We start from the raw sequence: 229,485 nt of genomic DNA, 5'->3' as shown, positions 1-229,485 counted from the left end.
GACGCCCTCGACCGCCCCACCCTGGCCACCGACCCGGACGGCAGCCGCACCAGGCCCGCGTACAACGTGGCCGGCCTGGTGGAGAAGGTGGAGGCCGACGTGCGGGGCACCGGTACGTGGACCCCGATCGTGGGGAACGTCGACTACGACGAGCGCGGCCGGCGCACGCTGATCGAGTACGGCTGCGGGGCCCGTACCGCCTACGCCTACGAGCGCGACACGTTCCGGCTCGCCGCCGCGGACACCACGGCGGCCGACGGCGCGGCCTGGCAGCGGCTGGCCTACGCGTACGACCCCGTGGGCAACGTGGTGGTGGTCGACGACCCGTCGCAGGACACCGTCTTCTTCCGGAACACGGCCGTGGGCTCGCGCCGCACCTACGCCCACGACCCGGTCTACCGGCTGGTGTCGGCGACCGGCCGCGAGCACGTCGGGCAGACGGCGCAACCCGGCGCGGCCGACGTGCCGTTCGCGCCTGTCCCGCACGCCAACGACAGCTCCGCGCTGCGCCCGTACACGGAGACCTACGCCTACGACGACTGCGGCAACATCCGCACCGTCACGCACACCGCGAGCGGCGGGAGCTGGACCCGCCGCCACGACACCGCGGCCGACGGCGACCGCCTCCGCGCCAGCAGCCTGCCCGGTGACCCGGAGGGCACGTTCTCCGCGGTCTACGCGTATGACGCGAACGGCAACGTCACGGCGATGCCGCACCTGGCCGCGCTCGACTGGGACGTGGAGAACCGGCTCGCGCACGCGACCCTCGGCGGTGGCGGCGACACCTTCTACCAGTACGACATGAAGGGCCGGCGGGTGCGGGCCACGACGCGGCGCGGCGGCACCACCGAGACGCGGACGTACCTGGGGAACACCGAGACGTACCGCAGGACGGCGGCCGGGCGGTCCGTCGAGGAGCGGGGGACGCTGCACGTCGCGGACGGCGCGGGGCGCGTGGCGCTGGCGGAGACCGTCACGGTGCGCGGCGGCCGGCCCGTACCGGTGCCGCGTCCGGTGCTGCGCTACCAGTTCGCCGACCACCTGGGCGGTTCTGTGCTGGAGGCCGACCAGGACGGGGCGGTGCTGAGCTACGAGGAGTACCACCCGTACGGGACGACCTCCTTCCACGCGGAGACCGGGACGGTGAGCCGCAAGCGGTACCGGTTCACGGGCAAGGAGCGGGACGAGGAGACGGGGTTCACGTACCACGGGGCGCGCTACCTCGCGCCGTGGCTGGGGCGGTGGACGAGCCCGGACCCGGCGGGCTTCGCCGACGGGACGAACGTGTACGCGTACGCGCGGAACAACCCGGTGGCGCTCTCCGACCCCTCCGGCACCCAGTCGCGCAGCGAGACGCAGCCGCAGGGGCCGCGCACGGGGTCGACGACAGAGGCGCCGGCCGGCGTCCACGTCATCCCGGAGGTCGTCATCGTCGGCCACCCCGACTGGTCGGGCGAGGTGCTCACCGACAGACCCGCGCCCTCCGGGCCCATGGAGGTGCGGGAGGAGGGACTCGCGGAGAGGCTCACGTCGCAGCCCCTGGTCGAGGTGCGGACGGGCAACCGGACGCAGCTCATCTCCCTGGAGACCGCAAGCCTCATGAAGTCCCTCGGTGTGCTCCAGGGCAGCGAGGTGACGGTCCGCGAACCGCGCGTGTCGGAGGCGGAACTCGAAGGCATCGAGCAGGAGAGCGAGAAGCTGCGGGCGGAGTGGACCGCCCGGGCCGCGCTCCAGGACATGTACCGGGAGCAGATCCGGGAGTCCCTGAACGAGATGACGGGGGGACGCTTCCCGGTCGCGGAGCCCCGCGCCATCGACCTCGGCGCCTTCGTCCTGGAACCGATGCAGTTGCCCGAGCAGGTGGAGAAGCGGACCGACGCGCTGACCGCCAACGGCGTACGGACCGACCACACCGCGAAGACCCGGGGTGCCCTGGAGGTCTACAACATCGCCCAGGGCCTGCCCGGTTACCGGCTGCGCCCGCAGGGTGGCCGGGACCGGGGGGTGTCCGGCAGCGCCGACGCCTCCCACGCGGAGAAGAAGGCGGCGCTGTTCGCGCCGTACACCATCAACCCGATCACCGGGTACGTGGTGCAGACGGAGATCCAGGTCAACCGCGACGCCTGCGCGTCGTGCCAGGGGTACTTCAGCGCGCTCGCCCGGCAGACGGGCATCGGCTACCGGGTGCGTGGGCCGGAGGCGACGTTCTACTTCAACCCCGGACTGACGCTGGAGCTGCGGGAGGTCCCGCAGCAGTACCGGAGTGTCCCCGCGGCGAACGTGCAGCGATGACGGCGACGAAGGGGTTCTCGTGACGACACCGACGGCGGCGACGGAGCAGATGGGGAGGACACATGTCCGGCACGCACACTGACGCCGCCGGGTCCGAGGGGCCCGCGCCGTACGCCCTGAGCGGAGCGGTGCTCCGCCACGACGGATCGCCCGCCGCCGGCGTGGCGGTGACCGCCGCGCTGCGCCGGCTGCGGTCCGAGTCGCCGGCCGGGCACGCCGTCACCGGCGCCGACGGCACGTACCGCCTCACCTACCCCGCCCCCGAGACCTCCGCCGACCTCGTCGTCCGCGCCACCGCCGCGCGCCCCGGCGGCGGTGAGCACACCGCGGAGCTGGTACGCCCCGGGCCCGGCCCCCGCGAGCGGGTGGAACTGACGCTCCCGCCCGACGGCACCTCGGAGTACGAGCGGCTGCTGGCCGAACTCACGCCGCTGCTCGACGGGGTGCCGCTGGCAGAGGTCACCCCGCACGGCGCCCCGCAGGATCTCGGCTACCTGGCCCGCGCGACGGGCCGCAGCCGCGCCCGGATCGGGTACGCGGCCACCGCCGCCCGGCACGCCGCCGCCACGGGGCTGCCCGCCGAACTGTTCTACGGGCTCGTCCGGTTCGGCCTGCCGCCGGAGTTGCCTGCGCTGGCACGGACCGCGCCGGCCGGCCTGCGGGACACGCTGCTCGCCGCCGGTGACGCGGGCGTGATCCGCGTCCCGGGGCCCAGCGCCGCCGACGACTTCGTCCGCGGGCTGCGGGAGAAGGAGGTGGCCGCGGTCGCCGCGCCGGAGCCGGGGTCGGGCACGCCGGTCGCGGAGCTGTTCGCGCTCGCGGTGCCCGCCGCGGACCGCCGCGCGGAGATCTACCGCGGCTGGCTGGACCGGAGGGACGGGCCCGCGTTCTGGTCCTGGCTGCCGGCCGCGGAGGCGGACCGGCTGCGGCTCGCGCTGCACCTCGGCGCGGCCACCGGCGGCAACGTGCCGCTCGTCGGGGCCCTGCTGGACCGGCTCGGCGCCGAGGCGCCGGCGGACCCGTCCCGGCTGGTCCGGCTCGGCGGCGCGGACTGGGCCGCGCTGGCCGCCGAGGCGGGCGTGCCGGACTCCGTACGGACCCTGCTGGGCCCGGCGGACGACGACGCACCCGCCGAGGGCGCGTACGGCGAACTCGTCGCGGAACTCGTCGCCCAGGCCCATCCCGGGGCCCACCTCGCCCACGGCGTGGCCACCGCCGCGGCAGGCTCGCCGGCCGCGCGGTTCCTCGCCGGCCACCCGGGCTTCGACCTGACCACCACCCGGGTCGACGCCGTCACGGTGCCCGACGAGTCCGCGCGCGAAGAACTCGCGGGCGTCCAGCGCCTGGCCGCCCTCACCCCGCGGTACGACGCGGTGCAGGCCCTGCGCGACAGGGGCTACCACTCCGCGTACGCGGTGGCGAGGGCCGGCCGGGAGACCTTCGTCCGGCACCTCGCCGGCGCCCTCGGCGAGGAGCACGCCCGGGCGGTACACGCCCGTGCCGGGCAGGTGCACGCCGCCTCGGTCACCCTCGTCGCCGACCTGCGCACCGCCGCCCACTTCGACATGCCGTGGCTGTCCTCCCCCGCCGGCTCCGCCGGACTCGCCGCGCAGATCCCCGACTGGGAGGAGCTGTTCGGCTCGGTGGACTACTGCGCCTGCTCCGACTGCCGCTCCGTGCACGGCCAGGCCGCGTACCTCGTCGACCTGCTGCTGTCGCTCCGCGACCTCGGCAGCTACGGCGACCCCGGGCCCCCCGGCGACGAGGGCCACGTCGCCAACGCGCTGTACCGGCGTCGGCCCGACCTCTGGGACACCGAGCTGACCTGCGACAACACCAACCTGCAACTCCCGTACGTCGACCTGGTGAACGAACTCCTGGAAGACGTCGTCTCGCCCGTCCACATCCCGGCGACCGAGCGGCAGACCAGCGGTGACCCCGCACACCTGCGGGCCCAGCCGCAGCACGTGAACGCGGGGGCGTACGAGGTGCTGCGCCGGGCCGTCCACCCGTTCGGGCTGCCCTTCGACCTGTGGCGCGAGCAGACCCGGGTCTCCCTGGCCCATCTCGGCGTGCCACGCGAGGAGTTGCTGGCCGTGCTGCGCCCCGCCACCGCGACCGGGACCACCGTGGCCGTGGAGCGCGCCGGACTGCCGCCGGCCGGGGGGCGGATCGTGACGGGCGAGCCGCTGGATCCGGCCCGTACGCTCGCGGAGTTCTACGGCCGGCCGGCCGACACCTCACCCGACGCCCTGGTCCTCGACCTGACCGTCGTGCGGCGGATGCTGGACGCGACCGGCATGCGCTACGCGGACCTGGTGACGATCCTGGACACCCGGTTCGTCAACCCGCACGGCGCGGTGCACGTCATCGGCAGCGACGGCGGACCGGCCTGCGACACGAACAACCTCTACCTGTCCGGTCTCGACCCGGCGTTCCTCGACCGCCTCCACCGGTTCGTCCGCCTCCAGCGGGCGCTCGGCTGGCCGGCCCTCGACCTCGACCTCGTGCTGATGTCCGCCGGCACCCGGGGCCGGCTGGACGCGACGGCCCTGCGCGGCGTCGTCGCCGTCCGGCGGCTCGCCGACCGGCTGCGGCTCACCCGCGAACAGGTGCTGGTCTTCTACGGGCCGCTGCCCACCCACCCGTACGCGACGGCGGACCGACCGCCGCTGTACGACCGGCTGTTCCTGGACCCGACCGTGGTGCAGCTCGAACCCGGGCAGGTCAGCCCGTTCGCGCTGAACGCCGCCCGCACCGAGGTGGCGGTCGTCGGCGACCTGCTCGCGCCCGCCGTCACCTCCGCGCTGCTCGCCGTCCTGGAGGTCACCGACGCCGAACTGGCCGAGCTGATCACCGGCCCCCGCTCGGTGGCCCCGAACCGGCTGCTGACCCTGGCGAACCTGTCCGCCCTGTACCGGACGGTCGTCCTCGCCCGCACGCTGGACATGTCGATCGCCGACCTGCTGCGGCTGATCGAGCTGTACGGAGGCGGCGGCCCCTTCCCCGTACCGCCTGATCCCTTCAACGGCGGGGAGCCGGAGCTGAGTTCCGGCCTGCCGATGACGCACCCGGCGCACTCCCTGCTGCCCCCGCCCGGCGGCGGCGACGAGCCCGAACTCACCACCGGCCGGGCCCTCCTCCGGCCGGGCCACCCCGACGCGCCCACGGCGGCGCTGCCCCCGGTCGACGCGCTCGTCGTCGCCACCGAGCGGTTCCTCGACGCGGTCGACGCGCTGGCCGCCCGCGGCTTCACCGTGCCCGAGGCCGACGCGGTGCTCACCGCCGGCGTGCCCGCCCACGACAGCCCGGTCCCGGCGGCCGACGCCCTGTCCGCGACGCTCACCGCGCTGCGCGGCGCCCTGCAGGCCGTCCACCAGCAGACGGCGCAGACCAGCGACGAGAAGGGCGAGCTGACCAAGAAGGACCTCGCGCTGCTCGGCTGGGACACCGCGCTCGTCCAGGAGGCCGTCTCCACCCTGCTCGGCACCCTGGAGTACACCGTCTCCGTCGATGCCGTGCCCGACGCGCTGTACGCGCTCTCCGGCTTCCCCGTCCGCTACGACGCCGAGACGGCGCTGCTGGTGTTCACCGGGCCGATGACCGACGCCCAGCGGGACACCCTGACCGCACTGCCCGGCGCGACCGCCGCCTGGCGCACCGCGGTGAAGACCCTCCACGACGCACCCCGCACCTTCACCGCCACCCGGATGAAGGCGCTGCGCCCGCCGCTGTACGCCGCGCCGCTGGACACCGAGCCGCCCGCGCTCCAACTCCCCGCGAAGCTGTCGGGCACGGTGTTCTACGACGTGTCCCGCAGAGCGCTGTGCACACGCGCCTATCTGCCGCCCGACGACCTCGCCGCGGTGCGCGCCGCCTGGGACGACGACGCGTACCGGATGGCCGTCGACACCCTGGCGCAGGTCCAGGACGAACCGCCCGCCCCCGCCGACGTGTTCCTCACCGCCGCCGACCGGCGCGCCCTGTTCGACGGCCGGACCTCGCCCGCCGCCCGCTTCCAGCTCGTGCTGGAGCGGCTGAACCCGTATCTGCGCCGCGTGCTGAGCGAGATCACGGTGAAGCAGCAGGTGGGCCAGGCCGCGGGGCTGGACGCGGCGAGCGCGGACGTGCTGCTCGGCACGTGGCTGCGGTCGCCGTCGAAGCCGACCGCGCTGCAGGACTTCCTCGCGCCGCGGTTCGTCGGCAGCGACCCGGCCGTGGCGGTGACGCCCGAGGGCTTCCCCGAGCAGTTCACGACCCTGACGCTGGTGCACCGCGTGGCGCTGCTGCTCAACCGGCTGCGGGTGACGGCCGAGGAGATCCCGTGGATCTTCCGGTACGCGCCGTCCGCCGGCTGGCTCGACCCGAACGCGCTGCCGACGGAAGTCCTGCCCGGCCCGTCGCCGCTGTTCGCGCGGTTCGTACGGCTGCTGGGACTGGCCCGGCTCCGCGACCGCGTCCCCGGCCGGGCGCCCACCCTGAAGGCCGTGTTCGCCGCGGCCCGCGTCCCCGGCGCCGTGGCCGCGGACGTGCTCGCCGAACTCGCCCGGCAGACGCAGTGGGACCGCGCCGACCTCGACGTGCTCACCGGCAGCGGCCTGCTGGACCTCACCGCCCCCGCCGACTTCTACGGCGAGGAGGGTCTGCTGCAGTTGCTCACCGCGATCACCCTGGTGCACAAGCTCGGCGTGTCCGCGGAGCGGGCGGCCGAGTGGCTGCCGCCGGACCTCGCCCCGGAGGCCGCGCAGTCGGCCTGGCAGGCGGCGAAGGCCCGGCACAGCCTGCGCGACTGGCCCGCGGCCGGCGGGACGCTGCGCGACGCGCTGCGCGAGAAGCAGCGGGCGGCACTGGTCGGCCACCTGATCGCCAACCCCCTGCGCGACCACCGGGACGAGCCCTACTGGCACGACACCAACACGCTCTTCGACTACTTCCTCGTCGACGTGGAGATGGGCCCGGCCCAGCTCACCACGAGGATCGCGCAGGCGATCTTCAGCGTGCAGCTCTACATCCAGCGCATCCAGCTCAACCTGGAGGACATCTCCGTCCACCCCGACGCGGAGTACTGGCAGCGCTGGGAGTGGATGAAGGCGTACCGGCTGTGGGAGGCGAACCAGAAGGTCTTCCTCTACCCCGAGAACTACTTCGAGCCGGATCTGCGGCCCGGCAAGTCGCCGCAGTTCGCGGAGTTGGAGAACGAGCTGATGCAGAAGGAGCTGACCGGGGCCCACGCGGAGAAGGCGTTCCTGCACTATCTGGAGAAGCTCGACGACCTCGCGCACCTGCGGCCCATCGGCTCGTACCGGCACGCCAGGCCGGACGGCGAGACCGTGTACGTCTTCGCCCGCACCGAGTCGTCGCCCGGCAGCCACTACTTCCGCCGCTGGGAGGACCGCACCACCTGGTCGCCCTGGGAGAAGGTCGACCTGGAATTCGAGACCGACGCGATCGTCCCGATCGTGTGGAACGGTCATCTGTACCTGTTCTGGACGTCGCTGACCGAGCAGCAGGAGAAGGTCCCCTTCAAGATCGAACCGGGCGCGGAACTCCCGGACCCGCTGCACTACTGGAAGATCCAGCTCCACTGGAGCCGGTACGCGGACGGCGGCTGGGAGGCCAAGAAGCTGGCCGACGGCGCGCTGGTCACCCAGCTGAAGTTCGGCATCCCCGCCGCCGCCAACATCGACACGTACGTGCTGCTGCCCGAGATCGACGCCGTGACCGGGGACCTGCTGCTGTGGCTGGTGTACAGCGACGTCATCTCCCCGAACCCCACGCACCACATCTCGGGGAACTTCCGCTTCAGCCTGCGCAACAGCGTCTACACCTACTCGATGGAGCTCAGGCCGCGGGAGACGTACACCGGCCCGATGCCGGTGCCGCGTACGGACTTCACCAACATCTCCTACAACGAGCGCGTCGAGGACGAGATCCTCCCGGGCCTCGCCTGGGGCCACATGTCCATCATCGACCCGACCGCGATCCCGGGGCAGCCCAGGAGCGTCTACCTGCTCCAGGCGACCCCCGGCCCGCACCTGTACCGCACCTACGAGTCGCAGCAGTTCGGCGACCCGTCGCAGCGCTACCTCCAGTACTTCTCCGACGGCAGGCGCACCTACCTCCTGGAGGGGCAGGACGTGCCGGGCCCGCCGGCCCTCGGCCCCGGCCCGGCCGCGGCCGGGGGGTCGCTGGGCGACGGCGCCTTCGGCGCCGCACTGGACACGCGGGTCGACTTCCGGTTCGTACCGCTGTACCACCCGCACACCGGCGCGTTCCTCGACGAATACGCGCGCCACGGCCTGGCCGGCGTGTACGACCGGAACCTCCAGTTGCACCCCGACTGGTGGACGGGGCCGTTCGACTTCGCCTCGCCGGACATGTACAACCCGCACACCGGTGACCGGGACCGGATCATCAAGCCGTACCCCGCCGAACCCGTCGCGTTCGCGCTGGGCGACTCCTACGCCGAGTACAACTGGGAGCTGTTCTTCCACGTGCCGCTGCTGATCGCCGAGCGGCTGTCGGCCGACCGGCGCTTCGACGAGGCGCTGAAGTGGTTCCACCGGATCTTCGACCCCACGAACCGGGACACCGAGGTGGAACGGCCGCAGCGCTTCTGGATCACCAAGCCCTTCTTCGAGGCGGGCAGCGACACCTACTACGAGCAGCGCATCGAACAGGTCCTGGAGAAGGCCGCGGGCGGCGACGAGGAGACGCTGCAGGCGGTGCGGAACTGGCTGCGGAACCCGTTCCAGCCGGACGTGGTCGCCCGCACCCGTACCACCGCCTACCAGAAGGCCGTGGTGATGAAGTACCTGGACAACCTGATCGCCTGGGGCGACCAGCTGTTCCGCCAGGACACCCTGGAGACCATCAACCAGGCCACCCAGCTCTACGTCCTCGCCGCCGAACTGCTGGGCCGCCCCCCGGAGGAGATCACCCGCCGCACCCCGGACCCGCAGAGCTACCGGCAGCTCCTCAACAGCGACCGGCCGCTCGCCGACGCGGTCGTCGCCGTCGAGAACCTGCTCGCCGGCAGCGCCGTCGGCCCCCGCGGCGAGGTGACGCCCAGCCTGCTGCCGGGGGTGAACCTCCGCTGGCTGCAGTACTTCTGCCTCCCCCGCAACGACAAGCTCGCCGGCTACTGGGACACGGTCGGCGACAGGCTCTTCAAGATCCGCAACTCGCTGGACATCGACGGCGTACTGCGTGCCACGCCCCTGTTCGGCCCGCCGATCGACCCCTCGCTGCTCGCGCGGGCCGCCGCCGCGGGCGTCGACCTGGGCCAGGTCCTCGACGACATCAGCGCCCCCCTGCCGCACTACCGCTTCGCGACCGTGGCCGCACAGGCGAAGGAACTCGCCGGGCAGGTCCGGGAGTTCGGCTCCCGGCTGCTGGAAGCGCTGGAGAAGCGGGACGGCGAGGCGCTCGCGCGGCTGCGCGCCGGGCACGAGATCGCGCTGCTCGACGCGGCCCGCGACGTGCGCAAGCAGCAGGTGCGGGAGGCGAACGAGGCGTACGACGCGGCCGTACGGGCCCGGGCCGTCGCCGAGCACCGGCGCGAGTACTACGCGACCCGGGAGTACGTGAACGGGTACGAGACCTCGTACGCCGACCTGTCCGCCACGGCGAAGACCTACCAGTACATCGCGACGGGCATTCAGGCCCTCGGCACCGTCACCAGCCTCATCCCGGAGGCCAAGACGGGCTCGCCGTTCACCCTGGGCCTGTGGTTCGGCGGCAGCAACCTCACCGGCGCCATCAACAGCTCGTCCGGCTCGCTCAGCTCCTACGCCTCGAACCTGACCACCCAGGCGTCGGTGGCGCAGACCCAGGGCGGCTTCCAGCGCCGCGCCGAGGACTGGGCCTTCCAGGCCGGCCAGGCGCAGCTGGAGGGCGCCCAGCTCGACAAGGAGACCGCCGCGGCCGAGATCCGCCACGCCGTCGCCGAACGGGAGCTGGACAACCACGACAAGCAGCGGGAGCAGGCGCGGGAGGTCGCGGACTTCCTCAAGGGCAAGTTCACCAGCACCGAGCTGTACGACTGGCTGGCCGGGCAGCTATCCACCACGTACTTCCAGGCGTACCAGCTCGCCTACGACGTGGCGAAGCGCGCCGAGCGCTCGTGGCGGCACGAACTGGGCGTCGCCGATTCGGACTTCATCACCTTCGGATACTGGGACAGCCTGCACAAGGGGCTGCTCGCCGGCGACCGCCTGGCAGCCGACCTCAGCCGGATGGACGCCGCGTACCTGGAGGCCGACGCCCGCGAGTTCGAGCTGACCAAGCGGATCTCGCTGGCGCAGTTCGACCCGGCCGCACTGCTGCGGCTGAAGGAGACCGGCCGCTGCTACGTCTCGCTGCCCGAGGCGCTCTTCGACGTCGACGGGCCCGGCCACTACCAGCGGCGGATCAAGAGCGTCGCCCTCACGGTGCCGTGCGTCGCCGGCCCGTACACCTCGGTCAACCTGACCGCCCGGCTGCTGCGCAGCAGCGTCCGGATCGACCCGCGGATCTCCGGCGGACAGCCGTACGGCCGCGACAAGGCGGCCGACCCGCGCTTCCGCGACCACACGGGACCCGTGCAGTCCATCGTCACCAGCACCGGCCAGGACGATGCCGGACTCTTCGAGACCGACCTGCACGACGAGCGGTACCTGCCCTTCGAAGGGGAGGGCGTGATCAGCGAGTGGCAGCTCGAACTGCCGGCGAAGTTCCGGCAGTTCGACTACGCCTCCGTCACCGACGTGGTGCTGCACGTGCGCTACACCGCCCGCGACGGCGGGCCGACGCTGGCCGAGGCCGCCGGGGACGACCTGCGCGCCGGGCTCACCCGCTGGGTGCACGCGGGTGGCGGCAAGGGCCTGTTCCGCGCGTTCAGCGGACGGCGGGAGTACGCGGACCGGTGGGCCCGCTTCCTCTCCCCCGCCGGTACGGAGCCGGCGGCGCTGGAGTTCGCCGTCACGAAGGACCGCTTCCCGTACCTCTTCCGGGACTTCGGCATCCGGATCGGCAGGGCCGAGGTCGTGCTGGTGCTGTCCCGGGACACCGCGCCGGGCACCGACACCCCGTACCTGCGGCTGTTCCAGGGGGTGCTGCCGGTGCGGGTCACCACCTCGGCAGGCGGTCTGGCGGACGGCGGACTGGCCGCCGATCCGGTCCTGGACGGCCAGCCGCACGCCGCGCTCACCGGGGTCGCCCTCCAGGTGCGCGACGACGCGACGGTGACCGTGACGGTGACCCGCGAGGCGATCCGGGCCCTGCCCGAGGAGTTGCGCACCGGCGACCGGCTCAACCCGGAGGCGGTGACCGACCTGGTCCTGGTGTGTCCGTACGAGATCACCGAACCCCCGCCCGCCGCCCGACCCGAGGAGACAACGCCGTGAGCACCCACCGTTCCCTGGCCGCGGGACACACCCCTGCCGCCGGCGCCGCCCCGGCCACCGGCACCTGGAGCGCCGCCGGCAAGCTGCCCGGCCCGACATACTGGGCCGGCGCGGGCGCCGGCGCCCTCACCCTCGCCGACGGAACCGTCCTGATGGCGGGCGGCGAGGAGCGTGCCCGCAACGCGCAGGACACCGCCGTCCTCTTCGACCCGGCCACCAAGGAGTGGCGGCCCACCGCCCCGCTGTCGGTCTCCCGCCGTCTGCACACCCTGACGAAGCTGTCCGACGGGCGGGTCCTGGCCGCGGGCGGCCTCAGCGGCCCGTACGGCGGCGTGTCCCAGCCGGGCGTCAGCTCCGCCGAGGTCTACGACCCGGCCACCCGCGGCTGGACCGCCACAGGCGCGATGCACGAGGCCCGCTTCGCGCACTCCGCAACGCTGCTCGCCGACGGCCGGGTCCTCATCGCCGGCGGCCTGGCACCCCGCTCCGCGCTCTCCCAGAGTGCGCTCACCTCGGCGGAGGTCTACGACCCCGCCACCGGGGAGTGGACCGTCACCGCCGAACCGATGAACGACGCACGCGCCGGCCACCCGGCCGTACTCCTGCGCAACGGGACCGTCCTGGTCCCGGGCGGTATGACCCCGATCGGCCGCGGCCTGTACGCGGGCCAGTCCTTCTGCGAGGTGTACGACCCGGCCCTCGACGCCTGGACCCCCGCCGGCGACCTCCGCTCCGTACGCAAGAGCCACCAGGCGACCCTGCTGCGGGACGGCACGGTGCTGGTCACCGGCGGCGACAGCCCCGGACTCCAGGACGACTGGACGTACAACCCCTACAGCCAGTGGACCACCGAACGGTACGACCCGGCGACCCGGGCGTGGAGCGCGGCCGAGGGAATGTCCACGGGCCGCAGCAGCCACCGGGCGGTCCTGCTGCGCTCGGGACGGCTCCTCGTGATCGGCGGCACCGACGACGCCACCTTCGACGTCGGCTACCAGAACGCGGAGGTCTACGACCCGCAGGCGCGGACCTGGACCCCCACCGGCGGCATGGTCGAGGGCCGGTGGGCCTTCGCCGCGGCCGAACTCGCCGACGGCGCGGTGCTGGTGGCGGGCGGGCTGGTCAGGTCGGGCGCCGGGGTGCCCGACAACGGCGACGTGGTGACGGACGGCACGGAGTTCTTCACGGCCTGACGGGCGGGCAGGGCAGGTAGCGGACGGGCAGGAGACGGAGCCGGAGCGATGACACGACGCACGAACCTCACCGCGGGCCTGCACCCGGCGGTGCCGGCCGCGGCCGCGGTCCCACCGCCGGGGACGTGGTTCCCCGCGGGCGAACTCCCCTCGCCGCGCCGGTGGTTCGGCCCTTCGGAGGGCGCGGTGCCGCTGGCGGACGGCGGGGCGCTGGTCGCCGGCGGCGCCCTCGCGGGCGACGTGCCCACGGCGGAGGCGCTGCGCTACGACCCGGTGGCCGCCACGTGGGCCGCCACCGGAGCCCTGGGCACCGCCCGGCACAGCCACAGCACCACCGTGCTGGCGGACGGCACGGTCCTGGTCGCCGGGGGGATCGGCACGGGCCGGCCGCCCGCGGCCGGGCGGCTGGCCTCGGCCGAGCGCTACGACCCCGCCACCGGCGAGTGGACCGCCACGGCCGGCGGGATGGCCACGGCCCGCTCGCTGCACGCGGCCACGCTGCTGCCCGACGGGCGGGTCCTGGTCACCGGCGGCGAGGGCGACCGCGCGCCGCGGGCACCCGGGCGCAGCCTGTTCTCCGCCGAACTCTTCGACCCGGCCACCGGCGAGTGGTCCCCGGCCGCCCCGATGGCGGACTCCCGGCTCGGCCACCCCCAAGTGGCGCTGCAGGACGGCCGGGTGCTCGCCGCCGGCGGCCGGCGGAGCACCGGCAGCGGCAGGGGCGTCGGGCAGGGGTTCTGCGAGCTGTACGACCCGGCCGCCGACGCCTGGACGCGTACCGGCAGCCTGGCAGCCGCGCGCGCCGGCCACCAGGCGACCCTGCTGGCCGACGGCACGGTGCTGGTCACGGGCGGCGACGGCCCGGGCATCCGCTTCGAACGCGGCTTCGTGCCGTTCAGCCAGTGGCGCACCGAGCGGTACGACCCGGCGACCGGCGCCTGGACCCCGGGCGAGAACATGCCGGACGGCCGCACCTGCCACCGCGCCGTGGCCCTGCCGTCCGGCCGGGTGCTGGTGCTCGGCGGCGCCGACAGCGCCACGCTCACCACCGGCTACGCGACCGCTGCCCTGTACGACCCCCTCACCCGCAGCTGGGCTGCCACCGGGGGCATGGCCGCGCACCGGTACCTCTGCACCGCCACGCCGCTGCCCGACGGCTCGGTGCTCGCCGCCGGCGGCACGGTCCGCTCCGGCCGCGCCCTGCCCGTACCGGGAGCGGACGAACTGACCGCCGCCACGGAGGTGTTCTGGATCTGACCGGAGGCACTCCGCCGTCCCGCCCGGCCCGCGGGCGGCGCTGCCACCGCCTTCCGGAACCCACCGGCCCCCGCCTCGGCGGGGGCCGGTCTTTCCGTCTCCGGCAGGCCCCGCACGTCGAGGCTTCCCCTTCCCGGCTCCGTGTGGCATCTTGTACGTACAACAGATACGTACAAGTTCGGCGCCCGCGCCGTGACTGATGCCGACGAGGAGGTTGGCGTGAGCGGTCCAGAGAAGTCCAGGGTCCCCCTGTTCGCCACCATGCAGCGCATACCTGGCGGACTGATGCTGATCCCGCTGATCCTCGGCGCGATCTTCGGCACCTTCGCGCCGGGAGCCCTGGGGATCGGCAGCTTCACGACCGCGCTGTTCCAGGACAGCGCGCTGCCCCTCATCGCCCTGCTGATCTTCGCGACGGGTACCCAGGTCTCCCTGCGCACCGGCGGCCCGATCCTCGCCCACGCGGGCACCGTGCTGCTGATGAAGAGCCTGATCCCGGCCACGCTGGTGGTGCTGCTCGGGCTCGCCGTCGGCCTCGACGGCCTCCTCGGCGTCTCGCTGCTCGCCCTGCTCGCCTCGATGGACAACAGCAACGGCGGCCTGTGGCTCGCCTTCTCCGGGCAGTACGGCGACGAGCGGGACCGCGGCGCCTACGTCGCCAGCGCCATCAACGACGGGCCCTTCCTGACGCTGCTCTTCCTCGGCGCCTCCGGGCTCGGCGACATCCCGTTCCTCGCCCTGCTCGGCGCCATCGTCCCGTTCCTGCTGGGCGTGCTGGTCGGCAACGTCGACGCCCAGTGGCGCAAGGTCGTCGAGCCGGTGCCGAACATCGTCATCCCGTTCTTCGCGTTCTCCCTGGGCACCGGCATCGACCTCGGCGACATCGTCACCGGCGGCGTGACCGGTCTGCTCCTCGGCCTGGTCATCGCCCCGTTCACGGGCTTTCTGGTCTACGTCGGCTACCGGTACATGCTGCGCCGCGGCTCCATGTCCGGCATGGGCTTCGCCGCCGGCACCACCGCGGGCAACGCCATCGCCACCCCCGCCGTCGTCGCCGCCGCCGACCCCCGCTTCGAGGAGTACGTCGGCACCGCCACGGCGCAGGTGGCCGCGTCCGCCCTGGTCACCGCGATCGTCGCACCACTGCTCGCGGCGTACGCGCTGAAGCGGGCGGGAGCCCTGCGGCAGGGCGGCGTACCGAGCGGGGGTGACGGCGCGGACGGGCCGGAGGACTCGGCCGGCGGGCACGGCTCCGCGGGCGGCGTCCCCGACCGCCCCGGGCAGGAGCAGCGGGCATGACGTACGAGGTGGCGATCGTCGCCGACGACCTCACCGGCGCCGGCGACACCGCCGTGCGGTTCGCCGAGGCCGGCTGGCCCACCCTGCTGCGGCTGGGCGGCGACCGGCCCGGGGACGGGGGCGGCGGCGGGGACGACGGCGGCGTCCGGGTGGTGGCGGTCACCACCGACTCCCGGGCCCGGCCGGACGCCGAGGCCGCGGACCTGGTGCGCGACGCGACGGCCCGGCTGCTGCGCGGCGGCGTGACGCACCTCTTCAAGAAGGTGGACTCGACGCTGCGCGGCCCGGTCCGCGCCGAGACCGACGCCATGCTGGACGCCCTCGCTCCCGGCACCGTCGCGCTCGTGTGCCCCGCCTTCCCGGCCGTGGGCCGCACCGTCGTGGACGGCGTCCTGCTGGTCGACGGCCGCCCGGTCGCCGAGACCGCGGTGGGCCGGGACCCGGTCACGCCCGTAGCGGTCAGCCATCTGCCGACGCTGCTCGACGCGCCGCTCGTACGCCTCGACCCGCAGGGCACGCCCGCGTCCTGGGCGGCGGCGGTGCGCGCGGCGGACAGCCGGACCGTCGTGCTCGACGCCGCGGGGGACGAGGACCTGGACCGGATCGCCCGTACTGTCGCGGACCTCGGCGAGCAGGCGCTCGCCGTCGGCTCCGCCGGGCTCGCGGGCCCGCTCGCCGCCCGGTGGCGACCGCGGGAGGCCCACGCGCCGGCCGGCCGCCCGGGCCCGGCGCCGGACGGGGACGCCGCGGGCACCGCCCTCGTGGTGGTGACGAGCCTGCACGACGCGTCCCGCGCGCAGGCCGCGGCCCTGGCCGCCCACGGCGCCGAGCACCTCCGGCCCACCGCGCGGGACCTCACCGACGCCGACGCGTGGGCCGGGTTCCTCGACCGGGTGGGGAAGGCGGCGGCCGGCCGCCCCGGCACACTGCTGCTGAGCACCCCCGACCGGGGCGCCACGGCCGTCGACCCCGGGCTCGTGGCCCGCCGCCTCTCGGACGCCGCCGCACACGCGCTGGCCGCGGGCGCCGCCGCCGGCCTCGTCGCCACCGGCGGCGACGGCGCCCGCGCGGTGCTGGAACGCCTCGGCGGGACCGGCATCAGGCTGTACGGCACCGTCGAGCCGGGCGTACCGCTCGGCGTCGTCGTCGGCGGCACGGCGGCCGGGCTGCCCGTCGCCACCAAGGCCGGGGGCTTCGGCAGCCCGGACGTACTGATCAAGGCCGCGGAAGCGGTACGAACGGAGAGGAGCCACCGGTGAACGACCCGCAGGTGCCCACGCTCGCCCTCACCCTGGGCGACGTGGCCGGAATCGGACCGGAGATCACGGCCCGTACCCTGCTGCACCACGACGACCTGCGCCGCGTCTGCCGGCCGGTGGTGGTCGGCGACGCCGACGCCGTCCGCCGCGCCGTCGAGCTGATCGGCGAGGACCCCGCCGCGGTACGCGTCGTCGACTCGCCCCGCGACGCCCGGAACGAGCCCGGGACCATCGACCTGGTGCAGGACGGGCCGTCCCTGGCCGCGGTGCCCTACGGCGAGTTGAGCCCGGCCGCCGGCGACGGCTCCGCCCGCTTCGTCATGCGGGCCTGCGCGCTGGCCCGCGAAGGGCTCGTCGACGGCATCGTCACCGCGCCGCTGAACAAGGCCGCCATGCACGCCGGGGGCCACTTCTGGCCCGGGCACACCGAGCTGCTGGCGCACGAGTTCGGCGTCGAGAACTTCAGCCTGGTGCTCTCCGCGGGCGAGCTGTACTTCTTCCACCTCACCACCCACGTGTCCCTCACCGACGCCATCGCCGGGGTCACCCCCGCGCGTACCGACAACGTCCTGCGCCTCGTGGGTTCTTTCGCCCGGGCGCTGGGCCGGCCCGAGGAGCCCGTGGGCGTCGCGGGCCTCAACCCGCACGCGGGCGAGAACCGCCTCTTCGGGGACGAGGACGCCGACGTGCTGGCGCCCGCCGTGGAGCGGGCGAAGGCCGCGGGCGTCAACGCGGTCGGCCCGCTGCCCGCCGACGCGCTCATCCCCGCAGCGGTCAGGGGCGCGTGGAAGTTCGTCGTCGTCTGCTACCACGACCAGGGGCACGCCCCGTTCAAGGCCGTGTACGGCGACGACGGCGTGAACATCACCGTCGGCCTGCCCGTCGTCCGGGTCTCCGTCGACCACGGCACCGCGTTCGACATCGCGGGCAAGGGCGTCGCGCGGGAGGCGAGCCTCGTGCTGGCCGCCCGGCGGGCCGCCGAACTGGCGCCGGGCTGGGGCCAGGTGTGGCGGACCGCGCAGGCGGGCGAGCCGGCCGCGGCGGCCGCCGTGGAGCGGCCGGACACGGCCTCGTAGACTCCCGGCGATGGCAGTCGACAGAAGTGACCCGCGGCCGCTGCACCAGCAGGTCGCCCAGTCCCTGCGCCAGCAGATCCTGGGCCACGACCTGCCGCCGGGTGCGCCGCTGCCGAGCGAGGCCGAGCTGTGCGCCTCGTTCGGCGTGGGGCGCAGCGTCGTGCGCCAGGCGGTGGCCGGGCTCGCCGCCGACGGCCTGGTCATCCGCCGCCAGGGCCGGCCGACGGTGGTGGCGTCGCCGGCCGAGTACCGGCGGCTGGTGCAGCGGGCGACCGGCCTGTCCGACCAGTTCGCCGTCGCCGGGCAGGAGTTGCGCACCGTCGTCCGCTCGCTGGGCCCCGGCACCCCGCCGCCGCGCGCGCAGGCGTTCCTGCACACGGCGGACGCGCTGCGCCTGGAGCGCCTCCGCCTCGTCGGCGGCGACCCGCTGGCGTACGTACGCACCTGGCTGCCCGCCGCGAAGGTGCCGGGGCTGCGCGCCGAGGACCTGACCGACGCCTCGCTGCACCGGCTGCTCACCCGGAACTACGGGCTGCGGCCGGTCAGCGGCCGCCGGCAGGTCCGCGCGGTGGCCGCCGACGACATGCTCGCCGAGGCCCTGCGCACCGAGCCGGGCGGGCCGCTGCTGATGCTCGAAGGCGAGACCACCGACCAGCACGGGCACGCGCTGGAGTGGTTCACCACGTGGCACCGCGCGGACCGCGTGGTCTTCGACATCGACGTCTCCGAGACCACGGAGACCGTACGGCTGAGCGCGCTCGGCGCCGCCCCCGCGGAGCCCGGGGAGCCGGCCCCGCGGCCCTCCGGCGCCCCGGCGCAGCCACCGGCGCCGGCACCCGCCGACCTCGCCCGGGCCCGCGAACTCGCCGAGGAGCTGCGGCGCCTGCTCGGCTGAACGCCCAGAACGCCCCCCGCGCCGCGGTCAGTACCGCCGGCGGGTGGCTTCGACGGTCTCGTCGCGGGAGCGGTCGGCGAAGAGCCGGTCCTCCGCCTCGCGCACCGCGAGCAGCGCGTCGAAGAGGTGGTCCCCCATCGCCTTGCGCAGCACCCCCGACTCCCTGAGGTGCCCGACCGCGGCCGTCAGACCGGTCGGCAGCCGCTCGATGCCGCGCCGCTCCAGCTCGGCGGGGTCCGCGTGCCCCGGGTCGTCCGCGAACTCCTCCGGCAGGCGCAGCGCGTCCTCGTACCCCGCCAGCCCGGCGGCGATGGCCGCGCCCACCAGGAGGTACGGGTTGGCCGCCTGGTCGAAGCACTTCAGCTCGGCGTTCGCGCGGTGGGACGCCTCGCTCGCCGGCCCGGTGACGAAGCGCAGCGCCGCCTCCCGGTTCTCCCAGCCCCAGCAGCGGTAGGCGCCGGACCAACTGGACGGCGCCAGCCGCAGATAGCTCGCGGGGGAAGGGCAGCCGACGGCCGCCAGGGCGGGCAGCGACCGCAGCAGGCCGGCGAGGAACGCCTCGCCCTCCGGCGTCATGCCGCGCGGCCCCGTACCGCCGTGCAGCAGGTTCCTCCCGCCGCGCCACAGGCTCAGGTGCACGTGCCCGCCGTTGCCGATGCCCTCGGGCCCGGGCAGCGGGGCGAAGGAGGCCCGCAGCCCGTGGGCGTGCGAGACGGCGCGTACCGTGTGCCGGACCAGGACGGCGGTGTCGGCGGCGCCCAGCGGGTCCTCGGCGGCGGTGGAGACCTCGAACTGGCCCGGCTCGTACTCCGGGTGGATCTGGAGGACCTCCACCCCCTGCGCGGTGAGCGCGTCGACGACGTCGAGGAGGTACGCCCCGGAGTCCGCCAGCCGGGACAGCCCGTACGCGGGGCCGTCGCCCGGGCCGCCGGGGCCGAGGCTCCACTCCGTCTCGAACCCCATCCGCAGGCTCAGCCCCAGGCCGGCCGCCGCCTGCACCATGCGGTTGACGAACGCGCGGTGGCACCCCGGGTACGGCTCGCCGCCCTGGTCGTAGCGGTCCGCCGGCGCCCAGGCCCAGCCGGGCTGGGCGGCGAGCCGGGTGAGCCGGTTCAGGTCGGGCAGCAGGAGCAGGTCGCCGACGGGGCCGCCGTAGCCGTCGGCGCGGGCGATCGAGTCGTCCACGAGGAAGGTGTCGAACACCGGGGACATCCCGACGCCGTGGGCGGCGAGCTTCGGCAGGCGGCCGAGCGGTACGGCCTTGACCCGGGCGATGCCCGCGTTGTCGACCCAGCTCAGTGCGATGAGCCGCACCCCCGCCTCGGACAGGCCGGCCATCGCCTGGTCCACCCACGCCACTTCGTCAGCCGTGTGCACAGTCATGCCGTCATGATCGGCCGGTCGGAGCGGCGATCCCCCCGCCACTCCACAGGGGCGGCGGCCATCACCCGATTGCCGCGTCCGGGCGATCGGTCCCCGCCGGTCCGTCAACCGGTCCGTCAACCGGGCAGCGGGGCCGCCCCGTTCAGCCGGGGAGGTCTTCGGGGCGCTTCTCCGCGAGCCTGCCTTCGAGCAGGCCGGTGGCCTGGCCCACCTCGATCAGGTAGCCGTCGGGGTCGCGCAGGTAGCAGCGCTTCTCCGCCCCGCGGTCGATCGGCGGGGTGACGAACCGGGCCCCCTTGGCGCTCCACTCCCGGTAGACGGCGTCGATGTCGGCGACGCGGAGGTTCATGAAGCTGGAGACGGTGTCGCCGGGCTCGTAGTCCACCACCGAGATATCCGGCTTGTCGGGGGTCGGGCCGCCGCCCGGATTCATGATCACCCAGGAGTTGGCGAGCTTGACCATGCAGGGGTTCTCCTCCAGGACGACCTGTCCGCCCAGGACCTCGCTGTAGAAGGCCCGGGAGCGCGCGACGTGCCGGACGGTGAGGAAGAGGGTCACGAGCATCCCGGTGTCGGGAGCGGGCAGGTTCTCCAGGTCGATGGCCGGCTGCTGTTCTGGCATGGGCGTCTCTTCTCAGCGCGGGGCGGCTCGGCGGGCGGGGTCGTCCTCCAGGGCGGCGCGGTCCCAGTCGCCGTTCACGGCGGCCGCCTCGTACGTGGCCTGGAGGAAGTCCAGCAGCAGGGCATCCGGGTCCGCGGCGGTGCGCACCGTCTCGTACGGCAGGAGGAACTGGCTCCACTCGCGGGAGTAGCCGCCGACCGGTACGGGGTGGTCGGCGAAGCCCGGCGGCTCCGGGTAGGCGTACGCGTAGAACATGCCCTCGCCGTCGCCGCCCGGCCAGAAGCCGGCGCTGCTCAGCTCGTGGGAGTAGCCCTCGGTCATCACCCAGTCCGCGCAGTTGGGGGCGCCGCCGGCGTGCTCGGGCGCGGTGCGCCCGGAGAAGCGTGTGACGGCCAGGTCCATGCCGCCCCAGAAGAAGTGCACGGGGCTGACCTTGCCGACGAAGCGCGAGCGGAACTCGGCCAGGACGCGTGCGGCCTGCACCAACTGGCCCCAGAAGGCCTGCGCCTGCCCTGGGTCGTACGAGGTGTGGGTGCGGTCCTCCGCGAACGGGATCGACTCCTCCACCTCGACCGGGCGGGCCAGGATGGTGACGTCGATCCCGGCCCGGTGCAGGGCGTCCATCGTCTCGCGGTAGAAGTCTGCGACCGGCTTGGCCTCCAGCGCGACCGACTCCACGGCGCCGGTGGTGGTGCGCAGCACCAGCCGGTGGTCGACGAAGTCGAACTCCATGTCGAAGGTGCGCCGGCCCGGGATCGCGGACGTCGTCAGGCCGCGGGCGGAGACGTAGAGCGGCACCTGCCACCAGTGGTTGACCATGGGCGCCAGCGCCAGCCGGACCTTGCCGACGATCTGGGTCCACATGTGCAGCGTCTCGCGGGTGTCCGCCCAGTCCTGCACGCGCAGGGCCGGCCAGGGGTCGGCGGCGGGAAGCACACTCGTCATCAACGGCTCCAGGCTCTCAGTTGAGGTGCTGCTGCCAGTCCGGCGGGACCTTGCCCGCCGGGCCCGGCACCGGCTGGGCGTCGGGGTGCGCGGTCGGCGGGCTCATGGCGGGCCCGTCGAGGAACTCCTGCGTCTCCGCGTTCCAGAACCAGTCCTCCCCGGGCTCGAAGCTGGTCAGCACCGGGTGGCCGCTCTCGCGCGCGTGCCTGCTCGCGTGCTGCGACGGCGAGGAGTCGCAGCAGCCGATACGCCCGCACGCGGCGCAGCGCCGCAGGTGGAACCACCACCCCGGCGCCTCACTGGCCAGGCAGTCGGCGCAGCCCTCCCCGCTGGGGGCGGCGGTGGGGTCGATTCCGGGTGTCCGCTCGGCATCCATGCCCCCATGCTGGGCGGAAAGGCGGGGGCGGGCCTGCCGGCGGGGCCGTTCGAGTGGCGCAGGGGCGGGGCGAGGCGCCGGGACGGGGCGGAGCGGCGGCACCGGCCGCCGGTGCGCGCGAGCGCCGGCATGCCGATGGGTTGGCCGAAGTTCCCTTCGCACAGGGCGGGTTGCCCTGGAGAATACGTACCGTGAACACATCGTCTGACCTCGACCTCGACGACGGGACCCCCGTCCGGTTCCTGCTCTCCCCCGCCGGAGGCGCCGCGGCGCCCCCGGCACCGGACGACACGCCCGACGGGATGGGGCGGGCCGTTCCGGTGGGCGCCGTCGGCCGGGCCGTCGCGGGACTGTCCGCGGGGGCGCTGCGGACCACGCTGAAGCCGCTGGCGCCCCTGCTGCAGGGCGTGCACGACGCCGTCACCGCGGCTCCGCGGCCGCCCTCCGAGATCACCGTGACCCTGGGCGTCCAGGTCGGCGAAGACCTCCGGCTAGGCATCGTGGGCGGCACCGCACAGGCCCACCTCACGGTCACCGCGTGCTGGCGCCCGGACGGCGCCGGGGCCGGTCCCGCGCCGCAAGGGGAGTGACGGGTGGGATGGTTCGGCTCCGCCTGGGACCCGGCGGACGACCCGGCCCTGCACGTCGTGGCCGTGCTGCGGGCCGAGGCCGAGAAACCGGCGGGCGCGGGCTTCGTCTTCGCTGACGACACCGTGCTGACCTGCGCGCACGTCGTCAACGCCGCGCTCGGGCGGCCCATGCTCGAATCCCGCCCGCCGCGATCCGCGGAGCTGGCCGTCCGGGTCCACGGCGCGACGCGCACGCAGCAGTTCACCGCCCGGGTGGCGCACTGGATACCGCCGCGCACCCGCGACGGCGGCCCCGTACCCGCCGGCGACGACGAGTGGCTCGGGGACCTCGCCCTGCTGCGCGTCGACGGCCCCGCGGGCGGCCTGCCCGCCGCACCCGGCAGAGCGGCGATGGCCGTGGGGCAGGAGGTCAGCGCCTGGCACGGCGGCGGCCGGGCCGCCACCGTCGCCCGCCTGACCGTCGCCGCGCTGCACGGCTCCCGGGGGTACCTCGACGGCGAGCCGACCGGCATGGCCGTCGGCGCCGGCTACAGCGGCGGCCCGCTGTGGTGCCGGCACCGGGAGGCCGTCGTGGGCCTGGTCGTCGCGCACTTCATGCCGCCCCGGGACCTCGCGACCGACCTGCCGCTGCCGCACAGCCCGCAGCACCTCATCCGGCGCAGCTGGTCCATACCCTGGCAGCGGATCGAGGAGGAACTGCGGCCCCTCGGGGTGCTGGACGCCGTGCCGGAGGACGCCCCCGGGCTCGACGACCCGGCGTTCCTGCTGCTGACGAACGTCGTGGCGAACACCCTGCCCTCGCCCAGCTCCCGCACCGAGGCCGGCCGGCGGCTGGCGCAGATCTGCGGCGTCGGATACGGCAGCGACATCACCCCGCCCTCGCCCGAGGACTTCGCCGCCTTCGCCCTGACGCATCCGCGGGCGCTCGCCGCCCTGGCCGGAATGCTGCGGCGGGACAGCCCCGACGCCGCCGACCAGGTGCTCGCGGCGGGGAGCCTGTCCCGTACGCCCAGGCTGCTGTCCCCGCAGGAGTACGCCGAGATGCGCAGGAGCCTGCGCGGCATGGACGCGGCGGTGGTCGCCCGGCTCCCCGAGGCGATGCGCGCCGCCCTCCCCCATCTGGCGTCGCTGCCCGGCGGCGACACGGTGGACGCGCTGCTGGACCGGCTGGAGGCGTTCCCCGGCGACGGCCACTCGGACGGCGGGGAGCGCCGGGTCCCCGCGCTGCTGCGCGTCATGGAGTACCTCGGCGTGCTGTGCACCGTCCCCAGGAGGGCCCAACTGCGGCTGTGGGCGGACGCGGTCGCCCAGCGGCTGGGCATCCCCCGGGGGGCGCTGGGCGAACGCCGGTCGGACGCCGAGGCGTGGCTGCGCTCGCTGCGCGACCGCTCGGCGCGGGTGCGCGTCCTGGTGCAGGTGACGCGCGCGGAGCGGGGCCGGCACAGGCTCCGCCTGTGGTGCGACGAAGGGGACGGGCCCCGGCAGGTGTCGGCGTCCGGGGTCGCGGCGTACTCGGCGTCGGAGGCGGCGCGCGAGGTGCTGCGCGTCCTGGACACGCTCAGCCCCGCGGTGGCGGACGAACGGCCGCCGCTGGTGGAGGTGCTCGTGGACCGGGCCGGGCTCAACCTGCCCGTGGACGAGTGGGAGGCCCGCGACCCGGGCGAGATCCTGCCGGGTGCGCTCGGGGTGGAGTTCCCGCTCGTCGTGCACTGCCCCGAACTCCTGCGCCGGCACGGCCGCTTCACGGCGCACTGGCGCAGCAGGTGGAGCCGGCTGGACTCGGGCAAGACGTTCGTCGTCTCGGAGCCCACGGACCCGGACGTGATCTACTCGCTGCTGGTCAACAAGCTGGACACCGTACGCGTCTGCGTCGACCTGCCCCCCGGGCAGCGGGACGGCATCGTGCAGACGTGCCTGGTCCTGGGCATCCCCGTGGTCGTGTGGGACCGGGGCCGGGACGGAGCGTCACACGTGACGAAGCACATGTCCGAAGTCGCCACCCGCGAACTGCCCGACGGCGTGCGCGACTACCGTGCGAACGCCAAGGCACGCCCCCCGGAGTTTCCCGGCCGGCCGGTGCTGGCCTGGGCCGACGCCGACCACACCGTGCCCCGGCTGCACCTCACAGAGCCCCAGGAGAACTCATGACAGCTGCCTCCGAGGCCGATTGGCGCCTGTTCCGGGGGGACGGCGTCCCCCGGGCCGTCACCCTCCCGCAGGCGCCGCCGTGGCGCCGTTTCACCCCGTCCCGTACGGAGCGGGCCGAACTGCCGTACCTGATCGAGCAGCGGCACTCCGACGTCGTCAACGCGGCGCTCCACCTGCGCCGTCCGCTGCTGGTGACGGGCCCGGCCGGCACGGGGAAGTCGTCGCTGGCGCGGGCCGTCGCGCACGAACTGCGCCTCGGCGAGCTGCTGCGCTGGCCGGTCAACAGCCGCTCGACCGTGAAGGACGCCCTCTACCAGTACGACGCGATCGGCCGGCTGCGCGAGACGACGCTGAGCCGGGACCGCGGCGAGAGCGAGCCGTCCATCGGCACGTTCATCCGGCTCGGCCCGCTGGGCACCGCGCTCGTGCCGTCGGCGACCCCGCGGGCGCTGCTCGTCGACGAGATGGACAAGGGGGACGTCGACCTGCCCAACGACCTGCTGACCGTGTTCGAGGAGGGCCACTTCGGCATCCCGGAGCTGACCAGGCTCCCGGAGCACCTGGCCGAGGTCGAGGTGCAGACCTACGACCACCGGGGCTCGGTGGTGATCAATCAGGGGCGCGTCCAGTGCGTCGAGTTCCCGGTGGTTGTCATCACCAGCAACGGGGAGCGCGACTTCCCGCCCGCGTTCCTGCGCCGCTGCGTCCGCCTCGACCTGCCCGTGCCCGACGAGGAGCGGCTGCGCGCCATCGTCGCCGCCCACCTGGGCGAGGCGGCGCTCGCCGAGGCGGACGACCTGATCGAGACCTTCCTGCGGCGCCGCGCACCGGGCGAACTGGCCACCGACCAGCTGCTCAACGCCGTCTTCCTGCGCGTCGGCGGCGTCGACCTCGACGCGGACGGCCTGCTGGACGCGGTGCTGCACCAGCTGACCGGGGCGATGTAGCCGTGCCGGGCGGTGGGGAGCGGCTCGCCGAGGCGCTGCGGGTGCTCACGGCCGGCGGCTGCGACCTCGACGCGGACCAGGTGCTCGACGTGCTGTGGCTGGCGCCCCGCCTGCCCGCGGACGCCGACGCGCCGCTCCACCGGGATCAGGCCGCGGCCGACGGGCCGACCGCGGAGCCCGCGCCCGAGCCGGGACCGGACCCCGCCGCCGCTGATCGCCCCGTGCCGGAGCCGGACGACCCGGGCCTGCCGGACCTGACCGTCCCGGCGCTGTACGCGGCGGCGCGCCAGGCCGCCGCGGCCACCGCGGAACCCCGGCAGGCCGGGCCGCGCGAGGAGCCGCGCAAGGCCATGCCCGTACGGGCGCCCGAGCACAAGGCGCTCGCCGACGAACTGGCCCTGGGCCGCGCGCTGCGGCCGCTCAGGCGCCGGCAGGACAGCAGGCACCGCTACGAGGTCGACGAGGAGCGGACGGCCGAGGAACTCGCCGAGACCGGCCTCGCCGACGTCGTGGAGCGCCCGGTGCGCGAGCGCTGGCTGAACCTGATCCTGCTGGTCGACGACTGCCTGTCGATGCTGCTGTGGCACCGCCTCGGGGCCGAGTTGCGCACGCTGCTGGAACGGCTCGGCGCGTTCGCGACCACCCGCGTCCTCGGCCTCGACACCCGCGCGCGCCAACCCGCCCTGCACGCCCGGCCGTTCCAGCGCGGCAGCACGCAGCTGCCGCTGAGCAGCGTGAACGACCCGTCGGGCCGGAGCCTCGTCCTCGTCGTCAGCGACGGCATGGGCGTCTCCTGGCGTTCCGGCGCCATGCACGGGCTGCTCGCGCGCCAGGCGGCGCGCGGGCCGGTCGCGGTGCTGCACACCCTGCCGGCCGACATCTGGGAGTCCTCCGGGATCGCCGCAGAACGCTGGCAGGTCACCACCCGCCGGATCGGCGGCGCCAACACCTCCTGGCAGGTCTCCGACCCGGTGCTGCCGCAGGGGCTCTTCGACTTCGACGGGCTGGCGGTCCCCGTGCTGGAGCCGACCGCCGGCTCCCTGCGCAGGTGGGCGCACCTGCTCGCGTCCCCCGGCACCACCGCGGAGCTGCCGCTGCTCACCCTGCCGAGCCGGCACCAGCCGGTCGTCGCCGCCCGGAGCGTCAGCAGCGCCCAGCACTTCCGGGACGCGGCCACCCCCGAGGCGTACCGCCTCGCCGCCCATCTCGCCGCGGTGGCCCCGCTGTCGGTTCCGGTGATGCGGCTGGTGCAGACCGCCGTGCCCTGGCCGGCGACCACCTCCCACCTGGCCGAGGTGTTCCTCGGCGGGCTGATGCAGCCGCACCCCTCGCCGGTGCCGGGACCGCTGCCGGCGAAGCACCGCGTCTTCGACTTCTCCGACGAGTCGAAGACGGTGCTCCTCGACGCGGTCCCCCAGGCCGAACTGCTGCGGACGAGCCGCCGCATCGGCCGCCGGCTGGAACAACTCGCGGGCAGCTCACCGGAGTTTCCCGCCTGGCTCACCCACCCGGACGGCTTCGCCGACCTGCCCGCCTCGCACCAGCCGTTCACCAGCGTCGAGCGGCGGCTGCTCAGCAGGCTCGGGGTGTCGGTCGGCGGCGAGCCGCTGCGCCGTACGGAACCCGTGGCGTACGACGACACCGAGGCCACCGACTGGGGGCCGCTCACGGACGCCGATCCCCGGCAGATCGGCGAGTACCGGCTCCTCGGCCGCCGCCGCGGCCGCCGCACCCTGGTGTACCGGGCCGCCGGCCCCGGCGGTGCCCCCGCCGTCCTCCGCGTCCCCCGCCCGGACCAGCCGGCCGCGCACGCCCGTCTGATCGAGGTGGAGGCCGAGGTGCTCGCGCGGATGCAGGGGCAGTACGCGCCCCGGCTCCTCGCCACCGGGCTCGACGACTCCCCGCCCTGGCTCGCGATGACTGCCGTCTCGGACGACGCCGCGGACGGCACCCAGCCGCTGCGGCTCGGGGAGATCTTCGCGCAGGCCGTGGCCGGGGAGGTCGCCCCGTTCGACATCCTCCGCGGCCTGCTCGTGTCCTGGTACCTGGCGAGTGCCCTCGCCCACTGCCACGCCAACGGGTTGGTCCTCGCCGACCTCAACGCCGACCACATCTTCGTGCTGCGGCGCGACGTGGTCCTCGGCGACCTGTCCGACTGCGTCGTGGACGGCGAGTACCTTCAGGCGGGCCCGGCCCCGACCCGCGCGGACAACATCCGCGCCCTCGGGGAGCTGCTCCAGATGATCAGCAGCAAGGGCGGGGTGGACCTGCCGGGCATGCCCGAGGGGATGCACCTCTGGTCGGGCGGCACCTGGGAGAGCCTGCGGCTGCTCGTGCTGCGCTGCCTCGACCCCGATCCGGCGGTGCGCCCCGCCGCGAGCGAGGTCGCCGAACTCCTCGCCCGGTACGTCGCGGAGGCCCGGCTCGCCCACGGCGTCGCGCCGGCGCCGGCCCTCCCGCCCGCACCGGCCCCCGTGCCCCTGGCGCCGCCGCCCGCCCGGGATCCCGTACCGGAGCGGCTGGGGCCGCGGCTGCCCCGCTTCGGGGCGGGCCGCCGGGCGATGCAGGAGCGGCTCGAACGGCTGCGGGTGCCGCTGGCCAGGAGCAGGCGCGTCACCCTGGTCGGCGCCTACCACTACAGCGGCCGGGCCACGACGACCGTCGCCGTCGGCTCGCTGCTCGCCGCGGCGCGGGGCGAACCGGTCCTGGCGCTCGACGGGGCGGCCACCGACGGCTCGCTGCACCACTTCACCGCCGGCCGCGGCGGGGCCCGCCCGCGCGACCTGGCCGTGCTCCCGGCCGACCCGCCCTACCCGCGGATCCGGGCGCTGACCGCGCAGTTGGACTCGGGGCTCGAAGTGGTCGCCCACCGCGAGGGCTACCTCGCGCCGAACTCCTCCCACGCGTACGAGTACGACCAGGTCCTGGCGCACACCGCGCCCCACTACCCCTTCGTGCTCACCGACTGGAGCCTGCTGCGCCTGGACCGGGCCGCGGACTTCGTCCTGAACCGGACCGACCGGCTCGTCCTGTGCTGCGGTACGGCCGACTGGTTCATCGACGCCGCCGCCCGCTCCCTGGACGCGCTGCGCGAGGGCGGCCACGGGGACCTGGTGCGCGACGTGATCGTCGTCGCCACCCAGATCGAGCAGCCGTCCAGCCGCGACGTCACCGCCACCGTCGCGCAGCGGCTGGGCATGGGCCGCGACCGGGTGGTCCAGGTCCCGTTCGACGGCGCGCTGCGCACCGCCGACGCCGACCTGAGCCGGCTCCGGGTGGCGACGACGGACGCGTTCCTGACCCTGGCCGAACTGCTCGTGGGACCCGCCGGCCCGGCGAAGGGCGGCTGAGCCCGGACGAACGGGGGGGCGGGCAGGTGCCGTCAGGTCGGCAGGCCCAGTCCGCCCGCCAGGCGGTCCCAGTGGTGGTCGGCGTCGCCGAAGGACAGCGCCCAGGCCGCCATCTGGCCGGAGAAGAGGTGCAGGTCGTGCTCGTGCGTGAAGCCGATCGCGCCGTGCACCTGGTGGCCCGTGTCGCAGACCCGCCGGCACGCCTCGCTCACCCACGCCTTGGCCATCGACACCTCCGCCGCGGCGTCCAGCCCCTCCGCCAGCCGCCAGCCCGCCTCGTACGCCATGAAGCGCGAACTCAGCACGTCCACGGCCATGTCGGCGCAGTGGTGCTGGACCGCCTGGAAGCCGCCGATCGGCCGGCCGAACTGCTCGCGCTCCGCGGCGTACGCGACCGTCATGTCGAGGACCCGCTGCGCCGCGCCGACCATCGCGGCGCAGGTGGCGGTGGCGCCGTACGCGTCGATCGCCTCGGCGACGGGGCGTCCCGCGGTCAGCGCGCGGTCGCGGGGCACGCTGACCCCGTCGAAGCGGACCCGGTGCGGCCGGTCGGCGCCGATGGTGTCGAGCGGCTCGCGCACGACGCCGGGCGAGGCGGTGTCGACCAGCAGCGCCGGCCCGTCGCCGGGTACGACGAGCAGGTCCTCCGCGGCATTCGCGTACGGCACGAACGGCGCTGTGCCGTCCAGCACGTACGCCCCGTCCCGCTCGACCGCGGTGATCCCGCCGCCCGTGCCGTCCCAGTCGCCCGGCACGGCGCTCATGACCCGGCCGCGGGCGATCGCCCCGAGCCACCGCGCCTGCTGCGCGCCGGTGCCGAACCGGGCCAGCGGCAGCCCGCAGCACACCACCGTGGACAGGAACGGGCTCGGCACCTGGAAGCGCCCCATCTCCTCCACGACCAGGCAGAGTTCGAGGAAGCCGGCGCCGAGGCCGCCGTGGGCCTCGGGCAGCGCCAGGCCGGTCCAGCCCAGCCCGGTCATCTCCTTCCAGAGCGCGGCGGAGTAGCCGGCGGGCTCGTCCGCCACCGCCCGGGCCCCGGCGCTCGCGCTCCGCGACTCCAGGAGCCCCCTGGCGGTGCTCCTGATCAGCTCCTGGTCCTCGGTGAGCGTCAGGTCCATCAGTCCACCGGCGGGATCTTGTCGGAGCGCACCCACACGCCGGGCCGTTCCTCCCAGAAGAGCTGCACGAGCACGCCTCCGGTGTGCTTGGGGTGGATGAACGTGTCGCGCCAGGCGGCGCCGTCGGTGCTGCCCTCGTTCTCGCCGAACGTCGGCACCTCGTGGTGCGCGCACGCAGCCAGCGCCCGGTCCCAGTCGGCGACCTCGAACGTCACATGGTGCGCGGCGGCGCCGTTGCGGTCCCAGAACCGCTCGATGAACGAGTCCTCGCCGCGCGGCATGATGACCTCCCAGCAGATCGTCGATCCGGGGATGTTCAGCACGAGGTCCGCCATGTCCGGGTGCTCGTCCTCGGGCGTCCGCCAGACCTGCACGAAGCCGGCGAGCCGCTCGTACCACCGGGCCAGCTCGTCGCGGTCGGGGTACGCCTGGCACACGTGGTCCAGGGCGGTGACGCCGAGCGAGGGCGCGTCCGGGGGCGCGGCGGCCGTCGGCACGGCCGGCCCGTCGCCGCACAGGGCGAGACCGCCGGGGCCGCGCAGCCGGAACAGCACGCCGGGCCCGCGCTCGGGCGGCGACAGCGACGCCTCCAGCCAGTCCCCGGCCCCGCCGGCCGCCGGTTTGACGCCGAGGGCCTCCAGTTCGGCGCGTACGGCACCGAGGTCGGGGACCTCGGCGGCGACGTGGTGCAGTCCGGGGCGGCCGCCCTGCGCGTCGAGGAACTCCCCGACGGCGGACCGCTCCCCGGCCGGCGCCAGCACCTCCCAGGTGTGCCCCGGGTTCCCGGGCAGCGCCAGCCGGACGCCGCGGCAGCCCTCGGCGGGGTTGTCCCAACTGCGGGTGCGCCGGAACCCGAACAGGCCCTCCAGGAGCGCCACCTGCGGCTCCAGTTCCGGTGCGACCTGGCCGATGTGGTCGATCCGGTAAATCCGCACAGATCCTCCTCCGTTGGCTTCCGTACCGCCCGGGCGCAGCTCAGCTGGGGTGCGGCTCGATCCAGTCGTACTCGTTGGTCACCAGTTCCTTCACCAGGCGCAGGTTGTACCGGTTCATCGCCGCGATCCGCTCGGCCAGCTCGCCCACCCGCTTGTCGAACTCGTCCGCCGGATAGACGTCGTTGACCAGCCCGATCCGCTGCGCCCGGGCGGCGTCGAGCCGGACGCCGGTGAACAGCAGTTCCTTGGCCATCGCCTTGCCCACCCGGCGCGGGAGCCGCTTGACGCCGCCCCAGCCGGGCGCGGACCCGCCGAACTCCGGCTGGTCGGGGTCGCCGTCCTCGGTCATCTTCGGCCGGTACGGCGGGCGGGCGGACAGCGTGATCTCGACCAGGCCCATCTTCGCGTTGTCGGAGGCGACGATGAAGTCGGCGGCCAGCGCCAGCTCCAGGCCGCCGCCGACGGCGTAGCCGTGCACGGCCGCGACGACCGGTACGGACAGCCGCTCCATCATCGCGAACGTCTTCTCGCCGAGCCTGCCCTGCTCCACCCGCTCCTGCTTGGTGAGCTGCTCCGACCAGCCGAGGTCCATGCCCGCGCAGAACGCGCGCTCGCCGGCGCCGCGCAGCACCACGACGCAGACGTCCTCGTCGTCGTCCACCTCGGCGAAGAACCGGCGGAGTTCGCGCATGGTCGTCGGGGTGAGGGCGTTGAGCTTCTCGGGCCGGTTCAGGGTGAGCCAGGCGACCCGCTCCTCGATCTTGAGGTCGAGGGTTTCGTACATGGGGAGAACTCCTCCTTGGTCGTCAGCGGCTGCGCGGCAGTTTCAGTCCCCGGGTGGCGATGACGTCGCGCTGGATCTCCGCCGCGCCGCCGAGGAAGGTGGTGGCGACGGAGTCGCGGGACATGTGGGTGAAGACGCCGCCGAGCGGGGCGTCGCGGCGCTGCCAGAGCTGGGCGGACCGGCCGAAGGCCGAGGCGCCCGTACGGGCCAGGCGCTGGTGCAGCTCGGCGCCGAAGAGCTGGTTGACCGACGCCTCGTAGCCGGGCACCCCGCCGGCCGCCTGCCGGGACACCGTGTACCGGGCGAGGTTGTACTGCACCCGGATCTCGGTGTGGCGGCGGGCGATCTCCTGGCGCAGCGCGGCCCTCGTGTCGTCCCTGAGGAACCCGCTCCCCTCCGCCGAGCGGAGGTAGCCGACGAGTTCCGAGAGCGCCTGCTCGTACTTGACCGTGGCGCCGATGCCGGCCCGTTCGAAGCTCAGCGCGGTCATCGCGACGTACCAGCCGCGGTTCTCCTCGCCGACCCGGTTGGCGGCCGGCACCCGTACGCCCTCGAAGAAGATCTCGCAGAACGGCGCCGCCCCGCGGAGGTCGGTGATCGGGCGGATGGTCACGCCGGGAGCGGTGGCGTCCACGAGCAGGAACGTGATGCCGCGGTGCGGCGGCGACGCCTCGGGGTCGGTGCGGACGAGCACGAACAGCCAGTCGGCGTACTGCCCGAGCGAGGTCCACACCTTCTGCCCGTCGACGATGTACGTGCCGGTGTCCTCTCCCCCACTCTCGGCTTCGCTCGAGCGGGAGGTACCCCCATCCTCCCGGACCGCGCGGGTGCGCAGCGAGGCGAGGTCGGAGCCGGCACCCGGCTCGGAGAAGCCCTGCGCCCAGGTCACCTCGCCGCGGGCGATCGGCGGCAGGTGGGCGGCGCGCTGCGTGTCGGTGCCGTGCTCCAGGAGCGTGGGGCCCAGCAGGAAGGCGCCGATGCCGTTCACGGTGGGTACGCGGGCGCGCATCATCTCCTCCTGGAGGATGAACTCCTCCAGGACGGACAGCCCCGCCCCGCCGTACTCGGCCGGCCAGTGCGGCGCTATCCAGCCGCGCTCGGCGAGGGCCGCGGCCCACGCGCGGGCCCCGTCGCGGCGCGCCGGGTCCGCGGAGAGCCGGTCGACGGGCCAGTTGTAGCCCCAGACGTCCTCGGGTTCAAGGCTCTGCTCGGCCTCCGGGTCGGGCGCGTAGGCGCGCGGGAAGCGGTCGCGCACGAAGGCGCGCACCTCTTCCCGGAAGGCCGCCTGCTCGGGGGTGTCCGCCCAGTTCACGACTGCGCCTCCCGGTCCCAGGTGGCGGAGGTCAGGCCGTGGTCGCCCTCGGCCCGCAACCGGTACTTGGCGACCTTGTCGGTGGGCGTACGCGGCAGGGCGTCGATGAACTCGACGTAGCGCGGGACCATCGAGCGGGGCAGCCGCTCGGTGCAGAACGCCACCAGCTCGGCGGGCTCCAGCGACGCTCCCGGCCGCAGCACGACCCACAGCTTGACGTCCTCGTCCTCCAGCTCGGAGGGCACGCCGGTGGCCGCCGACTCCAGAACCGCGGGGTGCAGGTTGACCTCGCACTCCAGGTCGAAGGCCGAGATGTTCTCGCCGCGGCGCCGGATGGCGTCCTTCATCCGGTCGAGGAAGTAGAAGTAGCCGTCGGCGTCGCGCCACACGCGGTCGCCGGTGTGGAACCACATGTTGCGGAAGCAGTCGGCGGTGGCGCCAGGGGCGCCGTAGTACCCGGTCGTGATCACGAACGGCTGCCTGGGCCGTACGACCAGCTCACCCGGCTCGTCCGTGCCGACCTCGCGGTCCCACTCGTCGACGACCGCCACCTCGAACCGCTCCTCGTGGGCCTGCCCGCACGAGCCGAGCCGCCACTCGCCGTACGGGCTGGCGGTGGCTATCCCGACCTCCGTGCTGGTGTACGTCTCCACCGAACGGACGCCGAAACGTTCCAGCAGGGGTTCGTCGAGACTCGACTTGCCCATGTAGAAGGTCTGCAGCGGGTGATCCATGTCGCGCTCGGTGCGCGGCTGGTTGAGCAGGATGGGGATCATCGAGAAGACGCTCATCGCGACCTGCGCGTCGAACCTGCGCACGTCGTCCCAGAACCGCGAGGCGCTGAAGCGCTCGACGATGGCGATGGCACCGCCGGCGAGGAGCGCCGACAGCACGCCGTCCCAGAGCCCGGCGGCGTGGAACAGCGGCAGCGGGCAGTACGTCGTCTTGCCCCACCGGTCGAGGAAGTCGAGCGAGTCCAGCGCGCACGTCAGCGCCAGGGCGTGCGGGACCATCGCGCCCTTGGAGGGGCCGGTGGTGCCCGATGTGTACATGATCGCCTGGAGGTCGCCGAAGCCCACGTCGACGCGCGGCGCCTCCACCTCCCCGGGCAGCAGACTGGACAGCGTCGCGGCGGGCTTGCCGAGCCGGTGCAGCGACACGTCGGACGCGCCCCCGGTACGGACGATGAGCCGGCTGAGCTCCGGCAGCCGCGGGGCCACCGCGGGCAGCCTGTCGGCGTACGGCGCGTCGACGATCAGCGCCGAGGCGTCCGAGGTGTGCAGGACGTGCCGGAGCAGCTCACCGCGGTAGCTGACGTTGATCGGCACGGCGACGGCCCCGAGGCGGGCCAGCGCGAAGATCACATGGATGAAGTCGGCACAGTTGGGGAGCATCACGCCGACGTGGTCGCCGCGGCCGATGCCCGCGGTGGCCAGCCCGTGGCCCACGCGGTCGGCCATCGAGTCGACCTCGCCGTAAGTGACCTCGCCCTCGTGGAACTTGAGGAAGGTCTCTGTCCGATGGGTTTCGGCCCGCTCTCGGAGTAGGTCGCCGAGGACGAGGCTCTGCAACGTTTCGTTGCGCATTCGAACCTCTGCTTCGCTTTGGGCGGCGCTGATTCGGTTGCGACAGTCGAAGTGTTTTTGACCACCAAGGTCGTCAATCATCGGACCACGAAAGAATGCCGCTCGCAAGGGCGCTGGGGCGCGGCCGGCCGGCGCCCGGAGCGCCCGGCGGCCAACGCGCGCTGCACAGCGCCGTGTTGCGGCGGTCCGCGACCCCGCCGCCCGCCGGATTCAGGCGCGCGCGCCCGACCGGGGCGGGAGGCCGCGGCTGTCGAGCGGGCCCCTGGGGTCCGCCACCGGCGGTGTGCCGGGACGCGGTTGCCGCTCCCCGTCCGGGTCGAGCGGCCGGGCTTCGGCGTCGACCCGGGCCCGCAGCAGGGCGGTGTAGGGGGAGGCGGGAGCGAGGACGTCCAGCAGGGCGTGTGCGCGGTGGCGCAGTTCGGCCAGGAGGCGGTTGCAGGGGCGCAGCACTTCCGGGGAGCCGAGCAGCTCCGTCAGCTCGCGGTGGTGGGGCTCGGAGTCGGCGGCCCGGCCGAGCAGCAGCCGGGCCCGCTCCCCCGCGGCCCGGTCCGTCCGGTGCAGCAACTGCGCGAGGCGGTAGGTGGCGGTCCCGTTCCGCAGATCCTCCCCGGCGCCGCCGTGCAGGTCCTCGTGGTCGTTGCGGAGCTGCGCCAGGATCCCGAGGACCTCGCCGAACTCGCCCCACGCCGCGACCTCGTCCGCCCGCGGACCGGGTACGGCCGCCGCGGCGCCGTGCGCCAGCCGGGCGGCCAGCAGGCAGGCCATGGCGTAGACCGCGCCGCTCTTCTTCCGGTACACCTCGCGCACCTCGTCGGGCCCCACCGCGTCCGGCTCGTTGAGGAGGTCGCCGAGCTGGCCGTCGCAGGCGGCGCTCCAGCCGTCGAGGTAGTCGGCGGTCAGGGCGCGGCGCAGGGACTCGGGCACGGGCAGGGTGGCGAGCACGCGCAGCGGCAGTCCGTACCCGCACTCCAGGGCGGCGGTCAGGGCGGCGCTCCCGGCCATCCCGTACGCCCGCTCGCCGCGGTCTCCGTCTCCGTTTCCGTCGACCGCGTCGTCGAGCGCGTTGGCCGCCCGCCACCACAGGGCGTGCACCGCGGCGACGGGCACGGCGGGGCCGGTGCCGCCCCGGACCGCCGCGTGGACGAGCAGGGGCAGGGCGAACTCCTGCGGATCGCGCCGGCCCCGGGCGACGAGCGTCCGCAGCGAGGCTTCGAGCATCGGGTGCCGGCCCCCGTAGAAGCGGTCGACGAGCCCGTCGAGGTACTGCTCCGCGTACGGGAAGGCCGCCCGGATGCGGGCGGCCGGGCTCGGTGTGGTCCGGACACCCCGGTCGTCACGGTGGCGGGGGCCGGAGGGCAGGTGGGACAACCGGGGCTCCAGGAGTCGAGGGCCGGGACGGCATCGCGGGCGGCGGCACGCGGGGTCACCCCACGCCGACCGCTCATGCCGGCAGGGGCCGACCCGCTCGGATCGGCCCCTGCCCGGAGACCACGCGTGCCACAAGGGAACCTAAGCCCGGCCCCGCCCGCACACCTCGATCCCGGCGGCGGTTCGCCCCGACGGGGCTAACGCTGCCACCGCTCCGTACGCACGACGCGCCGCGGGCGGCACCCTCAGCCGCCCAGGGAGAGTCGGTCGAGGTCGGGTGCCGACTCGGTGGCGTTGCCGATTCTGATCGTGTTCGTGCCCGGTTGCAGGGTGACGGGGACCGAGGTCGTGCGCGGTGTGTTGTTGCCGGTGTCGGTCACCGTCACGTCGGCCGGCGGGCCGTCGTTGACCGTCACCTCGAACGAGCGCGTGCCGTTGACCGTGTAGTCGACGTACAGCGTGCGTTCGCCGCCCTCGGCCACCGTGATGCCGGGGAAAACCACCGAGGCCCCGGGACCGCCGCCGATGTTGCGTACCTTCTCGTCGCCCGAGCAGGGACCGCAGCCGGTGATCCCGGTGGTGCCGAGGTCGTTGGCCGAGTCCTCGGCCTCGCGCATCCACGTCCGCCCGTCGGGCAGGGTCCGCAGGGACACCTCGTCCGACACGCTCCCGGCGCGGCCGAGCAGCCCGAAGTCCGCCGTGACCGGGATGTCGGCGGAGCCGGCGTCCCGGCCGGGCGGAGACGTGATCGTCCAACTCGCCTCCACAGTCCCGCCCAGCCGCAGCGACGGGGCCGTGGCCGGTCCGCGGTCGGCGGTCCAGCCGGCCGGCAGCCGCGGGGCGAGGCGGACGTCGGTGAGCTGCTCGTCCTCGTCCAGCCGGAGCCGCGCGGTCACCGTCGCCGAGCGCTGCCCGGGGCCGGCCCACTGCAAGCCGTGCGGGCGGACGGTGAGCGTCGTCTCCGGCGTGTACGAGGCCGGGGGCAGGGGGCCGACCGCGACGCGGTCCAGGCCGGGGCCGCGGCGGTCGGTGCTGAAGACCCGTACCGTGTTCGCGCCGGACTCCAGGGGCACGGAGACCGCCGTGCTCCCCGGCACCTCCGCGCTGCCGCCGGCGACGGGGACCTCGACCGGTGCGGCGCCGTTGACGCCGACGGACAGCGTGGAGCCGGCGGCCGCCGTGTGGTCGAGCTGGAGGCGGTAGTCGCCGTCTGCGGTGACGCGGACGTCGCGGTACGTGACGGAGTTGCGCTCCCCGCCACCGAGCCCGGTGACGTGCCGGGATCCGGAGCACGCGCCGCACGCGGCCGCCCGCGCGCTGCCCCGCAGCCGGTTGTCCCGCGCCTCGGCCTCCAGCGGCAGCGGGGTGCGGGTGGCCCGCGGGCGGCCGTGGGCCACCTGGATCTCGTCGACGCGCAGCTGCTCGAAGAAGTCCGGTGCCTGCGGGCCGCCCCAGAGGCTGCGTACCTCCAGCTTGAGGTAGCGGGCCCGCTGGTCGCCGATGTCGACGATCTGCACCCCGCGGGCGCTGCGCATGGTGCCGGCGCGCACCTGCCGGAACTTCTCGCCGTCGTCGCTGACGTGGATCCGGTAGTCCTTGATGCGGGCGGAGTCCTCGGGGCGGCCGAACGTCGAACGGGCGTGGGTCGGGGACCATTCGCGCTGGTTGACCGCCAGCGCCGTGGCGGGCTTCCGGCCGCCGAGGTCCAGGGTGACGGAGGCGGGCAGTTCTGCGCCGCTGTCCCAGTAGGTCTCGTAGTCGCCGTCGGCGAGGTCGGCGGCCGGGTGGCCGGCAGCCGCGGAGGAGGCGGTGGCGGTCACCGCGGCGGAGTCGTAGTAGCGCTGGCGGCCGTCCGTGGCGACCTTGAAGACGGTGTCGTACGGGTCCCAGTCGCGGATGTCCAGGATCGACAGGTGGCCGCCGGACTGGCTGAAGCGCATCTCCTCGCCGGTGCGCAGATCGGTCACCCCCCTGACCCGGTAGCCGTTGTCGCGCAGCCGGACGGAGTCGGTCCGGGGCCGGGTCAGCACGTGGACGTACTGGGTGCGGGTGCCGTCCTCGCCCCGGCCGACGGTGACCACCCCGTGGGCGCCGTCGTTCCAGAAGCCCGGCTGCATGCCGCCGTACATGTAGCCGCCGCCCTCCACGCCCTGGACCGACTCCCGGACGGGCTCGACCCACCGGCCCATGAAGTCGTTGAACGCCTCCTGCTGCGCCGGCATCCTGCCGTTCACCATCGGCGTCTCGGCCATGAGCGACTTCATGGAGGAGCCGGCGTTGGTGATGTAGCGGCCGGTGCTGAGCCGGGCGTCGACCTCGTGGTCGCCGCCGTCGTACCACCAGCTGCCGGTGGTGGGCAGCTTGTAGTCCGCCTCGGTCAGCCGCGGCATGGGCACGGTCACGGCGGCCGGGTAGTCGTAGGCGGGGTTCATGCCGGTCTTCTGCTCGTTGCTGACCGTGTCCATGACCGGCGTGTCCTCGTTGTTGTTGCTCAGCAGCCAGTCGGGGCGGCGCTCGCGGATCTGCTCGTAGAGGTCGTTCTCCTCCCAGTACTCGTTGTCGTTGTCGATCCAGAAGCCGGCCAGGTCCGGGTAGTCCTCCATCAGCTCGAAGAACAGGTCGTAGCTGTACATGCCGAACCCGTCGCGGGTGGTCAGGTCCACGTCGCGGCCCCTGTACGCCGAGTACGCGGCCGAGTCGAGCGTCTCGACGCCCTGCTCGTCGTGCCACTGGGGGTCGTCGGTCATATACATGATGATCTTGACGCCCTGCGCCCGGCCGGCCTCGACCAGCTCACCGAGCAGGTCGCGCTCGGTGGCGCAGCTGCCGGGGATCCGCGAGGGCCACGGGCGGGCGTAGCCGAGGCGGCTGTGGAAGGTGGCGAGGACGATGTACGACGCGCCGAGCTTCTTCGCCTCGTCCACCCAGTAGTCCGCCGACCAGCCGCCCCCGGTGACGTCGCGCTCCCACTCCCGGCAGTCGAGGTGCCCGGGCGCGGTGAACATGCCCCAGTGCAGGAAGAGGCCGGCGGTGGAGTCCCGCAGCCACTCCTGCCGCGGGTGCTGCACCTCCGCCTGCGCGGCCGGGCCGGCGAGGAGCCCGGCGGCGAGCGCCAGGACGAGAGCCACCAGCAGGGTGCGCCACCGTGGGACGGGGGCGCTTCGGCGGTTGCGGTGCGAAGGCCGTGCTGCCATCTGCGTCACTCCTCGCATCGTCGGCCGCCGCCCGGACGGGCGGACGGGCCGGTCCGAGCGGACGGGGGCGGGGCTGGGGGCGAGGGCCGGGCGGCTTCAGGAGTCCCGGGCGATCGCCGTACGCGTCACGAACTCCATGGTCAGCGGCCGGTCGACGGTGCGTTGGACGTAGACCGTGCTGCCCCGGTAGGTCGACCGTCGTGGTGCTTGGCCGTGAAGACCAGGTAGGTCATCCCCGGCGGCCCATGCCGAACCTGAGCGAGGCGAGTTTGTCGCCGGCCCGCCGCGGGTCGAGGCCGTCCGCGGGCCCGGGAGGGTTTTGCGGGCCGGCGCCGGCCGCCGCCGCGGGGGCCGCGGCGGCGAGGGCACGCCGAGCGCGGTCGCGAGCACGCCGCGCCGCCCGAGCGCGCGGGCGGGGCGGGCGTTTTGCGAGTCGTGGGAGTCGGGTCGGTCGTCGGGAGGCTGCTCTGCTGACATGCGACTCTCCTGTCAGGTTGCGCCTTCGGAAGGAGTCGGTGTTCCCAGGTGCTCTCGATTCATCGGATCGCTGAGGAACGTAGAAGCGGGTTCATCGGATGTCAATGGGACGCAGGCAGCCAAGATCAGGAGCAAACACCCCGACTCGGCGCTCAGTTATCGGAGGTCTGCCGCGCGCGGGCGGGGGAGTCAGTTCCGTACGGGGGGCGGGCCGGTCGTGGACCGGATGACCAGCTCGGGGTCGAAGAGCAGCTCACCGGTGGGTACGTCCCGTCCGCTGACCAGCGACAGGACGCCGCGGCCCGCCTCCATGGCGAGCCGGTCGCCCGGCTGCCGCACGGTCGTCAGCGGGGGGTCGGTGAACTCGGTGATCGCCGAGCCGTCGTAGCCGACGACGGAGACGTCGTCCGGCACCGCGTACGACTGGCGGCGGATGCCCCGGATCGCGCCGAGGGCCATGTAGTCGCTGGCGGCGACGATGGCCGTGGCACCCAGGCCCAACAGGATCTGGGCGGCCGCCTGCCCGCCCTCCACCGAGTACGAGTGCCGCATGACCCACCGCTCGGCGTCCGTGGTGCCGCGCTGGCGCATGGCGTCGAGGAAGCCGCGCACCCGCCGGTCGGCCGGCCGGTTGCCGACGGGCCCCGAGGCCATGCCGATGGCGCGGTGGCCGAGGCGGTGGAGGTGGTCGACGGCCAGCTCGGCGGCCAGGGCGTCGTCCGTGGAGTAGACGGGGGCCGGCACCTCGTCGGCGAACTCGCCGTTGATCCCGAGGTACGGGATGCGGCGGGCGCGCAGCAGCTCGTACGTCTCGGTGTCGGCGCCCTCCACCGTGTTGGACGAGGAGAGGAAGACCACCGCCGCGATGCCCTTGTCGACGAGGGAGAGGATGAACTCCCGCTCCTGCACGCCGCCGGGGAAGGCGGGGCAGAGCACGGTCTTGAGCCCGTGCGGCGCCAGGGCCGCCTCGATCCGCTCGGCGACGTCGGCGAAGAAGGGGTTGGAGACGTGCTCGGTGACGATCGCGACGAGCTGGCCCTCGACGGTCCGCTCGTAGCCGAGTTCTGTCATGGCGGCCTCGACCGCGTCCCTGGTCTTCTTCGCCACTCCCTGGCGGCGGTTTATGACCCGGCTGACCGTCGCCTCGCTCACACCCGCACGGGCAGCGATCTCAACGATGCCGACCTTCATGCTCTTCCTCTCCCACCGTCCCGTGCCGGGCCGCACGTGGTCACGTCGCGTCACCCGGCCTCGTCAGCACTGCCAGGCCCGTCCTCGGGACACGGAGGCCGTGCAGGCCGGGTCCGAGTGACCTGCGAATCCGCTCGATGATACGTCCGTCGGGACCGTGGACTTCGATATCCACGGGCCCGCCCCCGTCCTCGACGTCGACGGCCAGGCGGTCGCCGGCCGTCGCGTTGACGAGGACGGTCTCACGGTGGGTGGCGGGCCGTACCGGAACGGTGCGGTCGTCGTGCACCGTAAGCACGCGTACGCCCTCGGACTCCGCCCTGACCAGCGTGTACAGGCCGTCGGGGCGGCCGGGTTCGGTGGTGCCGTCGAGCAGTTGCGGGCGCAGCCGCCGCCACTGCGCCAGCCAGAAGCGGACCGCGCGGGCCTGCTCCGCGGTGAGGGCGTCCAGGCGGACGGAGACCTGCGGTACCGCGTGGAAGGCACCGGCGAGCTGCCGTGCCGCCGCCTCGACCGGCCCGCTCGTGTCCCACAGCAGCGGGTCGGAGTGGACGGCGCCGCCGACGGCCAGGAAGGAGGTGTCGAGGGTACGGACCCGGTTGGCGGTGGCGTCGGCCGGGCAGTCGTAGGACCGCAGCATGTTGCCGAACGGGGCCATCCCGGGGCCGACGTACGGCTGGCGCAGCTCCAGCAGCAGGTCGGGGCGCTCCGCGAGCAGTGCCTCGCGCAACTCGGCGAGGAGCAGGGTCAGGGCGTGGCCGAGGTCGCCGCGCCCGTCGCCCGCGTAGACCATCGCCTCGTCGAGGAAGTCGGCCTTCAGGCCGTCGAGGCCGTGGTCGCGGACCAGGCGCAGGCAGGTGCGCACCACGTGGGCGCGTACCTCGGGATGGCGGGGGTCCAGGACGTACGCGCCGGGGGCTCCGGCGGGCGCGGGGGCGAACCGGGCCCAGGCGGCGTGGCAGTCCGCGCGAGGGCCGAGGAGCAGGGGCGCGACCCACACCAGGTAGCGCAGGCCCATGCGGCGTACGCGCTCGACGTGGGCGGTGAAGTCGGGGAACTTGGCCGGGTCGGGGGTCCAGTCGCCCACCCCGGCGTAGCCGCGCCCGCTGCCGAGGCGCTGCCAGCCGTCGTCCACGATCAGCGTCCCGAAGCCCATGCCGGCGGCGAGTCCGGCCTGCCGCTCGACGGCGGCCTCGTCGACGGCCTGGTTGAAGGCGTACCAGGTGCAGTACAGGGGCAGCCGGGCCGCCTCGGGGACCGGCATCGGCGTCGCCGTCCGCGCCTCGTACCAGGCGCGCAGCGGCCTCAGCGCGGACGCCACCGACGGGCTGCGGGGCGCGAGGAGGAACCGGTGCGGCGTGTCGGACGGGGAGAGGCGGAGGTGGACCACATGGGTGTCGTTCTCCTCGGAGACCCCGTAGCGCAGCACGACCTCGGGTGCCGGGTCGGCGGCGGCGAAGGTGAGCAGGGTGGCACCGGTGTGGTCGTAGAGGCAGCCGGCGGCCAGACCGTCGATGAGGCTGACGGCGGAGCGGCCCTCCCAGTCGGCGAGGAGGGTGCGGTGCCAGCCGGCCTTGGGGTGCCAGTAGCCGGCCGCGTCGCCGAGGGGGACGGAGAGCCGGATCTCGACGGCGGCGCCGGGGGCCTCGACGGACAGCATGCGCAGCCCGCCGGGGAGTTCGGACAGGGTCCAGCCGGGGTCCGCGCCCTCGGCGAGGACGGCCAGCTCCACCGTGTCGAGCAGCGGCTCGAAAGTTGCCGGGGCCAGCTCGGCGGTGGTGACGGCCTCGGACGGCAGGGTGGTCACATTCACTCCTTGACGGCCCCGGCGAGCAGGCCGGAGACGAAGTGGCGTTGCAGGGCGAGGAAGACGAGCGCCATGGGGATGGCGGCCACGGCGGTGCCGGTGAGGATGGCGCCGTAGTCGGTGTCGTCCACGCCCTGCAGGGAGGCGAGGGCGACGGGGATCGTGTACGAGCCGCTGTCGCGCAGGACGATGAGCGGCCATATGAAGTCGTTCCACTGGAAGAGGAAGAGGAAGATGGCGAGGGCCGCCAGGGCGGGCTTCATCGGGGGCAGCACGACGCGCAGGAAGACCTTGAACTCGCCGCAGCCGTCCATCCGGCCCGAGTCCAGCAGTTCGTCGGGGAGGGCGGCCATGGACTGGCGCATGAGGAAGATACCGAAGGGGAGCGCCAGGTTCGGCATGATCACGGCCTGGTACGTGTTGAGCCACTGCCAGTCCGCCATCAGCTGGAACAGCGGGACCAGGGTCACCTGGTTGGGGATGACCAGGCCCAGCATCAGCACGCCGAACAGCCAGTTCTGCCCCTTGAAGCGGTACTTGGCGAACGCGTACCCGGCGAGCGTGCACACCAGCCCGGCGCAGACGGTGTAGACGGCGGCGATCAGCAGGGAGTTGAGCACGACCTGCCCGAACGACACGGTCTCCTGGAGGCTGGCGAGGTTCTCCCCGAGGTGGCCCCCGGGCAGCAGCGGGGGCGGGGAGCCGAAGATGTCGGCGGTGCTGTGGGTGCTGGCGACGACGAGCCAGTAGAACGGGATCAGCACGACGGCGAGCGCGACGGCGAACCCGGACGTGAGCATGATGCTCTTCCCCGGCGAACGGGACTGCCCCATGGCTTGTCTCATGACTTGTCTCCCAGGACCCGGAACTGGATCAGGCCGAGGACTCCGATGAGCACCGCGAGTACGTACGCGATCGCCGATGCATAGCCGAAGTCGAAGTATTGGAAGGCGTTCTGGTACAGGTACACGCCGATGGTGAGCGTGGCGTTGTCCGGTCCGCCGCGGGTGAGGATGTACGGCTCGTCGAAGATCTGGAGGGTGCCGATCGTGGAGAGCACCGTGGTGAGGAGGATCGCCGGCCGCAGGCCCGGCAGGGTCACGTGGCGGAAGGACTGCCACGTGCCGGCCCCGTCCACGGCGGCGGCGTTGTACAGCTCGGCCGGGATGGTCTGGAGCCTGGCGAGCAGGATGACGGCGTTGTAGCCGGTGTAGTGCCAGGTCAGTGCGAGACCCAGGGATATCTGCGCCCACAGCGGGTCGGTGAGCCAGGGCACCTCGCCGAAGCCGACGAGCGAGAGCAGCCAGTTGGCCAGGCCGTACTGCTGGTTGAGGAGTACGGAGAAGATGATCCCGTACGCGACGAGGCCGGTGATCATCGGCAGGAAGAAGCCGAGCCGGAAGACCGGCCGCGCGCGCAGCAGCGCCGAGTTGAGGGCGACCGCGAGTCCGGTGGCGAGGGCGAGCATCAGCGGGACCTGGACGACCAGGATGATCCCGGTGTTGCGCAGGGCGGTCCAGAAGAGCGGGTCGTCCATCAGCCGCGCGTAGTTGTCGAGGCCGACGTACCGGTCGACGCCGTCCACCGACTTGAAGAGGCTGAGGAAGAAGGACCGACCGATCGGGTACAGCTTGAAGACGGCGAACAGGGCCGCGGCCGGCAGGAGGAAGAGGTACGGTGCGAGCCGGCGGGCGCTGCGGCGCGGCCGGTGCCGCTTTGCCTTCGTTCTCGCCGGCGGGGGCGCGGTGCGGGTCTGCGGGACGGACGTGGTCATCGGGCCACCTTGCGTGCGGTCTGCGCGGCGAGCTGGTCGGCGGCCCGGCGCAGCTCGGTGGCCGGATCGGCACCTCTGAGCAGCACTCTGGTCTGGGCGTCGGTGACCGCCTTGAGCGCGCGGGCGTAGTCGGAGGTGTAGTTGAAGGCGGGGGTGCCGGACCGGAGGGCCTCCAGGAAGATCTCGCCCTTCCGCTGGCCGCCGAAGAACTCCGACGGCTGGTGGAAGACGGGGTCCTCGTACGCCGCCATCAGGGCCGGTGCGATGCCCTTGTTGCGGTAGATGCCCACCTGGGACCGGGGGCGGGTGAGGACGAACTCGACGAACCTGAAGGCGGCGGCCTGGTGCCGGCTGGTGCCGGAGACGGCCAGGTGGGTGGAGTTGACGGTGGCGGCGTTGGTGCCGCCGGGCCGGACGGCGGGCGGCAGGCGCACGCCCCAGAGCCCGGCCTGGTCCGGGACGGTCTCCTCGATGATGCCGCCGAACCAGGTGGGCCAGGGCAGCACTGCGGCGGTGCCGCTCTTGATCGAGCTGATCAGGGAGTTCCAGCCGCCGGAGATGTCGTTCACCAGGCCGGCGTCGTTCATCCGCTTGATGAGCGTCATGGCGCGGACCGCTTCGGGCGAGCTGACCATGATCTCGCCGTCGAGGTCGAAGTACATGGTGCCCTGGAGCTGGAGCAGGAGCTGGAAGACGTTGGCCGAGTCCTGCTGCGAAGCGGGCTTGTCGATGCCGAGCAGGTAGGTGCCGGTCTTCTCCTTGACCTTCCGGCCGGCCTCGATGACCTCGTCCCAGGTTTCGAGGGCCTCGGCGTCCACCCCGGCCTTCTCGAAGACGTCGGCGCGGTAGTAGAAGCCCCCGGAGTTGGCCTCCCAGGGCAGGGCGTCCACGCGGGAGCCGTCAAGCGAGACCGTCTCCCACAGGCCGTCGGCGAAGGCCTTCCGGTACGTGCCGGCGCCGAGCGGGCGGAGGTCGGCGAGCTGTCCCGGGAAGCGGTCGGTGTACGCGGGCAGGTAGTCGACCCCGATGTGCAGGACGTCCGCGAGCCCGGCGCCGTCGGCCGCCATCGACGTCGTGATCTTGTCCCAGATGGCCGGGTTGCCGATGTCCTCGACGGTGACCCGGATGCCCGGGTGCTCCTTGTTGAACCGCGGCACCAGGGCCCGCATCTCCGCGGCGGGCCCCGCCCAGCTCCACACGGTGATGTCACCCTTCGCGGGGTCGCCGGGCGCACCGTCCGGCGGGCCGGACGAGCAGGCGGTGAGTCCGCCCAGCCCTGCGCTCATGGCGAGGCCCCCGCCCAGTCCCAGCACTCTGCGGCGACTCGGATTCGGACGACTCGGGTTCATACGCGACCACCTCTGCCTGCGGCTCGGATGCCGGCCTCTGCGGAGGGAGGGCGACGCCGGGAAGCTAACAACCGGCCAAGGTCACTTGCAATACTTCGATGAAAACTTTCTGCCCGATCTTCCAAAAAATTCCAGCAGCACCCTTGAAAGCGTGCGACCTGGGCCGTTAGCTTCCGGACACCCCCTCTCCCCGCGACCTCCCGGAGTGAGCCGCACCATGAAGAGCCACCGCCCCGCCCGCCTCGCCACCCTCACGGCGCTCGCCACCCTCGTACCGCTGACGCCGCTGGTGCTGAGCCAGCCGGCCGGCGCCGACGCCCGCGCCGGGGCCGCAACCGCCGCGGCCCCCGTGCCGCTGGAGGTCCGCAGCCCCGGGTTCGAGGACGGCGCGGCGGGCTGGACCTTCACCTCCGGAACGGGGGTGGCGACCAACCGGCCGCACAGCGGGAAGAACCTGGCCTACCTCGACGCGGGGGCCGGCGGGAAGGTCTCGCAGAAGATCACCGCGCCCGCCGACGGCACGTACGACATCTCCGCCTGGATCGCCGCCGGCGGACCCGGCGGGCGCTTCACCGCGCAGGTCAACGGCGCCGAGGCCGCCGCGGTCGACCTGCCCGGCCGGTCCACCTACGCCCGCTACACGCTCAGCCGGATCGAGCTGCACGCCGGCGACGAGCTGGCACTCGCCTTCGAGTCGGGAAGCGGCTGGGTCAACGCCGACGACCTCATGGTCTCGCCCTCCGCCCCGGCGAACCCCGTGGTCTCCTCGTCCGACCCGGCGATCGTCGAGATGTTCGACTGGGCCAAGCACAAGGCGGGCAGCTGGGTGCACCAGTCCGGCGCCGGGGGCCCCCTGAACGTCGACGAGCGCAACCCTGCGGGCACCGGCACCGGCGTCTACGGCCCGTCCTACTGGGCCGGTTACGCCCACCGCAGCGGCTACTACGCCCGCGACCTGGCGCACCAGATCGGCGGCGCCGAGGTCCTCGGCCTGCGGGACGCCAACAAGGCGATGCTCCGCACCTTCGCCGCGTCCGCCGACGAGGTGCACGGCTACTACCCGGCGTGGGCCTTCAACTTCGACAACGGGACCAAGCTGGCCATCGACTACCGCTCCCCAGACTCCTTCGTCCGCGAGGTGCCGGCCCCCTTCGAGCTGGTCGAGAAGGCGAACGAGGCGTACCGCTGGAGCGGCGACCCCGCGTACGTCGAGGACCCCGCCTTCTGGGACTTCTACCGCCACACGACGAAGGAGTTCGTCGAGCGCCACGACGGCACCGTGCCCAACGGTGTGGCGGAGGGCACGGGCAAGGGCATCTTCGCCGGCGCGGCCAGCTACAACGAGGCGAGCGACGAGCCGCTCGCCGAGGCGGGCGACGCCATCGGCTCCCAGTACCAGGCGTACGTGGCACTGTCCGAACTGGCCCGCGACAAGGGCGACAAGGGCCTGGCCAAGGAGTACGGGAAGAAGGCCCGCAAGCTCAAGGAGTACTTCAACGTCGACTGGAGCGGGGACGGCACCGGGGCCGACATGGTCCGCGCCTACACCACCGACGGCGAGGCGCTCACCGGCTGGGGCAAGGAGAACAGCTGGTTCATGGCGATGAAGCAGCTCATCGACCCCGGCCCGCGCGCCGACGCGTACCTCGACTACATCGACGAGCAGGCCGGCGGGGACGGGAAGCCGGTGAACATCGAGGCGATCTCCTACCTCCCCGACACCTTCTTCGCCTACCGGCAGAACGACACGGCGTGGAAGTGGATGCAGTACGTCTACGACAAGCGCGGCGACCAGCACCCGGTGGGGAAGCAGGGCCCCAACGGCGACTACCCCGAGGTCTCGTACACCCTGCTCGGCCAGACCGTCGAGGGCCTCATGGGCGTGGCGCCCGACGCACCCGCCACCTCGCTGAGCACGCTGTCAGGCCTGCCCTCCGGGATGGACTGGCTCCAGATCGAGGACCTGTCCGTCGGCGGGAACACCTTCACGCTGCGCCACGACGCGGCGAGCAGGTCCACTCTCACCAACGACACCGGCTCCGACACCTACACGTGGCAGGCCCGCTTCCCCGGCAAGCACTCCACGGTCCTGGTGGACGGCCGGAAGCGCGCGGCGAAGCCCGGCACGGCGGCCGGCGAGCGGTACAGCTACGTCGAGGTCTCCGTCGCCCCGGGCCGGACCGTCACGGTGGAGGCCGGCTAGCGCGGGCCGGCGGACGGCGGGGGCGGCGCCCCGCCGTCCGCCGGGCCGCCCGTGTCAGAGTCGGATGTGTGCGGCCGCCCAGGAGGTGTGGTCGTACGAGGTGGAGCCGTTGGCGTCCTGCACCACCAGGCGGAGCAGGCGGACGCCGGTGACGTCCACGTCCACCTCCCGCGGCCCGGTGGCCGCGGTGAGCGTGCCGCTCTCGTACAGGATGCGGCCGTCGCCCCACACCTGCGCCGCCGTCGCGCCGTTCGCGCTCTGGGACGCGGAGAAGTCGTCGATGCCGACGACCGCGGTCAGCCGGGTCGCGGCGGCGCCGAGGTGGTAGACGATCTCCGAGGGGGCGTGCACGCCCAGCCCCTTGGCGTAGGTCACCCCGCCGAAGCCGATCGGGGGGCCGTCGCCCGCGGTCTGCCGGCCGTTGCTGCGGTCCCGCTCCACCGGTCCCCAGCCGTTGCTGGCGGAGACCCACTCCAGGTCGCTGAGGAAGCCGTCCTGCCGCGGTGCGGGCGGCGGCACGGCCAGGGTCCTGGACGCGGGGTAGCGCAGGGCGGCGCGGCCGTACGCGGCCGTGCCCTCGGCGCTCAGCACGCGCGGGCCGGCGGCGGTGTCGCCGCCCGCCGGGGTGACCTCGAAGGTCGTCCGCAGGACGGCCCCGGGCCGGAGCACGGCGGCGCGGGCCGGTCCTGCGGGGCGCAGCCGCCAGCCGGCGGGGGCGTACAGCTCGATCCGGGCGTCGGTCCAGGCCCGGCCGGAGCCGTTGGCGAGGGTCGCGGTGACGGTGAAGGGCTCGCCGGGATAGGCGATCTCGGGGGCCTCGATACGGGTCCCGAAGCGCTCGCGTGCGTACTCCGGAGCCCAGGACGACCGCAGCAGGCCGGTCAGCTCGGCCACCACGCCCGGGTACCCGGCGGCGACGTCCCGGGTCTCCGCCGGGTCCGCGGCCAGGTCGTACAGCTCGAAGTCCCACGCGGCGTCCGGCGCCTCCCGGTCCCGGCCGGGCGCGAACCGCACCGCCTTCCAGTCGCGGCGGCGCACGGACTCGGCGAGCCGGAGGATCCGGCCGCCGTCCACCGCGTCGGCGCGCTTCGTGGTCCCCGGGTCGTTGCGGTACCAGTACAGGTGGTGGTGGCCCGGGGCCGGCACGGGGCGGGCGGCGAGCAGGGACGCGGCGGAGAGCCCGTCGACGTCGCGCGGCGCGGGGGCGCCGGCCACCTCGGCGAGGGTCGGCAGCAGGTCGGTCAGCGGCGTCGGCCGCTCGCTGACGCCGGGCCGGACGGTCCCCGGGCGCCAGGCGATCAGGGGGACGCGTACGCCGCCCTCGTAGAGGTTGCGCTTGTAGCCCCGCAGCGGCCCGTTCTCGTCGAAGAGGTCGGGGTCGACGCCGCCCTCCTCGTGCGGCCCGTTGTCGCTGGAGAACAGCAGCAGGGTGTCGCGGTGCACGCCGAGCCGGACCAGCGCGTCCACGACCGCGCCCACCAGCGAGTCCAGCCGGGTGATCTGGGCCGCGTGGCCCTTGTCCGCCTCGCTCCACGGGCGGTCGGCGTACTCGCCCAGCTCCGGGACGTCGCTGGGGGCGTGGGGCACGTTGGGGTTGAGCATGAGGAGGAAGGGCTCGCCGGCGTGGGCGTCGAGGAAGGAGACGGCCCGCTCCTGGAGGAGGTCGATGACGAACGCGCCGCGCGCGCCGTCGGCGTTCCCGGGGATCTGCTCCTTCGCGCCGTTGTGCCAGAGGTACTGCGGGTAGTACTGGTGTGCGTGCCCGTGCGTGATGTAGCCGTAGAAGTCCGTGAACCCGCGGGCGTTGGGGTGGCTCGGCTGGTCCGCCTCCTCGGGCCCGAAACCCCACTTGCCGATGCACGCCGTGCGGTAGCCGCGGCCCCGCAGCACCTCGGCGAAGGTCGTGTCGTCCTCGGTGAGGGAGCCCTGCGGGCCGCCGAACGGGTTCTCGCGCACCCGCCCGTGCCCCGCGTGCACCCCGGTCAGCGCCGCGCAGCGGGACGGGGCGCACACGGCCGCCGCCGAGTACGCCTGGGTGAACCGCAGCCCCTCGGCCGCCAGCCGGTCGAGCCGGGGCGTGCGGACGAGCCGCTGCCCGTACGCGCCGACGCCCCCGTACCCGAGGTCGTCGGCGAGGATCACGACGACGTTCGGCCGCGCGCCGCCGCCCTGCACCGCGGGGCTCCGGCCTTCGGCGCGGGCGCTTCCGGGCGGCAGCGCGGCGAGGCCGAGTGCGGCGGACCCGGCAAGGAAGTGGCGACGGCTGGACACGGCGGGGCTCCTTCACAGGACGCACGCAGCCCACGGGCATGTGGGCGGCTTCTCCGTGATCGTGCGTGGTCACAGGGGGTCCAGGCCATGCACGCCTTGTGAAGTACCCGTGAAATCCACCTCCCGGGCGGCGCGTTTGGCGGCAAACCGCGTGACGCCCCGTCAGCCGCGGCCCCGGCAGGAGGCCGCAGGAGGCCGTCGCGCGGGGCCGCGAAGCGCACTCCCCCGCCCGCCGCGCACCGCACGGGCGGTCGCGGTCGCGGCCCGGGCGAAGGCTGGGCGCTCCGCGGTCGCGGGCTTCCGCGGGGGCCGCGGTGGCGGTTCGCTGGAGGTACGCGACGCCGAGGAGGGGGCGATGGACGTCAACGGCACGGGGGCGCTGGTCGTGGCGGTCGTCGGCGTGATCGGGACACTGGCGTCGGCCCTGCTCACCCAGCGGGCGGCCGAGCGCAGCCGGATCCGGGAGCAGGAGCGGATCGAGCAGGCCCGGGCGCGTGCCGTGGAGGCGGTGGAGCGGCGCGCCTGCTGCGTCGCGCTCAACGCCGCCTCCCGGCAGTATCTGGCCGCGCTCACCGACCAGTTGCACGCCCTGGCCCGGGCGGAGGACCCGCGCGCGGCCCGGGAGCGCCTCACCGAGGCCAGGGACCTCCACCGGGACGTGTACGCCGAGGCCCAGTTGCTCCTGCCCGACCCCGTACTCGCGCTGGCCGGCGAGGTCACGCACTCGCTCGGCACCGTCTACGGCCGGCTCCGGCGCCTGGACGACGGCGTGCCCCGCCCGGGGGACTCCCCGGACGCCGCCAGGGGCGAGGTCGACGCGCTGTGGGACCAGTTACGGGAGCTGCGGCGCGGGATGCGGGCGGACCTGGCGGCGCCGGACGCGCCGGCGGGACCGGGGCCGGTCGCCGCCGGTGTCCTGCGCGCCCGCATCGAGGGTCCGGCGAGGATCGGCGATCGGGCATCGGCGTGCCCGTCGCGTCGTCATCATGGAGTGGGGTAGGGGCCGTCGGGACCGGGGACGCGAGGAGTGCGGGTGAGCGGAGCAGAAGGGGAGAGCGCGGGTGCCCGGGCGGTACGGGCCTGGGCAGGCGAGGCGATAGGCCGGGCGCGGGCACTGCTGCCGGAGCCGGACACCGAGGCAAGGCTCTCCCGCGCCCACCACGAGTCCGTGGCGGAACTCGGCGAGCTCCACCGGCTGCTGGACCACGACCCGCCGCTGCGCGCCTCGGTGACCGCGTGGCTCGGCGGCGCCCTCACCCTGCGGCACAGCGTGGGGGGCGGCTCGCCCGGGGACCGGGAGCGGGCGCACGACCTGCTCCGGCAGGTGCGGGACCCGGCGACGGAGACGGGCGCGGCGGCCGTGGCGGAGGACCGGGGGTGGGCGGCGCTGTTCCTGCTGACGCACACGCTGCCCATGCAGGAGACGGTGGGCGGGCTCGCGCCGGAGCCGGACGCCACCGCCTTCTTCGACATCATGATGCGGGAGGGGGCGCAGGGAATGGCCGCCCTCTCGGCCGAGGTGCGGGAGCTGGCGGCGGATGCCGCCGAACTCCCGCTGCCGCCCGAGTCGCTGCGCCCCTTACGGCAGTTGCTCGACCTCTTCGCGCAGCCGTCCGCCGAGGGGCTCACCGACCTGTTCACGTCGCTCGTGCCGGACGACGGCACGCCGGCCGGCGCACAGATGCGGCAGATGATGGCGGACATGGTGGCGCGCATGACGAAGGGCGCGGCACCCGCCGCGCCCGCCGCCGCCCCGGGCGCGGACCCGGACCCGGGCACGGGCACGGGCACGGGCCCGTCCACCGGCAAGAGCACCGCCACCGGGACCGGGACCAGCAGCGGCGCGCCCGCCGCGGGGACCGGCGCCCGGGCCGTACCCCGCAGCCCCGAGGACTTCCGCCGGCTCATCGCGGCCTGGCAGGCCGTCAACACCACGTCCGTGGACTTCGTGAACGCCGCGGGCGGCGGCGCGCCCGAGGCCCTCAACCAGCAGCTCAAGCGGTTGCGCGAGGGGCGCGACGGGCTGCCGGAGGGCATGGCGGACAAGGAGGCCCTCGACGCGATGATGACCATGCTGCTCAGCATGAGCGACGGCGCCGGCGGCACCCTGGCGGACCAGGAGGTCGGGCACGCCAACACCGCGGCGCTCACGGACTACATGAAGCGCGCGTCCGAGCGCCCGATCCCGATGGCCGGCGGGTTCTCGGTGATGGCGGACACGATGGGCCTGATCACCGAGGTGCGTGCCGCCGACCACGACCAGGACGAGGACCGGCTGCGCGGCCTGGTGTCCCGGGCCGGGGAACTGGTCGCCGCCACGCCCGAGGACCACGACTTCCACTTCGCGGCCCTCATCGCCCGCGCCATGGCCCGCCTCTCGCTCGGGCGGATCACCATGGACCGCGACCTGCTCCTCGCCGGCCTCGCGGACCTCGACGCCGGCCGGGCGGCCGCCGGCAACGGCAACCTCCCGTTCGGGCTCGACGAGCTGGACGCGATGGTCCCCGACCTCGACGCCATGCGCTCCTTCCTCACCGGGGACGCGACGGCCGTTCCCGAACGGGCCGTACCGCCGCCCGACGCCCCCGCAGACGAGCTGCACTCCGCCGCGCACCGCCTCGCCGCCCGCTACCACCTGACCCGCGACCCCGAGGACCTCGACGCCGAGATCACCGTGCTGGAACGGCTCCGCGAGCACATCCGCGCGGGCCGGGCCCCGCGCATCGCCGCCCGCGCGCTGTGGTCCCTCGCCGACTCCTACCGCACGCGCTGGCTGCGCAAGCGGAACACGAACGTCGCCACCGAGGCCGACAGCGCCGCCGGCCGCGACCCCGATGCCGACGCCGCGACCGACACGGCGAAGGAGGCCCTCGAAGCGCTCGCCGCCGACGTCCTCCTCCAGCACGGCACGGAACACCGGCTGGCCACCGCCCGCCACGGCGCCTCCCTGGGCGTCGGGGCCGCACTGTGGGCGGCCGTGCACGGGCGGATCGAGGACGCCCTCGCCGCGCTGGAGCTGGGCCGGGCCCTGGTGCTCCAGGCCGCGGCGACGTCCCGGACCGTGCCGGACCTGCTGGCGGAACGCGGCCGCGACGACCTCGCCACCGCCTGGCGGGAGTCCGGCGCCGCCACCGGCAGCACGGAACTGCCCGCGGAACTGCCCAGCACCCTGCGCCGCCAGGCCCTGGAGGAACTCGGCTACCGGCGGCCCGGCGGGCTGCTCGGCACCCCCACCCTGGCCGAGCTGGCCGCGGGCGTGGGCGAGGCCGGTGCCGACGCGCTGCTCTACCTGGTCCCCGGCAGCGGCGGCGACGCCCCCGGCATGCTGCTGGCCGTGGGGCCCGAGATCGGCGTCGGCGTCGGCGCGCTGCCCCCGCTCGCCGAGTCGGCCGGCGCCCCGCTGGAGCGGTACCTCGACGCGGCCGCCGGCTTCGACGCCGTCCACGACGACGAGGAGGCGCGGCCGGCCGCCGAACAGGCACGGGAAGAGGCCCTGTCGGACCTGTGCGACTGGGCGTACGAGGTGATCGCCCCCGCGCTCGCCGGGCTGGACGAGCACCTCCCCGGCGACGCCGCCGGCCGCCGCACCCCCCGGGTCGTCCTCGTCCCCTGCGGCCGCCTGGGCATCGTGCCCTGGCACGCGGCGCGCTTCCCCGCGGAGGCCCCGCACGACTACCTGTGCCAGGCCCTGGTGATCAGCTACGCGGCCTCCGGCAGCCAGTTCCTCCGTACGGCCGGGCGCGCGCCCCGCGATCCGGTCTCGGCCCCCGCCCTGGTGGCCGACCCGACGATCGGCCTGACCGCCGCCGAGGCGGAGGTCATGGGACTGCGCGAGTCCTTCTACCCCGGGGCCCGGCTCTACGGCGAGTTCAGCTCCCTGCCGCCGGACTCGGTGCCCCGGGGGACACCCGGCGAGCTGCTGGCGCTGCTCGCCCAGGACCATTCGGTGGTGCACCTGGCCACGCACGGCGTGGCGGGGGTTCGGCCGACGGAGTCGGCCCTGCGGCTCTCCGACACGGACGGCGGCGACGGCCGGCTCACCGTGACGAGGCTCCTCGACCGCCCGGTGCCGGACGGCGGGGAGCGGCCGGACGGCCCCCTGGTCGTGCTGAGCGCCTGCGAGACCGACCTGAGCACCCGCGACCACGACGAGGCCCTCACGCTCACCACGGCGTTCGTCTCGGGCGGCGCCCGCGACGTCGTGGGGTCCCGGTGGTCGGTCCGGGACAGCGCGTCGAGCCTGCTGATGAGCGTCTTCCACCACCGTCTGCGGGCCGGCCGCAGCCCCGTGGACGCCCTGCGCGAAGCGCAGTTGTGGATGCTTGACCCGGACCGGGAGGACCCCGGCTGCCTGGGTGCGCTGCGGTCGGACGCCGGCCGCCCCGACCTCCGACGGCCCTCCCTGTGGGCCGCGTTCATCCACCAGGGCCACCCCGGCCGGGGAGAGGAGACCGCATGACGCCGGGTGAGGACGGCGGGGAGAGGATCCTCGGCCTCGTCGAAGAGCACCTGGACAGCATCCGCGCCGGTCTGACGGACGAGGAGTACGCGCTGCTGCTCACCCGGCTGCGGGCGCTGGCCGACGCCCCGCCGGACGACGCCAGGGCCGTGCGCCGGGCCTTCCAGGGCGTACGGCTCTGCCTGCTGCCCCTGGCCTGGGACCACCCGGCGCGGGCGGCGGTGGACTCCGTCCGGTTCACGGGGTCGGCCGCCGCCGGCCCGCAGGCCGTGCTGCGTTCGCGGGCCCTGCTGGCCCGGCTCGCGGCCGGCCCACCGGACCCCGGCCCCGGCGACCCCCGGGACCCGCCGGCCCCCGGCGGCACACCGGCCACGGCCGGCGCACCGGACCCCGGCAGACCGGGCCCCGGCGACCCACCCGGGCCCGGCGGCCCGCCCGCCCCGCAGCGCGCCCCCGACACCGCCGCGATCATCGCCGCGGCCGAGCGCCGGCTCCTGCGGGCGCCCGCCCTCTCCGCCGCCGAGGCCCGCGCCCGCTGCGGCGGCGCGACGCCGCCGCCCGAACTGATCCGCCTCGCCCACCCCGACCTCGGCGAGCGCTACCCGGAGTTCCAGTTCCGGTCCGGCGGCGGGCCGTACGGGGTCGTCCTGGAAGTCAACCGCGTGCTGCTCGCCGACGCGGACCCGTGGGGGGCCGCCGACTGGTGGCTGGGCGCCAACGCCTGGCTGGGCGGCGGCCCGCCCGCCGCGCTCCTCGGCGTCCGGCCCGACGGCGACCTGGTCGACGCGGCCCTCGCCCTGGTGGAGGCGGACTGATGCCCGACGCCGCCGTGCCGCCCTCCGCGTACCGCTTCCGCCCGCACTGGGAGATCCTGCCCGCCGGTACGCAGCTGTGGCGCAGGCACCCGGCCCGGTTCGCGCCCGGGGAGTTCAAGCCGTTCGACCCGCAGGACCGGGTCGGCGGCCGCTTCGACGGGACCCCCGAGGACCCGTACCCCTGCCTCTACGCGGCGCAGGAGCCCGAGACCGCGCTCGCCGAGACCCTGCTGCGCTCGGTCGGCTTCGACCCGGAGACCAACATGCGGCTGGTGCCGTGGGCGTGGGCGCGGGGCAGGTCCCTGAGCGTGCTGCGGACCCGGTGCGAGCTGAAGCTGGTCTCGCTGTGCACGGGCGCGGCCCTCGCCGCCGTCCGCCAGGACAGCGGCCTGCTGGACTGCGGGCCGGAAGGCTACCCGGAAACGCGGCGCTGGGCACGGGAGATCAGGGTCCAGGCGCCGGAGGCCGCCGGGATGGTCTGGGACTCGAAGCGCAACCGGTCCGGACGGGCCCTGGTGCTCTTCGGGGACCGGTGCGCGAACCTCCCGGAGGGGCCGCTCGAACCCCTGCCGTACCGCAACATCCCCGACCTCGGCTCCCCCGACGGCATCAAGGAGACCAACCAGATACTGGAGCTGCTCAGTTCGGCGGTCCGCGAGCCGCTGCACCGCTGACCCCGGAGGCGTACGCCCGCCGCTTGTCCCCCCGCTGCCCGTGGTGACAAGGTAGTCGGATGGCACCGCCGCTCCTTGACACCGCGTCAGTCCTGGTGGACCTGCGGGCCGTCCGCCGTGCCGGACTGCTGCGCTTACGGGGCCGCGAGCTGCCCTCCCTGGAGGCCGCCGCCGCCCGTGCCGTGACCGCCCGCACCCGCGAGGGCGCCGTGGAGGCGCTGCTGCGCCGCGCCGTCGAGCGGCTCGACGCGGGCACGCTGCGCACCGCCGCCGAGTACACACTGGGGCTGGCCCAGGGCACGCGGGACTGGCCGGCGTCCTCCCGCCGGGCGCGCGCGGCCGAGGTGTACCGGGTGAGCGAGGAGCGGTTCCGCAAGCACCACGAGGTGATGGTGCTGGAGCAGGTGGCCGGGTACATAGTGGAGCTGGCGGAGGGCGGCGGCGAGCCGGCCGCGACCGAGTGGGAGGCCGGCACCCACCGCGCCCTGGAGGTCCTGGCGGGCGACCGGTCCGTACGCCTCACGCTCCACGTGCACCCCGTCGAACTGCTGCGGGACGTGGACGTGGTGGTGGCGCCCGCCAACACGTACTTCGCGCTGCCCGAGCCGTACAAGTCCTCGGTCTCCGCCTCGCTGCGCCGCGCCGCGTCCGTGCGCGGGGTGACCGGCGACCTGCTGGACGACCCGGTCCACGACGAGCTGCGCAAGTGGACGGCGCAGCACGGCACGTCGGGCCGCCCGGTGCTCCCCGGGACGGTGGCGGCGACGGGCTCGGGCGCCATGGCCGAGCAGGGCGTACGGCGCATCTACCACGCCGCCGTGGCCCGGCCCCGGGCCGGGACCAACGACTACGACGTGCTGCCCACCGACGTCACACGCGCGGCCTCGCGCGCGATCGGGCTGCTGGCCGAGGAGCACGACCGGTTCGCGCCGCCGCTCGCCTCGGTGTGCTTCGCCCTCCTCGGCTCGGGCCGCGGCGGGCTCCCGTACCGGGTGAGCGCCACCGCCCTGTGGAGCGCCGTCGAGGCGGAACTGGCCCGCGGGGCGCCCTGGGACGTGCACATCGTCGTCCGCGACCCCGAGGCCGCCCGCGTGGTGGAGCTGGTCGCGTCCAGGACCCGCCCAGGGGGCGACCGATCGGCGCCCGGCGGGTCCGCTTGACTGGATGTGCGGGCCGCTCCGGCGGACGCCGGGGGGAACCTCCGCCCGGGCGGCCCGTGCGCCGGTCGGTCCGTTGTCTCGACGGTGCGTCAATTCTCGTAAGGACCAGACATGTCGGTGGCGAAGCGCCCTAGCGTGGTCGCATGACCAGGGGGATGGCGGGGTGGGCGGACGGCCGCGCGGGTCGCACGGTGACCTGGCCCGCTCCGGACGCGTACGTACTCGTCGAGGGCGTCCTGTTACGGATGCGTCCCGAGCCGGCCGGAGTGCCGCCGGGTACGGCCGTCACCGTGCGCCTGGACCCCGCCGAGCAGCGGCTGGCGGCGCACGCCGGCCCGGAGACGGAGGCCGGATGAGCCTGGAGGGCATCGAACTCGGCCAGGGGTACGGGGAGCGGCAGCCCGTCGTCCTCCTGCTCGACACCTCCGCGTCCATGGGCCGGCCCGTGGAGCACCCGCGGATCGACGAGCTGAACGAGGCGCTGGCCCGCTGGTTCGACGGGATCAGGGCCCGGGAGCGGCTGCGCACCCGGATGGAGGTCTGCCTCATCACCTTCGACTCGGAGGTACGGGTCCACGACCCCGGCCCCGGCCGCCTCGTCCCCGTCGAGGAGGCCGACGCGGACCGGGTCTTCGTGCCCGTACGCGAACTGCGCCCGCCCACTCTGCGGGCCGGCGGCCTGACCCGGCTGACGGACGCCGTGGAGGCGGCACTCGGCCTGGTCCGCTCCCGCCACCGCACCCTCCAGCAGCAACGGGTGCCCGTCCGGCGCCCCTTCGTCTGGGTCCTTACCGACGGTGCGCCGAGCGACGCGCAGGGCCGCCCGCTGGACACGCCCGCCCTGGCGGACACCGCGGCGAAGGTGCGCAGGGGCGAGGAGGACCGGGAGTGGGTGTTCCAGGTGATCGGGGTGCGCGACGCGGACCTGCCGACGCTCCGGGTCCTCGCGCCGAAGGCCACGTCCTCGCTGGCGCACCTGGACTTCGGCCGGATCATCGACCTGTTCTTCCACAGCACCGACGACAGCAGCCCGGACCTGGCGGCGGACGTCATCCACGCGCAGATCGAGGAACGCGCCGCGAAGCAGGCGCGGATGGAGAGGCTGGAGAGGGACCTGCTGTGATCGTCGCGGGCGCCTGTGTCCAGGGCACCGCGCACCTCGCCGCGGCGCAGGGCTGCCAGGACGCGTTCAAGGCGGTCGACCTGGGCGGCGCGGCGGTGCTGGCGGTGTCCGACGGCGCGGGCAGCAGGGAGCGCAGCGCGCTGGGCGCGCACCTGGCCGTCGACGCGGCGTGCCGCGTGCTCGTCCAGGACTTACCGGACGCCGGGGCGGCGCCGGAGCGGTGGACCCGGTGGATCGCGGGGCGGGGGCAGCGGGTGGTCGAGGCCTATCTGCGGGCGGTGGCGGGGGTGCTGGCCGCGGACACGGGCGCGGCGCCCCCGGAGCGGACGCCCCCGGAACGGACGCCGCCGGACCCGGGTGCGCTGGCGGCCACGCTGACCGCCGCGGTCGTCGCCCCGCCCTGGGTCGCCTTCGTCTCCGTCGGCGACGGCTTCGCCGCCCTGCTGACCCGCGACGACCGCGGCCACCTGGTCCTCCCGCCGCCCGCCGGCCCCGCCCCCTTCCTCTCCTCCCCCGGCGCGGCCCTGCGGGTCCGTACGTTCACCGTCTGGGAACCGGAACTCGGCGGCGTCTTCCTGGCCACCGACGGCCTGGCCGCGCTCGCCCTCGACCACCCGTCCGTCCACGGGCTGCCGCCCGAGGCCGGACCGCTGCCCGCCGCGGGCTTCTTCGCCGGCGTGGCGGCGTCCCTGCGCGCGTCCGGCGGGGACGCCGAGCCGCTGCGCCGGCTGCTCTCCGGACCCGACGCCGCCAGGACCGGCGACGACCTGACGCTGCTGTGCGCCCTCGCGGGAGAGGGGTGACCGTGGCACTCACCGTGGTGTCCGGGAACGGGCGCACCTGGCGGCTCACCGAGCAGATCGGCAGCGGCTCCGAGGGTTTCGTGTACGGCGTCGACGACACCCGCCCGCTCGTCGCGAAGCTCGTCCCGGATCCGCCCGACCCCGAGGCGTTCCGGCGCCGGGTGGCCCGCCTCGTCCGCCAGCGCCGCGAACCGCGCACCGTCGTGCTGCTCTCCGGCACGCCGGTCCGGCTGTCCTGGCCGCTGGTGCCGATCCGTACGGCCGGTGGCGACCCGGAGCGCGTCGACGGCTACGTGATGACCGACATGCGCCACGCCTACCAGCCGTTCGGCCACCTCCTCGACCCGCACGTCCGCCGGGCGCTCCTCCCCGGGGCGACCTGGGCGACCGCCCTGCGCGCCGCCCTGGCCCTGGCCCGGCTGCTGGCCCAGGTGCACGCCGAGGGCTATGTGGTGGGCGACCTCAAGCCCGACAACCTCTGGGTCGACGGGACCGGCCGGGTGGGCATGGCCGACGTCGACTCCTGGCAGTTCACCGACGGCCCCGACACCTTCGCCGGCCGGATGCGCACCCCCGGCTACACCGCCCCGGAGCGGATCGGCGTCCCGCCCGGTACCCCGCCGGACAGCGCGTCGGACGACTTCGCGCTGGCCGTCCTGGTCCACCAGTTGCTCGTGGCCGGCCTGCACCCGTTCGCGGGCCACCCGGCGGAGGGCGGCGACTACGTGTCGTACGACGACAACGTGGTGCACGGCCGCTGCCGGCTCCTCGACCGCACGTCGGTGCTGCTGCCCCGCTCGGTGCCGCCCGCCGACCTGCTGCCGAGACCGCTCGCCGAGGGCTTCCGGGCGGCGTTCGCCGGCGCGGGGAGCCGGCCGCAGGCGGCCGGGTGGGCCGGGCTGCTCGCCGCGGAACTGGCCCCCGGGCGGCTGAAGGTGTGCGCGGCGAACGACCGGCACGTCCACACCGTGGAGCGGCCCTGGTGCCCGTGGTGCGACCAGGCCGGCCGGGGCTGCGACAGCTACCCGCCAGAGCCGCGGGAGGAAGCGTGACCGGCCGGCTCTCCGTCGCCCGCACCCTGGACCGCTGCACGGTCCTCGGCCCCGGCACGCGCGCGGTCGTCTGGGTCCAGGGCTGCCCGCTGCGCTGCCGGGGCTGCGTGGCCGCGGAGACCCTGCCGTTCGAGGGCGGCACCACCCGGACGGTCGCCGGACTCGCCGACTGGCTCTGCGCGCTGGACGGCATCGAGGGCGTGACCCTCTCCGGCGGCGAGCCCTTCAGCCAGGCCGGCGCCCTTGCCGCGCTGCTCGACGCGGTACGCGCCAGGCGACCGGACTTCGGCGCGATGGCGTACTCGGGCTTCCGGTACGAGGCGCTGCGCCGCGGCGGCCCCGACCGGCGCGCCCTGCTCGACCGGCTGGACCTGCTGGTCGACGGGCCGTACGTCGCGGCCCGGCACGGCAGCCTGCGCTGGCGCGGCTCGGCCAACCAGCGGCTCGTCCCGCTCACCGACCGGTACGCCCGGGCGCTGGCGGAACCGGACACGACCGCGGGGATCGAGCTGTCCGTCGACCCGGACGGCGCGGTCTCGTGGGCCGGGGTGCCGCCCGCACCCGGCTTCCGCGAGGGACTCGAAGACCAGCTCGCGGCGCGGGGATTCGTGCTGCGCACCGAAGCGCGGAGGGAACGATGAGCGGATCGCCGAAGTACAGCACCGTCCGCATGGGCGCCGCGTACGCGGCCCGGGAGGCGGCGCAGCGCCGGCGCCGCGAGGAGCAGCGCCGCGCCCGGGAGAAGCGGCGGGCCGCCGAGCGTGCCCGGCTCGCCCGGGAGGCGGCCGCGCGCCGGGAGCGGGCCCGCGCCGAGGCGGAGCGGCGCCGGGCCGAACTCGCCCGCAAGGAGGCGGAGCGGGCCGCCGGCCGGGCCGCGGAGCGCGACGCGGCGGTGGCGCGGGCACGCGCCGAGCAGGGGCGGGTCGACGAGCGGGGTCTCGACGAGGTACGGGACCTCCTCGCCGGGGCCCGGCGGTCGGGTGCCGGCGCCGGCGCCGGGGTCGAGGCCCTGGAAGGGCAGTTGGCCCGTCTGCGGGAGCGGGCGGCAGGCGGCGAGCGGCTCGGCGGCGCGGTGGAGGAGCTGCGCGACCGGGTCGTGAACCTGTCCCCGGCGGCCACCGGGGACGGCCCGCAGGACAGCGCCACGGTGCTCGCGGGCCTGGAGCGCCGCCTCTCGGCGGTCGGTACGGACGGCGCCGCCCTCGACCCGGACGGCCACCGGCGCTGCACCGAACTGCTCGACCAGCTCCGCGCGGCGGCGGCGCCGGACCGGCAGGTCCGCTTCGAGGCGCTGCGCGGCACGGTGGAACACGCCCTCGCCCGGCACGCGTCGGTGGTCGCGCAGGTGCGGGAGGCCGCGCGGCGGGAGTCGGCCGAGGCGCGGCAGCGGGAGGCGGCCGAGGCGGCGCGGCAGGAGTCGGCCGAGGCGGCGGCCGCCGCCGAGGAGGCGGAGCGCGCGCGGGCGGCGGCGGCCGAACGGGAACGCGCCGAGGAGGCGGAACGCGCGCGCGTGGCCGCACTGGAACTGGCGCTCGCGGAGGCCGGGGAGCGCCTCGGCGCCGTCCGCGCCCCGGCGCAGGGTGTCGTGGACACCGCCGCCGAGCTGGGCGACCCCGGGATCGGTGACGAGATCGGCGACGCCCTGGGCAGGGCCACCGCGGCGCTCGCCGCGCGGTCGGCGTCCGTCGCGCTGGCGGCCGTCGCCGAGGTCGAGGGCCTGCTGCCCGACGCGGAACGCCGGCTGGACGAACTCGAACTGGCCTACCAGCGGCGCCGCGACCTGGTCGAGGCGCTCCGGGACGCCATGACCGGCGAGGGCTTCGCCTTCGAGGGCGGGGAGGACGAGGGCGGCAGCTTCCGGCTGCATTTCACGCGGCCGACCGGGGCGACGTACGAGACGACCGTCGCCAGCGAGGACGACGGCACGCCCCTCCTCGTCTACCACGTGGACGGCGAGCCGGACGTGACGCTGTACGCGCCGCAGGACGAGCCGGTGTGCGACGCCACCGAGGCGCTGCTGGAGCGCGTGCACGGGGCGCTGGGCGGTGCCGAGGGCTTCGTACCGGACGAGTTGTCCTGGGACGGCAAGCCGCCGCCGGACCGGCGGGCCAAGACGCTGCCGCACGACACCCACCGGAGGCAGGCGCCGTGAGCACGGTCGACTTCACGAAGCCGGGCGAGGGGGACGGGGACGCGGGCGCGGGGCCGGTCACCGCCGACGGCATGATGCCGCTGTGGGCGGTGTCGCTCGGCTGGGAGCTGCGGCGGGGCCGCCAGGTGATCCTGAGCGGGCAGATCCGGGACCGCTGGTGGTTCGACGACGAGCCGGCCGACTTCCGCACGGTGGTCGCCGGGCTGCTGGAGGCGCGCGGCGCGGACGTGGTGGGCTGGTGGGATCCGGTGGCCGGGCTCACGTTCCCGCTGCCGGGCCACGCGGAGCGCTTCGCGGCGCTGGCCGCGAACAGGCCCCGTACCGGGGCGCGCGGCACCGACCGGGACGCGGAAGGCGACGGGGACGCGGGCGGCGGGGACGGCCGCCGGGACGGAGACCGGGAGACCCCGCGGGACGAGCGGCGGAACGGCGACGCACGCGGCCGGCGCGGCGCCGACCGCGAGCGGGACCGCGCCGGCCTGCTCTCCCCGCGCAGGGCCGGCCCCGGCCGGACGTTCGACGACGTGGTCGCCACCGTGCACCGCGTCGCCGCCTCGCCCGACACCTCCACGGCCTTCGTCTTCCAGGACGTCGACCACCACCTCCCGCCCGGCCGGCCGGAGTCGAACGCCGGCTACCTGCGGCTGCGCGCCGCGATGGCCGACGCCGCGACGCCGCACGGCGCCCCGCGGGACCGCCGGCCGCACGCCCGCAACGCCGTGCTGTGCGCGGTGGGCGACGTCGGCCGGCTGCCCGGCTGGTTCCACCTGGAGGACCCCCGGATCGCCACCCTGCACATCGGCCCGCCGGACCCCGGCGAGCGCCGGCTGTGGCTGTCCTGGCTGCGCGACCACTTCAACGGCGCCGCGGACGCCACCCGCCACGACGTGGAGGCGCTGGTCGGCGCGACGGACGGGATGGCCGGCTGGGACATCGACGCCCTCGCCCGGACGTCCTGGCTGCGCAACGCCCCGCTGCAGAAGCCGGACAAGCTCCTGGAGGTGCACCGGCTCAACGTGAGCGTCGACCCGTGGACCCAGTTGGACCGGGACACCGTCGCCCGCGCGGCCGGCGTGCTCGGCGCCCGGGTGGTCGGGCAGGCGAAGGCCGTCGACGCGGTGGCCGCCGCGCTCCAGGCCGCCTTCGTGGGCATCGACTTCGGCGGCTCCGGCACCGCGCGCCCGCGCGGGGCGTTCTTCTTCGTCGGCCCCACCGGCGTGGGCAAGACCGAACTCGCCAAGGCGGTGGCCGAGCTGATGTTCGGCGACCAAAGCGCGTACGCCCGCTTCGACATGAGCGAGTACCAGCAGGAGCACGCGGCCGAGCGGCTCGCGGGCGCCCCGCCCGGCTTCATCGGCCACGAACAGGGCGGGGAGCTGACCCGCCGGGTCCAGGAACGGCCGTTCAGCGTCCTGCTCTTCGACGAGATCGAGAAGGCGCACCCCCGGGTGCTGGACAAGTTCCTGCAGATCCTGGAGGACGGCCGCCTCACCGACGGCCGCGGGCAGACCGCGTACTTCTCCCAGTGTCTGATCATCTTCACCTCCAACACGGGCGCGGAGGCCGTCCAGGAACTGCTGTACGACGGCGGGGAGGACCTGCCGTACGCCGCGCTGGAGGCGCACTTCACGCGGGCCGTGGAGGAGAAGTTCCGGGAGATCGGCCGGCCGGAGATCTACGGCCGGCTCAAGCCGGGCGTGGTCGTCTTCGACATGCTGCGCCGCGAGCACGTCGTGAAGATCGCCGACCGGCTGCTGGGGCAGCTCGCCGAGTCCGTCCGCGAACGCCACCGGGTCGACCTGGTACCGGACACGGACACGCTGCACCCCTGGATCACCGAGCGGATGAGCGACCCGGAGCACCAGGCGTACGGCGGCCGGCAGATCCGCAACGAGATGGAGCGGCTGCGGGCGGCCGTCGTGGCCCACTTCCTGGCCCGCCGGCCGGCGGCGGGCGACGGGATCCGGCTGGGCGTCGACGCCGCCGGCACGGCGTGGGTCAGGACCGAGGAGAGGGAGCACTGAAGATGCTCGGTATCGCCCTGGGCGACCGCGTCGCCCGCATCGGCCGGATCGGCCCGGACGGCCGCCCGGCCGTGACGGTCACGGACCTGGAGGGGACGGACGGCGTCGCCGACCCGGCCGCCGCGCTCGCGCTGCTCCCGGAGGGCACCGCGGGCGAGGAGGTCGTGTTCGGGCTGCCCGCGTCCGCCGGCCGGGAGGCCGAGGCGCGCCTGCGCCGCGCCGCGGAGGACGCGGGGCTGCGCGTCGAGCGGATCGTCCCGGAGCCGGTCGCGGCGGCCGTGCACTACGGCGCGATCAGCGAGGGCGTCAGCCGTACGGTCCTGGTGGTCGACGAGGCCGCCGGGGCGATCGGGCTGACCGTCCTGGACATCGCGCCGGACCTGACGGCCCACGTCGTCAGCACGCGAGGCGGGGAGCCGGCCGGCGACGGCGCGCTCGCGGCCGTGGCCGGAGTGCTGGCCGAGGCGCTGCCGGACGCCGTGCTCCTGTCCGGGGGCCGCTACGGCGCACCGGAACGGCGCGAGGAGATCGAGAACCTCCCCGGGGCCCAGGGCGTGACGGTCCGCTGCACCGACCCCGAACTGGCCGTCGTACGCGGGCTGCTGCTGCTGGCGGACTTCGGCCTGCTGCGGATCGCCACCGGGCCGGCACCGGCGCGGACCGGGTATCCGCCGGCCCTGGAGGACCCGGAGCCGCAGTCCTGGAGCCCGCTGCCGAAGGACCCCGAGCCGGGGCGGGCCGCCGCTCCCGCGGGCGAGCCGGAATCGGAGCGGGAGCGGGCACCCGAACCGGCACCGGCACCGGCACCGGAAGAACCGGTGGCGGCGCAGGAACCGGAGCAACCGCGGGAACCGGCACCGGAGTCGGCGGCGGCGGCGCCCGGGCCGGCACCGGCACCCGAGCCGCAGCCCGCGCCGGACCCCGCGTCCGCCCCGCCCCCGTACCGCGAACCCGAGCCGCCCCCTCCCTCCTCCCCCTCCCCCGCTCCCGCGGGTTCCGGGCCCGTCCTCTACTCCGTCCCCGTGACGCAGCTCCAGGCCATCCGCCGGGACGACCACCTCCTGGTCCTCTGGGCCTGGCCCGACTCCGCCCTCACCGCCCGCGTCCGCTGGCGCCGCGAGGACGCCACCGCCGCCGCCGACGGCCCCCGCGACGGCGACATCCGCTGCCAGCGCCGGGCCTACGAACACGACGGCGGACTCGACCTCCTCGTGGGCCGGGGAGCCGTCACCCTCACCGTCGAGGCCCTCGTCCCCGACGCCGCCGTCGACACCGAGGGCGCCGCCTCCCGGCGCGTACCGGCGGAGCCGCCCATCGTCGAGTACGAGCCCTCCCTGCGCCGCCGCCTCACCGGCTCCCGCATCGCGACCGTCACCTTCACCGCCCGTACCGGCTGCGACCTGCCCGCCCTGCGGATAGTCCACGGACTCGGCCGCTACCGCCCCACCAGCACCGCCGAGGGCACCGTCCTCTACGAGGTCCCCGCCCAGCGACTGCCGGCCGGCATCCCCATGTCCGTGGAGTTCCCCCTGCCCAGCACCCGGGGACCGTCCTGGCTCGTCTGCTTCCCCGCGCACGGCCCCGCCTCCGGCCGGGACCGGGCCCTGGACCGCGACCGGGAGCGGGACCCCGGCGCGGACGGCGACGGCCCCCACGAATCCGACATCGACATCCGCCCCACGGCGCTGCACCGGCTGCGAGTGACCTGAATGGCCAGACGACCCATCTGCCCCTACTGCTACGAGACCCTCGCCCCGCGCGAGATCCGCTTCCGCTGCAACGGCCGGCTCAGCCGCACGGGCAAGAAGTGCGACCGCCGCCGCGACCCGGTCCTCGACGAGCGCTTCGGCCGCCGCCCCAGCCACGACGCGGGCCCGGTCTTCACCGCCGACGGCCGCAAGCCGACGGCGGTCTGCCCGGAGTGCGACGGCGAGTCGACGTACCGCATCTGCCCGGTCTGCCACGTCGAACTGCCGGTGCAGTTCGGCATGGTGGAGAACCGCCTCATCGCCATGGTCGGCGCGCGGTCCTCCGGCAAGACGATCTACATGACCGTGCTGCTGCACGAGATGCGCCACCAGGTCGGCGAGGCGTTCGGCGCGTCGCTGATGGGCTCGGACGACGCCACCATGCGCCGCTACAGCTCCGAGTACGAGGACCGGCTCTACCGGGACCGGCAGATGTTCCCGCCCACGCAGACCGCCACCACCAACGCCAACCGGGTCGAGCCCCTGGTGTTCCGGTTCGGGCTGCGCCGCCGGGGCCTCTTCGGGGAGCGGCCGCAGCACACCGTGCTGTCGTTCTTCGACACGGCGGGCGAGGACTTCAGCAGCCGGGAGAGCGTCGAGCTGAACACCCGGTACCTGACCAACGCCGACGGCATCATCCTGCTGCTCGACCCGCTCCAGCTGCCCGGTGCCCGGGACCTGGCGGCACCGGGCACCCCGCTGCCCGGCATGGACGGCATCGACCCGCCGATCAGCCTGCTGAGCCGGGTGAGCAGCATGCTGCTGGCCGCCCGCGGCGGCAAGTCCGCACGGGTCGGCACCCCGCTCGCCGTCGTCTTCTCCAAGACGGACGCCTTCTGGCACCTGCTGGAGAACGGCAGCCCGCTGCGGTCGCACGCGCCCGCGCGCGGGCGCTTCGAGGTCGGCGACAGCCTCAGCGTCCACGAGGAGGTGCGCCGGCTGCTCAAGGACTGGGACGGGGTGCCCATCGACCAGTCGCTGGAGAACACCTTCGCCCGCTACCGCTACTTCGGCGTCTCCTCGCTCGGCCGCAGCGCGACGGCCGACTCCCGGGTCGCCGACACCGGGATCCAGCCCTACCGGGTCGCGGACCCGCTGCTGTGGCTGCTGAGCGAGTTCGGTTCGGTACCGAAGGCGGGCCGGGGATGAGCGGCTTCCAGCAGCTCTACTACACCTCCTGCGAGCACGGGCTCAGCGGCTCCTCCGGCTTCCAGTTCAACGCGGTCAGCGAAGGGGTGTCGGCCGAGACCCGGCACCGCGTGGAGGGCCTCGCCGGGTACGAACCGCCGCGCGCCCTCGTCGAGTCGGACGCCCCCGAGCTGCTCGCCCGCTGCCCCGTCAACCTCTGCCACACCCCCGGCAGGCAGGGCGGCGTCACCACGCTGTGCGTACGGTACGTGGGCCGCGACTCGGCGCGCCGCTTCGGCAACTACTTCGCCCACGCCCTGTACACCGGGGGCGACTTCACCCGGGACAGCGGCGGGCTGCTCGCGATCGAGCTGTGGGACTCCCCGCTGTGGACGTCGCGGGTCGCCGCGACGACCGAGATCCCGGAGCTGCGCGCGCCGCTGCCGCGCGGGCCGCTCTCCCCCCGTTCCGTACGCGCCTTCCTGCGCGCCCACCCGCACGCGGACCAGCTGCCGGCCCTGCTGGCCGCGGTGTTCGCTGCGCTCGCCGAGGACGGCTCCGTGGTGGTGGTCGACGAGTCGACCGACCGGATCGCCCACTGGTTCGCGGCGGTCTCGTACCTGCTGCCGCCCGCGGCGGCCCGCGCCCTCTCCTTCGCGACGTACGCCTTCCGCCCCGCCCGCAGCCGCCTGCACCTGATCGGCTCGGTGCCGGGGGCGAACCTGTCGTTCGGCCCCGACGACGAGGAGTCGTACACCGTCTTCGACTTCGCCGCGGGCCGCTTCCCGGAGGTCGTGCCCACCCACCCCGTGGTGCGCCTGCTGACGCGCATCGGCGTCGGCTCGATCCGCTCGGTGTGGTCCTGGACGGCCGACTACACGGACGGCGCGGAGCACGACCTCGGCGACTGGCACGCCCCGGTGGCGGCGGCCGCGGCGGCGGGCGGCATCGAGCTGGACGGCCCCGACGTCCGCGCGGTGATCGCCTGGCTGCCCGGCGCCGGCCACCTCGGGCCGCGCGGCGCGGCGGTGGCGGCGGACCTCCACGCCAAGCACCGCGACCTGGACGACGACCAGCTCGCGGCGCTGAGTTCGGCCGCCGAGGCGGGCGGCGACACCGCGCTGCACCGGGAGCTGGAGCGCAAGCTGCACCGGTCCCGGATCCGCGCCTACGTGACCGGCACGGGGAACGAGCAGGCTCCCGTACCCCTCACCGATCCGGCCGAGAGGCAGGAGGGCACGGCGCTGTGGCGCGGCCTGGTCGACGAGGCCGTCACCATCCGCCAGCGGGTCCGGCTCCTGCTGTGGGCACAGGGGGCGGGGCTCGCCGCGCCGCCGGAGCTGCTCGCTGCCCTGAGCCTGGACGCGGCCCGCGCGCTCCTCGGCGTCTCGGACGCGGGTACGGCGCTGGAGCAGGAGGTCGCGTACCTGGTCCGCGCCCTCCCGGCGTTCAGGACCGCGCTCGCGACGGCGGTGCAGGAGGTCCTGAACGCGCGGGGCGGTCAGGAGCAGCTCTTCGCCCAGTTCCCCGCGCAGTTGCTGAAGGAGGCGGACCTCGCGGGGCAGCCGCGGCTGCTGGAGTACTACTGGCGGGCGCAGGCCGAGCGGCAGCCCACGCGCACGGTCGAGCTGCTGTTCCGGATCCTGGAGGTGCGCGCGGAGCACACGCCGGACGCGGAGCTGCTGCGCGGGCTGTGGCGGCAGCCGTCGCCGGCGTGGCGGCACGAGGAGGCGATCGAGATCGCCGAGCGGCTGCCCGTGGACCGGACACCGGGCGACGCGGTCGGCGAGTGGTTCGACCGCGCGGTGAAGCAGGACATCGCCGACCGCCGCGCCCTGGACTCCTGCCTGCTGCTGTGCGAGACGCTCTCCACGACCCGCCGCTACGCCTGGCTGAAGCCGGCCACCCAGGACTGCGTGGTGACCACGCTCGAACTGCACGCGGCCCTGACCGGGACCGCCGAAGCCACGGCGCTCGCCCGGGAGTTCCGCAGACCGCAGGTCGACGCCTGGGCGCCGACGCGCGCGCTGAAGAACTTCCTGCTGGTGCCCACCATGCTCCGGCTGCCCGCCGACCCGGCCCTGCTGGCCAGGGACATCGAGCAGTTCGGCTTCACGGTCACCGGCGCCTATCTCAGCTCCGTGCAGAAGGCCGTCGTGTCCTTACCCCCGTCCCGCGTCAGCGACGTGCTGTTCACCCACCTCACCGGCCTGATCAAGGCCTACGGGGCCCGGGCCCGCCTGCCGCACACCCACTGGGAGACCCTCGGGGCGGTGCATCTGCACCTGGCCCAGCACTGGCCCTCCACGCACCTGGAGCGCATGTCGCGCGCGCTGGAGCGCCACCACTCCGACCTCGCCGGCGTCTACGCGGAGTACGCCGAGCAGCGGCTCGGCCGGCTGCAGAAGTGGAACCGGAAGCGAAGCCGGCGGCGGCCCCCGGACGGTCCGGAACAGGAAGGGCGGTGACCGCCGGTGTCCGACATCGTGATGTTCGTCGTCGTCCCGGCCCTCTATCTGTTCGCGCTGTTCCTCTACCTGTTCATCGCGCCGTTCATCGCCGCGCTGCGCGCCCTCGCCCTGGTCAGTGAGCTGGTCTGGCGCTACTTCCGGCTCCTGAACGGCGTGCTGCGCCTGCGCACCCCCGAGTTCGTGACGATCCCGCCGTACCGCCCCACCGAGGAACTCGCCCACCGCAACTACTTCTACGGCCCCGCCACCCGCGACCTGCGGCAACTCCTCACTCAGGGCCGGCGCCTGTACGCCCGCACGGTCGCGGACGCCTTCCGCGCGGTGTCCGCCGCCCAGTTCAGCGCGCCCACCACGCACCGGGCCGTCTCGGTCCCGTACGGCTTGACGCTCTGCGCCGGCCTCGGCGCCGGCGCCGCCCTCGGCGCCCCCCTGCTGGCCCTGCTGCTCGGCCTCCACGCGCTCGGCGTGGCGGTCCTGGCCGCGGGCGCCCGGCTGACCGCGCTCGCCCTGCGGACCGCGGACCGCACGGTGATGGTCCTGCGCGGCCTGCCCCGCGGCATACTCTGCCGGAGCTGCTACGAGCGCGTCCCGTACCCGCAGTACGACTGCCCCCGCACCAGTTGCCGGCGCCGGCACGTGGACATCCGCCCGGGCACCTTCGGCCTCTTCCGTCGCCGCTGCGCCTGCACGGAGCGGATACCGACGCTGCTGATGCTGATGAGCCGCGACGCCCGGCTGAGCGGCTTCTGCGTCCACGAGAACTGCGGCCGCCCCCTGAACCCGGACGCCGGCCACATGCCGGAGCTGGTCCTCCCGCTGATCGGCGGCCGCGCCGCGGGCAAGACGCAGCTGATGGCGGCGATGGTGAAGGCGATGCAGAACGCGGCGGAGAACGGCGGCCCCGCGGTCCGGCTCGCGGACCAGGAGTCGAGCGACACCCAGCAGTTGCTGAACGAGATCCTGGAGATCCAGGGCCACACCCGCCCCACCGGAAAGGCGCTCCCCCAGGGCCACTCCCTGGTACGCGGCACCGGCCGCGGCGAGCGCCTCATCCACATCTTCGACACGGCGGGCGAACGGTTCGTCAACCGCGAGGAGACCGACGCGCTGCGCTACGTCCGCGCGGCGGGGACCTTCGTCCTCGTACTCGACCCGATGGCGGTCGACGCGTTCTGGACGAGACTCGACCCGACGGGCCCGCATGTGGACCGCACCCTGGCCTCGACGGTCGACCCGGAGGACGTCTTCTCCCGCTCGGTCCAGTCGATCCGCACCATGGGCACCCGCCTGGACAAGGCCCGCCTGGCCGTCGCGGTCAGCAAGAAAGACCTCCTCACGGGCCGCCCCGCCCTGCTGCCCGACCGCCCGGACGACAGCGACACGATCCGGGACTGGCTGTGCGAGCAGTTGGGGGTGCGGAACCTGGTGAAGACGATGGAGCTGGAATTCGGCGAGGTCCGCTTCTTCTGCACGGCGGCGGTGGCGGACGAGGCGGGCCGAGTGGACCCGAGCGTCCCGGTGCTCATGGAATGGTGCCTGAGCGAGTAGGCGCCGCCCCGGCTCCGCGCGCTGACGGGGCCCTGCCAGGGACCGGGGCCATTCGGAGCGTGCCGTCGATGTGCGAACGGAACACCAGCGGGACGAACGGCCCGGATACGACCGCATGGCGCAGGTGTGTGCCCCTTCCGGACAACGGGTGTTCATGACCGTGCTGCATCGAGCCGATCCCCGGGCTATTCGAAGTCGCAGCCCGGGTTGGGGGCGTCCTCCGACAGGGGGGCGCCGTGCGGGAGGACGTACAGCACGTCCAGGATGACGGGGGTGGTTCCGAGGTTGCGGCCGATGTGGACGTTCCGTGGACCGGCAGGTTCGGTGAGCGTGCTTCCCGCCTTGTAGACGCCGTCGGACTCGCACGTGGAGTCGAAGTGGCTGAGCGCCCCCTCCTCGACGAAGCCGTACAGGGTGCCGTCGTGGAAGTGCCAGCCGGTGCCCTGGCCGGCAGGGATGGTGATCCGGCGCAGGATGTAGTCCTTGCCGCCCACCGTCGTCTGCGCGATGGTCTCACCCGTCACGCCGGGGCCGCCCGGTGTCGCCCCGGCCGTGGCGACGCCCGCCAGTGCCGCCGTCGCCGCGACGACCGCGATCGTCCCGACACGCATGCCCTTGCCCATGCCGATGTCCCTCTCTGACCGTTCCTTGGAGTCAATGGACGGGTACACGTACTACTCCCATACGGCAACGCTGGGAGACCGTCCCGGGAAGTCCGGCGGCAGGCCGTCCGGGGCCACCTCTCCCGATATCAGGCCCGCGAGGTACTCGGTCAGGGTTCCGCTGAACTCGACCCAGTCGCCGTTACGGCCCGCCACGACGATCGTCCAGGCATCCGGCCCTGCCGGGTTCGTCCTCCAGTGGAACTCGTCTCCATCGATACTCCCGCCCCACGGAACGAGGCCGAAGGGCTGTGGGTACGGGACGTATCCATGCGACATACCGGCTTCGTACAGGCATTCGACGGGGTAGAGCGCGCTGCGCCTGCCACGGGCGAAACATGCCTCTTCACCTGGGTCCGGTGACGCTATACCCACATATTCGTCAATCTCTATCGAACCGTAAAAAGCTGCAAGCTCCTTGTAGTCCTCGGGGAAGTCGGTGCCGAACTCCCGTGCAACTGCTGCCCAGTCGATGTCCCGTGGACGCGGTTCCCGAATCTCGAGCATGTCCGGGAGCACACGTTCGAGGTTCTCCAGAGTCATCTCGCCTCCAGCCGACAAGGCCACCCATTCTGCCGACACCACCGGTCGTCGGACCAGTCACTTCCACAGGAGCACGGCCCTCAACCGCCCGCGGGGTCCCCGGAGTGGCCCGCGCCCGGGAGGAAGCGGCCCGTTCGGGCGGTCGGGGGGCGGCGGGTGTCGTGGATTCGGTGGCCGCGGAGGTACGTCGCCGTGACGCGGCCCGTCATGCGGCGGCCGTGGAAGGGGGTCCAGCCGGCCTTGGAGAGGACGTCGTCGTTCGTGAGGGTCCAGCGCTCGTCGGGGTCCACGAGCACCAGGTCGGCGTCGGAGCCGGCCGCCAGGGCGCCCTTCGCGGGCCAGAGGCCGTACGTCCTGGCGGGGGTCTCGGCGTAGAGGCGGGCGATGTCCTCGTACGCCAGCTCGCCGCGCGCCGCGGCGTCGAGGAGCACCGTCATGGTGCTGTCCAGTCCCGGGAGACCGAAGTGCACGTCCCAGATGTTCCCGGACCGCTTCTGCTCGGCGGTCGCCGGGGCGTGGTCGGAGGAGACGTGGGTCAGGCCGCCGTCGCGCAGCAGGCGCCACAGCGCCGCCTCGTCGGCGTCATGGCGCGCGCGGGCCGGCGGGGTGAACTTGCGGAACACCCCGTGCCGGAGCACCTCGTGCTCCCGCAGCAGCAGGTACTGCGGGCAGGTCTCCGCGGCGATCGCCGCGCCGCGCGCCCGCTCCGCCGCCAGGTACTCGGCCACTTCGGGGTGGCTGACATGGGCCACCGCGGCGCGCGCGCCCGCGCGCCGTACCAGCAGGGCGGCGACGGCGGCGGCAACCACCTCGGCGTCCCGGCTACGCCATTCCGGCAGCAGCCCGCCGTCCGTGCGCCCGGCCGCGCGCAGCACCTCCTCCGCGGCCTCCGTCAGCGACTCGTCCTCGCAGTGCAGGAGGCTGACCGCGCCCGCCGCCGCGGTGGCGCGCAGGTGCGCGAGGAGGTCGGCGGCGCTGTGCCCGGGGATGCCGTGGGTGGTGCAGGTGAAGACCTTGAAGAAGGCGGCGCCGGCCCGCCACAGTCCGGCGACGGCGGCGGTGTCGCCGGGCCAGGCGTGTGCGGCCAGGGCGAAGTCCACGTACGCCCGGCCGTCGAGGTGCCGTACCTTCTCGCGCAGGTCCTCCGGCGTGCGCACCGGCCGGCCGTGGGAGTGCTCGATGATCGTCGTGACCCCTGCCGCGGCGGCGGCCCGGGTGCCGTGGGGGAAGTCCTCCCGCTCGGTGTCGGCGGGGTCCATGAGGTGGACGTGGGTGTCGACGCCGCCGGGCAGGACGAGCAGTCCGCCGGCGTCGGCCGTCTCCCGCGCGGTGTCCCCCCGGGGCGGGCCGAGGGCCGCGATCAGGCCGTCCTTGACGGCGATGTCGGTGCGGTGCCGCCCGGTGGGCGTCACGACCGTACCGCCTGTGATCAGCAGGTCGAAGTCGGGCACCTGTCTCTACCTCCGTAGTCGGGTCGGGTCGGGTCGGGTCGGGTCGGGGGGCGGGGGCGGGCGGGCCAGAGGGCCGGGAAGGTCAGACGCGGTGGTGGGCCACGGCTTCGTCGTCGAGCACGATGCCGAAGCCCGGCCGGTCCCCGAGGACGAGGCAGCCGTCCTCGAACGCCGGCGGCTCCGCGACGACCGGCTGCCACCACGGCTGGTACTCCTGCCAGACGGCGTTGGGCGCGGCGCAGGCCAGGTGGGCCGAGTGCTCCATGAAGAGGTGCGGTGTGACGGCCACGTCGAAGCCCTCGCAGATGCGGGCGGCCTTCATCCACTCCGTGACCCCGCCCATGCGCATGAGGTCCGGCATGAGGTAGTCGGCCGCCCGGCGCCGGGCCAGGGTGAGCAGTTCGTCCTTGAAGTAGTTCGACTCGCCGGTGCACAGCGGGACGCGCATGGTCGCGGCGGCGTGGGCGTAGTCGTCGACGCGGGTGTGCGGCATGGGCTCCTCCAGCCAGTACGGGTCGTACTCCTCGAAGCGCTCGGCCATGCGCAGGGTCTCCTTGAGGTCCCACGCCTGGTTGGCGTCGATCATCACCTTGACGCCGGGGCCGACCGCCTCCCGTACGGCCGCCACCCGCGCCTCGTCCTCGTCGGGGTCGGGCAGCCCCGCGCGCATCTTGACCGCGCGGAACCCGGCCTCGGCCAGCCCGTGCGCCTCGTCCACCAGTTCCTCGCGGGAGCGGTCGAGCCACAGGCCCTGGCTGGCGTACGTCTCCACGCGGTCGCGGTGCCCGCCGAGGAGCTTGTACACCGGCAGTCCCGCGGCCTTGCCGAGGATGTCCCAGCAGGCGGTGTCGATCGCCGACACGGCGAGCGCCGCCAGGCCGCGGCGGCCGACGAAGCCGACGGCGCCGGTCATCCGCGCCCACAGCGCCTCCGGCATGGCGGCGTCCGCGCCCTGGGCGAGTTCGGCGAGGTCGTCGACGAGTTGCAGCAGCGCGGCGACCCGGCCGCGGCCGAAGGCGAAGCTCCAGGCGACGCCCTCGTGTCCGGCGCGGGTACGGACGCGGACGAGCGCGGTGTCGATGGCGGGTATCGGGAACGCCGCGGTGACCAGCGGCCTCGGCAGGGGGATGGTCAGGAAGTCGGTCTCGACGGCGACGATTTCGGTACCTGTGCCCATGGGAGCTCCCGGTGTCCGTGGTCGGTGGATGGGGTGGCGGTGGAGTGGGGGTGCGCCGGAGTGGCGGTGCGGTGGAGTGCGGTGTGCTCGGGCGGGCTTGGGCGGCGGCGGGCGCCGCCGAGGGGAGCCGGCCGCGCCCACCGCCCGTACGCGGCACCCGGTCAGGCGCGGTGCCGCCGGGCCGAGCGCGTCAGCAGCCGCCGTACGAACGCGGCCGCCCCGCTCAGCGCGGCGCGCAGCGACGCCGCCAGGATCCGCAGCACGGAACCGCCGGCGAGGCCCAGCACCTGCACGGTGTCCGGTGCGCCCTGCCGCGCCGCGGCGGCCGGCGCGGCGCCCGCGGCCCGTACCGGCGGGGCGGCGGTGGCCGCGGCGGGGTTCGTCGCGGGGGTCCGCGGGGGGCCGGATCCCGCGGGCGCCGCCCCTCCGCCCGCGGCGGCAGCCGCCGCCGGCGTGGGCAGGGGCGCCTCCGGCCCGTCGGAGTCCTCCGCCGCGTTCCGCCCGGCCGGGAGCGGGTGCGCCGACGCCCCCTGCTCCCGCTGCAGTTGATCCGCCAGTGCCGCGGCGAACTGCCCGATGATCCGGCCGGCGACGTCGGCCATGAGGTTCCGGCCGAGCTGGGCGGGGCGTCCGGTCACGTCGAGTTCGGTGAGCACGTCGACGCCCGTCCGTGCGCCGGCTCCTTCTCCCGTTCCCCCGCCGGTGCCGCCGCCCGCCCCCTCCTCGGCCAGGGTCATGGTGACGGTCGCGGCGGCGGTTCCGTTGCCGCGGCTGTCCCTGCCCTTGGCCCGGAGCACCGCCGTGTGCGTGGCCTCGTCCCTGTGGACGATCTCGGCCGTTCCCTTGTAGGTGAGCCCGACCGGGCCCACCTTCACCTTGACCCGCCCGGTGAACGAGTCACCGTCGACCGAGTCCAGGGACGCCCCCGGCATGCAGGGGGCGATGCGCTCGGCGTCGAGAAGCACCTTCCATGCCTCGTCGGCGGCGATGGGGACGCTGAAGTGGTGCTGCATCTGCATGGTTTCCTCCTCGGTGCCACGGCCCGGACGGTCCCCGCCGACGGGAGCAGGCGAACGGCCGGGTTCCTCAGGCGTGCCGCGCGGGGCCGCGGACGGGGCTGGTCGCCTCCAGCCAGCGGTAGGTGAGCAGGACGTTCAACTCGTGGTTGGAGCGCATCAGCCGGGCGAACCGCTCGGGCTCGCCGGGCTCGGGCTCCGCGACGACCGTCGTGAGGTCGAGCGGGTCGGCCAGCGGCAGGTCGGCCATGGTCGCCTGGAGGTCCATGCCGGCGAGCCGCCGCTCGGCGACGTCGAGGCCGATCCTCTCGACGTACCCGAGCATGTACGTGAGGGCCGCGTCGGCGTCGGTGAGCGGACCGTGCCCGGGCACGAGGGTCTCGGGGGCCAGGGTCGCCCTGAGCGACCGCAGGGAGCGGGCGTAGCCGACGGGGTCGCCGGCCAGCAGCATCGGCGGGATGCCCGGGTGGCGCAGGAAGTTGCCGACCCAGGCGACCTTGGCGTCGGGTACGTGGACGATCGTGTCGCCGGAGCCGTTGCCGGGGCCGAAGTGCCAGAGCTGTACCTCGCGTCCGCCCAGGTCGAGTTCGCAGTAGCGGTCGAAGACGAGGTCCGGCGTGCGCCAGCGGGTCACGCCCGCGAAGCCCGGATCGCCGTACATGCTCTCCGAGCGGTACTCCTTCTCCTCCTCCAGGTCGGTCATCGACGCCTTGTTCAGCCGGGAGGAGATGACGGTGACGTCGTCGCCGAACGCCGCGTTGCCGAAGGTGTGGTCGCCGTGGAAGGTCGTGTTGGCCAGGTAGAGCACCGGCCGGTCGGTGAGGGTGGCGACGACCTCCTGGATGTACCGGCCCACGTCAGGGGTGATCCCGGAGTCGATCACCAGGGCCGCCCGGTCGCCTACGACGAGGCCGTTGTTGTCCTTCGGCAGCTTGTTCGCCATCAGCCCGTAGACGCCCTCGGCGAGTTCGTGCGGGATGAGCCGCAGGCCCTTCGGACTGAGGTTCGGGGCCATGAACCCCTGCTGCCGCTCGCTCATCTCGGGGATCACCGGAAGGGGCCAGCACACCATGCGTGTGTCCTTTCGCTCTCGCCTGGCTTACAGTATCAATATAGGTATCGCCATACATAAAAACCAGCCCCACCGGTGCCACGGGCAGCGGGCCGGGGAGGATGAGGAGGCGCGCAGATGAACGCGGAACCCGTACGGGTGCACGTCCTGACCCTCGGCGGCACGATCGCCATGACGGCAAGGGACGCGGGTCAGGGCGTCGTCCCCGCCCTCGACGCGGCGGACCTGCTCGCCTCGCTGCCCGCGGCGCCGGCCGGGGTCCACCTCTCCCACGGCGACTTCCGGCGGCTGCCCGGCGCCCACCTCACGCTGCCCGACGTGGTGGACCTGCGCGCGGAGATCGACCGGTCGGCCGCCCGCGGCTGCGACGGCGTCGTCGTCACCCAGGGAACGGACACCCTGGAGGAGACGGCCTTCGCCCTCGACCTGCTCGGCGGCGGCGACACCCCCGTCGTGGTCACCGGCGCCCTGCGCCACCCCGGCCGGCCGGGCACCGACGGGCCGGCGAACCTGCTCGACGCCGTCCGCGTCGCAGCGAGCGAAGCGGCCGTCGGCACCGGCGTCACCGTGGTGTTCAACGGCGAGGTGCACAGCGCCCGTTACGTACAGAAGCGGCACACCGAGCGCCCCTCCGCCTTCGCCTCCCCCGGCCTCGGACCGCTGGGCTGGGTCACCGAGGACCGCGTCCGCATCCCGCTGCGCCCCGCGCGGGTGCCGCCCCTGCCGCTGCCCGCGCCCGCGGGACCCGCCCCGGTCGCCCTCGTCACCGCCGTACTCGGCGACGACGTCCGGCTGCTGCCGCACCTGCCGGACCTCGGCTACGAAGGCGCGGTGCTGGCCGGCTTCGGGGCCGGGCACCTGCCGAACCGGACCGTCGCCGACGCCGAGGCGCTGGCCGCCCGGATCCCCGTCGTCCTCGCGTCCCGCACCGGCGCGGGCGAGCTGTACCGGAACACCTACGACTTCCCCGGCTCCGAGCGCGACCTCCTCGCCCGCGGCCTCATCGGGGCCGGCGCGGTCTCCCCCCTGAAGGCCCGGGTGCTGCTGTCCCTCGCCCTGGGCGCCGGGCTGTCGCGCGAGGCCGTGGCCGCGGCCTGCGACGCCCTGTCCGCCTGACCCACCGAACCGCCCGGCGGTCCGCCGCACCCCCGGAAGCACCAGGAGGCAGACGATGAACGAGACCGGCAGCCGGCAGGACCCCTGGCTCCCGCCCCTCGACCCGGTAACGGTCGAACTCGACGTGAACGACAGCCTCGTCACCTGCACCGTGGAACCGCGCCGCACCCTTGCCGACGCCCTGCGCGGCGCCGGTCTGACGGGCACCCGCCTGGGCTGCGAGCACGGCGTCTGCGGCGCGTGCACCGTGCTGCTCGACGGCAGGCCCGTACGGGCCTGCCTCGTCCTGGCCGTACAGGCGCGGGGAAGCCGCATCCGGACGGTCGAAGGGCTGTCCGGGGAGCGCGAAGAGCCGACGGGGCCCGGGGAGTACGAGGGGAACGGGGAGAACGGGGAGCCCGGCGGTGGCGCGCGGCTGTCCGACGTCCAGCGGGCTTTCCGCGACGGCGGCGCCCTTCAATGCGGCTTCTGCACCCCCGGCTTCCTCATGCTCGCCCAAGGACTGCTCGCCGACGAACCGGACGCCTCCGCGGAGCGGGTGACCGACGTCCTGTCCTCGAACATCTGCCGCTGCACCGGCGGCGTCCCCATCGTGTCGGCCGTACGGGCCGTCCAGCGCGCGCGGAAGGAGGCCGGATCGTGAAGCCGCCGCCGTTCGCGTACGCCCGCGCCGCCGGTGTGCCGGAGGCGCTCGCCCTCCTGCGCGACGCCGGGGAGGACGCGAAGATCCTGGCCGGCGGCCAGAGCCTGGTGCCGCTCATGGCGTACCGGCTGGCCCGGCCCAGCCACCTCGTCGACATCGGCCGCATCACCACCCACCGGTACGTCCGCGGGGACGGCGGCGGTCTGCGCGTCGGCGCCCTGGTCCGGCACCTGGAGCTGGAACGCGCCACCGGGCTCACCGGCCCCTGGCAGGCGCTCCGCGAGGCCGCGGGGCGCATCGGCCACCATCCCGTCCGGGTACGCGGCACGTGCGGCGGCAGCCTCGCCCACGCCGACCCCTCCGCCGAACTCCCCGTCGTCGCCGCGGCCCTGGACGCGTCCGTGACCCTCCAGTCCGCGGACGGCACCAGGACCGTCCCCGCCGCGGACTTCTTCCTCGCCCCGTTCATCACCGCGCTCGAACCCGACGAGATGCTGGTGGAGGTCGCCTTTCCGGCCCCGCCGCCCGGGCTGCGCAGCGTGTTCGAGGAGTTCCAGGTGCACAGCGGCGACTTCGCCCTGGCCTCCGCGGCCGTCGCGGTGGCGCTCGACGGCGACGGGGTGGCCACGCACGTGCGCGTCGCCCTCGGCAGCGTCGGGCCCGTGCCCGTACGCGCCCGGGAGGCGGAGGAGGCGCTGACCGGCGGGCGGCTGACCGAGCGGGCGGCCGCCGAGGCGGCCCGGCTGGCCGCGTCCGCGGCCGGAGCCGCGGCCGGCTCCTCTGCCGCCTCCGGCGAAGTCCCCGGGGGCGGCGCGGACTTCCGCCGCGAACTCGTCCGGACCCTCGTCACCCGCGCCCTCGACCGGCTGAAGGAGAAGTCGTGAACCACCGCACCCCGTCCGTCGGCACCTCGACACCGCGGCGCGGCGTCGACGACCTGCTGACCGGCCGCGCCCGCTACGCCGCCGACCTCGACCGCCCGGGGCAGGTCCACGTCCGCGTGGTGCGCAGCCCGCTCGCCCACGGCCGTATCGCCGCGCTGGACACCGCCGAGGCGCTGGCCCTGCCCGGCGTGCTGGCCGTCTACACCGCCGACGACCTGCCGGACGTCCGCATCCCCGTCCGGCTGCCGTTCGCCGAGACCGCCGAGACGCCCCCGCTGCTCCAGCCGCCGCTGGCGCGTGGCACCGTCCGCTACGTCGGCGAGCCCGTCGCCCTCGTCGTCGCCGAGGACCCGTACACCGCGGAGGACGCGGCCGAACTGGTCGACGTGGACATCGACGACCTCGACGTGGCCGCCACCATGGCCGCCGCCACCGCAGAAGGCGCCCCGCGGCTGCACGAGTCGAGCCCGGACAACACCGTCAGCACCGTGTCCCTGCGGCACGGCGACGTCGAGGCCGCGTTCTCCCGCGCCGACGTCGTGGTCCGCGAGCGGCTGACGATGCACCGCCACACCGCGGTCCCCATGGAGACCCGCGGCCTGCTCGCCGAGTACGAGCCGGCCACCGGCCTGCTCACCCTGTGGGGCGGCGCCAAGGTCAAGCACTTCACCCGGCAGGCCCTCGGCGCCATGCTCGGCCTCGGTCCCGAGCGCGTACGGGTCGTGGAGGTGCACGTCGGCGGCGGCTTCGGGGTACGGGGCGAGCCGTACCCGGAGGACTTCCTGGTGCCCTTCGCCGCCATGCGGCTGGGCCGGCCGGTGAAGTGGACCGAGGACCGCGCCGAGCACTTCGTGGCGACCAACCACGCGCGCGAGCAGGAGCACGAGTGGGAGATCGCCGCCACGTCCGACGGCCGGCTGCTCGCCTTCCGCGACCGCGCCTGGTGCGACCAGGGCGCGTACGTGCGCTCCCAGGGCATCCTCCCCGGGCTGCTGCCCGCCCTGCACGCCGCGGGCCCGTACCGCTGGGAGGCGTTCGCGGTCGACTCCACCGGCGTGCTGACCAACCGCACCCCGACCGGGACGTACCGCGGCCCCGGCATGACGGAGGCGACCTTCGCCCGCGAGCGCGCACTCGACCTGCTCGCCGCGGAGCTGGGCCTCGACCCGGCGGAGCTGCGGCGGCGCAACCTGATCCCCGCCGCGGCCATGCCGTTCGCGTTCGACGCGCCGGAGCAGCCGCACGTGCCGCCCGTACGCTACGAGAGCGGCGACTTCCCCGCGTCGTTCGAGACCCTCCTCGACGCCGCCGGCTACGAGGCGCTCACCCGCGAGCGGCAGCGGCTGCGGCGAAGCGGGCGGCTGGCCGGCGTCGGCCTCGCGCCGTACGTGGAGATCGGCGCCGTCGGGCCGTTCGAGGAGGCGTTCGTCGAGGCCGCCGACGACGGCACGTTCACCGTGCGGACGGGCGTCTCCTCCCTCGGGCAGGGGGTGGAGACCGTCCTGGCCCAGATCGCCGCCGACGCCCTGTCCGTGCCCTTCGAGGACGTGACCGTCGACTTCTCCGACACCACCGCCGTCCCCATGGGCTTCGGCGCGTTCGCCAGCCGGTCGACGCTGCTGGCGGGCAACGCCATCGCGCTGGCCGCCCGGGACCTCCTCGCCAAGGCGGCGGCCGAGGTGGGCGGCGACCCCGGCGAAGTGCGCTTCGACCGGGGCACGGTCCGCGGGCCCGGCGGCGCGACCGCCCCGGCCGGGAGGCTGCCGGCGGGGCACGGCCGGTTCGACAAGCCGCACCCCGGCTTCTCCTTCGGCGCCGCACTCTCGCTCGTCACCGTCGACGCCGCGACCGGTGCGGTCCGGGTGCTCCGGCACGCCGTCCTGCACGACGTCGGGCGCGCGGTCAACCCGGAGCTGGTGCGCGGCCAGCTCGCCGGGGCGGCCTCCCAGGGCATCGGCGGCGCGCTGCTGGAGGAGCTGGTCTACGACGAGCAGGGGCAGCCGCTCTCCACGTCGTTCGGCGACTACCTGATGCCCACCGCGGCGGACCTGCCGGAGATCGACGTGTTCGTCGTCGAGTACCCGACGCCCACCAACCCCCTGGGCCTCAAGGGCGCCGGCGAGTCCGGCATGGTGGGCACGCCCGCGGCCGTCGCGAACGCCGTCGCCGACGCCCTCGGCGCGGCGGCGCGGCCGGTGACGCGGCTGCCGCTCACCCCGGGCAACGTGCGGGAGCTGCTGCGCGGAACGCCGTCACCGCAGGCCACTACAGTTCACCCGTGACCACCGCCGCCTGATCCGACCACCCTCCGTACGCCGACCCGAGGTCCACCGTGTCCCTTCGCCACGCGCTGCTCGCCGTGCTGACCGCAGAGCCGATGACCGGCTACAACCTGATCCGGTACTTCGACGGCACCGTCGCGTACATGTGGCAGGCACCGCACAGCCAGATCTATCCGGAGCTGCGCCGGATGGAGCAGGACGAGCTGGTCGAGGTCGAGGTGGTGCCGCGCGGCAAGCGGGCCGAGAAGCGCGTTTACTCGCTCACCGGCAAGGGGCTCGCCGAGCTGCGCGCCTGGCTCGAAGAGCCCACCCTCTACCCGCCCGAGCGCGACCCCTCCCGGGTCCGCGCGGCCCACTTCGAGTTCTCCTCCTACGCCGCCGCCCGCGCCCAGCTACGGGCCCACCGCGCCCACTACGCCGCGGCGCTGGCCACCTGGGAAGGGATGGTCGACGACCTCGAAGCCCGCCGCGTCCCGCTGCTGGACTCCCGCCTCCGGCAGCGCCCGCGGGCGGAGCACGAGGCGATCGTCGAGTTCAAGCGGTTCGCGTTCCGCGGTGAGTCGGCCAAGGCGCGCGCCGAGATCGACTGGGCGGAGGAGGGCCTCGCGCTCCTCGACCGCCTGGAGGGCGAGGGAGTGCCGTTCTGGGGCGAAGGCTGATCCGTCCGCCCCGCGAAAACGCCGGAGGGGAAAGGGAATTCGCGACCGGGTGCTGAATTCCGCCCGCGCCGCGACCGGTTGCGCTTACGATGCGTACGAAAGTTGCCGGTGGAGGTGTACGGGCGCCTGGTGGCCCCCTCGGTCTTCAAAACCGTAGTGAGCGAGTATCTCGGTCAGGCGGGTTCGATTCCCGTCCACCTCCGCCATTCTCACCCCCCTGACCTGCGAACTCCGGCCCTGCGCCATCCCGTTGGGAACATCGCGGGAACATGACCATGAAAAACGGGCGTACTCTCCCGATCCATGGCGAGCATCGTGCCCCGCCCCAAGAAGGACGGGATCACCTACCAGATCAAATGGCGCCAGGACGGCGCGTGGCAGTCCGAGAACTTCGGCGACGAGGACCAGGCGCGCGAGTTCAAGGGCATCGTCGAGGCCCACGGCAACCGCTGGCCGCCCGGCTGGGTCCGCGGCAAGGGCTTCGTCGACGAGGAACAGCGCCCCGGCGACATGCCGTTCGAGACGTGGGCGCACCGCGTAGTCGACCGCCTCACCGGGATCGACGAGCGGACCCGGGGCGACTACCGCCGCGACATCGTCAACCACTTCTCCGCCCTGCAGCATGTCGAGCCGTCCGGCCGGGTCGCGCCGGCGACGATCTGCAACATCACGGCCGACGACGTACAGGACTGGATCCGCGCGCAGGAGACCGGCGAGCGCGACCCGGACAACCCGGCGCGGTGGCTGCGCCGTCCGGCCGGGCCGAAGTCGATCGCGAACCGGCACGGGCTGCTCAGCTCCATCGTGCAGGCCGCCGTCGACGCCGAGCCGCCGCTGCGGACGAAGAACTGCTGCAAGAAGGTGCGCCTCCCGCGTATCGACGACCACACGGTGGAGGAGATGACGTTCCTAGAGCCGGAGGAGTACGCCCGCATCCGCGCCGAGATCACCTTTGATGACGCCCGCGACCTCACGGACTGGCTCGTCGGGACGGGCATGCGGTGGGGTGAGGCGACCGCGCTCCAGGTCCGCGATGTCGACCTCAAGCGCGGCACCGTGTCCGTGCAGCGGGCGTGGAAGCGCAAAGCGCCGGGCGAGGCGGGCGCGGCGTACTGGCTGGGCCCGCCGAAGACGAGGAGGGCCCGCCGCGTGGTGGCACTCACGGCGGAGCAACTCGCGATGGTCCGCCGCCGGGTGGCGGGGAAGCCACCGGAAGGGCTGATCTTTGAGACGCCGAGGGGGAAGGCCTGGCGCCATACGAATTTCTGGCGGCGGCGGTGGCTGCCGGCGGTGGAGGAGGCGATCGCGAAGGGGCTCCCGAAGCGTCCGCGGATTCATGATCTGCGGCATACGCATGTGGCGTGGCTGATTGCCGCGGGGGTGCCGCTGCCTGCGATCCAGGCCCGGTTGGGGCACGAGAGCATCACGACCACTGTGGACCGGTACGGGCATCTGGTGCGGAGCCTGTCCGATGACATCACGGCGGCGGTGGAGAACGCGATGTCGCCGCCGGCCGCGGGCGGGAACGTCGTGCCGCTGCCGACCGCGTCACAGGAGGCATAGGCCGAGCCGCAGGATCGGGTGCAGGTCGATGTCGAGGCACAGGAGGCCGCCGGGGGTGTCCTCGTCGGGCGGGTCGACCGGCGGTGTGGTGCCGCCGGTTGTCGGGTCCCCGGTACTGCCGCCGTCACCGCCGCCCGTTCCGCCGGTACTGCTGTCGCCGCCGGTCGTTCCGCCGCTGCTGGTCCCGGGCGGGCTGGTCCCGTCCGGCGGCGGGCTGCTGCTGGCGGGCGGGGAGGTGCGGGACACGGGCTCGGGCGGCGGCGCGGTGGTGGGGCTCGGGAGTGGGAAGCCGCGGCGGCCGGCGACGGCCGCGCGCCCAGACGGCGAGCTGGATGGCGTACGGTCCGGGCCCACGCTGGGCGGCGTGCTCTCTCCCGGTCCCGGCGGGGCGGGTGCGGTCGGGGCGGCGGTGATGGTCGGCGCGTCGGCGCGGTGGGCGCCGTCGCCGCCGGGGGCGACGTAGACGGCTATGGCGACGGCCGCGGCGGTGGCGATGGTCCCCGCGGCGGCCCACGGGTGTGCGCGGGCCGGTGCCCAGAGGTGGGTGCGGAGCCAGGCGCCGGCGGCCAGCAGTAACGCGATCGGCACGGCGAGCGGCGGAGGCGGCACTGCGCGGAAACGTTTCCGCCGCTCCTCGGGCGGCTCGTCGTCATCACCGCCGCCGTCGAGCGCGGCGAGTTTCCGCCTGAGTAGGTCGCGGCCCATGGCGATGGCGAGGTCGTTCACCGCGCGTAGCCGCTCTTCGCGCTCCCGCTGGAGTTGACGTTGCGTGTCGATGATGCGTCTACGCATGGCCCAGAGCCCTGCGTAAGCGCCGATGATGAGAACGGCGATTGCCCCCAGGACCGCCGCGACTACGAGGTCGTACACGTGCTGCTCCCCCATGACGCATGGTGCGGCGTGTGCGTGTGCGACTACCCCGCGTGTGTGGGGTAGATGAGCAAATATGCACCCGCAGGCGGGATTTGGCCATCCCCGTGCAACCGCTTAAATGTGGTTAACAACTACCTCTAGGCGCGCCGGCGCTCTTCAGGGGCGCGCGGTGCCTTGCGCCCGCCCCGCTCCCGCTCCTCAAGTTCTTGGCGGAGAAACTCCACCTGCTGCTCCCGGGTGAGCGTTTCCAGGGCCGCGTCGAGGATGCGTAGGCGGGGGTCATCGGCTTCGAGGACGCCGCGCTGCGAGCGCGATGCGTCGGCGAGTAGTTGGCGGAGTTCGCCGGCGGCGTCGGGGCGGTCGTCTTCTTCGAGTTCCTCGGGGGTGACGTCTGCGACGAGGGCCATACGGGCGACGGTCTCGGCGGGGGCGTCGCGTACGGGGATGGGGTTGCCGCTCACCATCTGGTAGCCGCTGGTGATCTGGCGCCAGCGGGCGTCGCTGATGCCGGCGAGTTCGGCGGCTCGTCGGGCGGAGAGCTTGGTGCGCTTCAGGGCGGCGGTGATCCGCTGGCCCTCCGGTGGGGGAGAGGGTCGCGTAGTCATGTGCACAGCTTCGCATAACTACGCGCAACTTGACCAGAGCGACCCATGGCCAAGCGGCTGGAACGCGTGTTATGCGCCAGCCTACGCATCAGGATGAGTAGTACGCGCGTAGTCCTTGAACTACGCGCAACTACGCGTTACAGTCTGTGTATGGCAGAAGCTCCACGACCCAAGCGGACGCGCCGGCGGATCAAGCGCCCGCTCAACCACGAACCGTCTGCCGTCACCTACGCCCGCGAGAAGGCCGGACTCAGGAAGTACGAACTGGCCGCGCTCGTCGGCATCTCTCCGCAGCTCATGGGCGAGATCGAATCCGGGTGGCGGAACTGCACCCCCGACAACCTCGCCAAGATGGCCGAGGCCCTGAACTGCCCCCTGGTCGTCCTGGAAGCCAAGCGCCAGGCCGACCCCGCCCCGACCGCGCCCGAGCCGGTCACGTCCGCACCTACGCAGGTAGCCGGAGATGCAGCATGAGCGCGGCGTCGCACGCGACTCCAGCCCGTGCGCGTACTTCGCACCAGCCTGCCGCAGCCGGGGACGCGAGCCTGCACGCTCAGGTCGCCGTCCTTGCACAGGCTGTGACGGGGCTGTTGACCGAGGTCGCCGAGCTGCGGGAGACGCCGCAGCGGCGGCGCCTCTACGACTACGACGAGGCTGCCGCCGAACTTCGGGTGCACCCGAAGTGGCTGAAGAACCGCATCAAGACCCTCCCGCACACCAAGGCCGGGCGGCTCGTGCTCTTCACCGATGACGACCTCGACCGGATCCTCGCGCTCCTGCATGTGGAGCCGGAGTCCGCGCCGACGGTCCGTGTGCCCGGCGGTTCGTCGCCGTCGCGCCTGACTCCGCTGCCTGGTCGGCGTACCGGCTGAGCAGCAAGACGGGGCCGTCCCGGATGTGCGTCCGGGGGTCGGCCCCTACGGCTCCACCCCACTCAACAGCAGAAAGCGAGGCTCACCGATGAGCACTCAGAGTACAGCGCACAACCCCGACCCTGTGATGGACGACTTCAGCGAGGCGTACGACGCGCTGTCGGCGCTCCGCGACGCCTTCCCGGGCCTGCCTGTTCCCTTCGTCATGATCCACACTGCCTTGCCGGTCGTACTGGACATGCAGACGCGGACGGCCGGGGGCTTCGAGCAGTGGCGTACGGCCCTGAAGATCCCCGTCGCCGCGGTGGAGTTGCACGACTACGCGGGTGCGCAGTGGCTCGAAGCGCCGGGCGCGTTCAACGGGGTGACGGTGCGCCTGGCCGGTCACGGGATTGAGGCGGACACGAAGTCGCCGCGTACGGCGGGTGTGGTCCCGCTGGGGCAGGCGTTCTTCGAGGCCGCGGGCCGGGACGCTGCGGCGGGTGCCGCCGAGGCTGCCGGGTCGGTGGCGCCGTGACTGACAACGGGTTGCAGGCGCACGCGCGGTCGCTGTTGTGGCAGGCGTGGACGGAGAGCGCGGAGGAGATCGCGTCGGCTGCGGTTGAGGTGTTGGCCGGGCGCGGGATGTTGGTGGAGGAGGGTGGCGCCGCCGAGCTGGAGAAGCTGCGGGCACAGCGCCGGTTCCTGCTGGAGCAGGTCCGCCGGAAGGACGCCGCGTCGGGTGAGGGCAACCGCGCCCTGGCGGATTTCCTCGCCGAGCACGACGCGCAGACGGACGGGGCGGACTTCCCGCTTCGTGGCGGCCACGACAACCCGTGTGCCTACGCCGCGGGCATCGGTCCCACCTGCACCTGCTCGAAGCGGGACGGCGGTGAGGCTGAGGCGCCCCGTACCGAGCGGTCGCGGTGGCAGGCCATCGCTGACGCGCTCAACGCGGTCGACGCCATCGGCATCGACCTCGACGGCACCCTCACCGACCACCGTACGTGGTCCGTGGTCTGGGATCGGGCTGCGGAGCGGTGGGTGGTCGCCGGATACGACGACGACACCGCCGCCGACGAGGGCGATGTGGCGTTGGGCAGCGACGCCCCGCAGGCGGGCCACGAGTACGGGGTCCGGTACGGCGACGCCATCGAGCACGTCGACCAGCGCCGCGACCGGGCCGACGCCGAGCAGGCGCTGACCCGCTGGCGGGACATGCGGAGTGACGCGGTTCTGGTGCAGCGCACGGTCCGGTACGGGCCGTGGCGCACCGTCAAGGGCGACGCGCAGACGGGCGGTGCCTGATGGACGCCGTCTGTGTGGACCTGTTCGCCTCCGCGCACGGCGTGGTCGGCGTCTGGTCCTACGACCTGATCGACGTGGAGGAAGCCGCCTCCGAAGCCGCTGGGAACGCCCGGCTGCTTCAGGGCCTGATGCGCGACGACGAGATGCCTGCGGATGCGCGGCGGGAGATGACCGCGGGCTGGGCGTGCCTGGTCCGTGATGTGGCCGCCGCGAACAAGGTCCTTGCCTCCCGGCCTGGTGGGTCGCTGGTGCGGCTGTTCGGGGGTGAGGGCTGATGTTCCAGCGCCGCAACCTGCCCGCGGCCCCGGCCGCCGAGCACGAGCACACCACCGACACCCCCACCCTGCCGGAGGACTTCTTCCAGCCCGGCACCGAGTACCGCCTCAACCGCGACTACGAGGCGACCGTCCTCACGCACTTCCGCTGCGAGGCAGTCGAGTGGGACGCCGACACCGGCGGCTGGATCGCGTGCGGCCAGTGGGCGCAGGGCGCCCTCGACCCGCGGGTGACGCACCGGCTCAACGAGTACGAGTGGTCGCGGGGCTGGGTGGCGGTTCGTCGCCTCGTTCCGCCGACTCCTGCGGACATCGCTCGGGGGCTGTCGTGAACGGCCCGCGGCGCGCCATCGCCGCACTCGACGTCCCGACCGCCGACCTTGAGGCGCAGATCGAGGAGATGCGGCGCCGGCTGCCGCTGGACGACCCGGACCGGCATGCGCTGGACCCGGTCGACTCCTGGTTCGCCGCTGACGCCGCGGCCCACCCCGAGCACGTCGAAGGGGGTGGCGAGCAGTGAGGTCCAAGCGTGCAGCGGAGACCGTCTCCCGCAACGTCCGCCGCCTGCGGCACGCCCGCGGATGGCGGCAGGAGGACGCCGGGCAGCGCCTCGGCTCGTTCCTTGGCGAGCCCTGGTCGAAGGCGAATTGGTCCGCAGCGGAGCAGGTGGGCAAGCCGCGTCAGAAGCCGTGGACTGCTGTCGAACTGGTCGCGATGGCCGCGCTGTTCGGTGTGCCGGTGGGCGAACTCCTCACCGCACCGTCGTGCCGGGCGTGTTCCGGCGCGCCGCCCTTGGGCTTCACGTGCAACGTCTGTGGAGTGCGCGCGGAGGGCGGTGAGGGCCGTGGGTGACCGCACCGAATGCGACGAGATCCAGGCCGCCGCGTACACCGCCCGGCACGTGGGCCAGCACCTCATGCGCACCGGCGGCACCGTGCCCATGACCGACTCCCTGCTGCTGTCGATCGCACTGCTCCTCAACGACTGCGCCCTCGCCCACGCCCCGTACCGGGACGACGACGGATGGCACTGCGAGTGGGACGACGACGAGTGGCCGTGCAGCGACGTGAAGCGCGCGCACAAGATCGCGCAGTTCATCAACGGCGCGTGGCCGTCGCCTGCCGAGCGGGCGCCGGAGGTCACCATCGTGCGGCTTGCCGAGGGGGGTGGGCGCTCGTGATGACCGCCTTCCTGGTCCTCGCCGTCTGGTTCGCCGCTTCGCTGCTCGCTGCCGCTGGATACGTCGCGCTGCGCCGCGCGGCCCGCCGACCCCACGACCACCAGAACCCCGGGGGAACCCGATGAGCGACTACACCGAGAGCGCCGAGCGGTTCGCCCGCGACACCGCCGGCCACCAGATGACCGTGCTCCACGACGACGGCCTGTACCGACACCTGCGGTTCGCCGACCGCTCGCACGGCTTCTACTGGTTCGACCTCGTGACGTGGCCCGGCAGCCTCGTCGTCCGAGGCGACATCGACGGCTACATGTTCACCCGCCTGCCGGACATGTTCGAGTTCTTCCGCGGACGCCGTATCAACCCGGGCTACTGGTCCGAGAAGACCGAGGGCGGACGCGACAGCACCAAGGAGTACTCCGAGGACAGGTTCAAGCAGGTCGTCAAGGAGTGCGTCGCCGACGACATCCGCAACGGCACCGCCCCCCGGGGCGTCAGCCGCGCCGTCCGCGACGACATCCTGAGCCGCTTCGACCTCCACTACGAGGACACGGCGCGCGAGGCCCTGAACGACTTCGAGTTCGCGGGCTACGGCTTCGAGGACACGTGGGAGCTGGACTTCCGCGATTGGAACTGGCCGTTCCTGTGGGCCTGCCACGCGATCGTGTGGGGCATCCGCCGGTACGACAAGGTGCGCGGCTACGGCCTGCAGCGCCTCGCCGCCGGGGGTGGGTCGTGACCATCGTCGTCGCCACCCTGGCGTTCACCCTCGGCGTCCTCGCGCTCGCCTCCGTCGCGTTCGGCTGGTGGCTCGGACGCACCCCGCCGCCCACCGGACGGCACCGCGCGGCACGCACCACACCGCGCCCGGCCGCCGCCCCGGCATGGGCCGACCGCGGCCCCGAGCCCCGCGCCACGTGGACAGACACACGGCCCGTCGACGACTCCGAGACCACCCAGTCCATCCCCATGGCGCTGCTCCTCACCGACGACACCACCCCGCTGCGCACCCTGCCGGAGGTGCAGCGATGAGCAAGCCACCCCCGCGCAGCCCGTACAGGTCCTTCACCCGGCACGCCGACGTCGCCCGCCGACTCCGCCGCACACCCGGCGAATGGCAGCACGTCAGCACCCACCGATCCCGCGCGGTCGCGCAGACCACGGCCCGCCGTATCGCCACCGGCGACCGCCTGCCCGCCTACCTGCCCGCAGGCCACTTCGAGGCGCGGACGGCGCGCCTCGACGACGGCGGGACCGCCGTCCAGGCGCGCTACGTCGGGGAGGCACTGTGACGACCACCGTGCAGGCCGGCCGCCGCATCACCCCCACCGGCCGGCTCATCCTCCCCGCCGCCGACATCGACGGCGACCGCGACCTCTGGCTCCGCGCACGCCGCCAGGGCCTCGGCTCCTCCGACATCGCCGCGATCCTCGGCATCAGCCGCTACGGCAACGCCCTCTCCGTCTACCACGACAAGACCGGCGGCCTGCCCATAGACGGCGACGACTCCGAACCCGCCCTCTGGGGACGCCTCAACGAGGAAACCGTCGCCCGCGAGTGGGCACGCCGCAACCGGTCCGTGATCCAGAAGGTGGGGCTGATCGCCAACACCGAACGGCCGTGGCAGATGTGCACCCTTGACCGCCGCGTCCTCGAATGCCCCCTCGCTGACGGCCGCGAGAAGTGCGCGGTAGAGATCAAGTGCCGCGACAAGATGAAGGCGTCCCAGTTCCGCGCCGGCGTCGCCGACGACGTGCTCGTGCAGACCCTCTGGCAGGCCGACACCTGCGGATACGACCACATCCACGCCGCAGTACTCCTCGGAGGCAACGACTTCCGGCAGTACGTGATCCGCGTCGCCGACCACCAACAGCTTGTCGACGACCTGCGCGCGGCCGGAGAGCGGGCGTGGCAGCAGATCACCGACCGCCAGCCGCCGACGCTCGCCGCCGACGCTGACCCCGAGGTGCTGCTCGACCTGTACGAGCAGCTCTACCCCGACCGCGCTGGCGCCGTGGACCTGTCCCGCGACTACGAGGCGCAGGACGCGGTGGCCGACTACCTCGACGCGCACAACGACGAGACCGAAGCCGCGGGCCGGAAGAAGGCCGCGAAGGCGCGGATCCTCGGCGCCCTCGGCGACGCCGAAGCCGGGACCGTCCTCGACCGCCCGTACGTGTCCCTCGACGAACAGGCCCGCCGCCACTGCGACTTCACGCGCCTCGCCGAGCAGTGGCCGGACGCCTACTCCGACTGCGTCGAGGACCGGGTGTCGCGCCGCTTGACCATTCCCCGCTCGATCCGTGAGGAGCACAACGCATGAGCACGCTCACCGAGCGCGCCGCGGCCGCCGCCGGCCGCACCGACATCGAGACGCAGGCCCCGGCCGCCGAGCCCGTCGAGCCGTTCGTCCCTGCGCCGGACCCGATGGCTGACTACGAGCCCGGCAACGACGACCCCGAGATGATCCCCGTCCACGTGGCGTGGCTCCGCGTCCGCCGCGAGGTCCGCGCCATCGCCAAGAGCGAGCAGTACAACGGCGGCGGCACCCGCTTCAACTTCCGCGGTGTCGACACCGTGGTCAACACCTTCGGTCCCGTGACCTTGAAGCACGGGATCAACATCTTCCCCGTCGACGTGGACGCAGAGCACCGCGACACCACCACGTCCAAGGGCAACAAGATGCGCGAGTGCACCGTGACCGTCTCGTGGATGGTCATGGGCCCGAAGGGCGACACGCTGCCCGTGCTGCTGAAGACGCGGGGCGAGGCGCTCGACTCCGCGGACAAGGGCACGGCGAAAGCGCAGTCTGTCGCGCTGCGGGTGCTGCTGCTGACCGGCGGTCTGACGCCGACGCACGACAAGGACCCCGACGCCTCGCACGTCGAGCGTGGTGAGGCGCCGCTCCGGCCGCTGACCGGTTACCGCGACGAGGCGCTCGACCCCGGCACCAGCAAGGCGCGCATGTCGCAGATGGTGTACGAGCTGCGGCAGCAGCAGCGCGCGAACCAGAAGGTGCAGAACGAGACCGGCGACGACGAGGGCATTGTCGCGCTGATCATGCGGGTCGGTACCGAGCGCGGGTTCGGCGGTGGCGCCTGATGTCCTGGCACACCGGCCCCATGACCGGATTTGATCTTGAGTCGACCGGTGTCGACCCCGAGACCGACCGCATCGTCACCGCCTGCGTCGTCACCTGCGGCCTCGCGCCCGGCACCGACTCCCGCACCTGGCTCGCCGACCCCGACGTCGACATCCCCGCCGAATCCACGGCCGTGCACGGCATCACCACCGAGAAGGTCCGCACGGAAGGGCGGCCGGCCGCCGAGGTCGTCGCCGAGCTGGTGCAGGCGCTCGCCGAGGCCGTCGAGGTCGGCCAGCCCATCGTCATCATGAACGCCGCGTTCGACCTGACGATGCTGGACCGCGAGGCCCGGCGCCACGGCGTGAAGCCGCTGACGGATGTCGTCGGCGACCGGCTCAACGTCATCGACCCCCGCGTCCTCGACAAGCACGTCGACCAGTACCGGCGCGGGGGCCGCACCCTCACCGACCTGTGCGCCCACTACCGCGTGCGGCTCGACGACGCCCACTCGGCGGACGCCGACGCGCTCGCCGCGTGCCGGGTCGCCTGGCGGATAGCCCGGGGCTACACGGAGATCGGCACGGCGGCGCTCGCGACGCTGCATCTTGCGCAGGTTCGATGGGCGCGGGAGCAGGCCGAAGGGCTCCGTGACTACTTCGCCCGTACGCCCGGCAAGGAGTCGTGGGCCGCCGGCGTGCGTACGGACTGGCCGCTGATCCCCTTCGAGGCGGTGGGCGCCGATGCGTAGCCGCCGGCTCCTCGAGGAGGCCCGCGCCGCCGAACGCAAGGCTGTCGACCTGCGCATCAAGGCTGAGAAGGACGCCACGACCTTCTCCAACGCCTGCGCCCGCCTCGCCGAGCAGCACACCCACCTGCGGGAGGTGGTCGCGGGGCTCATCGTCGCCGCGCGCACCCCCGCGAACGCCGGCGCGTCGGCCGCCCAGATGGCCGACACGCTCGCGGACACGCTGCGCGCCGAGGGCTTCGACCTGCGGTTGGAGTTCGCGGAGATCGACCGTCGCCGCGCCGCCCGTACCCCCGTTCCCGCTGCTGCCGCGGATGGTCCCCGTGTGGCCCGTGGCAGCAGCGCACCCGCCCCGCCGAGCCCGGGAGCCACGCCGTGATCACCGTGTACGCCTCCAAGGGAGGCACCCGCTTCCACACCGACCTGCATTGCAAGGCGTTCCACTCGGCACACGACCTGTGGCGGTTCGACCCGGAGCAGTGGGTCCCCGGCATGCCGCAGATCATGCTCTCCGACGGCCACCCGCTGCGCGAGACCACCATGACCGCCGCGTTCGGCGAGGGCCAGGAGCCCTGCGCCGTGTGCATGCCCGGCTCCCGCGCCGCCCTCTACCGCCTCAACGCCGAGAACGACTACGGGCACGAGCCGGTCGAGATCGGCAGCGCGCCCCCCAACTTCGGCGTCGTCTGCGCCCGCTGCCGCACCGATGTTCGGCCGATCGGCCGTATCGCCGCTTACCGCCTGTACGTCCCGTGGCCGTGCGCCTCCGCGGTCGTCCTCGGGCTCGCGCTGCGAGAGGAGACGACGCCATGACCGAAGACCAGCTCATCGCCATCGCCATCGGCTTCCTCTTCCTCCTCCTCGCAGGGGCGCGCGCGGTCCTGAGGGCCGTACGACGCCGCCGCGAACGAGCCCGCGAGGACGCACAGTTCGCCCTCTCACACGCCGAACTGAACGGCGTGCTCGTCGAACGGGCCGCCAAGGAAGCCATCGGCGAAGGGCTCGTCAAGCTCCTCAACGCCCTCGGCGAGCCGCCGCAGGACACCCGCGGGGAGGACCGGTGACCGCCCTTCACGACGCCCGCTCCCGCGGCTGGACCCCCCGCACCTACACCATCGCCCTGCCCTCCGGCCTCAGCCTCATCAACATCAACTACCGGCGTGCACACGTCGCATGGCGCGCAAAGAAGATCCGCACCGCCGCAGCAGAAGCCTGCTACGCCGACGCCACCATGCGCTGGGCGCTCATCGCCGCCGACCCCAACCCACTCCTCGACCGCGTCCACGTCCTCGGTGTCCTCCACCCCACCAACGACCTCAACCCCTACGACCCGATCAACTGGGCGCACTCGTTCAAGGCCGCGACCGACGGGCTAGTAGATGCCGGGGTCGTCGCCGACGACAACCACCTGCACGTCCTCGGCCCCGACATGCGACTCGGGCCCGTCGTTGACGGCGGCCAGCTTGTGCTGCACCTGCGGGAGCTGGCGCCCGGCGAAGACCCCCTCGGCTACGAGGCGGTGACCCTGCCGTGACCGCCCCCGCCACCACGCCGACCCCGGCGCAGACCACTGCGCCGGGCCCTCGGCCCCTGCGAGTCGCCGGCGTGGACGTTTCGCTGACCGGAACAGCCATCGCCACCCTCGGCGGCACCGTCCGCATCCCCACCACCGGCCGGCGCCGCGACCTCCTCCACACCCGGCACGCCCGGCTGCAGAGCATCGCCCGCGGCGCCCTCGAAGCCGTCGGCGACGTCGACCTCGCCGTCATCGAAGGCCCGTCGTTCCACAGCGCCGGCGGTTCCGCATGGGACCGCGGCGGCCTGTGGTGGCTCATCGTCGACGGCCTCCTCGACCGCGAAATCCCCACCGCGATCATGCCGCCGCGGTGCCGCGCCAAGTACGCCACCGGCAACGGCAACGCCGGCAAGACCGGCGTCATGAACGCCGTACAGCACACGTACGGCGCCGTGTTCGCGAACGACGACGAGTGCGACAGCTTCGTCCTCCGCGCGGCCGGCCTGGATTGGGCGGGGTGCCCGCTGGTTGCGGTGCCGGAGACGCACCGCGGCGGGCTGCTCGGCTGCGAATGGCCCGACTACGAGGCGGTGACCCGATGACGACCGCCGTCTTCCTCTTCTCCGGCGGCTGCGGCGACCTCCGCGGCGCCACCGACGCCGGGTACGAGCCGCAGTACGCCGCGAACCACGATACGGCCGCCTGTGACACGGCCCGCGCCAACTGGCCCGGCCTGTGGGTCCAGCAGTGCGACATCAACAACCTCGATATGCGCAGCGTCCCGGGCGCGGATGTCGTCGTCGGCTCCCCGATCTGCTGGGAAGTCGGCCGGTCCGGAGGGCGCACCACACCGCGCGCGCAGCTCGCCCTCACCTTCGACGACTCCCAGCCTGAGCGGCCCGACTTCACCCGCACCCGCATGACCGCGTGGGACCCCATCCGCTACGCCGAGGTTCACCGGCCACTGGCCTACATCGGGGAGAACGTCCCGGAGTTCGGCATGGGCCGCAACCGGCCGCTCTTCGACGCCTGGCTTCACGTGTGGGACGCCCTCGACTACTACCCGGTCATCGCGTCCGTCAACGCCGCGCACACCGACGGCCCCGGTTACCGTCGGCTTCCGCAACTGCGGCACCGTGTCGTGTGGGCCATGATTCGCAAGGACCTTGGCCGCCTGCCCGATCTGCGCCCGCGTCCCGATGCCCTCTGCGACGTCTGCGGCCCGGTCAAGGGCATGCAGCACTGGACGATCGCGCCCCGGGCGCGCCGCGTCGGGGAGTACGGCGACCAGTACCACTACGTGTGCCCCACCCCGCGTTGCCACCGCCGTGTTGAGCCGGTCGTCGCCGGCATCGGCGACGTCATCGACGACAGCGTGCGAGGCCACCGATTCGGCGACGGCTGGACCCGCGGCACCAAGCGCGTGCCCTACGTAGCGGCCACCCGCGCCTGCGTTGCGCAAGGCATCGCCAGGTTCGGCGGTGAGCCGTTCATGGTCACCCGCCGCAACCACGGCCGCGCCACCAGCCTGAACGAGCCGATCGGCACCATCACCGCGCAGGGCGGCAATCACCACTACCTCGTGCGTCCTGGCGGCGACGGCAGCGTCGACGGCTGCGAGTACCGGCCGCTGACGCTCGCGGAGAAGGCGCGGCTGCAGGGCTTCCCCGACCATCACGTGTTCGCCGGCGAGGAGACCGCGCAGCGGCTGCAGATCGGCAACGCGGTGCCGGTGAACGTGGCGACGTGGGCCGCGGAGCGTGTGCGGGCGGTGGTCGCGCCGTGAACGCGGCGACGGACGGTCAGCGGGACTGGGCCCGCCGCCAAGACGCCGCGCAGCCCGGGGAAGGCCGCGGCCGGCCCCGGCGGCTCACTCCCCGGGAGCGCGACGACATCGTCCGCCGGCTTCGCGAGGGCGAGCGGGCCCAGGACCTTGCGCGCGAGTACGGCGTGTCCCTGTCCCTGATCCAGCAGCACCGGCCCTGAGGAGGTGCCCCTCGTGAAGCCCCGCATGACCGCCCCCGGATCCGCCGCCGACTCCGTTTGGTGGTCGCGCGCCCTCTGCCTCCACCCCGCCGCAGACCCCACCTGGTGGGAGCACGACGGGCCCGGACACCCCGACGGGAAGAAAGCCGTCACCTGGTGCCGCGCCTGCCCCGCGAAGGCTGCCTGCCTCGCGGACGCCGAACGCTTCGAGCGCCCGCAGAAGAGCGGAGAACGCACCGGCATCCGCGGCGGCCTCGGCGTCCGCGAACGGGCCGCGCTGTACCGCCGCAAGGACGAAGCCGACAAGGCGGCCGCCGCCGCGCAGGACTCGGGGGCCGCCGCGTGAAGCCGCACCGGGGCCACCGGCCGCCGCCGTGCAACGTGCCCACCGGCCCGCACGCGATCGGCCGCGCACGGTTCTACCCCTGCGGGTGGCGGTGCCCGGCGCATTCCCCGTCGGCGCTCGCGGGCCGGCCCGAGCCGGCGCCGGGGCCCGGCTCCCCGAACCGCAGAAGGGAAGCGACGCAGTGACCGAGATCGAACTGCCGACGGCCGAGCAGGCTCGCACGCTCACCGACCGCATCAAGCTCGCGGTCGAGGGCACGTGGGAACTGATTCAGGAGGCGTACACCTCCCGCGCCTGGGCCGCCCTCGGCTACGACGCCTGGGACGCCTACGTCGACGCCGAGTTCCGCACGGCCCGGCTCGCGCTGCCGAAGGAGGAGCGCGCCGACACGATCCAGTCGCTCCGGTCCGCGGGCATGAGCGTCCGCGCGATCAGTTCCGCCACCGGAGTCAGCTACGGCACCGTCCGGAACGACCTAGCGGCATCAGGTGAGCAGAATTGCTCACCTCAAATCCAGGGCACGGACGGCAAGTCGTACGCCGCGACGCGGCCAGCCGCGCCGTCCCATGTCCCGGACCTGCTCGCCGGGGACGACTGGATCGAGCCGGACACCGCTCCCGAGGTCGTCGATGCCGAACTGCTCGACGAGCCCGCGCGCCCCGAGCCGCCGCGCCCCAAGCGGCGCCCGCTCCCCGAGGCGTTCACCGACGCCGGCCGCGACCTCACCCGCGCCGCCGAACGCCTCGCCCGGCTCACCGAAGACGACCGGTTCGCCAAGAACCGGGAGAACACCCACCACCAGGTCCCCGAACTCCTCGGCGCCCTGGAACACACCACCCGGCTCGTACAGGCCATGAACCTGCCCGACGCCGCAGCAAGCGAAGAGGCCCGCCGCTGGTGGGCGACGAGCCTCCACACGATCAGCGACGCCCTCGCCGGCGTCGCCACCTCCATCGAGAAGGAGAACAAGTGAGCACCACCACGGTACCCGGCCCGAGCGCTAAGGGCCCCAAGTACAAGGTCATCGACGTCACCCCGGAACTCGCCGAGAAGTGGCTCGGCCAGAACACCCACAACCGCAACCTGCGGGAAAAGGCGGTTCTCGCCTACGCCCGCGACATGGAAGCGGGCAACTGGGCAGAGAACGGCGAGTCCATCAAGTTCGCAGCCGACGGCACCCTGCTCGACGGCCAGCACCGGCTTCAGGCCGTCGCCCTGTCCGGCGTCAGCCTCCGCATGCTGGTCGTCACCGGCCTGCCCAACTCCACCCAGGAGACGATGGACGACGGACGAAAGCGCACGCTGTCCGACGCCCTCCACCTCCGCGGCGAGCACAACGCCGTCATCCTCGGATCCCTCCTGCGCCGGGCCCTTATGTGGACCCAGGGCCAGCGCCGGAACACCGGCGTCTACACGCCGACGAACACCGAGTGCCTGGCCTTCCTGGAGCAGCACCCGGAGGCCCGAGACTCGGCGAAGGTCGCCGCCGCTGTCCGCAAGCCCGGCCGGCTTCCTGCATCCGTCATTGCCCTCACCCACTGGGTGTTCGCCAAGCTCGACGCCGAGGACGCGGCGTGGTTCTTCGACCGCCTCGGTTCCGGCGCCGGCCTGGAGCAGTACCACCCCGTGTGGACGCTGCGGAAGCGCGCCGCGGAGCTGAGTGACAGTGCCGGCCGTGTTCCCGAGGACATGCTCCTGGCCTTCGTGATCAAGGCGTGGAACGCCTACCGCGATGGCACGGAGCTGCGGGTCCTGCGCTACAAGCCCGGCGGCGCCACGCCGGAGAAGTTCCCCATGCCCAAGTAGCTGCCGCCGCGGGCCCGCCGCGTGGCGGGCCCGCGATCCGCCGGCATCAACCCTCAACCGTGGAGTGCGGCACGATGACGTGGTTCAAGGTGGACGACACCGCCCACAGCCACCCCAAGATCCTCGCGGCGACCAACGCCGCCGTCGGGCTGTGGCTCCGGTGCGGCGCCTACGCGGCCCAGCACCTCACCGACGGCATCGTGCCCGGCCCGGTCGCCGCCATGTACGGAACCGCGCCGCAGATCAAGAAGCTCGTGCGCGTCGGCCTCTGGCACCCCCACGGGCACACCTGCCTGCGCTGCCCTCAGCCCAGTGACGGGGACTTCCAGATGCACGACTACCTCGCCTACAACCCGTCCCGCGCGGACGTCGTCGCCGGCCGTGAGCGGGCCGCGGAGAAGAAGCGGAAGCAGCGTCACCGGCAGGACCCGACACCCGATCCGCCCGCGAATCGTCCGCGAAACGGAGACGATTCGTCGGCGAATCGCGAACGAATCGAGCGCGAATCGAAGACGATTCACACCCCTGTTTCTGGCGAACACCCTGGTCACAACGGTGCGTCCCCGGGGGACTCCCAGGGTCCTCGCGCGCGCGCGTTCCCGACCCGACCCGACCCGTCCTTTACCGGTGGTCCAGTAGAGAGAGAACGTCACCCAAGTGACGCGCGGGCCCGCGAACCTCTCTCTCTGATCCCCGAGGACTGGACACCCAGCGAAGCCGACCGCACCGCGGCCACCGCCGACATCACCCGCCTCGGCCCCGAAGCCACCACCCGAGCCACGCAGAAGTTCATCGCCCACCACCGGGCCCGCGGCGACGTCGCCGCCGACTTCGGCCCCCTCTGGCGCGTGTGGCTCTCCCGCGAACGCCCCGAACGCGCCGGCGCACAGGGCGCGTTCCTCGTCGCCGTCCCCGGCGGGCAGGCCACGCCCACCCCGCCCTCGTACCGCGACCGCCTCGCCGAACTCGACGCCATCGCCGCAGCGGACCGCGAAGGAGACACCGGATGACCCCCGACCCCGCCGACCGCGACGCCATCACCAGCCTCGCCGCCCGCATCCGCCGCCGCGACGAAGCCCCCGCCGACGAACGCCCCGACCCCGAGGTGCTCGCGCAGGAGTACGTCACCGCGCTCCGCTCCCACGGCTGGCGCCCCACCGCCGCCGCACCCCCCGCGCCCGCCGACGACTGGCGTACGCCCGCACGCCCCGCCGGCCCCGACGCCGTACGCCGCCACGCCGCAGCAGCACGCGCCGCACTCCGCAGCCACACCACGCCCACCGAGCCGGAAGAGACCACGCCATGACCCGCGGATCAGGCCGCACCCGCGGCTACCGACCCCAGAACTCCGAACTCCGCCCCGGCAAAGTCATCGTCCCCTTCGGCCACAACACGACGATCTGCCCCGCCTGCCGCCAGCACAAGCACCACGCCTGCTGGGCCCACCTCCTCGCCCTCGGCCTCCCCGGCGAACCCGGCTGCCCCTGCGGCTGCCACGACCCGCTCGACGAACCGCTCATGACCCCCGACGCGATCGACGACATGGCCGCCCACGGCACCCTCGCCGCCCACGTCAAGCACCAACGCGCCATCGCCCTCGGGTCGCTGTCGATCCACTGGCCCGAGGTCTGCCGCCGCTGCACGGCCACCGAAGCCCTGCAAGCCGAACTGCCGCTGGAGGACGGATGAGCACCCCGTACGAGCGGCTCCTTGCCGAGGAGATCCCCACCGGGCAGTTCGGCGGACCCATACCCGACCAACCCCAACCACCCCACCTCCCCGACCACCTCGAACCCACCACGAAGGAAGACCAGATCCGCCACTACGCCGCCCTCGCCCACGCCCTCGCCGGCTGGAACGACGGCGAACACGACCCCCGCCGACGGCTCACCGCCGTCCCCGAAACCGCTGATCAGGCGCCTGGAAAGGCGGCTTGACCCGGGGCAACGGCCGCCCGACGCAACTGACAGCACGACTGTGCCAGTGAATGCTGGCACGATTGGAGTAGGCATGAACACGACCACCCCGCCCGACGAGAACCAGGTCCGAGCCGCGATCCGCGCCTCCGAGCAGCGGGCCCAGGACGAAGCCCCCACCCTCCCGCCGGCTACCGCGTTCGCGACCCGCTACGAGGTGTCGTGCCTGCCCACCGACCACCCCGAGCGGCACCTGTGGAACCTCGGCGTGGAGTACCGCGGCCGGGGCCTGTGGGCCGTGGTGCGGCACTCGCAGTGCCTTGGTGCGGATGGCGAGTGGTCGTGGGAGTCGCGGCCGTCTGAGCGCACTGACGAGTGGCTGGCCGGGCACCGGTTCTCGCTGGAGGAGGCGCTGCGGTTGGCGGAGGCGGCGGCGCCGTTGGTGACGTTGAACGGGTTCACGGTGTCGGACGTGCTGCGCCGTGGCGACGAGGGGGAGGGCCGGTGAGCGCGGCGGCCGAACTGCGCGCCGCAGCGCAGAAGCTCCGGGCCCTCGCCGAAGCAGCCGCGCCCGGCCCGTGGCACGCGACGGAGTACGAGGCTGGCGTCGACGTCCTCGGCTTCGAAGCCGGTATCGGCACCTCGCCCGGCGAACGCGACATCGTTGACAGCGGGTACGAGGGCGGCGGCGTTGAGCGCCTGACCGACGCCGACTTCATCGCGGCGATGCACCCGGGCGTGGCGCTGGCGCTCGCCGCGTGGCTGGAGTCGGAGGCCGCCCGCCACGAAGCCTGCGCGACGGCCGCCAAGGAGATCTGGGTCATCGCCGACCACCCGGACGCCGTGGCGTGGTTGGCGTCCGGCCCGGGAGCGGTGAAGCCCGAAGCCCTCGCGGTGGCGCGGGCGATCGGAGGCCAGCAGCCGTGACCACGACCATCACCCCCGCCGCGGCGCTCCAGGGGATCGCCGATGCCGCGGTCGTTGACCGCCGCGCGGTCCGGTACCTCGAACCCGCCATCGCCCCGGCCATCACGCCCGACCCGCAGCACCACGGCGCGCACCTCATTGCGTTCGTCAACGGCCTCGACGCCGTCCACACCGAACGCGCCCTCAACCGCGCCGGCTGGACCGTGGAGCCCGGGCCGCGCCGGTGGGGTGTCGTCGTACTCCGCACCCGAGCCCCCAAGGAGACCTGATGCCCACCCGAGTGCAACGCACCCGCCGCCGGGGCCAGCCCGGCATGCCGCCCGGCGCCGTGTACGTCGGCCGCCCCGGCAAGTGGGGCAACCCGTTCCCCGCCTACGGCGGCTCGCCGGAGGAACGGGCGCACGCCGCCAGGCTGTTCACGGTCCTCCTCGCCACCCGCGCCGACCATCCCCATCCCGAACACGTCGTCGCGTACCCGTCGGACGAGGAGATCCGCGAGCACCTGGCCGACCGCGACCTGGCGTGCTGGTGCCCGCTGCCGGAGCCGGGCGAGCCGGACCACTGCCACGCCGCCGTGCTCCTGCGCCTCGCCGCCGGGGAGCCGCTGTGACCCGCCGCCGCCCCCTCCCTCTGGGTGCGTGGCCGCCGCCCCGCCCGTGGTGGCGACAGCCCACCGAAATCCTCTGGCTCCCCGTCCACGCCGCCGCCGAAGCTGTCAACACCTGGGAACGCCTCGGACTCCCCACCCCCCACACCATCCGCAACCGACGAAAGGCCCGCCCATGACCACCCCGATCGACTGGTCGACCGTAGAGATCACCGTCCGGCACATCGACCCGCCCCTCCCGCTGTGCGCCACCTGCCGGACCGTCCACGCCCCGTACCTGTCGTGCGAGGGCGCGGCGCTCCAGCGGGGCCGGTGGGAGCCGCTGCTGCGCGCGGTGTCGGAGCAGTTCGCCACCCCGGGGGTCAGGCCGTGACCGACCGCCCGACCGCGAGCACGATCACCGACGACGAGTTGGACGCCCTGCACGAGCGCGTCCTCTACGCCGAGGCCGCCGTCCGACGCGCCTCCGCGCTCGCCACCCGCTGGGACTTCACCCCGGACCGCAAGCGCGCCGCCGTCGAACTCCGCAACGAACTGCGCCGCCGCCCGGCCGACACCGGGCCCGACGGCTTCGCGGTCTTCGACGCCTACGCGAAGCGCATCGCAGCCATCGCCGAACGGCCGGTTCTGCGGCAGTCACCGCAGACCGCCGCAGCCTCCCCGCGCCCCGATGCCCCGGGAACGGCGCCAGGCGCCCGCGAGAGGGCCGAACGGACCGAGGTGGACTCCAGCTACCCGGAACGCGAGAACGGGCCTCAGGCGGGCGCACAGAGCCTCGACCCCAAGACGTGCACCGCCCGCTACGTCAACTACCACATGCAGTGGGCGTGCGACCGTCCCACCGGACACCCGGGCGGGCACAGCTCGGGCGACCGGGGCTCGGGCGCCTACCAGGCATGGACGGATCAGGCCGCGGGAGCGAGTCCCGCCCACACCGGGCACGGCAGCCCGTGCGAGGACTCACCTGACGGGACGTGCGCAGCCCCCGCCCCGCCCGCCGGCACGCTGCGCGGCGCGATCGCCTCGGCGATCGCCAAGTTCATCGACGATCACCCCGCGGGCTGGACCCACAGCGATCTAGCCGGCTACCTGACGGACGCACTCGAAGTCGGCCGCGCCGTGCTCCTCGCCCACGCCGAGGCCGAGCTGCGCCGCGTCTCCGCCCTCCACGCCGACACCGAACGCCGGCTCAAGAACGAACTCACCACGGCCATCGACCAGCGCGAGCAGATCGAGGCCGCGGTACAGCGCACGCAGGCGCTCGCCGACGACTGGGCCCGCACCGCCCAGGACCCGAACGCCTGCATCGACATGGACCAGGCTGCCGACGCCGTCCGCACCGCACTCAACCTGAAGGAGACCGAGCCCATGCTCACCTGCACCGCCACCATCACCGGCCCCCACATCCCCGGTGACGACACCCTCCACTGCATCCGCACCGCCGGACACGCCGGCAACCACACCGGCCCCGACACCGACCACGGGCAAACCCTGTGGACCGACCAGCACGCCGGCACCACCCCGCACACCGACACCCCGAAGGAGAACTGACCATGGCCATCAACCTCAAGGCCCGCAGCGACGCCTACAACGCCTGGCTCACCGCCAACAACATCAACCCCGCCGACGTCCCCAGCGACGACGGCGCCACCCCCACGGAACTCACCCTCGCCACCAGCACCGACGGCGTGCGCGTCATCCGGTATACGGCGTTCCTGCGGAACGAGGACGGCCACAAGTACCACGACCCGGCGACCAACGACGCCGCGCAGGAGCAGCGGGAGACGCCGCTGCTCGTGCCCCCGCCCGACGGCCTCCACGTCCCCGAGGAGGAAGGCCCCGCGACGTGACGCGCCTGCGCCTCGCCGTCTACTGCCTCACCACCGGCGCCACAGCCACCGCCCTCGCCGCGACCGCGGCCCTCACGGTCGACGACACCGGGACGAAACGCGCCGTGTGGGCTGGCGTGCTCCTCGCCGTCGCAGGCGCGGCCGGCGTACGGCGAGCCGTACGGCAGTGAATATGCGGGAGGGGGCGCGCCGACCACGACACGCCCCCTACCGCCTCCCGGGGCGCCAACGGTTCCGACGGCGACGTCTGACGGTCGGCTCGGCAGTCGGCGCGATGACGCAGCGGCTCGGCTCGCCACTCAGCCACCCGGTGCCCGGCATGCTGCACATGATGTTGGCCGGGTGCCGGTCAACCCAGTCGTACACGCTCGCCAGCTCGGTCATGTGGCGGTCGCAGACCAGTGTGAAATGGCCGCGGGGGGCGAGTAGCCATGCGATGTGCAGGGTCGCGGTGGCCTCGCACGGCGGGTCGGATGGCAGAGTGCGAGCCTCGCAGCAGAGTTCGCCGGGCGCCGGTATGGGGTTCCGTGGGGGAGTCCTCACGGCCGCCACTCCGAGCGCCATTCCGGGTGCCCGGCGTGCGGCACGGCGAGCAGGCGCAGCGTCTGGCAGGGGAACTGCTCGCCGTCGCACTCGGAACACCAACGGCCCGACCGCTCGTCGCCGTCCGCGTTGGTCACCTCGACCAGCTCGGCGTGATGCAGGTCAAGGATCCGCCGCTTGGCGTCGATGTCGGCGAGCCCGAACGCCACGTCCCGGTACGGCGTAGCTCCCGCGGTCTCGATATGCAGGTAGCACGAGTCGTACTCGTCGTAGTCCTCGGGGCGCTGGCCCGGCATGTTGAGGCACGGCCCGTCGTGGCCGTCGCGGTACCGGATGAGTGCGGCGTGGGAGTCGTCGAGTCGGGCGCGGAGGAACGCCACAAGATCAGCGGTCACCGCACGCGCCTCGCAGCAGCAGTGGCAGCGCGCTCCATGGCCTCACTGATCGGCCGCACGGCGGCGCCTATGGCCTCCAGCGAGCGAGCGGCCTGTTCGGGCGTCATGATGCGGATCGGCGGCACGCTGACGCGTGGCTGCGACTCGGGGCGCGTGTGGCGGTCGAGCTGCCGCAGTGCGCGCGCGGCGTTCGGATACGGGCGGTACGTCATGCGCTCTGCACCTCCTCGGCCGCAATGCGCGCCAACTGCTCACGCCACCACTCCCGGCAACCCTCACCCAGCAGCGCCACCACATCCTCAGCGTCCGGCCCCGGACGCTCCACCCACCCGGTGCTGGCACCGCAGTTGCACAGCCCGTGTACGAGACCGGTCAGCTCCACCTCCTGCCAGCGCACACCTTCCGTGTCGGGCTCGGCGGCGCGTGTGCGGCGCTGGTTCAGCACTTTCACCTCGTGCTGCATCTCCCACGGGGCGGCGGTGTCGGTCATGATCCGGTCTCCTTCTTCGGGCCGCGCCGGGCCGGCTCGATGCCATTCTCCCGGGCGATGCGGCGCACGTACGCCGCGGTGAACGGCGATCGGTCGGTCACGTCGGTGGGGCGCTCTCCAGCTCGCAGGGCCGCGAGCACCGCCTGTACCGCGGCGGTGCGGGACTTCTCGTGTGCGGCCTCGGTGCGCTGGTACTGGCGTGTGGCCTGGTCGAGAGCGTCGAGGGGATCCATGCGCAACATGGTAGCGCAATGGGGTTGCGCTCCCAGTCTCGAACCGCTACTGTGTATCGCAACAGGGAAGCGCACAGGAGGGGAGGGGCGCCATGGAGCAGCCGACCACCACCCAGCACACCCACTGCCTGAGGTGCCGTCGGCCGCTTCGTTCCCCCTCGTCGGTCGCCCGCGGCTACGGCGCCCACTGCGCCGCCAAGATCCGCCGCGCCGCCGCCGACCTCGCCGACTACAAGCCCCACCAGATCACCAGCGCCCGGCAGCTCATCGCCGACGCCGCGATCATCCCGCTCCGCCGCACCCTGTTCCTCGCCGTCTCCACGGACGGCTCCGCCGTACACCGCACCGACGCCCGCGGCCACTGTTCGTGCCCGGCCGGGCTCCGCTCCGCCCGCTGTTTCCACACCGCCGCCGCCCGCATGCTGCTCGCCGCCTGACCCGGAAGGACCGCGATGACCATGACCGAGCCCAAGCCGCGCTACGAGGGCGTCGACTTCAGCAACGTGCACGAGGGCGACCGCCTCCAGTTCACCACCCGGGAGACCGGGTTCAACGGGCGTGGCCTCTACTCGCGCACCGGTGTAGTCGTCAAGGTCACCGAGAAGACGGTCCGCGTCGACTGCGGCCTCGAGAGCTGGAACAGGACCGCCGTCCTGCGCCGAGCCGACTGGCACTCCCGCGCCGTCCGCAGGGTCGTCACCGAGCAGCCTGCGCGTCGGGCGTACAACGCTGCGAACGTGCAGTACGTGGATGAGGGCCTGATCGTCACCGCCGTGTGGGTGTCCGACCCGACCATCGACCCGGCGGTGGCCCTGGAGAACATCCTCCGCCGGGACCTGCCCTACGAGGTCGTCCAGGTCGCCGAGGCCACGCGGCATTTCAAGCGGGAGGGTGCCGACTTCTCCGGCTGGATCATCAGTTGCGGCAACGACTACAACACCGAGCCGATCGCCCGGAAGCGGGACGCCATCAAGGATCTGCGCCTCCAGGTCGAGAGCTACTTCGCCCGCTGAGCCGAAACGCCCCACGGGGCGTCGGCGGGACCCGGCCGCTCCCGCCCTGACGAGGCAGGCCACACCACCCGGAAGGACCGCCCATGTACCGCATCGTCATCGGCCAGAAGGGCAAGCCCTCCGAGCGCCGCACCAGCACCACCAGCGACGAACTCCGCGACGCCGCGTACGACCTCATCCACTCCCAGGGCAGCACGATCGCCGACGAGGACCACGCCGGAGTCACGCAGCTCGTCGCTGCCGCGCAGACGATGGCCGATGACGAGGGCTTCGCCGCGCTGGAGTTCGGCTCCGGTTGGATCACCATCCGGCCGCAGCCCGAACCCACTCCGCGCGAGGTCGGGCTCGACGACCGCCGCTGGGACTGCCGCAACGACGACACCGAGTAGACCACCGGGCCGCCGCCCTTCCTCCCCCGGCGGTGGCCCCTTCCCCGCGGGCCCGCTCCGACCTCCCCCGGAGCGGGCCCGCCCGTCGTCCCCGATCGACCCCGAGAACGCTGCACTGCCCTACTGCGGGGACGGAAGGAGCCACACGGGCTCCGCAGTAGGAAGGACCGCACATGGACCCGCTTTCGCTATGCCTGATCCTGCTCATCCTGCGGGAGGTCAACCGGCGGTAGACCCGCCGTCGACGTCGCCGGCCGGGAGGGGCGTCTCCTCGCCCTTCCTCGGCCGGTTCTTCCCCGACCCCGAGTAGCCGCGCTCGATGTCCTGCACCGTGCCGAGCGAGACGCCGAGCATCGCGGCGATCTTCCGGTAGGACACCGCGGGCTTCTGCGCCCGCAACCCGAGGACGAAGTCCCGTCGCAGCTTGCGCCACTCCTTGCTCCGCGCCGTCTGGTGGGCGAGAACTTCGCTGATCGCCTTCGCGCGCTCCTGGGGATCGGGCATCGCCTCGACCGCGTTCATGGCGTCGATCACCCGCTGAGCCTCCTCGGTCACACCCGGCCTCATCTCGTACGGGCAGGCCGCTTGCCCTGAGTGTATGGGATCCCATACGCTCACGGGAAGGCAGCCCGCGCTGCTGGTGCACAAAGCCCCCGGACCGCTGAGTTGGCGCTCCGGTCCGGGGGCGGACCCACCCACAACGCGACGAAGGAGCAGGTCCGCATGGAGCGTAACGACTACCCGCCGCCCAACGGCACCCCCTCGGTCATGGCCGCCCGCACCCGCACATGCCCCATGTGCAACGGGGCGGGGGGCGCCATGACGGACGGCACCGAGACCCGCGGCGGCCAGCGGATCGCCACACAGACCTGGAAGAACTGCCGCCGCTGCAACGGCGCCGGCGAGGTCACCGCATGAGCCTCCCCAAGGGCATGCCGATCCGCGCCGAACAGCCCGACCCCGACAGCCCCCACGGCACCGACTACGACCCGCAGCGCGGCGGCTGGTACCCGCCTGAGCCCGACGGCGACGACGAGTAGCCCCCCGACCGGCCGGGCCCGCGCGTCCCCCCGACGCGGGCCCGGCCTCCCCTCTCTCCCGCCCCGCCCTTCCCGGAACGAGGAACCCATGAGCCGCCGCCGGCGCCCCATCCTCAACACCCCCCTCGCCCGCTACGGCTTCACCGCGCTCGCCGCGCTCGCCCTCCTCACCGGCCAGCTCGCGCCCGCCCTCGTCGCCGGCGCACTCGCCGCCGCCGTGTGGAACGCAGGAGGCAGGCGATGAAGACCCGCACCGACATCCGCACCCGCACCGTCCCCCACACCATCGACGGCATCACCCACTACGTCACCGAGACGTACACCGTGGAGATCCCCGTACCCCCGCGGGACTGGGACCGCGCCGTCCTCACCGCTGTCACCGCCGGCGCCGCCCTCGCCGTCGCCGTGTCCGTCGTCTGGTCGACCGCCGCGATCGGGGACCTCCTCGCCCGCACCGTCCCCGCCGGCCCCGCCTACGCCGCCGCGGGCGCGTTCGACGCCGCGTGGATCCTCTGCATGGGCGTCGAGTGGCTCGCCCGCTACGACCCCGACCGCGCGCGCCTGCCGCGCCGCGCCGGGCACGCCGCGCTCCTCATCGCCATGGCCGCCGTCGCCGCGCACGGCTGGCTCGAGGACGGGCGCACCGCCGGGTTCGTCGGCGCCGCCGTGTCCGCCCTCGCGAAGGGCGCATGGACCGTCGTCCTCGCCCACCAGTCGCCGCCGCTCGATGACCGCACCCGGCAGTGGGCGCAGCAGGAGTTGGCCGTCGCCGGCGCCGAGTTGGGGCTGCTGCCCGTACGGCGCCGGGTGGCGCGCGCCCGCGGTCTCCTCGCCGCCGAGGCTGCCGCACTCCCGGCCGCCGCGCCCGCGCCGCCGGCGGATACGGATCCGGACGCGGACACCGATCCGGACGGACATCCGGACACGGATCCGGACACCGTCCGGGCCATCCGCCCGAGCACCCGCGAAGCCGTACGCACTGCCTACGCCTCCGGCATCGATGACGAAGAGCGGGTCCTCTCCTACGTGCGGAAGGTCGCCGATCCGGATGCCCGCGAGTCGACGGTGAACCGCTATCTCCGCGCTGTCCGAAGGGGCGCGTGATGATCCTCGGCTTCCTCGTGTGCCCGCTCGTCGCCGCGATGGCCGCGCTCGGGTTGATCACCTGCTACCCGGGGGAGGCCCGGCAGTGGCTGCTGCCCGCGGCGCGGATCGTCGCCGTCGGCACCATCGCCATCGTGGCCCTGGCCGCCCTCGTGGAGCTGTCGAGGTGACCGGGCCCGAGCCGCCGCCGGCGCCGGACTGGTGGGACCGCCTGTACGCGGACGACCCGGACGCCGGGCCCGCGAAGCATCCGGACCCGGACCCGTGTCCGGACCCGCGTCCGGACGCCGGGGCGCGCCCGTGGTGGGCCGTACTCCACCCCGTACGCCAGCACCCCGAGCCCGAGCCGGCGCCCCGCGACGACCCTGGTGTCCACATCACCATCAACCAGCCCCCGCCGCACCCGGAGCAGCCCGACGGCCGCCGCCGCGCACGGATCCGCTGGCTCATCTACCACGGCGCCGGCGCCGGCGTCGGCTGGCTCATCGGCTTCGGACCCGCGGTCTCCGCGTGGCTGGGGACGCTCGGCACCACCGCCCCCGCCGCCGGTATCGGCCTGTGCCTCATCGCCTGCATCCCCGCCGCGTGGCTCCCTGGCCTGCCGTTCATCCCGCCGCCGCTGCGCCCCGCCACCGTGTGGCTCGCCCGCATCCCCCTCGCCACCGCCGCCCTCGCCCTGGCGCTCCACGCGCCCGGCACCGTGATCTAGGAGACCCGTCGTGAATCTGGCACAGGCCGACGGCGCCGCGTTCGGCGCGCTCGGCGCCGGGGGGCTGGCGCTCGCCCTCACCGTCCTCCTCGTCCTCGGCGTCCGCGGGCAAGGCCGGGTCCGGCTGCGCGAGAACCCCGCGATGATCTGCGGGTTCATCGCAGGCACGGCTTTCTCCGCGGCCGGCGCGATCTGGTCCAACCCCGAGCGCATCGTGGGCCAGGGCATGACCGGCCTCGGCGTCGGCACCGGCGACGGGCCGTTCGGCAACGTCGGCGTCGGTGCCGTGTCCCTGCTGCTGCTGATCCTGATGCTCTGCTGGAAGCTCAACCCCCTCCGCGGCGCCATCCTCGGCCTCGTCGCCGCCGTCGTCTGGCCGCTGGCGGGCGCCTCCACCGTGTGGGCGCTCCCGTGCGAGCTCGCCGCCGCTTCGCTGATGATGATCGGCGGCAGCTGATGCGGGTGTGGATGGCCATCTTCACCGGCAGCACGGCGATCTGCCGCCACCTCGCCGCGTGGATCATCGTCGCCCCCGCGGTGCGCCTGCTCGTCGTCGCGCTCGTCCTCGGCGTCGCGAACGGGCTGGTGAGCGCTGGCGCCATCGCCGCCGTCCTCGCCGCCGGCTGGCTCGCCACCGCGATCGTCCTCGGGCTGCGTCTCCCCCCGCCCGCCGCTCCCCCGGCGACGCCGGCGGCCGCGGCCCCGGGCCCGAGCGTCGACGAGCCGGCCGCCCCCGACGAACCGCCGCCCGCCGCCGAGCCGGCCGAACTGACCGCGAACGAACTCGCCATGGCGCTCCACGCCGTGGCCGCCCCACACGCCCACCTCTCCGCCGTCGCCCGGCACCTCGCCACCACCCCCGAGAAGGTCCGCACCGGCCTCAAGGCAGCCGGCATCCCCGCCGGCGATCAGGTGAGGATGCGGGGCCGCGGGGTGAGCACCGGCGTACGGGCCGCCCACATCCCGCCACTTCCCCCCGCCGCGGACCCCCCTCCTGGGGACGTTGTTGCCGCAGGTCAGCCCAGCAACAACAACAGCAACAACAACTTCGAGACGGTCCCCGACGACACGAACCCCGTCCGCACACACGTCCGTTGGCGCGCCCGACGCAGCGGCTGAACCCCCATCCCTTCCCGACCCGAGAGGAACCGCCATGTCGTACCCCTACCCGCCGCCTCCGCCCCCTCCGCCGCCGCCGGGCGCCCGCCGCTCCCGCGGCAAGACGATCCTGCTGAGCGTCCTCGGCGTCTTCGCGTTCCTCATCGCCGTCAGCATGGCCGCCGCCGCGCTGGGTGGTGGCGGCGCCGAGGAGCCCGGCACGTCCAGCAGTGCGCCCGCCGCCCCGGCCAAGGGCGACGACAAGCCGCCGCCGAAGGAGAAGCCTGAGGCGAAGGAGAAGAGCGAGGCCGACGACCTCACCTCGATCAACCTGGACGACCGCAGCGAGTACGGCGTCCCCGACATCTGGGTCACCTACACGATCCGGAACAACAGCTCGAAGACCAGCAACTACGAGGTGTCGTACGAGGTCGTCGACAGCAGCGGCACCCGCGTCTACAACAGCGTCCTGTGGGTGACCGACGTGCAGCCCGGCCAGACCGACAAGGGCGAGGACTACACCACCCTGGAGACCATGGAGGGCATGAAGCTCAACGTCACCGGGCTCGACCGCATGGAGTCGTTCTGACCTGCCCCGCCCCGGCCCCGCCGCCCACCCGGGTGGCGGGGCCGACCCATGCCCACACGCCGAAGCGGCCGGGACTGGGGGTCCCGACCGCCCGCGCCGGTGAGCTATGCCGGCAACGCCAGCCCCTGCCGGGGCCGATCCCGCGACCGTAGCGCGCGCCGCCGACAACGCGTAGGGACCGTTCGGCCCTACCCGGCGCACCCCGCGCGCGGCACGCTCCGGCCAACGCCCACGCCTCCGGGGGTATCCATGCGCGCCATCACCACCACCGTCGTCGCCGCCGTGCTGCTGCTCGCCAGCGCCGGCTGCTCCGACGACGAGCCGAGCTACGAGGAACAGGTCAAGCAGTGCACGCAGGCCCTGAAGGACCGGGCGCCCGGCGTGAAGGGCAAACCGGCCGACTGCGAGGGCCTGACCGAGGAGGACTACGGGGCGCTCCTCGGGTCGCAGATCCTCGAGGATGAGGGCCTGGCGCCGTAGCTGCGTCTTCTGCGCGGCCCGGGGTTCCGGGGGGTGCGGCGGCTATCCTGCTGACAACGTTGTCAGAGGGAGGTGTGCCGCGATGCCCGAGCCGACCGACGAAGCCCGCGAGGCCGCCCGCACCCGAGCACAGTCCCAGCCCCGCGACGGCAACAACCGCTTCGTACGCACCCCCGAGAGAGCCCGCCGCGACGCCAGAGCCGCCGAACTCCGCGGCCAGGGCAAGACGTTCCGGCAGATCGCCGACGAGCTGTACAACGGCAACCGCCCCGAGGCGTACCGCGGCGTGCAGCACGCCTTCGCCGACATCGCCCGCGAGCCAGTCGAGTCCCTCGCGAAGTCGTTGCTCGCGCAGTTGGAGGAGCTGACGCTCGCCGCGCTGGAGATCCTCGAACGGGACCACCTCGCGTACTCACACGGAGAGGTCGTCATCGGCCCCGACGGGACACCCGTCCTCGACGACGGCCCCAAGCTCGCCGCGATCCGCGAGGCGCGCCAGTTGAACGAGTCGATCCGGAAACTCACCGGCACCGACGCAGAGAAGAAGATCAACGTCTCTGGTGGCGTGCGGTACGAGATCGTGGGAGTCGACCCCGAGGCGCTGAAATGAGCGTTCTGACCTGCGATAATGAGATGAGACCCCGGCGGGTGCGGGAACACCCCCGGGGCATGGCCGACCTGAGAGAGCAGATCGACATGACCAAGCGTACGTGCAGCGTGCCCGGATGCGAGAAGCCCCACACCGCCCGAGGGTGGTGCAGCAGGCACTACAACCAGTGGCAGCGCAACGACGGGGCCGGGCGCCGTCGCTGCTCCGGCGACGCCTGCGAGAAACCAGCACTTAAGCGCGGCTGGTGCGAGATGCACTACACCAGGTGGAAGAAGCACGGCGATCCCGAGTGCGTCATCACCAAGACCAGGTCCGTGTGTTCCTACGGCCCGTGCGACCGCCTGGCGGACGTGCGTGGCCTCTGCTCGGCCCACAATGACCAGCGCGCCGCGGGCAAGCCGCTGACGGAGATCCGGGCATGGCGATCCCACCTGGAGCGGGACGACGCCGGCCGGAAGCTGTGTCGTGTCTGCCTCGCATGGCTGCCCGAGGGCGAGTTCGGCAAGAGCAGCCGGTATCCCGATGGCCTGGCGTACATGTGCAAGGGGTGCAACCGGGACAAGGCCCGGCTGCGGAACTACGGGCTCACGCTCAATCAGTACCAGGCCATGCTTGCCGCGCAGGGTGGCGGCTGCGCCATATGCGGAGGCCAGTGCAGCACCGGCCGCATGCTCGCAGTTGACCACGATCACAAGTGCTGCCCTGGCGACCGGTCGTGCGGCCAGTGCGTACGTGGTCTGCTCTGCGGTACCTGCAACCACGGTCTCGGGCACTTCAAGGACGATCCCGCGCTGCTGCGGGGCGCCATGTCCTATCTGGAGCGCCACCATGGCTGAGGCGACCGTCGTGACGTACGAGCCGCGTGGCGCCGCGCGGGAACTCTTCCAGTCGGATGACCTTGAGGTGCTCCTGAGCGGCGCAGCCGGGACCGGCAAGAGCGTCGGCGCGCTCATGTACCTGCATCTCGCCTGCCTATCTACCCCGAAGGTGCGCGCGCTGGTCGTCCGCAAGACCCTCGCCTCACTGACGGCATCCACCCTGGTCACGTTCCGGGAGAAGGTGGCCAAGGAGGCGATTGAGGCTGGCGCGCTCCGCTTCTACGGCGGTTCCCCCCAGGAGCCCGCGTCGTACAAGTACGCGAACGGCAGCGTCATCGTCGTCGGCGGCTTGGACCGAGCCTCGCGGCTGCTCAGCACCGAATTTGATCTCGTGTTCGTCGATGAAGCGATCGAGGTCACCGAAGAGGACTTGGACACGATCGTCTCCCGCCTCCGGAACGGGGTACTCAGCCGCCAACGCCTGATCATGGCGACCAACCCCGGGTCGCCCACCCACCACCTGAAGCTCCGTGCGGACGCCGGGCGTTGCCGAATGCTGTACAGCAAGCACGAGGACAACCCGCGCCTCTACCAGGATGGCGAGTGGACCGAGTACGGGCAGGCGTACCTCGCCCGACTCGATAGCCTCACCGGCGCCCGCTACCAGCGCATGCGCTGGGGGAAGTGGGTGGCGGCAGAGGGGATCGTGTACGAGGGCTGGGACGACGGCGTGCACCTGGTCGACCCCTTCCCCATCCCAGCCGAGTGGACGCGCTGGTGGACCGTGGACTTCGGCTTCACGGCGCCTTTCGTCTGCCAGATGTGGGCGGAGGACGGTGACGGACGCCTCTACCTTTACCGCGAGCACTATCGAACTCGCCGCCTGGTGGAGGACCACGCGAAGGCGATCCTGCGCAGCGTCGAGGTGTGCGTCGAGCACTGCGGCCGGAACCAGCGCATCCACGATCACGCGGCGTGTGAGAAGTGCGTGATGGGCTGGGGGGAGCCGAAGCCCCGCGCGGTGATCGTGGACCACGACGCCGAGGACCGGGCCACCTTGGAGCGCCATCTCGGGATGGGCACGGCCGCGGCCCGCAAGGGCGTCAGCGACGGCATCCAGGCCGTGCAGTCGCGCCTGAAGGCGCAGGGCGACGGCCGGCCGCGGCTGCACATCCTCCGCGGCGCCCTCGTCGAGCGGGACCAAGACCTGGCAGACGCGAAGAAACCGACGTGCACGGCCGAAGAGATCAACGGCTACGTGTGGGCCGTCAAGCCGGGGAACGCCGGCGGGCTGAAGGAGGAGCCGGTGAAGGCAGACGACCACGGCATGGACGCGATGCGGTACATGTGCGCGCAGCTTGACCTGGGCGGCCGTACTCGGGTGAGGTGGCTGGGATGAGCAGTCTCGTGGGCCGGCTGCGGGAGGCGCGGGATGGGCTGCTGCAGCTCGGCGGCCTCGGTGCGCTCGCGGCGTCGGCGTGGACGGCGTGGGGCGTCGCGCCGGGCCTGGCCGCGTCGGGTGCGGCGCTGCTCGTCGTGCAGTACCTGACGACCGACGAGAAGGCGGTGCGCTGATGAGGTCGCTCGTGGGCGCGCTCGCCGGCGGACTGCGGGGGCGGTCGCCGGTGCCGTACGTGGCGCGCGGCGCCGGCCGGTGGGGTGGCCAGTTCTACCGCACGGACGCTGCGGCGCAGATGAGCGCCATGGGCTCCGTCGGCACGCTGTTCGCGATCGTCAACCGGACCTCGAACGCGACCGCGCAGGTGGAGTGGAAGCTCTGGCGCAAGGCGAAGAGCGGGCTGCCCGAGGACCGCACCGAGGTCACGACGCACGCCGCGCTCGACCTGTGGAACCGGCCGAACCCGTTCATGCCCCGGCAGGAGTTCGTCGAGACCTTCCAGCAGCACGTGGACCTCACGGGCGAGGCATGGTGGGTGATCGTCCGGCACCCGAAGGTGAAGAGCATCCCGCTGGAGTTGTGGCCGGTGCGTCCAGACCGCATGCTGCCCGTGCCGGACCCGGAGAAATTCCTCGCCGGGTACGTGTACCTCGGGCCGGGCGGTGAGCGGATCCCGCTGGAACTCGACCAGGTGATTCAGCTCCGCATGCCCAATCCCATGGATCCGTACCGCGGCATGGGCCCCGTGCAGTCGGTCCTCGCCGACCTGGACGCGACGCGCTACTCGGCGGAGTGGAACCGCAGCTTCTTCCTGAACTCGGCCGAGCCCGGCGGCATCATCGAGGTGCCGGACCGCCTCGACGACGAGGAGTTCAACGAACTCCGGGACCGCTGGAACGAGCAGCACAAGGGCGTCGCCAACGCCCACCGCGTGGCGATCCTCGAACACGGCGTGTGGAAGGACCGCAAGCTCAGCCAGCGCGACATGCAGTTCGTGGAGCTGCGCGACGTCTCCTCGAAGGTGATCAGAGAAGCCTTCGGCATGCCGAAGTTCGCCGTCGGCGACGTCGAAGACATCAACCGCGCCACCGCCGAAGCCTCGAAGTCGTGGTTCGCCGAGCAGCTCACCGTGCCCCGCCTGGAACGCATCAAGGCCGCGGTCAACTGCGATCTCCTGAAGCTCTTCGGCCGGGCCGCCGAGGGCCTGGAGTTCGACTACGAGAACCCGGTGCCGCCGGACCAGGAGGCGCAGAACGCCGAGCGCGAGTCGAAGGCCCGCGCCGCGAAGGACCTGATCGAGGTCGGGGCGTACGGGCCGGCGGTGCTGGAGGCGTTGGGGCTGCCGGAGATCCCGTTCGGTCAGCCGGACGCGGATCCGGACAAGGAGCTGCTGATCGAACTTCTGCGGGGGTCGTCCGGGACCGCGGAGTTGGCGGAGAAACTGCTGACGATGCTGGGGTTCGACGTGCCGGTGAAGGAGGAGCCCACGCCCGCGCCCCCTGCCGCCCCGCCCCCGCCGGCGCCCGCTGAGGACCCGGCGGCGCTGGCCGACCCGGACGCCGCGATGCGGTGGGTTGCGGTCGAGACGATCGACGACAACACCTGCGAGCCGTGCAAGAAGAACGACGGCAAGCTGTACCGCAACCGGGAGGCGGCCTACAAGGACTACCCGGGCGGGCGGGGCTACGTGGGCTGCGTCGGCGCGGAGCACGGGCACGAGTGCCGCGGCACAGTGCGGAAGCGCCGGGCGTCCGACGACTGATTTTTCGCGGGCGGGGGTTTCGGCCCTCCGGTCGTGCACAATGAGGTCTGACAACGTTGTCATCACGCGTTGTCACCGGGTGGGGTACCCGAGGGGATCAGGAGGCGCGCATGCCGAGGAACGGCACAGTGGCGGGAGCCGATCAGCCCGGCGTGCGCGCCCGCCTCCCCCAGTCGCTGCAGGCCCAACTCGCCGACGACCGGCAGTGGTACCGGATCGAGAACCTCGGCGCCGACGAGACCGACGTCATCCTCTACGGAGAGATCGGCTGGTACGGCACCGAAGCCGAGAGCTTCGTCCGCGAACTGCGGGCGCTGAAGACCGCCCGCATCAACCTGAGGCTGTCCAGCCCCGGCGGGTCCGTTTTCGACGGCATCGCCATCATGAACGGCCTGCGCGCGCACTCCGCCGAAGTCACCGTCTACGTCGACAGCTTGGCCGCGTCCATCGCGTCCGTCATCGCCATGGCTGGCGACCGCGTGGTGATGATGCCCGCGTCGGAGATGATGATCCACGAGGCGTCCGGGCTGTGCATGGGCAACGCCTCGGACATGCGCGAACTCGCGGATCTCCTTGACCGCCAGTCCGACAAGATCGCCGCCGTGTACGCCGAGCGCGCCGGTGGCGACATCGAGGCGTGGCGCGCGGCGATGGCCGCGGAGACGTGGTACTCCGCCGAGGAGGCGGTCGCCGCCGGCCTGGCCGATGAGGTCGCCGAACTCCCCCGCAAGGGCGCGGACCCCGACGAGGGCAACGAGCCGCAGGCGACCGGCGCCCGGGTGTGGGAGCAGTACCTCGCAGCGTTCCGGTACGCCGGCCGCGAGGAAGCCCCGGCGCCGGAGCCGATCGCGAAGCAGCCGCCTGCCGCGACGGAGCCGGCCCGGCCGACGCAGATCATGCTGACGATCGACGGGCAGGCCCTCACCGCTACGGCCGTCGCCGCGGCCGTCCCGGCGCCCGTCCCGGCGCCCGCCCCGGAGCCCCCGGCGCCGGCCGCCGCCGAGCCGCCCGAGCCCGCCGCCGCTGTGCCGCCGCCGGCGACCGCCCCGGACGCACCCCCGCCCCCCACGCCGGAGCCGGCCGAGCCGCCCGTCGACGAGTGGGCCGCCGCCACCGCACACCTCACCGAACCACCGGCCGACGACTGGTCGGCCGTCATCGCACACCTGACCACACCAACGCCGTGCAGCGCGGCGACGGAAGCCTAGGAGGAGGGCACTGTGGCACCGACCCTGACCGTCCCGCGCAACGCCGACGAGCTGGAGCAGATGCTCGGCGACGACACCCGGCGCGCCGAGATCCTCAAGTCGCAGGACTCGCTCACGGAGTTCATCACCAACTACGCCAAGCAGCAGGCCGCGTCGGACCCGACGATCGAAGCGCAGATCCGCGAGGAGACGCAGAAGCAGTTCGCGGACCTGCTGAAGGACAACCAGATCGACGCGATCAACCGGCTCAACCTCTCCCCCGAGGGCACGCCGGCCGCCCGGTCGAAGCACTACAACGCGAAGGCGCCCGGCGCCGCGCTGGACAAGAAGTTCGCGTCCTGGTCCGACTTCATGAGCGCCACGTGGGCCGGCGCGAAGGGAGAGGCCGCGCTGTCCGGGCAGGCGGAGATCGCACGGATTCAGAACGCGTTCGGCTCGTCGATCCCCGCCGACGGCGGGTTCCTCATCCCCGAGTACCTCCGCAGCGAGCTGCTGCGCGTCGCGCTGGAGACCAGCGTCGTCCGTTCCCGGGCCCGCGTGGTGCCGATGGAGACCCTCACCGTCCCGTACCCGATGCTCGACTCCACGTCGAACGCCTCGTCGGTGTACGGCGGTGTCACCGCGTTCTGGACCGAGGAAGGCGCGGAACTCGCCGAGTCCAGCCCGACGTTCGGCCGGATCATGCTGATGGCGAAGAAGCTCACGCTGTACAGCGAACTCCCGAACGAGCTGTTCAGCGACAGCGTCATCTCGCTCGAACAGTTCATGTCCGACTCCTACCCCGAGGCGCTCGCCTGGTTCGAGGACGTCGCCTTCACCGACGGCAACGGCGCCGGTCAGCCGATGGGCTACCTCAACGCCCCGGCCGCGGTCGCCGTGGCGAAGGAGTCGGGCCAGACCGCCGGGACGATCGTGTGGGAGAACATCGTCAAGGCGTACTCCCGCATGCTGCCGTCGAGCATCGGCCGCGCGGTGTGGGTGGCGCACATCGACACCTTCCCCGAGCTGGCCACGATGGCGCTGTCGGTCGGTACCGGCGGCTCCGCCGTGTGGATGGGCACCGGCGCGCACGACGGCGTCGGCGCCCCGCCGATGACGATCCTCGGCCGGCCCGTGATCTTCACCGAGAAGGTGTCGAGCGTCGGCACCGCCGGTGACATCAACTTCGTGGACTTCGGCTACTACCTGGTGGGCGACCGCCAGGCCATGCAGATGGACACGTCGATCCACTACAAGTTCGGCAACGACAAGACCGCCGTCCGGCTCATCGAGCGGGTCGACGGGCAGCCGTGGATCAAGAGCGCGATCACCCCGCGGAAGGGCAGCAACACGCTGTCGCCGTTCGTGAAGGTCGCGACCCGAGCCTGATCACCGCCAGCCCCGGCAGGCAGTAACGCCCCTGCCGGGGCCACATCCAAAGAGGCAATCAACCCCCTCAAGGAGGGCAGCATGGACGGACTCGGAAGGGTCTTCAACGCCGTCGCAGTTGCGGACGGCGTCCTCGTCCCGCTCAGGGACGCCAACGCGGTCAGCTTCGTCTGCTACCTCGCCGCCGGTGACACGTTCACCGTGCAGGAGGCGCAGGACGCCGCCGGCACCGGCGCGCAGAATCTCGCCGTCGTGGACCACTACTACACGTCCGACGGCCTCGGCGGGGCGTGGACGGAGCAGACGCAGGCCGCTGCCGCCGCCGTCACCATCGCGGGCACTGCCGGCCTGGACTGCGCGGTGTTCACCGTCGACGCGACGTCGCTGTCGGACGGCTTCACGCACGTGAAGTGCACGTCCAGCAGCACGGGCACGGTCGTGGCGGTCCTGCACGATCTCGCGGTGCAGCGCACCCCGCAGAACCTCGCGGCTCTGGTCTGAGGGGGGCACCGACATGACGACGATCATCCAGGGTCGGGACATGCGGACGCTGCTGTTCGGCCGGAAGGTCGACCAGCCCGCGAAGACGGTCCCGCAGAACGCGCTGTCCAACCTGTTCACCATCACCGGCGGCCGGATCATCCTCATGGGCCTGTACGGGGAGGTCACCACCGTCATCGGCGGCACCACCCCGAGCGCCAAGCTCGTGTACTCGCCGGCGTCCGGTACGGACACCGACCTCTGCACGGCCACGGCGATCACCTCGGACGCGGTGAACACGCAGTACAGCCTGCCCGCCGCAGTCGGCTCGGCACTGAACGTGTCCTCTCAGGTGGGGCAGGTCGTGGCGCAGCCGGGCAACGGGGCGCACGTCCTGAACGCGGGCACCGTCGACGTCCACGTCTCGGCGGCGGACGCCACCGGCGCGGTGAAGTGGTCGCTGCTGTACGTGCCGCTCGACGACGGCGCGAGCGTGGCGGCGGCCTGACATGGCGCTGCGAGTGTGCACCGGGGAGGCCGGCTGTGGCGCGACGTACGCGGTCGGCCTCACCCGGTGCCCTCACTGCCGCAACACCGAATCCCGCGAGGACGGAGAACCCATGCCGAAGATCACCCGCCACGGTGGGCCGACCATCGCCGGCGCCACGGTCGTCGGCGGCACCTGGACCGACGGCGACGAGCCCGACGCATGGCCCGAGCCGGAGGAGCCCGCTCCCGCCGCCGGCACCGGGCCCCCCGCGGCGCCGGAGCGGCCGGCCGAGGCCGCGCCGAAGACGGCGTGGCTGGAGTACGCCGAGTCCCTCGGTGTCGAGGGTGCGGCGGAGATGACGAAGAAGCAGCTCATCGACGCCACGGCGCAGGGAGCGGAGTAGGTCATGGCCGTCGGGTTCTCCACCGCTGCGGCGAACACGCACCTCGATGCGCAGGGCACCGCCTACCCGTGGATCAAGCTGCACGTGGGCGACCCCGGCGCCGCGGGCACCAGCAACCCGGCGACCGAGACCACCCGCAAGCAAGCGACGTGGGGCGCCGCGAGCAGCGCGGCGAAGACGACGACCGCAGACCTGGAGTGGACCGGGGTGTCCGGCGCCGAGGACTTCACGCACTTCTCCATGTGGTCCGCGTCGACCGCCGGCGCCTTCGGCGGCTCCGGCACGGTCACCGCGAACGCCGTCGCGAGCGGCGACACGTTCACCATCCCTGCCGGCGAGCTGGATCTCACCTTGCCCGTCGCATCCTGACCCGCCCGAGCCCGAGCCCAGAGAGGAGGACCGAGAATGTCGCAGCGCGCCGACGCGGCCACCGACCGCGTCTCGTACACGGCCGCGCCGCCGCCCGCGCCCGCGACGGCATTCACGGCCGTCTTCTGGGCCAGATTGAGGGCCGACCTCGACACCTTCTCCACGATGATGCGGCTGCACTCCTCGTCAGGCGCGTCGACCGCGGTGACCATCACGACCGGCAGCAGCGGCACCACCCCCATCGTCGTCAGCCCCGGCAACACCGGAGGCATCATCGGCGCTGACGCCCTCGCCGTCGACACCTGGCGCATGCTCGCGGTGACGGTCGGCGGGACCGGCGCCACCGACGGACGGATCTACACCCGGGCGGTCGGCGGGTCCACGAACGTGGTCACCGGGCAGGTGACCGGCGGCGCCACACCCGACGGGATCACCCTGTTCGGCCGGAGCATCGGCGAGGCGGGCGAGTGGTTCAACGGCGGCCTCGCGTACGTCCGCGTCTGGTCCGCGGTCCTGTCGCAGTCGGAGATCGAAGCCGAGTGGGCGTCGGCGACGATCGTGCGCACCGCCGGAGTGTGGGCGAACTGGCCCATGCTCACCGGCATCACCGACGTGTCCGGCAACGGCCGCAACCTCACCGCGGGGTCGACGGCGCTGACGTCCGAGGACGATCCGCCGATCGCGTCCACCATCACCGGCACCGCAGAGGCGGCATTCGGCGCACTCGGCGCGACGGCCGGCGGCGTGCGGCGGGTGAACGGCGGCGCCGCGGCCGCGTACGGCGGCCTCACCGCCGCGGCCGCCGGCGGGCGGACAGTCATCGGGGCGGCGGGCCTCTCGGGTGGCACCCTGTCCGGCGCCGCGGCCGGGGCCCGGACGGTCATCGGCTCGGCCGCTGGCGCGTTCGGCGCGCTGGACGCCGCCGCCGGGCCGCCGCCCGGGCCCGAGCCGGCGGCCGCCGCCGAGCAGGGCTCGTGGTACGGGCTGCTGAACATCCTTCACGAGGCCTCGGACATGCGCCGCGAGGAGATGGAGCGGCCCCCGGTGGCGTGCCTGGACTGCGGGGAGCCGCTGCGCTCCGGGCCGCGCAGTGAGCAGTACTGCCCGTACGACGGGCAGGTCTGGGAGGCGGGCAACCGGCGCATGGGCCGCATCCGTGTGGGGGTCGGCCGATGATGCAGCCGGTGTACGCGACCCGTGAGGACGTGATGCGGGCGCTGGACTCGAAGACGACCGCCCGCAACGCCTCTCAGGTCGACCGGGCCATCGAGTCCGCGTCGCGCGATGTCGAGGCGCTGTGTCACCGCCGCTTCTACCCGCAGATCGCCACCAGGTACTTCGACTTCCCGGGCCCGCAGTACGCGCGCCCGTGGCGCCTGTGGCTCGACGATTCCGAGCTGATCTCGGTGACGTCGCTGTCGTCGGGCGGCGTGCCGATCAACGAAGCCGACTTCTTCTTGGAGCCCAACCGGAGCGGCCCGCCGTACAACCGCGTGGAGATCGACCTCGCCGGCCCGGCGACGTTCGGAGGCGGCGACACCCACCAGCGGGACATCACGCTGACCGGCCTGTTCGGCTACCGCAACGACGAGACCACCGTAGGCGCGCTCACGGCCGCCGTCGCCTCGGCCAACGCCACGAGCATCACCGTCGACGGGCCGGCCGCCGCCGCGCTCGGCGTCGGCAGCGTCGTACGCCTCGGCGCAGAGCGGCTCCTCGTCACCGCGCGGACCATGGCCGACACCGGGCAGAACCTCGCCGGAGACCTCACGGCGCAGAACAGCGCGGTGTCCGTCACCGTGGCGGACGGTAGCGGTTTCGCGGTCGACGAGGTGGTCCTCATCGAGTCCGAGCGCATGCTGATCGTCGACATCGCGGGCAACACCCTGACGGTGAAGCGCGGGTGGGACGGCTCGGTGCTCGCCGCGCACACGGCCGGCGCCGACATCTACGCCCCCCGCACGCTGACCGTCCGCCGCGGCGCGCTCGGCACCACCGCCGCCGCGCACGACTCCGGTGCCGCTGTGGTGCGGTGGGACCCGCCCGGCCCGGTGCGGGACCTGGTCCTCGCCGAGGCGGTCGCGCAGCTCGACAACGAGCGGACCGGGTACGCCCGGACGCGCCGTACGGGCGACGGCGGCAGCAGCGAACGCGCCATGGACGCGACCGCCCTCGCCGCGCTGCGAGACCGCGTGTACGCCTCGCACGGCAGGAAAGCCAGGGTGAGGGCGGTATGAGCATCTCCGTGCACATCTCCGGGCCGCTGTTCGATGGCCGCGCCGCCCGCGCCGCGCAGGACGCCTGCGACGACGCCCGCGAGGACATCGCCGAGTTCGCCGAAGAGCGCGCGCTGACGGACATGGGTGCGCACTTCAGGAACCCCACGGGCTACTACGTGTCTCGGGTGACGACCACCAGAGTCAGCGGCGATACCTCCCTGGTGCACGACCAGGGCGTGGTGTACGGGCCGTGGCTGGAGGGCGTCGGCTCCCGCAACGCGCCGGTCACCCGCTTCGCCGGGTACGGCCACTGGCGGCGGACGAAGGAGGCGGCGCGGTCCCGCGGCCCCGAGATCGCGGAGCGCGCCGTACGGCGGCACCTCCCCGGGATGGGGGGCTGACCCATGGCTCTCAACGTCCTCGGCATCCTCGACGCCGTGGTCTCCCACGCCATGGCCTCCGGGCACTTCGAGCGGGTCAACCAGCACGAGCCGGAGAACCCGCCCGGCCACGGCCTCACCGCGGCGGTGTGGGCGAACCGGGTCACCCCCGTACGGTCCTCCGGCCTGTCGTCACTGTCGGTGCTGCTGACGTTCAACGTGCGGCTCTTCGCACCGATGATCCAGAACCCACCCGACGAGATCGACCCCAACATGCTCGCCGCCGTCGACACGCTGTGCGCCGCCTACTCCGGCGACTTCACCCTCGGCGGCCTGCTCCGCTCCGTCGACCTCCTCGGCGCCCACGGCCAGCCGCTGGACGTGCTCGCCGGCTACATCCAGCAGGACGGCGCGAAGTACCGCGTCATGACGATCTCTCTCCCGGTCGTCGTCAACGATCTTTGGACGGAGGTGGCCTGACGTGGCGAAAAGCTCGGGCCTCGGGGACAACTTCTACATCCACGGCTACGACGTGTCCGGCGACGTCAACAGCATCTCCGTCTCCGGCGGACCCGCCGCGCTCAGCACCACCGGCATCGACAAGAGCGCGAACGAACGCATCGGCGGCCTGCGCACCGGCGGCATGACCGGCACCGCGTTCTTCAACCCGGACACCGACCGCGCCCACCCCCGCCTGTCGTCGCTGCCCATGACCGACGTGCACGGCGCCTACTTCCGCGGCACCACCCTCGGGAACCCCGCGGCCTGCCAGGTGTCGAAGCAGGTCAACTACGACGGCACGCGCGGCGGCGACGGCGCGTTCACCTTCGCGTTCGACCTGCAGTGCAACGGCTTCGGCGTCGAATGGGGCCGGTCGCTGACGGCCGGCGTCCGTACGGACACCGCGGCGACGGACGGCGCATCGATCGACACCACCGCGTCGGAGGCGTTCGGCGCGCAGGCGTACGTGCAGGTGATGGCGTTCACCGGCACCGACGCCACCATCACCATCGAGGACTCCGCCGACGACGCGACGTTCGCCGCGGTCACCGGCCTCGCGTTCACCGAGGTCACCGCGGGACCGGTCGCCGAGCGCATCGCGACCGCGAACGACGCCACGGTCCGCCGCTACCTGCGCGTGGCCACCTCCACGACCGGCGGGTTCACCGAGCTGGCGTTCGCCGTCGTCGTCATCAAGAACGAGATCGCAGGAGTGGTGTTCTGATGCAGCCGCGTCCCATGAACCGCGTCGAGCCGGCCATGCCGCCGGAGGCGTACAAGACGTTCGCCATCGTCGCGCCGGTCTCCACTCACTGGCGGCCGGCCACCTGCGCCGAGGTCGACTGCCCCGACTACCGGAACGGCTGGCGGGTGCGCGTCGAGGGCCTGCCCCCGCAGATGCTCCACGACGCCCGGACGGCCCGTCACCAGGTCAACGGCCGCTGGGTGCCGTACCGCTACGTGGAGCAGCGCGTGGCCGACGGCGAGACCTGGCTCATGTTCGAGGGCGGGCAGCCCTGCTTCCGCGCCGCGACCCACCGCACGCGCATCGACCGCCCGGAGCTGTACGTGGTCCGCGACGGCGACCACCGCGGCAACCCCCGGGGCACGAAGGCCCGGCAGCACCAGCGGCCGCAGTTCTGGACCGAGCAGTTCGCCGAGCACCAGCAGGCGCTCGCCGACGCACATCAGAAGGGATAGCCACCATGGCGAAGGAGAGCGGCCTCGGCTGGACGACTGCGTCGGTCGACGATGCGTCCGGCACCCCGCAGGCCATCAAGAACGACTTCACGAACCTGCAGTACGCGACCCCCCGCGGCGTGCAGGACGTGACGGGCATCGACAAGAGCGCGTACGAGCGGCTGCTGCTGCTCGCCGACTTCTCGATCACCCTGAACGGAGTGTTCAACGACGCGGCGAACATGTCGCACGCCGTGTTCAAGACGGTGCCGTCGACCTCCGTGGCGCGCACCACCACCCTGACGGTGTCTGGGCAGACCCTCGCGAACGAGGTGCTGTACACGGACTACCCGCTGACCCGCGCGGACTCGGGCGAACTCACGTTCGCCGTGCCCGGGGTCCTCTCGGACGGCACCGTCCCCACCTGGAGCTGACCATGGGCTACCGCAAGACCACCCGCCGCCTGAGGATCTCCCTCCAGGACCACAAGGAGTACGGCGTCGTCGACGACGGCGAAGAGGCACCCCTCGCGTACGCACGAGGCAAGTCCCTGGAGGAGTACCTCGTTCTGGAGGGGCTCTCCGACTCGGACGACGGGGACACCCGCAGCGTTCTTGTCCGTCAAATGGAGGAGTTCGGGGACTCCCTCATCTCCTGGAACCTCGAAGACGAGGGCGGGAAGCCGCTGCCGTGCAACCGCAAGGCCCTGTTCGGTATCGACAACGACCTTGCGATCGCGCTCGCCACCGAGTGGATGGAGATTCTCGGGGGGAAGGTGGACGCCCCTTTGGCCGACAGCTCGCCCTCTGGCGGGCCGTCCCCGGTGGCGTCGATTCCGACGGAAACCCTGTCCGAGCCCCTGCCGCCTACGAGCGTGCCCGCCTGATCCTCGGCCTGCTGCAGAGGTTCCCCGGCTACACGCTGACCACCCTCCTGCGGGAGGACGTGGAACTGCTGCACCTGCTCGAAATCGAACGCCTCGGAGGAGGCCAGGACACGGAGGGAGGGGAGGGCGTTGGCGAATGACGTGGAGATCCGCGTACGGGTCGACAACGACACCGCGCGCGGCCTGGCGTCCGTCAACGCCTCCATCCGCACCCTCGGCGCCCACGCGGCGGCGGCCGACCGGCACCTCGCCGGGCTGAGCAGCCGCACTCGGACGCTTCGCGACGACACCGACGCGCTCGACGCGAGCATGCGGCGCCTCGGTGGCAGCCTCGCCGGCGCCCGCGGCGGCCTGGGTGGCCTGTCGGGTGCCGCCGGCCGCGGTGGCGACGGCATGAACAAGCTGAAGGCGGCGGCGATTTCCCTGGCGCCGGCTCTGGTGCCGATCGGGGCGTCACTGGTGCCGATCGCCGCGGGCGCTACCGCTGCCGGTGTGGCGGTGGGCGCGTTCGGGCTCGCGGTCGCGGGGCAGGTCCCCGCTCTGTCCCGCGCGTCCGAGGCGCAGAAGAAGTACAAGGACGCCGTCCGCGAGCACGGGAAGACGTCGGCGGAGGCGGCGAAGGCGCAGACCGAGTACCTGCGGGCGCTGAACGCGATGCCGGCGCCGACGCGGCAAGCCGCGCTGGCGCTGGGGGTGCTGAAGGACGACTACAAGGAGTGGTCGAACCTCCTCGCCGGAAGCGCTATGCCCGTGGCGACGAAGGCGTTCGCGAACTTCGGGGCGCTGCTGCCGCGTCTCTCCCCGGTCGTACGCGGCGCGTCCCGCGAGTTGGACCGGCTGATGACGGTCATGGGTGGCGGGATCCAGTCGGCCGGCTTCGAGCGGTTCATGAACAGCTTCGCGGCGTTCTCCTCGGGCGCACTGCGGAAGGCCACCGACGGGCTGATCTCCTTCTCCCGGGCCATGGACAGCGGCACCGGCCGCGGGCAGATGGCCGAGTTCATGGACTACGCCCGCACGAACGGGCCGCTCGTGGGCGAGACGCTGCGGAACCTCGCCCGCGCGCTGACGCACCTCGTGGCGGCGGCGGCGGACACCGGCGTGAGCATGCTGACGGTCGTCAACGCCTTCGCGAAGATGGTCAACGCGATCCCCACCGACGTGCTGTCGACGCTGCTGCAACTCGCCGTCGCGTACAAGGCGGTGACCCTGGCGGCGGCTGGTCTCGGGGCGGCGAGCACGGCCATGGCCGCGTTCACGGGGCGCGCCACGGCGATGCGCGCGGCGTCGACTGCGGCCGGCGGCGGTCTGGCGGGGTTGTCGGCGGCGTTCGGCACGCTGTCGCGGGGCGCGAAGATCGGGCTGGCGGCGGCGGCCATCGGCGGTCTGCTGGTGGTGCTGAACAAGCTGAAGAACGACAAGCCGGCCATCGAGGTGGACGCGCTCGGCACCGCGCTGAACACCCTCGCGACGAGGGGCAAGGTCACCGGCGAGCTGAAGTCCAATCTGGAGGAGATGTCCCAGTCGATCGCCATGGTCAGCAAGGGCGCGTCCGACAACCGGTTCGCGAAGCTGACCAGCGACTTCGGCACGTTCGTTGGCCTCGCCAAGGGGCCCGGGATCTCCGACGCCGCGAAGAACGTCGACGCCTGGGACAAGAGCATGGCGAACCTCGTGCGGGGCGGGGACGCGAAGACGGCGGCGGCGCAGTTCGAGATCCTGAAGAAGGCGTGGCGCGCCGGCGGCGGCGACATGGGCCAGCTCAAGCAGCACACGAACGACTACCGCAATGCGCTCGCGGACATGAAGTTCGAGGCGAAGCTCGCCGCGGAGTCTCAGGGGTTGTTCGGCCGTCAGGCGCAGTCGACGCAGCGTGCTCTGGCGGCGCAGAAGGCTTCGGCGGATGGGCTGCGGCAGTCCCTCGTCGCGTTGAACGAGACGCAGCGCGCGGGCTTGGGCGGGATGATCGGCTTTGAGCAGGCGATCGACGACGCGGCGAAGGCCGCGCGCGAGAACGCCGGTGCCTTGAGCATGTCCGGCGGCCGGCTGAACCTCAACTCGCAGAAGGCCCGTGACGCGGCGTCCGCGCTGCAGGACCTGGCGACGAAGACGGATGAGGCGGCTACGGCGAGCCGGGCGTCGACTGGGGCGTGGGCAGGGGCCAACCGCGTCTATGCCCGGGGCCGCTCGGAGTTGATCCGCCTCGCGGTGCAGATGGGGCTGAGTCGGGCGGAGGCGCGGCAGCTCGCCTCGCAGATCCTGAAGATCCCGGATAAGAAGACCCGGATCCGCATGGACAAGGAGGACGCGGTCAAGGGCCTGCGCGAGGTCAAGGCCGCGATCCAGAAGACGCCGGGCGCGAAGTCCGTCAAGGTCTCCACGCTCAACAAGCAGGCGATCGCGGCGCTGGAGGCCGTTGGGCTGAAGACGAAGCGTCTGCCGAACGGCAAGACGGTCGTCACCACGAAGAACGGGCAGGCGATCGGGTCGATCGGGGAGGTCCAGCGGGCGCTGGCGAACATCCCCCGGACGATCAACACCACGGTGACGACGACGTACCAGATCCGCGGGCACAAGAGCATCCCGTCGGGCACCTACTACGGCAGCACGGCGGGCCGGTCGGCGGACGGCAACATCTACGGACGGGCGTACGCCGACGGCGGGATGGAGCAGCACGTCGCGCAGATCGCGCAGCCCACGTACCGGCTGTGGGCCGAGCCCGAGACCGGTGGGGAGGCGTACATTCCGATGTCGCCGGCGAAGCGGCCGCGGTCGCTGGCGATCCTCGATGAGGTGGCGGACCGGTTCGGGTTCCGGCTGGAGGAGCAGGCGAACGGCGGGATCCAGTCGTTCGCGAGCGGCGGGTTGACGGACCGGCAGCGGCGGGCGCGGGAGCGGCGCAAGGAGGAGTTGCGGCGGATCCGCGAGGCCCGCGGCGAGCTGTCCGGGGCGTTCGGGATCAGCCGCTTCGGGCAGCGGGCGGGGTACTCGCGGGACGCGTTCGAGAAGCAGCTCGCGGGGGCTGGCTCGGTGGGCGATCTGGTGTCGAACCTGAACAAGTGGCGGAACGCGATTCGGCGGGCTGCGGAGGGTGGCGCGGAGCGGCGGCTGCTGCGGGGCATGGACCGCACGGGGGCGGCGCTGATCAAGCAGGAGCGGAACCTGAACCGGGTCAACGATCAGTTGTCGAAGGCGAAGGACAAGCTGTCTGACCTGCGGCAGTCGGCGTCTCAGCTCAGGGACTCGGTGAAGTCGGGCATCGTCTCCAGCGCGAACGTGACCGGCGTCATGGAGCAGACGAACGGGCGGATCCCCACGGCCGGGCTCATCCTCAGCCAGTTGCAGACGGACCGGGACAAGTCCGGGAAGCTCGCCGGCGCCCTCGCGACGCTGAAGAAGCGGGGGCTGGACAAGCGCCTGATCTCGGAGATCGCGGAGGCGGGCATTGAGGGCGGCGGGCTGGAGACGGCGCAGGGGCTGCTCGGTGCGGACAAGGCGCAGATCAAGCGCATGAACTCGCTGCGGTCGCAGATCGCGTCGAACGCGGGGAAGGTCGGCGACGTCGCGCGGGACGCGATGTACGGCGCGGGCATCAAGGCGGCCGAGGGCCTGGTCCGGGGCTTGCAGAAGAAGCAGAACGCGATCGAAAAGCAGATGCTCAAGATCGCCCGCGCCATGGAGAAGAGCATCAAACGCGCGCTCGGGATCCGGTCCCCGTCCAAGGTCACCGAGGGCATCGGCGACATGACCGCCGAGGGCTTCGCGCTCGGTGTCGAGCGGAACCGGCGGGTGCCGCGGGCGTGGCAGTCGCTCCTCGCCGCGCCGGCGGCCCCGGGCGCGGTGTCGGCGATGCCCGCCGCCCGCCGCGGTGGCGACGGCGCCGCGCTCTCGCCGGTGCCGGTGATCCTCCAACTCGACGGCCGGGAGGTCGCCCGCGGCGTGTTCGACCCGATGCAGGGCGAGATCCGCCGCCACGGCGGTGACCCGAACGTGCTCACGCGGAAGGTGGTGTTCCGGTGACGTTCCCCGAGAGCCAACTCGACCTGCACGTGGAGATGCAGCTCGGCGGCGTGTGGACCGACCTCGGCGGCGACCCGCGCGGCCTCGACGGCACCACGGCAATCGAGATCAAGCGCGGCCGGGGCTCGGAGTCCGGCGATGTCGAGCCGGGCACGTGCACGATGACGCTGGACAACCGCAGCGGGAAGTACAGCCGCCGCAGCCCGCTCAGCCCCTACTACGGGCAGTTGGGCCTGAACACGCCGCTGCGCGTGTACGCGAACGAGGGCGAGAGCTACCTGTCGATCGCCGACTTCTCCGGCGACCGCGCCTCCACCCCCGACACCGCCGCACTGGACATCACCGGCGACATCGACGTCAGGATCGAGTTCCGCCTCGACTCTCCGTTCGCGTCCGGCACGCAGTGCCTCATCGGCAAGTACGACACCGCAACCAACCAGCGCAGTTGGCGGCTGCTGCTGGTGAACAGCGGACTTGCCTTCGCGTGGTCCTCGACCGGTGCGGACTTCTTCTCTGCGACATCATCGGCGGTGCTGCCGATACCCCCGTCGAAGCGGCTCGCGGTGCGCGCCACGCTGGACGTGAACGACGGCGCCGGCGGCTGCGAAGTACGGTTCTGGTGGGCGCCGACGATCGACGGGCCGTGGACGCCTGTGGGCGAGCCGCAGAACGGCGCGTTCACCACGAGTGTGTTCGCGTCCACGGCGCCGCTGGACGTGGGGCAGATTCAGACGCTCGTGGCGTTCGCGGCGCCGCAGGGGCAGATCCTCGCCGCGGAGGTCCGCAACGGCATCAACGGCACGGTGGTCGCGACGCCGGATTTCACCGCGCAGACGCCGGGCGCGACGAGCTTCGCGGACTCCACGGGGCTGACGTGGACCCTCGCCGGTGACGCCACGATCAGCAACCGCAGGCAGCGTTTCATCGGCGAGGTCTCCGAGTGGCCGGCCGAGTGGACCGAGGGCGGCAAGGACTCCACCGTCAACATCACCGCGTCCGGTGTCCTACGGCGCTACCAGCAGCCCGGAGACCCGCCCATACGCTCCGCCCTCACCCGCGCCATCACCGACGCCGAGCCGCTCGCGTACTGGCCCATGGAGGACGAAGCCGGCGCCACGCAGGCGGCGTCCGGGCTGGAGGGCGGCGCCCCGCTCGCGGTGACCGGGCTGACGTTCGGCTCGGACGACACCCTGCCCGCCGCCCTGCCGCTCCCCACGGCCGCCGACACCGCGACCCTCAAGGGCACCGTGACCGGCGCGACCGCCGGCGGCTGGCACGCCGAGTTCGTCTACCGGCTCGACAGCCTGCCTGCCGTGACGACGACGTTCCTGCGAGCGAACCTGTCCGGTGCCGGCTCGGCGGTGTCGTACGTGCGTGTGCGGATCGACAACACCGCGGTCACCGCGGAGGCGCGCGACAACGCCGACACCGTGGTCGCCACGGGGTCGTTGACGAACGCCGACGCCCTCGACGCGTTCGCGGGCGGCGTCTGGCGCCGGTTGCAGCTCTTCAGCTACGTCTCCGGCGGCACGACGAACGTCTGCATCGGCTGGCGCGCGGTCGACGACTCCTCGAACTGGTTCACGTGGACCAGCTACAGCGGCGCGGCCGGCGCCATCACCGGCGTGCAGACCACGTGGTCCGGGCTCGACGGCATGGCCGCCGGGCACCTGTCCGCGTGGGACACCGGTGGCGTCGCGACGAACGACCCGGGGATGGACACGTACGACAACGCCGACGAGGCGTGGGCCGGGGAGACGGCGCTCGCCCGGATGAGCCGGGTCGGCTCGGCGGAGGACGCGACGCTGCTGACAGGCTTCTACGACGGCGACCAGAACAGCGCGTCGGAGGCGGTCGGGCCGATGCTCCCGGCGCCGATCCTCGACGTGATCCGCAGCGCGGCCAACGTGGACGACGGGGTGCTGTTCGAACCGCGGGACGGCGCCCTGGCGCGGCTCAACTACCGGGACCGGGCCACCCTGTACAACCAGGCGCCGACGCTGACGATCGACTACACCGGCGGCTCCGGGCTCGTGTCGCCACTCCAGCCGATCGGCGACGACCAGACGACGCTGAACGACCTCACCGTGCAGCGCGAGAGCGGCAGCTCCGGGCGGTACGTGCAGGAGACCGGGCCGCGGAACGTGCAACTGCCGTCCGCCGACCCCGAGGGCGTCGGCCGGTACGCGGACAGCCTGAGCCTCAACCTGGCCACGGACGCGCAGTGCTACCCCCACGCCGCGTGGCGAGTCCACAAGGGGGTCGTGGACGAGGACCGGTTCCCGCTGGTCAAGCTCAAGCTCCAGTCTGCGCCGTCCACGATCACCGCGGCGGCTGAGGTCGACGTCGGCGACCGCGTGCAGATCGTCAACGTGCCGTGGGACCGCTCGCCGTACCTGGCGCCCGAGCCGATCGATCTGATCGTCGTCGGCTACACGGAGCGCCTGGCGCAGTTCGCGTGGGAGATCGACCTCGTGTGCGTCCCGGCGTCCCCGTACACGGTCGGTGTCGTGGAGGACGTGCTCCTCGGGCACGTCGACACGGACGGCTCGGAGCTGTACGCCGCGGCCACCTCGTCGGCGACGGAGCTGGAGGTGCTCACCACCGACAGCGACCCGTGGACGGTCGGCAGCCTGGCGTACACCGGGGAGACCGCGACCGCGGTCGGCTACTCGGCGACCGCGGACTACCTCGTGTGCGCGGACGCGGACGCCGCGGACATCACCGTGGGCGACGAGGTGCGCCTGTTCACCGCGGCGGGCGATCTGCGGGAGCCCACCGTCTTCGAGGTCACGGCGCTACCGTCGGCGTTCGGGTTCACGAACGTCGAGTTCACCCCCGACGCCGCGGCGGTCACCGCGCCCGGCGAGGAGTTGCGCGTCCTCACCACCAGCGGCCACGGCGACGACTTCCCGATGGACCTGCGCGTCGGCGGCGAGATCGTCACCTGCACGGGCATCACCTCGTACGCCTCCGACTCGTTCACCCGCTCGGTGTCGAACGGGTGGGGCACCGCCACCTCGGGGCAGGCGTGGACGTCGACCGGCGAGGCCGCGTCCGACCGGGCGGTGAACGGCACGCGCGGCACGATCACCCTCGCCGCGAACGTCGCCAACACCCGCTGGCAGCGGCTGCTGAGCATGACGGACTGCGAGGTGCAGGTGTCGATCTCGCCGAGCGCGCTTGCCACCGGCAACTCGTTCCTCCCGGCAGTCCTGTTCCGGTACCAGTCCGGCAGCGCGTTCTACCGGGCCCGGCTGCGGCTGCTCACGACGGGCGCGGTGCAGATCGAGATCGTCAACGTCACCACGGTGGTGGGGAGCACCGTCTCCACCGGCCTGACGTACGCGGCGAACGATGTGCTCTGGGTCCGCGCGCGGATCGAGGGACAGACGATCTCCGCGCGGGTGTGGAAGGACGGCACCCCTGACCCGATCACGTGGCACGTCTCGGAGACCATCCCGTCCGGGGCGTTGACCAGCGGCGACGTGGGGGTGACCGCGTCGGCGTTCTCCGGCAACACCAACGTCTCACCGGTGCTCTCGTTCGATTCGTTCGAGGTGCTGAACCCGCAGCGGTTCACCGTGACGCGCGCCGTGAACGGCATCGAGAAAGCCCAGTCCGCCGGCGCAGACATTGCGTTGGCCTACCCGTCGACCATCGCTCTCTGAAAGAGGTCCGCTGTGCCGTACGTTGTGCCGCCGCCCGGCCGCCGCCTCACCAACTCGCTGCTGCGCTCCATGGTCGGCGAGTGGCAGACCTACCCCGTCGCGTGGTCGGCGGACACGGGCACCACCACCCTCGGCAACGGGACCCTCGTGGGCCGCTACGTCATCATCGGCGGCCTGTGTAAGTTCGCGCTGCGCCTGGAGTGGGGCACCACGACCACGCAGTCCGTGTCCACCGCCAACTGGAAGTTCAGCCTCCCCACGGCGCCCTACACCGGCGACGGCAGCACGTTCCAGCCGGTGGAGGCGTGGATCTACAACGCCGACGACAGCGGAACGGCGTCCCGGTGGACGTCACGCGCCTACATCAACGCGGCCGGCACCGTCGAGTTCATCGTCCCCAACGCGTCCAGCGCCGTCGTCGACAGCGCCACCAACCCCACCGCCACCGGCGGCAGCACGACGACCCTGCGGCCCGGCGGCGAGGCGTGGGCCATCAACGACCGCCTCAACCTCTACGGCTCGTACGAGATCGCTTAAGGAGTCCGCATATGGCGTACGGAGCACCCCAGGGTCCGCTGTACCCCGTCTACCGGGTGTCGTTCCGGCCCGACGGGATCACGGCGCAGTACCCGATGGGGTTTTACATCGAAGTGCAGCCCGACGAGACGTTGCCCGAGGACGCCGATGCGATCTTCCAGAAGCTGCTGGACATGATCGATTCGCATCCTGACTTCTATCTCACGGACTCCCCCGAGAAGCGGTACACGCACCGCCAGGTGGTGACCCCGTCGTGATCAAGGGCATTGACGTCTCCGCGTACCAGAGCGAGACGTACACGACCAGCGGCTACGACTTCGTGATCGTGAAGGCGACCGAGGGCCGCACGTACATCAACCCGAAGCAGGCCGCGCAGGTGGCGCGGGCCCGGGCGGCGGGGCTCGTGCTCGGGTTCTATCACTTCCTGTGGCCGGGGAACATCAAGGCGCAGGCGGCGTACTTCGTGGAGAAGTGCGCGTCCCGGCCGGGCGACATCCTCGCGTGCGACTGGGAGCACACCAGCTCCGGGCCCGCGGCGACGAGCGCGGAGAAGGACGCCTTCATGCGGGAGGTGAAGCGGCTCCGCCCCGACCACCGCGTGATCTTGTACTGCAACGTCGACTTCTGGGTGAACCGCGACACCTCGTCGTACGACGGCGACGGCCTGTGGATCGCGCAGTACAACGGCCGCCCGGGTGACCCGAGCATCCGCGCGAAGTGGCTCATCCACCAGTACACCAGCAGCCCGCTGGACATCAACGTCGCGCAGTTCGCCTCCCGGGCAGCGATGCGCGCATGGGCCGGCGGCACCAGCACACCCCCCAAGGAGGACGACGTGCCGATCACCGACGCCGACGCGAAGAAGATCGCGAAGGCTGTGGCAGACCTCGACGCCTACCCGGTGCCGTGGGAGTCGGACAACAAGGACAACCAGCTCAAGAACGCCGTCGCCAGCATGTGGCGGATCGTGTACCGCACCGAGGCCGAGGTGAAGGCGCAGCGCGCCACGATCGACAAGCTCGTCGACGCCGTGGCCGCCGGCCCGGGCGCCGACTTGGAGGCGCTGAAGCGGGAGATCCGCGAAGCGATCGAAGGCGTCACCGTGCGCCTGTCCGTAGAGGAGAACTGACCATGTACGTGATCTTCGCCAACTTCATGCGCACCGCGATACCGGCAGCCGTGGGCATGGTGCTCACCGTCTCCGGCGCCCTCGGCCTCGACGTCGACTCCGGCACCGCCGGCGCGGTCCTCACCGCGGTCCTGACCGCGGCCTACTACACGGCATTCCGGCTCGTGGAGGGTTACGCCGAGAAGGTCGACAACGCCGTGTTGATGACCCTCGCCGGGGTGCTGCTGGGCTGGGCCCGGCCGCCGGAGACCGCGCCCGCCGCGGCCGGACGCCGCGTCGAGTCGGTGCCGCCGAGCGAGAAGCTCTGACCAGGGAGCGATGAGTGGCCGATGAGCCGACCCTCGGCGAGGTCGTACGCCGCCTTGAGCACGTCCACCTGGACCTCAAGGAGGACTTCCGCGACCTCGCCGGGCGCCTCGACTCCAAGGTCAGCATGGAGCGGTACCAGCTCGAACAGCAGGCAGGCCAGGAGCGGGAGCGACAGCTCGCTGAGCGGCTCCGCGCGCTGGAAGAGGCGCGGGAGAAAGAGCGGGAGGAAGCCGAGGCGGAGCGGCGTCGGACCGCGGACCATCGGCGCCAGGATCGGCGGCTCGCGTTCACGGCGCTGGTGGCCCCCGTGCTGCTGATCTTGTTGCAGGTCTATCTCAACTCGCAGGGAGCGGGAGCGTGAACGGCGGGCACGTAAGCCGGGACCAGATACAGCGACGCAAGGACATCGCGTTCGCCGTGGCCGTGCTGGTGAGCATCGGGCTGTTCATGCTGCTGGTGGTGTGGGTGCAGAACCTCGCCGGCGACCTCCGCGATGCCAACCGCGACCGGGACGCGCTCGCCGCGCAGGTGGAGCGCCTTGGCGGCACACCGGTGGCCGGCGACCCGGGAAAGGCGGGCGAGCGCGGCGAGCCCGGGGCGGCAGGCACGGACGGCGCCGCGGGCTCGAAGGGCGACAAGGGCGCGCCCGGGGAGAAGGGCGAGCCGGGCGCGGACGGGAAGCGCGGCGGCGCGGGCCCGGACGGGCCGGCCGGTCAGCCCGGGGAGCCCGGCGAGGACGGCGCCCCGGGAGCGGCCGGCGCCAACGGCACCGACGGCGCAGCCGGGCCGACCGGTGCGCAGGGCCCGCAGGGGGAGAAGGGCGACCCCGGGGCGCAGGGCGCGCAGGGCCCGCGCGGCGAGCAGGGGCTGCCGGGGCCGGCGTGCCCGACCGGCTACAGCCTCCAGGCGCCGGCGTGGGACCCGGACGCGTTGGTGTGCCGGCGGGACGGGGCGCCGGCGGACGACGGGCCGGGGAACGGGCAGGGGCCGCTCGCGTTGGCGTTGGATCCGAACCGGCGGCAGTACGGCTGACCGCGCTCAGGTGTCGCCGGCTGCTTCCTCGCGCTGCTGCCGCGCCTTGATGACGACCTCGCGGTCCGGTCGCGGCGGCAGCTTCGCGCCCGGCTCCCGCAGGTACCAGGCGATCAACTCGCGGACGACCGCCGCGCGCTCGGTGCCCATGCTCCGGGCCGGGGCGTCGAAGTCGAGCCACAGCTCATCGCCGATGCGCACCTGACGGGCGGGGGTCTTCGGCGAGTTCGGCATGAGCGCACCGTACCTGCCTGTAGCTACAGGTGCCACGAGTGACCTCCCCTAATCGCGGTGTAGCTACACCTTGCGGGTGTAGCTACACCCATCCTATGGTGTAGCTACACCCGGGTGTAGCTACACCCGCGAGAAGAGGGGGGGTACCTCATGCACATCCGCCGACTCGCCACCGTCGTCCCCGCCGCGGTGCTCGCGGCCCTGGCCGCCGCCCCCGCGCACGCCGCGGACGGGCCGGTGTACGCCGGGAAGGGCTGGAAGGCGTTCACCTCCGCCGGGATCTACAGCATCAGCCCCGACCCGTACGTCATCGACTTCGCGAGCACGACCGCCCGGGACCGCCTCGCCCCCGCGCTGAAGCGGGCCGCGGCGCAGATCACCGCGGTGACCGGCGTCAAGGTCACGGTTTCCTCGAAGCTCCGGCCCGGCGCGCGGCCGTCGTGCTCCGAGGCGCCCCGGCATGTGATGACCTTCCACTACAAGTACCGGCCGACCGGCAAGAAGGGCATGAGCCACGCGTGGCCGTGCACCGCGAGCGTCAACGGCTCCGCTTGGGGTGGCGCCGCGGCGGTCAACTCGGAGTACTGGACGACCAGGCACTACTTCTCGAAGAACAGCACGACGAACCGGGTACGCCGGGACAACGTGATCATTCACGAGTTGGGGCACCTGTTCGGGCTGGCTCACGCCAACACCGACCGCGACCGGGATGGCCGGGTTGAGGGTGGCGAGTGCGTGCAGAACAGCGCCGGTCGCAAGCCGGTGATGTGCACGCCCACGGGCGGCTACCACACGGCGGCGAATGGCGGGCAGTACACGACGTTCGACGCGCCGGGGCTGAAGCAGATGCGGCGCAACTACGACCTGCGGTAAACGTGGCTGTCAGCGGCTACCGCTAAGGTGGTGGTGACGCCCTGACGGGTGCGGAGCCCTGGCCGTTTGATCGGCGGCCAGTCGGCCGGGTCAGCGCGAACCCACGGCTCCAGGGAGGGGTAGAACCCCGGCCCGGCCACAAATGCTCCTCGTCGTCCTCCGGGACTGGCGGGGCTATGCGGTCGCTGCGGCGGCTGTCCCGCGTTCGGCCCTCTTTCGGGAGGGCCGTTCTGCTGTCGGTGGCGGCGGCTACGCTAGCGGTGCGGGTCGTCGCGGCGCGGCTCGTCTCCCGAGGTTGGAGTTACCTGCCGCACTGCCTGGCGGGACGGTTCCCATGGGTTCCGACCGCGGCCCGCCGGGCGCCGTTCTGCCGGGATCAGCCGGGCGCGGGCAACCGCATCCCTCCCGCCATCGACGGCCCGATCAGGGGCCTACCAGCGAGGCGGGGCAGAGGCCCCCGGAGACACGCAACGCCCCCGTCCACCAGGGCGGGGGCGTCGTCTGAGGAGGCCACATGGGACAGCGGATCGAGACCAAGGGCTGCTCGAAGTGCGGCGGCACCATGTACCGGACTGTTGATGTTGATGAGAACGGCGTCCCGACCAGCTACCCCCAGTACGTCTGTTCCAGTTGCGGTGCTGTGGAGTGACCGCACGACCGCTCAACCCTCGCCGTGGCGCTCCGAGATGACCTCGTCCAGCAGAGCAATCGCGTGGAGACGGTCCTGTTCCCGCCACTCGATCTGAGTAGCGGGCTCCCCCCGGACCGCCACACGGGGACAGGCAGGGCACGACCAGCGGCCGGCTTCCGACAGTTCCGCCGGCGGGGCCATGGGCACTTGGCAGGCGGGGCACCTCATGGTGTCGTCCTCTACCCGCCCGCAGCCGGAGCACACCCACAGTGGGCCGGCCTCGTCCCGCTGCTGCCACATGGTGCGCCGGCAGGCCGAGCAGCCGCGAGTTGCGATCCCGTCCGCGTCCATCAGCGGGGGGTCGGGGGTGGCGTCGGCGTAGGCCCGCAGCGCCTCGCGCTCCCGCGGGTCGTCGGTGTCGGCCATCCGCAGCAGGCGCGCGGCCCGGGACCTGGCTTCGTCCGCGAAATCAGGCATGGCGGAAAGCGTAGTGCGAAGGGCTTGTTGCTGTGGGTGTTCCGGCGCGGGGTCACTCGGGCGTGTGCATGGCGGCCGGATCCCACAGGTACGTGCGGCCGTACGTCTCCAGCCGGCCGCCGAGGTCGGGTGTCGGGAGCCGGATCGCCACCTGCACGCCGATCACCCCGGACGGCCAGTCGTGCCGGGCGGTCACGCTCGCCGAGCGCATGACGCCGTCCACGCGTACCCGCAGCTGCGGCGCGCCGCGGGCCGGGTAGACCCGGACGCGTGGCGGCCGGCCCATCTCCGGGCGCCACGGCGGAACCTCCACGGCATCGTGCACGCGTTCGAGTGTACGAGGGTGGAGCGCCGGACACGACGAACGGCCCCCGCGATGGAGGGCCGTTCGGGTGGTACGCGCGGGCCCGCCCGCGGGTACGGTTCTGGTGTCACCTCAGAACGCTGGAGCCAGTATGCCCGAGCACCCCGAAGAACACATCGGCGACCGACTGAAGACGGTGCGAAAGCGGCGCGGCCTCAACCAACGCGAGTTGTCCCGCGCCTCCGGAGTCTCCCTCTCCCTCATCAGCAAGCTCGAACAGGGGCAGGTCGAGCGCACCCGCGCGGAGACGGCGCACAAGTTGGCCCGCGCGCTGCGGGTGCCGACGTCGCACCTTCTGAAGGGCGACGCCCCCGCAGCCGACGCGGACACCGACGCCCAGTGGGCCGCCGTACGCGACGCGCTCAACACCCCGCCCGACGACCTCACCGAGGAGCCGACCACGGCGGGCGTCGCTGCCGCCCTGGACGACGCAGAGGAGCCGTTCGGCGAGGTCCACCTCGCTGACCTCGCCGCCATGCTGCCGCCGCTGCTGCGGGACGCCGACGCCCTCGACGGCGCCGACCGGCAGACCCGCGCGGTGAAGGTCCGCGCGCTGCAACTCGCCGGCTGGCTCCTGACGCAGACGCACCAGTACCCGGCGGCCTCCGACGCCCTGAGTCGGGCGCTGAGCGCGGCCACGGACCGGCTGGACGCCACCGCCACCGTCAACACGATGTGCTGGCTCGCCCTGCGCCAGGGGAAGTTCAACGAGTCGCGGGAGCTGGCGACCCGGTGGGCGGACGACATCGAGCCCCGGTGGTCGCGGGCGACGCCGGATGAACTGTCCGGGTGGGGGTGGATGCTCCTGCGTGTCTCGGGTGCGGCTGTACGGGACAACCGGCCGGACGAGGCCAGGCATGCGCTGCGGCTGGCCCGGTCCGCCGCGGTCGCGATCGGCCGGGAGGACGTCGCCGGCGTCGACCGCCTGAGGACGTTCGGCCCGGCCACGGTGACGCAGCACATGGTCGAGCATGCCACGATCGGGCGGCGGCCGGACAAGGTGCTGACCCTGGCGGCGACCCTGCCGGTGACGTCCCTCACTGCGAGCAATCAGGGGCGGCATCAGCTCAACGTCGCTGATGCGCATGCCCGGTTGAGGGAGCACGGCGACGCGGTGAGGGTGTTGCGTGATCTGTCGCGGACGCGGCCGGAGTGGCTTGCGCAGCAGCGGTACGCCCGGGACATCGTTGATCGTGTCGTGGGCCGGCGGCGGACGTTGACGCCGGAGATGCGGGAGGTCGCGGACGCGGTGCGGCTGCCGCTCTGACCAGTGTTTTTGCCAGTTCCGGCGGGGGCCGGAGCATTCTGACGTGGTGACCATGCCCACGCCGGGTCTACGTTCGGTGACGACCTGATCACCGACGACAGGCGACCGCCATGGACACCCCCGACCCAAGCGCCCCCGCCCGGCCCACGCTGGCGTTCATCTACGACCGCTGCTCCACCGTGGCGACCGCCGCGCTCGAGGTGCGCATAGAGCGGTGCCGCCGGTACGCCGTTGAGCACGGCTGGGTGCTCGCCGGAGAGTGGGTTGACCGCGGCGACCACGCGCTGTCCTGCGACCGCCGGCCGCAGTGGGACGGGATGACGTACGTCATTCGGCAGGCCGCGGCGCCGGCGGTGTGCCTGGTCGAATCGTGGGACCGCATCAGCCGGGAGCAGACCGCGCGCACCATCCTGCAGTTGGCCGTCCACCAGGCCCGCGGGTACTGCGTCACCGCGGCCGGGGAGGATGACCGCGACCTGGGCCACGGCCGGATCACCGTCGCCGCCCCGGTGGCGCTGAGGGGGCGGCCGTGACCGCCGCTGAGCGGCCTCCGTCGCCCCGCCGCCTCCCGCCGCCACGGCCGAAGCGCACGCCCGAGCCGTTCAACCAGCGGCCCGCGCTCGCGAGCCTCGGTGAGGCACCCGACTGGCACGGCTACCCGATCACCGCCCGGAAGGGATCCTGATGCACTACTGCACCCACTGCGGCAAGGAAGGCACGGAGGAGAACCCGGTGGAGTCCGTTGGCGAGCCGGGCGAATCCGGCGGCGGCTCCATGGTCTACGCGCACCCCGGCTGCCTTCCGCCGCCCCGGAACACGGCGCCGTCGCACGCACTGGGGCCCAGCCGGAGAAGCCCGCGCTCATGACGGGCAGGCACACACACTGAAACTCCCACGTCCGGGGGCGGGACGTCGCTCTGGAGTCCCCGGGCGTGGGTCGTCCGCCCGTCCCCGCGGGCGGGCACCAGGCGCCCGCCGCCGTGACGGCGGGCGTTCCCATCGGAACAGCCCCGCCCGAAGGACTAACCCGCTTGCCAACGGTTCTCCGGGCGGGGCGGCCACCGAAACCCCGACGAAGGAGCAGCAGTGACAGTCCTACTCGAACACGTCCGCACGCCCGAGTCCAGCGCGCGTGACCTCATCAGCCCCGAAGCGTTCCGCGCTGTGGCGCAAACCGTCCAGCAGGCCAACCCCGGCATGTCCGCGAACATCGCTGTGGCCATCGTGGACGAGGCCCTGAAGTTCGTAGCCGCCTGCGCGTCGAGCCCCACGGTGCCGCTGAGGCCAAGTCGCGTCGTTGACGAGGGGTGGCACGCCCTGATTCTGCACACGCAGATTTACACGGGGCTGTCGCGGCGACTCGGGACCGTCGTGCACCACGTTCCCGAAGCGCCGGACCCGGCACGCCACGACCCGGACGCGCTGATGCGCACGCAGCGCGCCATCCGTGACGCCGGCTACGTCCCGAACGCCGAACTGTGGCGCGCACCAACGGATGCCGCCATCCCCGTAGCGGCGAGCTGCGAGCACTCCGAGGGAGGCCCGGAAGGGTCCTGCACGGGCAGCGGCGAGGGCGACGGTCCCAGCGGGCCGAACGTCGGCTGAGCAACGCAACTTCACCCGTGCGCGTGCCCCCTACGGCCCTATGGTCGTAGGGGGCACAGTCACGAGAGGTCGTGCGCAATGGAAGATGAGTGGATCGATCCGCAGTACGCAGAGGTAGTCGAGTTCTACCGCAAGAAGCGGGAGGACAAGCCGCCCGCACGCCGGCCGGGGAAGTCGGGGCGAACCTACGGCGATCGCTTTGTGATCATTGTAGACCCCAGCGCTCAGCGCTCGTTCGTCGCCACTACTGGCTAGCCCCGCGGCCCCGGTCGCGCCCGAAGAGGGGCGCGGTCGGGGCTTCGTCGTGTATGGGGAAGGTCGGTTTGCACTCACCGCCGCCGGGGGCTGGACATCCGCCGGGGGTGGGTGTTCCCGTGGGAACTCCGGGCAGGAACCGGGGAGTTGGGGCAGGGCGAGGTGGGATTTTCCGGGATCGAACGGGATGGGAATGTCCCGATTTCGGGCATCTCCGCAGGTCACAATGGCATTTCGGATCGGGTTCGATTCCCGTCCACCTCCGCCAAGAACGCCGACGAGGGGTGCGGTGGCACACGCAGGCCGGGAAGCCGGGACCGCACAGGTGGTGGCGACCGCGGGCCACGTCGACCACGGCAAGTCGACGCTCGTGGAGGCGCTCACGGGGATGGCGACGGACCGCCTCGCGGAGGAGCGGCGCCGCGGCCTCTCCATCGACCTGGGCTTCGCCTGGACGCGGCTGCCGAGCGGCCGGACGGTGGCCTTCGTCGACGTACCGGGGCACCGGCGCTTCGTCGGCACCATGCTCGCCGGTGTCGGCGCCGTCCCGGCCGCGATGTTCGTCGTGGCCGCCGACGAGGGCTGGATGCCGCAGTCGCAGGAGCATCTGGCCGCCCTCGACGCGCTGCGCGTCCGGCACGGCCTCCTGGTCGTCACGCGCTCCGACCTCGCCGACCCCGAACCGGCCCGCACCCAGGCGCTGGAGAAGCTGGCGGCCTCCTCCCTCGGCGCGGTGGAAGCCGTCTGCGTCAGCGCACCCGCGCCGGCCCGCACCGGCATCGACCTGCTGCTGCCGGCCCTCGACCGCCTGGTGGCAGGGATACCCCGGCCCAGGACGGAAGGACCGGTACGCCTCTGGATCGACCGGTCGTTCAGCGCCAGGGGAGCGGGCACCGTCGTGACGGGGACGCTGCAGGCGGGCCGGATCAGCCTTGCGGACCGGCTGGAGGCCGCCGCGGCGGCCCGGCCCGTGACCGTACGCGGGCTGCAGTCCATGGGGCAGGCGCTCCCGCACGTCACCGCGCCGGCCCGGGTCGCGGTCAACCTGCGCGGCGTCCGCGCGGCGGAGCTGTCCCGGGGCGACGCGCTCGTCACCCCCGGCACGTGGCTCGCCTCCCGCACCGTCGACGTCCTGCTGCGCGGTGCCCCGGCCGGGCGCCTCCCGGGCGGCCTCACCCTGCACCTGGGATCGGCCGCCGTCGCGGTACGCGCACGGCGGCTGGGCGACGCCTCCGCCCGGCTTGCGCTCGCCGAGCCGCTCCCGCTGCGCATCGGCGACGCCGGGCTGCTCCGCCACCCCGGGGCCCACGACATCGCGGCCGGGGTCACCGTGCTCGACGTACGGCCCCCCGAACTGCTGCGCCGCGGCGCGGCCGGCGTACGGGCACGGGAGCTGCAGGGCATGGACGGCACGCCCGACGGACGGTCCGAGGTACGCCGCCGGGGCCTGATCCGTACCGGCGAACTCGCGGCGATGGGCGCGGACGTGCCGTTCGCGCCGGTGGCGGGCGACTGGCTCGCCGACCCCGCGCGGTGGTCGGAACTGCGCGCGGAACTGGAGCGCCTCGTCGGGGAGCACGCCCGCGAGGACCCCCTCGCGCCCGGCCTCACGGTGGCGGACGCGGGCCGCCGCCTCGGGCTGCCCGACGTGCAGTTGGCGGCCGAGCTGGTCCGGGCGCCCCTCGTCGTACGCGACGGCCGCATCCTTGCCGCCGCCCCCGACCGGCAGTTGCCGCCCGCCGTCCGGTCGGCCGTGGACCGCCTCCGCCGGCAACTGGCGGACGCCCCGTTCCAGGCGCCCGACGCGGACCGGCTGCACGGACTCGGGCTCGACGAACGGGCACTGCGCGCCGCGGTGCGTACGGGCGCACTCCTCCGGGTCGACGCCGGCGTCTACCTGCTGCCGGGGGCGGACGCGGAGGCGGTGCGCGTCCTGCGCGCGCTCCCCCAGCCGTTCACGGTCAGCCAGGCCCGCCGGGCGCTGGGCACCACCCGGCGCGTGGCGATGCCGCTGCTGGAGATGCTGGCCCGCCGGGGCGTGACGCGCCGCGACGCCGACGGCCGCCACCATCGCGTCGTCGGATAACGGAGAGCCGAGGGCCGTCAGCACGTCAACCGCGGGTTCGGGGCCGCGGCGGCCTCTGCTCCGAGGACCGCGCTCCCCGCGACCGCCGCGGCCGCCTCGACCGTGCCCTGCAGAACGGATCGTCGTCTGATTCGCCGAACCATGGACCCTCCCACGTTGTCCTTCGAAGAGAGGTGCGTCTGCCTCGGGATTGTGGGACGGGGTCCTCGCGCGGGCATCCGAAGCGCTTCCCTTACCGCACGCGTCGGCGCGTGGTGGGCGCACGGCTTAGCGGACATCGGCCGCTGCGTGCCGCGGGGGCGCGCGGCTCGGCGGACTACTGCTTGAGCACCTCGATGAGGCTGGTCAGGCTGTCGCGTTCGCGGCCTGCGGCGACTGCGCGGCGGAACAGGTCGAGGACCGCGGCCGGGACGGACGCGTCGACGCCCGACTCCTCGGCCGTGTGCACGACATGGGTCAGGCTGGCCACGGCCATGCCCACGTTGTCGACGTCGCCTTCGTGGTTCGCGGCGTCGATGCGTGGTGCGTAGAACTCCAGGAAGTACCCGAAGTCCATGGTCTTCACCGCCTGTGCGAGGAACTGTTCGGCGGGGATGCCGTTGGCCGCGGCCACCGCCTGGCCGTGCAGGTAGCCGACAAGGCCCGTCCAGAACATGTCGATCCCGATCTGGTAGTAGAGCGCCGCGAGGCCGGGGTCGTCGCCGAGGTAGTCGATGCTGGTCAGCACCTCCAGGGCGGCCCGGTGCCTTTCGACCGCGTCGGCGGGGCCGCTGTAGTACGTTGCCGCATCCGCGCTGCCGATTCCCGGCGGCGGGGTCTGGACGCCTCCGGTGATCTGCACGGCGCCGCGCTCGGCGAGCCACGCGGCGCTCTCGCGCGCCTTCGCCGGGGTGTCGGAGGTGAGGTTGGCGAGGGTGCGCCCGCTCAGCGCCTGCGGCGCCTGTTCGAGGATCGCGTACACCGCGTCGTAGTCGGTGAGGCTGAGCACCACGAGTTCATTGGCCCGCAGGGCCTCGTCGACGCTGCCGGCCAACCGGGCGCCGCGGGCGACCAGCCCGTCCGCACGGGCTGCCGTGCGGTTCCACAGGGTCACCTCGTACCCGCGGTCGAGGTAGGCGGAGGCCATCGCACGGCCCATGGGGCCCAGGCCGATGACGGTGACGGAGGTTTCAGGCATGACGACTCCCACGACTAAAATGAACGTTCTATCCAGTCCCGGCCGACCCTAGCAGAGCACTAGAACGAACGCTCTATCCAGTACGCTGGGCCGTATGCGAACCAAGCACGAGGTCGGCACCAGGGAGCGCATCGTCCGCGCCACGTCGAGGCTGATGCAGCGGCAGGGCTACGAGGGGACGGGCCTCAAGGACATCTCCCGGGAGGCCGAGGCCACGTTGGGCTCGGTGTACCACTTCTTCCCGGGCGGCAAGGTCGACCTTGCCGTCGAGGCGATAGGCCACGGCGACCGCGAGTTCGCGGAGCTGCTGCGCACCGCCATGACAAGCGAGGACGACCCGGCGGACGCGATGGTCGCCTGCGCCCGCGAACTCGCCACCGGCATGCGCGATTCCGAGTGGATGGACGGATGCCCCGTCACCACCACCGCATTGGCGAGCGCGCGCCGCCTGCCGCAGGTCCGCGACGCCGCCGAGCGCGCCTTCGCGAACTGGCACGGCATCGTCCGCGACAGGCTCACGGCCGCCGGCATGGACGACGACACCGCGAGCGACCTCGCCCACACGGTGGTCAGCACCTTCGAAGGCGCCGAGATGACCGCCCAGATCACCCGGAGCACGACCCCGCTGGACCTCGCCGGCACCCACCTGGCCCGCCTGGTCCGCTCCTACCGCCCGTAACCCCGACCGTGGAAGACTCGGACGCGTGAGACCGATCCCGCTCGCGGCCGGAGCCCTCACCGCCGTGCTGGTCCTCTCCTCGGCTGCCGACGCAAGGAAGTACCCCTCCGGGGCGGGAGTTCTCAGTGCCCAGGCCTCCGGCGGCCGGATCGTCATGGAGGCACCGGAGCAACACCCCTGGGTGGGCTCATTCGGCTCCTACTTCCTGTGCACCACCACCGGACGCGAGGTCACCATCAGCCGAATCCGCTACGAGGCGCCGGTGCGTCCACTCGATGTCACCCTTGAACTGCGGGATGTGCACAGGAACACGAGCGGCATCATCTCCGCTCGGGGCGCTCCTCCGGAATTCGTCGACCCGGACACCGGGACCGGCCTCCGCATGAGGGGAACGTACAAGAGCTTCCATCCGGGCCTGCGCATCACGCGTCCGTGCAGTGAATCCGGGAAGGACGACCACGGATTCACCGAGTTGCTGTTCGTCGCCGAGGTCGACGGCCGCGGCGGCGTGATCGATCGGGCATGGATCGACTACACGGTCGAGGGAAACCCGCAAGCCCGTTACTCGCTCGCCCTGGAGTGGGTGATGGTGCTGTGCGGGGACGAAGTCCGCGGAACCTTCGACGAGAACACCTGCCCAAGCACCGAGACCACACCCTGACTTGAGCCTCTGACCGCGCGCTGTGGCAACCTGCCGTCATGCCGGCAGAGGTGAGAGAACACGCAGGTCGTCACTACGCCGTCCAGTTCCACTACACCTTGCCCGACAGCTCCTGGGCAGTGGAGCTGAGCGAGGCCGCGCCGGCGCCGGCCTCGTGGGCTGAGACCCCCGACGCGGCGACCCATCTACCCGGACCGGCATTCCTGGTGGCGCTGATCCCCGACGAGGCCCCTGCTGCAGAGCCGACCGTCTGCGTATACGGCCCGGCCGAGCACGTCATCCCCTACGAGATCATGCGATGGTTCATGGAGCAGGTGGCCGACCAGGTGGAACGCTGCCGCTCCGGGTTCAAGCGGAGCGAACCCGAAGCACCGGAACCGACTCCTCCCGGCCCTGGCCACGAGGTCATGTCCGCAAAGTAGTGGTGTGCTCCCCCGGACGCGCCGTCCCTGCCGTCTGCTCCAGCCCGAGGTGGTGACGCGGCTGCCTCGGTTCACCCCGGGCAACTCGCCTACGGTCGGGGCGTTTTCTGGATACTCGTCTTGTGGAACGCCAGGGCAACGCTGGAAGCCTGCAGATCAGTCCTCGGCGAGCCCGGGGACGAAGGCGCAGACAACTCACCTCTGCCCGCCGCAAGACCAATCATTGACCGGCTCAGTCACCCATGAACCACAGATAGCTGCCCGGCGTCGCGGCGCACGCTTCCAGGAGCCGGTCAAGGTCGAGGAGTGCCGCGCGCTGCCGCTCGTCCGAGCACTCGCGGACCAGGGCGGCGACCTCCTGACGGGCGACTTCGGCTTCCTGCTCGTTGAAGAAGGTGTCCCCATACGGGTCGACCCAGCCCAACTTGCCGGAGCGGTTGCGGTCGAGCGCGCTCAGCGCACGCGCAAGCGCATCACCGTGCGCGTACGACCCGCGGAGCAACGTCGCCCGAGACGAACCCTTGCGGGGTCTCCCCGAGTGCAGTTCAAGCTCGATTCCCATGACCCTCCAATGATCACCGCACCGCAGCTTCGCAGAGGCCATTTGCCGGACACGCCTTAAGGCCTTTTCTTTCGGGCCTGGTCGGAGGTTGAGGCATCACCGTACTGATCCCGCGCCGGCGGAGAGGGTCCGGACGTCCGGAACGAGTGCGTCGTGTCGGCCAGGAAGCGACCCCGTCGGATGTCAGGGCTTGCGAGCCTCCCGCCCCCGACCGATGGGTGAGATCAGCGCCGGGGAGCAGGTGTTCCGGCGGTGGCGGGGTGTGGCGCCGGGTTGTGCGCTGACCTGCGGTGGGGCATCCGTCGTGTGTCGCGGGGCCGGGGGGCGCCGTCTTGACATGTGCGGGGAAAGGGGCGGTAGTGGGTGGGGACATGGAGGCGAGGGGAGTGTCATGCGTTACGGACGATCTGGCGTTCAACGCGCGTTGTTGGGGGTGGCCGCGCTCGGGCTGCTGGCGACGTCGGCCGGGCCCGCCGGGGCGGAGGACGAGGCCGAGTCGAAGGTTCTGATCTACACCGGGACCACCGGCTACCGCCACGCCGGCGCGATCGACGGCGGCATCGGCCACATCCAGAACGCGCTGGACAAGGCCGGGATCGCGTGGGTGCGGGAGGACTGCGACGGGCTCGGCGGAGCCGTCGGCAACTGCGACCACCCCGACGCGAACCCGCGCGTCTTCACCGAGGAGAACCTGGCCCAGTACGACGCGATCTTCCTCTTCAACGCCTCGTCGCAGTGGCTCGGCGGGGGCCGCCCCGGCCCGCTGTGGGACGAGGAGCAGCGCGCCGCGATCCGGGGGTTCGTCAACGCCGGGGGCGGGATCGCCGCCAACCACAACGCGGTCGACATGGGCGCCGGCGTCACCACCTGGGACTGGTGGGACGGCGGGAAGGACAGCGCGGTCGGCACGCTGATGCCCGGTCACGCCGCCAGCGACCTGAACAACGTCGCCACGGTGCGGGTCGCCGACCGCCGCCACCCCTCGACCCGCGGCCTCCCCAAGGAGTTCTCCTTCGGCGACGAGCACTACAACTTCGCCCGCAGCGTCCGCGGCGACGCGCATGTGCTGGCGACGCTCGACGAGGAGTCCTACGACCCCGGTCCGAACGCCATGGGCGAGGACCACCCGATCTCCTGGTGCAAGCCGTACGACGGCGGCCGCGTCTGGGTGACCGGGATGGGCCACTTCCCCGAGTCGTACGCGGCGAACGGCGGCGACAACTACCTCGTCAAGCACCTGGTCGGAGGCGTCAGCTGGGCCGCCGGCAAGGGCGCCGGGGGCAAGTGCGCGCCGTAGAGCCGGCCCTGAGCGGCCGTCAGTCCTTCTTCAGCTCCTCGGCCAGCATCACGAGGATGCCGCTGGGTCCGCGGACGTACGTGAGCTTGTAGACGTCCTCGTAGGTCGCCACGCCGCGCAGCGGACGGCAGCCGTGCCGTGCGGCCGCCTCCAGGGCTTCGTCGATGTCGTCGACCTTGAAGGCTACGCGGTGCATGCCGATCTCGTTGGGAAGGGTGGGGTCCGTCTCGATCGCTTCGGGGTGGATGTACTCGAAGAGTTCGAGGCGGCCCTGGCCGTCCGGTGTCTGGAGCATCGCGATCCTGGCGTGGTTGCCGTCGAGGCCGACGGCGGTGTCCGTCCACTCGCCGCTGACCGTGTCACGCCCGAGGACCGTGAGGCCGAGGTCGGTGAAGAAGGAGATCGCCGCTTCGATGTCGCGGACCGCGATGCCGACGTTCTCGAGTCTGATGGCCATGCCGCGCATGCTAGGCCCTGGCGAGGCGGGCCGGCGGGGAGCCGCCGTCACTCCGCCTGCCGGTTCCGGTACGCGCGGGCCGAACGCGAAAGGATGTGCCTCTCCTTCTTGCGGCCGAAATAGAGACGCAGCGGGATCGTCACCAGGAGGGCCGATACGACCGCGCTGATCGCCGCGTTGAGGAGGATCCCGCGCCCGTCCCGCACCCCGTGGGCGTCCAGGAAGAACGCGGTGGGAATGTGGACGAGCCGGGCCACGGCCACCCAGGCGATCAGGGTCAGGCAACTGCGTTCCGGCCCACCGGCCCGGTATTCCGACTCCAGCCGGGGATCGTGGAATCGAGGGCCATTGTCCGAGTCTGGCACGTGCCACGGCATACGGAACAGAGCGTCACGGGCCCGCGCCGGACGCCGGAGCCGGGTTCGGTGCCCGGCATCCGCTCCCTGAGCCCGCGGCCGGCCGCGGTTTCAGGGGGCGGCCGGGGTGATGTTCTGGTTGAGGTGGAAGACGTTGTGCGGGTCCCAGACGCCCTTCAGCGCGGCGAGCCGGGCGAGCTTGGCGGCCGGGTAGGCGCGGCGGATGCCGCGGGGGCCGTCGTGGGCCGCGAGGGAGTTGACGTAGACGCCGTTCGCGTACGGGGCGAGCGCCGAACCCGCGGCGCGGGCGGCGGTCATGCGGGCGTCGTCCTCCGCCGGGTCGGTCCAGCGCGACCCCGCGCCGAACTCGAACATCGTGTCGCGGTGGCCGAACGCCGCGTCGTCGACGGGGACGTCGGCGATGGCCCCGCCGTGCGCCTGCAGCCCGACCCCGGGCAGACCGGCCCCGGGCGGGCCTCCCCCCGGAAGGCCCGCCCCCGGCCCGCCGGCGCCGGAGCCCGTACCCCGCAGGTCCGTCGCGCCGCGCAGCAGGAACGCCTCGATCGCCGACGTCGGGAAGCCGCGCAGGTAGTGGGCGGCGGAGTAGCGGCGGTAGGCGTGGCCGCCGCTGGAGTCGTCCCTGGACTGCAGTTCCAGGTACGACGGCGTGGTGATCCGCGTCGCGACGGGCCGGCCGAGCGCCCGCAGCGCCGGCAGCAGCCGCCGCCCCCGCTCCGGGTCGCCGACCCACACGAACCCGACGGTGGCCACCGGCCCGCCGCCCGCCGGGCCGTCGGCGACGGACGCCGAGAAGCTCGCCTCGCGCGGCGCGACGGCGTTCAGGTCCCGCCAGCCCTCCAGCACCGGCACGGCGTCCTCGGCGCGGAAGTCGAACTCGGCGACCAGCGTCCGCGTACCCGTCCGGTGCAGCCGGAACTCGAACTCCGTCACGACCCCGAAGTTCCCGCCGCCCCCGCGCAGCCCCCAGAACAGCTCCGGGTGCCCGGTCCTGCTCGCCGTCACCACCTCGCCGTCCGCGGTGACCACCGTGAACGACTCGACGTTGTCGCACGCCAGCCCGTACTGCCGGGCCAGCCACCCCATCCCGCCGCCGAGGGTGAGCCCGCCGACGCCGGTGTGCGAAACGTTCCCCGCGGTGGTGGCGAGGCCGTACGGCTGCGTGGCCCGGTCCAGCGCGCCGAGCAGCGCACCGCCCTGGACGCGCACCCGCCGCCGTTCGGGGTCGACCTGCACGCCGCCCATGGGGGTCAGGTCGATCATCAGGCCGTCGTCGGGGACGGCGAAGCCGGCCACGTTGTGGCCGCCGCAGCGGACGCCTATCTCGAGGTCGTGCTCGCGGGCGTGGCGCACCGCGGCCTGTACGTCGGCGGTGCCCGCCGCCCGGACGATCATCCGGGGGCGGCGGTCGACCATGGCGTTCCAGACGGTACGGGCCGCGTCGTACCCGGCGTCGCCGGGCGTGAGGAGCCGGCCGTCGAGGGAGGCGGCGAGGCGGGAGCCGGGGGTGCCGGCAGGGGTGCGGGTGTGTGTCGCTGTCGTCATGCTCCGAGCCTGACGCGGATCGGTACCCACGGTAAGGTCCGATTCCATGCCCCGAATACGGACCAATTCCAGCACCGCCGAGGACCTGCTCATCGAGCTGGACCGGGACCGCACCCGCGCGGAGCCGCTGCACCGGCAGGTCGCGGCGTCGATCCGGGAGAGCGTACGGGCCGGCCGGCTGCGGCACGGCGCGTCGCTGCCGCCGACCCGGACGCTGGCAGCCGGCCTCGGGGTGTCGCGCGGGGTGGTGGTCGAGGCGTACCAGCAGCTCGTGGCCGAGGGCTACCTGACCAGCCGGGCCGGCGGCTACACCCAGGTCGCGCTGGAACAGGGCGGCCCCGCGGGCGGCACACGCCCCGCGGCCCCCGCCGGCCCGCCCGCCCGCACGCGGGTGCAAGGCGCGCCGCCGGCCGTCGACTTCGGCTACGGCCACACCGACGTCTCCACGTTCCCCCGCGCCGCGTGGCTGCGCTCGGTGCGTACCGTCTTCGCCGCCACGCCCAACGAGCGGTTCGCCTACCTCGACGGCCGCGGCGTCCCCGAACTGCACCAGGCCCTCGCCGACTACCTCAACCGCGTCCGCGGCACCTCGGCCGACCCCCGGCACACCGTGATCTGCAGCGGGTTCGGCCAGGGCGTCTCGCTGCTCATCCAGGTCCTCGCGGCCCGGGGCGTCCGCCGGCTGGCCGTCGAGGACCCCTCCCCCGACGACGACGCCCGCCCCCTGGCCGCGGCGGCCGGGCTGGACGTCGTCGGCATCCCGGTCGGGTCCGACGGCATCCTCGTCGACGAGTTGGAGAAGGCCGACGCGGACGCCGTCGTGCTGACGCCGTCGCACCAGTGGCCCACCGGCGGAGTGCTGTCCGCGGCAGCCCGCGCCCGGGTGATCCGCTGGGCGCAGCGGCGCGGGGCGCTGGTGATCGAGGACGACTACGACGCGGAGTACCGCTACGACCGCGCCCCCGTCGGCGCGATCCAGGGCCTGGCGCCGGAGCACGTCGTCTACTGCGGTACGGCCAGCAAGACCCTCGTACCCGGGCTGCGCCTCGGCTGGATGCTGGTGCCGCCGCACCTGGTGGACGACGTCGCGCAGGCCAAGCTGCTCGCGGACCGCGGCTCGGCGGTGATCGACCAGCTGACGTTCGCCGACTTCCTCGCCCGCGGCGAGTTCGACCGCCATCTGCGCCGCATGCGCCCCGTCTACCGCCGCCGCCGCGACGCCCTGCTGGCGGCGCTCGACGCCCGTCTGCCGGAGCTGGTCCCCACCGGGGTCGCGGCCGGCCAGCACGTGGTGGCCTGGCTGCCCCCGGACCTGGACGAGGCGGCGGTCGTCGCCGCGGCCGCCCGCCGGGGCGTCGCCCTGCGCGGCGTGGCCCGCTACCGCCTCGACCCGGCGGGCCCGGGCGGGCTGATCTTCGGCTACGCCACCCTCTCGGAACGCACCATCGCCGAGGGCATCGCAACCCTCGCCCAGGCGGTCGGGGACGTACGCGCCGCGTAGCCCGGACCCGTACCGCCGCGGCGACGGCGACCTCGGCGACCTCGGCGACCGCCACCGTGACACCGGTCGCGCCGCGGTTCGTGAGCGGGGTCCGGGGTCAGCGGCGGGTTCCCCGCCGGGTGAGCGTGCGGCGGATGCGCCGGGTCGGCGGGGTGCGGGGGCGGGTACGGGGGCCGGCGGCCGCGGCGTGGGCGATGTTGCGTGCCATGCCTCCGAAGACCAGGGCGTGGAAGGGCGAGACCGACCACCAGTAGGCGTGGCCGAGGAGTCCGCGCGGGTGGAACAGGGCCCGCTGCCGGTAGCGGGTGCGCCCCGCGCCGTCCGTCTCGACGCGCATCTCCAGCCAGGCGAGACCCGGCAGCCGCATCTCGGCCCGCAGCCGGAGCAGCCGCGCGGGTTCGATCTCCTCCACCCGCCAGAAGTCCAGGGAGTCGCCGACCCGCAGCCGTTGGGCGTCGCGGCGGCCGCGGCGCAGTCCGACGCCGCCGGCGAACCGGTCGAGCCAGCCGCGTACGGCCCAGGCGAGCGGGAGGGAGTACCAGCCGTTGTCGCCGCCGATCCCCTCGATCACCTTCCACAGGGCGTCGGGGGACGCGGAGACCGGGAGTTCCCGTTCGTCCTTGTAGAGGCTGCCGCCCGCCCAGTCGGGGTCGGTGGGCAGCGGGTCGCTCGGGGCGCCCGGGACCGCGGCGGAGGACCAGCGGGTGGCGACCTGCGCCTCGCGTACCCGCCGGAGCGCGAGGGCGAGCGCGTCGTCGAACGGCAGTGGCCGGCCGGGCAGGTCGGGGACGTACCGGGCGATGTCGTGCTCGCGGCAGACGACCTCGTGCCGGAGCGACTCGGTGAGCGGGCGGGCGATCGACGCCGGTACGGGCGTCACGAGACCGACCCAGTGGCTGGACAGCCGCGGCGTGAGGACCGGCACCGGGACGATGACCCGCCGCCGCAGGCCGGCGACGGCGGCGTAGCGGCGCATCATCTCCCGGTACGTGAGCACGTCGGGGCCGCCGATGTCGAACGCCCGGTCGACGTCGGCGGGCAGCGCGGCCGAGCCGACGAGGTAGCGGAGCACGTCCCGGACCCCGATGGGCTGCGTACGGGTGTGCACCCAGCTCGGTGTGACCATGACCGGCAGCCGCTCGGTCAGATACCGCAGCATCTCGAACGACGCCGATCCGGATCCGATCACCACCGCCGCCCGGAGCACGGCGGCCGGCACGGGGGCGTCGAGGAAGATCTGTCCCACCTCCGCCCGGGAGCGCAGATGGGGGGAGAGCGACCGCACCGGGACGCCGCGCGGGGTGAGCCCGCCGAGGTAGACGATCCGCCGCACGCCGGCGGCGTGCGCCTGCTCGGCGAAGATCCGTGCCGCGCGCCTGTCCGTCTCCTCGAAGTCCGCTCCGGTGCCGAGCGCGTGCACCAGGTAGTACGCGACGTCGATGCCGCGCAGCGCCTCCCGCACGGAGTCGGCGTCCGTGACGTCCCCGCGTACGGGGTCCACCTGCGCGACCCACGGTTGGTCGCGCAGCTTTGCGGGGGTGCGCACCAGGCACCTGACGCGGTGGCCGGCGTCGAGCAGTTCCGGGACGAGCCGGCCGCCGACGTACCCGGACGATCCGGTGACGAGGCAGTGCAGCGGCTCGGGCCGTCGCGGTACGCCGTCCCGCGCGCCCTGCGCGCTCACGCCCATCGCACTCTCCTCACCGACGCGGCCGCGGCGGGCCGCCCGTACGCTCCCCCACCGGGACGTATGCCCGCACCCGGGTACGCCCCCATGGCTGCGCCGCAGGAATCACCCCGCATGGCTGCACGGCGGTCAGGCGCGCGGCCCGTCCGTACGGGACAGCGCGCTCGGCCACCACACGCGCGGCCCGATGTCGATCACCAGCGCGGGGACCAGCAGCGACCGCACCACCAGGGTGTCGAGGAGGACTCCGAAGGCCACGATGAAGGCGATCTGGATGAGGAAGGCCAGCGGGATGACCATCAGCGCGGCGAACGTCGCCGCGAGTACGACACCGGCCGAGGTGATCACTCCGCCGGTGGTGGTCAGCCCGCGGAGGACTCCCTGCCGGGAGCCGTGCGCGAGCGCCTCCTCGCGTACCCGGGACATCAGGAAGATGTTGTAGTCGACGCCCAGCGCCACCAGGAAGACGAAGCCGTAGAGGGGTACGGAGGCGTCCGTGCCGCTGAATCCGAAGAGGTGCTCGAAGACCAGCGCCGACACCCCCAGCGTCGCGAGGAAGTTGAGAGCGACGGTCGCCACCAGCAGGACGGGGACCAGAAGGGAGCGGAGCAGGAGCACGAGGATCACCAGGATGACGGCGAGCACGATCGGAATGATCAGCGCCCGGTCGTCCGCGGCCGTCCGCTGGGTGTCGTACTGCTGGGCCGTGTAGCCGCCGACCAGCGCCTCGGCTCCGGGGATCCCGTGCACGTTCGCGCGCAGCCGCTCGACGGCGTCCTTGGCCGCGTCGCTGTCGGCGGCGTCCCGCAGCGTGGCGTCGATCCGTACGCGACCGTCGACGACCAGCGGCTCGCCGCCCCCCGGCCGTCCGGTGGCGGAGATCGTCGCGGCCGAGACGACGCCTTCGGTCCGCTGCGCCGCGGCGCGCACTTCGCCGGCGCGGTCGGCGGCGGCGATGACGACGGCGGGGTTCCCGGAGCCCCCGGGGAAGTGTTCGCCCAGGGTCTCCTGGGCGGCGACGGACGGCGCGTCGTTGACGAAGACCTCGTCGAGCGGTACGCCCCTGGCGGAGAGCGAGGGGGCGAAGGCCGCGCACAGGCCCAGGGCCAGCGCGGTCACCACCCACAGGCGCCGCGGGTGGCGGTCCACCGTGCCGGCGACGCGCCGCCACACCCGGTGCCCTCCGGCGGGGGCGTCCGCCTCCTCCTTCGGCCGGTACGGCCAGTAGGCGGCACGTCCCAGCAGAGCGAGCGCCGCCGGCAGGAAGGTCATCGTGGACACCACGGCGCAGACGATGCCGATGGCGCCGACAGGTCCGAGGGCGCGGTTGTTGGTGAGGTCGCTCACCAGCAGGGCCAGCAGGCCGAGGGCCACCGTGCCCGCGCTCGCCGTGATGGCACCGGCGGACCTGCGCACGGCGGCCGCTGCGGCGGTGAAGCGGTCGCCGCGCAGCGCGAGTTCCTCGCGGAAGCGGGCGGAGAGCAGGAGCGCGTAGTCGGTCGCCGCACCGATCACCAGGATCGAGAGGATGCCCTGCACCTGGCCGTCGACCCGCAGCAGGTCCCGGTCCGCCAGCACGTAGACCACCGCGCAGGCGAGGCCCAGGGCGAAGACCGCGCCCAGGATGATCACGATCGGCAGCAGCACACTGCGGTAGACGAGCAGGAGGATCAGCAGCACGGCCCCCAGGGCCGCACCGAGAAGCAGCCCGTCGATCCCGCCGAACGCGTCGGAGAGGTCCGCCTGGCTCGCCGCGGGCCCCGCGATCTGCGCGGTGGTGCCGGGCACGCGCTCCGCCGCCCGGCCGACCTCGTCCAGCACCCCTGCCAGGTCGTCGCCGAGGTCGGGCTCCAACTGGACGACGGCCTGGAGCGCCTCGCCGTCCTCGGAGACCACGGCCGGCGAGGGGCGGCCGACCACTCCGTTCTCCCCCGCGAGCCCGGCGACCGCGTCGGTCGCCGCCTGCTGCCGGCTCTTCCCGATCCGCTCCCCGTCCGCCGTCCAGACGACGACGGCGGGCAACGTCTCGGACCGGTCGAACTCCTCACCGGCTTCGAGCACCCGGGTGGACTCGGCGTTCCGCGGCAGGAAGGACGCCTGGTCGTTGGTCGCGACCTCACCCAGCTTGCCGGCGTACGGGCCGAGGGTGCCGCCGACCGCCAGCCAGACGAGAAGGAGGACGAGAGCGATGAGCCACCTGGCCCGGCCCGATGTGCTGCGCATGGAGATCCCCAGGAGATCGAGGAATGATTCGACCTTAAAGTATCTCAATCATCGAGTGATCGTATCCTTGAGCCCATGAGCGGTACCGGTGCGCCCACGCCACCTCCTCCCGACGACAGCCCGATCGGGTTGCAGTCCTTCGCGGTCCTGCTGCGTCGCATGAACGGCGAGTTCAACCGCATCGCCCACGAGTTCGCGGACGCACAGGGGCTCCATCTGACCGACGTGCAGGCCCTCATCGCGATCCTCGACGCCGGTGCGGACGCCGCCGGCGAACCCATGACGCCGGGGCGCCTGCGCAAGCGGCTCAACCTGACGTCGGGAGCGGTGACGGCGTGCCTGGACCGCCTGGAGAAGGCCGGGCACGTCCGGCGCGTACGGGCGGCCGACGACCGCCGCGTGGTGCACCTCCACTACGAGGAGACGGCCAGGGGCGTGGCCAGGGAGTACTTCCGTCCGCTGGCCCGCGGTACCGAGGCCGCCCGCAGCCGGTTCACGGCCGAGGAACTCGGCGTCGTGACCAGGTTCCTGACCGAGATGAACCGGGAGCTTTCCCAACTGCGCTGACCCCCGGCGGCCTTCCGGCCGACACGAACGCCCCCGGGCGTCAGGCCGCCGTCAGGCTTCGGCGCGGCCGAGCCGTTCGAGGGCTGCCTGCCGGCCCTCCCTCAGCCAGGGCCTGTCCGGCTGGATCCGCAGGCTCTCGTCGTAGCAGGCCAGTGCCTCTTCCGGGCGTTCCAGCGCAAGCAGGGCCGCCCCCTTCCTGCCCCACGCCGTGGCCCGCCAGGCGTCGTCCTGCTCCGCGGCCGCGACGGCGCTCTCGTAGCAGGCCAGCTCGGCTTCGTCGTGTCCGTGCAGCTCGGCGTGGATCAAGCCCTTGTGCACCAGCAGCTCCGCCGTCTCCCCGCACAGGCGCAGCGCCTTCTCGCAGGAGGCCCTGGCCTGTTCGTAGCGCTCCAGCCGGTAGGCCGCGAGCGTGAGGTTGCACGCGGTGTTCGGGTCGTCCGGCTCCAGCTCTTCGGCCCGCAGGAGGGAGTCGAGGGCCTCCGCGGGGCGCGACAGCAGCAGGAGGGTGTTGCCCCTGTTGGCGAGCGCCAGGGCGGAGCGGGGTTCGACGGCCAGCGCCCGCTCGAAGTCCTCCAGCGCCTCGGCGTGCCGGTACTGCTTGCCGCGCAACAGGGCGCGGATGACCAGGAGGTTCGGGTCGCGCGGCCGGAGGGCGACGGCTCGGGAGGCCGCCTCCTCCGCTTCCTCGAAGCGCTTCAGCTTCCCCAGCACGTCGGCCTTGCTCCCCCACACGTTGCCGATGTCGGGCCGGATCTCCAGGGCGCGGTCGTAGCACTCCAGAGCGTCCTCGTGGCGCTCCCGGGCGTGGAACTGGTTCCCGCGGTTCAGCCAGGCGCTCGGCTCCCGCGGGTTCAGTTCGACGGCGCGGTCGTACGCCGCCAGTGCCTCTTCCCCCCTGCGCAGCCGGCCCAGGGCCATGCCGCGCACCTGCCACAGCTTGGCGTGGACGACGTCGCCGTCCCCGTCCCGCCCGGCCGCCCGCAGTCCGTCCGCCGCCTCCTCCAGGGCTTCGCCGAAGCGGTCCAGGTGGATGAGCCCGACCGCCCTGGACACGTATTCCTCGGCGGTCAGGCGTGCGGTCTCGGGGGGCGCGGGGGCGGGGCGGCCGAGCACGTGCCGGTACGCCGCGTCCAGCAGCTCGCGCACCGCCGCGAAGTCCGGCGGGCGGTTCTCGCGGTCCGGTTCGGTGCAGGCGCGGATGAGCCGGTAGAGCGGGGTGCGCCGGGTGCGCCGGCGGGTGGTGCGCTCGACGTACGCCCTGGCCGACACGCCGGCGGGCGGCAGGACGCCGGTGACCATCTGCAAGAGCACCACGCCGTACGCGTAGACGTCGGCGCGGGTGTCCAGCACGGTGCCGGGGGCGTACTGCTCGGGCGCCATGTAGCGCGGCGTTCCGGCCACCGTCGTGTACAACGCCTGTGCGGCGGCGGGCAGTTCGCCGAGGCCGGGGAGGTCGGCGCCGGCGGAGTCGAAGGCGCGGGCCAGCCCGAAGTCGGTCACGCGCAGCGTGCCGTCGCCCGTGAGCAGGCAGTTCGCCGGTTTGACGTCCCGGTGGACCAGGCCCAGTTGGTCGTGCCCGTGGCTCAGCCCGTCGCACAGGTGCCGGGCGAACCGCAGGGCGTCGGCGGGCGGCAGCGCGCCGGCCGCGAGCCGGCGGGCCAGGTCGCCGCCCTCGGCGTACTCGGTGACCACGCAGGGCAGCCCTTCGATCCACTCCACGTGCTCGGCGGGCGCGACATGGGGGTGCGGGCGCAGCCGTACCCAGGTCAGCGCCTCGCGTTCGAAGCGGGCCCGGTCCTCGTCGCTCCACAGGAGCCGGGTGTCGTAGGTCTTGAGCACCTTGCGCGCGCCGGTGTCGCTGGCGCGTACGACGTAGACCACGCCGAATCCGCCGCGGCGTACGTCCAGCACGGTCCAGTGGCCGATGTGCCGCTGGCTGGCCAGGCGCTGGCCGACCCGGAAGTTCTCCCGCTCCTGCCGGCCGCGGTCCATGCCGTCGAGGCCGGCCGCGGCCGCGGCGCACGACGGGTCGACGGCCAGGGCGCGGGCGTACGCGCGGCGCGCCATCCCGGCGCGGCCGAGTCCCCGTAGCGCGTCGGCGAGTTCGACGTGGGCCGCGGCCCGGTCGGGGCGCAGGTGCACGGCCGCTCCGAGCAGCCGGGCGGCCTCCTCGAACCGGCCCGCGGCGAGCGCGGCCCGCCCCGGCGCGGCGGTGCGCTCGTAGTCGCGTTCGGCGTCGGCCGTGTCCATGGCCCCCAGCTTGCCGCACCGGCCCCGGATCCGCGGGGGCTTGGCCGGGACCGCGCCCCGCCCGCCGCGGCGCGCGCGGGGGGCGGCGGGCGGCGGGCGGCGGGTTCCTAGGGGCGCGCGTAGGTGGCGCAGGCGGCTTCGGGGCGCTCGGTGCGGGCGGCGTCGATCTCGGTGGGGGTGAGTGCCTCGGCGTAGAGGTCGAGGGCGGCCAGGCCCATCAGCGGTTGCGCCGTCCCCATCAGCCGGGCCCGGGGCAGCGGGGCGGTGCTGGATACCCGGCCTGCCGGGGTGCCGTCGAGGTAGAGGCGGACGGTCTGCCCGTCGCTGACGAGCGCGACGTCGGTCCACCGGCCGGGCGGCAGGCCGCGGTCGAAGGACGCGGTCTTCCCGTCGTGGGTCACGGTCACGGCGCCGGTGCCGAGGCTGAGCGCGGTGGTGCCGTCGAGGTCGGTGAGGAAGGGGGTGTCGGCGTCCAGCCGGACGCGCGCGGTCATGGTCCAGGGGCCCGGGAGGCCGGCCGCGCCCATCCAGTATCCGCGTTGGTCCACCTGCCGGATCCATCCCTCCTGCGGGTCCTGGGCGGCGGTGGTGCGCACGGCGAGGGGCGTCATGCCGCTGAGGTCGCACATGTCGCGCAGGCCCCGCCTGCTCGTGGGGGTGTGCGCGTCGTAGGTGCCGGGCGGGAAGGCGGGGTCCATGACGTACTGGTGGATGGGGCGGGCGTTGCCGGTGGGGCGGGGCAACAGCGTGCCGGTGTATCCGGGGGCCTTGCCGACGACGGCGAGCCGGGCGGGCAGGGTGGCGAACTCCTGCGCACTGCGCGGGGTGGTGTTCCACTGCCGGTCGGCCACCACGGCCCGGGGGCGCCAGGTCAGGGACTCCAGCCACTGGCCCTCGGCCCAGCCGAGGTCGTCGCCCCACACGTGCATCCCCCACCCGAGTACGGCGTCGGACGGCGGGGGCTGCCAGCTCCGGGCGATCTCCTCCTCCCGGGGCCGGATGTCGCGCGCGGGTACGGCGTAGAAGTACTTCGAGTCGGCGACGATGACGTCGTATCCGGCCAGGTGGTCGGCGGTGCCGTCGCCGGTCCAGTCCATGACGACGATGTCGCGGTCGAGTTCGACGCGGTCGGTGGAGCCTTCGGACCCGTCGTAGATGATCGAGCGGCGTCCGGCCGCGTCGACCCGGTCGTCGAGGGTGTTGAGGAAGTCGATCGCCGCGTCGGAGACGTTCCCGTACTCCTCGGAGCGCGCCAGGAACTGCTGGAGGGCCGGGCAGTCCGCCATGCCGGGCGGGAGTTCGTCGCCGCCGAGGTGCACCCAGGGCGAGGTGAACCAGGGCAGGAACTCGTCGAGCATGCGCTGGGAGACCCGCAGCGCCTTGTCGTTCATCAGGTTGAAGGTGAAGTCGTCGGTGAGGTGGGAGTAGGAGTAGCCGGTGCAGGTGTTCCCGCGGGTGGCGCCGGTGTCGCGTTCGCCGAAGCCGGGCGGCACTTCGCGCGGCCCGTCCGCCATGCCGACGTGGAAGTAGGCCGACTTGGGCGAGACGTGCGCCGGGAACTCGAAGGCCGGTACGAGGGACACGTTGTTCTCGGCGGCGGTCCGGTCCAGCTTCTCGATGGTGCGCCGGTCGTAGCTGTAGCCGGGTTCGGCGAGGCCGGGCCAGCGCGGGCTGTCGAGCCGGAAGCCCTCGGCGTCGTCGAGGTGCAGCACCAGGAAGTTCTGCTTGAGGTATCCCATCTGCCGGATCACGTCGGTGAGTTCGCGCGGACTCCAGTACTCCCGGGAGACGTCGACGGTGTTCATGCGCAGCTCGGTGTCCGGGTCGTCGACCAGCACGCCGCGCGGCAGCGTACGGCCGTCGGCGCCGGCGCGCAGGAGCTGGATCAGCGTGCGCGTCCCGTAGTAGACGCCTCCCGCGGTGGTGGCGGTGATCCGGACGCCGTCCCCGATCTCCAGCCGGTAGCCGTCGGGTCCGAGGCCGCCCGCCATTCCCCCGTCGAGGCCGACGCGGACGGCGGCTCGCGGGGTGCCGGGGGTGGTGGTGACCGGCATCCGCAGCCCGGTCGCCGTCTCCACGTCACCCGCGGCGTGCCGGGCCACGGCCTCCAACGGGCGGTGGAACACCGCCGGATCGCTCTCCCGGGTCATCCCCGGCACGGCCGTCCACGCACGGGCGGTGCGCCGGTCCACCTCCAGCCGCGCGGTGTCGCGCAGCCGCGTGGTCCCGTGGCCGGGCGCCCAGGAGTCGGGCTTGGGAACCACGGCTTCCAGCGGATCGACGGCCGCCGACGGCACCGACCGGGCGGCGGCCGGCGCGGGGGCCGCGCCGAGGGCCGTACTCAGCAGCAGGACGAGCGCGACGAGTCCGGTGAGCATCCGGGCGTGGTGCAGCTGCGGCATGCCGTCCTCCTGCGCCTGAGAGGTCTAGACCCATGAGCCGAACACACGCTTCCATTTGGTCATGCTCAAGTCAACATGGCGTCGCTCCCGGTGTGTTCCGCCGGCGGCCTTGCCCGCCGGTCACGAGGCGGCGACGACCTGCGTCTCCGGGGTACTCGCCCACGCACTCAGCCGGGCAGTCCGTAGACGCGCGTGGCCGTGCCGGACCAGAAGGCCGTCTGCTCGGAGGGGCTCAGCGCCATGGTGAGTGCCCGGGCGGAGGCGACGACTTCGCCGTAGGTGGCGGCGAGGGTGCACGCGGGCCAGTCGGAGCCGAACATCAGCCGGTCGGGGCCGAAGGCGGCCAGGACGGTGTCGGCGTAGGGGCGCAGGTCGTCGATCTGCCATGCGGCCCGGTCGGCCTCGGTGACCAGGCCGGACAGCTTGCACGTGACGTTGGGCCGCGAGGCGAGTCTGCACACCTCGTCCGCCCAGGGCTCGGTGGCACCCGTGGCGACCGGGGGCTTGCCCAGATGGTCGAGGACGAAGACCAGCTCCGGCAGCTCGCCGGCCGCACGCACGGCGGCCCGCAACTGGTGCGGCAGGACCAGGAGATCGAAGGCCAGACCGGCGGCGGCCACCGCGCGCAGCCCACGCAACACCTGCGGCCGGACGAGCCAGTCCGGATCCTCCTCACTCTGGACCTGGTGACGGATGCCCGCGAGGTACGAGCCACCGGGCAGTTCACGCAGCCGGGCGAGCTGCTCGGCGACGTCGGGGGCGGTCAGATCGGTCCAGCCGACGACGCCACCGACGAGATCCTGCTCCGCCGCCAGCCCCAGCAACTCCGGCGTCTCCCCGGCGGCGGCGACGGTCTGGACGACGACGGTGGCACCCACCCGCTCCGCCCCCGCCAGCACAGCCAGCTCACCGATCCCGAAGTCCCGGCGCAGCGCGGAGAGTTCGGGACCGGTGAGCCACTCCTGATCGCGGACGGACAGGTCCCAGACGTGGTGGTGCGCGTCGATGCGATGGGGAGTGGCGTTCATGCGGGCGTGTCAGCTCCGGGGGCGTGCAGGACCGTTACGCCGCGCGGTGGCAGCGTGCGGCCGTCCGCCGCTCCGTCCCCGCCGCCGAGGTCCCCGGTCAGCACCTCCCCGGTGAGGCCCGCCAGGGGCACCGGCTCGTCGGTGCGGTTGACGAGGAACAGGTAGCGGTCGGTGGCGCTGCGCCGTACGGCCAGCTCGACCCGGCCGCGCGCCGCCTCCGGCAGCTCGCTGCGTACGCTCGCCGGCTCCAGCAGCCGCGGCAGCAGTCCGGCGAGGCCGGCGGGGCCGAGGCGGGTGGAGACGTAGGAGGCCGAGCCGGCCGCTGTGCGGCGGCGGGTGACGGCGGGCAGGCCCGCGAAGTCGCCCGAGCGGTAGTGGGCGAGGACCTCGGCGGCGGGGTCGGTGAGCGTGATGCCGTCGGACCAGAGGGTGCCGGTCAGACCGCCGTCCAGCGCCACACCGGCGCCGGCGAGCAGGGGTGCGAACTCCTCGATGCGGATGCCGAGGAGGTCGCGCAGGGCGCCGGGGTAGCCGCCGAGCCAGACGTGGTCGTTCTCGTCGACGACGCCGGAGAAGTACGTGGTGACGAGGTGGCCGCCGGCCTCCGCGTAGCGGGTGAGCCGCTTGGCGAGGTCCTGCGGGACCACGTGCAGGATCGGTGCGACGACCATGCGGTAGCCGTCGAGGTCGGTGTCCGGGGTGACGACGTCCGCGCGTATGCCGAGGTCCAGCAGCGCGGTGTACCAGTCGAGCGCCTCCTGCCGGTAGCGCAGCAGGGAGGTGGGGTGGGAGTCCAGCTCGCTGGTCCACCAGGAGTCCCAGTCGAAGAGGACGGCGGCCGCGGCCGGCTCGCGCTCGGCGCCGGCGACCGGCGCGAGGGCCGCCAGCGTGCGGCCGAGGCCGGTCACGGCACGGAAGACGGCGGAGTCGGTGCCGGCGTGCGGGACCATCGCCGAGTGGTACTTCTCGGCGCCGGCCGCGGACTGCCGCCACTGGAAGAAGCAGACGGCGTCGGCGCCGTGCGCGACGTGCAGCAGGGAGTCGCGGGCGAGGTCGCCGGTGCGCTTGGCGAGGTTGACGGGCTGCCAGTTGACGGCGCTGGTGGAGTGCTCCATCAGGAACCAGGGCAGGCCCCCCGCAATGCCGCCGGTCAGGTTGGCGGTGAAGGACAGCTCGTCGCGGTCCTGCGGCCCGGGTTCGACGTAGTGGTCGATGGAGACGAAGTCGACCTCGCCGGCCCAGTCGGCGTAGTTCATCCCCCCGGTCCCCTCGGTGACGAGGAAGTTGGACGTGATGGGCACGTCGGGGGTGATGCGGCGCAGCACGTCGCGCTCGGCGCGCAGATGCTCCTTGAGCGCGTCGGAGGAGAACCGCTTGAAGTCGAGTTGCTGGGTGGGGTTCGGGTACGAGGTCGTGAGGCGGGGCGGCAGGATCTGGTCCCACCCGCTGTAGCGCTGCGCCCAGAAGGCGGTGCCCCAGGCGTGGTTGAGTCCGTCGAGGCTGCCGTAGCGGGCGCGCAGCCAGTCGCGGAAGGCCGCGGCGGCGTCGTCGGAGTAGTCGTAGATGTTGTGGCAGCCCAGCTCGTTGCTGATGTGCCAGGCGACGAGGGCGGGGTGGTCCGCGTACCGCTCGGCCATGGCGGTCACGAGTTTCAGCGCGTGCTCACGGAAGACCGGTGAGGTGGGCCGCCAGTGCTGCCGTGCGCCGGGCCAGACGGTCTCGCCGTTCGCGGTGACCGGCAGGATCTCCGGATGGGCCGTGGTGAGCCAGGGCGGCGGGGACGCAGTGGCGGTGGCGAGGTCGACGGCGATGCCGTGGGCGTACAGCAGGTCCATGGCGTCGTCGAGCCAGCCGAAGTCCCAGACGTCCCGGCTCGGCTGGATGCGCGCCCAGGAGAAGATCGCCAGGGAGACGATGTTGACCCCGGCCTCGCGCATCAGCCGGACGTCCTCCTCCCACACCTCCCTGGGCCACTGCTCGGGGTTGTAGTCGGCGCCGTAGCCGAGCCGGGGGCGGCTCGTGCCGTCGGGGGCCGGCAGCAGCCGGGGCATGGTGGAGCGGGTCATGGCTGTCCTTCGGATGCCGGGGCGCGTACGCGCCGGGGTCGGGCGGTGGTGGGCGCCGGCCGCCGCGCGGGACGGCGCGCGGCGGCCGGGCCGGTCACCAGGCCCTGTCTGACAAATGGCGCCGTCCGCCCGCAGGGCGGGTGTCGCGGCGTCTGGTGCGTGCGATCGCAAGGCGGAGGGTCGACCGCATAGTGGGCCTATTCGGTCGAGCCCGACAACGCAGCGAGCGTGCGTGCCAGGCGTCGCGACACAGGCGGGATTTGTCAGACAGGGCCTAGTGGACGGTGAAGCCCTGCTGTGAGCCGTAGTCGGCGGACTTGCGCTGCCAGGACTTCAGCCCGTCGGCGAGGGGGGTGCCGGAGACGTACGCCTTGCCCGCGGTGTCGTTGAAGACGGAGTTGGCGTACACCTGGTACGGCAGGTAGGTCCAGTCGCCCGGGACGTTCGCGGCGGACTCGGCGAAGATCTTGTTGGCCTGCTGGCCGCCGAAGTACTCGAACCGGCTGGCCTGGAACTCCTTCGACTTGAGGTCCGCCGCGGTGGCCGGGAAGGCGCCGCTGTCGATGCGGGTCTGCACGCCGTCGCCGTGGTTCGCGTACTCGGCGAAGGCGTACGCGAGGGCCTGGTTGCCGCCGGCCGCGGGCAGGGCCAGGGAGCTGCCGCCGTTCTCGGCGGTGACCTCCTCGCCCTCGGTCCACTGCGGCATCGGGGCCACGCGCCAGTCCCCCGCCGCGTCCTTGACGCCGGACTCGAAGTTGGCGGGCATCCAGGCGCCGGTCACCAGCGTGGCGATGCTGCCGTCGCCCAGGCCCTGGTACCACTCGTCGCTCCACCCGGCGGTGTCCGCGAGGAGGTCGTCGTCGATGAGCTGCTGCCAGGTGTCGGTGTAGGTCTTCGCGCCCGCGTCGCCGAAGTCGATGGTGACGTCGGTGCCGTCCTTCACCTTGTACGGGCGCGAGCCCGCCTGCCACAGCAGGCTGGTGGCGAACCCGGCGTCGCCGGTGTCGCTGGTGATGTACGCGTCCGGGTCGGCCCCGTGCAGCTTCCGGGCGGCGTCGACGTACTGGTCCCAGGTGGTGGGGACGTCGATGCCGTGCTTGTCGAAGACCTTCTTGTTGTAGAACATCGCCATCGGGCCGGAGTCCATGGGCAACGCGTGGACGGCGTCGCCGCCCTGGGTGACGGCGTTCCACGGGCCGGGCGAGTAGGCGTCGGCGAACTCGCCGGCGCCGAACCCGGAGAGGTCGGTGACCGACTCGTCGAGGGCGAACTGGCCCAGGGCGTAGTACTCGATCTGGGCGACGTCGGGTACGCCCTTGCCCGCGGAGACGGCGTTCTGCAGCGCGGTGTACTGGTCGTTGCCCGTACCCGCGTTGACGAGGTCGACCTCGACGCCCTCGTGCTCCTTCTCGAAGTCCTTCGCGACCTGCTCCAGGGTGGGCTCCCAGGCCCACACCGTGATCTTGCCGCCCTTGTCCAGGGCGGCCTGTACGTCGTCGGCGGAGACCTGCTCCCCGCTGCCGCCGTCGTCGTCGGAGCCGCAGGCGGACGCCCCCAGGGCGAGGGCGCACGCGAGTGCGAGGCCGCGCAGTGCGCGTGCAGTGTTCTTGTGCATGAGGGTGCTTCCACTTCTCGGGAGTGCGGGCGGGCGTACGAGGGTGCCGGCGGGCGGCGGGGCGGCTACTGCTTGACGCTTCCGGCGGCGAGCCCGGACTGCCAGAACCTCTGGAGCAGCAGGAACGCCGCGACGAGCGGGACGATGGTGAGCAGCGATCCGGTGATCACCAGGTGGAAGACGGGCTCCCCGCCGGCCGTGGACGCCTGGTCGTTCCAGCTCTTCAGGCCGAGCGTCAGCGGGTACCAGTCGGGGTCCTTGATCATGATCAGCGGCAGGAAGTAGTTGTTCCAGGTCTGCACCATCGTGAACAGCAGCACGGTCACGGTGCCGGGTGCGAGCAGCGGCAGGCAGACCTGGAAGAAGGTGCGGATCTCGCCGGCCCCGTCGACCCTGGCGGCCTCCATCAGCTCGGCGGGGATGGCCTCGGTCGCGAAGACCCACATCAGGTAGAGGCCGAAGGGCGAGATGAGAGACGGGATGATCACGGCCCAGGGGGTGTTGGTCAGGCCCATCTCGCTGAACATCAGGAACGTGGGGACCGCGAGCGCGGTGCCGGGTACGGCCACCGCGCCGATGACGACGGCGAAGACACCGCGCCTGCCGGGGAAGTCGAACTTGGCCAGCGCGTAGCCGCCGAGGACGGCGAGGAAGGTCGCGCCGCCGGCGCCGAGCACGACGTACAGCAGGGTGTTCAGCAGCCAGCGGGTGAAGACGCCGTCGTCGTAGGTGAAGGTGTCGGCGATGTTGCCGAAGAAGGCGAAGTCGCCGTCGAACCAGAGGCCGAAGGAGCCGGCGAGGCCCGACTGCGTCTTGGTGGCGCTGATGACCAGCCAGGCCAGCGGCACCAGGGTGTAGAGCACGACCAGGGCGGAGAGCGCGGTCAGCAGGACGCTGCGCCGCGGGCGGGCGGGGCTGCCGCCGCGGCGCCGGCGCGGGGTGCGCAGCCGGGGCGGCGGGGCGGGGCGCGAGCGGCGGGCGGGCGCCGGACGGGCGGTGGTGGTGGCGGGGGTGCCCATGCGTCACGCTGCCTTTCGCATGCCGCGGAGCTGGACGACGTAGGCGATGACCATCGTGACCAGGCCCATGACGATGGCGACCGTGGCGGCGTAGTTGTGCTGCTGCCCGGAGAAGGACAGCGCGTAGGTGTAGAGGTTGGGGGTGTACGAGGTGGTGATCGCGTTCGGCGCGAGGCTCTGCAGGATGCTCGGCTCGTTGAAGAGCTGGAAGCTGCCGATGATCGAGAAGATGGTGGCGATGACCAGCGCGCCGCGGATGGCGGGGAGCTTGATGGCGGTGATGACGCGCAACTGGCCGGCGCCGTCGATCTCCGCGGCCTCGTAGAGGGAGTGCGGGATCACGCGCAGCGCGGCGTAGAAGATCAGCATGTTGTAGCCCACGAACTCCCAGGTGACGATGGTGCCGATGGAGGCGAGTACGAGGTCCGGGGAGAGCGGGTCGGGCAGCGAGGTGCCCAGCGCCTCGTTGACGTCGCCCAGCAGGCCGAAGCGGGTGCCGTACATGAAGCCCCACATGAGGGTGGCGACGACGGCGGGCACCGCGTACGGCAGGAAGATCGTGACGCGGAAGAAGCCCTTGCCGTACAGCCGGCCGCTGTCGAGCGCGAGCGCCATGAGCAGGGCGAGGAAGAGCATGACGGGCACCTGCACGGCCAGGAAGAGCGACACCCGTCCGAGGCCGGCCCAGAACTCGGAGTCCCGGAGCGCCTGCTCGTAGTTGTCGAGGCCGACGAACGTCGTGCCGCCGACCAGCCGGTCCTGGAAGAGGCTGAGGTGGACCGAGTAGGCGATGGGGGCGAGGAAGACCAGGGCGAAGACGAGCGTGAACGGGCCGATGAAACCCCAGCCGGTCCACGAGCGCCGCGCTCGGCGTGCCGGGGGTGAAGCAGTGCGTCCCGCGTACACCGATTGCGGCGTGGCCATGGCGGTCCCTTTCTCCGTGGCGCCGGACGGCCGCCACAGCATGATTGTTTACGTAAACATTTCGGGCCCGAAAAAAGAGCCCCGCTTGCAATGTTTACGTAAACAGCGCATGGCAGATGTCTACACTCCGCCATCACGGGCGTCAAGAGTCGTGCAGATCCTTACGAGGCCGGCAGGCCGACGGCGCCCGGATCGGCGGGGCTTGACGGGCATCCGATGAGCGAGCACACTCCTCCCCGCCAAGTGTTTACGTAAACATCACCATGGCACCCCGCACCTCCGCGCCGCGTACGACAAGACCTGTCCGGAACCCGCAAGAGAGGTACCCCCATGCCGCTCGACCGCCGCACGTTCCTGCTCTCCTCCGGCGCCGTGCTCGCCGGCGGCGCCGGCCTGGCCGCCGCCGGCCCTCCCGCCGTGGCCCGACCCGCCGCCCCGCGCGCGTGGGAGACCGTGATCGGCACCGGCACCTTCGCCGACTACGGCGCGCTGGAGTCCGCCTGGAACTACCGCTATCCGTGGGGCTCCGACCACAACGGCACCGCCCGGATGTACGCGAGCCCCTCCGACCACAACCACGCCTACCTGGAGTCCGGCGTCCTCGTACTCAAGGCGTCGCGCATCGGCTGGGACGAGGGCAACAGCAGCTCCGACCCCTACCTGCCGATCCGCTACCACTCCGGGGCGATCCACTCGAAGATGCGGCTGACGGTGACCGACCAGTACCCGCAATGGGAGGTCAAGGGCGAGTTCCAGGCGCCGTCCGCGGGCGGCACCTGGCCCGCGTTCTGGCTGACCGGCGCCGACAGCTGGCCGCCGGAGAGCGACATCCTGGAGTACAAGGGCGACGCCCGCAACTGGTTCAACACCTACGACGGCGGCTGGGAGAACACCGTCGTCCCGGTCTCGGACCCCGGGGCCTGGCACGAGTACCGGGCCTGGATCGCCAAGGTGAACGGCACCGACGTCGACATCCACTACTACCTCGACGGCACCTGGGTCGGGCAGCACCGCGGCTCGAACTTCGCCGGGTCCCCGATGCACCTCATCCTCAACCTGCAGATGGAAGGCTCGTCCGGGTCGTCGGGACCGTCCGGCGACACGTACTACCGCGCCCGCAACGTCTACGTGGGCCGCAGCAACAACGGGTGAGCCCTGCGCGGGAGCCGGCCCTGGCCGCCGGCTCCCGCGCAGCAGCGCGCGCCTCAGTCCCCCTTGCGGCAGATGCCCGTCAGGCGCTCGTCACCGCCCACGCTCGCCGTCCACGAGGTGCTGAGGACGTGGCAGCCGGCGCCCACCCGCACGGTGATGCGGTCGCCGTCGCGTTCGCCCCGGACCGGCCTGCCGTCGACGAACACCACCGCTCCCCCGTGGCCCTCGGGTGCGAGCACCCCGACGGTCCCGGTCGTGTTGCCGGGTACGCGGACGCCGAGATCCTGCCGGCCGCCGGAGCGGTGGAAGGAGACCCCGATCGTGCCCTTGACCGTGGGCAGCGTGACGGAGCCGAACCGCTGGTCGCCGGTCTGGGGCCGGACCCGGAAGGTCGCGTAGCCCGGCGAGGTGGGCTCGATGCCGTACATGTCGCGCGGGATGACGTAGGCGGGAGCCGTCGCCCAGGGGTGCGACCAGGTCATGTTGGGCTTCTGGCCGGGGTCCCAGGCTTCGCCGGTGGCGCCGGCGCCGATGTCGAGCATGTGCAGCCAGCCGTTCGTGCCGGTGGAGGTCAGCAGGTCGAGCGCGTCCTGACCGTGGTCGGCGTCGTACAGGGCCTCCAGCAGGAACCCGGAGCAGTAGACGCTGCACGCCATGCCACGGGAGGCGATGTAGTCCGCTACGGCGCCGCGCCGGCCGGCGTCGGCGGGGACTCCGAAGGCGGCGGGGAAGACGCTCGCGTGCACGGCGCGGTGACCGGTCGGGACGCCGTCCTTGTCCAGCCCGTCGTCGTAGGCGCCCTGCTCCGCGTCGTAGAACCTGGTGTTCAGGGCGTCGCGGATCGTCCGGGCCTTCGCCCGGAAGTCCGCGGCGTCCTGGGCGTGGCCGAGTTCGCGGGCGATGGTCTCCATCTGCCGGTAGTTGCTGTACGCGAGGGCGTTGAGGACGGTGTTCTGGTCGGTGAACCGGTAGCCGTCGCGCTGGCTGTCGGGCCAGTCGACGATGGCGTCGCGCTGGACGATGGTGCCGGTGGCCGGGTCGTAGTCCTCGTCGAGCAGCTTGGGCTTGAGCGTGTCGTAGGCGCGCTCGATCTGGGCGGTGGATCCCGTGCGCTGCCAGGTGTCGTACACGGCGCTGATCACGTACATCGGCCATTCGGTCGGCCAGGTGCGGTTCTCCTCGAAGTAGTCCATGGAGTACTGGCTGAGCGTCGGGTCCTCGGTGAGGTGGAGGTTGGCGAGGAGCTGGATGTAGGCGTCGGCCTCGTAGTTGGTGCGCTCGCGGGTCCAGGAGTCGGTGAAGAAGTTCTGGTTGGCGGTCTCGATGGTGTCCTTGGTGAACTGCCAGACCTTGACGAGGCCGGGGTCGGAGGAGGTCAGCTCCGCCGCGTCCCGGTCGAAGGGGTAGACCATGGCGAGCGCGCCCAGGTTCTCCTTCGTGATCGGGACGGGCGAGTCGACGATGTTCAGGTAGCGGAAGACGCGCATGCCCCAGGTGCCGGCGGTCTGCCGGCCGTCCCGGAGGGTGAGGACGTCCTCGTACGTGTTGCCGGTACGCATCCGGTGGCGGGCGGTGTGCGGAGCCTCCAACTCCTCGCCGAACCGCAGCCGTACCTGCTGTCCCTGCCGGCCGTCGAGGGTGAGCCGGACGCCGCCCATCCAGGTGCGGCCGAAGTCGACGAAGTAGTCCCCGCCGCCGAGGTCGACGATCTCCGCGGGGGCGTGCGTCTGCTCCTCGACCTTCGCGAACGGCGTGGGGGCGAGCTTCCGGAACGGCTCCTTGACCTCGGGTGCGGCCCAGCCGGGGCCGGTGTAGCCCGGCTTGTCGAACCCGTCCGGGAACGCGGCCATGGCGACGTCCTCCTGGGGCGCGTACCAGTAGTTCGTGCCGATGCTGTCCGTCGAGGTCCAGATGTCGTTTCCGGTACGGGCCTGCCAGTCGGCCCCGGTGCCGAGGGTCTGGGTGGTGCCGTCGGTGTAGCGCACGATCACGTGGGCCTGGAAGCGCCGGTCCTCGGAGGCGTAGGCGATCGCGGAGAGCGTGTGCGGGCCGCGTTCGCGGAGCCGGTCCGTGAGGTCGAAGCCGTCGTAGCGGACCTCGTCGCCGGTCGGGCTCGTGGGGCCCAGCCCGACGAACTCCCCGTCCAGGTACATCTTGTACACGTACTGCTTGGCACTGGAGAACGCGGAGCCGGTGGCGAAGACGGTGGCCCAGGCGACCTTCTTCCCCGGCGCGAGCGAGAAGTCGTTCCGGAACAGCGCCCAGTCGTTGGCGAGGTTGGCGTTGAGGCAGTCGACGCCGGTCCCGAGGCTGAGCGCCCCGTCCGCCACGGTCCCGCACGGGAAGCCCGCCGCGGGGTCGTCGAAGTCGTTGCGGTACAGCTCGGCACCGTCGCCGGAGCCGGTCAGGTCGGTGACGCGGACGTCGTCCACGACGCCCGACTCGCTGCCGCCGTTGCGGAAGCCGATGACGCCCTCGGCGTGGGCGGTGTCGGTGCGGCGGTCCACGACGCGGCCGTCGAGGGTGGTGGTGAGGGTGGAGCCGACGGCTTCGATGCCGACCCGGTGCTCGGTGCCGGGCCGCAGTTCGGCACCGAGCGGCACCGGGTCGCCGGCGCTGAAGCGGCCGTTCGTCTGGACGTGCGGCACCAGGGTGTTGGGGTTGGCGGCGCCGGCGGCCCGGAACTGCCACATGTAGCCGTTCTTCGCGTCGGGCGACCGGAAGCGCACGCCGAGCGCGGTACGGGTGACGGTGATCGTCACGTCGACGCGGTAGTCGGTCCACTTCTCACCGGCCGGCGGGCGGGGCCACACGGGCGCGGAACCGCCCCAGTCGGCACCGGGACCGGTGCCGAACGAGGCGGGCCCGGACCACCCGGAGGGCCGGCGGTCCTCGTCCCAGACCTGCACGCGCCACTCGTACCGCTCGCCCGTCCGGAGCGCGGGCCCGGCGTAGCGCACCGCCGACGACTGCGCCGAGTCGACCTTGCCGGTCGCCCACACCGGGCGGTCCGCACCGGCGCGCGTCACCTCGATCTTGTACGCGCCCTGCCTGCGCAGCGCCGACTGCCAGCCGAACTCGACCGGCCCCGCGGCGTCCACGTCCGCGGGGGCCGGCAGCGAGTTCGTCCGCAGCCCGGTCGGCGCCGAGGGCCGCTCGGGAGCGCGGGACGCCCCCTGCCCGTCCGTGGTCCCGGCGGCCGGCGCGGTGAGGGCGGCGACCGAGGCGAGCACCGCGGCCAGGACGGTGGCGGCGCGCCAGGGCCGGGGTCTCCTTCTCCCAAGTCTCATACGTGGCTCCATCGCTGATTGAAACGTTTCAATTCATGGATGTAGCGGAACCGTATGGCGCTTGAAATCACGCGTCAATACGTGCTGACACGATTCATGCCCCGCGAAGCCGGGCCGCCCGGGGGCGTACTCGGTCAGAGACCGACGAGTCGCCCTCCGGAGCCGCCTCGGTCAGGCCGGCGAGCGGGCCCACTTCTGGTTGTCGCCCGCGTTGCAGGTCCACTGTTCGAGGGCCGTGCCGTCGGCCGTCGACTGGTTGACGACGTCGAGGCACTTGCCGCTGTGGCGGGCGACGAGCCGGACGTGGCCGGAGACGTCGGTCTCCTCCGCCTTCCACTGCTGGGAGGACGAGCCGTCGCAGGTGTTCTGCACGGCGAGCGCGCCGTCCGCGGTCGAAGCCCCGGCGACGTCGAGGCATTTGCCGCTGTGCCGGGCCATGATCTGGACGTAGCCGGAATCCAGTTCCTTGAACCAGAAGTGCTGGTTCACGCCGTTGCCGCAGCCCCACTGGATCAGCTGCACGTCGTCCGCCATGTCGAAGTTCGCGACGTCGGCGCACTTTCCGCTGTTGCGCGCGGTCAGCGTCTCCCAGGGACCTGCCATGCCCCTGACGGTGCCCGCCGCGGTGTCGACGGTGAGCTGCGGGGAGTAGTCCATGGTCATGGTGGTGCTGGTGGGGAAGGTCAGCGGCAGCCACACGTACCGGGAGTCGTTGACCATGCCGCCCATGGAGTTGCCCCAGCGGTCTCCCATGTAGAGGTAGTCGGTACCCTCGGTGCCCTGCACCGGCAGGACGTACGCGGTCTGGCTGCGGTACGCCGTGCCGTCGCCGACGTCCTTCAGGTCGCTCCACGTGCCGGTGATGCTGCCGGCGGTGGCGTACTTCTGCTGGTTCGGGGACCAGCCGGTGGCCCCGGAGGTCAGGAGGAAGTAGACGTCGCCGCGCTTGAACATCGCGGGAGCCTCCCGCCACTGACCGGACCACAGTTTCTGGACCTGCTCCTCGACGTTGGTGTAGTTGGGAGTCAGCCGGTAGACGTGCAGGTCGGCGTTCTCGTTGGCGGCGGAGATCATGTAGCCGGTGCCGTCGGTGTCGACGAAGGTGGTGATGTCCCGGGACATGTGGCCCAGGGGCCGGAAGCTGCCGCGCCAGGTGTAGTCGCCGTCCACCGTGGACGAGACGGCGACGGCGGCGCGCGCCTCCCCGTAGTCGGAGCCGTTCTCCTTGTGCATCCACATGACGAACTGCTTGGTGGCGCTGTTGTACACGACCTTGGGGCGCTCGATGTTGGCCCGGTCGAGCTCCGGGTCGGACTGCTCGGTCAGGACGTGGTTGCGGAACTCCCAGTTCTTGAGGTCGGTGGAGCGGTAGGCGGAGACGTAGCGGAAGGTGTTGTCGGTGTTCCGGTTCTCGCCGAACCAGTAGTAGTACCCGTCCACCTTGACCACGCCGCCGCCGTGGGCGTGCACGGGGTCGCCGGCCGGATCGGTGAACTGGGTGGCGTTGTCGATGGTCACCGGTTCGGCGTGAGCGCTGCCGGCACCGGGGATCAGGGATATGACGACGGCGCAGAGGAGTGCCGCCGTCCCGGAGAGTGTGCGTCGCATGGCGCGATACCTCGTGGGGTTGCGTCGGACCAGGGCGCGCTGTCGGGCAGCGCGGCGGACCGCGCCGGGTGTCCGGAGCGGTGAATGGCCTGGTGGGGGGTCGGTCGTGAGGCCGTGGCGAGCGTCATGATCACGAAATGTTTTCGTAAACATGGCGTAGCCGGAAGTTTGCGGCGGGGGTGCGAGCATGTCAAGGATCCGGACAGCGGCAGTCGCCGTTTTTGACCGCGAACCTTGTTTGCGTCAACATTCACGAGGGTGGGGCGCGCCGCGGGCGCGCTCCCGAGGCTTCGGGGAAGGAGCGGTCGAAGGTGGCGGACAAGGTCACGAGGACACCCCGCTCACGCCCGCCCCGCAAATGGCCGTCCATGGCGGAGGTCGCGGCGCACGCCGGGGTGTCCTCGCAGACCGTCTCGCGCGTGGCCAACAACCACGACAACGTCGACGAGACGACGCGCGCGAAGGTGCTGGCCTCGATGCAGGAGCTGGGCTACCGCCCCAATGCCGCGGCGCGCGCGCTGGTCACGGGCAAGTTCGGGGCGATCGGCGTGGTCAGCTTCGACGTGGGCGCGCACGGCAACGCCCGTACGCTCGGCGCCATCGCCGACGCGGCGCGGGAGGCGGGCTTCTCCGTCAACTTCATGGGCATCAGGGCGCAGACCGAAGCCGCGGTGCGGCAGGCGTTCCAGCACCTCATGCTCCAGTCCGTCGACGGCATCGTGCTGGTCGAGTCGCGGGTCCTCGACACCCCGTCGCTGCACCTGCCGTCCACGATGCCGGTGGTCGTCGCCGACGGCGACACCGGACACGAGTACGCGACCGTCGACTTCGCCCAGGCCCGCGGCACCCAGAGCGTGGTCAACCACCTGCTGGAGCTGGGCCACCGCAGCGTCCACCACGTCAGCGGGCCGCCCGACTCCTTCGCCGCCCGGCGGCGCGCCGAGGCCTGGGAGCGGACGCTCGTCGCGGCCGGCGCCCCGGTGGCTCCCGCACTGTGGGGGGACTGGACCGCCAGGTCCGGCTACCTCGCCGGGCGGACCCTGGTGCAGATCCCCGACGTCACGGCGGTGTTCGCCGCGAACGACCAGATGGCGCTGGGCGTCCTGCGCGCCATGAACGAGGCGGGGCGGTCGGTGCCGGACGACATCAGCGTGGCGGGCTTCGACGACATCCCGGAAGCCTCGTTCTTCGAGCCGCCGCTGACCACGGTCCACCAGGACTTCGACGTGGTGGGCCGGCACTGCGTGACCCTGCTGCTGGAGCAGATCGAGCACCGCGGCAGCAGCCCGCGGCGCCTCGCGGTGGAGCCGACACTCGTGGTGCGGGCCAGCACGGCGCCGCCGCCCGCGTGACGCATCCCGGGCCCCGCACGTCCGGGATGCCCCGGTTCACCCGCTGAATCCCGCCGGAAAGTCGCTTCCCCGCGCTTGACGCCCTCGCTTCGGTGGTGCGAACCTGCGATGGTTACGTAAACATCCCTGCCGACGCTCCATCGCTGTCCGTCACGGCGGGAGGGTGGCTGACCGTACTCGCGCTTCCGGTGGCTAGCTGCGGTTTTTGCCGGGCCAGTGGCGGGTGGAGAGCACCAGTAGGTAGCCGTCGGGGTCCTGGAGGGTTACGCCCCAGGTGTCCCAGTACGGGTTGTGCGCCGGTACCCGCTTCCCGCCGTGCTGTTCGAGCCGTCCCACCAGGGAGTCGGGGACCGGTTCGCCGAGGTAGACGACCAGCAGGTCCTCGGCGGTGGGCCGCGGGGCGACGGGGGCGGCGGGGTCGTGGACGAGTTCCAGGTGCCAGGCGGCTTCCGGCCAGCCGACCATGAGGAGCGAGTGGTCGCCGGGGGTACCGTCCGCCTCGTGCCGGTACTGGACGTCGAGGCCGAGGCCCGAGTGCCAGAAGCGCTCCGCCGCCGCGAGGTCGCGGGAGGGGCGGGCGATGCGTACGTGAGCGGTGGCGTCGGCCGGCACGTGCTGCCTCCTGAGCGGTGCGGTCGCCGGGGAACGGCGGTGTCACGCAGCCTAGGCAGCGGCCCCCCGGCCGCCCATCGGGCGGTGGTCCTAGGTCCGCCACAAGACCCCCGGCGGCCTCCGCGGCGGGGGGTCAGGATTCGAAGCGGGCGCGCAGGGCCTTCTTGTCGAACTTGCCCGTGCCGGTGCGGGGCACCGCGTCCACCAGTTCCACGCGGTCCGGCAGTTGCCAGCGCGCGAAGCCGCTCCGCTCCAGGTGCGCGCGTACCTCCTCCAGGGTCACCGTCGCGCCGGGGCGCGGGGCCACGCACACCAGCGGCCGTTCCGACCACTTCTCGTCCGGCACCGCCACCACCGCCGCCTCGGCGACCGCGTCCATCGCCATCACCGCCGACTCCATGTCGACCGAGGAGATCCACTCCCCGCCCGACTTGACGAGGTCCTTGGCGCGGTCGGTGATGACGAAGTAGCCGTCGGGCGAGCCGGTCGCGATGTCGCCCGTGGCGAACCAGCCGTCCTCCGTGAACTGCTCGTCGCCCTCGCCGCCGAGGTACGCGCCGGCCACCCAGGGGCCGCGTACCAGCAGCTCCCCCATCGACGCGCCGTCCCACGGCAGCGGGTGCCCGTCGCCGTCCCGGATCTGCGTCTGCACCCCGGGCAGGGGCAGTCCCGCCATGCCGCGGACGGTGTCCGCGAGCCGTTCCTCGTCCCAGCCGCGCATGTGCTCCTTCGGCCAGGCGAAGCTGGCCAGCGGTGACGTCTCCGTCATTCCCCAGATCTGCACCAGCGGGATGCCGAACTCGGTGCGGTAGCGGTCGATGAGCGCCCGCGCCGGCCGTGCCCCGCCGCACAGCAGGTGCCGCACGTCCGGCAGTCCGCCGCCGCGGGCGGCGATGGCGTCCGCCACCGCCATCCACACGGTCGGCACGCCGGCCGCGACGGTGACGCGCTCGGCGGCCATCAGGTCGACCAGCGCGGCCGCGTCCAGCGGCCCGGCGTAGAACACCTGCTTGGCGCCGTACGGGGTGGCGGTGTAGGGCAGCCCCCAGGCGTTGGCGTGGAACATCGGCACCACGGGCAGCACCGCATCGCCCGGGCCGATCGACATCGCGGCCCGGGAGGAGCCCGCGACGGCGTGCAGCATCGTCGAACGGTGCGTGTAGACCACGCCCTTGGGCCGGCCGGTGGTGCCGGAGGTGTAGCACAGGCCGAGCGGCGCCCGCTCGTCGATCTCCCGCGGCTCGTACGTCACGGGCCGGTCGGCGATGAGCTCCTCGTAGGCGACGGCGCCCGGCAGCGCGGTGCCGGGCGGCACCCGGTCGCCGAGGACCACGACGTGCTCCACGCCCGCGAGGCCGCCGCGCTCCGCCACCTCCTCCAGCAGCGGCAGCAGGTCCGCGTCCACGAGGACGGCCCGGTCCTCCGCGTGCCGGACGACGTAGGCGAGTTCGTCCGCGGACAGCCGCACGTTCAGGGTGTGGAGCACCCGCCCGGTGCAGGGGACCGCCCAGTACGCCTCCAGGTGCCGGTAGCCGTTCCAGGCCAGGGTGGCCACCCTGGCGCCCGGTGGCAGCGCCAGCGCGTCGAGCGCGTGCATGAGCTGCTGCGCGCGGCGGCCGAAGTCCGCGTAGGTGTACCGGTGCTCGCTGCCGTCCGGGAGGCGGGTGACGACCTCGGTGTCGTGGAAGTAGCGCGGGCCGTGGTCGAAGAGCAGCCAGCTGTTGAGCGGGACGTCCATCATCGCCATGGCGGACATGTTGACCGGGGCCCAGGACCCGGACCACGGATGAATCCCACACTCCGCACCGCCTTCTTGTGGAGATGTTCTCTGTAGTCGCGACTGCCGTCCGCTTCTACGTTCTCCCCGACGCCGACGCCCTGTCGGCCACCCATCCCGCGGCATCCGAGGTCGGCATGACGAGCACGACGAGTACGACGAGCGGCGGCACCGCCGCACTCCCGCGCGCCATCCTGTCCACCCACGGCCTGACCAAGACGTTCGGCGGCTTCCGCGCCGTCGACGAGGTGGACCTGGCCGTCGCCGAGGGCACCGTCCACGCCCTGGTCGGCCCCAACGGCGCCGGGAAGACCACGCTGTTCAACCTGCTGACGGGCTTCCTGCCGGCGTCGGCGGGGCGGATCGAAGTGGCGGGGCAGGACGTCACCGGGCTGCCGCCCGAGAAGGTGGCGCGCCTCGGTGTGGCGCGCTCCTTCCAGGTCACCAGCCTCTTCCCGGCGGTGACGGCGCGCGCCCACCTGGAACTCGCGCTGCAGGCCGGCACCGACCTGGGCCGCAGGTTCTGGCGTTCCGACCGGCTGCTGGCGCGGTTCACCGGCCGGGCGCTGGAGCTGCTGGACCAGGTGGGCCTGGCCGAGCGGGCCGAGGCGCCGGCGGGCAGCCTGCCGTACGGGCAGAAGCGCGCGCTGGAACTGGCGCTCGCCCTCGCCCTCGACCCCCGGGTGCTGCTGCTCGACGAGCCGACGGCCGGCATGGGCCTGGAGGACGTGGACCGCACGGTCGCGCTGGTGGACCGCATCCGCGCCGGCCGCACCGTGGTGCTGGTCGAGCACAACATGAGCGTCGTCGGCTCGCTCGCGAACACCGTCACGGTGCTCCAGCGCGGCCGGGTGCTCGTCGAGGGCCCGTACCGCACCGTCCGCACCGACCCGCGGGTCGTCGAGGCGTACCTGGGGGCCGGCGTTGCTTGAGGTGCGGGGCGTGACCGCCCACTACGACGAGGCCGAGGTGCTGCGCGAGGTGTCCCTGGAGGTCGGGGCGGGCGAGGTCGTGACCCTCGTGGGCCGCAACGGGGCGGGGAAGACGACGCTCCTGCGCTGCGTGATGGGCCTGCACCGGCGCGCCTCCGGAACCGTCCTCCTGGACGGCCGGGACCTCAGCGCCGTGCCGCCCCACCGCAGGGCCCGCCGCGGCCTCGGGTACGTCCCCGACGACCGGGGCATCTACGCGGGGCTGAGCGTGGAGGAGAACCTCACGCTGGCCCCGGCGAAGGGGGCTTCGCCCTGGCCGCTGGCGCGGGTCTACGAGGAGTTCCCGGTGCTCGCAGAACGCCGGCGCAGCCCCGGCGGCAAGCTCTCCGGCGGCGAGCAGCAGATGCTGGCCCTCGCCCGGGTCCTGCGCACCGGCGCGCGGGTGCTGCTGTGCGACGAGCCGACCGAGGGCCTGGCGCCGATCGTCGTCGAGCGCATCGGCGAGATCCTGCGCGAGGCCAAGCGGCACGGGACGGCGGTGCTGCTGGTGGAGCAGAACCTGCGCTTCGCCACCACCGTCGCCGACCGCCACTACCTGCTGGACCGCGGCCGGATCGCCGAGTCGCTGGCCAACGACGACGTGCGGGAGCGCGAGCACGAACTCCTCGGCTACCTGGGCCTGTAGACCGGCCATCGCAAGGGCCGTATCGGCCACGTCGACCACTTCAAGGAGGAAGCATGGGACACACATGGTCGAAAGCCGCGGTCGCCACGGCCACGGTGGTCGCGGGATCGCTGCTGGCAGGGTGCGGCGGCGGCGGACCGGGCTCCGGCGGCGGGAAGATCAGCGACGACGGGGTCACGCTGGGGGTGCTCACCGACCTCTCCGGCGTGTACGCGGAGCTGGCCGGCGAGGACGCGGTCACGGCGGTGGAGATGGCCGTCGCCGACTTCGAGAAGAAGCACGGCGACGACGCGGTCACCGACGACATCGACGTCATCTCGGCGGACCACCAGAACAAGCCCGACGTCGCCAACACCCAGGCGCGGAACATGTACGAGCGCGAGAAGGCCGACGCCGTCTTCGACGTGCCGACGTCCTCCGCGGCGCTCGCCGTGGGGAACGTCGCGGAGCAGTCGAAGAAGCTGTACTTCAACATCGGCGCCGCCACCACGGAGCTGACCGGCGAGTCCTGCAACCCGTACACCTACGCCTGGGCGTACGACACTTACATGCTGGCCAACGGCACCGGGACCGAGGTGACCAAGCAGGGCGGCGAGAGCTGGTACCTCATCTACCCCGACTACGCCTTCGGCCAGGACATGGAGAAGGAGTTCAGCTCCGCCATCGAGGAGGCCGGCGGCGAGGTGGTGGGCAAGGACCCGACGCCGTTCCCGAACGACAACTTCTCCACGTTCCTGCTCAAGGCGTCCGCGAAGAAGCCCGCGCCCGCCGTGCTCGGCACGCTGCAGGCGGGCGGCGACCTGGTCAACGTCGTGAAGCAGTACCAGCAGTTCAAGCTCAAGGAGAAGGGCATCCAGCTCGCCATCGGCCTGATGTTCGACACCGACATCAAGGCCATCGGGCAGGACAAGCTCGCCGGGACGATGTTCACCTCCGCCTGGTTCTGGAACGTCGACGAGGAGTCGCGGGCGTGGGCCGAGCGGTTCCGGAAGGAATCGGGCACGTGGCCGACCTTCGACCACGCCGCCAACTACTCGGCCGCCACGCACTACCTGGAGGCCGTGCAGCGCGCCGGAACAGACGACCCGGAGGAGGTCAACAAGGAGCTGGAGGGCATGGAGTTCGACGACTTCTTCGCCCGCAACGCCGAGGTGCGCGCGGCCGACCACCGGGTCGTGCACGACGCCTACCTGGCCCGGGTCAAGGACCCCGCGGACAGCGAGACCGAAGGCGACTTCACCGAGAAGGTGGAGACCATCCCCGCCGACGAGGCGTTCGGACCCCCCTCACCCGACTGCTCGATGTCCTGACCGGCGACCAGCGGCCGCAGCCCGCGGACCCCGCCCGGGCTGCGGCGGACGGACGGAACCACCATGACCTCCTTCCTGCAACAGGCGTTCAACGGCCTGGTCTCCGGCGGCTTCTACGCGCTGCTCGCCCTCGGCCTCGCCGTCATCTTCGGCATGCTCCACGTCGTCAACTTCGCGCACGGCGCCATCTACATGCTCGGCGCGTTCGGCGCGGTGGTCCTCCAGGACACCGCCGGACTCGGGTTCTGGTGGGCGCTGCTGCTGGTGCCGCTGACCGCGGCGCTGGCCGGCATGGTGCTGGAGCGGCTCTTCATCCACCGCCTCGCCGCCCTCGACCCGCTCTACAACTTCCTGCTCACCTTCGGCATCGCGCTGGTCTGCCAGGACCTGCTGCGCATGAAGTACGGGGCCCAGTCCCGACCGTACGACGAGGGCCCCTTCCCCGGCTCCGTCGACCTCGGGCTCTTCGACTACCCCGCGTACCAGGTCTTCGTCCTGGGCGCCGCGGCCGTCGTCTGCCTCGCCGTGTGGCTCCTGCTGACCCGCACCCGCACGGGCACGGTGGTGCGCGCCGCGACCGAACGGCCCGAGCTGACGCGTGCGCTGGGCATCGACACCGGCCGCTGGGTCACGCCCGTGTTCGGCTTCGGCGTCGCGCTCGCCGCGCTGGCCGGGGTGCTCGCCGCGCCGATGCGCGCGGTCAACTCGGGCATGGGCGCGGACCTGATCATCGCGGTCTTCGCGGTCGTGGTCATCGGCGGGCTCGGCTCCATCCCCGGCGCCGTGGTCGCGGGCTTCGCCATCGGCATGCTCCAGGCCCTCGGCAACCTCTACGTCCCCGTCCTCTCGCAGACGTCGGTCTTCGTGCTGATGGCCGTGGTGCTGCTGGTCCGGCCGGCCGGACTCTTCGGCAAGGAGGAGCACGCCCTATGATCCTCGCCCTGCTCGACCGCCTCGGCGCCAGGCCCGCGTGGCTGCGCTGGGGGCTGCTGGCCGCCGGCCTGGTGGCCGTCCTCGGACTGCCGTGGGTCCTGTATCCGCCGGTGGCCGCCGACATCCTCTGCTGGGGCCTGTTCGCGGTCGCGTTCGACCTGCTGCTGGGGCACGCCGGGCTGCTGTCGTTCGGCCACGCCGCGTTCTGGGGCACCTCGGCGTACGCCACCGGGCTCGTCGCCATCCACGCCGGCGTGCCCTTCCCGCTCGCGGTCGCGGGCGGCGCGGTGGCCGCCGCGGTGGTCGCCGTGCCGATCGGCCTGCTCGCGGTACGCCGCAGCGGCATCTACTTCGCCATGGTCACCCTGGCCTTCGCGCAGATGATCTACTTCATCGCCAACCAGTGGGGGGACCTCACCGGCGGCGAGAACGGGCTGCAGGGCATCCCGCGCGAACTGCCGGGCCTCGACCTGTCGGACTCCTTCGTCTACTACTACGCGGCGCTGCCGCTGGTCCTGGCCGGGCTGGCCGCCGCCTGGCGCATCGTGCACTCGCCGTTCGGCCGCGTCGTCGCCGCGATCCGGGACAACCCGGCGCGCGCCCGGGCGCTCGGCTACTCCGTCGACCGCTACAAGGTGGTCGTCTTCACCGCCTCCGCGTTCCTCTCCGGGCTCGCGGGCGGGCTGTACGCCGTCAACCACGGGTTCGCCTCGCTGCAGGAGGTGTACTGGACGACGTCGGGCAAGGTCGTCGTCATGACGGTGCTCGGCGGCATCGGCACCCTGTGGGGCAGCCTGCTGGGGGCCGCGGCCGTCGTGCGGCTGGAGGACTGGCTGTCCACGTCCGGGTTCGACGAGGTAGGGATCGTCACCGGCAGCCTGTTCATCCTCGTCGTCCTGCTGTTCCGCCGCGGCATCTGGGGCACCGTGTCGTACCTGCTCCAGCGGCGCGGGGGCGGCGCGGGCATGCGGTCCGCCGAGTCCGGGAACGGTACGGTGCGTGATCCCGCCGCCGGCGACCGGCCGGAGCGCTCTCTGGTCAAGGAGCCGTGAGTCAGGAGGCCGCGATGGGCGCAGACCCGCCCCGCACCGCCCACGGCGCGGGGTCCGCAGGCGGGGCGGCCGGACCGGCGGCCGAACGCCTGCTGCGCCTGCTGCGCGAAGGCGCCTCCGGGGCGGACTACGAGGAACTGCTCGCCGGCGCGCAGGGTGAGACCGCCGAGGCGCTGCGCCCGCTGGTCGACGACGCGCTGGCGGTACGCGCGCAGTTGGAGGAGCGCCGCCGCCGCGAGGCGGAGCTGGCCGCGCTGTACGAGACGGCGGGCGACCTGTCCTCGCTGCGCGACCTGGAGGCGGTGCTGCAGGCGATCGTCCGCCGCGTCCGCCAGCTCATCGGCACCGACGCCGCGTACCTCATGCTCAACGACGACGACCGCGGCGACACGTACATGCGCGTCACCGACGGCATCCGCACCGACGCCTTCAAGCAGGTGCGGCTCGCGATGGGCGCGGGGCTCGGCGGCCTCGTCGCCAAGACGGGCGTGCCGTACCACACCCCGGACTACCTCAACGACCCGCGCTTCGACCACACCATCGACGACACCGTCGGCGGCGAGGGCGTCACCGCGATCCAGGGCGTTCCGCTGTCCCTGGGCGACCGGGTCATCGGCGTGCTCTTCGCCGCCAACCGCCGCGCCCGCCCCTTCTCGCCGGCCGAGGTGGCGCTGCTGGTCTCCCTCGCCAACCACGCGGCCATCGCCATCGAGAACGCCACCCTCTTCCAGGACGTGCGCCGCACCGTCGAGGAACTCACCGAGGCCAACGCGGTCATCCAGGCGCACAGCGAGTCCATCGAGCGGGCCGCGGCCCTGCACGAGCGGCTGACCAGGATCGTCCTGGACGGCGGCGGCCTCGCGGACGTCGCCGACACCCTCGCGGAGGTGCTCGGCGGTGGTCTGCTGGTCCTCGACCCGCGCGGGCGCACCATGGCGGCGGCCGGCACCGACCCGGTCGTCGAACAGGCCCGCGCCGAGGGCGCGCTGCCCGACTCCTGTCCGGCGGCGCGTGCCGTACGCGAGGCACGCGTGCTCAGCACCGACGCGCGCAGGACGCGCCGCGTGCCGGCGGCCGGCGGCGGGTCCGCCGCCTGCGCCACCCCCGTGGTCGCGGGCGGCGAGGTGCAGGGCGTGCTGCTGCTGCTCTGCCGCCGCATCGGCGCCGACGACGTGCGGCTGCTGGAGCGGGCGGCGATGGTCACCGCGCTGCTGCTGCTCGGGGAGCGGACCGTGGCCGAGGCGGAGCACCGGCTGCGCGGCGAGTTCCTCGACGACCTGCTGTCGTCGCCCCACCGCGACCCCGAGGGGCTGCGCCGCCGGGCCGCTCTGATGGGCATCGCCCACGGCCGCCCGCACACCGTGCTCACCGCCCGCTCCCGCAACGGCGCGTCCCGCCGGCGCATCGCGGACGCCGCGGCACCGTACGCGGCCCGCCACGGCGGGCTGGCCGGCGAGCACCACGGCGACGTCGTGGTCCTGCTGTCCGGCGACGCGGACCCCGGCGGGCAGGCCCGCGCGCTGGCCGAGCACCTGGGGCGCACCCTGGACACGGCGGTCACCGTCGGCGCCGCGGCCGCGTCCGCCGGGCTGGAGACCATCGTCGAGGCCCACCCGGACGCGGTGCGCTGCCTGGACGTGCTGCTCGCCCTGGACCGCGACGGCGAGGGCGCCTCACCCGACGAACTCGGCGTCTACGGCCTGCTGTTCCACCAGACCGGCCGCGAGGAGCTGCGCCGCTTCGTCCGCCGCACCCTCGGCCCGGTGCTCGACTACGACGAGCGCCGCGGCGGCGACCTGGCCCGCACCATGACGACGTACTTCGCCTGCGACGCCAACCTCACCCGCACCGCCGCCGAGCTCTACGTCCACGTCAACACCCTCTACCAGCGCATCGACCGCATCACCGCCCTGCTGGGCCCGCAGTGGCGGCACGGCGACCACGGGCTCCAGGCGCACCTGGCGGTGAAGGTGCACGCCATGCTCTCCCCGCCCGCTGCGCCGGGGTGACGGGCCCGGCCGGCGGCCGGGCCCGTCGGGGCGCCGGTGTCACAGCAGGCCCCAGAACTGCGCGGTGTAGTGGCCGGCGCAGAGGCGGTCCGGGTAGTACGTGCCCGCGGTGCCGCACTGCCCGGACGCCGTACCCGGGTCGACGGGCAGGCCGTGGCCCATGCCGGAGACCGTGTACGTCTCCACCACGGAGCGGCCGGTCGCGTCCTCGTACGAGGCCCGCGTCGTGCCGCCCGGCAGCGTCGTCGTCTCCGCGGGCGTCTGCCCCGTGCCGTGGACGTCGGTCCACTGATCACGTGACTCGGCTGCGTTCGCCGGCACCACCGTGGTGTCGGCCGTGCCGTGCCAGACGGCGACCCGCGGCCACGGCCCGCCCCAGCCGCCGGAGGCGGCGCGCGCCAGGTCGCCCCACTGCCGCGGCGTCTTCCCGGACTGGACGTACATGCACATGTAGGCGTCGACGAGGCTGCGCGCGCAGCCGGCCGGTACCCCCGCGGCGACGGAACCGCCGGCGAAGACGTCGGGGTACGCGGCCAGCAGCTCCGCGGTCATGGCGCCGCCGGCCGAGAGGCCGGTGACGAAGACGCGCTCGGGGTCCGTGCCGTAGAGCGCGGCGGCGTGGTCGGCCATCTGCTTGACGGACAGCGCCTCGCCCCGGCCGCGCGCGGTGTCGCCCGACTGGAACCAGTTGAAGCAGGAGTTGGCGTTGTTCGCGCCGGTGGTCTGCGGGTAGACCACGGCGAAGCCGTGTGCGTCGGCCAGCTCGGCCCAGCCGGAGTGGCCGTGGTAGTCGCTCGCGCTCTGCGTGCACCCGTGCAGCGCGAGCACGAGCGGCGCACCGGCGGGCAGGCCGTCGGGGACGTAGGCGTACATGCCGAGGTTGCCGGGGTTGGAGCCGAAGCCGGTGACCGGCGTGAGGCCGGCCGACGAGGCGCTCGCCGGCGCGGGCGCCGCGAGCATCGCGGCGACCAGGGCGAGCGGCGCCAGCAGCGCGCACAGCACGGCCCGGGGACGAGCACGGGTGCGGTCACGAACCGCCATGGGGTTCTCCCGTCGTGGGGGGGGGATGGCCGGGCACCCGGCCCGGCATCCTTCCCCGCGACGGGCGCCTGGTCCCGCACGCTAGGCACGAACCGCCCCCGCGCCATCGGATGCGGCACACACTCCTGGGGACCCCGGCCTGTGGCCGGCCTCCAGTACGGTGCCGGGAGCGACGGGGCGCTGCCGCCGGTCCTACGCGGCCGCGGCCCGGTCGGCCTGCACGCGTTCGCAGACGCGTGCGCAGGTGTTGCTGATCAGACGGGAGACGTGCATCTGCGAGATGCCGAGGTGCTCGGCGATGCTGCTCTGCGTCATGTCGCAGAAGAAGCGCAGGTAGAGGATCTCGCGTTCGCGTTCCGGCAGGCTGCTCAGGTGGGGCCGGGCGGCTTCGCGGTCGACGGCCTGGTCGAAGCCGGGTTCGGTGCTGGCGACGGTGTCGGCGAGCGAGTAGCCGTCGCCGGTGTCGGTCAGGGTGGCGTCGAGGGAGAGGGTGGCGTAGCTCTCCAGGGCCTGGAGGCCCGTGCGTACCTCGTCCTCGGTCAGCCCGGCCTCCTCGGCGAGGTCCGCGGTCGGCGGGAAGCGGTCGTCGGCGGTCGTGGCCAGCGCCATGCTCGCGCTGCGGACGCGGTTGCGCAGCTCCTGGACCCGGCGGGGCACGTGCACGCCCCACATGTGGTCGCGGAAGTGCCGCTTCAGCTCGCCGACGATCGTCGGCACGGCGAAGCTCTCGAAGGCGTTGCCGCGCTCCGGGTCGTAGCGTCCGACGGCCTTGACCAGGCCGAGGTGTGCGACCTGCTCCAGGTCCTCCAGCGCCTCGCCGCGGTTCCTGAACCGGCGGGCGAGCCGCTCGGCCATCGGCATCCAGGCGCGTACGACCTCCTGTCGCAGCGCCTTCTTCTCCGGCCCTTCCGGCATGCCGGCGAGCCGGCGGAACTCCGCGGAGGTGTCGGGTGCGTCGTCGTGGGGGTGTTTCCTGGTCCTTGCCCGGATGTACGCCACGGGGGCCTCCCTCGGGCGAGTTGCAAACGTTCAGTTCTCGCGGGAGGACGGCGGCGGCGCCGCGCCGCGTCAGGGGCGGCCGGGCCGGAAACGACGACGCTCCGGACCGCCGGGCGGCCGGAGCGCGGACGGCTGCGAAGCCGATGACTCCCGCGGCGTGCCTCTGGTCCGAAGCACGTATGTCCGCCTGCCCGCCACCGGGCGGCGCAAACGGGGATGCGCCCGACGACGTCTTCAGATTACGCCGCCGCGGCACATCGCACGACCGGACGCCTCACGTGCCTCTGCCGGGGGAACCGATCGGGATGGACTCGTACAAATCATGGAAGTCTGGACCTGACGGCGTTTGGAGCCGCGATACGGGGGCTACCCCGGGCGGTGCCCGAGGTCCGACAGGAACGAGGAACAGCGATGCCGTCCACGAACGACGACGAGCCGACGACGCCCCGCGAGCCCCTCCCGCCCGCCCCCGACCAGGCCGGTCCCGAGATGTACTCGCCCACCGGCGACCCCGTCGCCGCGGACCCCGCGGTGCGGGCGCAGACGGGCGCGTACCTCACCACCGCCCAGGGCCTGCGGCTGCCGGACAGCGACCACTCGCTCAAGGCCGGGCCGCGCGGGCCCGTCCTGCTCCAGGACCACCACCTGCGTGAGAAGATCACGCACTTCGACCACGAGCGCATCCCCGAGCGGGTCGTCCACGCGCGGGGGGCCGCGGCCCACGGCGTCTTCCGCGGCTACGGCACCGCCACCCCGGTGTCCAAGGCCGCCTTCCTCGCCGAGGGCGCCGAGACCCCCGTCTTCGTACGGTTCTCCACCGTCCTCGGCTCCCGCGGCTCCGCCGACACCGTGCGCGACACCCGCGGCTTCGCGACGAAGTTCTACACCCCCGAGGGGACGTTCGACCTCGTCGGCAACAACATCCCGGTCTTCTTCATCCAGGACGCCATCAAGTTCCCGGACGTCATCCACGCCGGCAAGCCGCACCCCGACCGGGAGATCCCGCAGGCGCAGAGCGCCCACGACACCTTCTGGGACTTCGTCTCCCTGCACACGGAGGCCACCCACCACACCATCTGGAACATGTCCGACCGCGGCATCCCGCGGTCGTACCGGATGATGGAGGGCTTCGGCATCCACACCTTCCGGCTGGTCGCCGCGGACGGCGGCACCACGCTGGTGAAGTGGCACTGGAAGCCGAAGGCCGGCGTGCACTCCCTGCTGTGGGAGGAGGCCCAGCTCCTCGGCGGCATGGACCCCGACTTCCACCGCCGCGACCTGGCCGACGCCATCGAGGCCGGCGCGTACCCCGAATGGGAACTGGGCATCCAGACCTTCCCCGACACCCCCGAGCAGACCTTCGAGGGCATCGACCTGCTCGACCCGACCAAGATCGTGCCGGAGGAGCTGGCGCCCGTGCAGCCCGTCGGGCTGATGCGGCTGACCGCCAACCCGGTGAACTACTTCGCCGAGACCGAGCAGGTCGCCTTCCACCCCGGGCACCTGGTCCCCGGCATCGACATCACCGACGACCCGCTGCTGGCCGGCCGGCTCTTCTCGTACCTCGACACCCAGATCAGCCGGCTGGGCGGGCCCAACTTCGCGCAGCTGCCGGTCAACCGCACGCACGCGCCGGTGAACGACATGCAGCGCGACGCCGTGCACCAGACCGCCGTGCACTCCGGCATCGCGCCCTACCGCCCCAACTCCCTCGACGGCGGCTGCCCGTTCCAGGCCGCCACGGACCGGGGGTACGTGGAGGTACCGCTGCCGGTCGCGGGCGCGAAGGTGCGCGAGGCGCCCGCGTCGTTCGCCGACCACACCAGCCACGCCCGGCGGTTCTGGCTCAGCCTCACGCCACCGGAGCGGGAGCACGTGATCGGCGCGTACACCTTCGAGTTGAGCAAGTGCGCCGAGGAAGCCATCCGGGAGCGCAACCTGCGCGTCCTCGCGGAGGTCGACCCGGAGCTCTGCGCCCAGGTCGCCGCCGGACTCGGGCTGCCCGCACCCGAGCCGGCCGCGCCGCCGGCGAAGGTGAGGCCCTCCCCGGCGCTCGCCCAGATCGGCCGCCGCTGGCCGGTGACGGGCCGCGTCGTCGGCGTGGTCGCGGACGAGAGCACCGATCTGGACTCCGTACGGGCGGTGCGTGCCGCGGCTCTCGACGCCGGCATGGTGCCGCTGGTGGTCGCGCCGCGCGCCGGCCGGCTGACGGGCGGCGGCGAGCCCGTCGAGGTGCAGCGGACGTTCGCCAACGCCCGGTCCGTCGAGTTCGACGCGGTGCTGCTGGCGGGCACCCCGCGGCGCGGCGACGACGCCTACGGCGCCCGGGACGCCAAGGCCGGGCAGGACCCGGCGGGCCCGGACACCGACCCGCGGCTGGCCCAGCTCCTCGCCGAGGCGTACCGGCACGCCAAGCCGCTCGGCGGCTGGGCGGACAGCACCCGGGCGCTCGACGCGGCCGGCTGCCCGCCGGACGCGCCCGGGGTCGTGGTCGCCGACGACCCGCAGGCGGTGCTCGGCGACATCGCCGAGCTGCTGACGCGGCACCGGGTGTGGGACAGGTTCCCGCCCGGCACCCCGGCCACCCGGCACGGGTGAGTACGCGTCCGCGCTCCCGCCCGGAGAACGGGAGCGCGGACGCCGGCTGCGCGGCGGCTCAGGGTTCGAGCACGACCTTCACCGCTCCGTCCGCCTTCTTCTGGAACATCTCGTACGCCTCGGGAGTCCGCTCCAGCGGCAGGTGGTGGGTGGCGAACGAGTCGACGCCGAGGACGTCCTCGCCCTCCAGCAGCGGCAGGATGTCCGGCACCCAGCGGCGGACATTGGCCTGGCCGAAGCGGAGCTGGAGCTGCTTGTCGAAAATCGTCAGCAGCGGCATCGGGTCGACCGCGCCGCCGTACACGCCGATCACCGAGACCGTGCCGCCGCGGCGCACCATGTCCAGGGCCGTGTAGAGGGCGGACATCCGGTCCACGCCCGCCTTGCCGGCCGCCTGTTCCGCCAGCCTGCCGGGCAGCAGCCCGCCGATGGTCTGCATCAGCTTGCCCACGGGGCTGCCGTGCGCCTCCGCGCCGACCGCGTCGATGACGGCGTCGGGGCCGCGCCCCTCGGTCCGGTCGCGGACGGCGGCGGCCACGTCATTCTCGGCCCGCAGGTCGACCGTCTCGGCGCCGCGCTCGCGGACGCGCCGCAGCCGCTCGTCGACGAGGTCCACGCCGATGACCTGTCCGGCGCCCCGGTGCAGCGCGATACGGCAGCACATGTCGCCGATCGGGCCGAGGCCGATGACCGCGACGCTGCCGCCCTCGGGGATGCCGGCGTACGCCACGGCCTGCCACGCGGTGGGCAGCACGTCGGACAGGAACAGATAGCGGTCGTCCGCCGGTCCCTCGGGCACCTTCACGGGGCCGTAGTGCGCCTGCGGCACCCGCAGGTACTCGGCCTGCGCCCCGGGGACGGCGCCGTAGAGCTTGGTGTAGCCGAAGAGCCGGGCACCCATGCCGTGCTCGCGCACCTGGGTCGTCTCGCACTGGGTCTGCAGCCCCTCCCGGCACATGCGGCAGTCGCCGCAGGCGATCTGGAAGGGCACGACGACGCGGTCGCCGGGCGCGAGGTTCGCGACCTCGCCGCCGACCTCCTCGACCACGCCCATCGGCTCGTGCCCCAGGATGTCCCCGGGGGTCATGAACGGGGCGAGGATCTCGTAGAGGTGCAGGTCGGAGCCGCACAGTCCGGACGAGGTGATCCGTACCACCGCGTCGGTGGGGTGCTTCAGCGACGGATCGGGCACCTCCTCGACGCGTACGTCCCGCTTGCCGTGCCATACCGCGGCCTTCATCGACTCACCTCCGGGGTCGGTGCCCGTGCCTCGCCCGGGTACCCGCCCGGCGCTCACGACCCGTAGACGAAGCAGAACGGGTGGCCCGCCGGGTCCGCGTACACGCGGAACTCCCGCCTGCCCCCGTCGTCGTCCGTGTCCAGCGGCCGGGCGCCCAGCGCCAGGGCCTCGCGCTCCGCCGCCTCGACGTCGGTGACCCGCAGGTCGAGGTGGAGCTGCTGCGAGTTGTCGTCGGCCCGCGGCCAGTCCGGCGGGCGCAGGCCGGGGGCGCGCTGGAAGGCGAGCCGGGTGCCGTCCGGCGCGAAGAGGTCGTACCAGTCGTCGCTGTACGCCTTCACCTCGCCCCCGAGCAGCCCGCGGTAGAACTCGGCCAGCCTGCGCGGCTCCGGGCAGTCCACCGCGACCAGGCAGAACGTGGCGACGGGCATGACGGCCTCCTCGATGTCGGCTCCTCGGTGTCGGCGTGACACACGCCGAGTGCCCCGCTCGGCGCACGCCAACCCCCCGCGGCCGGGCGGGCCCGCGTCCGGTGGAAAAGCGGGGTGACTGAATGCCGTATCGCGGGTACTTGTGCCGTGACCAGCAGCACACATCGTCTCCGTATCGAGTGAGAGGGATGGACGACCGTTTCACCGTCAGGCAATCGGTCTTCGACACCGCCCTCGGCGGCGGACCGGGCGGGCTGCCCGGCCGGCTGTGCCGGCTGCTCCGCCGCGACCTCGGCATGGACGCCGTGACGATCTCGCTGCTCGGCCGGGGCCCGCACCAGCACGTGTGCTACGCCTCCGACGTCGCGGCGCTGGGCCTGGAGGCGCTGCAGTTCGCGCTGGACGAGGGACCGTCCGTACGCGCGGCCGCCCTGGGCCGCCCCGTCGTCGTCCCCGACCTGCGCGGCCACCGCTGGCGCCGGCCGGCGTTCCGGCCGCTGACGCGGACGCCGCCGCCGGAGACCGGCGCGCTGTACGCCTTCCCGCTGCGGTTCCGCGGCCGGGTCCTGGGAGCGGTCGGCCTGATCAGGAACACGCCCGGCGCCCTGTCGGAGGAGGAGTACGAGCGGTGCGCCACCGCGGCCGGCGCCGTGGCCGTCGTACTGCTGGACGACTACCGCCGCCTGGACGGCAACTCCCCGCCGTCCCCCTGAACCCGCCGGCCGTCCCCTGAGGACGCCGCGTCGCTAGGCGAGCAGCACCGCGTTCCACACCACCCAGACCGCGGTCAGCGGGAGGAAGACGGGGAAGAAGAGTCCGGCCATCCCCCGGAAGGGCGGCCCGCCCGGTTGCTTCCACCGGAAGAACACCGCCGCCAGCCCGAAGAACGCCGCGACCAGGGCGGCGGTGGCCACGCTGATGGGGTAGGCGCCCTCCCAGCCGCCCTCGGTGCTGAACATGTAGCAGCCGAACACGATCAGGGCGATCCCGGCGAGCAGGAACCAGCTCCCCGTGATCACCCGCCCGGCACGCGCAAGGCTGGTCACGGGCTCGGGCAGCACCGCCGTGGGGGCAGGGGGCCCGGCCGATGCGCCGCGTCCCCGCTGGGGCGGCCCGGGCGCCGGCGCCGTGGCCGTGGGTACGGCGGCGCGGAGCACCGCCAGGGTGCTGTCCACGCTCGGGCGGTCCTCGGGCTTCTTGGCCAGCAGGGCGGTGACGAGCGAGGCGAGGACGGGGCCGGCGTGGCGCATCGGCGGCGGATCGTGGAGGGCCACGGCGGCGAGGGTGGCCGTGGGCGTCTCCCGGCGGAACGGGGACGTGCCCTCGATCGCCTCGTACAGGGTGACTCCGAGGGAGAACAGGTCGCCGGCGGCCTGGTCCTGAAGGCCGTTGAGGCGCTCGGGGGCCATGTACTCGACGGAGCCGATGACTCCGCCCGTGGTGGTGAGGCGGGTGTCGGTCTCGTGCACGGCGATGCCGAAGTCGGCGAGGAGGATCTGGTCGTCGTCGGTGAGCATCACGTTCGCGGGCTTCAGGTCGCGGTGCACGATCCCGGCCGCGTGGGCGGCCTTCAGCGCCTTGAGGAGGGCGACGGCCGTCTCGGTCACGAGCGGCTCGGGCAGCCGCCCGTCCGCGCGCAGCCGCTCCTCCAGGGAGCGCCCGTCGACCAGGCGCATCACGATCCAGGGCGCGCCGTCCTCGACCACCACGTCGTGGACCGCGACGACATGCGGATGGTCGCGCAGGCGGGCCGCGTTGCGGGCCTCACGGGCGGCGCGGACCACCCGCTCCTGGTGCTCCCCCGCCGAGCCCCCCTGTTGCGGCAGCCACACCTCCTTGACCGCGACCTCCACGCCCAGCGCCTCGTCGTGCGCCTTCCACACCCGCCCGAACCCGCCGACGCCGAGTTCTCCGACAAGCCGGTAGCGCCCCCCGACGATCCGCTCCGGCCGTGTCTCCTCCACCGACGTCCCCCGCTCTCAGCCCGTTTCCCTGCCCGTGATGGTCGGCCGTAGCGTACTCAGTCACCCACAGGGGCGCCACGTGCGAAGACACCGCGCCGGTTCACGTCCCGGCCCCGGCCACGGGTGCGGCCCGGGGGCCGGCCTTGTCGACGCGGACCGCGGCGGTCTTGAACAGGGGCTGTTTGGAGACGGGGTCCCAGGCGGTGCGGGTGAGTTCGTTGGCGGCGCGGGTGCGGCGGTGCGGGGTGGGCAGGTCGAAGTAGCCGTAGTGGAAGGGTACGAAGACGGTGCCGGGGCGGCTGCCCGTGAGCAGGGCCGGGGCCACGACCTCGCCGCGGCGGGACGTGACGCGGACGAGGTCGCCGTCGCGAATGCCCCGGGCCCGGGCGTCGTCGGGGCACAGCTCGACCCACACCTCCGGTGCCGCCGCGTCGAGTTCGGGGACGCGGGCGGTCTTGGTGCGGGTGTGCCAGTGGTGGACCCGGCGGCCGGTGGTCAGGTGCAGCGGGTAGTCGTCGTCGACCGGCTCCTCCGGCGGCTCGTAGGCCGCGGCCTTGAGGAAGGCGCGGCCGCCGGGGTCGTGGGCGGCGTATTCGGCGGGCCCGTGCTGCTCGCCGGTGGCCAGGTCGTGGCCGTAGTCCTCGCAGACGCCGGCCCGGGTGGGGAAGCGGTGGTCGGCGTACAGGCGCTCGGTGCCGTCCGGGGCCGCACCGGTCACCGGCCACTGGATGCCGTCGGCATCGCGGAGCCGCTCGTACGTCAGCGCGCTCTGGTCGCACGGCCGGCCGGCGGTCAGTGCGGTGAACGCCCGCCAGGCTTCCTCGGGTTCGGTCCAGGGCGGCAGCGGGCGCCCGTCGCGGTCGCGGAGGTCCATGCGGCGGGCGTAGTCGAGGAGGATGGCGAAGTCGGAGCGGGCCTGCCCGGGCGGGTCGACGGCCTGCGTCGAGAGGTGCACGGTGCGGTCGGCGTTGGTGTGGCAGCCGGTCTTCTCCCCCCACAGGGCGGCGGGCAGGACGACGTCGGCGAGTTCGGTGGTCTCGGTGCGGAAGGCGTCGGAGACGACGAGGAAGAGCCGGTCCTGCCCGTACACGGCCCGGATGCGGTGCAGGTCCGGCAGGGAGACCGCCGGGTTGGTGCCGGTCACCCACAGGAACCTGACCTCCCCCTCCTCACAGCGGCGGAAGATGTCCATCGCGTGGGTGGGCGGCGCGTGGTGGGGGATCTTCTCCACGTCGAGGTTCCAGGCTTCGGCGATGCGGCGCACGTGTGCCTCGTTCTGCCAGTTCATGAAGGCCGGCAGGGTGCCGTCGGCGCCGGTCTCGCGGGTGTTCTCCGCGGTGGGCTGGCCGTTCATCTGGAAGACCGTGCAGCCGGGCCGGCCGATCATGCCGCGCAGCAGGTGGATGTTGTTGACCTGGACGGCGGCGGCGGTGGCCTGGTGGGACTGGTAGACGCCCTGCAGCACGGTGGAGACCAGCCGCCGGCCGGTGCCGAGGATCCCGGCGGCCTCGCGGATCAGTGCCGCGTCCACCCCGCAGATGCCGGCCGCCCGCTCGGGCGGGCAGTCCGCGACGACCGTGCGCAGCGCGTCGTAGCCGACGGTGTGGGAGGCGAGGAAGTCCTCGTCCGTCCAGCCGTTCGCGATCAGTTCGTGGAGCAGCGCGTTCAGCAGCGCGACGTTGGTGCCGGGGCGCAGCGCGAGGTGGACGTCGGCCTCGCGGGCCGTCGGGGTGGCGCGCGGGTCGGCCACCACCAGGCGGGGTGCGTCCGGGCCGCGCCGCCGGTCGAGCATCCTCGACCACAGGACGGTCTGCGTCTCGGCCGCGTTGTGGCCGACGAGGAAGAGGGTGTCGCACAGGTCGACGTCCCGGTACGAGCCGGGGTTGCCGTCGCAGCCGAAGCTCTCGATGAGCGCCCATTCCGCGGTCGCGGTGCACAGCCGGGTGTTGCCGTCCAGGTGCGGGGTGCCGATGCCGCCGCGGGCGATGACGGCCTGCGTGTAGTACTCCTCGGCGAAGAGCTGGCCGGAGGTGTAGAACGCGAGCCCGCGGGGACCGTGGTCGGCGAGTACCCGGGCGGAGCGGGCGGCCACGGCGGCCATGGCGGTGTCCCAGTCGGTGGGCCGCAGTTCGCCGTCGCTCTGGCGGACGAGGGGGTCGGTCAGCCGGTCGGGGGCGTGGTTCGCCTGCCAGCCGTACAGGCTCTTGGGACCGAGCCGGCCGTGGTTGATCCGGTCCCCGGCACGGCCCCGTACGCCCACGATCCGGCCGCCGGTGACGGCCACGTCCATGCCGCACCCGTTGGAGCACAGCACACATGCGGAGGGCACCCAGTGCTCCACCCGGTCCTCGCCGACCGTCAGGAACCGGTCCACCCGCTCCGGCCACCTCACGCCGGCGGCGTACGGAGTACGCACGCCCCACACGTCTTCGATCCTGCTGCCCGCCATGACGCCTCCCTGCCCTGTCCGTCCCGCCGGTCCACGGGGACACCGCCGACCTTCGCCGGCACCACGGGTACCTCGGCCCCCGCTCAGCACACGCCGGTGGACCGCGCCGGCCGCGTGCCGCGGCCGGGGGCGCGGCCCGGGTCCCGTCAGCCGAACTCCTCGCGGAGCGCCGGCAGGAGCGTCTTCGACGCCCAGCGCAGGTACGCCGGCTGCGCCTCGCCGCCGATCTGGACGAGCGCCACCTCCGTGAAGCCGGCCTCCACGTAGGGCCGGACGGCCTCGACGAACACCGCCGGGTCGGCGCCGCACGGGATGGACGCGGCGACGTCGTCGCGGGTGACGAACTGGGTGGCGCCGGCGAACGAGTCGGGGTGGGGGAGTTCCGCGTTCACCTTCCAGCCGCTGCCGAACCAGCGGAACTGGTCGTGCGCGCGCTCCACCGCCGCCTCGCGGTCCGGGTCGTAGCTGACGGGCAACTGCCCGACGCGCGGCTTGCCCGCACCGCCGTGCCGGTCGAAGGACTCCAGCAGCGCGGCCCTGGGCTCCGTGGCGATGACGAGGTCGGCGAGCCGTCCGGCCAGCGCGCAGGACTGCTCGCCCGAGACCGCGATGCCGATCTGCGGGGGCCGGTCGGGCAGGTCCCACAGGCGCGCGGAGTCGACGGAGAAGTGCTTGCCGTACCGGGTGACGTGGCCGCCGCCGAAGAGGTCGCGGATGATGCCGACCGCCTCCTCGAGCATCTCGTGCCGGACGTCCGCGCTCGGCCAGCCGCGGCCCACGACGTGCTCGTTGAGGTTCTCCCCCGCACCAAGCCCGAGCCGGAAGCGGCCCTGGGCGAGCAGGTGCAGCGTCGCCGCCTTCTGCGCCACGACCGCGGGGTGGTAGCGCATGAGGGGGCAGGTCACGTAGGTCATGAGGGGGATACGCGAGGTCGCGTACGCGGCGGCGCCGAGGACGCTCCAGGCGTACGGGCTGTGCCCCTGGGAGCGCAGCCACGGAAAGTAGTGGTCGGAGGTGACCGAGAAGTCGAACCCCGCTTCCTCGGCGCCGACCACGTGCTCGACCAGTTCCCTCGGTCCCGCCTGCTCGGTCATCATCGTGTATCCGATTTGCACCATGGAGTCCAGTTTCCTCGGTAGCCGCGGGGAGGGCATCTCCGGCCCGTTTGACGCCGCCCCGGGCGTGGCACCCGGAAGTGTGATCCGACCGTACGAGCCGCGAGGAGGCACCATGCCGAGCGGATCCAGCCGCAAACGGGAACGCCGGTACGGGCACATCAAGGACAGCGCGCAGAAGCGCGGCACCGGCACCGGGCGGGCGAAGGAGATCGCCGCCCGTACGGTGAACAAGGAGCGGGCCCGCACCGGCGAGGCGCGCACCGCGAGCCGTACCTCCACCCGGGACATCTCCTCCGGCAGGCGGGGCGGCCTGCGCTCCCACTCCGGCGCCGGCGGCCCCACGTACGACCAGCTCTACGCGGAGGCCAGGCGCCGCAACATCCGCGGCCGCTCGTCCATGAACAAGGCCCAGCTCAAGCGCAAGCTCGGGCACTGAGAGCCGCGGCGGGGGCCCGGCCGTCACCCGCACGGCCGAGTACCGGCGTCCGGCCGCGCATCGCGCCCCTGCCCGCCCGTCGCGGGCGCGCAGCCGAGGGCGGCCGCCGGCCCCTCCCGCACGACCGAAAGGCGGCAGCATGTCGACCAGAGTCTCCGACCACATCCTCGAACGGCTGCGCGCGTGGCAGGTCGAGCACGTCTTCGCCTATCCCGGTGACGGCATCAACGACCTCCTCGCCGCCTGGGGCCGGGCCGGCAACGACCCGCGGTTCATCCAGGCACGGCACGAGGAGATGTCCGCCTTCCAGGCCGTCGGCTACGCCAAGTTCTCCGGCCGGGTCGGCGTGTGCGCGGCCACCTCGGGTCCCGGCGCGATCCACCTCCTCAACGGCCTGTACGACGCCAAGCTCGACCACGTGCCCGTCGTCGCCCTCGTCGGCCAGACCGACCGCAGCGCCATGGGCGGCTCCTACCAGCAGGAGGTCGACCTCCTCAGCCTCTACAAGGACGTCGCCTCCGACTTCTGCGAGATGGTCACCGTCCCGGAGCAACTGCCCAACGTCCTCGACCGGGCCATGCGCACCGCCATCGCCCGCCGCACGGTGACCGCCCTCATCATCCCCGCCGACGTGCAGGAGCTCGCATACTCCGCGCCCGGGCACGCGTTCAAGATGGTGCCCTCCAGCCTGGACATGTCGCACTACGCGCCGGTCCCGGCCGAGGACGACATCGTGCGTGCCGCGGACCTGCTGAACGCCGGCGAGAAGGTCGCCGTCCTCGTCGGCCAGGGCGCGCGCGGCGCCCGGCGGGAGGTCATGGAGGTCGCGGACCGGTTGGGGGCCGGCGTGGCCAAGGCGCTCCTCGGCAAGGACGTACTCGACGACGAACTCCCCTACGTCACCGGTGCGATCGGCCTGCTGGGCACGCGGCCCTCGTACGAGCTGATGCAGGACTGCGACACCCTGCTGGTCATCGGCTCCAGCTTTCCCTACACCCAGTTCCTCCCCGAGTTCGGCCAGGCGCGCGCGGTGCAGATCGACGTCGACCCGCACATGGTCGGCCTGCGCTATCCGTTCGAGGTCAACCTCGTCGGCGACGCGCGCGCGACGCTGCAACGGCTCCGCCGCAGCTGCGGCCGGCCGGGGACGGCGGCTGGCGTACTGACATCGAGCGGAAGAACGCGCGCTGGTGGGAGGTCATGGAACGGCGCGCCGCGGTCGAGGCCGACCCGGTCAACCCCGAGTACGTGGTGCACTGCCTGAACGGCCTGCTGCCGGACGACGTCATCCTCACCGCCGACTCCGGCTCCGCCGCCAACTGGTACGCCCGCCACCTGCGGCTGCGCGACGGCATGCGCGGATCGCTGTCCGGCACGCTGGCCACCATGGGCCCGGGCGTCCCCTACGCGATCGGGGCGAAGTTCGCCCACGGCGACCGCCCCGCGATCGCCCTGGTCGGCGACGGCGCGATGCAGATGAACGGCCTCGCCGAGCTGATCACGATCCAGAAGTACCAGCAGGACTGGGAGGACCCCCGGCTCATCGTGGCGGTGTTCAACAACCAGGACCTCAACCAGGTCACCTGGGAGATGCGCGCCATGAACGGCGCGCCCCAGTTCCTGCCCTCCCAGTCGCTGCCGGACGTCGGGTACGCGGACTTCGCCCGCTCCCTCGGCCTGGGCGGCGTGCGGGTGGAGAAGCCGGAGCAGGTGCAGGACGCCTGGGAGACGGCGCTGTCCGCCGACCGGCCCTACGTCCTCGACTTCCGCACCGACCCGGCCGTGCCCCCCATCCCGCCGCATGCCTCCCTCGACCAGATCGAGGCGGCCGCGGCCTCCGTGCTCAAGGGCGACAGCGACCGCGCCGCCATGGTCCGCCAGGGCGTCAAGTCCAAGGTCCAGGAGATGCTCCCCGGCGGCGGCCGCCGCGAGAACCGGGATGCCGACGGGGAGCGGTGACGCGCAGGAGCCTTGCGCTCGGGTGAGCCGCACTCCGGAGGAACCGGCCCGGGCCCCGCCCCCCACCGGCGGGCGTCCTTGGCCGGGGCTCGGGAACGGAGGGGGGTCATCGGGCGGGCGGCGGGTCGGCTGCGCCGCCGGGGCCCAGCGGGCCCGTCTGCCCGATCGTCCTCTCCCCCGTGTCGCCGAAGCGGAGCCGCGCCCGGCGCGCGACCAGGGGCGGCCATGCGACCCGCCCGGCCTGGATGACGCGTACCCACGGGGGAACGTAGACGGCGGCACGGCGGTCCTCGACCGCCCGCGCGAGGCGGGTGGCGGCCTTGTGGGCGGCGGAGACGTGGCGGGCGGGGGGCGGGAGGAGGGTGCGTACCTCACGCAGGGCGGGCACCTGGTCCGGCTGGTCGATCATGTCCGTGCCGATCCAGTGGAGGTAGGCGATGCCCACCGCCATCCCGCGGTGCGCCGTCTCGGCGCGCAGGGCGTGCGCGAACGCCTCGGCACCTGCCTTGGCGGCGCAGTAGGCACTCATCAGGGGCATGCCCGTGAGGGCGGCGGTCGACGCGATCTGCAGGAAGTAGCCGCGGGTGAGCAGCAGATCCTGCTGGAACACGGCCGCCGTGTGTGCGCTGCCGGTGAGGTTCACGTCGACGACGCGGCGCCACGATCCGAGGTCCGCCGTCTCGAAGGGCCCGGCCTGCGCGATGCCCGCGTTGGCGACCACGACCGACGCCCGGCCCAGCCGGCCCCGTACCGCCCGCGCCGCGTCCCGCAGCGCGTCCGCGTCCGTGACGTCCGCTTCGAGGGCGAGCGACGGCGTCGGCAGGGTGTTCGCGACCGCTTCCAGCGCCGCGCCCTCGTGGCCGATGAGGGCGATACGGGCGCCGCGGCCGGCCAGTTCCCGGGCCAGGGCCGCGCCCACGCCGCGGGCCGCCCCGGTGATCACGACGGTGCGGCCGGCCAGCGGACTCCGCCCACGCGGCCCGCCCGTCCTGCCCGTCCTGCCCGTCCTGCCCGTCCTGCCCGCGGCTGTCGGCCTCACCGTTGCCTCCTCGTCGCCGCGGTGCCCGCCGCCCGCGCCGGGCGCCCTTTGCTCCCCGTACGGTCGCGGCCTGTGAGGAAGCGCTGGACGGCCGTCAGCGCCGCCGGCGTCCGGCGCCGCAGCGCGGCCCGCGCGGCGCCGGACGGCCGTCAGCGCCGCCGGCGTCCGGCGCCGCAGCGCGGCCCGCGCGGCGTTGGCGCCCGGGGCGCCGTGGACGCCGCCGCCGGGGTGGGCGCCCGCGGAGGCGAGGAACAGGCCGGGCACGGGGGTCTCCGGGCGGCCGGCGCCCGGGCCCGGCCTGAAGAAGAGCTGCTGGTGCATGGACGCCGTGCCGCCGTTGATCGCGCCGCCGTGCAGGTTGCGGTCGAGCGACTGGAGCGTCGGCGGCGCCAGGACGCGGCGGGCCCGTACGAGGGCGCGGAAGCCCGGCGCAAAGCGCTCGACCTGCCGCTCGACGCGGTCGGCCATGACGTCCTGTTCACGCCCGCTCCAGGTGCCGCGGAGCCCTTCGTCGCCCGCATCGGACCGGATGCGCTGCGGAAGGTGGGTGTACGCCCAGGCGGACTCGGTGCCGGCGGGGGAACGGGTGGCGTCCGAGGTGGTCATCTGGCCGAAGAGCAGGAAGGGCCGGTCGGGCACCCGGTCCATGGCGAGCTGGGCGGCGAACCGCGTCAGCTCGTCCACGCCGTCGGCCAGGTGCACGGTGCCGGCGCCCACCGCGCCCGCGCACTGCCAGGGCACCGGCCCGTCGAGGGCCCAGTCCACCTTGAACGTGCCGAAGTCCCACTGGAAGCGGCGTACGTCCGCGAGGAGTTGGGCGGGCAGGTGCTCGGCCGCGACCAGCCCGCCGTACAGCGCGGGCGCCGACACGTCGGCGAGCACGGCGCGGGCCGCCCCCACGGACCCGCCGTCCGCGGTACGCACCCCGACCGCCCGCCCGCCGCGGACCACGACCTCCGTCACGCGCCGGCCGCACAGCACCCTGCCGCCCCGCGCGGCGAGCCGCGCGACCAGCGCGCGGGCAAGCTCGCCGGAGCCGCCGACCGGGACGGGGAAGCCGTACGACTGGCCCAGCATCGCCATCAGCCAGCCGAACCCGCCGCTGCCCGCGGCCTCGGGCGGGAGGTCGGCGTGCAGCGCGTTGCCCGCCAGCAGGATCCGCCCGCCCTCGCCGCCGAACTCCTCCTCCCCGAGCCGCCGCACGGGCAGCGCCAGCGTGCGGGCCAGGCGCAGCGCGCCCGCCGCACGGAGCCGGCCGGCCAGCCGCGCCGTCGCCCGGACGGGCGGGAAGGGGGTGAACAGCGCCTCCAGGACATCGGGGCGGACGCCCTCCCACAGGTCGTACAGGCGCCGCCACGCGGCGCCGTCGCCGGGGGCGAACGCGTCGAGCGAGTCGGCGGTGGTCCCGGGACTCCGGCCGAGCACGGCGCACCGGCCGTCGGTGAGGGGGTGGGCCACCACGCCGGGCGCGTGGCTCCAGCGCAGCCCGTACTCCTCCAGCCCGAGCCGGGCGAGGACCGGGGAGGCGGCGGCCAGCGGGTAGAAGGAGCTGAACACGTCGCTGACGAAGTCGGGGTGCACGCCCCGGTCGTGGCGCACCGCCCCGCCGGGCACCGGCTGCTCCTCCAGCACGGTCACGCTCCAGCCGGCGTCCGCCAGGACGTTGGCCGCCACCAGCCCGTTGGGGCCAGCTCCGACCACGACCGCGTCAGACACGGGTCCCCGGCTCCCCGCTCCCCCGCGCGGCGCCGGAGGCCGCCTCGCGCGACGCGGCGGGCCCGGCCCCGGCCTCGGACTCGCAGATGCGGGCCAGGCGGGCGAGCATCGTACGGTGCCGCAGCTGGATCAGCATCTCGGCACCCGCGTTGTGCAGCGCTCCGGCCGTGCCGCGCAGCGGGTGCTCGTCCACCGTCACCAGCGTGTACTCGCCCCACGGGTGGACCTCCAGCGCGATGCGGGCCGTGCCCAGCGCACCGGCGTGCGCCTCCAGCTCCAGCACGGAGCCCGCAACGAGGCGGCGGACGACGGTCTCGTTGGCGAGCCGCAGCGGCCCGAGCCGCACCTCGTACCCGATCGCCGCGCCGACCGCGGGCCACCGGCCGCGTACGGGCTCGGACGACGCCGTCCCCACCACCCACTCGGCATACCGGCGGCCGTCGGCGAGAACCGCCCAGACCTCCTCCGGGCCCGCCTTGATCAGTCGATGCCGCCGTGCCATACCGTCCTCCCGGTGCTCCGCCACGGCCCGCGCCGGGCCTGCCGTCACCTCCGGGTTCCCCGATCCGCGCGACTCAACATCCCCCGCGGTGGCGGGCCGCCCGGAGAGGCTTCGCCGCGGGCGGAACCGGCCGGTAACCGGGCAGCGCACTACGGCTCCTCCCCGGGGCGCGGGGCGTCGGCGGGGCCGTCGACCTCCTCGATGAGGCCGCCCAGCGGGCCGAGATCGAGCCCGAGGTCGCTGCGCGGGACGCCGTGCTGCTCTCCGTGTGACCCCCTGCCCGGCGGTCAAACCTCCATGCACGTGGCCGAATCCGGTGGATCCGGTCAGCGGCCGCCCCTGCCCCTGACGCGGGAACGGGTGTCTGGACCGCCTCCCGCCGGGTACCGGGACAGTCCCGCTCGACGGCACCGGGCCGTCGTGCCCGTGGACGAAGGAGAAACCCCATGGCAGACCAGCAGGTTCACGAGATCATGACCGCCGCCCCGGTCGCGGTGGGCACGCTCACCGCGGTGCCCGAGGTCGCCCGCAGGATGCGCGACGAGGACATCGGCGCCGTCCTCGTCACCGACGGCGGCGAGTTGCGCGGGGTGGTCACCGACCGGGACCTCGTCGTACGCGTGCTCGCCGCCGGCCAGGACCCCGGCAGCAGCACCGTCGCCGACGCCTGCAGCCAGGAACCGGTCAGCGTCGGGCCCGGTGAGCCGGTGGACCGCGCGGTGGAGTTGATGCGCGAGCACGCGCTGCGGCGGCTGCCCGTCGTCGACGACCGCGGCGGCGTCCTCGGAGTCGTCTCCCTGGGCGACCTGGCGGTGGAACGCGACCCGACGTCGGCTCTCAGCGACATCAGCATGGCGACGCCCAACAACTGACCCGCCCCGCGCCGGCCCCCGCCGCGGCACGCCACGGGACCGGACCCGTCACCGCCGGGTCCGGTCCGCCCGCGGTTGCCCTCCGGACCTGCTCAGCGTTCGAGCAGGGTGCCGAGCGGCCCGAGGTCCAGGTTCAGGTCGTCGCGGCTCAGCCCGTGCTCCGCGCAGAGCTCGTCCATGCGCTGGTCGAGCATCATCAGCGTGGTGCCGATCCGCTCCACCTGCTCGTCGGTCAGGTCGTCCTGGTCGCAGCGGCGGAGCGCCTGCCGCTCCATCAGCTGGCGGAGCAACTCGACGACGGTCAGCACGAGAGAGACCAGGTCGCGGCCGACCCGGTCGGGGTCGAGGTCCAGCCGGCCGGCCGCCGGAGCGCGGGCCGGCTGGTGCGAGGTCAGCGTCACAGCGGACCACCGTCTCCCCACGGGGCGGCCACACGCTCGTTGACGGATGACAACAGGGCGTGCAGGGAAACGCGCACGAGCGGCACCTCCGCGATCGCCAGTACGAGGTCGCCGCTGACCACGACGCCGGTGTTGAGCACGCGATCGAGCAGGTCCACCAGCGGTACGCCGATGGGGGCGCCGCTGTCCGGTCCCTCCCAGGCGACGACCTCGCCCACGTGTTCACCCACCGGCACCGGTCACACCCGCTTCCACGAACGAGTACGGCACCCACGGGCCGGTCAGTTCGATCTCGACGTCCCGGCACTCCGGGCTCCGCCGCAGCCGCCGTACCGCATCGGCGACCTCGTCGCCGCGCGCCTCGTCGACCAGGTAGGCGGCGTTCAGCAGGTGCGCGCCGCGACCGGGGGTGAGGCCGGTGTCGTGCGGGCGCAGCCGCCGTGCGGCGACGGCGAGTCGCGCGAAGCTCCGGTCCACCTCCTCGACGGCCTGGAGGCCGGCCTCCTGCCGGCTCTCGCGCTCGTGCCGCAGGCCGCGGAGCCGGTCCAGATACGCGTGGCCGGGGCGGGCCGCCACGCGCGCGCGGTCCGGGCGCTCCGGCTTGTCCGCGGCGGGTGCGGTCCGGCGGTCGGCCTGCCGGGCGTAGACCTTCACGCCCCACTCCGCCCGGCCCGCGATCCGCCGCAGGGCCGCGGTGAGGCGGGCGCGGTCGGCGCCGAGTGCGGCCTCGGCCCGTGCGTCGCCGCGGTAGATCGTCGCCAGCGGGAAGGGGAGGACCGGTGCGACACCGGCCGCGGCGGCGATGACGGCGTGGTGGGCGCGGGCGCAGCGTTCCAGCTCCGTACGGTCCGTCAGCCGCTCGCGCAGGGCGTCCTCGCCGAACTCCGCGGCCGGCACGTCCTGCACCACGGCGGCGAGGCCGCCGAACCGCAGCAGCCGCACCGGCGAACCGGGTGCCTGCCCCCGCAGCCCGGCAAGGGCGGACTCGTCACCGCCGCGGCAGACCGCGTAGACATAAGTGGCCGTGGTCGCGGGCGCTCCCGGCGGCGCCGCCCCGGCCATCAGTCGCGCCCCTTCCGCACGGACTCCCAGCCCGTACGGCCCCGCCGGCGCGGTTCGTCCTCCGTACCCGCCTCGAGCTCCGCGACCCGCTCGCGCAGCCGCTTGTTCTCCTCGTCGACGGCGTCGCGGTGCGCGCGGGTGGAGAGCGCCGGGTCGGTCTCCCACCAGTCGATGCCCGCCTTCCTGGCCGTCTCGACGGACGCGACGAAGAGGCGGAGGCGGATGGTCAGCAACTCGATGTCGAGCAGGTCGATCTTGATGTCACCGGCGATGACGATGCCCTTGTCGAGGACGCGTTCGAGGATGTCGGCGAGGTTGGCCGGTCCCGAGGGGGTGGACGGCAAATGGGTGAGGGGCCGTTCGGCGACGCGGTCGGTCACTTTCGCCGGCCCCCTCGCCGCCGCCCGTCCTCCTCGTCCTCCTCTTCTTCCTCGTCCTCGCCCTCCTCCTCGTCCTCTTCCTCCTCGTCCTCTTCCTCACCGTCCTCGTCGTCGTACTGCTCGTCCTCCTCGCGCTCCTCCTCCAGGGCATCCTCGTGGCTGAGCACGACCTCGCCGTCGCGGATCTCACCGCGCCAGCCCTCCGCCTCCTCCGACTGGAGCGTGACGTAGCGCTGGAAGTGCTTGAGGTCGAGCCGGAGCCGGCGGCCCTGGGCGCGCCAGATGTTGCCGGTCTTCTCGACGAACCCGGACGGGTAGTACTCGACGACCACGGTCACGCGCGTCAACTCGTCGTCCAGGCGGTGGAAGCTCACGGCACCGCTCGTCGTGCCCTTCGAGCCCTCGGACGACCACACGATCCGCTGGTCCGGCACCTGCTCCGAGACCGTCGCGTCGTAGCTGCGGCTGGAGGGCCAGACCCGCACCTTCCAGGTGGTCTTGGTCTCGTCCTCCGGGTCCCGGGTGACGTTGCTGACGCCGTTCATGAAGCCGCCGAACTCCTCGAACTGCGTGAAGTGGTCGTAGACCACGCGCAGCGGGCGGCCGATGTCGACGTGCTCGATGATGTTGATGGCCTTGAGGTCCCCCGGCTTGCTCTGGCCGTCTTCGGCGCCGAGGGCCTCCTTCGCCTTCCCCGTGACCTTGTCCTTGGCCTCCTTCGCCTTCTCGGTGGCCAGCGCCTTCACGGGACTCTCGCCCTTGACGGCGCGTGCGGCGGTCTCGGCCAGAGCGCCGCCGCCGTCCCCGAGCTTGCCTGGGTCGGCGATGCCGGTGAGCTTGTCGGTGGCCTTGCCGATCGCATGCCTGCCGACCGCACCCACGTACTCGAGGAGCTCGCTACGCAGGCGCTCGAGGGGCGAGGGGCCGCCGCTGTCATCGGTGTGCGCACCTTCGCGCTGTGGTGTCATGACCTCTGCCTCCTGGACGGCCGGTCGGTGGCCTTCGCGCCGGAGCTCTTCGCGGTGCCGCGGCTGCCGCGCCCGTCGCCGGGGGCCGTCTTCCTCCGCTGGCCGGAGGTGGCGGACCGGGCGTTGTCCGCCGTCTTCCTGCGCGCCGAGGACCTCCGCTTCGAGGCTTCGGCGCGGCGGTCGCCGCCCTCGTCCTCCTCGCCCTCATCCCGTTCCTCGCCGGTGTCCCGGGCCTCGCGCTCCTCGCGCGCTTCGCCGAGGCGGTCAGTCCGCTCGCGCAGGGCGTCGGTGAGGGACTCGACCCGGCGGCCGACGAGCGAGGAGGCCGCCTGCCGCGCGGCCGTCATCATCTGGTCCGTGACCTGGCCGGACAGCCCTGCGGGCTGCGGCGTGTCGGTGATCTTCCGGACGCCCTTGCCCAGCAGGTCCTGCGGGGCGAGCCGCTTCCCCGCCACCAGCGCGGCGAGGGTGAGGGCGAGCTTGGCCTTCTTCGTCCGACCGAGGAGATAGCCCCCGGCGACTCCGGCGAGCACGGTCGTTTTATGGCTGTCTGTCATGACCCACTTCCTGGCTCATAGGGTGGTCGGGGTGGTCGGTGCCGCCCAGACGGGCGGGCGCCGCCGGGCGGGCAGCGGCGGGCTGCTCCAGCAGGTCGAGAATGTGCTCCTCCGCGCGTTCGAACTCCTCCTCGCCGATCTCCCCCGCCTCGTACGCCCGGTTCAGCTCGCCGAGCCGGGCCCGCAGCGTGCCCGGGTCGTAGACCTCGCGCTCCGCGGCTTCGAGCAGCCGGTCGGCGACCCACTCCACGCCCCGTACCGGCATCAGCGGCAGCAGCAGCACGCCGCTCAGCAGACCCATGTCAGCTCCTCACCACGGCGGGCCGCGGGGCGGCTCCGGCGGCGACACGGCTGCCCTCCACGGGAACGAAGCTGTAGCAGGGCAGCGGGCCCGTCAGCCGCAGCTCCACCCGGTCCCGCAACTCGGCGGCCCTGCGGTCGACCAGCTCCCTGCAGCGTTCCGCCTGCGCACGCGGCAGGAGATAGGAGGTGTTGAGTACGCACCCGGGCACCTCGGCGCCCTGAACGCGCTCGTCGGCGAGCGCCGCCAGCTCCTGCGCGACACCGTCGGCGGCCTGGGCGGCCCGCCGGGCGAGGCCCTCGGCGATCGCCGAGCCGAGCCGGACGTTGCCCTCGTAGGACGGCCGCCGGCGGACGTCCGCGGCCAGCCGCCGGACGGCCGGGTCGTCCCGTACGAGGGCCGCCACACCGTCCTGGGCCGGCATGGCCTTGAGGTTCATCTCGGTGCGGCGGTCGAGCCGCTCCAGGGTGGCGAGGTGCGCCGGAGCCGCGGCGTCGAGAGCGCGCCGTACCGTCCCGGCGCCGTCGGCGACCATCCCGAACCGCATCGGCAGCACAGGAGCCGCCGCGCACAGGGCCAGCAGGAGTTCCTGGTGGCCGGTGAGATCGCGCCTGCGTGCCCGCAGGTCGGGAGGTACGTCGCTGACGACCGCCGCCAGTTCGCCCGCGGGCAGCAGCCGGACCGGGACGGGCGGCCTGCCCACGCCCCGGAGGCCGGGCGGCAGGGCCAGGCCGGCGTTGACGACGGCGTACACGTACAGGGGAGGGGAGGCCACCGCTCACGCCGCCTTGGAGTGCCGGCTCGAACGGCTGGAGGACTTCTTGGAGGCGGTCTTCCTGGACGTGGAGCGGGTGCCCGAGCCGCGTTTGCGGGCCGGCGCCTTCTCCTTCTCCTCCTCCTCGAACCGCTCGTCGTCCTCGTCCTCACGGTCGTCGTCCTCGTCCATGCCGACCGCTTCCTTGACGCGGCCGCCGATGGACTTGGCGGCCCTCCTGGCCCCGCCGGTGGCGACGCCGCGGGACATGCTGGCGAAGAGGTCGGGGACCGTCCTGCTGGAGGCGTCCTCGTTGAGGTCGAGTCGGTTGCAGACCTCGGCGAAGCGGAGGTAGGTGTCGACGCTGGCGACCACGATCCGGGCGTCGATCTTGAGGATCTCGATGCCGACGAGCGACACCCGGACGAAGATGTCGATGACCATGCCGCGGTCGAGGATCAGTTCGAGGACGTCGTAGAGGGTTCCGGCGCGCGGGACGCAGACTGCGGCCTCGTTGTACGTGGTGGTCGTCGACATAGGGGCTCTTCCTCTTCCAGGGGGACGGCGCTGTCGCCGTCAGTCGTCCCGATCGCCGCGCCGGTAGCGCCTGACCCGCTCGTACTCGAGGAGGCGGCCCCCGCTGTCGAGTTCCACGGTGTAGGTCGCCAGCAGGCTGGTCGTGTCCGGGATCCGCGGCACTTCGAGCACGTCCACGTCCACCCGCCAGCCCTCCTCGGCCCGGCGCACGGCCGAGACGCCCTCGGTCCGGTGGCCGATGAGGCGTGCCAGGCTGCGGCACGCATGGCGGGCGGCCCCCTCGGGGCCGTCGACCGCGTGGTCGGCTCCCGTTCCGGAGGTGCGCTTCGACGTGGACTTTGCGGCTGGGCGGGCCCGCCGTTCGCGTTGCTCGGACACACGCTCAGTCTGTGGCGGGATCGGTGTCCCCGCACTCGGCGGTGGTCCATCCGGGAAGGGCGGCCCGGCTCCGTCACCCGGACGCCGGTGCCGCCGCGGGTGCGCTCCCCGGCCGGGATACCCGGAACGGCCGTGCCTCACCGTATCCGTGCAGTCACGGTGCAGAAACCCTGCCGGAACCAGGAAATGTTTTCGAACGCGCCTGCTGACAAGGTGAGTTCCGTCGACGCCGACGGCGGGGGGAGCCGCCGTCCGGCGTGGTGGAGGGGGGCGGTGATGGGTGCTTTCGTGGATGCGGCGCTGGGCTTTCCGGCCGTCGTCTTCAGCTTCGCGCTGCTCGTCGTGATCGCCTACTGGCTGCTCGCCGCGGTGACCGGCCTCGTCGGTGACGCCGTCGGCGCGGACGGCGCGGACGGCGACATGGCGGCAGGCGGCCGCGGCGCGGGCGGGTTCACCCTCCTGCCGGCCGCCCTCGGGCTCGGCGGCGTGCCGGTGACGGTGGTGCTGTCGCTGGTCGTCGCGGTGGCCTGGTTCACCGCCCTGGCCGCCGGAGTGGCCGTCGGCGCCGCCGGGCCGCCCGCGTGGCTCGCCTGGCCGGCCAGGACGGCGGGCCTGGTGCTGGCCCTGGCCGCCGGCTGGTACGCCACCTGGCTGCTGGCCCGCCCGCTGCGCCGCCTCGGCGGCACCGGCAGGCCGGTCGGCCGCCGCGACTTCGTCGGCCGCACCTGCGTCGTGCGCACCTCGGGCGTCACGCCCGCGTACGGCCAGGCGGAGGTGACCGCGGCCGACGGCTCCAGCGCGACCGTCCAGGTCAGGGCGGACGCCGGCAACGGCCTCGCCGCCGGCAGCCGCGCGCTGATCTTCGACTACGACGCCGAAGGCGAGTTCTTCCGCGTCGCACCCGCCGACGGCGTCCCCGACGCCTCCGGCTCCTTCGGCTGACACGCACGTCCGTACCGCAGAGAAGGAAGTACCCATGACTGCCATCACCACGGGGCTCGGCGTGCTCGTAGCCGTGGTCCTGCTCATCGCCCTCGCGCTGCTGTTCGCCGTGAGCCGGCTGTTCCGCAAGGTGCGCCAGGGCCACGCACTCATCGTCTCCAAGATGCGCAAGGTCGACGTGACCTTCACCGGCACCGTGGTGCTGCCGGTGCTGCACAAGGCCGAGCTGATGGACATCTCCGTGAAGACCATGGAGATCGAGCGGACCGGCAAGGAAGGGCTGATCTGCCAGGACAACATCCGCGCCGACATCCGCATCTCGTTCTTCGTCCGGGTCAACAAGACCGTCGAGGACGTCATCAAGGTGGCGCAGGCGATCGGCACCGAGCGGGCCAGCGACCAGGACACGTTGCAGCAGCTGTTCAACGCCAAGTTCTCGGAGGCCCTCAAGACCGTCGGCAAGCAGCTCGACTTCGCCGACCTCTACACCAAGCGCGACGAGTTCCGCGACCGGATCATCCGCGTCATCGGCACCGACCTGAACGGCTACAGCCTCGAGGACGCCGCCATCGACTACCTCGAGCAGACCCCGATGGCCCAGCTCGACGCCCAGAACATCCTCGACGCCCAGGGCATCCGGAAGATCACCGAGCTGACCGCGGTGGAGAACGTGCGCACCAACGAGCTGCGGCGCGACGAGGAGAAGGAGATCACCCGCAAGAACGTCGAGGCCCGCGAGGCGGTCCTCGAACTGGAGCGCCGCCAGGCCGACGCCGAGGCGAAGCAGCAGCGCGAGGTCGGGATCGTACGGGCGCGGGAGGAGGCCGAGACGTCCAAGGTCCAGGCCGAGGAGCGGCTCAAGGCGCACACCGCGCACATCAGGACCGAGGAGCAGCTCGGCATCCAGAACGAGAACCGCGAGCGCGAGATCGCCGTCGCACAGCTCAACCGGGAGCGCGTCGTCGCCATCGAGAACGAGAAGATCGAGAAGGACCGGCTGCTGGAGGTCATCGCCCGGGAGCGGGCGACCGAACTGTCCCGGATCGCCAAGGACAAGGAGGTCGAGGGCGAGAAGCGGGACATCGCCGACGTCGTACGCGAGAGGATCGCGGTCGAGAAGACCGTGGCGCAGCAGGAGGAGGAGATCAAGAAGCTGCGTACGGTCGAGGAGGCCGAGCGCGAGCGCCAGGCGCTGATCATCGCCGCGGAGGCGGAGGCGCAGGAGCGGCTGGTCAAGGACATCAAGGCCGCAGAGGCCGCCGAGCAGGCGGCGGACCACCGGGCCGCGGAGGAGCTCACCATGGCGGAGGCCCGGCGCAAGGCCGCCGAGCTGGACGCGGCGGCGGCCATCCGGCTGGCCGAGGGCAAGCAGGCGGACGCGGCAGCCGCCGGGCTCGCCGCCGCCCAGGTGCAGGAGCGCAGCGCGGAGGCCATCGCCAAGGTCGGCAGGGCGGAGGCCGACGTGGAGCGGGACAAGGCCCTCGCCGGCGCCGAGGGGATGCGGGAGAAGTTCCGGGCGGAGGCCGCGGGCATCAACGAGAAGGCCGCGGCGATGGCCGCGCTGGACGCCGCCAGCAGGGAGCACGAGGAGTACCGGCTGCGGCTGGAGGCGGAGAAGGACATCCGGCTGGCGCAGGTCGACGTGGGCCGCCAGATCGCCGAGGCGCAGGCGACGGTGCTCGCCACCGGGCTGGAGAACGCGGACATCAGCATCGTCGGCGGCGACAGCGTCTTCTTCGACAAGCTGGTGAACGCCGTGTCGATGGGCAAGAGCGTCGACGGCTTCGTCGGCAGCTCCGAGTCGGTGCAGGCGCTGGCGGGTCCGTGGCTGCGGCCCGACAGCACGTTCACGTCCGACCTGACGGCGATGACGGCCGGCCTCGGCGCGACGGGCCTGCGGGACCTGAGCCTCGCCGGCCTGCTCACCCGCCTCATCGCGGCGGACGGTCCGCACACCGCGGCACTGACGGGGCTGCTGGAGGCGGCCCGGGCGAGCGGTGCGGCGGATCTCCCGGTCGCGGCACTGGCCGGCCGGGCGGCGGTCAACGGGGCGCCTTCCCTGGTCAAGGAGTAGCTCCGGGCGACGGGGACGGGGACGACGGGAACGGACGACGAGAACGAGGTGGAGGACGAGGTGGAGACCCCCGCGCCGGAGGTACACGGCAGCCCGGACGCCCTGACGGCCGGCACGTACGAGGTGCTGCGAGACCGGCTGCGCACCGCCGCCGAGGAGCTGGCCCGCCGGACGGAGGCGCTCAACGCCCGCCGCGTGGCGGAGTTCGGCGGCTCCGGGGCGCGGCTCGCGGGCACCGGGCACATCCGGACCGACCACGACTGCGTGCCCCGCGACATCGTGCAGATCGGCGGCATGCTGCTGTTCGGCTCCAACGCCCCCGCCGGCCGCGGCCCCGGGACGGGCGTCGGCGACGTGTTCTCGTTGCAGCACCTGGAGTTCGCCGGGTCCACCGGGGCCACCGGGTCCGACGAGGACGGCGGGAAGGGCGCGGAAGGCGGCGGAAGCGGGGCCGGCGACGCGGGCCCGGACACGGACGGGGGCGGCGGGGACGGCGCGGCGATACGGTTCCGCGCCGCGCCCCAGGACTCCGTACCCGGTCTGCTCGACGACCCCGCCTTCCGCCGGGACTTCGCCGAGCTGTACCGCTACTACCGCGAGACCCGGCTCCTCCAGCTGCGCCTGGCCCGCTCCCACCTCCTCGCCGTCTTCCGGACCGGCAACGCGCCCACCGACATCCGCGTGCTGCGCTGGCGCCTCGCCCCCGACGGCTCCGTCGCCTACGTCGACGACCGCGGCGAACGCGACCACGCCGTCCGGCCCGCCGACGACGTCGAGTGGACGGCCACCACCCGCGCGGACCATGTGCAGGGCCGCCACCCGCACGTCTCCGTCCGCGGCCTGGTCTTCGTCGCGTGCGTCGGCGGCACCCTCACCCTCAAGGCCGAGGACAGCACCGACACCGGCACCGGCATCCACAGCGAGCCCGTGGACGAACCGCTGCAGTCGCTCGCGGACGCCGAGATCGAGTACGCCGTCGTGGGCCCGCTCGTCCTGCTGCGGATCCTCCCGTACAACGAGAAGACCCGCCGCCACCTCGTCTACAACACCCGCACCGCGGAGGTCGTCCGGCTCGACGGCCTCGGCCGGGGGTGCCGCCGGCTGCCCGACGAGCAGGGCGTCGTCTTCCCCGGCGGCTACTACCTCGCCGACGTCCCCGCGGGCAGCGCCGCGCGGACCTTCGACACCGAGACGAAGGACCTCGCATACGAGGGCCTCGTCCGCTCCCCGAACGGCGAGGACGTCCTCTACGTCTTCCACGCCCGCACCGAGGGCCGCACCCTGCTGCTGCCGTACAACGTCATCCGCAAGGAGGTCGCCACCCTCTGGCAGACGCGCGGCTGGTCGCTCCTCGACGACGGCACGCTGATCGTCTTCAGGACGGCGGCCGGCAGCGAGCCGACCCGCGTCCACCCCGTGCAGGTCTGGCGCACGCCGTACGTCTCGGACGCCTACGCCGCCGCCCGGCCCGCCGGCACCGGGCCCCTCGCCCGGATCGGCAACGCCGAACTCGTACGGGGAGTCTCCGACTGCCTGTCGGTGGCCCGGATGGCCGACGGGATGGAGCCGAACGGCGCCGTCTTCGAGGCCATCGTCGCCGCCGCCGTCCGCGTCGCCGACCGCCACCACTGGCTGGGCGAGGCGGCCTGCGGGGACCTCGCCGAGCCGCTGGCGGCCGTCCGTACCACCGCCGCGCAGGTCATCGACGAGTTCGGGCGCGTCGAGGAGCTGCGTGCCCAGGCCGCCGCGGCGGTCGCCGAGGCCGCCGAACGGATCACCGGCCAGGTGCGCCGGGCCCGGGGCACCGCCCCGGACACCGCCGACGGCTGGGTGCGCCGGCTCGCCGGGCTCCGCCGCTCCCAGGGCCGCCTGGAGACACTGCGCGAGCAGCGCTACGCCGACCTGGCCCGCATCGGCGAACTCGACGCGCAGCTCGCCGAGTCGGTCGCGGCCTTCGGCCGCCGCGCGGTGGCGTTCCTCGGCGAGGAGACCGCGTTCGACGCCGCCCACCGGGCCGTCGACGAGCTTGCCGCCGAGGCCGCCACGGTCGGGACGGCCGCGGCGGCGGCACCGGTCGCCGAGCGCATCGACGAGCAGGCCGGCGCGCTGCAGGCGGTCACCGAGGTCGTCGGCACGCTCGACCTGGCGGACGCGACCGTACGGACCTCGATCCTCGCCCGTATCGGCGAGGTGCTCGGCGCCGCCAACCGGGCCCGCGCCCTGCTGGACGGCCGCCGCCGCGAACTGCACGAGCGCGAGGGCAGGGCCGAGTTCGCCGCCGAGTTCGCGCTGCTGGGGCAGGCGGTGACCGGAGGGCTGGCCGCGGCCGGCACGCCGGAGGACTGCGACGACCAACTGGGCCGGCTCATGCTGCGGCTGGAGAACCTGGAGGCGAAGTTCGGCTCCGCGGAGGACTTCGCCGAGCAGATCGCCGCGAAGCGCGAGGAGGTCTACGAGGCGTTCTCCGCCCGCAAGCAGACGCAGCTCGACGAGCGTGCCCGGCACGCCGACCGGCTGGCGCGGTCCGCCGGGCGGATCCTCGGCACCGTCTCCCGCCGGGCGGCGGCGCTGCCGTCGGCGGACGACGTCCACACCTTCTTCGCCTCCGACCCGTTGGTGGCCAAGGTCCGTAGCACCGCGGCGGAGCTGCGCACGCTCGGCGGCACGGTGCACGCCGAGGAGCTGGAGGGGCGGCTCAAGGCCGCCCGCCAGGAGGCGGCCCGGGCCCTGCGCGACCGCACCGACCTCTACGACGGGCAGGGGACGCTGCGCCTGGGGCGGCACCGGTTCGCCGTCGACACCCGCCCGGCGGAGCTGACGCTGGTGCCGCAGGACGGGCAGCCGGTGTTCGTGATCACCGGCACGGACTACCGGGCGCCGGTGGCGGACCCCGGCTTCGCGGCGACCCGCGCCTTCTGGGACGAGCCGCTGGTCTCCGAGTCGCCGGCGGTCTACCGCGGCGAGTACCTGGCGGCGCGGCTGCTCGCCGGCACGCCGGCCGCGGAGCTGGCGGCGGCGGCCGCGGGCGGCGGCCTGCCGGAGCTGGCGCGCCGGGCGGCGGAGGAGGCGTACGACGAGGGGTACGACCGCGGGGTCCACGACCGGGACGCCGCCGCGATCCTCGGCGCGCTGCTGCGGCTGCGGGAGGAGTGCGGCCTGCTGCGGTTCACGCCGGAGGTCCGGGCCGCGGCGCAGCTGTTCTGGGCGTACGGGACCGGGGCGGAGGAGCGGGCCGGCTGGTCGACGCGGGCCCGGTCGCTGGCCCGCGCGCGGGCGACGTTCGGCGGCGACGGCGCCGCGGCGGAGCCGGCGGCGGAACTGGCCGCCCGCGCGGCGGAGTTCCTCGCCGCGGCGGGGCTCCCCTGCCCGGGCGCGCCGGCCCCGGCCGGCGTCGGCGCCTACCTCTTCGAGGAACTGGGCGCCGCGGACCCGCCCGCGTTCGTCACCAGCCCCGCCGCCCGCGGCCTGCGCACCGGTTTCCGGGACGCGCTCGGCGCGGGCGCCGCCAAGGAGTACGAGCACGACCTCGACGCCCTCGCCGGCGACCCCGCCGCCCGCCACCAGCTCGCCGCCGCCTGGCTCGGCGCGTACGCGGCCGGCACGGGCGCCGACGCCTGGTACCTCGCGGAGGCCGTGGCCGCGGAGGCCACCGGCGACGCCCTCGCCCGGCAGGACTCCGACGCCGCCACCGGGACGGCCGTCGACGGGCTGCTCGGCGCGCACCGCCGCATCGACGGCGGGCGGCTCGCGGTGCGCCTGGACGAGTTCCTCACCCGCACCGGCGAGTTCCGCGACGTACGGGTGCCGGCCTACCGGGCGTACCTCCGCCGCCGCACCGCCCTCGTCGGCGCGGAACGCGAGCGGCTGCGCCTGGACGCGTACCGCCCGCGCGTCATGCCGACGTTCGTCCGCAACCGCCTCCTGGACGAGGTGTACCTGCCGCTCGTCGGCGACAACCTCGCCCGGCAGCTCGGCGCCGCCGGGGGCGAGTCCGGCGCGCGCCGCACCGACAGCCAGGGGCTGCTGCTCCTGCTCTCCCCGCCGGGGTACGGCAAGACGTCGCTGATGGAGTACGTCGCCGCGCGGCTCGGCCTGGTCTTCGTCAAGGTCGACGGCCCGGCGCTGGGCACCGGCACCACCTCCCTCGACCCGGCCGCGGCCCCGGACGCCGCCGCCCGCCGGGAGGTCGAGAAGATCAACTTCGCCCTCGCCATGGGCAACAACACCCTGCTCCACCTCGACGACATCCAGCACACGTCGCCGGAGCTGCTGCAGCGGTTCGTCTCGCTCTGCGACGCGCAGCGCCGCATGGAGGGCGTGTGGGACGGCGCCTCACGCGTCTACGACCTGCGCGGGAAGCGCTTCGCGGTGTGCATGGCGGGCAATCCGTTCACCGAGTCCGGCGCCCGCTTCCAGGTACCGGACATGCTCGCCAACCGCGCCGACGTCTGGAACCTCGGCGACGTCCTGTCCGGCAGGGAGCGGCTGTTCGCCCTCAGCCACATCGAGAACGCGCTCACCGCCAACCCCGTGCTGGCGCCGCTGGCGTCCCGGGAGCGCACCGACATCGACCTGCTGGTCCGCCTCGCCCACGGCGACGCCGACGCCCGCGCCGACCGCCTCGCCCACCCGTACGCCACGGCCGAGCTGGACCAGATCCTCGGCGTGCTGCGCAGGCTGCTGCACGTGCGGCAGACCGTGCTCACGGTCAACGCGGCCTACATCGCCTCCGCGGCGCAGACCGACGCCTCGCGCACGGAACCGCCGTTCAAGCTGCAGGGCTCGTACCGGAACACCAACAAGCTCGCCGAGCGGATCATGCCGGTGATGAACGACGACGAGGTGGAGGCGCTGATCGACGACCACTACCTGGGCGAGGCCCAGATGCTCGCGCAGGACGCGGAGGCGAACCTGCTGAAACTCGCGGAACTGCGCGGCCGGCTGACGGCGCGGCAGACGGAGCGCTGGGAGGCGGTGAAGGCGTCGTACGTCTCATCCGCGCGTTCTTAGGCGGTTTCCCGGCCGGGCGCCGGTCCGGGTCTGCCGTGCACGTTTCAAAAAGATCGACAAGCGGCGTGTTGGTTCGGAGAACGTCATCCCCAGCCCCCGGGCAACGTCCGGATGCACACTACACAGGGTCTCTCGGCGACGGTAGCGTTACCTGCGAGCATGCGGCCCGCAAGGACCGGTGCGGCCCAGTTCGACATGGTCCTCGTCAGCGCGACTCGGGATGGTGTTCGCTGTGCGCATTCCCCTTGCCCCAGGCCGGTTTCCGGTGGTCGGGCACGCGCCGGCGTTTCTCCGGGAACCGGTCCGTTTCATGGAGTCACTCGCACCGGTCGGACCCATGGTGCGCATGTATTTCGGTAGCCGGCTGTTTCTTTATGTGAGTGACCCGGCGCTGGTGCACGAAGTGCTGCACGTGCAGAACGATGAGTTCGAGAAGGGCGCCCTGTTCGAGAAGATGAAGCCGCTCGCCGGTGAGGGAGTCGGACTGACTTCGGGCGATGACCATCGAATGCAGCGCCGCATGCTGCGCCCCTCGTTGCAGCCCAGCAGGCTGGAGCGGTACGGGGAGGTCATGCATGATCTCGCGCTCCGTTGCGTCGACGCCTGGCCCCGGGGGCAGACAGTCCGCGTGGACCGGGCGATGGTCGACTACACGATCCGGGTCATCGTGGGCACGTTACTGCCGGCTCAGTCACACCCCGATCTGGCCGACCGGGTACGAAAGGCCGTACCCGAGGTTCTGTACGGGCTGATCCGGTACCTGGTGCTTCCCGAACTCCTCTTCCGGTTACCGCTTCCCGCGAACAAGAGAGCGCGTCTGGCTGTCGAGCAGCTCAAGGGTACGATCGAGGAGCTCGTTGCCTCCTACTGTGAGAATCCCCCCGGACCGGGCGACCGGTTCGATCTTCTGAGTCACATGCTCGACTACCGGATTCCGGAGACCGGCGAGAAGGTTCCGCGGAAGTTGATGCGGGACGAGGTGATGTCACTCATGATCGCCGGGCACGAGACCACGTCATCGGCGTTGACCAGCATCTTCTGGCTCATGGACCGACATGCGCACATGCGGGAGCGCATACATCATGAGGTGGACGCCGTCGGCGAGGGACCCGTGCGTCTGGAAACGCTGGAGCAGGCACCTTTCACACGGTCGTTCGTCAGGGAAGTGCTGCGGCTGTACAACCCCACCTGGCTGCTGCCTCGCCGCGCTCTGCGGGATGTGCGACTGGGGCGCGTCGTGGTTCCCGCCGGGACCGAACTGATCATCGCCCCCATGGCGCTGCACCGACGGCCGGACGTGTTCCCCCGTCCTCATGCATTCGATCCGGACCGTTGGCGGGACGGGAGCACGAAAGGGCTGCCGAAGGGTTCCTATATTCCTTTCGGACTGGGTCCGCACGTGTGCATGGGCGCGCAGTTCGCGGAAATGGAGATCTTCACCTTTCTGCTGGCCGCCTGCCGCCGCTGGAAGCTGGTACAGAATCCCCCTGCACCTGCGCGTTTCCGTTACGGCCTGATCGCCCGGATTCCGGAATTGCACTGCACAGTCGCACCACGCTGAGCGCCATGGGGAGGGTTCGGCACCGCCGACGCCCAATATCCTGGAGGACTCCCGATGCACCCTCTTCTGACCTCGCACGCACAGCGGTTCGTCCCTGGCGTGCTGGATCCCCGCGCAATCGCTTCGGCTACGAACTGGATCCGCCGGTTCGGCGCCGACAACCCTCGCGTCCTGCGATACATGACCTTCTTCCCCTGGGTCCACCCCGACATCGTCTCGGAGCGGCAGACGATCCTTGCGAAGATCTATGCCTTCTACCGTTTCTACGACGATTTCAACGACTCGCTCCACAACGATCTGCACACCAGCCGCAGGGTTGCCAATCAGATGATCCGCGTCCTCGACGGGGAGAAGCCCGCGGCTGACGCCGCCGTCCTGTGGATGTTCCACAGCCTGTGGCAGGAACACGAACAGGTGTGCCCGCCCGAGTTCCTTGCGCGCACCGCAGGTCACTGGCGGCACTACTTCGCCACGCAGAGCACCTACCACGCGATGAGCAAGCCCGCCTATCCCTGGAATCTGGAGGATTACCTGAGTCTGCGCATCGACAACGGGGGTCTGCATGTGGCGATCTCACAGGGAGAGCTCGCCAACACCCGCCACATTCCGGCCCACCTCTACAGGATGCCCTCCCTGGTGACCATGCGGCGCCTGACCTACTACTGCGTCATCCTGACCAATGACCTGTATTCGGCGCTCCGCGACCACAAGGTCGGCGACCATCGCAATCCGGTCGCCCAGCACATGCGCCATCAGGACGTCGGCCAGGAGGAAGCGTTCGCGTACTTCCAGAGCCTCCTCTTCGACTACAGCGACCGGCTCCACCGCATGCCGGCAGCCGTCGAACGCGAGAGCGAACTGATGGAGCTGTCGCCGCAGGAACGGTCAGTCGCACGGGTGGCGGCGAACAACTGCCTCAATCACAGTGACGGCTACGAAGCCTGGGCCAGCCGCAACGAGCCCCATCTCGCCACCCCCGAGGAGGCCCCCGGCATCGCCCTGCGCCCCCTGGAGGAGGCGATCTGAGCGGCACCGCGACGGTGCGCCCGGGTTGACAGGCAAGTCTGCACTTGCCTATCGGCATGGCGGACGATGTCTTCAGGGCGCTGGCAGATCCCACCCGCAGGACGATCCTGGACGAGCTGACCGAGCGGGACGGGCAGACGCTCTTCGAGATCTGTGCGCAGCTGGCCACCAAGCACGGGCTTGCCTCGTCCCGGCAGGCCGTCAGCCAGCACCTTGCCGTACTGGAGTCGGCCGGACTGATCCGCACCAGGCGCCAGTCCTTGAACCGGACACCCACCCCGCCGTACGGCCCTACAAGGACGCGCTCGCCCAGGACGGTATTCCCGCCACGTCGTTCGCGGTGGACGACGCGCACGCGGAGTTCGGCCGGCTCCGTGAGCTCGGTGTGCAGTTCAGCCAGGAGCCCACCGAGCTCACGGAGCCGGCCGGTGACCACGGCCGTGCTGGACGACACCTGCGGCAACCTGATCCAGATCCACCAGCAGAAGTAGGCGGACCGCCCGTCACCGGCCGGCTCGTCCCCGCGCTACGCCATCGCCGACCGGGGCCGAACGGGAGGCCTCGGTGCCGGCGGCTCCGGTGACGGTCGCCGGCGCCGCGGGCGTTCAGAGCGGGGAACCCCGCCCACCCGCGGCCCTGTCCGCAGGGAATCCGGCACCGCCGTCCTCGGGACGGCACACCTCCCGTACGACGCGCAGGTGACAGCCCCACCGGGTGAACCACAGACCGGTACAGAAGGCAGGAGACCTGAGGGCTGTCCGCCGGCAGGGAGTGGACCAGTGGCGGGGTACGGGTCCCGGGCCGCCTCTCCACAACAGGCGCCGGCACGCTGCGGGGCGCATGATCGGTCGACAGGGCGGAGTGTCGTGGAGCGAGCCGGACAAGAAGGACCGTGGCGCCACGGGCAGCGGGCCGGAGGGACTCGACCACCCGGGACCGCTCACCGACCTCGCCGACAGGGTCGCCCGCTCCGGGCACGCCCGCGGCCGCGACTGAGGAGGCACCCGTCATGCACTGGCTCTTCGGCGACCAACTCGGCCCCCACTTCCTCACCCCGGGCGAGGAGGGACCCGCTCGCGACACCCCCGTCCTCATGATCGAGGCGCGTTCCGTGTTCCGGCGGCGCCGCTTCCACCGGGCCAAGGCACACCTCGTGCTGTCCGCGATGCGCCACCGCGCGGCCGAACTCGGCGACCGCGTCGCGTATGTACGTGCCGACACCTACCGCCAGGGCCTGGACCGGGCCGCTCGCGGCCGCCCGGTCGGCGTCCACCACCCCACCTCGTACGCGGCCCTCCGCCTGGTGCGCGACCTGCCCCGGGTGACGGTGGGCCCCGCCCGTGGCTTCCTGGTGCCGATGGCCGACTTCGCCGCCTGGGCGGACGGTCGCGGCGGCAGGCGCCTGCGGCAGGAGCACTTCTACCACTGGGTCCGTCGCGAACACGACCTGCTCATGGACGGCGATCAGCCCGCGGCGGGCCGGTGGAACCTCGACCACGACAACCGGGAGCCCCCGCCCCGCGAGACCGCCGACCTCCAGGTCGCCCGCCCCTACCGCCCCCGTGAGGACGACATCGACGACGAAGTCCGCCACGACCTCGACCGCTGGGAACGCGACGGCGACGTCTCCTTCGTCGGACGGGACGGGCCGCGCCTGTTCCCCGCCACCCGGGCGGAGGCACGGCGCGCACTGCGGCGCTTCGTCGAGCAGCGGCTCGCCACGTTCGGGCCGTACGAGGACGCCATGCTCGCCGCCGACCCGGTCATGAGCCACAGCCTGCTCTCCTCCTCCCTCAACCTCGGCCTGCTCGACCCGGCCGAGTGCGTCGAGCAGGCCGTGAAGGCGTGGCGCGCGGGCCGGGCGCCGCTGAACAGCGTGGAGGGCTTCGTGCGCCAGATCGCCGGCTGGCGCGAGTACGTCTGGCAGGTGTACTGGTACTTCGGCGAGGACTACCGGCGCTCCAACGAGCTGCGGCACACCGCCCCGCCGCCCGACTGGTGGAACGACCTGGACGCGGATGCCGTCCGGGCGCACTGCCTGCGCACCGTCCTGGCCCAGGTGCGTGACACCGGCTGGACGCACCACATCCCCAGGCTGATGATCCTCGGCAGCCACGCACTCCAGCGCGGCTGGGACCCCGCCGCCGTCACGGACTGGTTCCACCGCTGCTTCGTGGACGGCTACGACTGGGTGATGCTGCCCAATGTCGTCGGCATGTCCCAGTACGCCGACGGCGGCCGGATGACGACGAAGCCCTACACGTCGGGCGGCGCCTACGTGAACCGCATGAGCGACCTGTGCGGCCCCTGCGTCTACCGGCCCGGCGACCGCACCGGCGACCACGCGTGCCCGTACACCGCCGGCTACTGGGCTTTCCTCGACCGCCACCGGGCCCTGCTGGCCGGCAACCAGCGCGTCGCCCGGCCGCTGCGGCAGTTGGACCGGCTCGCCGACCTCACGGACGTACGCGAACAGGAACACGCGCGGGGCGACATACCGCCATGACCCCCGTGACGTTGCGCCACTGAGGTGAGTTCCGCTGCCTTCAGCTCCGGACCGGGCAGGAATCACTGCATCCACCACAGGGCACCCGGCGCAAGCAGTGGGGTCCGGACAACCAAGAGTGAGAAGGGCTCTGCATGACTGGACTGCCGCAGACGGCAGCCCCACCGGCCGAACGCGTCGACGCCCCTCTCACCGCGACCGACGCGGCGAGCGCCGTCGGCACCGTCCTCAAGCAGGTACTCGGCGAACGGCTGCGGCACTCCCGTGCCGTCGATCCCCTCTTCGCCCGGGAGCTGGCCGACCGCCTCGCCGCACTGGCCGTGCAGGGCGGCAAACGGCTGCGCACCGCGTTCGCCCACTGCGGCTGGCGCGCCGCAGGCGGCTCGGGGGACGCCACCGCCCTCCTGCGGACGGGAGCCGCCCTCGAACTGCTCCAGGCATGCGCCCTCGTGCACGACGACGTGATGGACGGATCCGTGCGGCGACGGGGCGCACCGGCCCTGCACGTCCGCATGGCCCGCCGACACCGGGCAGCGGGCATGCACGGCTCCTCGGAGTCCTTCGGCACGTCGGCCGCCGTCCTCACCGGTGATCTGGCGCTCGCCTGGGCGGACGACGTGCTGACCGAGACGGCACTCGGCACGCCGCACGGCCCGCGCCTGTACGAGGAGTGGCGTGCGATGCGCACCGAGATGGTCGCCGGACAGTACCGGGACCTGCACGCCCAGGCCACTCGTGCGTCCGGTGTCGGTGAGGCGCTGACCATCGCCACCCTGAAGAGCGCCCTGTACACCGTCGCGCGGCCCCTCGCGCTGGGAGCGTCCCTGGCCGGGGCAGACGCGCCCGCGCTGGACGCGATGCGGGCGGCAGGCCGGTGCGCCGGGCTGGCCTTCCAACTGCGTGACGACCTCCTGGGCACCTTCGGTGACCCCGCGCTGACCGGCAAACCGGCCGACGACGACCTCCGCTCCCGCAAGCTCACCTACCTCCTCGCCGTTGCCGTCCGGCTCGCCGACGCAACCGGTGATCACCAGGCCGCCGCGGCGCTGGCCCAGGACGCGGCCCCGGGGTCCGGGAAGGCCGTGCGGCAGGTGCGGTCCGCACTGCGCCGGACCGGCGCCCGAGATCTGGTGGAGGCGAAGATCGAAGAGCTGACGGACTTGAGCCTCGCGTACTTCGACCGCTCCGGCGCACCCCCTGCCCCTCGGCACGAGTTCGCCGCGCTGGTCGAGCGCGCGACAGGCGTGGGCCCGCGCGGAGGGGAGGAGGCCGCGTGAAAAGGGTGCCGGGACCGACCGGCCATGTCGTCGTGGTGGGTGCCGGGCTGTCCGGACTGGCCTGCGCCCTGCACCTGCTGGGTGCGGGCCGCCGCGTCACCGTCGTCGAACGGGACGCCGGTCCCGGCGGCCGGGCCGGCCGTGTGCTGAAGGGCGGCTACGAGATGGACACCGGCCCCACGGTGCTGACCATGCCGCACCTGGCCGACGAGGCCTTCGCCGCCGTCGGCGACAGCCTCCACCGCCGCGTGGAGCTGACGGCTCTGCATCCGGCCTACCGGGCCTGCTTCGCGGACGGATCCTCGCTCGACGTGCACACCGACGGCGAGGCGATGGAGGCGGAGGTACGCCGCTTCGCCGGACCGGCACAGGCGGCCGGCTACCGCGACCTGCGGCAGTGGCTGGAACGCCTGTACCGGGCACAGATGAGCCGTTTCATCGACGCCAACTTCGACTCGCCCTTCCAACTGCTGCACCCGGATCTGGCCCGGCTGGCGGCGTTGGGCGGCTTCGGACGGCTGGACGGCCGCATCGGCCGCTTCCTCTCCGACGAGCGCCTGCGCCGCATCTTCTCCTTCCAGGCGCTGTACGCCGGGGTGGCCCCGGCCCGCGCACTCGCGGCGTACGCGGTGATCGCGTACATGGACACCGTGGGCGGCGTCTGGTTCCCGAAGGGCGGCGTGCACGCTCTCCCCCGCGCCATGGCCGATGCGGCGGCGGAAGCCGGTGCCGATCTGCGCTGGAGGGCCGAAGTACGCGCGCTGGAGCGCTCCGTGGGTCGCGTACGGGCCGTCCGTCTGGCGTCCGGCGAGCGCATCCCCTGCGACGCGGTGGTGCTCACGTGTGAGCTGCCCGCCGCCTACGGGCTGCTGGGGAGGACGCCCCGGCGGCCGGCCCGGCTGTGTCACTCACCGTCCGCCGTGGTCCTGCACGCGGGCACCGACCGCACCTGGCCGCACCTCGCCCACCACACCCTCTCCTTCGGCGCCGCGTGGGAGGGCACCTTCGAGGAGCTGACCCGCACGGGCAAGCTGATGAGCGACCCTTCCCTCCTGATCACCCGCCCCACCGCACACGACCCCGCCCTGGCACCGCCGGGACGCCATCTCCACTACGTCCTCGCCCCCTGTCCCAACACCGCGGTCGGTCCCGCGGCCATCGCCTGGCAGGAGCTCGGCCCCCGCTACCGCGACCGCCTGGTGGGCGAACTGGAGCGCCGGGGCCTCGACGGGTTCGCGGACAGTGTCCGGGAAGAGCTTTTGGTGACGCCGCTCGACTGGGCCAGGCAGGGTCACGCCGCCGGCAGCCCCTTCTCGGTCTCCCACACCTTCGCCCAGACCGGACCGTTCCGCCCACGCAACCTCGTACGGGGGCTGGACAACGTGGTACTCGCAGGCTGCGGGACCACTCCGGGGGTCGGCGTTCCGACCGTCCTCATCAGCGGCAAACTCGCCGCCGCCCGCGTCACCGGCGGAAGCGGCCCCCGGCCCGCCCCGCCGCGCCGGCCCCCGGCCGTCCCCGGCACAGCGCCCGTTCCGGTCCCGGCAGGTGCCGATGACCCGTCGTGAACTGGACGCCGCCGGGATCACCGATCCCGCGCTGCGCACCGACTACACCCGGTGCCGGCAGCTCAACGCCCGCCACGGCAAGACCTACTTCCTGGCAACCCGGCTGCTGCCGCTCGAACGCCGCTCGGCCGTGCACGCCCTCTACGGCTTCGCCCGCTGGGCCGACGACATCGTCGACGACCACGACCGGCATCGCACGGCCGAGGAGCGCGACCGGCAGTTGCGCCGCCTGGAGAGCGACCTGGCCGGCGGACTGCGCACCGGAGCGGGCGGTGAACCAGTGGTCCGGGCCGTCGCGGACACCGCCGACCGGTACGACATCGACCACGCGCTGTTCGCCGACTTCCTGTCCTCGATGCGTGCCGATCTGACCGTGACCCACTACCCCACGTACGCCGATCTGCAGGGATACGTGCATGGTTCGGCGGCGGTGATCGGCCTGCAGATGCTGCCGGTCCTCGGCACGGTCACGGCTCGGGAGGAGGCGGCACCGCACGCGGCCGCACTGGGTGTGGCGTTCCAGCTCACCAACTTCCTGCGCGACGTGGGCGAGGATCTCGACCGGGGCCGTGTCTACCTGCCCGGCGACCTGCTGGCCGCGCACGGTGTGGACAGGCCCCTGCTGGAGTGGAGCAGGCGCACCGGGCGCCGTGACCGCCGGATCCGCGCCGCTCTCGTCGCGGCGGAGGCCATGACCCGAGACGTGTACCGGACGGCGGAACCGGGCATCGCCATGCTCGATCCGAGGGTGCGCCCCTGCATCCATGCCGCGTTCACTCTCTACGGCGGGATTCTCGAAGCGATCGCCGAGCAGGACTACACCGTGCTGCATCGTCGTGCGGTGGTGTCGCACCGGCGTCGCGCGGCAACCGCCGCGGCCGGTGTGCTGGGCGTGGCCGGTGCCCGGTGGCGTACTCGCGACCCGCAGCGGGCGGCCCCGGCGGCCGGAGCGGCAGTCGAGTGGAAGGGACCGGTGCGGTGAGCGGTCGAAGAGGCGGCAGGCATTGGTCGCCACCGTTGCGGCGGCGCGGCTCCGGCCCGGATTGGACGACGCAGGAGGCGACGTGGCGCCGGGCGCGCCCGGCACTCATCGCCGACGCGCTCAAGCGGGCGTCAGCCCGTCCGTCAGGCAACTGGTTCGTGGTCGGCGCCTCCCGGGCCGTGCGCGCGGGCGACCGCCCGTACGGCCGGACGGTCGGTGGTGTGGAGGTCGTGCTGTGGCGCTCGGCCGACGGCGATCCCCACGCCGGTTCGGGCATCTGCCCGCACCTGGGCGCCCCCCTGCGCGACGGCCGGGTGGTGTGCGGCTCGTTGGTCTGCCACTGGCACGGGCTCGCCCTGGACGGGTCTCCGTCCGCCGGCTGGGAGCCGTTCCCCGTGCACGACGACGGCGTACTCGTCTGGGTGCGGCTGGACGACGTGGGTGGCGAGGAGCCCACGGAGCGGCCTGTCGTGCCGCCGCGGCCCGCGAGGGGCCGTGGGGTGGACGCGGTGTTCACGGCGGCGGGGCGGTGCGAACCGCAGGACGTGGTGGCCAACCGGCTCGATCCGTGGCACGGCTCGTGGTTCCACCCGTATGCGTTCGTCGATCTGTCGGTGGTGCGGGAGCCGCAGGGCGACGAGGACGACGCCTTCGTCGTCGATGTCTCCTTCCGTGTGGCCGGGCGGCTCGTGGTCCCCGTACGGGCCGAGTTCACGGCGCCGGAGCCGCGCACGGTCGTCATGCGCATCACCGGCGGCGAGGGCGCCACGTCCGTGGTCGAGACGCACGCGACGCCGCTGACCTGGCCGGACCACGAGCGTCCGCGCACCGCCGTGGTCGAGGCGGTCGTCGCCGCGTCCGAGCGGCCCGGCTTCGCCGTGGCGCGAGCCGCCGCCCCCGTGCTGCGCCCGCTGATGCGCCGTACGGCCGGGCGCCTGTGGCGCGACGACCTGGCCTACGCCGAACGGCGCTGGGCGCTGCGCAGCACGGGGCGGTTCCCCGGGTGACGTGGCACCGGTGGCCGCCCCATCTCTGCTCCCCGGGAGCGGCGGGGGTCAGCGGACCGGACGCCGTCCTGCGACTGCCCCGAGCGCCCGAAGCAGTGGTGACCGGCCCGAGCGCGGAACCGTCCACAGCGCCTGTCCGCGTACCCCCCGGTCGGCGAGCAGGGCATTCGCGGCCAGGAAGCCGGTGGTGGCGGCTCGTTCCATGAGGGCGACGGGCAAATCACAGCGGATTCCGTCGCCGGCCAGCGTCAGCCATGGGTGGGGGGTGCGCACGGTGGGGCGCCTACGGTGGGAGCCGACCGCGAAGAGCGGGCAGTCCGAGCGCCATTCGTGCCGCGCGTCGACGACGCGTGCCTCGCGGGTCTCCGGGTACACCTGGTGCAGCCGGTCGACGAGCGCGTCCTGTTCCTGTTCCGGTTCCGGTTCCGGATCTACGGCATAGGCGTGCAGTTCCACGACCGAGCCCCCGGTCCGCGCCGCCCAGAAGGCGGCCTCGCCCTCGTACCGCTCCAGGACGCTGATGTTGTCGAGCCCGCCGTAGCCGCTGGTGCCGAGGAATCCGGGCCGGTCGGCGCGGACCGGCCGGTCGAGCCAGAGCCGGGAGACGAGGAACGGCGGCGCCGTGCGCAGGGCGGCGATGTCGTCACGCCACGGGGCAGTGCCCAGACCGGGTGACGCGGCGACGGCCTGCCGCAGCCCCGCGGTATCGAGGGCGAGCACCACGGCCTGGTGGCCTTCGGTACTGGTATCCGTGATCACGTCCGCTCCCCCGCCGTCGCGGGTGCGGACCCCGAGCACGGGGGTGCCGGTGCGCACGCTCGCTCCGAGGCGCCGCAGGTAGTCGCCGAGCGGGTCCCACAGTGCTTGGGGGAAGGGATCGCCCGGTACGTCGAAGAGCAGGCCCTCGGCCGATCCGAGGAAGTAGACGTGGAACATCAGCAGCAGTTCCGCGGCCGACAGTTCGCGCGGATCGGCGAAGAAGCTACGGGAGAACACCTCGAAGGCCAGGTGGTGCGCGGCGTCGGGGAAGCGCACGCTTTCCAGGAACCCGGTGGCGGTGACGGTGTCGAAGTGCTCGTAGACCTCGGGGACGCGCACATCGAGGAGCGGGAGTGCGGCTCGCGCGTCCATGGCGGCGAGGTCCCGCCACCCGAAGGTGGGGCTGAGGGCGACGAATCCGAGCGCGCTGAGGGGCGGGGTCCTGGGGACGCGGGCGAAGCTGTCGGCCGGGCCGCCGCTGTGCCGCAGGGGGTAGTCGGGCAGCGGGGTGAGGCGTTCCAGGCCGGGGTCGGTGCGGCGGAGCAGTCCGCGAAGGTTGTAGTACTGGCGGAAGAAGGCGTGGAAGCCGCGGGTCATGGTCACCGCGCTGCCGTCCGCGAGGGTGGTGCGCCACCCGGCGAGCCTGCCGCCGAGTGAGTCCTCCTTCTCGTAGAGGGTCACGCGCGCGCCGCGTTCGGCCAGCAGGGTGGCCGCGGCCAGTCCGGCGATTCCGCCGCCGATCACCGCGACGGACGGCTCGTCCCCGCGTCGGA

General features: G+C 73.3%; 218 protein-coding genes, 1 tRNA gene, 1 other RNA gene and 5 pseudogenes (2 of these 225 running past the window's edge). 153 read left to right on the top strand and 72 right to left on the bottom strand.

Annotated features, from left to right (window positions below):
- From LG396_RS05630 to LG396_RS05595, 8 genes are all read left to right on the top strand, one after another.
- Positions 1–2,292, top strand: partial view of a SpvB/TcaC N-terminal domain-containing protein gene (locus tag LG396_RS05630; protein WP_225793874.1) — the 3' end only. It extends 4,791 nt beyond the left edge of the window; the window shows 2,292 of its 7,083 coding nt (coding positions 4,792–7,083); the start codon falls outside the window, past its left edge; the stop codon is at positions 2,290–2,292.
- 62 nt (positions 2,293–2,354) lie between these two features.
- A complete protein-coding gene (locus tag LG396_RS05625; RefSeq protein WP_225793873.1) occupies positions 2,355–11,678 on the top strand; it encodes a Tc toxin subunit A-related protein in 9,324 nt (3,107 codons plus the stop codon).
- Entirely contained in the window at positions 11,675–12,871 is a 1,197-nt protein-coding gene (locus tag LG396_RS05620) for a Kelch repeat-containing protein (RefSeq protein ID WP_225793872.1), read from the top strand. Before LG396_RS05625 ends, LG396_RS05620 begins: the two co-directional genes overlap by 4 nt.
- A gap of 48 nt (positions 12,872–12,919) precedes the next feature.
- The gene (locus tag LG396_RS05615) at positions 12,920–14,128 is read left to right on the top strand and encodes a Kelch repeat-containing protein (RefSeq protein ID WP_225793871.1); all 1,209 of its coding nucleotides are present in this window, start codon (positions 12,920–12,922) and stop codon (positions 14,126–14,128) included.
- 219 nt (positions 14,129–14,347) lie between these two features.
- Positions 14,348–15,427 (top strand): 2-keto-3-deoxygluconate permease, encoded by a 1,080-nt coding sequence (locus LG396_RS05610; RefSeq protein ID WP_225793870.1) that lies wholly within the window; start codon positions 14,348–14,350, stop codon positions 15,425–15,427.
- Positions 15,424–16,686 carry a four-carbon acid sugar kinase family protein gene (locus LG396_RS05605; RefSeq protein ID WP_225793869.1) on the top strand — a complete coding sequence of 421 codons (1,263 nt, stop codon included), beginning with the start codon at positions 15,424–15,426 and terminating at the stop codon, positions 16,684–16,686. The genes LG396_RS05610 and LG396_RS05605 overlap by 4 nt, the downstream gene beginning before the upstream one ends.
- Positions 16,683–17,762 carry a 4-hydroxythreonine-4-phosphate dehydrogenase PdxA gene (gene pdxA / locus LG396_RS05600; protein ID WP_225793868.1) on the top strand — a complete coding sequence of 360 codons (1,080 nt, stop codon included), beginning with the start codon at positions 16,683–16,685 and terminating at the stop codon, positions 17,760–17,762. The genes LG396_RS05605 and pdxA overlap by 4 nt, the downstream gene beginning before the upstream one ends.
- Positions 17,763–17,772: 10 nt before the next feature.
- A complete protein-coding gene (locus LG396_RS05595) occupies positions 17,773–18,657 on the top strand; it encodes a GntR family transcriptional regulator (protein WP_225793867.1) in 885 nt (294 codons plus the stop codon).
- 27 nt (positions 18,658–18,684) lie between these two features.
- Here LG396_RS05595 and LG396_RS05590 read toward each other — a convergent pair whose 3' ends face one another.
- From LG396_RS05590 to LG396_RS05575, 4 genes are all read right to left on the bottom strand, one after another.
- On the bottom strand, positions 18,685–20,040 hold the full coding sequence (locus LG396_RS05590) for a type I glutamate--ammonia ligase (RefSeq protein ID WP_225793866.1): 1,356 nt from the start codon (positions 20,038–20,040) through the stop codon (positions 18,685–18,687).
- 142 nt (positions 20,041–20,182) lie between these two features.
- Positions 20,183–20,662: a VOC family protein gene (locus tag LG396_RS05585; RefSeq protein ID WP_027740822.1), complete on the bottom strand. Its 480-nt coding sequence runs from the start codon at positions 20,660–20,662 to the stop codon at positions 20,183–20,185.
- A 12-nt stretch (positions 20,663–20,674) separates the two neighbouring features.
- Positions 20,675–21,607 (bottom strand): DUF5996 family protein, encoded by a 933-nt coding sequence (locus tag LG396_RS05580; protein WP_100301126.1) that lies wholly within the window; start codon positions 21,605–21,607, stop codon positions 20,675–20,677.
- A 16-nt stretch (positions 21,608–21,623) separates the two neighbouring features.
- Positions 21,624–21,983 (bottom strand): UBP-type zinc finger domain-containing protein, encoded by a 360-nt coding sequence (locus tag LG396_RS05575; RefSeq protein ID WP_018838048.1) that lies wholly within the window; start codon positions 21,981–21,983, stop codon positions 21,624–21,626.
- 191 nt (positions 21,984–22,174) lie between these two features.
- Between LG396_RS05575 and LG396_RS05570 the strand changes: the two genes are divergently transcribed.
- Genes LG396_RS05570 through LG396_RS05555 form a run of 4 tightly spaced genes read left to right on the top strand, consistent with a single transcriptional unit; the run spans position 22,175 to position 29,018 of the window.
- Positions 22,175–22,573 (top strand): CU044_2847 family protein, encoded by a 399-nt coding sequence (locus tag LG396_RS05570; protein WP_018838047.1) that lies wholly within the window; start codon positions 22,175–22,177, stop codon positions 22,571–22,573.
- A 3-nt stretch (positions 22,574–22,576) separates the two neighbouring features.
- A complete protein-coding gene (locus LG396_RS05565; protein WP_225793865.1) occupies positions 22,577–24,721 on the top strand; it encodes a VMAP-C domain-containing protein in 2,145 nt (714 codons plus the stop codon).
- Positions 24,718–25,668: an AAA family ATPase gene (locus LG396_RS05560; RefSeq protein WP_225793864.1), complete on the top strand. Its 951-nt coding sequence runs from the start codon at positions 24,718–24,720 to the stop codon at positions 25,666–25,668. Before LG396_RS05565 ends, LG396_RS05560 begins: the two co-directional genes overlap by 4 nt.
- A 2-nt stretch (positions 25,669–25,670) precedes the next feature.
- The gene (locus LG396_RS05555) at positions 25,671–29,018 is read left to right on the top strand and encodes an SAV_2336 N-terminal domain-related protein (RefSeq protein WP_225793863.1); all 3,348 of its coding nucleotides are present in this window, start codon (positions 25,671–25,673) and stop codon (positions 29,016–29,018) included.
- A 32-nt stretch (positions 29,019–29,050) separates the two neighbouring features.
- Here LG396_RS05555 and LG396_RS05550 read toward each other — a convergent pair whose 3' ends face one another.
- The 12 genes from LG396_RS05550 to LG396_RS05495 all read right to left on the bottom strand — a co-directional run bounded on the left by LG396_RS05550 (position 29,051) and on the right by LG396_RS05495 (position 45,853).
- Positions 29,051–30,139 carry an acyl-CoA dehydrogenase family protein gene (locus tag LG396_RS05550; RefSeq protein WP_225793862.1) on the bottom strand — a complete coding sequence of 363 codons (1,089 nt, stop codon included), beginning with the start codon at positions 30,137–30,139 and terminating at the stop codon, positions 29,051–29,053.
- Positions 30,139–31,074 carry a VOC family protein gene (locus tag LG396_RS05545; protein ID WP_225793861.1) on the bottom strand — a complete coding sequence of 312 codons (936 nt, stop codon included), beginning with the start codon at positions 31,072–31,074 and terminating at the stop codon, positions 30,139–30,141. Before LG396_RS05545 ends, LG396_RS05550 begins: the two co-directional genes overlap by 1 nt.
- Positions 31,075–31,114: 40 nt before the next feature.
- Positions 31,115–31,858 carry an enoyl-CoA hydratase/isomerase family protein gene (locus tag LG396_RS05540; RefSeq protein WP_225793860.1) on the bottom strand — a complete coding sequence of 248 codons (744 nt, stop codon included), beginning with the start codon at positions 31,856–31,858 and terminating at the stop codon, positions 31,115–31,117.
- 22 nt (positions 31,859–31,880) lie between these two features.
- Positions 31,881–33,170 (bottom strand): acyl-CoA dehydrogenase family protein, encoded by a 1,290-nt coding sequence (locus tag LG396_RS05535; RefSeq protein WP_225793859.1) that lies wholly within the window; start codon positions 33,168–33,170, stop codon positions 31,881–31,883.
- Positions 33,167–34,756 carry an AMP-binding protein gene (locus LG396_RS05530; RefSeq protein ID WP_018838040.1) on the bottom strand — a complete coding sequence of 530 codons (1,590 nt, stop codon included), beginning with the start codon at positions 34,754–34,756 and terminating at the stop codon, positions 33,167–33,169. Before LG396_RS05530 ends, LG396_RS05535 begins: the two co-directional genes overlap by 4 nt.
- Before the next feature lie 210 nt (positions 34,757–34,966).
- The gene (locus tag LG396_RS05525; protein WP_225793858.1) at positions 34,967–36,124 is read right to left on the bottom strand and encodes a polyprenyl synthetase family protein; all 1,158 of its coding nucleotides are present in this window, start codon (positions 36,122–36,124) and stop codon (positions 34,967–34,969) included.
- 245 nt (positions 36,125–36,369) lie between these two features.
- Positions 36,370–39,318 carry an alpha-L-fucosidase gene (locus LG396_RS05520; protein ID WP_225793857.1) on the bottom strand — a complete coding sequence of 983 codons (2,949 nt, stop codon included), beginning with the start codon at positions 39,316–39,318 and terminating at the stop codon, positions 36,370–36,372.
- A 666-nt stretch (positions 39,319–39,984) separates the two neighbouring features.
- Positions 39,985–40,986: a LacI family DNA-binding transcriptional regulator gene (locus tag LG396_RS05515; protein WP_225793856.1), complete on the bottom strand. Its 1,002-nt coding sequence runs from the start codon at positions 40,984–40,986 to the stop codon at positions 39,985–39,987.
- 40 nt (positions 40,987–41,026) lie between these two features.
- Positions 41,027–42,793 carry a glycoside hydrolase family 36 protein gene (locus tag LG396_RS05510; RefSeq protein WP_225793855.1) on the bottom strand — a complete coding sequence of 589 codons (1,767 nt, stop codon included), beginning with the start codon at positions 42,791–42,793 and terminating at the stop codon, positions 41,027–41,029.
- A gap of 2 nt (positions 42,794–42,795) precedes the next feature.
- The gene (locus LG396_RS05505; protein WP_225793854.1) at positions 42,796–43,638 is read right to left on the bottom strand and encodes a carbohydrate ABC transporter permease; all 843 of its coding nucleotides are present in this window, start codon (positions 43,636–43,638) and stop codon (positions 42,796–42,798) included.
- Positions 43,635–44,567 carry a carbohydrate ABC transporter permease gene (locus tag LG396_RS05500; protein WP_225793853.1) on the bottom strand — a complete coding sequence of 311 codons (933 nt, stop codon included), beginning with the start codon at positions 44,565–44,567 and terminating at the stop codon, positions 43,635–43,637. The genes LG396_RS05505 and LG396_RS05500 overlap by 4 nt, the downstream gene beginning before the upstream one ends.
- On the bottom strand, positions 44,564–45,853 hold the full coding sequence (locus LG396_RS05495; protein WP_225793852.1) for an ABC transporter substrate-binding protein: 1,290 nt from the start codon (positions 45,851–45,853) through the stop codon (positions 44,564–44,566). Before LG396_RS05495 ends, LG396_RS05500 begins: the two co-directional genes overlap by 4 nt.
- 280 nt (positions 45,854–46,133) lie before the next feature.
- On the opposite strand from LG396_RS05495, the gene LG396_RS05490 reads away from it, so the two are divergent.
- Entirely contained in the window at positions 46,134–48,119 is a 1,986-nt protein-coding gene (locus LG396_RS05490; RefSeq protein WP_225793851.1) for a carbohydrate-binding protein, read from the top strand.
- A gap of 54 nt (positions 48,120–48,173) precedes the next feature.
- Here LG396_RS05490 and LG396_RS05485 read toward each other — a convergent pair whose 3' ends face one another.
- Positions 48,174–50,390: a sulfatase family protein gene (locus LG396_RS05485; RefSeq protein WP_225793850.1), complete on the bottom strand. Its 2,217-nt coding sequence runs from the start codon at positions 50,388–50,390 to the stop codon at positions 48,174–48,176.
- A 355-nt stretch (positions 50,391–50,745) separates the two neighbouring features.
- Here LG396_RS05485 and LG396_RS05480 point away from each other — a divergent pair, with 355 nt between their 5' ends.
- The 16 genes from LG396_RS05480 (at position 50,746) to LG396_RS05405 (ending at position 71,547) form a co-directional block, all read left to right on the top strand.
- Positions 50,746–51,390, top strand: a complete 645-nt coding sequence (locus tag LG396_RS05480; RefSeq protein WP_037748462.1) for a hypothetical protein — start codon at positions 50,746–50,748, stop codon at positions 51,388–51,390.
- A gap of 33 nt (positions 51,391–51,423) precedes the next feature.
- Entirely contained in the window at positions 51,424–54,849 is a 3,426-nt protein-coding gene (locus LG396_RS39615) for a CHAT domain-containing protein (RefSeq protein ID WP_225793849.1), read from the top strand.
- Positions 54,846–55,664 carry a hypothetical protein gene (locus tag LG396_RS05470; RefSeq protein WP_225793848.1) on the top strand — a complete coding sequence of 273 codons (819 nt, stop codon included), beginning with the start codon at positions 54,846–54,848 and terminating at the stop codon, positions 55,662–55,664. The genes LG396_RS39615 and LG396_RS05470 overlap by 4 nt, the downstream gene beginning before the upstream one ends.
- On the top strand, positions 55,664–56,338 hold the full coding sequence (locus tag LG396_RS05465; RefSeq protein WP_225793847.1) for an RES family NAD+ phosphorylase: 675 nt from the start codon (positions 55,664–55,666) through the stop codon (positions 56,336–56,338). Before LG396_RS05470 ends, LG396_RS05465 begins: the two co-directional genes overlap by 1 nt.
- Before the next feature lie 59 nt (positions 56,339–56,397).
- Positions 56,398–57,498: a macro domain-containing protein gene (locus tag LG396_RS05460; protein ID WP_225793846.1), complete on the top strand. Its 1,101-nt coding sequence runs from the start codon at positions 56,398–56,400 to the stop codon at positions 57,496–57,498.
- Between the two features lie 143 nt (positions 57,499–57,641).
- On the top strand, positions 57,642–57,854 hold the full coding sequence (locus LG396_RS05455; protein ID WP_225793845.1) for a hypothetical protein: 213 nt from the start codon (positions 57,642–57,644) through the stop codon (positions 57,852–57,854).
- A complete protein-coding gene (locus tag LG396_RS05450) occupies positions 57,851–58,621 on the top strand; it encodes a vWA domain-containing protein (protein WP_225793844.1) in 771 nt (256 codons plus the stop codon). The genes LG396_RS05455 and LG396_RS05450 overlap by 4 nt, the downstream gene beginning before the upstream one ends.
- Complete coding sequence (locus LG396_RS05445; RefSeq protein WP_225793843.1) at positions 58,618–59,424, top strand: protein phosphatase 2C domain-containing protein; 807 nt, start codon at positions 58,618–58,620, stop codon at positions 59,422–59,424. Before LG396_RS05450 ends, LG396_RS05445 begins: the two co-directional genes overlap by 4 nt.
- Positions 59,425–59,426: 2 nt before the next feature.
- On the top strand, positions 59,427–60,476 hold the full coding sequence (locus LG396_RS05440) for a protein kinase domain-containing protein (RefSeq protein WP_225793842.1): 1,050 nt from the start codon (positions 59,427–59,429) through the stop codon (positions 60,474–60,476).
- Positions 60,473–61,117: a 4Fe-4S single cluster domain-containing protein gene (locus tag LG396_RS05435; protein ID WP_225793841.1), complete on the top strand. Its 645-nt coding sequence runs from the start codon at positions 60,473–60,475 to the stop codon at positions 61,115–61,117. The genes LG396_RS05440 and LG396_RS05435 overlap by 4 nt, the downstream gene beginning before the upstream one ends.
- Complete coding sequence (locus tag LG396_RS05430; protein WP_225793840.1) at positions 61,114–62,628, top strand: hypothetical protein; 1,515 nt, start codon at positions 61,114–61,116, stop codon at positions 62,626–62,628. The genes LG396_RS05435 and LG396_RS05430 overlap by 4 nt, the downstream gene beginning before the upstream one ends.
- Positions 62,625–64,652: an AAA family ATPase gene (locus tag LG396_RS39610; protein WP_225793839.1), complete on the top strand. Its 2,028-nt coding sequence runs from the start codon at positions 62,625–62,627 to the stop codon at positions 64,650–64,652. Before LG396_RS05430 ends, LG396_RS39610 begins: the two co-directional genes overlap by 4 nt.
- Before the next feature lie 2 nt (positions 64,653–64,654).
- Positions 64,655–66,361 (top strand): Hsp70 family protein, encoded by a 1,707-nt coding sequence (locus LG396_RS05420; protein ID WP_225793838.1) that lies wholly within the window; start codon positions 64,655–64,657, stop codon positions 66,359–66,361.
- Entirely contained in the window at positions 66,362–67,549 is a 1,188-nt protein-coding gene (locus tag LG396_RS05415) for a TRAFAC clade GTPase domain-containing protein (RefSeq protein ID WP_225793837.1), read from the top strand. It abuts the gene before it with no gap.
- Entirely contained in the window at positions 67,546–69,996 is a 2,451-nt protein-coding gene (locus LG396_RS05410) for a GTPase-associated protein 1-related protein (RefSeq protein WP_225793836.1), read from the top strand. The genes LG396_RS05415 and LG396_RS05410 overlap by 4 nt, the downstream gene beginning before the upstream one ends.
- A 6-nt stretch (positions 69,997–70,002) precedes the next feature.
- On the top strand, positions 70,003–71,547 hold the full coding sequence (locus LG396_RS05405) for a TRAFAC clade GTPase domain-containing protein (RefSeq protein WP_225793835.1): 1,545 nt from the start codon (positions 70,003–70,005) through the stop codon (positions 71,545–71,547).
- Between the two features lie 185 nt (positions 71,548–71,732).
- On the opposite strand, the gene LG396_RS05400 is transcribed toward LG396_RS05405, so the two are convergent.
- From LG396_RS05400 to LG396_RS05375, 6 genes are all read right to left on the bottom strand, one after another.
- The gene (locus LG396_RS05400) at positions 71,733–72,170 is read right to left on the bottom strand and encodes a cupin domain-containing protein (RefSeq protein ID WP_225794009.1); all 438 of its coding nucleotides are present in this window, start codon (positions 72,168–72,170) and stop codon (positions 71,733–71,735) included.
- A 51-nt stretch (positions 72,171–72,221) separates the two neighbouring features.
- The gene (locus LG396_RS05395; protein WP_225793834.1) at positions 72,222–72,752 is read right to left on the bottom strand and encodes an SMI1/KNR4 family protein; all 531 of its coding nucleotides are present in this window, start codon (positions 72,750–72,752) and stop codon (positions 72,222–72,224) included.
- 80 nt (positions 72,753–72,832) lie between these two features.
- Positions 72,833–74,203 carry a dihydroorotase gene (locus LG396_RS05390; RefSeq protein ID WP_225793833.1) on the bottom strand — a complete coding sequence of 457 codons (1,371 nt, stop codon included), beginning with the start codon at positions 74,201–74,203 and terminating at the stop codon, positions 72,833–72,835.
- 82 nt (positions 74,204–74,285) lie between these two features.
- Positions 74,286–75,380, bottom strand: a complete 1,095-nt coding sequence (locus tag LG396_RS05385) for a mandelate racemase/muconate lactonizing enzyme family protein (protein WP_225793832.1) — start codon at positions 75,378–75,380, stop codon at positions 74,286–74,288.
- Positions 75,381–75,541: 161 nt separating this feature from the next.
- Positions 75,542–76,399, bottom strand: a complete 858-nt coding sequence (locus LG396_RS05380) for an SRPBCC family protein (RefSeq protein WP_225793831.1) — start codon at positions 76,397–76,399, stop codon at positions 75,542–75,544.
- Between the two features lie 67 nt (positions 76,400–76,466).
- Complete coding sequence (locus LG396_RS05375) at positions 76,467–77,468, bottom strand: MBL fold metallo-hydrolase (protein WP_100301089.1); 1,002 nt, start codon at positions 77,466–77,468, stop codon at positions 76,467–76,469.
- Positions 77,469–77,585: 117 nt separating this feature from the next.
- Between LG396_RS05375 and LG396_RS05370 the strand changes: the two genes are divergently transcribed.
- The 7 genes from LG396_RS05370 to LG396_RS05340 all read left to right on the top strand — a co-directional run bounded on the left by LG396_RS05370 (position 77,586) and on the right by LG396_RS05340 (position 84,615).
- Positions 77,586–78,584 carry an asparaginase gene (locus LG396_RS05370; RefSeq protein ID WP_225793830.1) on the top strand — a complete coding sequence of 333 codons (999 nt, stop codon included), beginning with the start codon at positions 77,586–77,588 and terminating at the stop codon, positions 78,582–78,584.
- A 55-nt stretch (positions 78,585–78,639) separates the two neighbouring features.
- On the top strand, positions 78,640–79,227 hold the full coding sequence (locus tag LG396_RS05365; RefSeq protein ID WP_225793829.1) for a (2Fe-2S)-binding protein: 588 nt from the start codon (positions 78,640–78,642) through the stop codon (positions 79,225–79,227).
- Complete coding sequence (locus LG396_RS05360; protein ID WP_225793828.1) at positions 79,224–80,111, top strand: FAD binding domain-containing protein; 888 nt, start codon at positions 79,224–79,226, stop codon at positions 80,109–80,111. The genes LG396_RS05365 and LG396_RS05360 overlap by 4 nt, the downstream gene beginning before the upstream one ends.
- Positions 80,108–82,393 (top strand): xanthine dehydrogenase family protein molybdopterin-binding subunit, encoded by a 2,286-nt coding sequence (locus LG396_RS05355; RefSeq protein WP_225793827.1) that lies wholly within the window; start codon positions 80,108–80,110, stop codon positions 82,391–82,393. The genes LG396_RS05360 and LG396_RS05355 overlap by 4 nt, the downstream gene beginning before the upstream one ends.
- Before the next feature lie 50 nt (positions 82,394–82,443).
- Entirely contained in the window at positions 82,444–83,052 is a 609-nt protein-coding gene (locus LG396_RS05350) for a PadR family transcriptional regulator (protein ID WP_225793826.1), read from the top strand.
- Positions 83,053–83,162: 110 nt separating this feature from the next.
- Positions 83,163–83,258, top strand: a tRNA-Sec gene (locus LG396_RS05345).
- Positions 83,259–83,355: 97 nt separating this feature from the next.
- Positions 83,356–84,615 (top strand): tyrosine-type recombinase/integrase, encoded by a 1,260-nt coding sequence (locus tag LG396_RS05340; RefSeq protein WP_225793825.1) that lies wholly within the window; start codon positions 83,356–83,358, stop codon positions 84,613–84,615.
- Here LG396_RS05340 and LG396_RS05335 read toward each other — a convergent pair.
- Both LG396_RS05335 and LG396_RS05330 read right to left on the bottom strand, forming a co-directional pair.
- Positions 84,601–85,407: a hypothetical protein gene (locus LG396_RS05335; protein ID WP_225793824.1), complete on the bottom strand. Its 807-nt coding sequence runs from the start codon at positions 85,405–85,407 to the stop codon at positions 84,601–84,603. The two genes, LG396_RS05340 and LG396_RS05335, sit on opposite strands and share 15 nt — an antisense overlap.
- A gap of 218 nt (positions 85,408–85,625) precedes the next feature.
- Entirely contained in the window at positions 85,626–86,093 is a 468-nt protein-coding gene (locus tag LG396_RS05330) for a hypothetical protein (RefSeq protein ID WP_225793823.1), read from the bottom strand.
- A gap of 150 nt (positions 86,094–86,243) precedes the next feature.
- On the opposite strand from LG396_RS05330, the gene LG396_RS05325 reads away from it, so the two are divergent.
- The 38 genes from LG396_RS05325 to LG396_RS05145 all read left to right on the top strand — a co-directional run bounded on the left by LG396_RS05325 (position 86,244) and on the right by LG396_RS05145 (position 104,658).
- Complete coding sequence (locus LG396_RS05325) at positions 86,244–86,567, top strand: helix-turn-helix domain-containing protein (protein ID WP_225793822.1); 324 nt, start codon at positions 86,244–86,246, stop codon at positions 86,565–86,567.
- A gap of 104 nt (positions 86,568–86,671) precedes the next feature.
- Positions 86,672–86,965: a helix-turn-helix domain-containing protein gene (locus LG396_RS05320; protein WP_225793821.1), complete on the top strand. Its 294-nt coding sequence runs from the start codon at positions 86,672–86,674 to the stop codon at positions 86,963–86,965.
- An 88-nt stretch (positions 86,966–87,053) separates the two neighbouring features.
- Positions 87,054–87,482, top strand: a complete 429-nt coding sequence (locus LG396_RS05315; RefSeq protein WP_225793820.1) for a hypothetical protein — start codon at positions 87,054–87,056, stop codon at positions 87,480–87,482.
- A complete protein-coding gene (locus tag LG396_RS05310; RefSeq protein ID WP_225793819.1) occupies positions 87,479–88,252 on the top strand; it encodes a hypothetical protein in 774 nt (257 codons plus the stop codon). Before LG396_RS05315 ends, LG396_RS05310 begins: the two co-directional genes overlap by 4 nt.
- Positions 88,252–88,527, top strand: coding sequence for a hypothetical protein (locus tag LG396_RS05305; protein WP_225793818.1), 276 nt, complete (start codon positions 88,252–88,254; stop codon positions 88,525–88,527). Before LG396_RS05310 ends, LG396_RS05305 begins: the two co-directional genes overlap by 1 nt.
- Positions 88,527–88,859 (top strand): hypothetical protein, encoded by a 333-nt coding sequence (locus LG396_RS05300; RefSeq protein WP_225793817.1) that lies wholly within the window; start codon positions 88,527–88,529, stop codon positions 88,857–88,859. The genes LG396_RS05305 and LG396_RS05300 overlap by 1 nt, the downstream gene beginning before the upstream one ends.
- Complete coding sequence (locus tag LG396_RS05295; protein WP_225793816.1) at positions 88,856–89,047, top strand: hypothetical protein; 192 nt, start codon at positions 88,856–88,858, stop codon at positions 89,045–89,047. Before LG396_RS05300 ends, LG396_RS05295 begins: the two co-directional genes overlap by 4 nt.
- A complete protein-coding gene (locus LG396_RS05290; RefSeq protein ID WP_225793815.1) occupies positions 89,044–89,379 on the top strand; it encodes a helix-turn-helix domain-containing protein in 336 nt (111 codons plus the stop codon). Before LG396_RS05295 ends, LG396_RS05290 begins: the two co-directional genes overlap by 4 nt.
- Positions 89,372–89,707: a hypothetical protein gene (locus LG396_RS05285; RefSeq protein ID WP_225793814.1), complete on the top strand. Its 336-nt coding sequence runs from the start codon at positions 89,372–89,374 to the stop codon at positions 89,705–89,707. The genes LG396_RS05290 and LG396_RS05285 overlap by 8 nt, the downstream gene beginning before the upstream one ends.
- Positions 89,707–89,832, top strand: a complete 126-nt coding sequence (locus LG396_RS39140; RefSeq protein WP_263978726.1) for a hypothetical protein — start codon at positions 89,707–89,709, stop codon at positions 89,830–89,832. Before LG396_RS05285 ends, LG396_RS39140 begins: the two co-directional genes overlap by 1 nt.
- Positions 89,829–90,443, top strand: coding sequence for a hypothetical protein (locus LG396_RS05280; protein WP_225793813.1), 615 nt, complete (start codon positions 89,829–89,831; stop codon positions 90,441–90,443). The genes LG396_RS39140 and LG396_RS05280 overlap by 4 nt, the downstream gene beginning before the upstream one ends.
- Complete coding sequence (locus tag LG396_RS05275; protein ID WP_225793812.1) at positions 90,440–90,736, top strand: hypothetical protein; 297 nt, start codon at positions 90,440–90,442, stop codon at positions 90,734–90,736. The genes LG396_RS05280 and LG396_RS05275 overlap by 4 nt, the downstream gene beginning before the upstream one ends.
- The gene (locus LG396_RS05270) at positions 90,733–90,996 is read left to right on the top strand and encodes a hypothetical protein (protein WP_225793811.1); all 264 of its coding nucleotides are present in this window, start codon (positions 90,733–90,735) and stop codon (positions 90,994–90,996) included. Before LG396_RS05275 ends, LG396_RS05270 begins: the two co-directional genes overlap by 4 nt.
- Positions 90,993–92,027: a YqaJ viral recombinase family nuclease gene (locus LG396_RS05265; RefSeq protein ID WP_225793810.1), complete on the top strand. Its 1,035-nt coding sequence runs from the start codon at positions 90,993–90,995 to the stop codon at positions 92,025–92,027. Before LG396_RS05270 ends, LG396_RS05265 begins: the two co-directional genes overlap by 4 nt.
- Positions 92,024–92,806 carry an ERF family protein gene (locus tag LG396_RS05260; protein ID WP_225793809.1) on the top strand — a complete coding sequence of 261 codons (783 nt, stop codon included), beginning with the start codon at positions 92,024–92,026 and terminating at the stop codon, positions 92,804–92,806. The genes LG396_RS05265 and LG396_RS05260 overlap by 4 nt, the downstream gene beginning before the upstream one ends.
- Positions 92,806–93,537, top strand: coding sequence for an exonuclease domain-containing protein (locus LG396_RS05255; RefSeq protein WP_225793808.1), 732 nt, complete (start codon positions 92,806–92,808; stop codon positions 93,535–93,537). Before LG396_RS05260 ends, LG396_RS05255 begins: the two co-directional genes overlap by 1 nt.
- The gene (locus LG396_RS05250) at positions 93,530–93,913 is read left to right on the top strand and encodes a hypothetical protein (protein WP_225793807.1); all 384 of its coding nucleotides are present in this window, start codon (positions 93,530–93,532) and stop codon (positions 93,911–93,913) included. Before LG396_RS05255 ends, LG396_RS05250 begins: the two co-directional genes overlap by 8 nt.
- A complete protein-coding gene (locus LG396_RS05245) occupies positions 93,910–94,347 on the top strand; it encodes a hypothetical protein (protein ID WP_225793806.1) in 438 nt (145 codons plus the stop codon). The genes LG396_RS05250 and LG396_RS05245 overlap by 4 nt, the downstream gene beginning before the upstream one ends.
- On the top strand, positions 94,344–94,598 hold the full coding sequence (locus LG396_RS05240; protein ID WP_225793805.1) for a hypothetical protein: 255 nt from the start codon (positions 94,344–94,346) through the stop codon (positions 94,596–94,598). Before LG396_RS05245 ends, LG396_RS05240 begins: the two co-directional genes overlap by 4 nt.
- A complete protein-coding gene (locus tag LG396_RS05235) occupies positions 94,595–95,068 on the top strand; it encodes a hypothetical protein (protein WP_225793804.1) in 474 nt (157 codons plus the stop codon). The genes LG396_RS05240 and LG396_RS05235 overlap by 4 nt, the downstream gene beginning before the upstream one ends.
- A 71-nt stretch (positions 95,069–95,139) precedes the next feature.
- A complete protein-coding gene (locus tag LG396_RS05230; protein WP_225793803.1) occupies positions 95,140–95,652 on the top strand; it encodes a hypothetical protein in 513 nt (170 codons plus the stop codon).
- Complete coding sequence (locus LG396_RS05225) at positions 95,649–96,836, top strand: DNA cytosine methyltransferase (protein WP_225793802.1); 1,188 nt, start codon at positions 95,649–95,651, stop codon at positions 96,834–96,836. Before LG396_RS05230 ends, LG396_RS05225 begins: the two co-directional genes overlap by 4 nt.
- Complete coding sequence (locus tag LG396_RS39605; RefSeq protein ID WP_225793801.1) at positions 96,833–97,036, top strand: helix-turn-helix domain-containing protein; 204 nt, start codon at positions 96,833–96,835, stop codon at positions 97,034–97,036. The genes LG396_RS05225 and LG396_RS39605 overlap by 4 nt, the downstream gene beginning before the upstream one ends.
- A 13-nt stretch (positions 97,037–97,049) precedes the next feature.
- On the top strand, positions 97,050–97,382 hold the full coding sequence (locus LG396_RS05215) for a WhiB family transcriptional regulator (RefSeq protein ID WP_225793800.1): 333 nt from the start codon (positions 97,050–97,052) through the stop codon (positions 97,380–97,382).
- Between the two features lie 181 nt (positions 97,383–97,563).
- Complete coding sequence (locus LG396_RS05210) at positions 97,564–98,355, top strand: hypothetical protein (RefSeq protein WP_225793799.1); 792 nt, start codon at positions 97,564–97,566, stop codon at positions 98,353–98,355.
- Complete coding sequence (locus LG396_RS05205; protein WP_225793798.1) at positions 98,352–99,188, top strand: hypothetical protein; 837 nt, start codon at positions 98,352–98,354, stop codon at positions 99,186–99,188. Before LG396_RS05210 ends, LG396_RS05205 begins: the two co-directional genes overlap by 4 nt.
- Before the next feature lie 74 nt (positions 99,189–99,262).
- Positions 99,263–100,198, top strand: a complete 936-nt coding sequence (locus tag LG396_RS05200) for a hypothetical protein (protein ID WP_225793797.1) — start codon at positions 99,263–99,265, stop codon at positions 100,196–100,198.
- The gene (locus tag LG396_RS05195; protein WP_225793796.1) at positions 100,195–100,494 is read left to right on the top strand and encodes a hypothetical protein; all 300 of its coding nucleotides are present in this window, start codon (positions 100,195–100,197) and stop codon (positions 100,492–100,494) included. The genes LG396_RS05200 and LG396_RS05195 overlap by 4 nt, the downstream gene beginning before the upstream one ends.
- Positions 100,491–100,877 (top strand): hypothetical protein, encoded by a 387-nt coding sequence (locus tag LG396_RS39130; RefSeq protein WP_263978725.1) that lies wholly within the window; start codon positions 100,491–100,493, stop codon positions 100,875–100,877. The genes LG396_RS05195 and LG396_RS39130 overlap by 4 nt, the downstream gene beginning before the upstream one ends.
- Positions 100,874–101,125 carry a hypothetical protein gene (locus tag LG396_RS05185; RefSeq protein WP_225793795.1) on the top strand — a complete coding sequence of 84 codons (252 nt, stop codon included), beginning with the start codon at positions 100,874–100,876 and terminating at the stop codon, positions 101,123–101,125. Before LG396_RS39130 ends, LG396_RS05185 begins: the two co-directional genes overlap by 4 nt.
- A 73-nt stretch (positions 101,126–101,198) precedes the next feature.
- Positions 101,199–101,612 carry a hypothetical protein gene (locus LG396_RS05180; protein ID WP_225793794.1) on the top strand — a complete coding sequence of 138 codons (414 nt, stop codon included), beginning with the start codon at positions 101,199–101,201 and terminating at the stop codon, positions 101,610–101,612.
- Positions 101,609–102,031, top strand: coding sequence for a hypothetical protein (locus LG396_RS05175; protein ID WP_225793793.1), 423 nt, complete (start codon positions 101,609–101,611; stop codon positions 102,029–102,031). The genes LG396_RS05180 and LG396_RS05175 overlap by 4 nt, the downstream gene beginning before the upstream one ends.
- Positions 102,028–102,300: a hypothetical protein gene (locus LG396_RS05170; RefSeq protein ID WP_225793792.1), complete on the top strand. Its 273-nt coding sequence runs from the start codon at positions 102,028–102,030 to the stop codon at positions 102,298–102,300. The genes LG396_RS05175 and LG396_RS05170 overlap by 4 nt, the downstream gene beginning before the upstream one ends.
- A complete protein-coding gene (locus tag LG396_RS05165) occupies positions 102,300–102,641 on the top strand; it encodes a DUF4326 domain-containing protein (protein WP_225793791.1) in 342 nt (113 codons plus the stop codon). Before LG396_RS05170 ends, LG396_RS05165 begins: the two co-directional genes overlap by 1 nt.
- A 172-nt stretch (positions 102,642–102,813) precedes the next feature.
- Positions 102,814–103,011, top strand: coding sequence for a hypothetical protein (locus LG396_RS05160; RefSeq protein WP_225793790.1), 198 nt, complete (start codon positions 102,814–102,816; stop codon positions 103,009–103,011).
- A complete protein-coding gene (locus tag LG396_RS05155; RefSeq protein ID WP_225793789.1) occupies positions 103,008–104,189 on the top strand; it encodes a chromosomal replication initiator protein DnaA in 1,182 nt (393 codons plus the stop codon). The genes LG396_RS05160 and LG396_RS05155 overlap by 4 nt, the downstream gene beginning before the upstream one ends.
- A gap of 2 nt (positions 104,190–104,191) precedes the next feature.
- Positions 104,192–104,488, top strand: a complete 297-nt coding sequence (locus LG396_RS05150) for a hypothetical protein (protein WP_225793788.1) — start codon at positions 104,192–104,194, stop codon at positions 104,486–104,488.
- Positions 104,485–104,658: a hypothetical protein gene (locus LG396_RS05145; RefSeq protein ID WP_225793787.1), complete on the top strand. Its 174-nt coding sequence runs from the start codon at positions 104,485–104,487 to the stop codon at positions 104,656–104,658. Before LG396_RS05150 ends, LG396_RS05145 begins: the two co-directional genes overlap by 4 nt.
- 369 nt (positions 104,659–105,027) lie before the next feature.
- Here LG396_RS05145 and LG396_RS05140 read toward each other — a convergent pair whose 3' ends face one another.
- Genes LG396_RS05140 through LG396_RS05125 form a run of 4 tightly spaced genes read right to left on the bottom strand, consistent with a single transcriptional unit; the run spans position 105,028 to position 106,149 of the window.
- Positions 105,028–105,426, bottom strand: coding sequence for a DUF6221 family protein (locus LG396_RS05140; protein WP_225793786.1), 399 nt, complete (start codon positions 105,424–105,426; stop codon positions 105,028–105,030).
- Positions 105,423–105,638: a hypothetical protein gene (locus LG396_RS05135; protein WP_225793785.1), complete on the bottom strand. Its 216-nt coding sequence runs from the start codon at positions 105,636–105,638 to the stop codon at positions 105,423–105,425. The genes LG396_RS05140 and LG396_RS05135 overlap by 4 nt, the downstream gene beginning before the upstream one ends.
- A complete protein-coding gene (locus tag LG396_RS05130) occupies positions 105,635–105,916 on the bottom strand; it encodes a hypothetical protein (RefSeq protein ID WP_225793784.1) in 282 nt (93 codons plus the stop codon). The genes LG396_RS05135 and LG396_RS05130 overlap by 4 nt, the downstream gene beginning before the upstream one ends.
- Complete coding sequence (locus tag LG396_RS05125) at positions 105,913–106,149, bottom strand: hypothetical protein (RefSeq protein WP_225793783.1); 237 nt, start codon at positions 106,147–106,149, stop codon at positions 105,913–105,915. Before LG396_RS05125 ends, LG396_RS05130 begins: the two co-directional genes overlap by 4 nt.
- Positions 106,150–106,241: 92 nt before the next feature.
- Between LG396_RS05125 and LG396_RS05120 the strand changes: the two genes are divergently transcribed.
- From LG396_RS05120 to LG396_RS05105, 4 genes are all read left to right on the top strand, one after another.
- The gene (locus tag LG396_RS05120) at positions 106,242–106,586 is read left to right on the top strand and encodes a DUF6011 domain-containing protein (protein WP_225793782.1); all 345 of its coding nucleotides are present in this window, start codon (positions 106,242–106,244) and stop codon (positions 106,584–106,586) included.
- A gap of 21 nt (positions 106,587–106,607) precedes the next feature.
- The gene (locus LG396_RS05115; RefSeq protein WP_225793781.1) at positions 106,608–107,162 is read left to right on the top strand and encodes a hypothetical protein; all 555 of its coding nucleotides are present in this window, start codon (positions 106,608–106,610) and stop codon (positions 107,160–107,162) included.
- Positions 107,162–107,226, top strand: an RNA gene (locus LG396_RS05110) — hammerhead ribozyme type II. Before LG396_RS05115 ends, LG396_RS05110 begins: the two co-directional genes overlap by 1 nt.
- 19 nt (positions 107,227–107,245) lie before the next feature.
- Positions 107,246–107,551, top strand: coding sequence for a hypothetical protein (locus LG396_RS05105; RefSeq protein WP_225793780.1), 306 nt, complete (start codon positions 107,246–107,248; stop codon positions 107,549–107,551).
- Between the two features lie 219 nt (positions 107,552–107,770).
- On the opposite strand, the gene LG396_RS05100 is transcribed toward LG396_RS05105, so the two are convergent.
- Complete coding sequence (locus tag LG396_RS05100; RefSeq protein WP_225793779.1) at positions 107,771–108,106, bottom strand: sigma-70 RNA polymerase sigma factor region 4 domain-containing protein; 336 nt, start codon at positions 108,104–108,106, stop codon at positions 107,771–107,773.
- 168 nt (positions 108,107–108,274) lie between these two features.
- On the opposite strand from LG396_RS05100, the gene LG396_RS05095 reads away from it, so the two are divergent.
- From LG396_RS05095 to LG396_RS04920, 37 genes and pseudogenes are all read left to right on the top strand, one after another.
- Positions 108,275–108,469, top strand: a complete 195-nt coding sequence (locus tag LG396_RS05095; protein WP_225793778.1) for a hypothetical protein — start codon at positions 108,275–108,277, stop codon at positions 108,467–108,469.
- Positions 108,466–108,591, top strand: a complete 126-nt coding sequence (locus LG396_RS39125) for a hypothetical protein (protein ID WP_263978724.1) — start codon at positions 108,466–108,468, stop codon at positions 108,589–108,591. Before LG396_RS05095 ends, LG396_RS39125 begins: the two co-directional genes overlap by 4 nt.
- Before the next feature lie 88 nt (positions 108,592–108,679).
- Positions 108,680–108,835, top strand: a complete 156-nt coding sequence (locus LG396_RS05090; RefSeq protein ID WP_225793777.1) for a hypothetical protein — start codon at positions 108,680–108,682, stop codon at positions 108,833–108,835.
- Complete coding sequence (locus LG396_RS05085) at positions 108,832–109,695, top strand: protein transporter Sec31 (RefSeq protein ID WP_225793776.1); 864 nt, start codon at positions 108,832–108,834, stop codon at positions 109,693–109,695. Before LG396_RS05090 ends, LG396_RS05085 begins: the two co-directional genes overlap by 4 nt.
- Positions 109,695–109,865: a hypothetical protein gene (locus LG396_RS05080; protein ID WP_225793775.1), complete on the top strand. Its 171-nt coding sequence runs from the start codon at positions 109,695–109,697 to the stop codon at positions 109,863–109,865. The genes LG396_RS05085 and LG396_RS05080 overlap by 1 nt, the downstream gene beginning before the upstream one ends.
- Positions 109,862–110,404, top strand: coding sequence for a hypothetical protein (locus LG396_RS05075; RefSeq protein ID WP_225793774.1), 543 nt, complete (start codon positions 109,862–109,864; stop codon positions 110,402–110,404). The genes LG396_RS05080 and LG396_RS05075 overlap by 4 nt, the downstream gene beginning before the upstream one ends.
- A gap of 10 nt (positions 110,405–110,414) precedes the next feature.
- Positions 110,415–110,861, top strand: a complete 447-nt coding sequence (locus LG396_RS05070; protein WP_225793773.1) for a hypothetical protein — start codon at positions 110,415–110,417, stop codon at positions 110,859–110,861.
- Positions 110,862–110,872: 11 nt separating this feature from the next.
- On the top strand, positions 110,873–111,523 hold the full coding sequence (locus LG396_RS05065) for a hypothetical protein (RefSeq protein WP_225793772.1): 651 nt from the start codon (positions 110,873–110,875) through the stop codon (positions 111,521–111,523).
- Between the two features lie 34 nt (positions 111,524–111,557).
- Complete coding sequence (locus LG396_RS05060) at positions 111,558–112,091, top strand: hypothetical protein (RefSeq protein WP_225793771.1); 534 nt, start codon at positions 111,558–111,560, stop codon at positions 112,089–112,091.
- A 249-nt stretch (positions 112,092–112,340) separates the two neighbouring features.
- Complete coding sequence (locus tag LG396_RS05055) at positions 112,341–112,571, top strand: hypothetical protein (protein WP_225793770.1); 231 nt, start codon at positions 112,341–112,343, stop codon at positions 112,569–112,571.
- Positions 112,572–112,653: 82 nt separating this feature from the next.
- A complete protein-coding gene (locus LG396_RS05050) occupies positions 112,654–113,181 on the top strand; it encodes a hypothetical protein (protein ID WP_225793769.1) in 528 nt (175 codons plus the stop codon).
- A 59-nt stretch (positions 113,182–113,240) separates the two neighbouring features.
- Positions 113,241–114,017: an endonuclease VII domain-containing protein gene (locus tag LG396_RS05045; protein WP_225793768.1), complete on the top strand. Its 777-nt coding sequence runs from the start codon at positions 113,241–113,243 to the stop codon at positions 114,015–114,017.
- On the top strand, positions 114,010–115,398 hold the full coding sequence (locus LG396_RS05040) for a phage terminase large subunit (RefSeq protein WP_225793767.1): 1,389 nt from the start codon (positions 114,010–114,012) through the stop codon (positions 115,396–115,398). Before LG396_RS05045 ends, LG396_RS05040 begins: the two co-directional genes overlap by 8 nt.
- Positions 115,395–115,574 (top strand): hypothetical protein, encoded by a 180-nt coding sequence (locus LG396_RS05035; protein WP_225793766.1) that lies wholly within the window; start codon positions 115,395–115,397, stop codon positions 115,572–115,574. The genes LG396_RS05040 and LG396_RS05035 overlap by 4 nt, the downstream gene beginning before the upstream one ends.
- On the top strand, positions 115,574–117,160 hold the full coding sequence (locus tag LG396_RS05030; RefSeq protein WP_225793765.1) for a phage portal protein: 1,587 nt from the start codon (positions 115,574–115,576) through the stop codon (positions 117,158–117,160). The genes LG396_RS05035 and LG396_RS05030 overlap by 1 nt, the downstream gene beginning before the upstream one ends.
- Positions 117,161–117,270: 110 nt before the next feature.
- On the top strand, positions 117,271–118,368 hold the full coding sequence (locus tag LG396_RS05025; RefSeq protein ID WP_225793764.1) for a head maturation protease, ClpP-related: 1,098 nt from the start codon (positions 117,271–117,273) through the stop codon (positions 118,366–118,368).
- A 12-nt stretch (positions 118,369–118,380) separates the two neighbouring features.
- Positions 118,381–119,736 carry a phage major capsid protein gene (locus tag LG396_RS05020; protein WP_225793763.1) on the top strand — a complete coding sequence of 452 codons (1,356 nt, stop codon included), beginning with the start codon at positions 118,381–118,383 and terminating at the stop codon, positions 119,734–119,736.
- An 81-nt stretch (positions 119,737–119,817) separates the two neighbouring features.
- Positions 119,818–120,237, top strand: coding sequence for a hypothetical protein (locus LG396_RS05015; protein ID WP_225793762.1), 420 nt, complete (start codon positions 119,818–119,820; stop codon positions 120,235–120,237).
- A 13-nt stretch (positions 120,238–120,250) separates the two neighbouring features.
- Complete coding sequence (locus LG396_RS05010) at positions 120,251–120,724, top strand: hypothetical protein (protein ID WP_225793761.1); 474 nt, start codon at positions 120,251–120,253, stop codon at positions 120,722–120,724.
- 112 nt (positions 120,725–120,836) lie between these two features.
- Entirely contained in the window at positions 120,837–121,109 is a 273-nt protein-coding gene (locus tag LG396_RS05005; RefSeq protein ID WP_225793760.1) for a Rho termination factor N-terminal domain-containing protein, read from the top strand.
- Positions 121,110–121,112: 3 nt separating this feature from the next.
- Entirely contained in the window at positions 121,113–121,478 is a 366-nt protein-coding gene (locus LG396_RS05000) for a phage tail fiber protein (protein WP_225793759.1), read from the top strand.
- Positions 121,479–121,514: 36 nt separating this feature from the next.
- Positions 121,515–122,654, top strand: coding sequence for a LamG-like jellyroll fold domain-containing protein (locus LG396_RS04995; protein WP_225793758.1), 1,140 nt, complete (start codon positions 121,515–121,517; stop codon positions 122,652–122,654).
- 8 nt (positions 122,655–122,662) lie between these two features.
- Positions 122,663–123,715, top strand: coding sequence for a hypothetical protein (locus tag LG396_RS04990; protein ID WP_225793757.1), 1,053 nt, complete (start codon positions 122,663–122,665; stop codon positions 123,713–123,715).
- Positions 123,712–124,098, top strand: coding sequence for a hypothetical protein (locus LG396_RS04985; protein WP_225793756.1), 387 nt, complete (start codon positions 123,712–123,714; stop codon positions 124,096–124,098). Before LG396_RS04990 ends, LG396_RS04985 begins: the two co-directional genes overlap by 4 nt.
- A gap of 3 nt (positions 124,099–124,101) precedes the next feature.
- The gene (locus LG396_RS04980; RefSeq protein WP_225793755.1) at positions 124,102–124,557 is read left to right on the top strand and encodes a hypothetical protein; all 456 of its coding nucleotides are present in this window, start codon (positions 124,102–124,104) and stop codon (positions 124,555–124,557) included.
- A gap of 1 nt (position 124,558) precedes the next feature.
- On the top strand, positions 124,559–125,302 hold the full coding sequence (locus LG396_RS04975) for a hypothetical protein (protein ID WP_225793754.1): 744 nt from the start codon (positions 124,559–124,561) through the stop codon (positions 125,300–125,302).
- The gene (locus tag LG396_RS04970) at positions 125,302–125,778 is read left to right on the top strand and encodes a hypothetical protein (RefSeq protein ID WP_225793753.1); all 477 of its coding nucleotides are present in this window, start codon (positions 125,302–125,304) and stop codon (positions 125,776–125,778) included. The genes LG396_RS04975 and LG396_RS04970 overlap by 1 nt, the downstream gene beginning before the upstream one ends.
- A gap of 5 nt (positions 125,779–125,783) precedes the next feature.
- On the top strand, positions 125,784–126,191 hold the full coding sequence (locus LG396_RS04965; RefSeq protein ID WP_225793752.1) for a hypothetical protein: 408 nt from the start codon (positions 125,784–125,786) through the stop codon (positions 126,189–126,191).
- A gap of 2 nt (positions 126,192–126,193) precedes the next feature.
- Positions 126,194–126,643, top strand: coding sequence for a hypothetical protein (locus LG396_RS04960; protein WP_225793751.1), 450 nt, complete (start codon positions 126,194–126,196; stop codon positions 126,641–126,643).
- Positions 126,644–126,772: 129 nt separating this feature from the next.
- On the top strand, positions 126,773–130,663 hold the full coding sequence (locus LG396_RS04955) for a hypothetical protein (RefSeq protein ID WP_225793750.1): 3,891 nt from the start codon (positions 126,773–126,775) through the stop codon (positions 130,661–130,663).
- The gene (locus LG396_RS04950; RefSeq protein ID WP_225793749.1) at positions 130,660–134,334 is read left to right on the top strand and encodes a hypothetical protein; all 3,675 of its coding nucleotides are present in this window, start codon (positions 130,660–130,662) and stop codon (positions 134,332–134,334) included. The genes LG396_RS04955 and LG396_RS04950 overlap by 4 nt, the downstream gene beginning before the upstream one ends.
- 12 nt (positions 134,335–134,346) lie before the next feature.
- On the top strand, positions 134,347–134,871 hold the full coding sequence (locus tag LG396_RS04945; RefSeq protein ID WP_225793748.1) for a hypothetical protein: 525 nt from the start codon (positions 134,347–134,349) through the stop codon (positions 134,869–134,871).
- A gap of 11 nt (positions 134,872–134,882) precedes the next feature.
- Entirely contained in the window at positions 134,883–135,128 is a 246-nt protein-coding gene (locus LG396_RS04940) for a hypothetical protein (RefSeq protein WP_225793747.1), read from the top strand.
- A pseudogene (locus tag LG396_RS04935) lies at positions 135,125–135,673 on the top strand (glycoside hydrolase family 25 protein); the annotation flags it as partial. The gene LG396_RS04940 and the pseudogene LG396_RS04935, both read left to right, overlap by 4 nt.
- Positions 135,674–136,002: 329 nt before the next feature.
- Positions 136,003–136,308 carry a hypothetical protein gene (locus LG396_RS04930; protein ID WP_225793746.1) on the top strand — a complete coding sequence of 102 codons (306 nt, stop codon included), beginning with the start codon at positions 136,003–136,005 and terminating at the stop codon, positions 136,306–136,308.
- A 14-nt stretch (positions 136,309–136,322) separates the two neighbouring features.
- Complete coding sequence (locus tag LG396_RS04925; RefSeq protein ID WP_225793745.1) at positions 136,323–136,670, top strand: hypothetical protein; 348 nt, start codon at positions 136,323–136,325, stop codon at positions 136,668–136,670.
- On the top strand, positions 136,667–137,341 hold the full coding sequence (locus LG396_RS04920; RefSeq protein WP_225793744.1) for a collagen-like domain-containing protein: 675 nt from the start codon (positions 136,667–136,669) through the stop codon (positions 137,339–137,341). Before LG396_RS04925 ends, LG396_RS04920 begins: the two co-directional genes overlap by 4 nt.
- A 6-nt stretch (positions 137,342–137,347) precedes the next feature.
- Here LG396_RS04920 and LG396_RS04915 read toward each other — a convergent pair whose 3' ends face one another.
- On the bottom strand, positions 137,348–137,575 hold the full coding sequence (locus tag LG396_RS04915) for a hypothetical protein (protein ID WP_225793743.1): 228 nt from the start codon (positions 137,573–137,575) through the stop codon (positions 137,348–137,350).
- A gap of 150 nt (positions 137,576–137,725) precedes the next feature.
- On the opposite strand from LG396_RS04915, the gene LG396_RS04910 reads away from it, so the two are divergent.
- Complete coding sequence (locus LG396_RS04910) at positions 137,726–138,448, top strand: M12 family metallo-peptidase (RefSeq protein WP_225793742.1); 723 nt, start codon at positions 137,726–137,728, stop codon at positions 138,446–138,448.
- A 514-nt stretch (positions 138,449–138,962) separates the two neighbouring features.
- Entirely contained in the window at positions 138,963–139,097 is a 135-nt protein-coding gene (locus LG396_RS39120) for a hypothetical protein (RefSeq protein ID WP_263978723.1), read from the top strand.
- Between the two features lie 12 nt (positions 139,098–139,109).
- Here LG396_RS39120 and LG396_RS04905 read toward each other — a convergent pair whose 3' ends face one another.
- Both LG396_RS04905 and LG396_RS04900 read right to left on the bottom strand, forming a co-directional pair.
- Positions 139,110–139,556: a hypothetical protein gene (locus LG396_RS04905; protein ID WP_225793741.1), complete on the bottom strand. Its 447-nt coding sequence runs from the start codon at positions 139,554–139,556 to the stop codon at positions 139,110–139,112.
- Positions 139,557–139,608: 52 nt separating this feature from the next.
- On the bottom strand, positions 139,609–139,881 hold the full coding sequence (locus LG396_RS04900; protein WP_225793740.1) for a hypothetical protein: 273 nt from the start codon (positions 139,879–139,881) through the stop codon (positions 139,609–139,611).
- A 130-nt stretch (positions 139,882–140,011) separates the two neighbouring features.
- Between LG396_RS04900 and LG396_RS04895 the strand changes: the two genes are divergently transcribed.
- From LG396_RS04895 to selB, 4 genes are all read left to right on the top strand, one after another.
- Positions 140,012–141,187 carry a helix-turn-helix domain-containing protein gene (locus LG396_RS04895; protein ID WP_225793739.1) on the top strand — a complete coding sequence of 392 codons (1,176 nt, stop codon included), beginning with the start codon at positions 140,012–140,014 and terminating at the stop codon, positions 141,185–141,187.
- Between the two features lie 110 nt (positions 141,188–141,297).
- Complete coding sequence (locus LG396_RS04890) at positions 141,298–141,720, top strand: recombinase family protein (protein ID WP_225793738.1); 423 nt, start codon at positions 141,298–141,300, stop codon at positions 141,718–141,720.
- Positions 141,721–142,273: 553 nt separating this feature from the next.
- Positions 142,274–142,792, top strand: coding sequence for a glycine-rich domain-containing protein (locus LG396_RS04885; RefSeq protein WP_225793737.1), 519 nt, complete (start codon positions 142,274–142,276; stop codon positions 142,790–142,792).
- Between the two features lie 580 nt (positions 142,793–143,372).
- Entirely contained in the window at positions 143,373–145,133 is a 1,761-nt protein-coding gene (gene selB, locus LG396_RS04880; protein WP_372483368.1) for a selenocysteine-specific translation elongation factor, read from the top strand.
- A 316-nt stretch (positions 145,134–145,449) separates the two neighbouring features.
- On the opposite strand, the gene LG396_RS04875 is transcribed toward selB, so the two are convergent.
- On the bottom strand, positions 145,450–146,310 hold the full coding sequence (locus tag LG396_RS04875) for an NAD(P)-dependent oxidoreductase (protein WP_225793735.1): 861 nt from the start codon (positions 146,308–146,310) through the stop codon (positions 145,450–145,452).
- A gap of 94 nt (positions 146,311–146,404) precedes the next feature.
- Here LG396_RS04875 and LG396_RS04870 point away from each other — a divergent pair, with 94 nt between their 5' ends.
- The 3 genes from LG396_RS04870 to LG396_RS04860 are packed head-to-tail and all read left to right on the top strand — an operon-like array spanning position 146,405 to position 148,072.
- Positions 146,405–146,989, top strand: a complete 585-nt coding sequence (locus LG396_RS04870) for a TetR/AcrR family transcriptional regulator (protein ID WP_225793734.1) — start codon at positions 146,405–146,407, stop codon at positions 146,987–146,989.
- 25 nt (positions 146,990–147,014) lie between these two features.
- A complete protein-coding gene (locus LG396_RS04865) occupies positions 147,015–147,650 on the top strand; it encodes a hypothetical protein (protein WP_225793733.1) in 636 nt (211 codons plus the stop codon).
- A 38-nt stretch (positions 147,651–147,688) separates the two neighbouring features.
- Positions 147,689–148,072, top strand: coding sequence for a hypothetical protein (locus LG396_RS04860; protein ID WP_225793732.1), 384 nt, complete (start codon positions 147,689–147,691; stop codon positions 148,070–148,072).
- Between the two features lie 232 nt (positions 148,073–148,304).
- On the opposite strand, the gene LG396_RS04855 is transcribed toward LG396_RS04860, so the two are convergent.
- The gene (locus LG396_RS04855; protein ID WP_225793731.1) at positions 148,305–148,634 is read right to left on the bottom strand and encodes a hypothetical protein; all 330 of its coding nucleotides are present in this window, start codon (positions 148,632–148,634) and stop codon (positions 148,305–148,307) included.
- A gap of 433 nt (positions 148,635–149,067) precedes the next feature.
- Here LG396_RS04855 and LG396_RS04850 point away from each other — a divergent pair, with 433 nt between their 5' ends.
- On the top strand, positions 149,068–149,931 hold the full coding sequence (locus LG396_RS04850) for a ThuA domain-containing protein (RefSeq protein WP_225793730.1): 864 nt from the start codon (positions 149,068–149,070) through the stop codon (positions 149,929–149,931).
- Between the two features lie 19 nt (positions 149,932–149,950).
- Here the strand turns inward: LG396_RS04850 and LG396_RS04845 are convergent, their stop codons facing one another.
- The 3 genes from LG396_RS04845 to LG396_RS04835 all read right to left on the bottom strand — a co-directional run bounded on the left by LG396_RS04845 (position 149,951) and on the right by LG396_RS04835 (position 152,307).
- The gene (locus tag LG396_RS04845) at positions 149,951–150,388 is read right to left on the bottom strand and encodes a VOC family protein (RefSeq protein WP_145899259.1); all 438 of its coding nucleotides are present in this window, start codon (positions 150,386–150,388) and stop codon (positions 149,951–149,953) included.
- A 47-nt stretch (positions 150,389–150,435) separates the two neighbouring features.
- Complete coding sequence (locus LG396_RS04840; RefSeq protein WP_225793729.1) at positions 150,436–150,753, bottom strand: hypothetical protein; 318 nt, start codon at positions 150,751–150,753, stop codon at positions 150,436–150,438.
- Positions 150,754–150,855: 102 nt separating this feature from the next.
- Positions 150,856–152,307 carry an FAD-binding oxidoreductase gene (locus LG396_RS04835; protein WP_225793728.1) on the bottom strand — a complete coding sequence of 484 codons (1,452 nt, stop codon included), beginning with the start codon at positions 152,305–152,307 and terminating at the stop codon, positions 150,856–150,858.
- Between the two features lie 46 nt (positions 152,308–152,353).
- On the opposite strand from LG396_RS04835, the gene pdxR reads away from it, so the two are divergent.
- Positions 152,354–153,808 (top strand): MocR-like pyridoxine biosynthesis transcription factor PdxR, encoded by a 1,455-nt coding sequence (pdxR, locus tag LG396_RS04830; RefSeq protein ID WP_225793727.1) that lies wholly within the window; start codon positions 152,354–152,356, stop codon positions 153,806–153,808.
- A gap of 97 nt (positions 153,809–153,905) precedes the next feature.
- On the opposite strand, the gene LG396_RS04825 is transcribed toward pdxR, so the two are convergent.
- On the bottom strand, positions 153,906–155,498 hold the full coding sequence (locus LG396_RS04825; RefSeq protein ID WP_225793726.1) for an SDR family oxidoreductase: 1,593 nt from the start codon (positions 155,496–155,498) through the stop codon (positions 153,906–153,908).
- A 126-nt stretch (positions 155,499–155,624) separates the two neighbouring features.
- Positions 155,625–157,718 (bottom strand): MMPL family transporter, encoded by a 2,094-nt coding sequence (locus LG396_RS04820; RefSeq protein ID WP_225793725.1) that lies wholly within the window; start codon positions 157,716–157,718, stop codon positions 155,625–155,627.
- A 75-nt stretch (positions 157,719–157,793) separates the two neighbouring features.
- On the opposite strand from LG396_RS04820, the gene LG396_RS04815 reads away from it, so the two are divergent.
- Complete coding sequence (locus LG396_RS04815) at positions 157,794–158,285, top strand: MarR family transcriptional regulator (protein ID WP_199790326.1); 492 nt, start codon at positions 157,794–157,796, stop codon at positions 158,283–158,285.
- Positions 158,286–158,336: 51 nt separating this feature from the next.
- Here LG396_RS04815 and LG396_RS04810 read toward each other — a convergent pair whose 3' ends face one another.
- The 7 genes from LG396_RS04810 to LG396_RS04780 all read right to left on the bottom strand — a co-directional run bounded on the left by LG396_RS04810 (position 158,337) and on the right by LG396_RS04780 (position 169,589).
- The gene (locus LG396_RS04810; protein ID WP_225793724.1) at positions 158,337–160,535 is read right to left on the bottom strand and encodes a tetratricopeptide repeat protein; all 2,199 of its coding nucleotides are present in this window, start codon (positions 160,533–160,535) and stop codon (positions 158,337–158,339) included.
- A 107-nt stretch (positions 160,536–160,642) separates the two neighbouring features.
- The gene (locus tag LG396_RS04805) at positions 160,643–162,937 is read right to left on the bottom strand and encodes a family 20 glycosylhydrolase (RefSeq protein ID WP_225793723.1); all 2,295 of its coding nucleotides are present in this window, start codon (positions 162,935–162,937) and stop codon (positions 160,643–160,645) included.
- A gap of 167 nt (positions 162,938–163,104) precedes the next feature.
- Positions 163,105–163,965 (bottom strand): amidohydrolase family protein, encoded by an 861-nt coding sequence (locus LG396_RS04800; protein ID WP_225793722.1) that lies wholly within the window; start codon positions 163,963–163,965, stop codon positions 163,105–163,107.
- Positions 163,962–166,031, bottom strand: coding sequence for a beta-galactosidase (locus tag LG396_RS04795; protein ID WP_225793721.1), 2,070 nt, complete (start codon positions 166,029–166,031; stop codon positions 163,962–163,964). Before LG396_RS04795 ends, LG396_RS04800 begins: the two co-directional genes overlap by 4 nt.
- Before the next feature lie 274 nt (positions 166,032–166,305).
- A complete protein-coding gene (locus LG396_RS04790) occupies positions 166,306–167,646 on the bottom strand; it encodes an ABC transporter substrate-binding protein (protein WP_225793720.1) in 1,341 nt (446 codons plus the stop codon).
- A 65-nt stretch (positions 167,647–167,711) separates the two neighbouring features.
- Entirely contained in the window at positions 167,712–168,665 is a 954-nt protein-coding gene (locus LG396_RS04785; RefSeq protein ID WP_225793719.1) for a carbohydrate ABC transporter permease, read from the bottom strand.
- Positions 168,666–168,668: 3 nt separating this feature from the next.
- A complete protein-coding gene (locus tag LG396_RS04780; protein ID WP_225793718.1) occupies positions 168,669–169,589 on the bottom strand; it encodes a carbohydrate ABC transporter permease in 921 nt (306 codons plus the stop codon).
- Between the two features lie 330 nt (positions 169,590–169,919).
- On the opposite strand from LG396_RS04780, the gene LG396_RS04775 reads away from it, so the two are divergent.
- On the top strand, positions 169,920–170,741 hold the full coding sequence (locus LG396_RS04775) for a glycoside hydrolase family 16 protein (RefSeq protein WP_225793717.1): 822 nt from the start codon (positions 169,920–169,922) through the stop codon (positions 170,739–170,741).
- 53 nt (positions 170,742–170,794) lie between these two features.
- Here the strand turns inward: LG396_RS04775 and LG396_RS04770 are convergent, their stop codons facing one another.
- On the bottom strand, positions 170,795–174,031 hold the full coding sequence (locus LG396_RS04770; RefSeq protein WP_225793716.1) for a family 78 glycoside hydrolase catalytic domain: 3,237 nt from the start codon (positions 174,029–174,031) through the stop codon (positions 170,795–170,797).
- Positions 174,032–174,202: 171 nt separating this feature from the next.
- The gene (locus LG396_RS04765) at positions 174,203–175,639 is read right to left on the bottom strand and encodes an RICIN domain-containing protein (protein WP_225793715.1); all 1,437 of its coding nucleotides are present in this window, start codon (positions 175,637–175,639) and stop codon (positions 174,203–174,205) included.
- Positions 175,640–176,007: 368 nt separating this feature from the next.
- Between LG396_RS04765 and LG396_RS04760 the strand changes: the two genes are divergently transcribed.
- A complete protein-coding gene (locus LG396_RS04760) occupies positions 176,008–176,991 on the top strand; it encodes a LacI family DNA-binding transcriptional regulator (protein WP_018837985.1) in 984 nt (327 codons plus the stop codon).
- 192 nt (positions 176,992–177,183) lie between these two features.
- On the opposite strand, the gene LG396_RS04755 is transcribed toward LG396_RS04760, so the two are convergent.
- Complete coding sequence (locus LG396_RS04755) at positions 177,184–177,603, bottom strand: VOC family protein (RefSeq protein ID WP_225793714.1); 420 nt, start codon at positions 177,601–177,603, stop codon at positions 177,184–177,186.
- A gap of 133 nt (positions 177,604–177,736) precedes the next feature.
- On the bottom strand, positions 177,737–179,350 hold the full coding sequence (locus tag LG396_RS04750; RefSeq protein ID WP_225793713.1) for a long-chain fatty acid--CoA ligase: 1,614 nt from the start codon (positions 179,348–179,350) through the stop codon (positions 177,737–177,739).
- A 74-nt stretch (positions 179,351–179,424) separates the two neighbouring features.
- Between LG396_RS04750 and LG396_RS04745 the strand changes: the two genes are divergently transcribed.
- From LG396_RS04745 to LG396_RS04720, 6 genes are all read left to right on the top strand, one after another.
- Complete coding sequence (locus LG396_RS04745; RefSeq protein WP_225793712.1) at positions 179,425–180,312, top strand: ABC transporter ATP-binding protein; 888 nt, start codon at positions 179,425–179,427, stop codon at positions 180,310–180,312.
- Positions 180,313–180,322: 10 nt separating this feature from the next.
- Positions 180,323–180,997, top strand: coding sequence for an ABC transporter ATP-binding protein (locus LG396_RS04740; RefSeq protein ID WP_225793711.1), 675 nt, complete (start codon positions 180,323–180,325; stop codon positions 180,995–180,997).
- 53 nt (positions 180,998–181,050) lie between these two features.
- Positions 181,051–182,307 (top strand): ABC transporter substrate-binding protein, encoded by a 1,257-nt coding sequence (locus LG396_RS04735; protein WP_225793710.1) that lies wholly within the window; start codon positions 181,051–181,053, stop codon positions 182,305–182,307.
- Positions 182,308–182,370: 63 nt separating this feature from the next.
- Entirely contained in the window at positions 182,371–183,240 is an 870-nt protein-coding gene (locus LG396_RS04730; protein WP_225793709.1) for a branched-chain amino acid ABC transporter permease, read from the top strand.
- Entirely contained in the window at positions 183,237–184,292 is a 1,056-nt protein-coding gene (locus tag LG396_RS04725; protein WP_100301059.1) for a branched-chain amino acid ABC transporter permease, read from the top strand. The genes LG396_RS04730 and LG396_RS04725 overlap by 4 nt, the downstream gene beginning before the upstream one ends.
- Positions 184,289–186,301: a helix-turn-helix domain-containing protein gene (locus LG396_RS04720; protein WP_225793708.1), complete on the top strand. Its 2,013-nt coding sequence runs from the start codon at positions 184,289–184,291 to the stop codon at positions 186,299–186,301. The genes LG396_RS04725 and LG396_RS04720 overlap by 4 nt, the downstream gene beginning before the upstream one ends.
- Positions 186,302–186,340: 39 nt before the next feature.
- Here LG396_RS04720 and LG396_RS04715 read toward each other — a convergent pair whose 3' ends face one another.
- Positions 186,341–187,342, bottom strand: coding sequence for an extracellular catalytic domain type 1 short-chain-length polyhydroxyalkanoate depolymerase (locus LG396_RS04715; RefSeq protein WP_225793707.1), 1,002 nt, complete (start codon positions 187,340–187,342; stop codon positions 186,341–186,343).
- A gap of 192 nt (positions 187,343–187,534) precedes the next feature.
- Complete coding sequence (locus LG396_RS04710) at positions 187,535–188,341, bottom strand: SigB/SigF/SigG family RNA polymerase sigma factor (protein ID WP_225793706.1); 807 nt, start codon at positions 188,339–188,341, stop codon at positions 187,535–187,537.
- Positions 188,342–188,752: 411 nt separating this feature from the next.
- On the opposite strand from LG396_RS04710, the gene LG396_RS04705 reads away from it, so the two are divergent.
- A complete protein-coding gene (locus LG396_RS04705; RefSeq protein ID WP_225793705.1) occupies positions 188,753–190,939 on the top strand; it encodes a catalase in 2,187 nt (728 codons plus the stop codon).
- Between the two features lie 58 nt (positions 190,940–190,997).
- Here LG396_RS04705 and LG396_RS04700 read toward each other — a convergent pair whose 3' ends face one another.
- On the bottom strand, positions 190,998–192,179 hold the full coding sequence (locus LG396_RS04700) for an alcohol dehydrogenase catalytic domain-containing protein (protein ID WP_225793704.1): 1,182 nt from the start codon (positions 192,177–192,179) through the stop codon (positions 190,998–191,000).
- A gap of 53 nt (positions 192,180–192,232) precedes the next feature.
- Positions 192,233–192,607 carry a VOC family protein gene (locus LG396_RS04695; RefSeq protein WP_037744890.1) on the bottom strand — a complete coding sequence of 125 codons (375 nt, stop codon included), beginning with the start codon at positions 192,605–192,607 and terminating at the stop codon, positions 192,233–192,235.
- 188 nt (positions 192,608–192,795) lie between these two features.
- On the opposite strand from LG396_RS04695, the gene LG396_RS04690 reads away from it, so the two are divergent.
- Complete coding sequence (locus LG396_RS04690) at positions 192,796–193,320, top strand: GAF domain-containing protein (RefSeq protein WP_225793703.1); 525 nt, start codon at positions 192,796–192,798, stop codon at positions 193,318–193,320.
- 33 nt (positions 193,321–193,353) lie between these two features.
- On the opposite strand, the gene LG396_RS04685 is transcribed toward LG396_RS04690, so the two are convergent.
- From LG396_RS04685 to LG396_RS04675, 3 genes are all read right to left on the bottom strand, one after another.
- On the bottom strand, positions 193,354–194,571 hold the full coding sequence (locus tag LG396_RS04685) for a serine/threonine-protein kinase (RefSeq protein WP_225793702.1): 1,218 nt from the start codon (positions 194,569–194,571) through the stop codon (positions 193,354–193,356).
- Positions 194,572–194,671: 100 nt separating this feature from the next.
- A complete protein-coding gene (locus LG396_RS04680; protein ID WP_225793701.1) occupies positions 194,672–197,020 on the bottom strand; it encodes a molybdopterin oxidoreductase family protein in 2,349 nt (782 codons plus the stop codon).
- A 146-nt stretch (positions 197,021–197,166) separates the two neighbouring features.
- Positions 197,167–198,138 carry an LLM class F420-dependent oxidoreductase gene (locus tag LG396_RS04675; RefSeq protein ID WP_225793700.1) on the bottom strand — a complete coding sequence of 324 codons (972 nt, stop codon included), beginning with the start codon at positions 198,136–198,138 and terminating at the stop codon, positions 197,167–197,169.
- Positions 198,139–198,250: 112 nt separating this feature from the next.
- Here LG396_RS04675 and LG396_RS04670 point away from each other — a divergent pair, with 112 nt between their 5' ends.
- Both LG396_RS04670 and LG396_RS04665 read left to right on the top strand, forming a co-directional pair.
- Positions 198,251–198,574 (top strand): plasmid stabilization protein, encoded by a 324-nt coding sequence (locus tag LG396_RS04670; protein ID WP_225793699.1) that lies wholly within the window; start codon positions 198,251–198,253, stop codon positions 198,572–198,574.
- Between the two features lie 139 nt (positions 198,575–198,713).
- Positions 198,714–200,533, top strand: a pseudogene (locus LG396_RS04665) (thiamine pyrophosphate-requiring protein).
- Between the two features lie 106 nt (positions 200,534–200,639).
- On the opposite strand, the gene LG396_RS39600 reads toward LG396_RS04665, so the two are convergent.
- From LG396_RS39600 to LG396_RS04655, 3 genes and pseudogenes are all read right to left on the bottom strand, one after another.
- On the bottom strand, positions 200,640–201,494 hold the full coding sequence (locus LG396_RS39600) for a short-chain dehydrogenase/reductase (RefSeq protein WP_308190066.1): 855 nt from the start codon (positions 201,492–201,494) through the stop codon (positions 200,640–200,642).
- A gap of 74 nt (positions 201,495–201,568) precedes the next feature.
- Positions 201,569–203,288, bottom strand: a pseudogene (locus LG396_RS39915) (phytoene desaturase family protein).
- Positions 203,281–203,790 carry an SRPBCC family protein gene (locus tag LG396_RS04655; RefSeq protein ID WP_225793697.1) on the bottom strand — a complete coding sequence of 170 codons (510 nt, stop codon included), beginning with the start codon at positions 203,788–203,790 and terminating at the stop codon, positions 203,281–203,283. Before LG396_RS04655 ends, LG396_RS39915 begins: the two are co-directional and overlap by 8 nt.
- Before the next feature lie 446 nt (positions 203,791–204,236).
- On the opposite strand from LG396_RS04655, the gene LG396_RS04650 reads away from it, so the two are divergent.
- Positions 204,237–204,662 carry a CBS domain-containing protein gene (locus tag LG396_RS04650; protein WP_018837957.1) on the top strand — a complete coding sequence of 142 codons (426 nt, stop codon included), beginning with the start codon at positions 204,237–204,239 and terminating at the stop codon, positions 204,660–204,662.
- A 92-nt stretch (positions 204,663–204,754) separates the two neighbouring features.
- On the opposite strand, the gene LG396_RS04645 is transcribed toward LG396_RS04650, so the two are convergent.
- Genes LG396_RS04645 through gvpO form a run of 10 tightly spaced genes read right to left on the bottom strand, consistent with a single transcriptional unit; the run spans position 204,755 to position 210,000 of the window.
- Positions 204,755–205,063 (bottom strand): gas vesicle protein K, encoded by a 309-nt coding sequence (locus LG396_RS04645; protein ID WP_225793696.1) that lies wholly within the window; start codon positions 205,061–205,063, stop codon positions 204,755–204,757.
- Positions 205,060–205,299, bottom strand: coding sequence for a gas vesicle protein (locus LG396_RS04640; RefSeq protein WP_018837955.1), 240 nt, complete (start codon positions 205,297–205,299; stop codon positions 205,060–205,062). Before LG396_RS04640 ends, LG396_RS04645 begins: the two co-directional genes overlap by 4 nt.
- Positions 205,286–206,125, bottom strand: coding sequence for a GvpL/GvpF family gas vesicle protein (locus LG396_RS04635; RefSeq protein WP_225793695.1), 840 nt, complete (start codon positions 206,123–206,125; stop codon positions 205,286–205,288). The genes LG396_RS04640 and LG396_RS04635 overlap by 14 nt, the downstream gene beginning before the upstream one ends.
- The gene (locus LG396_RS04630) at positions 206,125–206,505 is read right to left on the bottom strand and encodes a gas vesicle protein (RefSeq protein ID WP_018837953.1); all 381 of its coding nucleotides are present in this window, start codon (positions 206,503–206,505) and stop codon (positions 206,125–206,127) included. The genes LG396_RS04635 and LG396_RS04630 overlap by 1 nt, the downstream gene beginning before the upstream one ends.
- Complete coding sequence (locus LG396_RS04625; RefSeq protein WP_225793694.1) at positions 206,502–207,473, bottom strand: SRPBCC family protein; 972 nt, start codon at positions 207,471–207,473, stop codon at positions 206,502–206,504. The genes LG396_RS04630 and LG396_RS04625 overlap by 4 nt, the downstream gene beginning before the upstream one ends.
- Complete coding sequence (locus LG396_RS04620) at positions 207,470–208,030, bottom strand: hypothetical protein (RefSeq protein WP_225793693.1); 561 nt, start codon at positions 208,028–208,030, stop codon at positions 207,470–207,472. The genes LG396_RS04625 and LG396_RS04620 overlap by 4 nt, the downstream gene beginning before the upstream one ends.
- Positions 208,014–208,331: a gas vesicle protein GvpG gene (locus tag LG396_RS04615; RefSeq protein WP_225793692.1), complete on the bottom strand. Its 318-nt coding sequence runs from the start codon at positions 208,329–208,331 to the stop codon at positions 208,014–208,016. Before LG396_RS04615 ends, LG396_RS04620 begins: the two co-directional genes overlap by 17 nt.
- Before the next feature lies 1 nt (position 208,332).
- Positions 208,333–209,106 (bottom strand): GvpL/GvpF family gas vesicle protein, encoded by a 774-nt coding sequence (locus LG396_RS04610; protein WP_225793691.1) that lies wholly within the window; start codon positions 209,104–209,106, stop codon positions 208,333–208,335.
- A gap of 3 nt (positions 209,107–209,109) precedes the next feature.
- Entirely contained in the window at positions 209,110–209,622 is a 513-nt protein-coding gene (gvpJ, locus tag LG396_RS04605; protein ID WP_225793690.1) for a gas vesicle protein GvpJ, read from the bottom strand.
- A 39-nt stretch (positions 209,623–209,661) separates the two neighbouring features.
- Positions 209,662–210,000, bottom strand: a complete 339-nt coding sequence (gene gvpO / locus LG396_RS04600; RefSeq protein ID WP_225793689.1) for a gas vesicle protein GvpO — start codon at positions 209,998–210,000, stop codon at positions 209,662–209,664.
- Positions 210,001–210,276: 276 nt separating this feature from the next.
- On the opposite strand from gvpO, the gene LG396_RS04595 reads away from it, so the two are divergent.
- The 13 genes and pseudogenes from LG396_RS04595 (at position 210,277) to LG396_RS04535 (ending at position 227,953) form a co-directional block, all read left to right on the top strand.
- Positions 210,277–210,942, top strand: coding sequence for a hypothetical protein (locus LG396_RS04595; protein ID WP_225793688.1), 666 nt, complete (start codon positions 210,277–210,279; stop codon positions 210,940–210,942).
- A gap of 34 nt (positions 210,943–210,976) precedes the next feature.
- Positions 210,977–213,016: an SPFH domain-containing protein gene (locus LG396_RS04590; protein WP_018837945.1), complete on the top strand. Its 2,040-nt coding sequence runs from the start codon at positions 210,977–210,979 to the stop codon at positions 213,014–213,016.
- Positions 213,017–213,064: 48 nt separating this feature from the next.
- Positions 213,065–218,026 carry a DNA repair ATPase gene (locus tag LG396_RS04585; protein ID WP_225793687.1) on the top strand — a complete coding sequence of 1,654 codons (4,962 nt, stop codon included), beginning with the start codon at positions 213,065–213,067 and terminating at the stop codon, positions 218,024–218,026.
- Between the two features lie 232 nt (positions 218,027–218,258).
- The gene (locus LG396_RS04580) at positions 218,259–219,587 is read left to right on the top strand and encodes a cytochrome P450 (RefSeq protein WP_225793686.1); all 1,329 of its coding nucleotides are present in this window, start codon (positions 218,259–218,261) and stop codon (positions 219,585–219,587) included.
- Positions 219,588–219,767: 180 nt separating this feature from the next.
- Positions 219,768–220,613 (top strand): terpene synthase family protein, encoded by an 846-nt coding sequence (locus LG396_RS04575; protein WP_225793685.1) that lies wholly within the window; start codon positions 219,768–219,770, stop codon positions 220,611–220,613.
- A gap of 56 nt (positions 220,614–220,669) precedes the next feature.
- Positions 220,670–220,871, top strand: a pseudogene (locus tag LG396_RS04570) (ArsR/SmtB family transcription factor); the annotation flags it as partial.
- Positions 220,870–221,104: pseudogene (locus tag LG396_RS04565) on the top strand (VOC family protein); the annotation flags it as partial. The pseudogenes LG396_RS04570 and LG396_RS04565, both read left to right, overlap by 2 nt.
- Positions 221,105–221,453: 349 nt before the next feature.
- Positions 221,454–221,609, top strand: a complete 156-nt coding sequence (locus tag LG396_RS04560) for a hypothetical protein (RefSeq protein WP_225793684.1) — start codon at positions 221,454–221,456, stop codon at positions 221,607–221,609.
- Between the two features lie 13 nt (positions 221,610–221,622).
- Positions 221,623–223,119, top strand: a complete 1,497-nt coding sequence (locus LG396_RS04555; RefSeq protein ID WP_225793683.1) for a cryptochrome/photolyase family protein — start codon at positions 221,623–221,625, stop codon at positions 223,117–223,119.
- Positions 223,120–223,253: 134 nt separating this feature from the next.
- A complete protein-coding gene (locus LG396_RS04550) occupies positions 223,254–224,396 on the top strand; it encodes a polyprenyl synthetase family protein (protein WP_225793682.1) in 1,143 nt (380 codons plus the stop codon).
- On the top strand, positions 224,393–225,964 hold the full coding sequence (locus tag LG396_RS04545) for a phytoene desaturase (RefSeq protein WP_225793681.1): 1,572 nt from the start codon (positions 224,393–224,395) through the stop codon (positions 225,962–225,964). Before LG396_RS04550 ends, LG396_RS04545 begins: the two co-directional genes overlap by 4 nt.
- A complete protein-coding gene (locus LG396_RS04540; RefSeq protein WP_225793680.1) occupies positions 225,951–226,946 on the top strand; it encodes a phytoene/squalene synthase family protein in 996 nt (331 codons plus the stop codon). Before LG396_RS04545 ends, LG396_RS04540 begins: the two co-directional genes overlap by 14 nt.
- Positions 226,943–227,953: a Rieske (2Fe-2S) protein gene (locus LG396_RS04535; RefSeq protein WP_225793679.1), complete on the top strand. Its 1,011-nt coding sequence runs from the start codon at positions 226,943–226,945 to the stop codon at positions 227,951–227,953. The genes LG396_RS04540 and LG396_RS04535 overlap by 4 nt, the downstream gene beginning before the upstream one ends.
- Before the next feature lie 48 nt (positions 227,954–228,001).
- Here the strand turns inward: LG396_RS04535 and LG396_RS04530 are convergent, their stop codons facing one another.
- Positions 228,002–229,485, bottom strand: the 3' portion of a protein-coding gene (locus LG396_RS04530) for an FAD-dependent oxidoreductase (RefSeq protein WP_225794008.1). Its footprint extends 85 nt past the window's final position; 1,484 of the gene's 1,569 nt are visible here — the last part of the coding sequence; the start codon falls outside the window, past its right edge; its stop codon occupies positions 228,002–228,004.

The organism is Streptomyces aculeolatus (assembly GCF_020400605.1).
GTDB lineage: Bacteria > Actinomycetota > Actinomycetes > Streptomycetales > Streptomycetaceae > Streptomyces > Streptomyces aculeolatus.
The sequence above is the reverse complement of the archived record's forward strand: the minus strand, read 5'-3'. Positions and strand labels throughout refer to the sequence as shown.

Coding starts and splice junctions, on each gene's coding strand:
- LG396_RS05560 (WP_225793864.1), top strand. CDS start 24,718: ATGACAGCTGCCTCCGAGGCCGATTGGCGCCTGTTCCGGGGGGACGGC.
- LG396_RS05615 (WP_225793871.1), top strand. CDS start 12,920: ATGACACGACGCACGAACCTCACCGCGGGCCTGCACCCGGCGGTGCCG.
- LG396_RS04905 (WP_225793741.1), bottom strand. CDS start 139,556: ATGCCTGATTTCGCGGACGAAGCCAGGTCCCGGGCCGCGCGCCTGCTG.
- LG396_RS04895 (WP_225793739.1), top strand. CDS start 140,012: ATGCCCGAGCACCCCGAAGAACACATCGGCGACCGACTGAAGACGGTG.
- LG396_RS04835 (WP_225793728.1), bottom strand. CDS start 152,307: ATGACGACAGCGACACACACCCGCACCCCTGCCGGCACCCCCGGCTCC.
- LG396_RS04695 (WP_037744890.1), bottom strand. CDS start 192,607: ATGCCCGTCGCCACGTTCTGCCTGGTCGCGGTGGACTGCCCGGAGCCG.
- LG396_RS05115 (WP_225793781.1), top strand. CDS start 106,608: ATGACCGAGCCCAAGCCGCGCTACGAGGGCGTCGACTTCAGCAACGTG.
- LG396_RS04540 (WP_225793680.1), top strand. CDS start 225,951: ATGACCCGTCGTGAACTGGACGCCGCCGGGATCACCGATCCCGCGCTG.
- LG396_RS04745 (WP_225793712.1), top strand. CDS start 179,425: ATGTTCTCTGTAGTCGCGACTGCCGTCCGCTTCTACGTTCTCCCCGAC.
- LG396_RS04805 (WP_225793723.1), bottom strand. CDS start 162,937: ATGCCGCAGCTGCACCACGCCCGGATGCTCACCGGACTCGTCGCGCTC.
- LG396_RS04995 (WP_225793758.1), top strand. CDS start 121,515: ATGTCGCAGCGCGCCGACGCGGCCACCGACCGCGTCTCGTACACGGCC.
- LG396_RS39140 (WP_263978726.1), top strand. CDS start 89,707: ATGACCGCCTTCCTGGTCCTCGCCGTCTGGTTCGCCGCTTCGCTGCTC.
- LG396_RS04785 (WP_225793719.1), bottom strand. CDS start 168,665: ATGGGCACCCCCGCCACCACCACCGCCCGTCCGGCGCCCGCCCGCCGC.
- LG396_RS05050 (WP_225793769.1), top strand. CDS start 112,654: ATGCCCGAGCCGACCGACGAAGCCCGCGAGGCCGCCCGCACCCGAGCA.
- LG396_RS39125 (WP_263978724.1), top strand. CDS start 108,466: ATGAGCCTCCCCAAGGGCATGCCGATCCGCGCCGAACAGCCCGACCCC.
- LG396_RS05540 (WP_225793860.1), bottom strand. CDS start 31,858: ATGTACGAAACCCTCGACCTCAAGATCGAGGAGCGGGTCGCCTGGCTC.
- LG396_RS04795 (WP_225793721.1), bottom strand. CDS start 166,031: ATGACCCGCTCCACCATGCCCCGGCTGCTGCCGGCCCCCGACGGCACG.
- LG396_RS05330 (WP_225793823.1), bottom strand. CDS start 86,093: ATGACTACGCGACCCTCTCCCCCACCGGAGGGCCAGCGGATCACCGCC.
- LG396_RS05250 (WP_225793807.1), top strand. CDS start 93,530: ATGCGTAGCCGCCGGCTCCTCGAGGAGGCCCGCGCCGCCGAACGCAAG.
- LG396_RS05480 (WP_037748462.1), top strand. CDS start 50,746: ATGGACGTCAACGGCACGGGGGCGCTGGTCGTGGCGGTCGTCGGCGTG.
- LG396_RS04800 (WP_225793722.1), bottom strand. CDS start 163,965: ATGAACGCCACTCCCCATCGCATCGACGCGCACCACCACGTCTGGGAC.
- LG396_RS05470 (WP_225793848.1), top strand. CDS start 54,846: ATGACGCCGGGTGAGGACGGCGGGGAGAGGATCCTCGGCCTCGTCGAA.
- LG396_RS05460 (WP_225793846.1), top strand. CDS start 56,398: ATGGCACCGCCGCTCCTTGACACCGCGTCAGTCCTGGTGGACCTGCGG.
- LG396_RS05585 (WP_027740822.1), bottom strand. CDS start 20,662: ATGCCAGAACAGCAGCCGGCCATCGACCTGGAGAACCTGCCCGCTCCC.
- LG396_RS05495 (WP_225793852.1), bottom strand. CDS start 45,853: ATGAGCGCAGGGCTGGGCGGACTCACCGCCTGCTCGTCCGGCCCGCCG.
- LG396_RS04910 (WP_225793742.1), top strand. CDS start 137,726: ATGCACATCCGCCGACTCGCCACCGTCGTCCCCGCCGCGGTGCTCGCG.
- LG396_RS05580 (WP_100301126.1), bottom strand. CDS start 21,607: ATGACGAGTGTGCTTCCCGCCGCCGACCCCTGGCCGGCCCTGCGCGTG.
- LG396_RS04595 (WP_225793688.1), top strand. CDS start 210,277: ATGGGTGCTTTCGTGGATGCGGCGCTGGGCTTTCCGGCCGTCGTCTTC.
- LG396_RS04715 (WP_225793707.1), bottom strand. CDS start 187,342: ATGGCGGTTCGTGACCGCACCCGTGCTCGTCCCCGGGCCGTGCTGTGC.
- LG396_RS04985 (WP_225793756.1), top strand. CDS start 123,712: ATGAGCATCTCCGTGCACATCTCCGGGCCGCTGTTCGATGGCCGCGCC.
- LG396_RS05195 (WP_225793796.1), top strand. CDS start 100,195: ATGACCCCCGACCCCGCCGACCGCGACGCCATCACCAGCCTCGCCGCC.
- LG396_RS04735 (WP_225793710.1), top strand. CDS start 181,051: ATGGGACACACATGGTCGAAAGCCGCGGTCGCCACGGCCACGGTGGTC.
- LG396_RS05530 (WP_018838040.1), bottom strand. CDS start 34,756: ATGCGCAACGAAACGTTGCAGAGCCTCGTCCTCGGCGACCTACTCCGA.
- LG396_RS05005 (WP_225793760.1), top strand. CDS start 120,837: ATGCCGAAGATCACCCGCCACGGTGGGCCGACCATCGCCGGCGCCACG.
- LG396_RS05605 (WP_225793869.1), top strand. CDS start 15,424: ATGACGTACGAGGTGGCGATCGTCGCCGACGACCTCACCGGCGCCGGC.
- LG396_RS04810 (WP_225793724.1), bottom strand. CDS start 160,535: ATGGACACGGCCGACGCCGAACGCGACTACGAGCGCACCGCCGCGCCG.
- LG396_RS05590 (WP_225793866.1), bottom strand. CDS start 20,040: ATGACTGTGCACACGGCTGACGAAGTGGCGTGGGTGGACCAGGCGATG.
- LG396_RS04700 (WP_225793704.1), bottom strand. CDS start 192,179: ATGAAGGCCGCGGTATGGCACGGCAAGCGGGACGTACGCGTCGAGGAG.
- LG396_RS04960 (WP_225793751.1), top strand. CDS start 126,194: ATGGGCTACCGCAAGACCACCCGCCGCCTGAGGATCTCCCTCCAGGAC.
- LG396_RS05080 (WP_225793775.1), top strand. CDS start 109,695: ATGATCCTCGGCTTCCTCGTGTGCCCGCTCGTCGCCGCGATGGCCGCG.
- LG396_RS04575 (WP_225793685.1), top strand. CDS start 219,768: ATGACCTTCTTCCCCTGGGTCCACCCCGACATCGTCTCGGAGCGGCAG.
- LG396_RS04890 (WP_225793738.1), top strand. CDS start 141,298: ATGGACACCCCCGACCCAAGCGCCCCCGCCCGGCCCACGCTGGCGTTC.
- LG396_RS05150 (WP_225793788.1), top strand. CDS start 104,192: ATGGCCATCAACCTCAAGGCCCGCAGCGACGCCTACAACGCCTGGCTC.
- LG396_RS04770 (WP_225793716.1), bottom strand. CDS start 174,031: ATGAGACTTGGGAGAAGGAGACCCCGGCCCTGGCGCGCCGCCACCGTC.
- LG396_RS04915 (WP_225793743.1), bottom strand. CDS start 137,575: ATGCCGAACTCGCCGAAGACCCCCGCCCGTCAGGTGCGCATCGGCGAT.
- LG396_RS05280 (WP_225793813.1), top strand. CDS start 89,829: ATGAGCGACTACACCGAGAGCGCCGAGCGGTTCGCCCGCGACACCGCC.
- LG396_RS04845 (WP_145899259.1), bottom strand. CDS start 150,388: ATGGCCATCAGACTCGAGAACGTCGGCATCGCGGTCCGCGACATCGAA.
- LG396_RS05430 (WP_225793840.1), top strand. CDS start 61,114: ATGAGCGGATCGCCGAAGTACAGCACCGTCCGCATGGGCGCCGCGTAC.
- LG396_RS04625 (WP_225793694.1), bottom strand. CDS start 207,473: ATGACACCACAGCGCGAAGGTGCGCACACCGATGACAGCGGCGGCCCC.
- LG396_RS05380 (WP_225793831.1), bottom strand. CDS start 76,399: ATGCAGATGCAGCACCACTTCAGCGTCCCCATCGCCGCCGACGAGGCA.
- LG396_RS04855 (WP_225793731.1), bottom strand. CDS start 148,634: ATGGGAATCGAGCTTGAACTGCACTCGGGGAGACCCCGCAAGGGTTCG.
- LG396_RS04820 (WP_225793725.1), bottom strand. CDS start 157,718: ATGCGCAGCACATCGGGCCGGGCCAGGTGGCTCATCGCTCTCGTCCTC.
- LG396_RS04555 (WP_225793683.1), top strand. CDS start 221,623: ATGCACTGGCTCTTCGGCGACCAACTCGGCCCCCACTTCCTCACCCCG.
- LG396_RS05200 (WP_225793797.1), top strand. CDS start 99,263: ATGACGTGGTTCAAGGTGGACGACACCGCCCACAGCCACCCCAAGATC.
- LG396_RS05010 (WP_225793761.1), top strand. CDS start 120,251: ATGACGACGATCATCCAGGGTCGGGACATGCGGACGCTGCTGTTCGGC.
- LG396_RS05130 (WP_225793784.1), bottom strand. CDS start 105,916: ATGACCGACACCGCCGCCCCGTGGGAGATGCAGCACGAGGTGAAAGTG.
- LG396_RS04550 (WP_225793682.1), top strand. CDS start 223,254: ATGACTGGACTGCCGCAGACGGCAGCCCCACCGGCCGAACGCGTCGAC.
- LG396_RS05160 (WP_225793790.1), top strand. CDS start 102,814: ATGACCACCCCGATCGACTGGTCGACCGTAGAGATCACCGTCCGGCAC.
- LG396_RS05165 (WP_225793791.1), top strand. CDS start 102,300: ATGCCCACCCGAGTGCAACGCACCCGCCGCCGGGGCCAGCCCGGCATG.
- LG396_RS05015 (WP_225793762.1), top strand. CDS start 119,818: ATGGACGGACTCGGAAGGGTCTTCAACGCCGTCGCAGTTGCGGACGGC.
- LG396_RS04705 (WP_225793705.1), top strand. CDS start 188,753: ATGCCGTCCACGAACGACGACGAGCCGACGACGCCCCGCGAGCCCCTC.
- LG396_RS04825 (WP_225793726.1), bottom strand. CDS start 155,498: ATGGGCGTGAGCGCGCAGGGCGCGCGGGACGGCGTACCGCGACGGCCC.
- LG396_RS04655 (WP_225793697.1), bottom strand. CDS start 203,790: ATGGCACGGCGGCATCGACTGATCAAGGCGGGCCCGGAGGAGGTCTGG.
- LG396_RS39130 (WP_263978725.1), top strand. CDS start 100,491: ATGACCCGCGGATCAGGCCGCACCCGCGGCTACCGACCCCAGAACTCC.
- LG396_RS05340 (WP_225793825.1), top strand. CDS start 83,356: ATGGCGAGCATCGTGCCCCGCCCCAAGAAGGACGGGATCACCTACCAG.
- LG396_RS05085 (WP_225793776.1), top strand. CDS start 108,832: ATGAAGACCCGCACCGACATCCGCACCCGCACCGTCCCCCACACCATC.
- LG396_RS05455 (WP_225793845.1), top strand. CDS start 57,642: ATGACCAGGGGGATGGCGGGGTGGGCGGACGGCCGCGCGGGTCGCACG.
- LG396_RS05300 (WP_225793817.1), top strand. CDS start 88,527: ATGTTCCAGCGCCGCAACCTGCCCGCGGCCCCGGCCGCCGAGCACGAG.
- LG396_RS04790 (WP_225793720.1), bottom strand. CDS start 167,646: ATGCACAAGAACACTGCACGCGCACTGCGCGGCCTCGCACTCGCGTGC.
- LG396_RS05450 (WP_225793844.1), top strand. CDS start 57,851: ATGAGCCTGGAGGGCATCGAACTCGGCCAGGGGTACGGGGAGCGGCAG.
- LG396_RS05255 (WP_225793808.1), top strand. CDS start 92,806: ATGTCCTGGCACACCGGCCCCATGACCGGATTTGATCTTGAGTCGACC.
- LG396_RS04725 (WP_100301059.1), top strand. CDS start 183,237: ATGATCCTCGCCCTGCTCGACCGCCTCGGCGCCAGGCCCGCGTGGCTG.
- LG396_RS05125 (WP_225793783.1), bottom strand. CDS start 106,149: ATGGATCCCCTCGACGCTCTCGACCAGGCCACACGCCAGTACCAGCGC.
- LG396_RS05520 (WP_225793857.1), bottom strand. CDS start 39,318: ATGGCAGCACGGCCTTCGCACCGCAACCGCCGAAGCGCCCCCGTCCCA.
- LG396_RS05575 (WP_018838048.1), bottom strand. CDS start 21,983: ATGGATGCCGAGCGGACACCCGGAATCGACCCCACCGCCGCCCCCAGC.
- LG396_RS04775 (WP_225793717.1), top strand. CDS start 169,920: ATGCCGCTCGACCGCCGCACGTTCCTGCTCTCCTCCGGCGCCGTGCTC.
- LG396_RS05625 (WP_225793873.1), top strand. CDS start 2,355: ATGTCCGGCACGCACACTGACGCCGCCGGGTCCGAGGGGCCCGCGCCG.
- LG396_RS05040 (WP_225793767.1), top strand. CDS start 114,010: ATGGCTGAGGCGACCGTCGTGACGTACGAGCCGCGTGGCGCCGCGCGG.
- LG396_RS04970 (WP_225793753.1), top strand. CDS start 125,302: ATGCAGCCGCGTCCCATGAACCGCGTCGAGCCGGCCATGCCGCCGGAG.
- LG396_RS05240 (WP_225793805.1), top strand. CDS start 94,344: ATGACCGAAGACCAGCTCATCGCCATCGCCATCGGCTTCCTCTTCCTC.
- LG396_RS04750 (WP_225793713.1), bottom strand. CDS start 179,350: ATGGCGATGATGGACGTCCCGCTCAACAGCTGGCTGCTCTTCGACCAC.
- LG396_RS05415 (WP_225793837.1), top strand. CDS start 66,362: ATGGCCAGACGACCCATCTGCCCCTACTGCTACGAGACCCTCGCCCCG.
- LG396_RS05410 (WP_225793836.1), top strand. CDS start 67,546: ATGAGCGGCTTCCAGCAGCTCTACTACACCTCCTGCGAGCACGGGCTC.
- LG396_RS04940 (WP_225793747.1), top strand. CDS start 134,883: ATGGCGTACGGAGCACCCCAGGGTCCGCTGTACCCCGTCTACCGGGTG.
- pdxR (WP_225793727.1), top strand. CDS start 152,354: ATGCCCCGAATACGGACCAATTCCAGCACCGCCGAGGACCTGCTCATC.
- LG396_RS05400 (WP_225794009.1), bottom strand. CDS start 72,170: ATGGGCAAGGGCATGCGTGTCGGGACGATCGCGGTCGTCGCGGCGACG.
- LG396_RS05505 (WP_225793854.1), bottom strand. CDS start 43,638: ATGAGACAAGCCATGGGGCAGTCCCGTTCGCCGGGGAAGAGCATCATG.
- LG396_RS04615 (WP_225793692.1), bottom strand. CDS start 208,331: ATGGGTCTGCTGAGCGGCGTGCTGCTGCTGCCGCTGATGCCGGTACGG.
- LG396_RS05180 (WP_225793794.1), top strand. CDS start 101,199: ATGAACACGACCACCCCGCCCGACGAGAACCAGGTCCGAGCCGCGATC.
- LG396_RS05305 (WP_225793818.1), top strand. CDS start 88,252: ATGGACGCCGTCTGTGTGGACCTGTTCGCCTCCGCGCACGGCGTGGTC.
- LG396_RS05515 (WP_225793856.1), bottom strand. CDS start 40,986: ATGAAGGTCGGCATCGTTGAGATCGCTGCCCGTGCGGGTGTGAGCGAG.
- LG396_RS04930 (WP_225793746.1), top strand. CDS start 136,003: ATGTACGTGATCTTCGCCAACTTCATGCGCACCGCGATACCGGCAGCC.
- LG396_RS05025 (WP_225793764.1), top strand. CDS start 117,271: ATGCCGAGGAACGGCACAGTGGCGGGAGCCGATCAGCCCGGCGTGCGC.
- LG396_RS04965 (WP_225793752.1), top strand. CDS start 125,784: ATGGCGAAGGAGAGCGGCCTCGGCTGGACGACTGCGTCGGTCGACGAT.
- LG396_RS04780 (WP_225793718.1), bottom strand. CDS start 169,589: ATGGCCACGCCGCAATCGGTGTACGCGGGACGCACTGCTTCACCCCCG.
- LG396_RS05375 (WP_100301089.1), bottom strand. CDS start 77,468: ATGGTGTGCTGGCCCCTTCCGGTGATCCCCGAGATGAGCGAGCGGCAG.
- LG396_RS05045 (WP_225793768.1), top strand. CDS start 113,241: ATGGCCGACCTGAGAGAGCAGATCGACATGACCAAGCGTACGTGCAGC.
- LG396_RS04860 (WP_225793732.1), top strand. CDS start 147,689: ATGCCGGCAGAGGTGAGAGAACACGCAGGTCGTCACTACGCCGTCCAG.
- LG396_RS05000 (WP_225793759.1), top strand. CDS start 121,113: ATGGCCGTCGGGTTCTCCACCGCTGCGGCGAACACGCACCTCGATGCG.
- LG396_RS04590 (WP_018837945.1), top strand. CDS start 210,977: ATGACTGCCATCACCACGGGGCTCGGCGTGCTCGTAGCCGTGGTCCTG.
- LG396_RS04650 (WP_018837957.1), top strand. CDS start 204,237: ATGGCAGACCAGCAGGTTCACGAGATCATGACCGCCGCCCCGGTCGCG.
- LG396_RS05385 (WP_225793832.1), bottom strand. CDS start 75,380: ATGGGCACAGGTACCGAAATCGTCGCCGTCGAGACCGACTTCCTGACC.
- LG396_RS04560 (WP_225793684.1), top strand. CDS start 221,454: ATGATCGGTCGACAGGGCGGAGTGTCGTGGAGCGAGCCGGACAAGAAG.
- LG396_RS05185 (WP_225793795.1), top strand. CDS start 100,874: ATGAGCACCCCGTACGAGCGGCTCCTTGCCGAGGAGATCCCCACCGGG.
- LG396_RS05065 (WP_225793772.1), top strand. CDS start 110,873: ATGGCCATCTTCACCGGCAGCACGGCGATCTGCCGCCACCTCGCCGCG.
- LG396_RS05225 (WP_225793802.1), top strand. CDS start 95,649: ATGACGACCGCCGTCTTCCTCTTCTCCGGCGGCTGCGGCGACCTCCGC.
- LG396_RS04620 (WP_225793693.1), bottom strand. CDS start 208,030: ATGACAGACAGCCATAAAACGACCGTGCTCGCCGGAGTCGCCGGGGGC.
- LG396_RS05095 (WP_225793778.1), top strand. CDS start 108,275: ATGGAGCGTAACGACTACCCGCCGCCCAACGGCACCCCCTCGGTCATG.
- LG396_RS05395 (WP_225793834.1), bottom strand. CDS start 72,752: ATGACTCTGGAGAACCTCGAACGTGTGCTCCCGGACATGCTCGAGATT.
- LG396_RS05315 (WP_225793820.1), top strand. CDS start 87,054: ATGAGCACTCAGAGTACAGCGCACAACCCCGACCCTGTGATGGACGAC.
- LG396_RS05420 (WP_225793838.1), top strand. CDS start 64,655: ATGCTCGGTATCGCCCTGGGCGACCGCGTCGCCCGCATCGGCCGGATC.
- LG396_RS04870 (WP_225793734.1), top strand. CDS start 146,405: ATGCGAACCAAGCACGAGGTCGGCACCAGGGAGCGCATCGTCCGCGCC.
- LG396_RS05055 (WP_225793770.1), top strand. CDS start 112,341: ATGCGCGCCATCACCACCACCGTCGTCGCCGCCGTGCTGCTGCTCGCC.
- LG396_RS04670 (WP_225793699.1), top strand. CDS start 198,251: ATGCCGAGCGGATCCAGCCGCAAACGGGAACGCCGGTACGGGCACATC.
- LG396_RS04875 (WP_225793735.1), bottom strand. CDS start 146,310: ATGCCTGAAACCTCCGTCACCGTCATCGGCCTGGGCCCCATGGGCCGT.
- LG396_RS05260 (WP_225793809.1), top strand. CDS start 92,024: ATGAGCACGCTCACCGAGCGCGCCGCGGCCGCCGCCGGCCGCACCGAC.
- LG396_RS05325 (WP_225793822.1), top strand. CDS start 86,244: ATGGCAGAAGCTCCACGACCCAAGCGGACGCGCCGGCGGATCAAGCGC.
- LG396_RS04760 (WP_018837985.1), top strand. CDS start 176,008: ATGGCGGAGGTCGCGGCGCACGCCGGGGTGTCCTCGCAGACCGTCTCG.
- LG396_RS05135 (WP_225793785.1), bottom strand. CDS start 105,638: ATGACGTACCGCCCGTATCCGAACGCCGCGCGCGCACTGCGGCAGCTC.
- LG396_RS05595 (WP_225793867.1), top strand. CDS start 17,773: ATGGCAGTCGACAGAAGTGACCCGCGGCCGCTGCACCAGCAGGTCGCC.
- gvpJ (WP_225793690.1), bottom strand. CDS start 209,622: ATGTCGACGACCACCACGTACAACGAGGCCGCAGTCTGCGTCCCGCGC.
- LG396_RS05035 (WP_225793766.1), top strand. CDS start 115,395: ATGAGCAGTCTCGTGGGCCGGCTGCGGGAGGCGCGGGATGGGCTGCTG.
- LG396_RS04635 (WP_225793695.1), bottom strand. CDS start 206,125: ATGGCCGGGGCGGCGCCGCCGGGAGCGCCCGCGACCACGGCCACTTAT.
- LG396_RS05060 (WP_225793771.1), top strand. CDS start 111,558: ATGTCGTACCCCTACCCGCCGCCTCCGCCCCCTCCGCCGCCGCCGGGC.
- LG396_RS04980 (WP_225793755.1), top strand. CDS start 124,102: ATGGCTCTCAACGTCCTCGGCATCCTCGACGCCGTGGTCTCCCACGCC.
- LG396_RS04730 (WP_225793709.1), top strand. CDS start 182,371: ATGACCTCCTTCCTGCAACAGGCGTTCAACGGCCTGGTCTCCGGCGGC.
- LG396_RS04680 (WP_225793701.1), bottom strand. CDS start 197,020: ATGGCGGGCAGCAGGATCGAAGACGTGTGGGGCGTGCGTACTCCGTAC.
- LG396_RS04765 (WP_225793715.1), bottom strand. CDS start 175,639: ATGCGACGCACACTCTCCGGGACGGCGGCACTCCTCTGCGCCGTCGTC.
- LG396_RS05270 (WP_225793811.1), top strand. CDS start 90,733: ATGAGCAAGCCACCCCCGCGCAGCCCGTACAGGTCCTTCACCCGGCAC.
- LG396_RS04690 (WP_225793703.1), top strand. CDS start 192,796: ATGGACGACCGTTTCACCGTCAGGCAATCGGTCTTCGACACCGCCCTC.
- LG396_RS05030 (WP_225793765.1), top strand. CDS start 115,574: ATGAGGTCGCTCGTGGGCGCGCTCGCCGGCGGACTGCGGGGGCGGTCG.
- LG396_RS05120 (WP_225793782.1), top strand. CDS start 106,242: ATGGAGCAGCCGACCACCACCCAGCACACCCACTGCCTGAGGTGCCGT.
- LG396_RS05550 (WP_225793862.1), bottom strand. CDS start 30,139: ATGGACCTGACGCTCACCGAGGACCAGGAGCTGATCAGGAGCACCGCC.
- LG396_RS05090 (WP_225793777.1), top strand. CDS start 108,680: ATGAGCCGCCGCCGGCGCCCCATCCTCAACACCCCCCTCGCCCGCTAC.
- LG396_RS05465 (WP_225793847.1), top strand. CDS start 55,664: ATGCCCGACGCCGCCGTGCCGCCCTCCGCGTACCGCTTCCGCCCGCAC.
- LG396_RS05335 (WP_225793824.1), bottom strand. CDS start 85,407: ATGCGTAGACGCATCATCGACACGCAACGTCAACTCCAGCGGGAGCGC.
- LG396_RS04815 (WP_199790326.1), top strand. CDS start 157,794: ATGAGCGGTACCGGTGCGCCCACGCCACCTCCTCCCGACGACAGCCCG.
- LG396_RS04675 (WP_225793700.1), bottom strand. CDS start 198,138: ATGGTGCAAATCGGATACACGATGATGACCGAGCAGGCGGGACCGAGG.
- LG396_RS05365 (WP_225793829.1), top strand. CDS start 78,640: ATGAACGAGACCGGCAGCCGGCAGGACCCCTGGCTCCCGCCCCTCGAC.
- LG396_RS05500 (WP_225793853.1), bottom strand. CDS start 44,567: ATGACCACGTCCGTCCCGCAGACCCGCACCGCGCCCCCGCCGGCGAGA.
- LG396_RS05105 (WP_225793780.1), top strand. CDS start 107,246: ATGTACCGCATCGTCATCGGCCAGAAGGGCAAGCCCTCCGAGCGCCGC.
- LG396_RS05370 (WP_225793830.1), top strand. CDS start 77,586: ATGAACGCGGAACCCGTACGGGTGCACGTCCTGACCCTCGGCGGCACG.
- LG396_RS39120 (WP_263978723.1), top strand. CDS start 138,963: ATGGGACAGCGGATCGAGACCAAGGGCTGCTCGAAGTGCGGCGGCACC.
- LG396_RS05490 (WP_225793851.1), top strand. CDS start 46,134: ATGAAGAGCCACCGCCCCGCCCGCCTCGCCACCCTCACGGCGCTCGCC.